The organism is Lysobacter sp. Root667 (assembly GCF_001427715.1).
In the GTDB taxonomy this organism is placed as follows: domain Bacteria; phylum Pseudomonadota; class Gammaproteobacteria; order Xanthomonadales; family Xanthomonadaceae; genus Lysobacter.
On record NZ_LMHF01000014.1, the window covers coordinates 275305 to 437250 of the forward strand.

The following is a 161946-nucleotide window of genomic DNA, read 5'->3' on the forward strand; positions in this document are numbered from 1 at the left end:
ACTGGTAGGCGCCCTTGACCTTCATGCCCGGGAACAGCTCGTCGACGAAGGTCGACAGCACCGAGGACAGGAATACGAAGTCGTGGCTGCCGCCGGAGACGTTCTCGGGCATCTGGATGATGCGCGGCAGCGAGCGCGGCGCGCGCACGATGGCGAGGTTGCCGGCACGGCCGAACGCGTCCTTGCCTTCCACCACCACCACGATGTTGAGCGACTTGTTGAGGATCTTCGGGAACGGATGCGCCGGGTCCAGGCCGAGCGGCGACAGCACCGGCATGATCTCGTCGCGGAAATAGGCGCGCAGCCACTGGGTCTGGGCCTCGTTCCAGGAGTCGCGGCCGAGCACGCGCACGCCGGCGTCGCGCAGGGCCGGGCGCACGACCTCGTTCCAGCATTCGTACTGCGCCTTGACCAGTTCCGCGGCGCGGTCGTGGATGCGCGAGAGGACGGTCGCCGGCGCGAGGCCGTCGGCGCCCGGGGTCAGGCCCAGGTCTTGGGCATGGCGCAGGGTGCCGGCGCGGATCTCGAAGAATTCGTCGAGGTTGGTGCAGGAGATGCACAGATACTTGAGGCGCTCCAGCAGCGGCACCTGCGGATCCTGCGCCTGGGCCAGCACGCGGAAGTTGAAGTCCAGCTGCGACAGTTCGCGGTTGAAATACAGGCCGGGGTCGCGCAGCGGGTCGTTGCTGGCGTCGGACAGCGCGTTGGTGAGGGCGGCGTTCATGGCGGACTCGAGGTTCACAGGCTGGGCGCGCTGGAGGGGTTCAGGGCAAAGCTTCGGACAGGTTATCTAGATAGGCGTCGCGGCTGCGTACGCGGTCGCTGCCGAAATGGCAGGCGAAGGTGCTGCCGCGGCCGACCTCGCTGACGATTTCCAGCCGCGCCTGGTGCAGGTTGAGCACGTGCTTGACGATGGATAGGCCCAGGCCGGTGCCGCCGCTCTCGCGCGAACGGCTGGTGGACACGCGGTAGAAGCGCTCGGTGATGCGCGGCAGGTGCGCGGCCGGAATGCCGTAGCCGCTGTCGATCACTTCCAGCACTACCCCGCGCCCCATGCCCTGATGTTCGGGGCGGAAGCGGATCCGGATCGAGCCGCCGGCGGGGGTATAGCGGATCGCGTTGCTGACCAGGTTCGAAAACGCGCTATGCAGCTCCTTGTTGGAGCCCCACAGGTCGACCCCGGCCAGGTCTTCCATCGCAATCTCGTGCCGGCCCTGGCTCAGCGCCATGGCTTCGCGCTTGAGCGTGGACAGCATCGAGGACATGACCACGGTCTCCTCGGCCGGCAGGCTGTCCTGCGACTCCAGCCGCGACAGCATCAGCAGGTCTTCGACCAATTGGGTCATGCGCTGCGACTGGCGCTGCATCTCGGCCAGCATCGGCGCCCAGTCCGGGTGTTCGCTGGGGTCGAGCATGTCCAGATAGCCGTGGACCACGGTCAGCGGGGTGCGCAGTTCGTGCGAGACGTTGGCGACGAAGTCGCGGCGCATCTGCTCCAGCTGCAACAGGCGGCTGACGTCGCGGGCGACCAGCAGCCACAGATTTTCGGAGTAGGGAATCAGGCGCAGGCTCAGGGTCGCGGCCGGGTTCCACGGCGAGGACGCTTCCAGCGGCTCGGCGTTACGTCCGGCGGCCAGCCAGTGAGCGAGCTGCAGCGGCTGCAGCTTCTGCGACAGCGAACCGCCGATATCGCGCGGGTAGCGCAGGCCGAGCAGGCCGTTGGCGGCTTCGTTGAACCACTGGATGCGCTGGCTGTTGCGCTCCACCACCACGATCGCGTCGGGCAGCGCCGCGGCGGCGGCGCGGTAGGCGCGCAACATTTCGATCAGGCGGCGCTTGCGGCCGCGCATCTCGGCCTGGCTGCGGTGCAGCAGCCGGTCCAGTTCGTTCCAGATGCCTTCGCCCAGCGGCGGGGTCAGGCGCTGGCGCGCGGTCAGCCGGATCAGCACGCGCCGCAGCCGCCAGTAGTGCCAGGCGACCACGCCCAGCGCCGCCAGGGTCACGGTCGGCCACGGCTGGCCGATCAGCAGCCCGGCCACGGCCGCGGCCGCCAGGATCAGCAGCAGCTGTCCCAGGGTGCGGAACCAGGCGGATCGGGCGCGGGGTGGCATACCCGCCAAGCTTACGCGGCGAGTGAGGCAGAAAAACGATAACCGGCGCCGCGCACGGTCTGGACCATGCCGTCGAGACGGTGCGGTTCCAGGGTTTTGCGCAGGCGGCGGATGTGCACGTCGACCGTGCGCTCCTCGACGTAGACGCTGCCGCCCCAGACGTGATCGAGCAGCTGGGTGCGCGAGTACACGCGCTCGGGGTGGGTCATGAAGAAGTGCAGCAGGCGGTACTCGGTCGGACCGATCTGCACCGCCTGGTCGCCGCCGTCGCCCTGGGCGAACACGCGGTGGGCGGCGCCGTCGATGCGCAGCGGGCCGATGCCGACGCTGCCGTCCTCGTCGTCCTCGCGCGAGCGCCGCAGCACGGCACGGATCCGCGCCAGCAGTTCGCGCGCCGAAAAGGGTTTCACCACGTAATCGTCGACGCCGGCCTCGAGGCCGCCGACGCGGTCGTTCTCTTCGCCGCGCGCGGTCAGCATGATGATCGGGATTTCGCGGGTCAGCGATTCCTTGCGCCAGCGCCGGGCCAGTTCCAGGCCGCTGGTGCCGGGCAGCATCCAGTCGAGCAGGATCAGGTCGGGGACGCGGTCGGCGATCGCCGCCTGGGCCTCGCGCGCATCGCCGGCATGGATCGGGTCGTACTCGCCCTTGCGCAGGGCGAAAGACACCATGTCGCGGATGGCGGGTTCGTCTTCGACTATCAAGATGCGCTTCTGCACGCGGTCACCGGGGGGAGTGGAAACGGGGCTCTTCCTTGAAACCGCGTCAGTACACTACCGTTTTATGACGTCCGCGTGACACTGTCGCAAAGGCCGGTGCGCGGGATGCGGGATTTGGGATTGGCTGGGCAAAAGCGGCCGCCAAGGGCGCCCGTCGCGAGCGGACCGGCGACCCTCGAGCAGACTGTCACACGTTACAAATCCGGTCAGGAGCGGCCAGGACCGGTCAAGGACCGGCGAGAGCCGTTCAGCGACGCCGCAGGTCCTCGTCCTTCACGCCCTGGCGCCGCAACTCCAGCACGGTCGGGGTGATGGCGGCGATCCGGGCTTCGATCCGGGCGCGCGAGTAGTAATCCAGCTCCGGACGCTTCTTCAGCGTGTTCAGCTGGACCAGGGCCTGTTCCGGGCGACCGCCCAGATAGGCGGCCTCGGCATAGGCCTCGCCGGCGCGGATCGGGTCGCCCGCAATCTCACAGGCGCGTGCGAACACTTGCTGGAACACCGCGTCCTCGCTGGCCGCGCCCAGCAGCGGACGCAGCACCGCCTGGGCGCGCTTGCCGGCCTCGACCGTATTGCGCTCCGACAGGGAGCGGGCATAGGTCAGCGCCACGGCGCGGTTGTTCGGCATCTGCCGCAGCAGGGAGTCGAAGCGGGCGTCGGCCGAGACGGCCTTGCCGCTCAGCGATTCGGCCTCGCTCAGGGCCAGGCTCAGCCACAGGTGGTCGGGGTGTTCCTGCAGCAATTCGGCGAACACCGGCGCAGCGGCGGCGGCCTGGTTGGCGCGCATCCGCGCCACCGCCAGGCCATAGCGCTGGGCGTCGTCGAGCTTGCCCTTGCCCAGGCGCTCATATTCGGCGATGGCGTCGCGCGGCGATTCGGCGCTGAGCACGCGCATGCGTTCGCGGGCGAACTCGAAGAAGCCGGTTTCGCCGCCGGACAGCTCGTAGCCCTGCAGCTTCAGCGTGCCGGGCAGCAACGGGTTGTCCAGGCCGCGCGCGTCGCCGGGCAGGCTGTAGCCGTTCTTGGGGATGCGTTCGTTGCGGGTGGCGTTCGGCGTCGCCGTGGTCGCGACCACGGTGCTGCGGGCGATCTGCTCGGCGCGCGCCTTGGCCTCGCTGATGCGGGTGGTGGTGACCGGGTGGGTCAGCAGGTAATCGGGGGTGGGGCCGTAGTAGCCGGCCGCGTTGCTGCGCGACTTGGCCTGCATCTTGGCGAAGAAGTCCGCCATCGCGGCCGGATCGTACTGGCTGCGGGCCAGGGTCTGGATGCCCAGGCGGTCGGCTTCGGACTCGTTGGAGCGGGTGTAGTCGATCTGGCGCTGCTGCATCAGGCCCATCGCCGAGACCATCGCGGCCTGGGCGGCGTCGTCGGCGGAATTGCCGCCGGCGGCCTGGGCCGCGACGATCGCGCCCAGCATCGCCAGCAGGATCGGCAACTGGTCGCGCTGGGCGCGCTCGACCCCGCGCAGCACGTGCTGCTGGGTGACGTGGGCGATTTCGTGCGAGAGCACCGCCGCCACTTCGTCCTCGCGCTCGGCCGCCAGCACCAGGCCGACGTTGACGCCGATGTAGCCGCCCAGGGTCGCGAAGGCGTTGATCTGGCGCTGGCGCATCACGAAGAAGGTGAAGGGCTGGCGCGGGCGGTCGCTGCTGGCGGCCAGGCGCGTGCCCAGGGTATCGAGCCAGCTGTTGATCAGCGGGTCTTCCAGCAGGTAGTCGTAGTGGCGCAGCTGCGCCAGCATCATCGCGCCGTATTCGCGCTCCTGGGCCGGGGTCAGCAGTTCGCCCGCGGACGAGCCGATGTCGGGCAGGCTCGATTCCTGGGCCGGCGCGCAGACGCTGGCGACGGCGAGGGTGATGGCGGCGGAGAGCAGGGCGATGCGGCGCAAGCAGGCGTTCCTCGGTCGCGGGTGGCGCGGACGGCAGGTGCACGTTCGCACGGCAGGATGCGGTCCGCCATGCCCGGCGGGGTGAATCGTCCATTAATCGGAGCCCGGCCGGGCCGCGGAAGGCACCGGTGGACGACAGCGTTCCGCAAGCGCGGTTTAATGGCGCACCGTGCGGGCCCATATTCGACCGCAAGCACCCCGCCGAGTTTCATCAGGAGAATCGTCTTGAGCGTCACCGACACCGCGCCGACCGGATCGGCCGAGAAGATCGTGATCTACACCACCGCGATCTGCCCCTATTGCGTCGCCGCGAAGAACTTCCTCAAGAGCAAGGGCGAGTCCTGGACCGAGGTCCGGATCGACCTGGACCCGGCGCAGCGCGAGAAGATGATGAGCCTGACCCGCCGCACCAGCGTGCCGCAGATCTTCATCCGCGGCACCCACGTCGGCGGCTACGACGACATGATCGCGCTGCATCGCGCCGGCGGTCTCGAACCCCTGCTGGCGGGTTGAGCGGGCGGCACGGCCGCCTGCGCCCGCGAACGCCCGGCCGGGAATGAACCAGCCGGACGATCCGCACGCCGAAACGCTGACGCCATCGACGGCAAGCGCGCCCCTCATCCAGCGTCCCCTCATTCAAGGAGTTTCCGTGAGCAACGACAGTACCGAAAGCGACCGCGTCGCCGAGTTCACCGCGTTCCGCAAGCGCATGAACGAACGCATCCTGGCCGAACCCAACCAGGTCGTGCGGCGCTTCTTCGCCCTCGACACCCAGACCTACCAGTCCGGCGCGCTGGACCTGAAGACCAAGGAGCTGCTGGGCCTGGTCGCCTCGATGGTGCTGCGCTGCGACGACTGCATCAGCTACCACGTCGCCCAGTGCAAGGAAGCCGGGGTCAACCGCGACGAGATGTTCGAGGCCTTCTCGGTCGGCCTGGTGGTCGGCGGTTCCATCGTGATCCCGCACCTGCGCCGCGCGGTCGATTTCCTCGACCGGCTGGAGCAGGGCGACGCCCAGGCGCCGGCCGGTCACGACCACGGCTGATTCCCGGTCGATTCCTGTAGGAGCGGCGTGAGCCGCGATCGCGATATCTCAACGACGGCGCCAGTTGGATGCCGCGATCGCGGCTCCCGCCGCTCCCGTCGCAGGCCGTCCTGCTGCGCACCCGCCTGAACGACGTCCCCGACCTGGCCGAGTCGGGCCGTTGGCTGCCCCCGACCATCGTCCAATACGCCGCCGAATGCAGGGCGGAGCCGCTTCCGGCATAATTACGGGGCTCACACCTCGTGCGCCGCGCCGCTTGCGCCGCGCCCTATCGTTGGAAGACTTCCCTCATGACGCAAACCATTACGGTCATCCGTGGCGACGGCATCGGCCCGGAGATCATGGACGCCACCCTGCACGTGCTCGACGCGATGAACCTCGGTCTGAGCTACGAATTCGCCGATGCCGGCCTGGTCGCACTGGAAAAGCACGGCGAACTGCTGCCGGCCGCGACCATGGACTCGATCCGCAAGAACCGTATCGCCCTGAAGAGCCCGCTGACCACGCCGGTCGGCGAAGGCTTCAGCTCGATCAACGTCGAGCTGCGCAAGCGCTTCGACCTGTACGCCAATGTGCGTCCGGCCAAGTCGTTCCCGAACACCAAGTCGCGCTTCCCTACCGGCGTCGATCTGATCACCGTGCGCGAGAACACCGAAGGCGCCTATATCGGCGAAGGCCAGTCCTTGTCGGAAGACGGCGAGACCGCACTGCTGACCCAGAAGATCACCCGCCGCGGCTCCGAGCGCATCGTGCGCTACGCCTTCGACCTGGCCCGCAAGACCGGCCGCAAGAAGGTCACGGTGGTGCACAAGGCCAACATTCTGAAGTCGACCTCGGGCCTGTTCCTGAAGACCGCGCGCGAAGTGGCGCAGCAGTATCCGGACATCCAGTGCAACGAGATGATCGTGGACAACACCTGCATGCAGCTGGTGATGCGTCCGGAGCAGTTCGACATCATCGTCACCACCAACCTGTTCGGCGACATCATCTCCGACCTCTGCGCCGGTCTGGTCGGCGGCCTGGGCCTGGCCCCGGGCGCCAATATCGGCACCGACGCGGCGATCTTCGAGGCCGTGCACGGCTCGGCCCCGGATATCGCCGGCAAGGGCATCGCCAACCCCTGCGCATTGCTGCTGGGCGCGGCGCAGATGCTCGACCACCTCGGCCAGCCGGAGAAGGCGACCAAGCTGCGCGAGGCCATCGTCGCCACGCTCGAAGCCAAGGATTCGCTGACCCCGGACCTGGGCGGCGAGGGCAATACGCTGTCGTTCGCCAAGGCGATCGCGAGCCGCGCCACGGCCTGATCTCGGCCGACGCGGTACCGCAACGGGGCGCCTTCGGGCGCCTCGTTGCGTTTGGGAGGTAAGCGACGCATCCGCGCCTAAACCCCTCTCCCGCAAGCGGGAGAGGGGTTGGGGTGAGGGCCGCACATGCCAGGGCTGCATGAACCCCAACCCCAGCCCCTAGCCCCAGCCCTCGACACCGCCCATGTTGCACTGCAAAATAGACGGGTAAATTGTTCCATTCGGATGAAGCGATGAATGCCCCGGTCCGCCCCAGCGCGCTCGCGCTGACGCCCCTGCTGCTGTTCCTGGCCCTGTTCTTCGGTGCCGGGATCTACTTCACCACCCACGGCGAAGCGATGGGCTTCTATCAGCTGCGCGCGCCGGTCGCGATCCTGCCGGCGCTGGCGCTGGCCGCGTTCATCGCCTGGCGCCGCAAGCTCAAGCCGCTGGACACGCTGCTGGAAGGCATGGGCGACAGCAACGTGGTGCTGATGTGCCTGATTTTCCTGCTCGCCGGCGGCTTCGTCGAAGTATCCAAGGCGATCGGCGCGGTCGACGCGATCGTCTCGCTCGGTATCGGTCACGTGCATCCGGCGCTGCTGCTGCCGAGCCTGTTCGTGGTCGCCGGCTTCATCTCGCTGTCGCTGGGCACCTCGATGGGCACCATCGCCGCGGTCGCGCCGATCGCGCTGGGCGTGTCCGACGCCTCCGGCCTGGACCGGGCGCTGGTGCTGGGCGCGGTGATCGGCGGCGCTACCTTCGGCGACAACCTGTCGGTGATCTCCGATACCGCCATCGTTGCCACCCGCACCCAGGGCTGCACCATGCGCGAGAAGTTCCGCGAGAACTTCAAGCTGGCGCTGCCGGCCGCGCTGCTGACCGTGGTCGTGCTCGGCTTCGTCGGCGAGACCGCGCCGGTCGCGCCGCTGGAGCCGGTCTCGGCCTGGCTGATCGTGCCGTACCTGATCGTGCTGGGCCTGGCCCTGGCCGGCGTCGACGTGATCGTGGTGCTGAGCGTGGGCCTGGTGGTGGCCGGCGCGTTCGGCGCCTTCCTCGCCGAGGATTTCGGTCTGGCCGCCTATGCCGGGCATATCTGGGACGGCTTCGAGAGCATGATCGAAATCACCCTGCTGTCGCTGCTGGTCGGCGGCCTGGGCGCGCTGATGAAGGCGACCGGCGGCCTGGCCTGGCTGGCGCAGGCGATCGGCCGCTTCGCGCGCGGGCACAAGAGCCGGCGCGCCGGCGAGCTCAGCATCGCTGCGCTGTCGGCGACCACCGACGTGTTCACCGCCAACAACACCGTCGCGATCCTGATCAGCGGCGGCCTGGCCCGCGACATCGCCCAGCAGCACGGCGTGCCGCCGGCGCGCGCGGCCAGCGTGCTCGACATCTTCGCCTGCGTGACCCAGGGCGTGCTGCCCTACGGCGCGCAGATCCTGCTGGCGGCCTCGCTGGGCGCGGTCTCGCCGCTGGCGCTGGCCGGCAGCGTCCATTACAGCTGGCTGCTGGGCGCGATCACCCTCGCCGCGATGCTGTGGTCCTCGCGCAAGCGCGCGCCGCAGCTGCTCGCGCAAGCGGCCGAAGGGCAGGCCTGAGCGGCCGCCCGTCAAAAGAAGGCAGGCAAAAAAAGGGGCGCGATTGCGCCCCTTCTTCGTTGCGACCCGGCGTCGGGCTCAGTTGCGCGATTGCAGCTTCGACAGCAGGCGCAGGAACTCGACGTACAGCCACACCAGGGTCACCATCAGGCCGAACGCGGCGTACCACTCCATGTACTTGGGTGCGCGCTGCTCGACGCCGGTTTCGATGAAGTCGAAGTCCAGCACCAGGTTCAGCGCCGCGACCACGACCACGAACAGGCTGAAGCCGATGCCGATCAGGCCGGACTCGTGGATGTAGGGGATGTTCTTGCCGAACAGGCTCATGCCGAAGCTGACCAGGTACAGCAGGAAGATGCCGCCGGTGGCCGCGGCCACGCCCAGCTTGAAGTTCTCGGTCGCCTTGATCAGGCCCGAACGGTAGGCCAGCAGCAGCGCGAACAGGGTGCCGAAGGTCAGCATCACCGCCTGCATCACGATGCCCGGGAAGCGCGCCTCGAACATCGACGAGATCGCGCCCAGGAACAGGCCCTCGACCAGCGCGTACGCCGGCGCGGTCACCGGCGCCCAGGTCTTCTTGAACACCGTCACCAGGGCCAGGACGAGGCCGCCCAGGCCGCCGATCAGCATGAACGGCATCAGGCCGGTGGCGCCCTCGGGGGTGATGCTGATCTGGCTCCAGGCGTAGGCCGCGGTGATCACGGTCAGCAGCAACAGCAGGCCGGTCTTGTTGACCGTGCCGTTCAAGCTCATCGCCTGGCTGTCGCCCTGGACCACCGAACCGGTGCCGAGGTCGAGAAAGGTCGATTCCTTCAATGCCGGATTGCCGCTGCGCATATCTATGCCCCTGATGTGCCGAATGAACGGATGTTCACGATGCCGGGAGCATACACGCCGCCGGATCGTCGCTGCCTCGTTGACAGCGGCGGTGCCGCCGCCCAAACTACTCGACCTTTCGCGGCGTTGGCGCGCAACGGAAGCCCCGGCTCGGGGTATAGCTCAGCCTGGTAGAGCGCCAGCTTTGGGAGCTGGATGTCGTGGGTTCGAATCCCTCTGCCCCGACCATCCGCTACTCAGGCTGGGGCGTCAGTTAAGATGGTTGGACTGGCGCCCGTAGCTCAACTGGATAGAGCACCGGCCTTCTAAGCCGGTGGTTGTGGGTTCGATTCCCGCCGGGCGCGCCAAGTTCGCAACAGATTTGCGTTGTATGTCTACGTTTTACGGTGGCTGTAGCTCAGCTGGTTAGAGTACTGGATTGTGATTCCAGATGTCGGGGGTTCGAGTCCCCTCAGCCACCCCATTGTTGTAAGGACCGAAAAGCTTCTGATACAATTTCGCTCCTGATGCACCGGGCCGTTAGCTCAGTTGGTAGAGCAGTTGACTCTTAATCAATAGGTCCAAGGTTCGAATCCTTGACGGCCCACCAAATCGAAGAGGCACCTGGACGCGAGTCCAGGTGCTTTTTTCTTTTCTGGGCTCGGCGCCGAGAATTCCGGATCGGTGGATCGTTCGCAGGCGCCGCGCATCCTGTTATCGCCCCCGCAGCGCATCCGCTCCGTCTCGCGCGTGGCCTTGCTACAGTGTCTGCGTCGCAGGGACGCCGCTGGCGTGGGGACGGGCATGAAGGGGCTCACGGGATTCGTTCTGGTCGCCACGCTCTGCGCGTGCGCGCTGGTGCGTGCCGGTGAAGCACCGCTGCTGCCGCCGCCTTTGCCCTGGCACGTGAACGCCTACATCGGCTTCGAACGCGCCGCGGAGTTCGATCAGGCGGGTATACCCGAGCGCTGGTACTACCAGAACGCGCTCCAGATCGACAGTGCGCTCGTGAAGTTGCATAAGCAGACGGTGGTCTGCAAAGCCGGCCGTCTTTACGCTTCCGAGGGCGACGGTGGTGCGATGTTTTACGAGGGCGAGATGCTGGGCTCGCTCGAAGAGGGTCGGGCTGTCCTGCGTTACGCCGGATGCGACCAATGCATTCCTCCGACGACAGCGCCGGAACCGCTCGATTTGCCAGTTCGTCGGGTGTCGCCGAGCGTGATCCTGCTAGGGGCGGCCTCGTACAGCCGCGAGGCCGAGCCTTATCCGAAGCGCTGCCCGTCCGGCCTCTAGGTATGCAGCGCGGGCCGGTGCGATCGTCCGGGTCGCAAGGTTTTCAAGGTAGGCCCTAGCGACGCAGCTGCTGCACGCGCGGCCGTTGCCGCGGCCGAACGCGTAAGGACGAAATGCACCGCGGCAGACGTGAATTAGTACTCTGGCCCCTGTTCCCTCGCTACTGGAGCAGCGGGTGCTCACGTCCGCTACCGACTCAGAGCCAGCTCTGGTGCCGAATTTCTGCCATTGTTCTTTGCTGGGAGGGAAGCCATGGACGTTTCGACCGAGACACTGCGCAAGTCTTTCCGTGAGATGCCAGATAACCAACTCGTCAAGCGCTGGCGGGACCAGTCCTTCACCGAAGACGCCCTGCCGATCGCCAAGGCCGAGATTGAAGCTCGAGGCTTGGACGTCTCCACCGCTGCAATAGATCGTGTTCGAGAGGAAGAGCGCGAGCAGGATCAAGCCATCCGGCGCCGTCAGGTGGGATATGCGAAGGAGATTGGCCTTTCCTTTCTGGTGCGGTCCGGCTTGGTTGGCGCTGGCATCCTTATCTTGCTCGGTATTGTCCTGAGCCTATTCCGCTAACAACGTGCGTCGGTTGCTTGTGTAGCGCTCCCATTGAGGTTCCAGCGCCTTTGGGGACGGATGACCACATACGCGCATTGCCAGAGCAGCAGGCGCCTATGCGAGCGAAGCGCTAGGATGCTTCAACAAATTCTGGAGAAATGACGATGGGCCAGTCAGTCGATGAGTTCTTTGCGCAGGTGAACGGGACGCAAACGGCGCTTGTTCAAATTTGCACATTGCTGCTAGCCACTAGTCCGCACAGAGTTCAGCTGCTTGAGCTTTTGAAAGCACGCTTAGGCGAGCTAATTTCCGACGCCGGCGATACAGCGCCCGAAGCGGCGTACAAGCAGGGAGTACGCGATGTGATGGAGTATTTCGCTAAAGGTGTCGAGGTGGCCAGCCTTGCACAAGAAGTGTCCAACGCAAAAGCAACCGGCGGCGTTCAATAGGCGAAAATTCAATTTGTGCGCACTGGGAAACTTGGCCCTAAGATCGACCCGTATCAAAGGGGATAGCCCACTATACGGTGCGCTGTGGAAAAGTCGTATAACGGAACCCCGGGATCCGGCTAACTGGAAGTTTGGCCTCAAGGAGACATCGCATGCGATCTGAAGAAGCGGCTGCGGTAATCGACGCGCTGAGAGAATCGTTCCAGAGCAATCCCAGCCAATTTCACTTTGCCGTCAACGTGACAACGATCGGAACTCAATCCATCGTAAATGGCGGTGGAACTGGCATCAACGTTAGTGTTAGCGGCGGCGGACCTGGTTCAAGCACTACTGGCTTTTCGAGCACAGCCAGCTCGGGCAAGACAAATGTCCAGATCGCCCAGCAGGTCGCAAATGAGGAGATCCAACGCCAAGCTCAGCAAATCATCAAGTCACTGTCGGATCTTGCAACTGAGCTGCGTTGCACAACGCCGCAACAAAGCAACATCTCCAAGTGCATCTCTGCTCTGTCGTCAACATTCGTACCTGCACTTGTCTTAGCGGCTGTTAAAACAGTACTCGCGCTCTCCGGAGTTGTGGTTTAACAATTTGTTCAAGCCGAAGCCACTGCGCGGCGCGGCTTGGTTGAGGCGTTCGCGCGATGTCCGCTTCTGGCCGGAAGCCGACGTGGACCGGGATTAGGGAGGGTTATCGGGGGTAGGAGAGGGCAGCTTCCGACCCGAAGCGGACACCGGTGGGGGAATGAGCGGTGTCAAATCGATCTCGCGGCTGCGCGAAAACCTCTGGAGCTGTGTCCGAGCCTACAGGCCTTGCCGACGACGGAACGTGCTAAACCGCGATTGGGAACATCATCGCCTGGCCCGCGTCGTATACAGGGCTTCCTATGCGCCTCTCTTTCGCCTCCGCCCGCCGCCCTTTCCCTGTCCAACACTCTTGAACGTAGCTCGGTAACGCTCGTACATCTCTTCCATGGACGGAGAGGGCGTCGCGTCCCGCTGACTGGCGAATATTGCGTAGTAGGCCGAGTACAGCTTCCTATCCCTCGCCTTGTTCCACGTCCAGCCCAGCCCCACTGCCTGCGCTCCTTTTAGCCTGGAAGTTGCCGCACGGTTTAGAACAAACCGAAACGCCTCGTTGTTGAGAGACTTAACCAGGACGAAGAGTAAGTCGACGATGGACTCCATGTTCGACCGGGTCAGCAGGATGGGCTTCTCCAGGTACTTCTTGTGGCTCTCAAGCCCAAGCTCGACCGCATTTTTGGTGCCGAGCTTCCCGAAGCGATGGACGCAGCAGTGCCGCAGTTCACATACGGCGTTATAGCGCGTGAGGAGGTCCTCGAACGGCTTGTTCCCGTTCAAATTCCAGCTCAGAAATTTTTGAAGATTTGCCAGTATCTGCTTTTGTCCAGAGAACACGACTTCCTCGAGGAGCGCCTCGGGGAGGAGGTCCTGCCGCTGATGACGCGCGGCTGCGTATGTCAGTGTGAAGGTCTCGCAGTGTAGCTGCGAGTAGGGATCTACCATAACGATGCGCCTTATAAGCGCTCGAAAAAATCCTTCAACGGCTGAAACATAGCCCAGAATTAGCAGCATCCCCAGTTCCCGCTCCAGGAAGGCGTCGTCCCCTTTTCCTACCCACATCTTGTTGAGGCTTACCGCGTTATCGATGAACTGATCAATCGGCGATACATCGGAATCATCGTGGTCAGCATGAAACCACTGCCTGGTATCAAGCTCGCCCGCGAGCTGACGCACCATCAGAATCGCCGAGAAGTCGGCCGTAGGAGCAGGTTTCGGAGGCATGGCTAGGACAAATACTCGTCAACGAAACCGTTGAGAACATCCACAATTTTCGCAGTTCTGCGGCGCCCGAATCCTCGGACGGTGAGCAGGTCGGCGGCCGGATCTTGCTTTGCCAAAAAGTCTCGAAGCGTCTTCAAGTTTGGCAAGTGTTCATCGATCTGAGCGCGTTGCCAAACTGTCAGCCCTGGCACCTGCGCGATGGCCGTCTCCAGGCACTGCGAAAACGTAGATGCATCAACGAGCTGCTGTCCACAGTTGTGACAGAATCGCTGACTGTCAGCCAGTCGTGGCGTATGGCATGAAGCGCATTTTGGAAGCGACAGGCTCAAGCTGCCCAAATCCACCTCCGGAACAATGCGCTGAAGGCTCTTTCGCACCGGATGCTTTGCCGACTTGAACCCGATCGCTTCAACAGTTTGGCGCATGCTGCCGCCGCTTCCGCCTCCACCGATTGCTCTGATAGAAAGCAAGTTCGCGGCATGCGGTATATACCGGCGATAAATCCGCGAAGGAGTGCCATGCTTTACGGTCAAGTTGTCGTAAGTGAGCCCTGCCTCGACCAACAAATTGAACATGCGCTCGACTACCGGCGTCAGTTCACCTTCTACGACTCCGACCGTAAGCTGCCGATAGCCTTTGCCCCCGACGCCTTCGTTGAATAACTTGATCTCACGAACGATTCCATCGAGCACTTTCTCTCCGGCCTCAACCAGAGACGCGAGCTTTGGAACCTTCTTTCCTAGCGAGCGGAACTCCGCCAACCTTGCGTCAAGGTGCTCCTGAATCGTCCGCGTTACGCCTTGCTGGGCCGTGCGGTGATCACCGCGATGAAACTCGTCCAGCATGGTTAAGTAAGCTCGCGGAATACCGAATGCAGCGAATCGCAACATGACCCGGACGTCGGCGGGAGTGGACTGAAAATCTTTCACGCGAGTGTCGGCAATGCCGTCCATCACGTCGTCATACCCGGGATCCTCAATGCAAACCCATACCGGGATTGCCACCGAGTCCTGGCCTTGGTGAAACTTTGGGCTTACCTCCGTCGTGCCAGGATAGACCGAAGCCTTCGGCGCCAAATCGATGGACTTCAACGACCGTACGATATCCAGGAACTCAATCAGATATTCGGGGGTAAGCGTCAGCGCCGCATCATCCATTAGCAGAACACTGAACTTGCGCCCAGCCTGCACTCGAGCGGACGCAATTAGTGCTTGCACGCGCTCAATGGAAAGCGCGTCAGCAACAACCTTCATGTCGTCATCGAGCGGTAGGTTGCGCTCCGTCCTGGACACGAAACTTTGAAGCCCGTGCAGCGTTAACGGCGCTGGAAGCTCGACCGAAAATTCGGGCTGCCAAGACTGCGCGCTATCAATGAGAGACAAGATGATCCTGGCAAGCACCCACGAGTGAAACTGCTCGAGCGCGCTCGCGTGGCTCGAAAGCAGGGGCTCAAGTCGGAAGTAGCGATTGAAACTTACGTACACAGCGAACGGCATAGAACTGTCGTCACGACACTTCAGCCAAGCGAAACGCATCATGTGCGTCTTTCCGCAACCTCGCGGGCCCACGATGGTCCGCAATCCGCGATTTGTCAGCTCTTGGGTGACCTTATTAAACAGATCACCCTGCTGCGAAGTTTCGCTCAGTAGGTCCTCAATTGGAATGTAATCCGCCCGCTGCTGGAGAGCAGACTCGAGCTCAACACCGTCAGTTCTATTTGCCATGCCTAGGACTCACAAACGTAGCGTCATTAACGCATTGGCGGTGATGAATCTGGCGCCGACTCCGTGCGCAATTGCATCAATGGCTGATCGGCCACGAGGACTAGTCAGAACTTTGAACAGCTTGTCCTCCTCGCCTGGATTCGGCCGCAGGACAAGGAAACAGTCCGACACAACAATGACCCCTCGACCAACCCGACAGATTTTGTCTGACAAGTTTCTGCCGACCCTGGCGACAAGCACGTCACCCGCTCGCGCTGTTGTACCGGCTACCACTCTCCGATGCTCCTTGTTGAGCACGAATCTGCGGGGCACCTCAGTCATGCCATCCGCAAGGTCGGTCGTGTGAAAGACTGGATATGCGACAGTCTGTCGAGTCCGCGATGAGAGCACGCCACGCGAGATCGAACTAACGAGCTGCGATAGCTGGACGCTTCGCAAAGCGCGTGACGGCTTCGCCAATGAATGGAATCCATAATCCAGGCGAAGGATTGCCCGCTCTGGCGATATCGCCATTGTGTCTGATAGTTCACCGGTCGCGGAAAGCTGTCGAACAGGAATGGTCGATTCCTGCGTCGCGCCCTTCGTAAGAATGACTATATGAGCCTTGGCCTCAGTTCGGCGAAAAATATTACGCGGCAACTCGATGACCTGGTCAATTGCATGGCTTTCGATGAGTGACTGACGAAAACGCATGAAGCGCTCTCCGGAAATCAGTCCATCCGGAATGATCATTCCAAGCCGTCCGCCCTTCTTAAGCAAACGCAGGTTTTGAGCAATAAAAAGGATATCTGCCGGGACGTCATCCGCATGCGGCAGAACGTGACTAAGGCCAACCTCCTCCATGATTTCGCCGAAATGGCAGCGCCAGCGAGGCTTGATATAGGGTGGATTGCACAAGCCCACACAGGCTCTTCCCCAATGAAGGCCGAGCCGATGGTTTAGACCAACGTCCAAGGCATCGCCTGTGAAATGACGGAATGCGTCTCCCCTCGTTGCCGGCAGGCGACTGCTCTCGGCTCTTTCGTCGATATCGACGGTGACGAAGCGCGCCTTGCTCCAGAGCTTCGCAGCCGCATCGACGAGTGTGCCGTTGCCGGCACCGAGGTCAATAACGGTCTTTGGGGCGGTTACATCCATCGATGCGACCAACAACGCCGCGACCTTCCCATGGGTGTAGTACCGCCCAAGGCTGTCCGACTGCCTGCTCCCAAGCACCATTTTCAAAACGCACCCCTCTAGCCGTTCTCGCAAAATTTACAACAATTCCGACGGCGATAGCCTGCAGCGCCGCCGCCCGACGCTTCTGCATACGCTCCGCAGGTAGGCGGGAACTTCAGTTCGCGGTCTTTTATGAGCTTCCGCCAGTCTCCCGGTCGACAAGCTGGAGCCGTAGCGGCGGGGTCTGCTCGGACCCGACCGCTCACGGCAAGCACGCCAGCCCCTTCCGGAGACACACGGATACTGGCGGGAGCGACCGCTCTTGGCCGATAGCGGACACCGGGAAAATGACTGGTAGGATGCTGATCTGGAGGCGTTGCGGGTGAGCGCCACCGGGAAATTGGAGCGGCCTAAGCCATTGATTCAATAGCAAAGTTGCCCAAACTCTTAATCAATAGGTCCAAGGTTCGAATCCTTGACGGCCCACCAATTCAAAGGCACCCGCGACGCAAGTCCGGGTGCCTTTTTCTTTGTCCGGAGCTTTGCGTCAGGCCGGGAGATTCGGGCGCTACGCCGATGCCGTGCGAGCGGCCGGCCGTTCTAGAATCCTGGGACGACGGACAAGGAGCAGGTCATGCGTAAGCGGCAAGGAATCGCGGTCGTGGCGTTCGCGGCGTTGGCGATGATGTTCAGCGGCGGCGTCGGCGCCATCGACAGTCGCGGAGCGGTGCGTGCGGCCAATGTCTGGACCAAGTTCCATCCGGGCGACGATATCCGTACCGATATCCGGGCGAGCCGCGTCCAGATCGCGGATCTGGATCGCGACGGCGTGGACGAAGTGGTCTATCTGCTCACCGCGACCTGCATCGGCGCGAGCTTCGACTGCACCAACGACGTCGTGGTGATGACGCCGTTGCGCAAGGGCGATCCGCGCTTGCGTACCGGCCGTCTCGATAACGATTACATGACCGACCTGTGGCGACGCGCCGAGCAAAGCGGCTATGGCGACGATACGTCCTTGCATGTGCCTGGCGACGTGCGCGCGCTGGCGATCGTGGGCGACCGCGTCCAGGTCACCTTCGACGTCGTGCGCGATTCGCCGATCTGCAAGCGCTCCCTCGATCGCGGCTCGGCAGGTCCTTGCCCAGAGCCGGGTCGTTACCGCTGGACGTTGTCCTGGCGGGAGGGCGCGCTGTCGAAGACGCGCGAGATTCTATTGGGTCGGGACGACTGAAGCGGCGACCGCCGCCGCGCGATAGGCGCGCTGCTTCTTCCAGCCAGAACGGTCCCAACGCGCAGGATGCGTGGTTTGTTCAAGCCACGCGAGCGGCATGGGCGCCAGCATGCCGGCTCCCCGGTCGCCTGGAGCGAAGATGAAACGCTGGATGCTGCGCCTGTACGCGCCCTTGTTCCTGTTCGGCTTCGTCGGCACGGCGGTGTGGTGGGTCGCCCACCGCGACGGCGATGCGCTGTGGTTGCTGCCGTTGCTGGGCCTGGCGGCGCTATTGTCCTTCGTCGCCGAGCACCTTTGGCCGTACGACCGGAGCTTCAACCGGGACCACGGCGATCGCGGCCGCGATGCCTTGCACGTGCTGGTCAACGAAGGCTTGAACCTGCTGTCGATCGGCCTGATCCCGCTGCTCGCGGGGTGGATGCCGTGGCGGTGCTGGCCGACCCAGTGGCCGTTCGCCGCGCAACTGCTGTTGGCCATCGTCGGCGCCGATCTGGGCCTGACCCTCATGCACTACGCCAGCCATCGCATCGGCTGGCTGTGGCGCTTGCATGCCGTGCACCACAGCGTGAGCCGGATGTACGGCTTCAACGGTCTGATGAAGCATCCGCTGCACCAAGCCACCGAAGCCGTGGGCGGAGTGCTGCCATTGCTGGTGCTGGGCATGCCGTATCCGCTGGCGGCGGTGCTGGCCTTCGCCATCGCCATCCAACTGCTGTTGCAGCATTCCAATGTCGACATGCGGCCTGGCTGGCTGGGCCGGGTGATGGCATGGGCGCCGCTGCACCGCTTCCATCACCTGCGCTACGGCAGCGCCGGCGACGTCAACTTCGGGCTGTTCTTCACCGTCTGGGATCGGCTGCTGGGAACCGCCTTCGATGCGCCGGCTTATCGCCTGAGCGGGCGCGACCTGGGCATCGGCAGCCAACCGGATTACCCGCGCGACTATGTCGGCCAGTTGCTGGCGCCGTTTCGCGAGCTGCCGCATGCAGAGGTGCCGGCGTTGCCGCCGCAGCTCGCGCAGGCGCGCTCGCGTTAGGCCTGCACCTGCAGGCCGCGCAGCTGCGCGGCGCTGATGCCGAACATGCGCCGCAAGCTGCGCGACAGATGCGCCAGGTCGGCGAAACCGGCGGCGTGCGCGCTGGCGGTCAGGCTGTCGCCGGCGAGGTGGTGAACTAAGGCCTGGTGCAAACGCCGCCACAGCACCCAGCCACGCAGGCTGACCGCCAGGTCGGACTGGAAGCGCCGATGCAGCTGGCTGGGGGAGAGGTGCGCGGCCTGGGCGATATCGGCGGCAGCCACGCTATCGGGCAGGCGTGCGCCGATTTCGGCGATGGCCGCCTGCAGGCGCCGGTCCAAGGCTTGCGCCCGGCAAAGGCCGGGCAACCGCGATCGTAGCGCCGGCAGCCGGGCCGGCAGCTGCGGCAATTGCTGGGCTATCGCCTCGACATCGGCGTGGCCAGGTTCGAGGAACACCGTGCAGCCTTCAGCCGGCGCGGCGAGCACGGCATGCGGCTGGAACGACGGCAGCCACAAGCGCTGGCCCTGGCGTCGTTCGCCGTCGATCTCCACTTGCCACGGCGCGCCCTCGCTGAGCAGCAGCTGGTGCGCGTAATGGGCATGACGGAGGCTGCCGCCGGCCCGGCCTTGCAACACCGCCACGTGCTCGCCGAGCAGCAGGGTACCGGTCCAGGCGCTGTGGGATGGCAATGCAGGCATGCGGGATTGGGCGGAGCGAGCGGCGCTCGCGAACGACCGATTGTGGCCGATATCGGGCATTACGAAAACGCCGGCGCGCCGCTGGCGTCTCGCAGGCGCTCGTTCGCCGACCCTACTCGCGGCGCTTGCGCGGCTTGCGGGTGCGCGGCTTGCCGCTGTCGCGTTGCGGCGGCTCTTGCGCAGCGAGGACGCCGCCTTCGTTCATCTGTTCCAGCCACGACAAGGCGTCGACGTAGGCCAGGAACTGCTGCAGATAGCCGGGCGAAAGTTCACGCATCAGGCTGAGCGAGCGGTGGACGAGGCGGCTGGAATTGAGCGGGCCGGCATTGCTGGGTGCGTCCTCCAGCGAGCGTCGGACCTGACTGTCGCTGCGCACGCTGGCCCAGATCTTGCGGAAGTCGTCGAGCATTCCCAGTTCCGGAAGCACGGCGCGAGCGGCGTTGTCGTCGGCGACCTTGCCGCCGTTGCGCGACGCGGCGCGACCGGCGAGTTCGTCGGCCAGTTCGCCGAGCATTCCGCGTGCGGGCATGCCGATGGGGCTGGCATCGGCAGCATGAGCGGCGGTACGCGCGAGATCGCCGGCATAGGCCGCGATCAGATCGGACAGGCGGCGCTCCAGCTCGCGCCGGGCATCGCCGTCGCGGTCGATCGCGCGCCGCCGCAGCGCCACCAGGTAGTGGAAGGCGAGGGGATCCATGCGGTCGGCGCCTTGTTCGCGCCAGGCATCGAGGATCGCGTGGTCGGGGACCGGGTTATCGCGCATCGGAAGACGCGGTGGCGTGCCGCAATCGTGGCACCGGCGCCATCTCCACGCGCCGGTTGCTGGCGCGTCCGGCTTCGTCGGTGTTGGCAGCGACCGGCTGCTCGGCGCCGAACGCGGCGGCGAATACCGAGGACGAGGGCACGCCTTCGGCGATCAGGGCGCGGGTCACGGTCAGGGCGCGCTGGGCGGAGAGTTCCCAGTTGTCGGCGAACTCGCGGTTGCCGTCGCTGACCTGGCGGTCGTCGGTATAGCCGCTCACCATCAGCGCTTCGTCGCGTGCGCGCAGATATTCCGCAAGCGGGCCAGCCAGGCTCTTGAGCACTTCGCGGCCTTCGGGCTGCAAGCGATCGGAATTCAAGGCGAACAGCACGCTGCCGCGGATACCGATGCGCCCGTCGACCAGGGTGATCCGGCCCGCCGCCAAGGGCACGGCCAGCGCACGCTCCAGGGTCAGGCGGCGCTGGGTCTCGATCTTGCGCTGCGCGATCTCCTGGTTGAGCTTGATCTCCAACTGCAGTTGCACGGCGATCACGCCGACCAGGATCAGCACGAACGCGCCGAGCAGGATCGACATCAGGTCGCCGAACGCGGCCCAGACCGAAACCGAGGCGTCCGCGCCGCCATCGACCTCGCTGCTGATGTCCGTGCTCATGCCGCTGCGGCGTCGTTCGACGCACGCGAAGCGGGCAACTGTTGCAGGTCCTCGACGATCTGCTTCTGCGCGAGCAGGCTCAGGTCGATGACCTCGCGCGCCTGGGCGACGTAGTACGCCAGTTGCTCGTCGCTGCGTACCAGCGATTTCTGCAGCGCGTCTTCGATCCCCTGCAGGCGGTCGGCGAGCTTGTCGTTCGAGTCGCCGAACACGCGCACGGCGGCGCCGAAGGCTTCGCCCAGGCTCGCCACTTCGACCGCGCCCACGCTGACCTGGTGGGCGACCGCGCCGAGCTTGCCGGTTTCGGATTCGATATGGCCCATGAAGCGGGTGCCGACCCGGTCGAGCAGCTCCGCCGAAGTCGCGACCAGCGCATCGATGGCGCCGCGCTGTTCGGTGGAGGCGTGATTCACGGCGGACAGGAGGGTGTCCAGCGTGGACAGCAGCTGGGTGCGCTCTTCCAGCACCGCGGTATCGCGGGCCATGCTCTCGGACAGGTTCTGGCGCAGCTCGGCGATGACTTCGGCGGCGGCCTTGGGCGCTTCAGAGGCGGTGTCCACGAGTCGCGAAATCTCGGCGATCGTTTCGCTGGCATGCGCCTGCGTGCGCGCGCCGATCTCGTCCGCGGTGCGGGCCAGGCTGTCGCAGATGCTTTGCTGGCGGCTCGCCGTGTCGATGCCGGCCTGCGCCCAGTCCTCGCGCAGGGCGCTGCTCATCGACGCCAGGGATTCGGTCCAGGCGGTCAGGCGCTGTTGATCCTGAGCGGCCAGCGCCGTCCGCAACTCGCCATGAGACTGATCGACACTGCGCAGCAACGAAGCCGAGTGCTGCGCGAAGGTAGCGGCCGCCGCGGTCAGCGCCTCCTGATTTTGGCTGGACAGGGCCGCGTTGACGTCCTGCTGCTGCGCCAGCGCCTGGGTCCAGGCCTGCGTCACGGCGCTTGCGGTGGTGTCGAGGCGGGCGCCGACGTTGTCCAGCAGGTCGGTCGAGCGCTGCTCGAAGCTGGCGCCGAATTGATCCAGCGCGTCGCGCAGTTCGCGGGTGAGGGTTTCGTTGCTTCGCTGCTGTTCGGCCAGCGACTGGTTCCAGATGCCCGCGACGTTGGCGGCGGCGGTTTCGAAACCGGCCGACAAGCCCTGCAATTGCCGCTCCACGGCCTGGTGGACCGTGCCGTGCAGCGCGGTGGTCTCGCGCGCCATGGCCGCCATCGTCGTCTCCATGACCGGTTGCAAGGCTTCGCTGGCGACGCGGACGCTGTCGGAGACGCTCTTCTGCAACGACTGCTCCACAGAGGACGCCAGTTGCGCGAACACGGCCTGGGTCCTGTCGTGGAAGGCCGCCTGGCTGGCGATCTGGCGCTCGTTGGTGGCCAGGCTTTGCTGTTCGATCGTCGCCATCATCGTCTGCAGGCGGTCGATCAGCGCGGGCATCAGCTCGGTCTGCAGTTGCAGCAGCCTGAAGCTTTCCTCGCGTCGATGGGTCTGCGAATGGCTGCGCAGGCTGGTCGCGATCTTCGCGTCCAGCCACTGCACCACCCGCAGCCGCTCGCGCCTGCACAGCGCGGCCAGCAGGCCCAGCATCGCCGAGGTCGCGACACCCGCGATCGAGGTGCCGAAGGCGAATCCGAGCCCCTTCACCGGTGCGGCCAGGGAGTCGCGGATCGCCTGCAGGTCGGTCGCGGTTTCCAGCGCCAGTCCGGTGCCCCTGAGCATCGCCATCATGCCCAGCAGCGTGCCCAGCATGCCCAGCAGCACCAGCAGGCCGACCAGGTAGGGCGTCAGCGCCGGCCCCGGCAGCGCCACGCGCTGGCCTTCGATGCGCTGGCGCGTCGCATTGCGCAGGGAAGGATCGAGCTGGGCGAGCCAGTCCTCCAGGCTGGACGGTGCTGCGGACAGCTCGCCGAGGCCGCGCTCCAGCGTGGCCGTGGCCTGTCGGTAGCGCAGCAGCTCCAGTCCTCCGGCCAGATAGCCGGCGCCGATCAGCAGGGTGACGGCCAGGCCCAGCGGGTTCGAGACCAGATAGCCGGCGCCGATCCAGCACACCGCGACCAGGCCGAGCAGGAAGACAACAAGATCAAGCAGTCTGAACATCAGGCACCAATGAGTGGCTGCGAAGCGCCGCGAGCAGGGCTTCCAGCGGTAAAAAACGCACATCCAGTTCGGCGAGCAACACGCCCTGCATGTCCTTGCGAAATACGTTCAGCCAGGCATCGGCCGCCGCGCCGGGCGTGCCGTCCGCGGCCGCCTGCGCGGCCGGGCGCAAGCGTTCGAAATGCGCGCCGAGCAAGGCCGGGACCGCCGCCAGCAAGGCCTGCTCGCGCGGACTCAGCACCGCTTCCATCAGCGCGTCCAGCTCGGCGAGGCGGGCGGTGTCCGCCGACAGGCCGACGAGCAGGTCGCGCAGCCGTCCGCGCAGCCGGCCGGTCGCCGTCAGCATCGCCCGCTGCGTGGCGAGGTAATGCTGCTGGAAAATCGCGTAGTCGGCTTGCGCGGGTTCGGCGTCGGCCTGGGTGGGGGCGGGCAGTTCCAGGCAGGCGGCGATCGCGCTGCCCAGCGAGGCGCGCGTAGCGGCGTACGCGGACTCTTCCGTGCCGTCGAAGACCGGTCCGCCCGGTTCTACCGCCGGCGGCTTGCCGTCCAGGACCCGGGACAAGGCCACGGCCCGGGTCCAGTCGATCCAATCGCTCAGCCGGTCCGACAGCGACGGCTGGGGCGGTGGAACGTCGATATCGGTAAGACGGGCGAGCAGGCGGATGAACGTCGGGCCACGGACCAGCGTCCGTTGTGAAGCTTCCAAAATACGAATGGCCAAAAAACGACCAGTTTACAGGCAGCGGGGATGCCGGGCGCTGCCGACTTCCGGCGCGCGGGTGGCCCGGGATTCAGGCCGGGTCTGCTCCGGCCCCGCGATCGGGGCGCGAGGGCGGATGCGGCGCCTGCCATGCCGATGCCGTCTCAGGGCCGGCTCGCGCGGCCGCAGCGGGCGTCCATACGCCGATCCGGACATTGCGGCAGCGGCTACCATTCGGCGGTTTCCCGATGCCATGCCGACCGATCCCATGACCGCACTGAAAGGCCTGCTCGACGCGCTGGAAGCGGACTCGGCGCTGCTGGAGCCGCTGCGGCTGCGTGAGCGCTCGCAGGCGCTGGATCGCCTGGAGCGGGCGCTGGATTTCGCCGCCTACGACCTGGCTGCCGTGGGCGAGCAGGCCCGCGCGCGGGGGCTGCTCGCCCGGCTGGAGGCCCTAGATCAGGCTTTCTATGACGAGCTGCGCGAGGACATCCGCCAAGGCGGTACGCGACTGTTGCAGTGGGCCAGGCAAACCGGCGAGGCGGCCACGGGCGAGCATTACGACCACCTCGACGAACTCGTCAGCGGCGTACTGCGCCTGCCAGCGCCCGGCGACGACGTGGGCGCGCTCGGCGAGGAGATGGTGTTCTACCAGCCGACGCCGGCACGGCACGCCTTCGACCTGCTGCGGCGATTGTCGCTGGGCGCCGACGACCTGCTGATCGACCTCGGCGCCGGCCTGGGCCATGTGCCGCTGCTGGTCGCCGCCTGCACTGGCGCCCACGCCCACGGCATCGAGATCGAGCCGGCCTACGTCGCCAGTGCGCGCGCCTGCGCCGCCGAACTCGGCCTGGATCGCGCCAGCTTCGCCTGCGCGGATGCGCGCGAGGCCAATCTGGACGCCGGTAACGTCTATTACCTGTACACGCCGTTCACCGGCGCGATCCTGCGGCAAGTGTTGGATGCGCTGGCGCAGCAGGCGAAAGGGCGCACGATCCGTGTCTGCACGCTGGGCCCGTGTACCTCGATGGTCGCCGCCGAGCCATGGCTCGACGGCGACGCACTGCCGCGCGGCGACCGTATCGCGGTGTTCGTCAGCCGCTGAACGTGTCGCCCGCGCTTAGAACGCGGTATGCATCGTTCCGCCCGGCGAGGACGATCGCTCCACCGGTTCGGCGCATTTCCCGAATCGGTTAAGCCTGCGCTGGGACGCGGGCCGTACTTTGGAGCGTATCCACGGACGAGGAGGTCGCTCATGCGTAACTTGGGATGGGGGCTCGCCTTGGGCCTGGTGCTGGCAGCGCCCGCCTGGGCCAGCGATTCGGTCGCCTTCGGCAACCGCGTCATCGTGCTCGGCGACGGCGTGGGGCAGGTCTATCAGGTTGCCGGCGCGCCGAGCCGGATCAAAAAGATCGAGAACAAGCACGGCGCCGAAGTCGGTGAGCGCTTCGAATATTTCCGCGACGGCAAGACCACGCTGATCACGATCAAGGACGGCAAGGTCGCGGCGATCGACGAAGTGCACGGAACGGCGGCCGGCCATACCGCTACCGTGCAAGCCGCGGACTAGCGGTCGCGGCGGCGGCCGGTCCACAGGCGCGTGTTCGCCCGCGCAGCCGGTTGCGGCCGCGCGCAGGCGCTCGCGCCATCGCCCTTTGCGCGCGCCCGCGTTGCGCGCCTAGAATGCCCGGCCCGCGTTGCGGGGCGGCGCGAACGCGAAAGTGGCGGAATTGGTAGACGCACTGGATTTAGGTTCCAGCGGGTAACCCCCGTGCGGGTTCGAGTCCCGCCTTTCGCACCAGCCCCGGCGCCGGCTACGAGGAGCGCCCAACGCGCATGCAGGACCTGTTCGCCCCGTCCGAGACCTTCGAAACCCTGGCGATGGACGGCGCCGATGTGTCGCGGCTGGCGCATCTGGACCTGGGCCGGCCCGACGCCGAGATCCTGGCCGAGCTGATCGAACAGGTGCCCTGGCGCGCCGAGCGGATCGTGGTGTTCGGGCGCGAGGTCGCGCAGCCGCGCCTGAGCGCGTGGTACGGCGATGCCAATGCCGCCTACACCTACTCCGGCCTGCACCTGCAGCCGCACCCGTGGACGCCGCTGCTGGCCGACCTGAAGAGACGGGTGGAGCGGGCCAGCGGCGCGGTTTTCAACAGCGTCCTGCTCAATTACTACCGCGACCACCGCGACGGCATGGGTTTCCACAGCGACGACGAGCCCGAACTCGGGCCGCGCCCGACCATCGCCTCGCTCAGCCTGGGCGAGCGGCGGGTGTTCGTGATGAAGCGCAGGGTCGCGCGCGGGGCTGCCCCCAGCGTCACCCCGCCCGTGCGGATTCCGCTGGATTCAGGCTGCCTGCTGCTGATGCGCGGCGACACCCAGCGCCACTGGCTGCACGGCATCGCCAAGCTGTCCCGGCCCTGCGGCCCGAGGCTGAACCTGACCTTCCGCCGGATCCTGCGCTGAGCCCGGAGCGGGGCGGTCGCGCCTGAGCCCGGAATTCGGGACGCCGGCCCGACCGGCTGGCAGCGCGGCCCGTAATCGGCGAAACTAGTAAGTTCCGCTGGAGGGCGCTGGCCCGGCCGGCGGTCGGACAGGTCTTCAACATCGTGCCGCGACGGGCCGTCGCGGTAGCAGGAGTGGATATGCAAGTTTCGGTCGAATCGCTGGGTAATCTGGAACGCCGTCTGACCTTCAGTCTCCCGGCGGATCGCCTCGAGAGCCAGGTCGGCGGTCGCCTGCGCGAAATCGCGCGCGGCGCCAAGATCAAGGGTTTCCGTCCCGGCAAGGTGCCGGCCAAGGTGATCGAGCAGCGTTTCGGCGAGCAGGTCCGCGCCGAAGTGCTCGACGGCCTGCTGCGCGAAGGCTTCAGCAATGCCGTGCGCCAGGAGTCGCTGCAGATCGCGGGCAACCCGATGATCGAGCCGGCGGCCGCCGAGGGCGGTGAGCTGGCCTATGTCGCCACCTTCGAAGTGGTGCCGGACTTCGGCGACATCGACGTCGCCAAGCTCAATGTCGTGCGCCACACCGCGGACGTCGCGGACGCCGACATCGAGGCGATGATCGAGAATCTGCGCCTGCAGCGCCGCACCTGGAACCCGGTCGAGCGCGCGGCCGCCGCCGGCGACGCGGTCGAGATCGAGACCTGGTCGCAGATCGGCGACGAGCGCATTCCCGCCGAAGGCGTCGAGCGCGGCGCGACCGTGATCGGCTCGGGCGCGATGTTCGGCGCCATCGAGGACGCGCTGGTCGGCCTCAAGGCCGGCGACGAGAAGATCGCCGCGATCGACTTCCCGACCGATTGGCGCGTGCCGCAGTTCGCCGGCCGCACCGTCGAAGTGCATCTCAAGGCCACCCAGGTGTCCGAGCCGGTGCTGCCGGACGTCGATGCCGCCTTCATCAAGAGCTTCGGCATCAAGAGCGGCGACGTCGAGCAGTTCCGCTCCGACATCCGCAGCAACCTGGAGCGCGAGCTCAAGGGCGCGCTGATGACCCGTCTGCGCCGCGAAGTCGGCGAGCAGTTGATCGCCGCCTACCAGAGCGTCGAAATGCCGCCGAAGCTGGTGGAAGGCGAGGCCCGCGACATGGCCCGCCAGACCGTCGAGCAGGCGCGCCGCCAGGGCCGCCACATCGAAGCCCCGGCCGACGCCTACCTGACCTTCATGGACAGCGCCCGCAAGCGCGTGCTGGTCGGCCTGCTGGTCGGCGAGATCGCGCGCCGCAACCAGCTGATGCTGGACCCGCGCCGCCTCAACGAGACCCTGAAGCTGATCGCCTCGACCTACGAGGAGCCGCAGCAGGTGATCGAGCTGTACCGCAACGACCCGCAGCTGATGAACAGCCTGCAGGGGCGGGTGATGGAAGAGCAGGTGATCGACTGGATCGCCGAGCGCGCCCAGCACACCGAGCAGCCGTTGTCGTTCAGCGAAGCGATCCGCCAGTAACCGTCGGGGCGACGATCCCGCAGGAAGCGAGCGCGCCAGGCAGGCGTCCCGGACCGCGGGACGCCCTTGCGTAGAGGCCCGACAGGCCCCAAGTTGGGCTTAACCGGGAACCTTCGGTACCGCCGAAGGCTCTGCAAAGCATTCAACGTCAGCCATAGGTGCCGTCGAGATGGACAACCGAATCCAAGCCCTGAACCTCGTTCCGATGGTGGTCGAACAGACCAGCCGCGGCGAGCGTGCGTACGACATCTATTCGCGCCTGCTCAAGGAGCGGGTGATCTTCCTGGTCGGCGGGGTCGACGACCATGTCGCCAACGTCATCGTCGCCCAGATGCTGTTCCTCGAGGCCGAGAACCCCGAGAAGGACATCAGCTTCTACATCAACTCGCCGGGCGGCGTGGTCACCGCGGGCATGGCGATCTACGACACCATGCAGTACATCAAGCCCGACGTGAGCACGATCTGCATCGGCCAGGCCGCCAGCATGGGCGCGCTGCTGCTCGCCGCCGGCGCCAAGGGCAAGCGCTACGCCCTGCCGAACTCGCGGGTCATGATCCACCAGCCGTCCGGCGGCTCGCAGGGTCAGGCCACCGACATCGAAATCCAGGCGCGCGAGATCCTGGCCCTGCGCCAGCGCCTCAACGAAGTCCTGGCCAAGCACACCGGCCAGCCGATCGAGACGATCGCGCGCGACACCGAGCGCGACAACTTCAAGAGCGCCGAAGCGGCACGCGAGTACGGTCTGGTCGACCAGGTGCTCGAGCGCCGGCCGGAAGACTCGATCCAGGCGGCCTGATCCCCAGGCTCCGACACCGGCGCGCAAGCCGTTGATCCGGAACCTGTTTTCGGCGACGAACAGACTCGGCGGCCGGCCCGAAGACGGGCCGGAGCGCTGTGTTATCCTCGGGCCGACAGCGCACTACGTACATCCGGATATGGCCCTTAGCGGCACATTCCGTGCACACCGCACCACTTGGGCAAAAGCATGAGCGACGATCGACAGGGACGCAGCACCGGCGATAGCAGCAAGATTCTCTATTGCTCGTTCTGCGGCAAGAGCCAGCACGAGGTCCGCAAGCTGATCGCGGGGCCGAGCGTGTTCATCTGCGACGAATGCGTCGAGCTCTGCAACGACATCATCCGCGAGGAACTCGAGGAGAAGGCGCAGTCGGCGCGTAGCCACCTGCCCAAGCCGCGCGAGATCCTGGAAGTGCTGGATCAGTACGTGATCGGCCAGCTGCGCGCCAAGCGTACGCTCGCGGTCGCCGTGTACAACCATTACAAGCGCATCGAGAGCCGTCAGAAGAACGACGACGTCGAGCTCGCCAAGTCCAATATCCTGCTGGTCGGTCCGACCGGTTCGGGCAAGACCCTGTTGGCCGAGACCCTGGCGCGCCTGCTCAACGTGCCGTTCACGATCGCCGATGCGACCACGCTGACCGAAGCCGGTTACGTGGGCGAGGACGTCGAGAACATCATCCAGAAGCTGCTGCAGAAGTGCGACTACGACGTCGAGAAGGCGCAGCAGGGCATCGTCTACATCGACGAGATCGACAAGATCTCGCGCAAGAGCGACAACCCCTCGATCACCCGCGACGTGTCGGGCGAGGGCGTGCAGCAGGCGCTGCTGAAGCTGATCGAAGGCACGGTCGCCAGCGTGCCGCCGCAGGGCGGCCGCAAGCACCCGCAGCAGGAGTTCCTGCAGGTCGATACCCGCAACATCCTGTTCGTGGTCGGCGGCGCGTTCGCCGGTCTGGACAAGATCATCCAGCAGCGCAGCACCGAGGCCGGCGGCATCGGCTTCGGCGCCAAGGTCAAGAGCAGCGAGCGCAAGGTCGAAGTCGGCAAGATCCTGGCCGAGGTCGAGCCCGAGGATCTGATCAAGTTCGGCCTGATCCCCGAGTTCGTCGGCCGCCTGCCGGTGGTCGCGACCCTGGAAGAACTCGACGAGCAGGCCCTGATCACGATCCTGACCGAGCCCAAGAACGCCATCACCAAGCAGTTCAAGAAGCTGTTCGAGATGGAGAACGTCGAGCTCGAGTTCCGTCCGGACGCCCTGGCCGCGATCGCGCGCAAGGCGCTCAAGCGCAAGACCGGCGCGCGCGGACTGCGCACCATCGTCGAGTCGGTGCTGCTGGACACGATGTACGAACTGCCTTCGCTGGAGAACGTCAGCAAGGTGGTGGTGGACGAGTCGGTGATCGATCACAAGACCGAGCCCTACCTGATCTACCAGACCCCGCCGGCCGCCGCGCCCAAGGTCGCCGCCGCGGACTGAACGCGGCCCCTGGCGACGTTCCCTGTGGACGTCGCATATCAGTCTGTAACCGGCTGATTCCGAAGCGTTTTTACTGCACGGCCCGCGCTGCGAAGCGCGGGCCGCTTGCATCCTATGGCGCAGGCCCCCATAACCGTCCCAAGGGGCCTTCAAGCCCACAATCGCAATCCGGGGCGCCGCCGTCGGCGCCCGGCTTTCCCGTACCGGTTTACCCGTATTCCTCCCCCCGGAGCTGTCATGACCGAACCCACCGAACGCGACGTGCTGGATCTGCCGGTGCTGCCGCTGCGCGACGTCGTCGTGTTCCCGCACATGGTCATCCCGCTGTTCGTCGGCCGCGATAAATCGATTCGCGCCCTCGATCTGGCGATGGAGTCCGACAAGCGCATCCTGCTGGTCGCGCAGAAGTCCGCCGAGACCGACGATCCCGGCGCCGAAGACCTGTACGCGATCGGCACCCTGGCGCATGTGCTGCAACTGCTGAAGCTGCCCGACGGCACCATCAAGGTGCTGGTCGAGGGCGTGTCGCGCGTCGACGTCGATGCCGTGGCCGAGCGCGATGGCGCCCTGGCCGGCCAGGCCCACGTGGTCGAGCCGGTGGTCGATCGCGAAGAACGCGAGGTCGAGGCGATCGCGCGCTCGCTGATGACCCTGTTCGAGCAGTACGTGAAGACCAACCGCAAGCTGCCGCCGGAGCTGATGCAGACCCTGTCGGGCATCGACGAGCCCGGCCGCCTGGCCGACACCATCGCCGCCCACCTGGGCGTGCGCATCGGCGACAAGCAGAAGCTGCTGGAGACGCATGCCATCGGCGCGCGCCTGGAGCAGCTGGTCGGCCTGGTCGACGGCGAAATCGACGTGCAGCAGCTGGAGAAGCGCATCCGCGGCCGGGTCAAGTCGCAGATGGAGAAGAGCCAGCGCGAGTACTACCTCAACGAGCAGATGAAGGCGATCCAGAAGGAGCTCGGCGAGATCGACGATGCGCCCAACGACATCGACGAGCTCACCCGCAAGATCGCCGAGGCCGGCATGCCCAAGCCGGTCGAGACCAAGGCCCGCAACGAGCTCAACAAGCTCAAGCAGATGTCGCCGATGTCGGCCGAAGCCGCGGTGGTGCGCAACTACCTGGACTGGCTGCTGGGCGTGCCGTGGAAGAAGCGCAGCAAGGTGCGCAAGGACCTCAAGGCCGCGCAGGATGTGCTCGACGCCGACCATTTCGGCCTGGAGAAGGTCAAGGAACGCATCCTCGAGTACCTCGCGGTGCAGACCCGGGTAAAGAACATGAAGGGCGCGATCCTGTGCCTGGTCGGCCCGCCGGGCGTGGGCAAGACCTCGCTCGGCCAGAGCATCGCCAAGGCCACCAACCGCAAGTTCGTGCGCATGTCGCTGGGCGGCGTGCGCGACGAGGCCGAGATCCGCGGCCATCGCCGCACCTACGTCGGTTCGATGCCGGGCCGGATCGTGCAGAACCTCAACAAGATCGGCACCAAGAACCCGCTGTTCGTGCTCGACGAAATCGACAAGATGTCGATGGACTTCCGCGGCGATCCGTCCTCCGCGCTGCTGGAGGTGCTGGATCCCGAGCAGAACAACTCGTTCAACGACCACTACCTCGAGGTCGATCTGGACCTGAGCGAAGTGATGTTCGTCGCCACCTCCAACTCGCTGAACATCCCCGGTCCGCTGCTGGACCGCATGGAAGTGATCCGGATCCCGGGTTACACCGAGGAGGAGAAGCTCAACATCGCGATGCGCTACCTGCTGCCCAAGCAGATCAAGGCCAACGGCCTGAAGGCCGATGAAATCAAGATCGCCGAATCGGCGGTGCGCGACATCGTGCGCTACTACACGCGCGAGTCCGGCGTGCGCAACCTCGAGCGCGAGATTTCCAAGATCTGCCGCAAGGTGGTCAAGGAAATCGCCTTGGCCGGTCCCAAGGCCAAGAAGAGCAAGGACGGCGCGCTCAGCGTCAGCTCGAAGAATCTCGACAAGTACCTGGGCGTGCGTCGCTTCGATTTCGGCCGCGCCGAAGAGCAGAACGAAGTCGGCCTGGTCACCGGCCTGGCCTGGACCGAAGTCGGCGGCGACCTGTTGCAGGTCGAAGCCACGCTGGTGCCGGGCAAGGGCCAGCTGCTGCTGACCGGCCAGCTCGGCGACGTGATGAAGGAGTCGGCGTCGGCCGCGCTGTCGGTGGTGCGTTCGCGCGCCGAGCGCCTCGGCATCGACGTCGATTTCCTGCAGAAGCACGATGTGCATCTGCACGTGCCGGAAGGCGCCACGCCCAAGGACGGCCCCAGCGCCGGCATCGGCATGGCCACTGCGCTGGTGTCGATGCTGACCAAGAATCCGGTCAAGGCCGATGTCGCCATGACCGGCGAGATCACCCTGCGCGGCCGCGTGCTGCCGATCGGCGGACTCAAGGAGAAACTGCTGGCTGCGCTGCGCGGCGGTATCCGCACCGTGATCATTCCGGACGAGAACAAGAAGGACCTCGCCGACCTGCCCAAGAGCGTGACCCAGGGCTTGAAGATCCTGCCGGCACGCTGGATCGACGAGGTGCTGGACATCGCGCTCGAGCGTCCGGTGACGCCCACGCCGGTGTCCGGTCCGGACGAAGTTCCGGTACGCGATGGCGGCCAAGCATCGACCCAGCCGGACGTCAAGCATTGACGGATTCCGTTGGTCGGAAAGCGAACGAATGGGCTGGAAGGCCCGTCGTTATTAGCTTTCAGGCTTGCACCCCCAAAATGCCGCTGGTATAACGACCGCAACCGCGCGAAAGCTGCCACGAGACGCAGTAGCGCGCGGCAAACTCGATCGGCGTGGTAACGCTCGCGCAGCGGCCACGCCGATTCTCAGAACACGCGGTAACACCGCACAGGGAGTCAAAGAATGAACAAGGGTGAATTCATCAGCGCCGTCGCCGATGCTGCCGAGCTGTCCAAGACCGATGCAGCCAACGCTGTCGACGCCGTGATCGGCGTGATCACCAAGGCGCTGAAGAAGGGCGATACCGTTACGCTCGTGGGCTTCGGTACGTTCCAGGTCCGCAAGCGCGCCGCGCGCCAGGGCCGCAACCCGAAGACCGGCGACACCATCAAGATCAAGGCCTCGAAGAACCCCGCGTTCAAGGCTGGCAAGGCGCTGAAGGATGCTGTAAACTAAGCGACTCGCTCGGGTGCTTAGCTCAGCGGTAGAGCGTCTCCTTTACACGGAGAGGGTCGGGGGTTCGAAACCCTCAGCACCCACCAGATTCACAGGCCCTACTGCTTAGCCGCCCTCCGGAAACGGTAGCGCCGCAAGGCTAACGAGCCAAGTTTCAAAGTGCGGAGTGGTAGTTCAGTCGGTTAGAATGCTGGCCTGTCACGCCGGAGGTCGCGGGTTCGAGTCCCGTCCACTCCGCCAGTTTCGCCAAAAGCGCCGGAAACGGCGCTTTTGTTTTAAGTGAGGGCCTTCGATTTTGTTGCGCGGCAACAGATGCGCAACCATAAGTCGGACGCGCCAGTTTTAGCGATAAGGTTTCTAGCGGTAAAGTTTCCAGCGGTAAAATTTCAAAAACGCGGAGTGGTAGTTCAGTCGGTTAGAATGCTGGCCTGTCACGCCGGAGGTCGCGGGTTCGAGTCCCGTCCACTCCGCCAGTTTTGCCGAAGGCGCCGGAAACGGCGCCTTCTTTTTTTCCGGCGCCCGCCCCCCCGATTCTGCAGACGCCGTCCCGATTCAGGGCCCGGCGGGGACCGCCCGCCGGCCCCGCCGCGGCCGGCCCGCGCGCCCGGCCCCAAGCGCGCTAAACTGTCCGGCTTACGACCCACGCGACCCGGATATGCTGCAGAAACTTCGCGACAAGACTTCCGGCTGGATCGCCACCGCGATCCTCGGCCTGCTGATCATTCCCTTCGCCTTCGTCGGCATCGAGCAGTACATGGGCCAGCGCACCGATACCTCGGTCGCGCATATCGATGTGCCGCCCTCGTACTGGCCGTCGGCGCCGGCGTGGTGGCCGGTGTCGATGCTGTGGCAGCACGAGAAGATCGAGTCCACCGACTTCCGCACCGCTTTCGAGCAGGAGCGCCAGCGCCGCCGTGCGGCCGAAGGCGAGGCCTTCGACGCGCGCGATTTCGAGACCAAGGAAAACAAGCTCGCGATCCTCGACATGCTGATCGATCGGCGCGTGCAGGAACTGGCGGCCAAGGGCGAAGGCCTGGCGGTCAGCGACGCGTTGGTGAAGAAGACCATCGCCGAAGTGCCGGCGTTCCAGGTCGACGGCAAGTTCAACCTCGACCGTTACCGCCTGGCCCTGGCCTCGCAGGTGCCGGCGCAGACGCCGAAACAGTTCCAGGAAACCGTGCGCCAGTCGCTGCAGCAGTCGCTGCTGGCCGGCGGCCTGGTCGAAAGCGAGTTCGTGACCAGCTCCGAGATGGATCGCCTGATCCGGCTGATGGGCGAGACCCGCGACGTCGGCCTGGTGATGCTGCCGCAGCCGGCGCCCGACACCGGCGCGGTCAGCGCGGCCGAACTGCAGTCCTGGTTCCAGGCGCACACCGCGGACTACCGCGCGCCGGAGAGCGTGACCCTGGAATACGTGGAAGTGAACGCGGCCAGTGTGCCGGCGCTGCCGGCGGCCGACGAGGCCACGCTGCGCAAGCGCTACGAACAGGAAAAGAGCCGTTTCGTCGCCCAGGAACAGCGCCTGGCTTCGCACATTCTGGTGCGCGTGGCCGAGGGCGCGGATGCCGCAGCGCAGAAGGCCGCCGAAACCAAGGCCGCGCAGCTGGCCGCACAGGCCAAGGCGCCGGGTGCGGACTTCGCCGCGCTGGCGCGCGCTAACACCGACGACACCGGCTCCAAGGCCGGCGGCGGCGATCTGGGCTGGGTGAGCAAGGGCATGATGGTGGCGCCGTTCGAGCAGGCGCTGTTCGCCGCTCCGCAGGGCGCGATCGTCGGCCCGGTCAAGACCGACTTCGGCTGGCACGTGATCCAGGTGCGCGAGGTCAAGGCCGGCCAGCAGCAAACCTTCGAGCAGGCGCGCGAAGCGCTGGCGCGCGAGCAGGCCGATGCCGACCGCGAGCGCGTGGTCAGCGATTTCACCGGCCGCCTGGTCGACCTGGTCTACAAGAACCCGTCGTCGCTGGGTCCGGCCGCGCGCGAGATGAACCTGCCGGTGCAGAAGCTCGGCCCGATCACCCGCCAAGGCGCGCGCAACGGTGCCCAGGGCCTGGCCGCAAATCCGGCGCTGCTGCGTGCGGCGTTCTCCGACACCCTGATCCAGGACGGCACGGTCAGCGATCCGATCGAACTCGCCCCGGGCCAGAGCGTGCTGATCCGCGTCACCGCGCACACCCCGGAGCGCTCGCTGCCGCTGGCGCAGGTGCGCGACCAGGTGATCGCCGCGGTCCGCGCCGACCGCGCGACCAAGGCCGCCGCCAAGGAAGCCGACGCACTGCTGGCGCGCCTGCGCGCCGGCGAAACCCTGGAAGCGGTGGCGACGTCCAAGCAGTTGCCGGCGCCGCACACGATTCCGAACCTGCCGCGCGGCGCGCCGATTCCCGACCCTAGCGTTAGCGAGGCCGTGTTCGCGGTCGCGCCGCCTGCGGCCGGCAAGGTCACCCCGGGCCGGGCGATGCTGCCCGATGGCCGCGCGGTGCTGTTCGCGGTCAGCAAGGTCACCCCGGGCGATCTGGCCCAGGTCCCGCCGCCGCAGCGCCAGCAGATGCAGACGCAGCTGGCGCAGATCAGCGGCGCCGACGACATCAAGGCCCTGGTGGCGGCACAGCGCAAGCGCATGAAGGTGACGGTGGTCGATCAGAATCTCTGATCGGTACTCGCGTTATCGCAGACGAAAAGCCCGGCAACCGCCGGGCTTTTTGTTTGCTGCGCTGGGTTTGAGGTTTCCTTCTCCCGCTTGCAGGAGAAGGTGCCCGAAGGGCGGATGAGGGTGGCGATTGAGGTTGGAGTTGCGTGCTTGCGGCGGCCCTCACCCCAACCCCTCTCAGCCTTGCACACCCTTCGGGCGCCGCAAGCGGGAGAGGGGGCTCAAGGCATGGATCTTAATTTTCTTCCCTCGGAAGAAGCGGGAGCGCCCAAAGAAAAAGCCCGGCATCGCGCCGGGCTTTTTCCTCATGCATCCGCGCCGAAGCGCGGCGCGATATCACTCGCCGTCGCCAATCCCAGTCATACCCAGGATGTTGTACCCCGAGTCGACATAGGTGACTTCGCCGGTCACGCCCGCGGCCAGGTCCGAGCACAGGAACGCGGCGACGTTGCCGACCTGTTCGATCGTGACGGTGCGGCGCATCGGCGCGTTCTCCTCGACGTGGCCGAGGATCTTGCGGAAACCGGCGATGCCGGCCGCGGCCAGGGTCTTGATCGGGCCAGCCGAGATCGCGTTGACGCGGGTGCCTTCCGGGCCGAGGTTATAGGCCAGGTAGCGCACGGTCGCTTCCAGGCTGGCCTTGGCCACGCCCATGACGTTGTAGCCGGCCAGGGCGCGTTCGGCGCCGAGGTAGCTCAGGGTCAGGATCGAGCCGTTGCGGCCCTGCATCTGCGGACGCGCGGCCTTGGCCATCGCGGCCAGCGAGTAGGCCGAGATGTCGTGGGCGATGGCGAAGTTCTCGCGGGTCAGGCCGTCGAGGAACTGGCCGGCGATGGCTTCGCGCGGCGCGTAGGCGATGGCGTGGACGAGGATGTCGAAGCCGTCCCAATGCTTGCCCAGCTCCTCGAAGCAGGCGGCGATCTGCTCGTCGCTGGTGACGTCGAGCGGAATCACGATGTCGTTGGCCTGACCTTCCTGGCGGTACTCGGCGGCGGCTTTCTCGACGCGCGACTTGAGCTTTTCGGTCTGGTAGGTGAACGCCAGTTGCGCGCCTTCGCGGTGCATGGCCTCGGCGATGCCGCTGGCGATCGAGCGCTCGCTGGCGATGCCGGTGATCAATGCGCGCTTGCCTTGCAGGAAACCCATGTGCACTCCCTAAAACTTGGTGGACGCGGCCGTCGCCGGACGCTTACGGAACCGCCCGACCGATGCGCGGTCGAGCAAAGGCTCTAGTGTACCCGCGCCATGGCGACGGACGGTCCGGTACGGTTCACGGCGCTGCGCCGCCCGTCCCGGTGTCGATCAGCAGCGCCTGGCCGGGCTTGAGCACCGCTTCGGCGCCCAGGCCGTTGCGTTGCAGCAGATCGGAGACGCGGATGCCGTAGCGCTTGGCGATGGTCCAGGCGTTGTCGCCGCGAGCGACGGTGTGGCGGCGCGGTTCAGCGGGGGATGCGGCGATGGCGTTGCCGGCGGCGGGCGGGTTCGCGGCAGGCAGGCTGGTAGCGGGCGTGTTCGCGGCAGACAAATCCGCGGCGGGCGCCGAAGCGGCGCTGGTCGTGCGCGCATCGCCTTCGCCGATCGCGCCGACCGCGGTCGCGGGCACCGCCAGCAGCGGCGCGCGCTTGCCGCCGGCCTGGCCGATGCGGCCGCCGGCGAACACCGGGTTGAAGCGCTGCAGCTGGGCCGGGTCCTGGCCGCTGCGGCGCGCCCAGGCGGCGATGTCGGCGACGTCGTCGGGCACGGTCACCGCCTGCAGTCGCGGCACCGGGCGATCGAGCGCGCGCAGCCATTCCTCGCGGTCGTCGGCCTGCTCCATCAGGCACGACAGCGCATGCAGCTTGCGCACGTAGGCCTGGGTGATGTCGGACAGGCCAGTCAGTTGCTCGGGCTTGGCGTCGCGCGCGGTCTGGCCGCTGCGCTTGAGCGCGCCGAGGATGCGGTATTCGCCGGCGTTGTAGGCCATCACCGCCAGCCGCCAGTCGCCGGCGAACATGCCGTGCAGGGTCTTGAGATAACGCACCGCGGCCTGGGTCGAATCGACCGGCGACAAGCGGCCGTCGTAGCCGTCGCGGATCGGTACGCGGTGGTTGCGCGCGGTGATCGCGATCATCTGCCACAGCCCGGCCGGGCCGGCGGCGCTGCGCGCGCCGGGCTTGTAGCCGCTCTCGACGAAGGGGATCAGCGCGTATTCGGTCGGCAGATGGGCCTCGCGCAAGGCATCGACCACGTAGCCGAACAGCGGCAGGGTGTCGTCGTTGCTGGCGGCCAGACGCTTGGGCGCGGTGGCGAAGTGCTGGCGCCAGCGCGTGCTGACGCCGGCTTCGCAGGTCGGGTCGGCCAGGCCTTCGCGGAAGCGCTGGTAGATCTCGCGGCCGTTGCGGGTCGGGCCGACGATCGCGGCCTGTGCGGGCGCGGCCTGTACGGACGCGGCTTCTGCGGGTGCGGCTTGTCCGGACGCGGCTTTCGCGGGCGTGGCCGCGGCGCTGGCGGTCTGGGTCGGCGCGGGCGCGTCCTGGGCGAGGGCCGGTGCGGTCAGCGCGACCGACAAGGCCAGCGCAGCGCCCAGGCGACGCACGCACGGGGCCCGGCTCATGCCTGGAACCCGTCTTTCCAGCGCCGCAGTTCGGCGAAGGCCTCGACGTCGTCCTCGGGTTCGCGACCCAGGCGCCGGGTCAGCGCCGCGCGCACTTCGGGCTGGGCCACGCGCAGGAAGGGATTGGCCGCGACTTCGTCGGCCAGGATGCTGGGCAGGGTCGGACGTCCGGCGTTGCGCATGGCCTGGGCTTCCTCGATGCGGCGCAGCAGCGCCGGGTTGGACGGTTCCACCGCACGCGCGAAGGCGGCGTTGGACAAGGTGTATTCGTGACCGCAGCAGACCCGGGTGTCGCCGGGCAGGGCGGCCAGGCGCGATAGCGAGCCGTGCATCTGCGCGGGCGTACCCTCGAACAGGCGGCCGCAGCCCAGGCTGAACAAGGTGTCGCCGCTGAACAGCAGGCCGTGCCCGCCCACGTCTTCCAGGTGATAGGCGATGTGGCTGAGGGTGTGGCCCGGCACCGCCAGCACGCGCGCGCTCCAGCCGCCCACGTGCAGGCGCACGCCGTCGCCGACGCGCGCGGTGGCGGCGCCGATGCGGTCGTCGTCGGGGGCGAACACCGGGATCCCCGGCCAGTGGGCGAGGATCGTCTCGACGCCGCCGATATGGTCGTGGTGGTGGTGGGTCAGCAGGATCCCGGTCGGGCGCAGGCCGTGTCCGGCGGCGCCCAGCACCGGTGCGGCGTCGCCCGGGTCGACGATCAGCGCGGATTCGTCGTCGGCCGACAGGGCCCAGATGTAGTTGTCGTTGAGGGCGGGCAGGGCCAGCAATCTCATTCGTTAGAGCTCCTGGGCGGCCGGCGCGCCGTACTCCCGTCGCATGCCGGGCATGCTGAACGGGGACCGCGCCGCCGGGCCTGCGAAGGGACCGCGCTTTCAACGGGATGTTCCGACAGAATGGCGACCATGCCCGCCCTGTCCACCGGCCGTCAACCCGATTCCGCCCTCGCCTGGTTCGGCGGGGTCGCCGGCCAGGGCCTGCTCGACGTCGAGTCCGCCGCGATGGCGCGGGTGGTGGCCGGCTGCCAGGCCATGCCCTGGGCCTGGATCGGCGTCGATGCGACCTCGCCGCCGGGCGGCCCGGACGCGCGCGGCGTGCGCCTGCGCCGGCAGGGGCTGCGCTTCAACGGCGCGTTCCGCAGCGCGCTGCCGCTGCCGCTGGCCAGCGAGGCGCTGGGCGCGGTGCTGCTGCAGCACGTGCTCGACGACGGCATCGACCCGCTGCCGCTGCTGGAGGAGTGCGCACGCATGCTCGCGCCGGGCGGCACCCTGTGGCTGGCGGCGCTCAACCCCTGGAGCCCGTACCGCGCGCGCTGGGCGCGCTCGGGCCTGCACGCCCACGACACCGGCAACTGGCAGTCGATGCTGCGCGGCGCCGGCTTCGCCAGCGAATCGGTCAGCCTGCAATGGCTGGGCCCGGTGTGGCGGCCGGCGCACGGCGCGGTCGGCATCGGCGCGGTCGATCGCCTGCGCGCGGGCATCGCCCTGACCGTGTCCAAGCGCGTGCCCGCGCTGATCCCGCCGGCGCGCCTGCGCAACCTGCGCTGGCAGGCCGGCGGCGCATTGGCCGCGCCGGGTGCGCGCCGTTCGGCGTCGCAGCGGCGATAATGCGCGGCCCTCTTACAGGACCGCAGGCTTTGCACGATCACGCATTGGCGACCGACACCAAAACCGTCGACATCCACACCGACGGCGCCTGCCTCGGCAACCCCGGGCCCGGCGGCTGGGCCGCGCTGTTGCGCTACAAGGGCCGCGAGCGCGAACTGTCCGGCGGCGAGCCGGACACCACCAACAACCGCATGGAGCTGATGGGCGCGATCATGGCGCTGGAAGCGCTGAGCGAGCCCTGCGTGGCGACCCTGCACACCGACTCGCAGTACGTGCGCAAGGGCATCACCGAGTGGATGGGCAACTGGGTGCGGCGCGGCTGGAAGACCGCCGGCGGCGATCCGGTCAAGAACCGCGACCTGTGGGAGCGCCTGCACCAGGCCAACCTGCGCCACAAGGTCGAATGGAAGTGGGTCAAGGGCCATTCCGGCGATCCCGACAACGAGCGCGTCGACGTGCTGGCGCGCACCCAGGCCCAGCGCTACCGCGGCGCCCGCTGAGTTCGGCGACAATCGACCCATGCGCCAAGTCATCCTCGATACCGAAACCACCGGCCTGAGCTGGGAACGCGGCAACCGCGTGGTCGAAATCGGCTGCGTCGAATTCGTCGAACGCCGCCCGACCGGCCGCACCTTCCACACCTACCTCAACCCGCAGCGCGAGTTCGAGCCCGGCGCGCAGGAAGTGACCGGCCTGACCTTGGAGTTCCTCGCCGACAAGCCCAAGTTCGAGGCCATCGTCGACGAGTTCCTGGCCTTCATCGACGGCGCCGAGCTGGTGATCCACAACGCCGCCTTCGACGTCGGCTTCCTCGACAACGAACTAGCCCTGGCCGGGCCCCAGTACGGCAAGCTCACCGACCGCGCCACCGTCGAGGACTCGCTGCTGCTCGCGCGCCAGCGTTTCCCGGGCCAGCGCAATTCGCTGGACGCGCTGTGCCGGCGCCTGGGCGTGGACAACGCCCATCGTCAGCTGCACGGCGCCCTGCTCGACGCCCAGTTGCTGGCCGAGGTCTACATCGGTCTGACCTCGGGCCAGAGCGACCTGGGCTTCGGCCAGGCCGAGGAGGGCGGGCCGCAGGCCGTGGCCGCGTTCGAGATCGACGCCAGCGCGCCGCGGCCGCGGGTCCAGGTCAGCGCCGAGGAATGGGCCGCGCACGAGGCGCGCCTGGAAAAGCTGCGCAAGAAGGCCGGCAAGTGCGTGTGGGACCAGATGGAAGCGCCGGCGGTCGCGTAGGGAGCGGGGTGCGGCGACAACCGCGCCGTCGCCATGCGCCGAATGCCGCGACGATGCGGTTCGCCTTCGGCTCACCACATCCTACGCATCGGGCCAAGTCGGTACGGCCGTAGGGTGCGGTGATAACCGCACCATCGTCATCGGCCAGGTCGCTCAGTGACTGCGAACCAGGATCACCGTGACGTTGTCCGAGCCGCCGCCGTCCAGCGCCGCCGCGACCAGGCTGTCGACGCATTCCTGCGCGCTGCAATCGTTGTGCGCGAGGACCTTGGCGATGCTGCGGTCGTCGACTTCCTCGGTCAGGCCGTCGCTGCACAGCAGCAACTGCATGCCGGGACGGAGTTCGCCGGTCATGGTCTCGACGTTCAGGTTGCGCGGGTCGGTCACGCCCAAAGCCTGGGTCACCACGTTGCGGTGCGGATGGCTGCGCGCCTGCTCGTGGGTGATGGCGCCGTTGGCGATCAGTTCCTGGACGTAGCTGTGGTCCTGCGAGAGCTGGGCCAGTTGGCCGTCGCGCCACAGATAGACCCGGCTGTCGCCGACCCAGGCCACTTCGAAGCGATTGCCGTTGACCCGCGCGGCGACCACGGTCGTGCCCATGGGCAGGGCATCGTTGCGCCGGCGCGAGGTGCGGATGATCTCCTCGTCGGCGATGCGGATGGCCTGGGCTAGCGGCGTGCCGTCGCGGACCTCGCGCACGATCGCCTCGCGCGCCAGCGCGCTGGCGACCTCGCCGTACTCGTGGCCGCCCATACCGTCGGCGACCAGCCACAGTCCCAGTTCGCTGTCACCGTAATAGGTGTCTTCGTTGAGCTCGCGGCGCAGGCCGACATGCGTCAGGTGTCCGAATTCGATCATGAGTCGATCATGCCGGTCGCGTAGTCGGGGGCTCTTCGGTAGGTAAACGGAATCATCGGGGCGTAGCGGCCGTGCAGCAAGCCAGGCCGCATCCCCTGCCGACCATGACCCGTGTTGCAGTAACGAAACATGACCGGGGCCGCGCATCATCGCGTAAAAACCATGCCTTGCGACACGGTTTGGCGCTAATCCGAGCAAGTTCCGCCATGTTCCGGCGCCCTCGACCGAGGCCGCGAGCAACAAAAAAGCGGGCCCGAACGGGCCCGCTTTGCGCAATCTGGCGGAGAGGGAGGGATTCGAACCCTCGGTACGCTATAAACGTACGCCTGATTTCGAGTCAGGTACATTCAACCACTCTGCCACCTCTCCGGGTGCAGCGAACCGAGAATGATACGGATCGCGAAGCCTTCCGACAAGGCATGCGCGTGCCCGCTACACTGTGGCCCCCTGAACGAAACGCTGCCATGTCCGAAATCCTGGTTCCGGTGTCCTTCGGCGAGCTGCTCGACAAGATCGCCATCCTGCAGATCAAGTCCGAGCGCATGAGCGATCCGGCCAAGCTGGCCAACGTCCGCAACGAATTGTCGGCGCTGGAGCAGACCTGGATGGCCCATCCCGCCGCCGGCCACGACATCGTCCGCCTTCGCGCCGAGCTCAAGGCCGTCAACGAACGCCTGTGGGTGATCGAGGACGACATCCGCATCAAGGAGAAGGCCCAGGCCTTCGACGACGAGTTCGTGCGCCTGGCGCGCAGCGTCTATTTCGAGAACGACGAACGCGCCCGGATCAAGAAGGACATCAACCTCGCCCTGGGCTCCAGCTACGTCGAGGAAAAGTCCTACCAGGACTACCGCAGCGGCGCCGCGGCGCCCTGAGCCGGTACGGCGCATGCCGGCCTCCCGGAACGGCGGCACCTCCGGGCCACGCGCCGCCGGTGCCTGGCTGTACGACGATCTGCTGGCCTGGCTATGCCCGGGCGGCCTGCTGCTGACCGCCTTGGCGCTGCGTTACCCGGACCCCCTGCGGATGCTGCGCGCGCAAGCGCCGGAACTGACCCTGCCCACCTGGTTTGCCGGGGCCTACGTGCTGGGCCTGGCCTTGAGCCCGCTCGGGCGCCTGGTCTACGCCTTCGCCCAGGCCATCGTCTGGCCGCGGCTGCGTCAGGCCTGGGCACCGGCGATCGCGTTCCTGGCCCAGCGCCTGCAGCGTGACGAAGGTCTGAACCTGCCCGACGCCGCGCATATGTCGACCGCGGTGTTCCACGACGTCGACCGGCGCATGCGTGAATATCTGGAGGCGGTCGATCCGTCCTCGCGGCCGGCGTTGAACCGCATGAAGGTGCTGTGCAGCCTGGCCTGCAATGCCGCCGCCGCGACCCTGGTGTTCGTCGCGGTCGACGCCGCGCTCGGCGGCTACCGTTACTGGAGCAACGCCCAGGTCGGCATCGCCGCGCTCGCGATCGCCTTGGCCCTGATCGCGGCCGTGTACCGCGAACGCCGGCGTCAGCGCACCCAGTTGTCGATCTGGCGACGGCTGCAGGTCGGCGCCCACGGCTGATCGCCGCCGTTCGGTTGCGCCCACACAGCCACTTCGGATTGGACCGCAGCGCCAGCCGGCCCGGCATTCCGCCGCTTGCTTCGCTCCCGCCGCCGCATCGGCGCCACCCAGAGTGCCCCGGCGAGCGCGAGTCTCGTCAGCCTGTCCGCCTCCGGTAGCGGCCGCCGCCGTCCCCGCCGCGCGAGCCTGTGACGGCGGGCTGGCGCCGCCATGCCGGCCAGCCAGATTGGCCTGCGCGCGGAACCGCTGCGCATTTTTCGCTGGGGGCTGTCGCTAGGGTGGCCGCGCTCCGCACCGGCCCGCGCCCCACGCGCGCGCCGGGCGGCGCGCCAGCGGGCGGCTCCGGTGGCGTTTCGCTGCAGGACGCAGCCCGATCGATCAATGGATGGACGAATCAAGGAGCAACAACGTGAAAAAGGAACACGTGATAGGGACGATATGGATGGCGGTGCTGCTGGCCGTTTCGCCGCTGGCGATGGCCGACGGGTCCGAGGAGGAAACCCCCAAGGAGGAGCAGGACTTCAAGCGCAACGAACCGCCGGTGCCCGAGGCGGTGAAGGCGCATCTGGCCTACATCGAGGACCTGGACCGGCGCTATCCGGACACCTCCAAGGTCGATCCCGACCGCTTCATGGCCGAAGAGGGCGAGAAGGCCGCGCTGATCTACTGCCGCGCGCTGGGCTTCGACGGCCCCTGCGAACCGGACAAGAGCGGCCAGTCGATACTCGGCCGCGCCGGCTTCGTCGCCCTCGACGAGGAGCGCGCCGCCGCCATGGTCGGCCGCTACGGCTGGTTCGACTGGCTGTTCAACCTGCTGTACAGCGTCGGGGTGATCCCAGACAAGGCCTCGTGCCCGTCGCCGCACGTGCTGGTGCAGATGCACATGGACGATGAGGACCGCCGCAACGCCAACTCGCGCTGGGGCTGGATCGGAGCGACCGTCTCCACCAGCAACACCACCTGGCGTTTCTGCCGCCTGAGCTGGAACGCCTCGTTCGCGTTCCACCCGCTGGTGAACGGAGGCAACCAGTACGACTACGCGGTGCAGAACCTGGGCATGTTCTGCCCGCCGGGTTCGCGTCGCGTGCTGCGCCGCCACGACAACGAGGATTGGGCGAACGCCAACTGGTCCAGCGGCGGCGTGTTCCCCAGCTTCAACCTGGGCGGCAACTGGTGGACTTACACCTGCCAGTTCGACGGCGGCACGCCGGCGCCGCTGATGTCCTCGTTCCCGACGCTGGGCTTCGCCTACGGTGTGTTCTCGCCGACCAACCTGCCGTGGCCGTATGCGCTGGCCAACGGCTACGTCTACCAGGACGACGAGGATTTCCTCAATCTCAACTTCTGGATCGGCTCGCCCGACGCGGTGATGGGCGGCGGCGGCAACACCTGGCGCGGTCTGTCGCGCGTCAAGTAATCGTTACGTATCCAGCAAGCCCTGCTTCAAGCCCCTCTCCCGCTCGCGGGAGAGGGGTTGGGGCGAGGGCCGATGCCAGCGTCGGGCCGCGCTTCGCGCCTGCTCCGACACAGCGCGACTCATCGCGTCGCCGCCATTCCGGCGACCGCCCCCGTCGATTCCGCATGCCCCTCGGCGAGGCCATGCGGCGCATGCGCCGAGTCGGTCGCCTGCAGTATGTTGACGCCCCTGGGGTAATGCCGGCGCTGCCAGAGAGCCGGCATCATCGTGTACGGATCGCACAGGGGAGATCGCTACGGCCATGATCAGCGTTTACGAGTTGCGAGTGGGGAACCGATTCAAGGCGACACCGTGCGGGGCGTTTCCCGAAGGCGGCGAGATCGCGCTCGAACTGTCCCACATCGAGCGATTCGCCAGAGACGGCCAGGACATCACCCACTACCTGTCCGGCATCGAGCTGACGAAAGAACGGCTCACCCAAATGGGCTTCGTCTTTTCGTTCGGCTACCAAGGCTCGATCCAGTTCGCCTTCGCCATCCTGAACCATTTCATCCTGGTGCGCGGCAACGACCATCCACCGTGGTACGTCGCCACGGACCACGCCTATACCGGCGCGCGCGGCGGCGGCCAGGGCATGGTCTATGTCCATCAGGTGCAAGACGCCTACTGCTCGCTCCTGGGCCAGCCGCTGCCGCTGGCGCCCTAGAGGCCGCTGCCGCGGTTTCGCTTGGGCTGCGCCGAGCGGACCGGAGCGTACTGGCCAAGGCTGCGCGGTACGCCGCTGTCAGGCCTAGGAATGATCGGCGACGTAGCGCTCGAACGCCGCGATCCCGTCCTCGACCGAGATCAGGTCCATGACCCCGTCGTGTTCGATCTTGCTGCCCCACTTGAGTTCGCTGGCCGGCTTGCCCAGGTACTTGCGGGCGGCGTCGTCGTAGCGGTCGGCGCAGTAGCGGCGGTCGCTGTAGGGGCCGCTGCGGGCCGGGTTGCTGGCCGCGTGCAGGCCCAGCACCCGGGTGCCCATGGCGTTGGCGATGTGCATCGGCCCGGAGTCGGGCGTCATCAGCAGTTGGCCGCGCGCGAGCAGGGCCGGCAGTTGCTTGAGCGTGTCCTTGCCGACCAGGTCCAGCGCCGGCGCGGACATCGCGGCCAGGATTTCGTCGGCGGTGCGGCGTTCCAGCTCGCTGCGGCCACCGCACAGCACCACCCTCCAGCCGCGCGCGGCGGCGTGGTCGGCGACCGCGGCGTAGCGTTCGCTGCGCCAATTGCGCAGGGCATGGCTGGAACAGGGCGAGATCAGCAGGGTCGGCCTGCCGTCGTCCGGCCATTGCGCGCGCGCCCACTCGTAGGCCTCCGCCGGCACCGGCAGGTCCCAGCGCACCTGGGTCTGGCGCAGGCCCAGCGGCTCGCAGAAGCTGCCGATCGCGTCCAGCACGTGGATGCCGGGGCGGTCGGGGATGCGCTCGTTGACGAACAGGCCGTGCAGATCCTTGGCGCGCGAACGGTCGTAGCCGATCCGGCGCCGCGCCGGCACGAAGGCCGAAAGCAGGTTCGCCCGCGCAGCCACCTGCATCTGCAGCAGGGCGTCGTAGCGGCGCTGTTCGCCCAGCCGGGCGCGCAGTTCGCGACCCAGCGCACGCATCCCGGCCCAGCCGGTCTTCTTGTCGTACTCGACGAAGCTCACGCCTTCCAGGCCTTCCAGCAGGCGCCGTTCGCCCTTGCCGATCACCCAGGTCAGCGCCACCTGCGGCCAGGCTTCGCGCAGGGTGCGCACCAGGGGGACCACATGGGTCACGTCGCCCAGGGCGGAAAGCCGCAGCAGGCAGATCGAGCGGGGTGCGTTGTTCACGTGACTTGTTAGACTCCGGCGGATGACGGGCTACGACGCCGCCGAAGGATTGACGCCGTTCCGCGACGACAGCGGCTACGGCGCGATTCTGTTCGACCGCACCCGGGTGCGGCAAGCGAGCCCCGAATGGTTCTCGCCTGCCTTCTGGGGCGAACGCGCGCGTCCGGTCGACAGCGGCGGCCGCGGCGGTGCCTGGTTCGTCGATGCGCCGTTCGGGCCGACCGTGCTGCGGCGCTATCTGCGCGGCGGCCTGGTCGCGCGCTTCAACCGCGACCGCTACTGGTGGCGCGGCGCCAACGAGACCCGCAGCTTCGCCGAATTCCGCCTGACCCGCGCGGTCGCCGAGAAGGGCCTGCCGGTGCCGCGTCCGATCGCCGCCTATTACCGCCGCGACGGCTTCTACTACTACGCCGCGATCTTGCTGGAGCGCCTCAACGACGTGCGCTCGCTGGCCGACCGCGCCGCGGTCGCCGGCGACGGCGCGCCCTGGGAAGAAGCCGGGCGCCTGATCGCGCGCTGCCACCGGGTCGGTCTGGATCACGCCGACCTCAACGCCCACAACCTGCTGTTCGACCCGACCGGGCGCGGCTGGGTGATCGATCTGGATCGCGGCCACCTGCACATCCCCGCCACCGGCTGGCGCGAGCGCAACCTCGCCCGGCTCAAGCGCTCGCTGCTGAAACTGCGCGGCGCGCGCTCGGTCGAGGACATCGAACGCGACTACGGCCGCCTGCGCACCGCCTACGACCGCGCCTGGGACAAGGGATACTGATGACCTGGCATCTGCGCCTGCACGGCGTCGGCAACGCCTCGGCGGTCGAGCTGGGTTCGGCGATGGCGACCATCGAGCGCGACGGCACGCCCTGGCTGACCATCGACTGCGGCGGCGAGGGCCTGACCGCCTACCTCGATCATTACGGCGAGGCGCCGCGCGCGCTGTTCCTCACCCACACCCATCTCGATCACGTCGCCGGTTTCGAGCGCCTGTTCGTCTCGACCTATTTCGACCCCGAACGCCGCGGCCGGGTGAAGCTGTACGTGCCCGCGCCGGTGGTGCCGCTGCTGCACCAGCGGGTGGGCGACTACCCCAATGCCCTGGCCGAGGGCGGGGTCAACTTCTGGGACGCGTTCCAGGTGATCCCGGTCGGCGCCGCGTTCTGGCACCGGGGCGTGCGCCTGGAGGCGTTCGCCACCCGCCATCATTGGCCCGATACCGCCTTCGGTCTGCGCCTGCGCGGCAGCGTGGTCTGGACCGGCGACACCCGGCCGATCCCGGAAGCCCTGGCCAAATACGCCGACGCCGGCGAACTGATCGCCCACGACTGCGCCCTGCACGGCAACCCCTCGCACAGCGGCATCGAGGACCTGGAGCGCGAATACCCGCGCGAACTGCTCGCCCGCTGCCTGCTCTACCACTACGCCAGCGCCGGCGAGGGCGACACCCTGGCCGCACGGGGGTATCGTGTGGGCAGACCGGGCGAATGCGTCGCCCTGGCCGAGTCCAGCGCAGAACAGGTGCCGCCGCCGTGAGCGCGTTGCCGGATCCGAAACAGACGCCGTTGCCGCAAGACGCCTACGGGCGTCCGCTGCGCGACCTGCGTCTGTCGGTGATCGAGGCCTGCAATTTCCGTTGCCCGTACTGCATGCCGGCCGAGCGCGTGCCCGACGATTACGGCCTGGACGCGGCCTCGCGCCTGAGCTTCGACGAGATCGAGACCCTGGTGCGCGGCTTCGTGCGCGTGGGCGTGCGCAAGCTGCGCCTGACCGGCGGCGAGCCGCTGCTGCGCAAGCGCCTGCCCGAGCTGATCGCGCGATTGGCAGCGATCGAAGGGCTCGACGACCTCGCCCTGACCACCAACGGTTCGCTGCTCGCGCGCCAGGCGCGCGCGCTGCGCGAGGCCGGGCTGCGCCGGCTCACGGTGAGCCTGGATGCGCTCGACCCCGAATTGTTCAAGCGCCTGTCCGGCGGTCGCGGCGACGTCGCTGAGGTGCTGGCCGGCATCGATGCCGCGCGCGATGCCGGCTTCGAGTCGATCAAGCTCAATTGCGTGGTCCAGCGCGGCGTCAACGACGACCAGGTGCTGCCGCTGGCCGAGCGTTTCCGCGGCAGCGGCCACGTGCTGCGCTACATCGAATACATGGACGTGGGCACCTGCAACGGCTGGGACGCCGCGCGCGTGGTGCCCTCGGCCGAGCTGCGTGACCGCCTGCACCGGCGCTGGCCGCTGCGCGCCCTGGACGCGCACTACCGCGGCGAAGTCGCCGCGCGTTACGCCTACGCCGACGGCGCCGGCGAAATCGGCTTCGTGTCCTCGATCAGCGCGCCGTTCTGCGGCGACTGCCACCGTTCGCGGGTGTCCGCCGACGGCCGCCTCTACACCTGCCTGTTCGCCGCCGACGGCGTCGACCTGAGGCCGACCCTGGCGCAGGGCGAGTTCGACCTGGCCGACCGCGTCGCCGCGCTGTGGTCGCGCCGCGCCGACCGCTACAGCGAACTGCGCGCCGCCGACGCGCCGCGTCCAAGCCGGCACGTGGAGATGTTCCTCGTCGGCGGTTGAGCGTCGCGGCGTATCATGCCGCCAGGTGGCTGCACTCTGCGCCGATGTACGTCCTTCCCCGCTGCGCGACGTTTGCGTCCTGCCGGAGCCCGATTCTTTGAAAGCCTCCAAAGCCAAGCCGGTCAAGGCGCGCCCCGCGCTGACCCACCTCGACCCCGACGGCCGGCCGAGCATGGTCGACGTTTCGGCCAAGGCCGCGACCGCGCGCGAGGCGCGCGCCGAGTGCCGGGTGCGGTTTCCGGCGGCGGTCGCCACGCAGTTGCGCGCCAGCGGTTTGCGCAGCGCCAAGGGCGGCATCGTCGATACCGCGATCGTGGCCGGCACCATGGCGGTCAAGCGCACCGCCGAACTGATTCCGTTCTGCCATCCGCTGCCGATCGACGGCTGCCGGATCGCGATCGACTGGTTCGACGAGAACTCGCTGCGGATCGACTGCTCGGTGCGCACCACTCACCGCACCGGCGTCGAGATGGAAGCGCTGACCGGCGCGACCGTCGCGGCGCTGACCGTCTACGACATGTGCAAGGCGCTGTCGCACCGGATCGTGCTGGGGCCGGCGAAGCTGGTCGCCAAATCGGGCGGCAAGCGCGATTTCGGGAGCGCGGCATGAACCGCCTCACCGTGCTGTACTTCGCCAGCCTGCGCGACGCCGCCGGCCGCGCCGACGAGGCCGTGGACACCGATGCCGCCGATCTGCTTGCGCTGTACGACGGCCTGCGCGAGCGTTACGGCTTCGCCCTGCCGGCCGAGCGCCTGCGGGTCGCGGTCGACGGCGCGTTCGCGCGCTGGGACGACGCGCCGCTCGCCGGCAGCGAGGTCGCCTTCATCCCGCCGGTGTCGGGAGGCTGAGATGATGCGCTTCCGTTTGTCCGAAACCGCCTTCGATCCGGCCGCCACGCGCGAATGGATGATGCGCGACGAAGCCGGCGCCTACGCCAGTTTCGAAGGCTGGGTCCGCGATCACCACGCCGGACGAGCGGTGGCCGGCCTGCGCTACGAAAGCTATGCGCTGCTGGCCGAGCGCGAAGGCGAGAAGATCGTCGCCGAGGCGCTGCAGAATTTCGCCATCGTCGAGGCGCGTTGCGTGCACCGGGTCGGCGAACTCGGGGTCGGCGAACTCGCGGTCTGGGTCGGGGTCAGCGCGGCGCACCGCGATGCGGCGTTCGCCGCCTGCCGCTACATCATCGACGAGACCAAGTCGCGGGTGCCGATTTGGAAGCACGAGCGCTATGTCGAAGGCGATGCGGGCTGGCTGCATCCGGAACCGCCGGGGGCGCAGGGGTAGGGGGTCGCCGCGGTCTTCGGTTGCGGTCGCGCCGTAGCTGCGGCGACGCGGTCGCGGCTTGCGCCGCTCCTACCCCAAAGCCTGGGATTGGGTTCATTGCGAAGAGGGTGTGCGAAGCGACTGCGATGGCTGGCGGCTTCCCTGGCCCTGACTGCGACCTTGCTCGCGGGGCAGGACCGGCCCGGACGGGCGGGGCGGCGCCATAAAGGCGGCGGCCCCGCCGGCTGACCTCGGCGCCCGCGTCAGTCGATACCGTTGCTGCCTTCCGGCCCTGGCGGGATTTTCGACCTAGCGTCGCGAGGGGCCGACGGGGCCGCCATAGGACGTGCGCATCTTGCGCATGACGTGCTGCGGACTGCGGCAGCACGATGTGGATCTGGACACTGCGGAATCTGGCGGAGAGAGCGGGATTCGAACCCGCGAAGCGCGGTTTAGACGCTTACACACTTTCCAGGCGTGCTCCTTCAACCACTCGGACACCTCTCCGGGCCTGGGCCGACAGCGACGTCCGGTCGGGCTCAGGGCCGAGAATTCTAGCTGTCGCGGCGGTTTGCCACAAGTCGAGGCGATACGGTGGCGGCCGTCGCGGACGGGCGTGGCACAATGACCCGATCCGTTCCTGCGCTGCGCCGGCCGCTGCGGCAGGGGCCGCGCCGGCAGCGCGCAGCGGCTTCGAAGCGGTCGGTCCGACGCAGCCGGTCCAACGCAGCAAGTCCAACGCAGCCAAGTCCAGCACACGCAACCAAAGGGTCCGATGTCCTACCTCGTCCTCGCCCGCAAATGGCGCCCCAAGCGTTTCGCCGAGCTGGTCGGGCAGGAGCACGTGGTGCGTGCCCTGACCAATGCGCTCGACACCGGTCGCGTCCACCACGCCTTCCTGTTCACCGGCACCCGCGGCGTCGGCAAGACCACGATCGCGCGCATCTTCGCCAAATCCCTGAACTGCGAGCGCGGCACCTCGGCCGACCCCTGCGGCGAGTGCAATTCCTGCCGCGACATCGACGCCGGCCGCTTCATCGATCTGCTCGAGATCGACGCCGCCAGCAACACCGGCGTCGACGATGTGCGCGAGGTGATCGACAACGCCCAGTACATGCCCAGCCGTGGCCGGGTCAAGGTCTACCTGATCGACGAAGTGCACATGCTGTCGAAGTCGGCCTTCAACGCCTTGCTGAAGACGCTGGAAGAGCCGCCGGGGCATGTGAAGTTCCTGCTCGCGACCACCGATCCGCAGAAGCTGCCGGTGACGGTGCTGTCGCGCTGCCTGCAGTTCAATCTCAAGCGTCTGGACGAAGCTCAGATCGGCGGCCAGATCGGCCGCATCCTCGAGGCCGAGGGCATCGCCGCCGAGCCCGGAGCGATCCGCCAGCTCAGCAAGGCCGCCGACGGCAGTCTGCGCGACGGCTTGTCGCTGCTGGACCAGGCCATCGCCTATACCGGCAGCCAGCTCACCGACGCTGCGGTCGCGACCATGCTCGGCACCGTCGACCGCACCCGCGTCGGCGCGCTGCTGCAGGCGCTGGCCGACGGCAACGGCGCCGGCCTGCTTGCCGAGGTCGCGGCGCTGGCCGAGTTCTCGCCCGACTGGGGCGGCGTGCTCGACACCCTGGGCGAGGCCCTGCATCGCGTGCAGGTGCGCCAGTTGGTGCCGGAGGCGCCGATGGACACCGACGGCGTCGATGTCGATGCGCTCGCCGCGCAGCTGCGGCCCGAGGTGGTGCAGCTGTGGTACCAGATGGCGCTCAACGGCCGCCGCGACATCCCGCTGGCGCCCAGCCCGCGCGCCGGGTTCGAGATGAGCGTGCTGCGCATGCTGGCGTTCCGTCCGGCCGGCGGCGACGAGAATCGCGGCGCCGCGCCTGCGGGCTCCGGCGCGGGCGAGACGGCGCGCGGTTCCGCGGCGGCCGCGGCCGTCGCGGCGCTGGCCGCACCGTCGGCGCCGACGCGCGCCGCGCCGGTCGCTGCCGCGCCGGCGCTGGAGCCCGTGCGCGCGACTGCGCCACGAGTCGAGGCGCGAGTCGAGGCGCCTTGGGCTGAAGCGCCGCGTGCAGAAACCCCGCGTGCGGTCGAAACCCCGCGATCCGACGCCTCGGGCGTTGAGGCGCCGAGGGTTGAGCCGGCTCGCGTTGAACCGGCACGCATTGAAGCAGCACGCGACGAGGTTCCCTGGGCCGAACCGGCAGCGCCGCCGCGGCGCCCAGCATCCGCGCCGGAATCCGAGCGTCCCGCGCAGGACGTGCGCGAATCCGCTCCCGACTATTTCGCGCCGCCGGCAGCGGCCACGCCGCGCTCGGGCGCCGCCGGCATCGCCGATGCCGACGCCTGGCACGACCTGGTCGCCGGCAGCGGTCTGCGCGGTCCGGCGCGCCTGCTGGCCGAACACGCCGGCTTCGTCGGTTACGCCGACGGCGTGCTGCGGCTGTCGCTGCCCGCCACCGACGAGCACCTGCAGGCGCCGGCCCTGATCAAGATGGTCGCCGACGCGCTCGCGCCGCGGCTCGGCGGCGCGCCGCAGATCCGCTTCGAGTCCGCCCAGGCCGGCGAATCGCTGCGCGAGCGCAACGAGCGCGCGCGCGACCAGCGCCAGGCCTCGGCCGAGGACGCGTTCATGAACGATCCCGACGTGCAGCGCCTGATCTCGCAGCATGGCGCGCGGGTCGTGCCGGATTCGATCCGTCCCTTCGACGAGGCTTGAGGTCGGCGTCCGCCGGCCTTATTCCAGCTGTATCGCTTCCCCTTGCAGCGCGCCGCGTCCACCCGCGCCGCGCTATCCCCACCACCACGAAACAGGCAGGACACCATGCGCGGCAATATCGCCCAACTCATGCAGCAAGCGCAGAAGATGCAGGAAAACGTGCAGCGCGCTCAGGAAGAACTGGCCAAGATCGAAGTCACCGGCAACGCCGGCGGCGGCATGGTCAGCGTGACCATCACCGGCCGCATGGAGTGCCGCAAGGTGCGCATCGATCCCAGCGTGCTGACCGATCCGGAAATGGCCGAGGACCTGATCGCCGCCGCGTTCAACGACGCGGTCAACAAGGTCAACACCGAGTCGCAGGCCAAGATGTCCGCCGCCACCGCCGGCATGCCGATCCCGCCGGGCATGAAGATGCCGTTCTGAGCCATTCGGACACGTCGACATGAACCTGCATTTCGGAATCACCGCCGCGGTCGTCGCGGCCGGCCTGCTCGGCCTGGACCTGTACACGACCTGGGCGATCTGGCGCGAGCCGGACCTGACCGGCGCGCAGAAGGGCCTGCAGTCGGCCTTCGTCTGGCTGCTGCCGCTGCTGGGCGCGATCGTCTGCCTCAACGTGGTGCGCGCGATGAACCGCGAGCCGACCGCGCGCAGCACCTCGTTCACGCCGTCGGAGTGACGCAGTCGTCATGAGCAGCGCCTTGCTGGAGCAATTGATCGAGGCCTTCCGGGTGCTGCCCGGGGTGGGCCAGAAATCGGCCCAGCGCATGGCCTACCACGTGCTCGAACGCGAGCGCGCCGGCGGCCGGCGGCTGTCGGGCGCGCTCGCTGAGGCGATCGAGAAGGTCGGCCATTGCAGCCGCTGCCGCGACTTCAGCGAGACCGAGGTCTGCGCGACCTGCGCCAGCGCCGCGCGCGACGCGCACCTGCTGTGCGCGGTGGAATCGCCGGCCGACCGCCTTGCGATCGAGCAGGCCACCGGCTACCGCGGCCTGTACTTCGTGCTGCAGGGCCGGCTCAGCCCGCTCGACGGCATCGGCCCGCGCGAGCTCGGCCTGGACAGCCTGGGCGCGCGCCTGGCCGAGGGCGAGATCCAGGAACTGATCATCGCCACCAACCCGACCGTCGAGGGCGAGGCCACCGCGCATTACCTGGCCCAGCTCGCGCGCCAGCACGGCGTGCGCCCGAGCCGGCTCGCCCACGGCGTGCCGCTGGGCGGCGAGCTCGAGTACGTCGACCGCGGCACCTTGTCGCACGCCTTCGGCAGCCGCAGCGAGATGGGCCCCTGAGCCCCGATCACCCCCAGGAACCCGCCATGACCGACTCCACCATCTTCGGCAAGATCATCCGCCGCGAAATCCCGGCCGACGTCGTCTTCGAGGACGAGCACATGATCGCGTTCCGCGACATCGCGCCGCAGGCGCCGGTGCACGTGCTGTTCGTGCCCAAGACCCACGTGCCCACGCTCAACGACCTGCAGCCCGAGCAGGCCGACGTGGTCGGTCGCCTGGCCCACGCCGCGGCCGCCTACGCCAAGCGCGAAGGCTTCGCCGAAGACGGCTACCGCATCGTCATGAATTGCAACGGCCACGGCGGCCAGACCGTGTTCCAGATCCACCTGCACCTGCTCGCCGGCGCCCAGCTCGGGCGTTTCGGTACGCCGCGCTGAGGCGAGGATCCGGGCTGCATGTGGGAGCGGCGTAAGCCGCGACGCGAATGGGCGGCATGACGATCGCGGCTTACGCCGCTCCCACAGGAGGCGGCATCGCCGTCAGGGCCGCAACGCAGCCGGTGAACACCGATCCGAGACGCAAACGAAAAACGCCCGGGATTTCCCGGGCGTTTTCGTTATCGGCAAGGTGCAGCCGTTTTCACCACCAGCCCCACCACGGCCACGGCGCCGGACGCGTCATCACCACGTCGACCTGTTCGCGCACCGGCCACAGGTAGACCACGTCGGCGTCGACCATCGGGAAGCGGTAGTCGTACTGGCCGATGCGGCGGTTCTCGTAGCCGCTGATGCGGCCGGTGAAGGTCACTTCGCGGTTCTTCTCGAACAGGGCTGGATCGTAGAAGCCGGCGCGGCAGGCCAGGAAGCGGCCGCCGATGTCGTCGTTGGCCCAATACGGTCGGCCGCTGCCGCCCAGGCGGGTGGAGATCATCACGAAGCAGGTGCGGTTGGCCTGCGGTTCGACTTCGACCACGCGGCCGCCCCAGCGCACGGTGGCGCCGGTGCTGTCGTTGGCGACGGCGTCGGCCGGGGTGATCGGATTGAACGCGCCCTGCAGCGGTTGCGGCTGGGTCGCGCAGGCGGTCAGCAGGCCGATGCTCGCGGCCAGCAGTACCAGGCGGGGGTTAAGACGGACGTTCATCGGCCTTCTCCATTGGGGCCCGGGCGATGCGCGCGCAGCGCCCTGATCAGATCGCGCTTTTCACGGGCGTCGCGCCGCCCGGGTTCCGCTACAGCGTACCGCCAATCGGCGAAACGGTGGCTGAGCGACGCCAGCGCCGGACCCAACTCGGGGCGGCTGCGTGCGACCCGGTCGGACCAGTCCTGGGCCGGCTCGTGCGGTTCGCGCGCCAGGCCCAGGCGGCGGTAGCGACGGCCGAGCGCGTGCCAGGCGCGCAGGACCGGGTCGCGCTCGCGCTCGCCACGGCTGCTGAGCCAGACCATCCACAGCAGGGTCAGGCCGGCGGCTGCGCCGAACAAGGCTACCAAGCGCGTCGTGTCGAGCCTGTCGATGCCCAGCGGGCGCAGCAGGCTCTGCTGGCGGTTGGCGTCGAAGCCGAGCACGAAGTCGTTCCAGCCGCGCCGGGCCCAGTCGCCGAGGTTGAAGATCGGGGTCGCCACGGTCAGGCCGCCGAGCAGGCCGGCGCCCGGCGCGCGGTCGGCGAGGGTGTCGTAGACGCGTTCGGGGGCGACCGCGGCGGTCGGGTCCACGCGCACCCAGCCGCGCTGCGGCAACCAGACTTCGGCCCAGGCGTGGGCGTCGGAACGGCGCACCAGCCAATAGTCGCCGATCGGATTGCGGTAGCCGCCGGCGTAGCCGGTGACCACGCGCGCCGGAATCCCCGCGCCGCGCATCAGCACCACGAACGAGGAGCTGAAGTGTTCGCAGTAGCCGGCCTTGTAGTCGAACAGGAACTCGTCGACCGAATGCCGTCCGGGCAGGGGCGTGTCGAGGGTGTAGACGAACTCGCGATGGACCCAGTCCAGCGCGCGTTGCACCAGCGCGGCGTCGTTGCCGCCGGCCTCGCGGCGCCAGCGCTGCGCCAGGGCCAGGGTGCGCGGGTTGTAGCCCTTGGGCAGGTCCAGCGCGGCGGCGCGGAATACGCCCTGCAGTTGCGGCTGGTAGCGCAGCGGCGGCGCCGAGCGGATCCGCCAGCGGCTCAGCGCGTTCAACGGCCGCGCGGTGAACAAGCCGTGGTCGATCGATAGCCGCGTGTCCGGCGGCGCCGCCAGCGGCAGGTCCAGCGCGACCAGTTGGCGGCCGTCGGTGGGTTCGAGTTCGAGTTCGTAGTCCCAGCGCGTCCCGCCTGCGAGCGTCTGCGCCGGCGGCAGGCCGCGGTACCAGCGCGGCTGGGTCCATTCGCGGCCGTCGAAGTCCCACAGCACCGGGCCGCGCCAATACATCTGCGAGGGCTGCGGTACCGCGCCGTGGAAACGCACGCGCAGGGCCGGGGTCTCGTCGTTCATCAGCTCGGCCCAGCCGCCGGGCGTCATGCTGCCGGACAGGCCCGGCCGGCTCAGCGAGCGGTCGGGCACGCCCCACAGCGGCGCCCCCAGGCGCGGGAACAGCCAGAACGCCGCCAGCGCCAGCGGCAGGCCGATCGCGACCAGGCGCGCGATCCCGGCCAGGCGTTGCCAGTGACCGAGCCGGCGCACGCGCTCGCCGGATTCGAATTCGGCCAGGCGCTGCAGGGTCGCCAGGGCCAGCAGCGCCGCGATCAGGCCCAGGATCAGCGACAGCGGGCCCTGGTCGAGCAGGAAGGTGCCGAACGGCGCGAACAGGGCGAAGCCGATCAGGCTGCGCGCATCGCGCAGGGTCGACGTCTCGGCCGGCTTGATCGCGAGCATGGCCGCGAGCAGCGCGCAGCCGGTGTCGCGGCCGAGGCCGAAGTTCATCTGCATCATCACCGCGGCGATCAGCACCAGCGCCAGCAAGGCGCGCACCACGAAGTCGAGCGGGCGGCGCCACGACAGCGCCGCGATCGCGATCCCGCACAGGACGATCAGCCCGCCCAGCAGCGGCGTCAGCTGCAACAGCAGGGGCAGCATGCAGGCGGCTGCGGTCGACAGGGTCCAGCGGCGGCTGGCCGCATCCAACGGCATGGAGGACGGCTTAGCCATGCGGCATCAGCGCCAGCGCGCGCAAGCAGGCATGACGATGCTGGGAACCGCTGCTCGGGCCCAGTTCGGGTTGGCCGGGCAGCATCAGGCGGTAGCGGCGGCCGTCGCGTTCGGCTTCGTCGATCCAGCGCGCCAGGCGCGCGATCCGCGCTTCGTAAGCCAGCGGCAGCACCGCGCGCCAATCCAGGACCACGTCCGCGCCCAGCGGTTGCTCGTACTCGCGCACCAGCAGCGAATCGCGGCGCGCCGAGGGTTTCCAGGCGATCGCGCGGCGCGCGTCGCCGGTGCGGTAGCTGCGCAGATGATGGACGTCGTCGCCGCTGGGATGCAGGCGGGCCTGGATCTGATCGCCGCTGCCGGTGGGCAGCGGCGGGCCGTGCGGCTCGGGCGCGGGGTATACCAACAGCGGAGCGTCGGGCCATACGTAGGCCCAGGCGCGCGCCAGGCCCAGCGGGCGGGTGGTCGATACGCGCAAGCGCGGCAGGTCGAACCAGCCGCGGCGGTGGGTCGCGAATTCGAGTTCGGCTTCGCCGCCGCCGGCTTCGAGGTCCAGCGGAGCGAGGGTGTCGGAGTCGCCGTCGTCGTCGACGCGCAGGCCGCGCCGCGCGCGTTCGGGCGGCGCCTTGGCGTGCACGCGTACGCGCAGCGGCTGGCCGGCGGCGATCGGTTCGGCGTCGATCGCGACCACGCTCAGGCCGGTCAGCTGCATCTGCGCTGCTATCAAACTGGCCAGGCCGGCGCCGGACAGCAACAGCGCCAGCAGCAGGGCCGGGTTGTTGTTGTAGTTCAGCGCGCCCAGCAGCATCGCCATCAGCAGGATCGCGAAGAACAATCCGAAGCCGGTCGGCAGCACGTAGACGCGGCCGCGGTGGAGCAACGCGGGCAAGGCTTCGGGTTCGCGCGGACGCGCGAACTTGCGCAGGCGCGCGCGCAGTCGCGGAGTCTGCGCCATGCGCTCAGTCCACCGGCACCGCGTGCAGGATCGCCTTGGCCAGCGCGCCGTCGTGGCCGGCATCGGCGTCGGCGACCAGGCGGTGCGCGGCGACCGAAGCGAACAGCGCCTGCACGTCTTCCGGCAATACATGCGCGCGACCGAGCAGCAAGGCGTAGGCGCGCGCGGCGCGCAGCAGGGCCAGGCCGGCGCGCGGCGACAGACCCACGCGCACCCCCGGATGGCGGCGGCTGCGCGCGAGCAGTGCCTGCACGTAGCCGATCAGCGCATCGCTGGCATGCACTGCGTTCACCGCGCGGCGCGCGGCCAGCACGTCGTCGCTGCCCAGCAGCGGCATGGTCTGGGCGATCAGGTCGCGGCGATCGGCGCCGGCGAGCAGGTCGCGTTCGGCGGCTTCGCCGGGATAGCCCAGCGCCAGCCGCAGCAGGAAGCGATCGAGTTGCGAGTCCGGCAGCGGATAGGTGCCGGCCAGATCGACCGGGTTCTGGGTGGCGATGACGAAGAACGGATCCGGCAGCGGATGGGTGGTGCCGTCGACGGTGACCTGGTGTTCGGCCATGGCTTCCAGCAGCGCGCTCTGGGTGCGCGGCGGCGCGCGGTTGATTTCGTCGGCCAGCAGCACCTGGGTGAACACCGGGCCGGGATGGAACTGGAAGCTGCGCGCCTGCGGATCGAACACCGACACCCCGAGCACGTCCGCCGGCAGCAGGTCGGAGGTGAACTGCACGCGCTGGAAGTCCAGGCCCAGCGTCGCCGCCAGCGCATGCGCGAGCGTGGTCTTGCCCAGGCCGGGCAGGTCTTCGATCAGCAGATGGCCGTCGGACAGCAGCGCGACGAACGCGAGCCGGACTTCGTGCGGCTTGCCCAGCACCAGGCCGTTGACCTGCGCCTGCGCGCGATCGAGGGCGCTGCGCAGGCCATCGGTTAGCATGGATGCCGTCGTGGGGGATGCCGCCATCGTGCTCGTCTCCTGAAGATCACGTCGAAAATCCGGATGGGCGCGAACTGCAGGTGGTTCGGGCGCCGCCCGGTGCCGGACCGGCGCTGCGCTCCTGCGCGGCGTCCGTCCGAGTCGAGTCCATCAGAGTGTAGCGAGGTCGCGAGTCGATGCGGGATGCAAACCAGGCCGACGCACATCAGGCCGACGCGATGCGCCGCGCTTTTTGGGGTCTGTGGACCGTCGTGCTCGTGCTCAAGCTGCTGGTCGCCGCGCGCCTGCCGCTGTTCGTCGACGAAGCTTTCTATTGGTGGGAGGGCCGGCATCCGGCCGCTGCCTACTCGGACCTGCCCGGGCTCACCGCATGGCTCACCCGCATCGGCACGGCGCTCGGCGGCGAGCACGCGCTGGCCTTGCGCGCGCCATTCCTGCTGATCGCCGCGCTACTGCCGCTGCTGGTGCAGCGCATCGCCGCGCGCGAGTACGGCGCGCAGGCCGGTTGGCAGGCGGCGTGCTTCGCCTTGCTACTGCCCTTGGGCGGCACGCTCGGGCTGTTGGCGCTGCCGGACGCGGCGATGGCCTTGGCGACGCTGCTGTGCATGGACGCGGGTGCGCGCCTGTTGCGTCGCGTCGATTCGGCGGCCGCGCTGGAACTGGCCGCCGGCCTGAGCATCGGCGCGCTCAGCCACTATCGTTTCATCGCCGTGATCGGCGTCGGCTTTCTGGCTTTGCTGATGTTGGCCGATGGCCGCCGCGCCCTGCGCGACGCGCGCACGTTGACCGCGATCGCGATCGGCGCTTCGGCATGGGCGCCGCTGATGTTCTGGAACGTCGCCAACGCCGAGGCCGGCCTGCGCTTCCAGCTGGTCGACCGCCACCCCTGGGCCTTCCATGCCGACGGGCTGTGGTTCATCGCGATCCAGGCGCTGCTGGTCACGCCGCCGCTGTTCCTGGCCCTGGCCGTCGCGGCCTGGCGCGGGCGCGGCGCGCAGGCGCATGCCACGCGTTATTTCGCCTTGCTCGGCGGCTTGCTGGTGCTGGGCTTCTTCGCCTTGGGTTTCTTCGCCGACACCGAGCGGGTCAGCTTCCACTGGCCCTTGCCCGGCTATTTCGCCCTGCTGCCGCTGCTGCCGGCAGTGCTCGCGGGCTGGCCGCGCTGGGCCCGGCGCGGCACCTGGATCGCCGCTGCACTGGGCCTGCTGTCGATGCTGGGCTACTACGTCGCGGTGTCGGTGCCGGAGTTGCGTGCGCGCAGCGCTGCGGAGAAGTGGTACCCGGGCAACTTCGCCGGTTGGGACGAGCTCGCCGCGCGCGTGCAGGCGGCGCGCACGCGCATGCCGGCGGGCACGCGCTTGGTCGCGGACAATTTCAAGGTCGCCGCGGAACTCGGTTTCGCTCTGCGCGATCCGCGCATCGCGGTGCTGGACCATCCGCTCAATCGCAAGCACGGGCGCGCGCCGCAATTGCGCCTGTGGGGCCTGAGCAGCGCCGGCCGCGCCGATTGGGGCGACGCGCCGGTGTTGCTGGTGGTCGGCGCCAGCGAGGTCGAATACAAGAACCTGCTCGACCGCTACCACGCCTTGTGCGCGATGGTCGGTCCGCTGCCGGCGCCGGACGTGCTCAACGTCGATCACGGCCGCCAGCGTTTCCTGTTGTTCGCGCTGGACCGCCCGCGCAGCGGCCCTTGCACGACACCGGCGATGGCCTGGATCGATGCGCCGGTTTCGCGCGCCCAAGTCGGGCGCACGTTCGCGCTGCGTGGCTGGGCGTTCAAGGACGGGGTCGGCCTGGACGGCGTCGAGATCACCTTGGACGGCCGCCCGCTGGCGCAGGCGCGCTACGGTCTGGAGCGCCTGGACGTGCAGGCCTATTGGGCGCGCTCGCGCGATCCGCAGCAGCCCATGGTGGGCTTCACCGCGCAGGCGGCCCTGGATGCGAGCGTGCGGCCGGGCCGGCATTGGCTGGGCCTGCGTTTGCGCGGCCGCGACGGCAGCGTCGAGACCTGGTCGGAGCAACCGATCGAGATCGTCGCAGCGGCGCCCTGAGCGCGCGACGCCGACGCGGAGCGACCGCGTCGGCGCGCGGGTGCGGCCCTTATTCCTGCGGCGCGACGTCGAGATAACCGCCGGCTGCGGCCACCGCGGCCCACAACTCCGGCTTGGTCTTGAACGACTGATCGAACATGCGCTCGGCGGTCGCGCGATCGCCCTGCATCAGATAGTAGGCGCCGATCTCGGCCAGCTTGGTCTGATCGTCGTCGGTGTCCTTCAAATAGCGATCGAACATGGCCTTGGCCTTGTCCCACTCGCCGGCTTCACGGTAGACGCGGGCGATGCGGTAGAAATCGGTGTCTTCGGCCTTGCCGGCGAGCACCTCGTCGAAGATTGCCTGGCCATCGGCCTTGAGCCCGCCGAGGTAATAGACCCGGCCGACCGCGATGCGCTCCCAGCTGCCCTTGCCGGCCAGCGTCCTGGCGGTCTGCAGCAGGGCCTTGGCGGCTTCCTGCTTGGGCTGGCCGTGGTAGGCCGGCTTGGCGACCTTCTGCGCGGCATAGCCGACCGCGATGCCCGAGACGAACAGAACCCCCGCGACCGCTGCGGTACGAATCTTCATGCTGGTTTTCCCCCTGGATAGTCCGACGAGCATAGCCAAGCGCCGCGGCCGCGTCAGGCCTGCGATGCGGTGATGCGGCGAAACGTGAGTGGGGCCAGGGCAGGGCTAGGGCAGGGCGTAGCCGGCCGCGCGCAGCAGGCGCGCGGTCGCGATCAGCGGCAGACCGATCAGGGCGCTGGGGTCGTGGCTGTCGATCGCCTCGAACAGGGCGATGCCCAGGCCTTCGGACTTGAAACTGCCAGCGCAGTCGTAGGGCTGCTCGGCGTCGACGTAGCGTTCGATCTCGGCCAGGCTCAGGTCGCGGAAGCGCACCACGGTCAGGTCCAGGGCCTGCTGCGGCGCGCGATCGGCACGGGCCAGGCAGAGCGCGGTCTGGAATCGCACCTCGCGGCCCGACATCGCGCTCAGCTGCGCGATCGCGTTGGCGCGGTCGCCGGGCTTGCCGATCGGCCGGCCGTCGAACTCGGCGACCTGGTCCGAGCCCAGCACCCAGGCCCCGGGCATACGCCCGGCCACGTCTTCGGCCTTGGCCCGGGCCAGGCGCACGGCCAGGTCGGGCGGCGGCTCGCCCAGGCGCGGGGTCTCGTCGGCCTGTGGGCGGGCGCAGTCGAAGGGCAGGCGCAGGCGCTGCAGCAGCTCGCGCCGGTAGGCCGAGGTCGAGGCCAGGACCAGCGGGGAGGGAGCGCTCATGGTGGCGCCGTTCAGGCCAGCGGCGCGCGGGCGCGCTCGATCTGCGACAGCTGCTGCTCGATCCGGCCGCGCGCGGTGTCGATCGACAGGCGCACCTCGGCCAATTGCTCGACGCTGGCCGAATCGCCGTGGTCGCGCAGCCACAGGCGCTGGCGCAGCATTTCGCGCATGGCGTCGCCGACCGGGTCCAGGGCCAGGTCGCCGGCGACCGCCTCGATCTCGGCCCGGGCCATGCGCAGGCGGGCCTCCAGGGCGTCGGCGGCATCCAGCAGTTCGCGCACCGCGCGCTGGCGGCGGCCGGAGCCCGCGCGGCGCAAGCTGAACGCGACCACGGCGGCCGCGAGCGCGACCAGAAGCAAGGTCAGGGTGGTGGACACGGCGGGTCGGCTGAACGCTGGGAAGATCCGGAGTCTGACCCGACGGCCCCGCCGGCGGCAAATCCCCGCCCCGTCTGGCTTTCCGGTTTGACATCAGGGGGTTGGGTCTCTAACATTCCGCGGCTTATGTCAGCGGACGTGCCAGCCGGGCGGGTGCCCGAAGTACTCGATGCCTGGCGCCTGGTAGCCGCAAGGCGCGGCGTCGAGGGGCGCGTGCCGTTGTCGTCGTTCAAGCGGCTGCAGGACAGTCTGCTCGATACCGAGGGTGACGTGACGTTCTCGTTGGATTTCGCCAACGACGAGCTGCAGGTGCCCTACGTCGAGCTGAAGATCGATACGGCGTTGCCGCTGCTGTGCCAGCGCAGCCTGGAGCGGTTCCTGCTGCCGGTGCAGATCGTGCAGCGCCTGGGCTTGATCCGCGAGGAAGCGGACGAGGCCGGGTTGCCGCCGGGTTACGAACCGCTGCTGATGCCGGAAGACGGCCAGCTGCGGACCATCGAGCTGGTCGAGGACGAACTCATCCTCGCCGTTCCGGTGGTGCCGATGGCTCCTGGCACGGAAGCGATGGAGCAGGACTGGCCGGCCCCCGAGGCCGAACAGGAACGCGCCAATCCGTTCGCGGCGTTGTCGACGTTGAAGAACAAATCGAACTGATCCATCGCGACGCGCTTCGCAACACGCGTCCGGGCACCACCGGCAAATCCCGCTTTTGATCCGAATTTTGATCCGAATATCCGTCTCTTTCGGTTCCTAACAGTTTCAGTTTCCACAGTTTCTCTTGGAGCAAGACCATGGCTGTCCAGAAGTCCCGCGTTTCCCCGTCCCGCCGCGGCCAGCGCCGCGCCCACGACGCGCTGACCAGCAAGCAGCTGGCCACCGACCCGACCACCGGCGAAACCCATCTCCGCCACCACGTCACCGCCGACGGCTACTACCGCGGCAAGAAGGTGATCAACACCCAGACCACGGTCGCCGACGAAGAGTAATCTTCGGTCGCCCGTCGCGCCGCGCGCACGCTCAGGCGGCGCGCGGGGCCGTCGCCGATCCGGCCGCTGCTAGAACCACACAGCACGAGGACCTGCGGCCGCCACGGCGGGGTTCCGCCGCCAGCGCGTCTGGCGGAATGGCCCGAGAGGGGCCTGACTAGGGTTCCGCAGCGGAGTGGTGATGACTGAGCAGCGCAAGCAAGACAGGGTCTATTCGCGTATCGCGGGCACCGGCAGCTATCTGCCGGAGAAGATCCTGACCAACGACGACCTCGCCAAGATGGTCGACACCAGCGACGAGTGGATCGCGGCCCGTACCGGCATACGCGAGCGCCACATCGTCGCCGAAGGCGAAACCACCTGCGATCTGGCGTATCACGCCTCGATGCGCGCGCTCGAAGCCGCCGGCGTCGATCCGCAGGACCTGGACCTGATCGTGCTCGGCACGACCACGCCGGATCTGATTTTTCCGTCCACCGCCTGCCTGCTGCAGCACCGCCTGGGTGCCAACGGCTGCGCCGCGTTCGACGTCAACGCCGCCTGTTCGGGCTTCGTCTACGCCTTAACCGTGGCCGACAAGTTCATCCAGTCCGGCGCGGCCAAGACCGTGCTGGTGGTCGGCGCGGAAACCCTGACCCGCATGATCGACTGGAGCGACCGCGGCACCTGCGTGCTGTTCGGCGACGGCGCCGGCGCGGTGGTGCTCAAGGCCGACAGCGAAACCGGCATCCTCAGCACCCATCTGCACGCCGACGGCGGCAAGAAGGAGCTGCTGTGGAACCCGGTCGGCGTCTCGGCCGGCTTCAAGCTCGACGAGCCCAACGCCGGCGTCAAGGTGCTGATGACCGGCAACGAAGTCTTCAAGCACGCGGTCAAGGCGCTGGATTCGGTGGTCGAAGAGACCCTGGACGCCAACGGCCTGGACCGTCACGACATCGACTGGCTGATCCCGCATCAAGCCAATCTGCGCATCATCGAAGCCACGGCCAAGCGCCTGGACATGCCGATGGAGCGGGTGATCGTCACCGTCGACAAGCACGGCAACACTTCTTCGGGCTCGGTGCCGCTGGCGCTGGACGAAGCGGTGCGCTCCGGCCGCGTGCAGCGCGGCCAGCTGGTGCTGCTGGAGGCCTTCGGCGGCGGCTTCACCTGGGGTTCGGCGCTGCTGCGCTACTGACCCGCGCCGGCCATCGCCGAACGCAACGAACGCGCCCGCACCGTCGGGCGCGTTCGCTTTTGCGCGTCCGGATTCGCGTCATCGGAACTGTCGCAATGCGTCACGATACGCGCGGGTACAGACGATGACGCGGTTTCGCTCGTATCATGCCGGTCCTTACTCGGACTGGACCGGCGTTCGCGCCACGACTCGATGAGCCACGACTCCCTCGCCTTCGTGTTTCCCGGACAGGGCTCGCAATCGCTGGGCATGCTCGCCGAGCTGTCCGAGCTGCATCCGCTGATCCGCGAGACCTTCGCCGAGGCCAGCGACGGCGCGGCCACCGATCTGTGGGCGCTGAGCCAGGCCGGCCCGGAAGAAATGCTCAACCGCACCGAATACACCCAGCCGGCGCTGCTGGCCGCGGGCGTGGCGGTGTGGCGCCTGTGGCAGGCGCAGGGCGGTGCGCAGCCGGTGCTGCTGGCCGGTCACAGCCTGGGCGAGTACACCGCGCTGGTCGCGGCCGGCGCCCTGTCGCTGAAGGACGCCGCGCACCTGGTGCGTCTGCGCGGCCAGTTCATGCAGGACGCGGCGCCCGCGGGCACCGGTGCCATGGCCGCGGTGCTCGGCGCCGAGGACGCGCTGGTGCAGGAGGTCTGCGCCGCCGTGTCCGGCAAGGACGTGGTGGTACCGGCCAATTACAACTCGCCCGGCCAGATCGTGATCGGCGGCCACGCCGCCGCGGTCGATGCCGCGCTGGTCCAGCTCGCCGAACGCGGCGTGCGCAAGGCGGTCACGCTGGCCGTCAGCGTGCCCTCGCATACGCCGCTGATGCGCGACGCCGCCAACCGCCTCGGCGAAGCGATGGCCGGCCTGAGCTGGCACGCGCCGAAGCTGCCGGTGGTGCAGAACGTCGACGCCCAGGCGCATGCCGGCCTCGACGCGATCCGCGACGCGCTGGTGCGCCAGCTGTACCTGCCGGTGCAGTGGACCGGCTGCGTGCAGGCGCTGGCCGCGCGCGGCGTGACCCGCATCGCCGAATGCGGCCCGGGCAAGGTCCTGGCCGGCCTGGTCAAGCGCATCGACAAGTCGCTGGACGCGCGCCCGCTGGGCACGGTCGGCGATTTCGAGGCCGCCCTGGCGGACTGGCCGCAGGCCTGACCCTTATCCTCGTTGGGCCGGCTGCGCGATACGCCCGTTTCGGGCGATGATCGCGCCGACGCCGCACCGAACCGTACGCACCGAACCGTAGAAACGGAGCACACATGAGCACTGGACCCCTCGCGGGCGAAATCGCCCTGGTCACCGGCGCCAGCCGCGGCATCGGCGCCGCCATTGCCGACGAACTGGCCGCGCAGGGCGCGACCGTGATCGGCACCGCGACCAGCGATGCCGGCGCCGCCGCGATCGGCGAGCGCCTGGCCGCGCAGGGCGGCCACGGCCGCAAGCTCGACGTCGCCGACGCCGCCTCGATCGAAGCGGTGCTCGACGCGATCGCCAAGGACATCGGCGCCATCTCGATCCTGGTCAACAACGCCGGCATCACCCGCGACAACCTGCTGATGCGGATGAAGGACGAGGACTGGCAGGCGATCCTGGACACCAACCTGACCAGCGTGTTCCGCACCAGCAAGGCGGTGATGCGCTCGATGATGAAGGCGCGCAAGGGCCGCATCGTCAATATCGCCTCGGTGATCGGCGTGACCGGCAACGCCGGCCAGGCCAACTACGCCGCGGCCAAGGCCGGCATCATCGCCTTCAGCAAGTCGATGGCGCGCGAGATCGGCAGCCGCGGCATCACCGTCAATGTGGTCGCGCCCGGCTTCATCGACACCGACATGACCCGCTCGCTGCCCGAGGACGCGAAAAACGCGATGCTCGGCCAGATCGCGTTGGGCCGTTTCGGCGAACCGGCCGACATCGCCCGCGCGGTGGCGTTCCTGGCCGGCCCCTCGGCGGCCTACATCACCGGCGAGACCCTGCACGTCAACGGCGGCATGTACATGCCATGAGCCGTCGTTGCGACGCGTAAACGATTGAACCAAAAGGGGTTTCGCGCATGCTCGCGAACGCCCTCGATTCCATTAGACTATTCCATCGAAAACCCCTCACGGGAGGAGCACAAACTCATGAGCAGCATCGAAGAACGCGTCAAGAAGATCGTGGTCGAACAGCTTGGCGTTAAGGAAGAAGAAGTCACCAACAACGCTTCGTTCGTCGACGACCTCGGCGCGGATTCGCTCGACACCGTCGAGCTGGTGATGGCCCTCGAAGAAGAGTTCGAGTGCGAGATCCCGGACGAAGAGGCCGAGAAGATCACCTCGGTGCAGCAGGCGATCGATTACGTCAAGGCTCACGTCAAGTCGTAATCGGACGAAGGCGGCGCGGCGGCCGGTACCAGCGGACCGTCGGCGTTGCCGGCAAAACCATACCGGGGCCGCATTGCGGCCCCGCGTTTTTAGGGCCGGTGGATACGCCGGCGTAGCGTCGAAAACCGCGTCAACAGTCGCATCAACAGTACGGAGTGCTCCATGTCCAACCGTCGCGTAGTGATTACCGGCCTCGGCATCGTTTCCCCGCTCGGCAACGACCTGGCCAGCAACTGGGACGGGATCGTCAACGGCCGCTCCGGCATCGGTCCGATCACCTGGTTCGACGCGTCGAACTTCACCACCCGCATCGCCGGCGAAGTCCGCGACTTCGACATCGGCAAGTGGGTCGGCCCGAAAGACGCCAAGAAGATGGACGAGTTCATCCACTACGGCGTCGCCGCCTCGATGATGGCGATGGAAGACGCGGGCCTGGTCGTGGACGAGTCCAACGCCGAGCGCATCGGCGCGCTGATCGGCTCGGGCATCGGCGGCCTGCTCGGCATCGAAGAGCAGACCATCAAGTATTACGAGGGCGGCCCGCGCAAGATCTCGCCGTTCTACGTGCCCAGCACCATCATCAACATGCTGCCCGGCCAGGTCTCGCTGCTGACCGGCATCAAGGGCCCCAATTTCTCCGCCGTCTCGGCCTGCGCCACCTCCAACCATTCCATCGGCATGGCGATGCGCATGATCCAGTACGGCGACGCCGACGTGATGATCGCCGGCGGTGCCGAGCGCGGCGCCTCGCAGACCTCGGTCGGCGGTTTCTGCTCGATGAAGGCGATGTCGACGCGCAACGACGATCCCACCCGCGCCTCGCGGCCCTGGGACAAGGACCGCGACGGCTTCGTGCTCGGCGACGGCGCCGGCATCCTGGTGCTCGAGGAATACGAACGCGCCAAGGCGCGCGGTGCGCGCATCTATTGCGAACTGGCCGGCTTCGGCGCGACCTCGGACGCCTTCCACATGACCGCGCCCAGCGAGAACGGCGAAGGCCCGGCGCGCTGCATGACCGCGGCGTTGAAGGACGCCAGGATCAACCCCGAGGACGTGGCCTACCTCAACGCCCACGGCACCTCGACGCCGCTGGGCGACGTCGCCGAAACCCTGGCGATCAAGCGCGCGCTCGGCGACCACGCCTACAAGACCATGGTCAGCTCGACCAAGTCGATGACCGGCCACCTGCTGGGCGCGGCCGGCGGCGCCGAGGCGATCTACTCGGTGCTGGCGCTGCACCACGGCATCATCCCGCCGACCATCAACCTGGATCAGCCGGGCGAAGGCTGCGACCTGGACTACGTGCCCAACGTGGCGCGCGAGAAGAAGATCGACGTCGCCGTCTCCAACGGCTTCGGCTTCGGCGGCACCAACGGCACCCTGGTGTTCAAGCGGATCTGACCCGCACCGCGCAGGGCAGGGCGGACCGGTCGCGATGCGGCCGGTCCGATCGTCGTACGCGGGCCGAATCCGCCTGCGGGAGCGACCTAAGCCGCCATCGGTTTCCGGCCGGCAAGGCATCGCGGCCCACGCCGATTCCTTCCGCGCGCGATTCGACCCCCAGCTCGCACCGCGTTCGCCGGTCCGCGTCCGGCGGGTATAAGGTTTCACCATCATGCTGCTGACCCGCGCGTTGCCCGTCCCCTTCGATCTGCTGTCGCTGCAGCGGCTGGCGCCCGAGCGCTATCCGATGCTGCTGGAGTCCAGCGCCGACGGCACCGCGCAGGGACGTTGGGATCTGCTGCTGGCCGGCAATGGCGAATCGCTGCGCCTGGACGCCGACGGCCGCGTGCGCGATCACCACGGCGAAGAACGCGGCCGCGACTTCCTCGGCGAACTGGACGCGCAATGGCGCGACCAGCGCGTCGCCCGCGACGAGCCGCGCTGGCCGTTCCGCGGCGGCTGGGCGCTGTTGTTCGGCTACGAACTCGCGGCCCAGATCGAACCGGTGCTGCGCCTGCCGCCGGCGCCCGGCGGCCTGCCGGTCGCTCTGGCCCTGCGCTGCCCCGCCGCGGTGCTGCGCGACCGCGCCAGCGGCGACTGCATCGCCCTGGCCGAGACCGGCCACGCGGACCTGCTCGATGCGATCGTCGAGGATGTCGCACGCGCCGCCGCGCTGGCGCCGCTGCCGCAGTGGCAGCCGCCGCGGACGGTCGAGGAAGACGAGCCGCAGCGCTACACCGACGGGGTCGCGCGCGTGCTCGATTACCTGGTCGCCGGCGACGTGTTCCAGGTCAACCTTTCGCGCGGCTGGCGCGCGCGTTTCGATGCGCCGCTGGCACCGGCGGCCTTGTTCCAGCGCCTGCGCCAGCACAACCCGGCGCCGTTCGCCGGCCTGTTCGCCGGCCGCGGCTGGGCCGTGGTCAGCGCCTCGCCCGAACGCCTGGTGTCGGTGCGCGGCGACGTGGTCGAAACCCGGCCGATCGCCGGCACCCGCCCGCGCGTGGCCGGCGACGACGATCTCGCGCGCATCCGCGAGCTGGTCGGGCATCCCAAGGAACGCGCCGAGCACGTGATGCTGATCGATCTGGAGCGCAACGACCTCGGCCGGGTCTGCACGCCGGGCAGCGTCGAGGTCGACGAACTGATGACGGTGGAGAGCTACGCCCACGTCCATCACATCGTCAGCAACGTGCGCGGCCGCTTGCGCGCCGATGCCAGCCCGGGCGAGATCATCCGCGCGGTGTTCCCCGGCGGCACCATCACCGGCTGCCCCAAGGTGCGCTGCATGCAGATCATCGCCGAGCTCGAAGGCGGCGGCCGCGGTGTCTACACCGGCGCGATGGGCTGGCTCAATCGCGACGGCGACCTCGATCTCAACATCCTGATCCGCAGCGCCGAACTCGAAAGTACGGAGTTGGAAGGCGCCGAACTGCGCTTCCGCACCGGCGCCGGCATCGTCGCCGACTCCGATCCGCAGCGTGAGCTCGACGAAACCCGGGCCAAGGCGCGCGGCATGCTGCGCGCGCTGGGCGTGGCCGGATGAGCGTGCGCGTCTACGTCGGCGAGCAGGCGGTCGACGCCCTGCCGGCGCTGGACCGCGGCTACGCCTACGGCGACGGCCTGTTCGAAACCCTGCGCGCGCACCGCGGCGCCTTGCCCTGGTGGGATGCGCATTGGCAGCGCCTGAGCCGGGGCGCCGCCCGCCTGCATCTGGCCCTGCCGCGCGCCGAACAGGTGCGCGCGGAAGCCGAACGCCTGCTCGACGGCGGCGACGCGGTGCTCAAATTGATCGTGAGCCGCGGTGCCGGCGGCCGCGGCTATGCGCCGCCCGCGGATGCGACGCCGACCTGGCTGCTGTCCACGCACCCGCTGCCGGCGCCGCCGCCCGTCGCCGGTCTGCGCCTGCGTTGGTGCGATACCCGCCTGGCGGCGCCGTCGGCGCTGGCCGGGCTCAAGCACTGCAACCGCCTGGAACAGGTGCTGGCGCGTGCCGAGTGGGACGAGGCCGGCATCGACGAGGGACTGATGCGCGACGGCGACGGCCATGTGGTCTGCGCGACCGCGGCCAACCTGTTCGTGCTGCGCGATGGGCGCTGGTGGACGCCGAAGGTGGACCGCTGCGGCGTCGCCGGGGTCTGCCGGGAGCGATTGCTGAATCTGCTGGCCGAGGAGGCCGTGGAAACCGCGACCCTGTCGCAAGACGCGCTGGAAAGCGCGGACGCGGTTTTCCTGTGCAATGCCGTGCGCGGTATCCTGCCGGTCGCCCGGCTCGGCGCGCGCGTCTGGCCCTCGCATCCTGCGGTGGCCGCGCTGCAGCGTCGCCTGGCCCGGACCCATCCCGCATTCGAATCTGCAGCCCTGCCGGGCTCGGAGGTGTCGTGAGTCGCAAAACCAAACGCCGTGTCGGCGGTTTCTTCCTGCTGCTGGTGCTCGCGGCCGCGGTCGCCGGCGGCTGGCTGTGGCAGCGCTACACGCAGTTCGCCGACGCTCCGCTGTCCGGGCTGCAGGCCGGGCAGAGCCTGATCGTCGAGCGCGGCGATTCGCTGCCGGTGGTGCTGCGCAAGTTGCGCGAAGCCGGCGTGCGCGGCGGCGATGCCCTGGAATGGCGCGCGCTGGCCAAGCAGTTGGGCGCCGCCGGCCGCCTGCAGGTCGGCGAGTACGCGCTGGAACCCGGCACCTCGCCGCGCGAGTTGCTGTCGGCGATGCGCGACGGGCGCGTGGTCAGCCACCGCTTCACCCTGATCGAAGGCTGGAACCTGCGCGACCTGCGCGCCGCGCTGGCGCGCACCGAAGGCTTGAAGCAGGAAGCCGCCAAGCTCGATGACGCCGCGCTGATGAAGGCGCTGGGCCGGCCGGGCCAGCATCCGGAAGGCCGCTTCCTGCCCGAGACCTACCTCTACACCGGCGGCGACAGCGACCTGGACGTGCTCAAGCGCGCCTGCGACGCGATGGACAAGGCGCTGAACGCGGCCTGGGAAGGCCGCGACAAGAACAGCGTGCTCAAGAGCCGCGAGGAAATGCTGATCCTGGCCTCGATCGTCGAGAAGGAAACCGGCATCGCCTCCGAGCGTCCGCAGATCGCCGGCCTGTTCGAGCGCCGCCTCAAGCTGGGCATGAAGCTGGAAACCGACCCGACCGTGATCTACGGCCTGGGCGCGGGCTACGACGGCAACATTCGCAAGCGCGATCTGCAGACCGACACGCCCTACAACACCTACACCCGCACCGGCTTGCCGCCGACGCCGATCGCGATGCCCGGCGCGGGCGCGCTCAAGGCCGTGGCCAATCCGGCGCCCGGCGACGCGCTGTTCTTCGTCGCGTCCGGCGACGGCAGCGGCAGCAGCCTGTTCGCGGCCACCTACGCCCAGCACCAGGCCAACGTGCGCACCTACCTGCAGCGCTACCGCGCGCAGCAAAGCCGCGGCCAGCCCGAGGAGGGCAAGGCGGTGCTGGAGGAGGCGCAGGAAACCGCGACACCGCAAGCGCCGGCCGAGAGCACGAGCCGATGAGCCTGCAGGTCCAGCCGCGCCTGATCACCCTGGAGGGCGGCGAGGGCGCCGGCAAGTCCACGGTGCTGGCGGCGCTGCGCGATGCCTTGCAGGCCAGCGGCGCCGAAGTGGTGTGCACGCGCGAACCCGGCGGCACGCCCCTGGCCGAACAGATCCGCGGCTTGCTGCTCGACACCCACCACGAACCGGCGACGCCCGAAGCCGAGCTGCTGCTGGTGTTCGCCGGCCGCGCCCAGCACGTCAGCGAAACCCTGCTGCCGGCGTTGCGCCGCGGCGCCTGGGTGATCAGCGACCGTTTCACCGACGCCAGCTACGCCTACCAGGGCGAGGGCCGCGGTCTGGACCCGCTGTTCATCGCCGAACTGGAACGGCGCGTGGTCGGAATCGAGCCCGCGCTGACCCTGTTGCTGGACGTGCCGGTCGCGATCGGTCTGCAGCGCGTGCGCGGACGCGGCGCCGCCGACCGCATCGAAGCCGAGCGCGAGGATTTCTTCGAACGCGTGCGCAGCGGCTATCGCGCGCGCGCGCAGTCGCAGCCGCATCGCTTCCATGTCATCGATGCGAGCCAGCCCGCGGACGTCGTCGCCGCGCAGGCGGTGGCGCGCCTGCGGCAGCTGATCGAGGCGCAGTCGTGAGCGCGCCGGCGTTCGCGCCCTGGCAGCGCCGCGTCTACGAGCAGGCCACCGCCGCGCTCGACGCCGGCCGTCTCGGCCACGGCCTGCTGTTCTGCGGCCCGCCGCAGTTGGGCAAGCGCGCGGTCGCCGAGCGCCTCGCGCAGCGTCTGCTGTGCCGCGATCGCGGCGCCGACGGCGAGCCTTGCGGGCACTGCCGCGGCTGCCTGCTGTACGCGGCGGGCACGCATCCGGATTTCCAGACCGTGTCCTTCATCCCGAACAAGGAAGGCACGCGGCTGCGCACCGAGATCGTGATCGAGCAGATCCGCAACCTGTCCGAGCGCCTGGCGCTGACGCCGCAGTACGGCGGCGCCCAGGTGGCGATCCTGGACCCGGCCGATGCGATCAACCACGCGGCCGGCAATGCGCTGCTGAAGACGCTGGAAGAACCGGTGCCGGGCCGCTACCTGTGGCTGATCAGCGCGCATCCGCTGCGCCTGAGCGCGACCGTCCGCAGCCGTTGCCAGCGCCTGGAATTCCGCCTGCCGCCGCAGGACGAGGCGCTGGCCTGGCTCAAGGCGGCCGGCCATGCCGAAACCGCGGCGCGCGAGGCGCTGGAAGCCGCGCGCGGCCATCCCGGGCTCGCCCACGAATGGCTGCAGGGCGACGGTCTGAAGCTGCGCCGCGACGTCGCCGGCGATCTGGCCAAGCTCGCGCGCGGCGACGCTTCGCCGTCGGAAATCGCCCAACGCTGGGTCGGCGACGAACACGCTGCGCTGCGTCTGCGCCACGCCGCCGATCTCGCCCTGGCCGAGGCTTCCGGCTTGACCGACCCGGTGCGAACGCGCAGTCTGGCGACTTGGTTCGATCGCGCCAATCGCACCCGCGATCTGTTGCGGACGACGGTGCGCGCGGACCTTGCAGTGGTCGAATTGTTGATGGCTTGGCGCGCTGGCGATGGCGCGCGAGCCGCCGGAGGACATCGGGGATGAGCGGAGCGGCAGGCGCGGGTGCAGCCAGGCAGGGCATTCTGTCCTTGGCGATCAAGGACAAGGCGGCGCTGTACGGCGCCTACATGCCGTTCCTGAAATACGGCGGCATCTTCGTGGCCACGCCCAAGCGGTATTTCCTCGGCGACGAGGTGTTCCTGCTGTTGACCCTGCCCGAATCCACCGAGCGCCTGCCGGTCGCCGGCAAGGTGGTCTGGGTTACCCCGACCGGCGCCCAGGGCAATCGCCCGGCCGGCATCGGCGTGCAATTCGCCGAAACCGCCGAGGGCGATGCGGTGAAGGGCAAGATCGAGGCGCTGCTGGCCGGCTCGCTGACCGCGGATCGCGCCACGCATACGATGTAAGCCGCCGCATCGCGGCCCGCTTTGGGTGCTTCCCCAAGTCCGGTCCGAACCCGCGACGGCGCAATCGTTACCGCAACCTACGGCGCCGCTGCCTTCTGTGGGAGCGGCGTAAGCCGCGATGCTTCTGAGCCGGGAAGCACCCGACGCGCGTCGATCGCAGGCTGCGCTAAGCCGAAGGCGAACCGCACCATCGCGAACGCTCGAAGCGCCGCGACGGTGCGGTTATCGCCGCGTCCCACGGCGTCTCAGGGACGCAGCGCCGGCGAATCCCAACCCGGTCGCGGCGCGAAACGGTCGCCGTAGCGCGCGTGCAGGGTCTTGAGGCGCTCCAGCAGCGCATCGGCGCCGGTTTCGCGCACGTACTGGATCGGGCCGCCGCGGAACGGGGCGAAGCCGGTGCCGAAAATCACGCCGGCATCGAGCAGGTCGGCGTCGCTGACCACGCCGTCGTGCAGGCAGGCCACCGCTTCGTTGACCAGCGGCAGGATCAGGCGATCTTCCAGGTCCGACGGGGTCTGGTAGTCCTTGGGCAGTTCCGGCTTCCGGGCGCGGCCGTTTTCCCACTTGTACAGGCCCTGGCCGTCCTTCTTGCCGCGCTTGTTCGGCTCCACGCCGCTCAGCGCCGCCGGCACGCTCAGGCCCAGGAACGGCGCCAGCTCCGCGCCCACGCCTGCGGCCACGTCCAGGCCGACGGTGTCGATCAGTTCGATCGGGCCCATCGGCATGCCGAACTTCACCGCGACCTTGTCGATCGCCGGGCCCGGAATGCCCTCGGCGAACGCGGTCGCCGCTTCGAGCATGTACGGGAACAGCACCCGGTTGACCAGGAACCCCGGCGTGCCCGCGACCGGCACGGGGAGCTTGTCGATGGCCTTGCAGAACGCGGCCAGGCGCTGCTCGGTCTCCGCCGCCATGGCGTCGTGGCGGATGATCTCGACCAGCGGCATCAGCGCCACCGGATTGAAATAGTGCAGGCCGCCGAACTGGGCCGGACGGCGGATGTGATCGCGCAGCTCGACCAGCGGAATCGACGAGGTGTTGGTGGTCAGCAGCGCGTCGGGCTTCATCTTCGGCTCGACCTGGTCGTAGAGCTCGCGCTTGGCTTCGGGCTTCTCGATGATCGCCTCGATCACCAGGTCGGCCTGGGCCGCGCCGTCGCCGGCGAGGTCGCCCTTCAAGCGCGCGGCCACCGCCGGACGCTTGCTCTCGTCCTTGACGCGCTTGGCGAACAGTTCCTGGGCGCGGGTCAGGGCGCCGTCGATGAAGCGCTGCTCGCGGTCGCTGAGGGTGACTTCGAAGCCCTTGTAAGCCGACCAGGCCGCGATGTCGCCGCCCATCACGCCGGCGCCGACCACGTGCACGCGCTGGATCCCATGATCCTTGCCGCCCTGGCCCTTGAGCCGCTCCTGCAGGAAGAACACCCGGATCAGGTTGCGCGCGGTCGGGGTCGAGGCCAGCTTGACCACCGACTTGCGCTCGGCCGCCAGGCGCGCCTGCACGCCGCCGCCGCTGCGCGCCCAGGTGTTGATCAGCGCGTAGGGGGCCGGGTAGTGCTCTTTGCGTGCCTTGCGCGCGACCTGCTTGGTCAGCATGCCGGGCAGGATCTTGCGCGCCAGCCAACTGTTGGTGAGCCAGCCCATGAAGCGTTGCTTGAACGGGCGCTGGGTGCCCTTGAGCGCCAGCGCGACCGCGGCGTCGATCAGCAGCGGCGCTTCGACCACCTTGTCGACCAGGCCGATCGCGCGCGCGTTCGAGGCCGACAGCGCACGCCCGGTCAGCATCATGTCGAACGCGGCCGGCGCACCGATCAGCGACGGCAGGCGCACGCTGCCGCCCCAGCCCGGGTAGATGCCCAGCTTCACTTCCGGCAGGCCGATGCGGGTGGAGGGGTCGCCGCTGGCGACGCGGTAGCGGCAGGCCAGCGCGATCTCGGTGCCGCCGCCCATGCAGAAGCCGTGGATCGCGGCGACCGTGGGGCAGGGCAGTTCGGCCAGGCGCTGGAACACCTGCTGGCCGCGCCGGATCGCGTCACCGACCGTGCCCTTCTCGTCGAAGGTCTGGAATTCCTTGATGTCGGCGCCGGCGATGAAGCCCGAGGCCTTGGCCGAACGCAGCACCACGCCCTTGGGCGGGTCCAGTGCGAGCCGCTCCAGCAAGGCGTCGAGCTCGATCAGGACGTCCTGTCCGAAGGTATTGACCGACGAGCCGGCGCGGTCGAACGACAGCAGCAGGACGCCGTCCTCCCGCAGCTCGGTCTGCCAATGTTGGAAGCGAAGTCCGTCGAGGCCAGCCATCATGACTGCACCATCCGTTCAGGTATGGATATCCCGCTATCATCACGAGGATGTTTCGTCGCCGTCAAATCGGCGCGACCCAGGTCCCGGTTTTGACGGCGTCGCCCGCGTCGCGGCGTGACCCTTGGGAGTTGCGCCGGCGCAGGCCCGGCCCCATTTATGATCGTGATTGAACTTTCTCCCGACAGGGTTGTCCCATTGTTCGGCCACGGCCGAGCTGACAGGAGTGCCGGCGCGGCATGGCCGAGAATGAGTTGGACCAAGAGCTGGTCAGGCGTGTCCAGCGTGGCGATAGCACGGCGTTCGATGCCCTGGTGCGCAAGTACCAGCACCGGATCACCGCGCTGATCGGGCGCTACATACCCGACTGGAGCGAATGCCAGGACGTCGCCCAGGAGACCTTCCTTCGCGCTTACCGCGCGTTGCCGAATTTCCGGGGCGATGCGCAGTTCTATACGTGGTTGCACCGGATCGCCGTGAACACCGCCAAGAATTACCTCGTCGCCCAGAACCGCCGACCGCCGACCGACGACATCGACGCCGGCGACGCCGAACAGTTCGAGACCGGCATCCGTCTGCGCGACAGCGACACCCCGGAACACGAGTTGCTGCGCCAGGAAATCGAACGCACGGTGATGCGCGCGGTCGAATCCCTGCCGGAGGAACTGCGGGCCGCGATCACCCTGCGCGAGGTGGACGGCCTGAGCTACGAGGAAATCGCGCAGAAGATGGGCTGCCCGATCGGCACCGTGCGTTCGCGGATCTTCCGCGCCCGCGAGGCCATCGACGTCGAGTTGCGGCCCCTGCTGGACAACCAAGACACCCGCGAGCGCGCCCACTGATATGACGTCGATTCCTTCCATTGACGAGTACGACCCCAACGGCCGCGAGGCCCTGAGCGCGCTGTTCGACGGCGAGCTCGATGCCGACGCCGCCCGTTTCGCCCTCAAGCGCCTCAGCCACGACGCCCAATGGCGCCGCGCCTGCGGCAGCTGGCAGCTGTGCGGCGACGCCCTGCGCGGCCAGGCCGCCGGCATCGCCGCGCCGGATTTCGCCGACCGTGTCGCCGCGGCGATCGCCGCCGAGACTGCTACGGTCCAGGCCGCGGCACCGGTGAGCGCGCCCGGCAACCGCCGCGGCTGGATCGGCGGCGCCCTGGCCGCTTCGGTCGCAGTGGCGGCGCTGTTCGTTGCGCGTCCGTTCTCCAACGACGCCGCACCCGATGCCGCCGCGCCGCAGACCCAGGTCGCCAGCGCGGACCAGGTACCGGCCGCGCCGCAGGCTCCGGGTCGACAAGCGCCCGATCAGCAGGCCGCCGGCCTCGCCGCCGCCGTCGCGGTGGCCGAAGTGCCGCGCCGCATCGCCGACCGCCGCAATTCGCGCGGCCAGAGCCAGCGCGCCGCCCTGCGCGCGCCGCGCCGCCAGACCCAGGCCGTCGCCGCGGCAGCGGCAGCGGCAGCGGCAGCGGCAGCGGCAGCGGCAGCGGCGACCGAGGTCGCCAGCGCCAATGCCGGCAGCGCCACGGCCAACCCGTTCCGTCCCCAGCACAGCGAAACCGCAAGCCGGCCGTGGCCGCGCGCGGTGCTGCCGAACTACCCGGCGACCGGCGGCTTCACCGCCAGCTACGGCAGCAGCAGCGCCAGCGCGCGCTCGTTCTACCCGTTCGAGCCCGCCACGACCGAAGCCGCGGCCACGCCACCGGCGCCGACGACTCCGTCGCCCGATGCCGAAGGCCGGATGCCGCAGCCCTAAGCGGCGCGTGCGACGCCGGACGACGCAGTACGTGACGATCCGGCGTCCCGCCCCCTGTTTCTCCGATCACGCGCGGCCCGGCGGCCGCGCGGCCAACCCACTGCAACCCCCGAGGCCGAATCCATGACTCGTCCGCTTCGCTCTATCGCCCTGGCCAGCGCCCTGGCCGCCGTGCTGCCGGTCGCCTGCACCGCGCAGACGCCGTCCACCCCGATCGCGCCGCCGCCGGTTGCGACTCCGGCCGCGCCGCTGGTCAGCGGCCTGCCCGATTTCACCGCCCTGGTGCAGCGAGTCGGCCCGGCCGTGGTCAACGTGCGCGCCGAGATCGCGCCGCGTCGCGCCAGCCGCACCCAGATGCCCAACGAAGACGAGATCCCGGAAATCTTCCGGCGCTTCTTCGGCCCCGACATGCCCGGCGGTCCGCAGGCTCCGCGCGGTCCGCGCGGCGGCGGCAATTCGTTGGGCACCGGCTTCCTGATCTCGCAGGACGGCTACGTGCTGACCAACCACCACGTCGTCGACGGCGCCGACACGGTCAAGATCACCTTGTCCGACCGGCGCGAGTTCACCGCCAAGGTGATCGGCAGCGACGAACAGTCCGACGTCGCCCTGCTCAAGATCGACGCCAAGAGCCTGCCGTTCCTGCGCCTGGCCAACGCCAGCCTGACCAAGCCCGGGCAGTGGGTGATCGCGATCGGTTCGCCGTTCGGCCTCGACCATTCGGTCACCGCCGGCATCGTCAGCGCGGTCGGGCGCAGCAATCCCTACGCCGATCAGCAGTACGTGCCCTTCATCCAGACCGACGTCGCCATCAACCAGGGCAATTCCGGCGGCCCGCTGCTCAACACCAGCGGCGAGGTGGTCGGCATCAATTCGCAGATCTTCTCGAATTCCGGCGGCTACATGGGCGTGAGCTTCGCGATCCCGATCGACGTGGCGATGAATTCGGCCGAACAGCTGCGCGCGACCGGCAAGGTGCAGCGCGGCCTGCTCGGGGTCGGTGTGCAGACCATCACCGCAGAGAGCGCCAAGGGCCTGGGCCTGACCGATACCCGCGGCGCCCTGGTCAACAGCGTCCAGGCCGGCGGCGCCGCCGAAAAGGCCGGGCTCCAGCTCGGCGACGTGATCCTGGCGGTCAACGACCGGCCGGTGAACATGTCCAGCGACCTGCCGCCGCTGATCGGCGCGCTGGCGCCGGGGGCCAAGGTCAAGCTGGAGATCAACCGCGGCGGCAAGACCCTGACCGAAACGGTGGTGCTGGGCGCGCTCGACGCCCAGGTCGCCGGCGCCCCGGGTCCGGCCGCCAACGACGACGAAGACGCCCCCGCGGGCGCCCCCGGCAGCAACCCGCTGGGCTTGGTGGGCCAGGACCTGACCCCGGCCGTGCGCCAGCGCCTGGGCCTGAAGGCCGGCGAGGGCGTGCTGGTGCAGGCGCCGGGCGACGTGGCCGGCGAGGCCGGTCTGCGTCCGCGCGACGTGGTGCTCTCGGTCGGCCGCAACTCGGTCGGCAGCGCCTCGGCCTTGAACCGCGAACTGGCCAAGGTGCGCCCCGGCGACACCGTGATGCTGCTGGTGCGGCGCGGCGCCGCGACCCAGTTCATCGCGGTCACGGCCGAGGCCAAGGCCGGTTGAGGCCGACCCACGCGCCCGCCCTCGTGGCGGGCGCGGGACGTGGGCGCTGCGGGGTATGCGATAATCTCCCGTTAACTCTCTGGAACCGGTGAGCCTCGCGCCGTCCCGCATGCAGCAGATCAGAAACTTCTCCATCATCGCTCACGTCGACCACGGCAAATCGACCCTGGCCGACCGCATCATCCAGCTCTGCGGAGGCCTGGAGGCGCGCGAGATGGAAGCGCAGGTGCTCGATTCGAATCCGATCGAGCGCGAGCGCGGCATCACCATCAAGGCGCAGTCCGTGTCCCTGCCGTACAAGGCGAAGGACGGCCTGGTTTACCAGCTCAATTTCATCGACACCCCCGGCCACGTCGACTTCAGCTACGAAGTCAGCCGCTCGCTGGCCGCCTGCGAAGGCGCGCTGCTGGTGGTCGACGCCGCCCAGGGCGTGGAAGCGCAGTCGGTCGCCAACTGCTACACCGCGGTCGAGCAGGGCCTGGAAGTGGTGCCGGTGCTCAACAAGATCGACCTGCCCACCGCCGACATCGCGCGCGCCAAGGCCGAGATCGAAGCGGTGATCGGCATCGACGCCGAGGACGCGGTCGCGATCAGCGCCAAGACCGGCCTCAACGTGCAGGACGTGCTGGAAGCGATCGTGCATCGCATTCCGCCGCCGAAGCCGCGCGACACCGACAAGCTGCAGGCGCTGATCATCGACTCCTGGTTCGACAACTACCTGGGCGTGGTCTCGCTGGTGCGGGTCATGCAGGGCGAGATCGTGCCGGGCAGCAAGATCCTGGTGATGTCGACCGGCCGCACCCACCTGGTCGACAAGGTCGGCGTGTTCACCCCCAAGCGCAAGGAGCTGCCCAAGCTGGGCGCCGGCGAAGTGGGCTGGATCAACGCCAGCATCAAGGACGTCCACGGCGCTCCGGTCGGCGACACCCTGACCCTGGCCTCGGACCCGGCGTCCAAGCCGCTGCCGGGCTTCCAGGAAATGCAGCCGCGCGTGTTCGCCGGCCTGTTCCCGGTCGATGCCGAGGACTACCCGGACCTGCGCGAAGCGCTGGAAAAACTGCGCCTCAACGACGCCGCGCTGCGCTTCGAGCCGGAAAGCTCCGAGGCCATGGGCTTCGGCTTCCGCTGCGGCTTCCTGGGCATGCTGCACATGGAGATCGTGCAGGAGCGCCTGGAGCGCGAGTACGATCTCAACCTGATCAGCACCGCGCCGACGGTGATCTACGAAGTGCTCAAGACCGACGGCACCACGATGCCGCTGGACAACCCGGCCAAGCTGCCCCAGGTCAACCTGATCGACGAGATCCGCGAGCCGATCATCCGCGCCAACATCCTCACGCCGCCGGACTACGTCGGCAACGTGATCACCTTGTGCGAGGAAAAGCGCGGCAGCCAGATCGGCATCACCTACATGGGCAACCAGGTCCAGATCAGCTACGAGCTGCCGATGGCCGAGGTGGTGCTGGACTTCTTCGACCGCCTGAAGTCGGTCTCGCGCGGCTACGCCTCGCTGGACTACCAATTCCTGCGCTTCCAGGCCGGTCCGTTCGTGCGCGTGGACACGCTGATCAACGGCGACAAAGTCGACGCGCTCAGCATCATCACCCACCGCGCCCATGCCGATCGCCGCGGCCGCGAAATCTCCGAGAAGATGCGCGAGCTGATCCCGCGGCAGATGTTCGACGTCGCCATCCAGGCCGCGGTCGGTTCGCAGATCATCGCCCGCAGCACGGTCAAGGCGATGCGCAAGAACGTGCTGGCCAAGTGCTACGGCGGCGACATCAGCCGCAAGAAGAAGCTCCTCGAGAAGCAGAAAGAGGGCAAGAAGCGGATGAAGCAGGTCGGACGCGTGGAGATCCCGCAGGAAGCGTTCCTGGCGGTGCTGCAGGTGGACAACAAGTGAGGCGGGATCGGGGATCGGCTGGTGCGGCGGGCGGCCTGAGGCCGCTGCGCGTCGCGCGCGACGTATTCCCGATTCCGAACGCCGGATCACGGCTTTCTAGGAGCTCGCATGCGCTGGTTTGAAATTATTCTGGTCTCGCTGACGTTGTTCTCGGGCGCCGTCTGGCTGCTCGACAAGCTGTTCCTGGCCAAGCGCCGCGCCGCCCGCGAAGGGCTGCTCGACGACGGCAAAGAGCCGGTGGTGGTCGATTACTCCAAGGCTTTCTTCCCGGTGCTGCTGGTGGTGCTGGTGCTGCGCAGCTTCATCGCCGAGCCGTTCCGCATACCGTCCAATTCGATGATGCCGACCCTGCTGACCGGCGACTTCATCCTGGTCAACAAGTTCACCTACGGCCTGCGCCTGCCGATCTCGAACAAGAAGATCTTCGCGGTGGGCGAGCCCCAGCGCGGCGACGTGGTGGTGTTCAAGCCGCCGCACCACCCGGACCAGGACTGGATCAAGCGCGTGGTCGGCCTGCCGGGCGACCGGGTCAGCTACCACGATAATCAGGTCACGGTGAACGGCCAGGTGCTCAAGTACACCCCGGTCGGCACCTACGAGGGCCACGGTAACGGCACCGAAATGACGGGTGCGCAGGAACTCACCGAAAATCTGCTGGGTCGCGAGCATCGCGTCCTGGAACGGACCAATTTGCCGTTGCTCGATCAAGGAGAGGGCGATTGGGTGGTTCCGCCCGGTCACTATTTTGTGATGGGCGACAATCGTGATAATAGCGAGGACGGTCGATACTGGGGCTATCTTCCGGAGCAGAACCTCAGGGGCAAGGCGTTCCTGATCTGGATGAACGTCGATGGGGGCGTGGATTTCTCGCGTATCGGCAACAGCATTCCGTGACGGCGTTGGCCGTGGCGGCACGGTGACACTCAACAAAATCGCGTCTAACGACGGGGGATGATCGGATGAAGCGTAATCAGAGCGGTATGACCCTGATCGGGTTTATCGTCGTGCTGGCGGTGGTCGGTGTGTTCGTTTACATGGGCATGAAGCTGATCCCGATGTATACCGAGTACTACGGCGTGAAGCGCGCTCTGACCGGACTGTCGGCCGAGCCCGGCATCGCCGACCAGGACCCGGCCAAGATCAAGAAGCTGTTCTTCCGTCGCCTGTACGTGAGCTACGCCGACAACGTCAAGGACGAGCACGTGAAGATCCAGCGCAAGGATGCGGGCTACGAAATCCTCGTGAACTACGAAGTGCGCCGTCCGCTGATCGCCAATCTCGACGTGGTCGGCCGATTCGAGGCCAAGCAGGACATCCGCCGTGGTAGCGGTGGTGCCGACTGACCGCATCGAACACCGGTTCGCGAATCCGGGCCTGCTCGATCAGGCCCTGACTCATCGCAGCGCCGGTGCGCCGCATAACGAGCGGCTGGAGTTCCTGGGCGACTCGCTGGTCAACCTGATCGTCGCCGAAGCCCTGTACGCGCGTTGGCCGCAGGCCGACGAGGGTGCGCTGACCCGCGCCCGCGCCGAACTGGTCCGCGAATCCGCCCTGGCGCCGATCGCCCGCACCCTGGAACTGGGGGCGCGCCTGACCCTGGGGCCGGGCGAGATGAAATCCGGCGGTCACCGCCGCGATTCGATCCTGGCCGACGCGCTGGAAGCGGTGGTCGCGGCGATCTACCTCGACGCCGGCTTCGAAGCCTGCCGCGCCCGCGTGCTGCCCTGGTTCGAGGCCGCGATGACCGCGCTGCCGCCGCCGCATAAGGTCGGCAAGGACGCCAAGACCCGGCTGCAGGAATGGCTGCAGGGCCGGCAGAAGCCCTTGCCGGTGTACGCGCTGCTGTCCGAGTCCGGCGAGGACCACGCCAAGAGCTTCCGGGTCAGCTGCGCCGTGGCCCAGCCGCCGCTGCAGACCGAGGGCGAGGCCGGCTCGCGCCGCGCCGCCGAGCAGCTCGCGGCCGAGGACATGCTGCGTCAGCTCAAGGCCGATCCCTGAGGCGCTGAAGACGGCATCGGTGCCCGCACGTCGATGTCCGCGCAGGGGTAGGCAGCTTCCATCGCAGACCCCGCATCGATCGCCGGCCGCTCAGGCCGAAGCCTCTCGGAGCCCTGTCCGGGCACCTCCGCCGATATCGGGTTTGCCCTTCGGCCCGCGCACGCGGACAATCCGCGCATGAACGCATCCCCCTATCGCGCCGGTCACGTTGCCGTGATCGGCCGCCCCAACGTGGGCAAATCCACCCTGGTCAACGCCCTGGTCGGCGCCAAGATCAGCATCGTCTCGCCGCGTCCGCAGACCACCCGGCACCAGCTGCTCGGCATCGCCACCTTCCCCGAAGGCCAGCTGCTGCTGGTCGACACCCCCGGCATCCACCGCGAGCAGAAGCGCGCGATGAACCGGATGATGAACCGTGCCGCGCGTGGTGCGATCGAAGGCGTCGACGTGGCGCTGCTGGTGGTGCGCGCCGGGCAATGGGACGACGAGGACTCGCTGGCTTTCGACGCGCTGCGCAAGGCCGGCATGCCGGTGGTGCTGGTGGTCAACCAGGTCGACCGGCTCAAGGACAAGACTGCGCTGCTGCCGTACCTGGCCAAGGTCAGCGACGGCCGCGAGTTCGCCGGCGTGCATCCGATTTCCGCGCTCAAGCGCAATGGTCTGGAAGCGCTGGTCAAGACCGTGCTGGGCTACCTGCCCGAGCAGGAAGCGCTGTACGGCGAGGACGAAATCACCGACAAGAGCCAGCGCTTCCTCGCCGGCGAGATGGTGCGCGAACAGCTGATGCGCCAGCTCGGCGAAGAACTGCCGTACGCGACCACGGTCGAGGTCGAGAAATTCGAAGTCGACGGCAGCATGCTGCGGATCGGCGCGGTGATCTGGGTCGAGCGCGACGGCCAGAAGGCGATCGTGATCGGCAAGGGCGGCGAACGCCTGCGCGAGATCGGTTCCAAGTCGCGGATCCAGATGGAACGTCTGTTCGGTGCCAAGGTATTCCTGGAGACCTGGGTGCGCGTACGCGAAGGTTGGTCGGACGACGAAGCCGCGCTGCGCTCGCTGGGTTACCACGACTGAGCGCCGTAATCGTGGCGTACGGTCGTTTCCGCGCGGCGCTGCTGCTGATCGTGCTGCCATGCGCGGCGCCGGTCTGGGCCAACATGGGCAAGCCGTGGCAGGAAGGGCCGCTGGTCGCCGAGCCGCAGGGCTTCGAGACGGTACGTATCGTCCATGAAGATCTGCGTATCGATCTGGGCGATCTATCGGCCGACTCGGTGTCGGCGCGGGTCCAGGTCGACTACCGGCTCGACAACACCGGCAAGGCGGTGCGGCTGCAGCCGGTGTTCGCGACCGGCGCCAGCGGCACCCAGCGATTCGAGGCCCGGCTCGATGGGCGGGTGATCGCAGTGCGGCCGCTGAAGCAGGCTGCGCTGCCCAAGAGCTGGCAGCCTCCCGCGACCACGCCTGCGCTGTCGGGCGAGCAGCCGCTATTCTACGAGGTCTCCGAACCTGCGAGCCTGGCGCTGGATTTCGTATTGCCGCCAGGCCGACACGACTTCAGGGTGAGCTACGACGCCGAGGCGATGCTGAGCAAGAGCCACGGTCCGACCTTGCTGTACCAGTTCGCCTACGTGCTCGCGCCGGCGCGCAGCTGGGCCGGCTTCGGCGGGCTGGACGTGCAGCTCACCGTGCCCGAGGGCTGGCGGGTCGCGACCGCGCCGGCGCTGGCGATAGACCCGCAGGACAACGATCCCTATCGCGATGAATACCGCGGTCGCTACGCGGCATTGCCCGCCGACGCCATCGCGATCACCACCCAGGCCGCGCCGGGTGCCGGCTACCACATGCTGAGATGGGCGACCTTGCTGTGCCTGGGCCTGACGGTGCTCGGCGGCTGGCTGTGGTGCGGGCTGGCCGGCGATGCGATCGCGCGCCGTGCGCGTCGGACCGCTGCCGCGGGACGCTGGCGTCGCGTATGGCCGTACGCGCTGGTGGCCGGCCTGGCCTGGGGCCTGGCGGTGACGCATGCGGGGCTGGCGGCGGTGTACGCGCCGGACGGTCTGCTGCCGGACGGGCAGGGCTACCGCTTCGGCTATGGTCAATCCTTGGCGGCCATCGCCGTGGTGGCGCTGGCTGCCTTGCTGAGCCTGACCGGCTTCGTCGCGGTGGGCATGCTCGCGCGCCGAAGGCTGCGTCAGGCCGACGCCGATGTCGCCTGAGCGCGTGCGCGGTTCGATCCCGGCGGCGTCGCGAACCTGCGGCCGGCAGGCGTCAGGCTTCGCGCGTCTGCGCTAACGTGTGGCATGCGTTATCTCGCCGAGCCCGCCTTCGTCCTGCACACGCGCCCCTGGCGCGAGACCAGCCTGCTGGTCGAGGTGCTGAGCCGCAACCACGGCCGCATCGGCCTGGTCGCGCGCGGCGTGCAGGGGCCGAAGAAGCAGTTGCTGCGCGCGGCGCTGCAGCCGCTGCAGTGGATCCGGTTCGACGCGGTGCAGATGGGCGAAATGGCGCGGCTGACCGCGGCCGAAGCGCTCGACGCCGCGCCGCGGCTGTCCGGCGACGGCATGCTCGCCGGCTTCTATCTCAACGAACTGACCCTGCGTCTGGCGCCGCGCAACGATCCGCTGCCCGATCTGTTCGCGGCCTACGAGCAGGCGCGCGCCCGGCTGGGCAGCGACGCCTCGCCGGGTTGGACCCTGCGCCGCTTCGAGCGCGACCTGCTCGAAGCGCTCGGATTCGGTTTCGACTGGCATCACGACGGCGACGGCGCCGCGATCGATCCGGCCGCGCGTTACCGCCTCGACCCCGAGCACGGCCCACGCCGCTTGCTCAGCGACCGCGGCCATGCCGACCGCAGCGGCGCGGCCACCGGTCAGGCCTTGCTGGCACTGGCGGACGATCGTCTGCCGAGCGCGGACGACCTGGCCGGATTGCGCCGCGCGATGCGCGGCGTGCTCGCGCATCACCTGGGGCCGCGCGGCTTGAAGTCCTGGGAGCTGCTCGCCGAGTTGGCGCGGGTTGCGCCACGCGCGAAGCCGGGGGCGAGCGCGACTGCGACCGACGAGACTACGACTGGTGAGGTCATGCCTGGCGAGGCCATGCCCGACGACGTAGTGCTTGATGAAGTCATGCCTGATGAAGTCATGCCCGATGATCGAGAACCGGACACCGATTCGCGCGACGGATGATCGTCGGCCACCCGCGAATTTCGCGGCGGCGATCAGGCGGCTATCGGTGGTATCGCACTAGCGCCGCGAGCGCGAGAACGCGATCGCGGCTCACGCCGCTCCCACAGAAAGCTTGAGGTGCGACCTCAGGGACTGGTCGCCAACGTGTCCTGCACCGCCTCGTCGAACCGCGCCAGATGCGCGCGCGAATCCGGCTCGTTCTGCAGCGCCTGCACCGCGTCGGCCAGCCGCGCCGCGCCGACGAAGCCGCAGCTCGCGCGCAGTTTGTGCAGCTCCGCGCGCACCGTGTCCTGGTCTTCGCGATGGGCCGCGCCCAGGACCGCCTCGTGCGTGGTCGGCAACTCTTGCACGAACAAGCCGCGCAGCGTGTCCACGTGGGCGACGTTACCGTTGAGCGCGCTGGCCGCGGCCTCGTCGTCCCACACCGGCCGTTTCGCGCCGGGCGCCGCGGTCGCGACCGCGCGCTGGTCGTGCGAGTCCAGTCCCAAGGTGCGCGCGATCGCCGCGCGCACCATCGCGGCCGGCAAGGGCTTGACCAGCACCTCGCTGAAACCCGCGGCGATCAATCCTTCCAGCACCGACCCGTCCGCCGCCGCAGTGTGCGCCAGCGCGGGCGTGCGCGGATGCTTGGCGCGCAAGCGCGCGAGCAGTTCGATGCCGCTGCCGTCGGGCAGATTGGCGTCGAACAGCCACAGGTCGTAATCCTGCGCATTGCCCAACGCGACCGCGGCGGCGACGCTGTCGGCGCCGTCGATATCGGCGGGCAGGTTCTGCGCCGCGGCGGTGAGGAAGGCGCGGCTGGTCGGGTCGTCTTCGACCAGAAGCAAACGCGGCATAGGCGACGAATTCATCGTGGGTTCCATCGGGTCGGGGGCTCCGCTGGTTATGCTGCTGGTATGTCGTCTCCGATAGTACGCCTGCTGCTGTGGATGTCGCTCCCGGGCCTGTGCCTGGCCGGCGGCGATGCGGCGGCGCGCAGTCTGAACGCCAAAATCGGCCGTATCGAGACCGCCGTCGCAAGTTTGCGCGAGGTGCGCGTGCGCCTGGACTGGCCGGCGCAGGCGCAGCAGGGCGAGCTGCAACTGCAGGCCGCGAGCGTGGTCGCGCCGGACCTGGGTTACCGCTTCAGCGACGTGAGCTGGCGTTGCCCCCTGCAGCGCGACGGCCGCGGCGGCTGGCGTTGCGTGGGCGAACTGCGTTCCGGTCGCGGCGCGCCGCTGCGGCTGGCACTGGACCTGGGCGTGGCCACGACCGATGCGCGCCTGTCGCGCGGTGCCGCGGTGGTGGCGCTGCACCGCAATGCGGCGGCGCCCGACGCGACCCGGATCGACCTGACCCGGGTGCCGTTGGCCTGGACCCAGGCCCTGGCCGCGCAGGCCTGGCCGGAAGCGCGCTTCAAGGGCGGCGAACTCGACGCCCAGCTCACGATCACCGCGGCCGAGCGCCAGCCGCTGCGCGTCGCCGGCCCGATCGCGCTGCGCGGCGGCGCCCTGGACACCCCCGACGGCGCGATCGCGGCCGAACGCCTGGGCGCCGAGCTGCGCCTGGACGCGCGTTTCGGCGATACCACCCGGATCGACCTGGACGGCCGCCTGCGCGGCGGCGAGCTGTTGTTCGGCAATGCCTATCTGGCGCTGCAGCAACGCAGCGTGGCGCTGGAACTCAGCGCGCAGCGCCAGGGCACGCAAGGCTGGCAGCTGCCGCGCCTGCTGTGGCGCGACGACGGCATCCTCAGCGCCGAAGGCCGCGCCGCGCTGACCCCGGACGCGGGCCTGGACGCGCTCGATCTGGACCTGCGCAGCGACGACCTCAAGCCGCTGCGCGACGGCTACCTCACCGGCTTCCTGGGGCTGGCCGGCCTCGGCCAACTGCAACTGAGCGGCGCGATGCAGGCGCGCCTGCGCATGGCCGGCGGCGAGCTGCGGGCCGCCGACGCCAGCCTGCAGAACGCCACGATCGACGATCCGCAAGGCCGGTTCCGTTTCGACGGCCTGACCGGCAACCTGCGCTATTCGGCCGATGCGCCGGTGGCGAGCGCGCTGGCCTGGCGCGGCGGCGCGCTGTACGGGCTCGACTTCGGCGCTGCGCAACTGCCGTTCACCAGCGGCGCCGGCGAACTGCGGCTGCAGCGCGGGGTGAGTTTCCCGATGCTGGGCGGGCAGGTGAGCTTCGACGGCCTGCGCCTGCGTCCGCCGGCGGGCGGGCGCGGGCTCGATATCCGTTTCGGCCTCGGTTTGGACCGGCTCGACATCGGCCGCATCGCCAAGACCCTGGACGGGCCGGCCTTTACCGGCGAGCTCAGCGGCCGCATCCCGCAGGCGCACTACGCCGACGATCGCCTCGACTTCGACGGCGGCCTGACCATGCAGCTGTTCGGCGGCAGCGTCAGCGTGTCCTCGCTGGCGATGGAGCGCCCGTTCGGGGTCGCGCCCACGCTGTCGTCCGACATCGTGCTCGACGACCTGGACCTGGAAGCGCTGACCGGCGTGTTCGGCTTCGGCAGCATCACCGGCAAGCTCGACGGCCGCATCGACGCTCTGCGCCTGGTCGATTGGCAGCCGGTCGCGTTCGACGCCGTCCTGCGCACGCAGCGTCATCGCGGCGTGCCCCAGCGCATCAGCCAGCGCGCGGTCCAGGACCTGTCCAGCGTCGGCGATGCGTCCTTCGTCGGCAGCCTGCAGGGCATGCTGATCGGCTTCTTCGACGACTTCGGCTACGCGCGGCTGGGCATTTCCTGCCGCCTCGCCGAAGAGGTCTGCCATATGGACGGATTGGGGCCGGCCAGTAAGGATTCAGGCAACAAGGCCTTTATTATCGTCCAGGGAGCGGGGTTGCCGCGTCTGGACGTGGTCGGCATCAACCGCCGGGTCGACTGGCCGACCTTGCTGGAGCGGCTCGAGGCCGTGGGCAAGGGCGACGTCAAGCCCGTCGTTCAATAAACCCGTCGTAGAACATTCTTCAAAAGGAAACGAACATGCGCCGTTGGATGGGTTTGCCGGTCGCCGCCGTGATGCTTACGGCCTGCGTCACGATCAATGTGTACTTCCCGGCCGCCGAGGCCAAGGAAGCGGCCAAGGAGTTCGTCGAGAAGGTGATCGGCGACGACGCCCAATCGAGCGCGCCGGCGCCGTCACCGACCCCGAAGCCGGGCGGACAGAGCGCCTCGCTGGCGCCACGCATCGACTGGCTGTCGCTGGTCGGCATCGGCAGCGCCTACGCGCAGTCGAGCCCGGACATCACCATCAAGACCCCGGCGATCCAGGCCATCCAGGCGCGCATGAAAGGCCGCTTCGACGGTCAGCTGCGCGCGCACTTCGATTCCGGCGCGCTCGGTTTCGGCAACGACGGCAGCATCGACGTGCGCGACGCGGCCAAGATTCCGCTCGCCGAGCGGGTCGGCGTGAATCAGGCGGTCGCCGACCAGAACCGCGATTCGGCCGCGGTTTACCGCGAGGTTGCGGTCGCCAACGGCCATCCGGAGTGGGAGCCGCAGATCCGCAAGGTGTTCGCGCGCCAGTGGATCGACAGCGCCCGCGGCGGCTGGTGGTACCAGGACGCCGGCGGCGGCTGGAAGCAGAAGTAAGCCCCGCCACCGCAACGAACGGCCCGCCCGGTGCGGGCCGTTCGCGTTTGGGGGCAGGGGCGACGGCATGGACAGGGCGCTTCCGCGTCGGAACCGGGAGTCCGGCAGCGCCGGCCCGCATCTGCGACAATGCGCGGCCTTTGATTCCTGCCAGCAGCTGTGGCCCGCATCGATCAAACCCCCTTCGAAGTCGCGATCACCGACTTCACCCACGATGGCCGTGGCGTCGGTCGACGCCCGGACGGTAAAGCGATCTTCGTTGCCGGCGCCTTGCCCGGCGAACGCGTGATGGCCAAACAGACCGCGCGCTCGCGCAGCTTCGACGAAGCGGTGACGCTGGAGGTGCTGGAGGCGTCCGCCGACCGCGTCGCCCCGCGTTGCCAGCACTTCGGCACCTGCGGCGGCTGCGCTTTGCAGCATTTGGCCGAGGATCGCCAGATCGTGGCCAAGCAGCGCGTGCTGCTCGACAACCTCGAGCGGATCGGCCATGTCGCGCCCGAGCGCGTGCTGCCGGCGCTGACCGATTCGGCCTGGGGCTACCGCCGCAAGGGCCGCTTCTCGGTGCGACGGGTCGAGAAGAAGGACAAGACCCTGGTCGGCTTCCGCGAAACCGATCCGCGCTTCGTCGCCGACATCGCGCGCTGCGAGACGGTGATTCCGCAGATCGGCGACCAGATCACCGCCTTGGCGGCGTTGGTCGACGGGCTGCAGGCTCGGCGCGAGATTCCGCAGATCGAATTCATCGCCGGCGACGCCATGCCCGACGACGGCCACGGCAATGCGCACAGCGGTGTGGCGCTGACGTTCCGCCATCTGGCGCCGTTGTCGGAATCCGACCGCGCGGCCATCGTCGCCTTCGCCCAGCAGCACCGGTTCGCGGTATTCCTGCAGCCCGGCGGCGTCGACAGCGTGCACCCGCTGTGGCCGGCCGATCCGCGGCTTGCGTTCACGCTGCCGCAGTGGAACCTGGAACTGACGTTCCGGCCGCTGGACTTCATCCAGGTCAACGCCGGCCTCAACGGCCGCATGATCCAGCACGCCCTGGATCTGCTGGCGCCGCAGCCCGAGGACCGCGTGCTCGATCTGTTCGCGGGCCTGGGCAACTTCACCCTGCCGCTGGCGCGCAGCGTGCGCGAAGTGGTGGGCGTGGAAGGCGAGGCCGGCCTGGTCAGGCGTGCGCGCGAAAACGCCGAGCGCAACGGGCTGGGCAACGCCAAGTTCTACGCCGCCGACCTGGGCAAGGACCTGAGCAGCGAGGCCTGGATGCGCGAAGGCTTCGATCGCCTGTTGCTGGATCCGCCGCGCTCGGGCGCCGATTTCGTCCTCACCCAGCTGCCCCTGAAGCAGTTCAAGCGCATCGTCTATGTCAGCTGCCATCCGGCTTCGCTGGCGCGCGATGCGGGGTATCTGGTGCGCGAGAAGGGTTGGAAGCTGCGCGCGGCGGGGGTGATGGATATGTTCCCGCACACCGCGCACGTGGAATCGATCGCCTTGTTCGAGCCCTGATCCGGGCCCGTCATATCGCAAAGAGAACCCGGCCGCAGCCGGGTTCTTTCGTTGCGCCGGTGCGGATTCAGAACCCGCTGACGTCCAGGCGTCCTCCGGTTACCGTCTTGCCGCTCAGCGAGGGCGTGGGCACGGCGGCGTTCATGATCGCCGCCTTGATCTGCTGCGCGCTGGAGCCGGGATGGCGCGAGGCGTACAGGGCGGCCGCGCCGGTGACGTGCGGGGTCGCCATCGAGGTGCCGTTGTAGCTGGCATAGCCCGACACGAGATTGCCCTTGGAACTGACCGGCACCGTCGAGGCGATGCCGTAGCCCGGCGCGCCGATATCGACGGTGGTGACGCCGTAGTTATAGACCAGGGCACCGGTGCTGCGCAGCGCCGCCACCGACAGGATGTTGCTGTTCGGATAGCTGGCCGGGTAGCAGGCCCCGGAGGTGTTGCCCTCGCAGTTCACGCTGTCGTTGCCGGCGGCGACCACAAACAGGATGTCGGCCTGGCCGGCGCGGTCGATGGCGTCGCTGAGCGCTTGTGAGTACGCGCCGCCGCCCCAGGAATTGTTGGTGGCGACGATGTTCAGGCCGTGCCGGGTCTTGAGATCGTTGAAGTAGTCGATCGCGCGCACGGCATCGGCGGTGCTGCCGCCGCGGCGGCCGAGGAACTTGGCGCTGATCAGCTTGACGCCGCTCCAGCACACGCCGGCCACGCCTTTGCCGTTGCCGCCGACGCCGGCGATGGTGCCGGAGACGTGGGTGCCGTGGTCGTCGCTGACGCCGCCGGAGTTGATGTTGTTGGTGTCGCCGTTGAAATCCCAGCCGCGCACGTCGTCGACGTAGCCGTTGCCGTCGTTGTCGATGCCGTCGGCGGCATCGTAGGGATTGGTCCAGATATTGGCGGCCAGGTCCTCGTGCTGCCAATAGATGCCTTCGTCGATCACGCCGACGATCACGTTGTCGCACGAGGTCGAGCCGGTATTCCAGGCCTCCGAGGCCTGCGAGCCGTACTGGTTGTTGGGGCTGCCGACGTCGCCGTACATGCCCCACAGCGTTCCGTTGGTGTAGTAGGTGTCGTTCGAGAACGCGTCGTGGTGCAGGGTCCAGTTGGGTTCGGCGTACTCGACGTTCGGGTCGTTACTGAGCGCGCTGACGGCGGTGGCGAGATCGACGTTGGCCGGCAGCTTGAGCAGGGCCAGTTCGCCGTGTCCGCGTTCGCCGCGACGCACCACCTGCAACTTCTGCGCGCCGAGGCCGCGCTGCACCGCGTCGCTCGCGCCGATGCCGGCGCCGTCGCGGTATTTCACCAGCAGTTCGCCGCTCGCATGGGCGCGGCCTTCTTTCAGAGCTTTCAGCGCCAGATCCGGCCGACCGCCGGCTTGCGCGGCGAACGACGTTCCCAGTGCCATGGCTACAGCGCCTGCGATCAAACCGACGCGGATATGATTGTTCATAAGGCTATGGACCCCATTGAGGCCGCCCAGGCAGAGGACGGCTGCGGCTGAATGTAGCGGGAAAAAAGCCGGGCGTTTGCTGCGTTGCGGCAGCCGGTGCCGATCGTGAATACGGAAGGCACGCCAAAGGCACATAAGCGGCACCTAACTGCCAGTCAGGTTCCGCTGTTCATGGAAATCCCGCCGGGTTCTAGGGGAAATCCCTCATATGGGCGCGGCTCGCAGGCGCGGCGCGATGCGCGGTTCGCCGCTGGACTGCGCGGCTCGCTCGCGTCCGTCTTTGGCGCGAGCGGCATGCGCGACGGTACTTCGTGAGGTCGCGATCGGGCTCGCGCGACGCTGCCTATCGATTCGCGATTCCATTCGGTTCCCGCCCACAGGCGAGGGCCGCGCTGGATTCCGCGCGGCGCGCGCGCGAACATCCGCGCAAGCGATAGAATCGCGGCCTCGGATTTTCGCCCTCGCGTATCCGATGTATCGCACAGGTGGACGATGGGTATCGAGATCGAGCGCAAGTTTTTGGTGACGGGCGACGGCTGGCGCGACGCCGCGCGCGAAACGGTGGCGATGGCGCAGGGTTATCTCAACGACCTGGCCGTGCTCGACAGCGGGGCGATGAAGGCCTCGGTGCGCGTGCGCATCGCCGGCGATGCGGCCTACCTCAACCTCAAGTCGCGGGAGCTGGGGCATACCCGGCAGGAGTTCGACTATCCGATCCCAGTCGAGGACGCACGGGCGCTGATGGCGCTGTGCACCGGTGGCGCCATCGACAAGCGCCGTCACTACGTCGAGCACCAGGGCCACCTGTGGGAGGTCGACGAATTCCTGGGCGACAACGCCGGGCTGGTGGTGGCCGAGCTCGAACTCACGCACGCCGACGAGGCCTACGCGCGTCCGGACTGGCTGGGCCGCGAGGTCACCGATGCCGCGCGCTACTACAACCTGGCCCTGGCCACGCGGCCCTATGCGCGCTGGAACGCGGACGAGCGCTCGGGCGAGGCGCCCTGAGCGGACGCGGCGCCGGTTTTCGTTGCGATTTCGTGAAACGGGCCTGAAAACCCATCCGCGCCCGCCGTATCGGGTCCGGGCTACGCCTGTAGCGGCTTCTGCGAGACAATGGCCCCTGCGCAGTCAGCGCAGCCATACCCGCTAGGAGTCCCCGCATGCTCGTGATCGGCGTCGCCGGTACCGAACTCACCGCGCAAGAGCGCGACTGGTTGCAGCACGATGCCTGCGCCGGCGTGATCCTGTTCACCCGCAACTTCGCCTCCAAGGCGCAGGTCGCGGAGCTGTCTGCCGCGATCCGCGCAGCCGCGCCGCGTCCGCAACTGATCTGCGTCGACCAGGAAGGCGGGCGCGTGCAGCGTTTCCGCGATGGCTACAGCGCATTGCCGGCGCTGGACGGTTTCGGCCGTCTGTACGCGACCGACAGCGCCGCGGCGCTGAAGCTGGCCGAAGAGCACGCCTGGCTGATGGCGCAGGAAGTGCGGGCCAGCGGCGTCGACCTCAGCTTCGCTCCGGTGGTCGACCTGGGGCGCGGCAACCTCGCCATCGGCGACCGCGCCTTCGACGCCGACCCGCAGGTGGTCGCCGAATTCACCCGCGCCTACGTGCGCGGCATGCATGCGGCCGGCATGGCCGCGACCCTCAAGCATTTCCCGGGCCACGGTTCGGTGCTCGAGGACACCCACTTCGACAACGCCGTCGACCGCCGCACCCTGGACGAAATGCGCGCGACCGATCTGATCCCGTTCGTCGCCGGCATCGACGCCAAGGCCGACGCGGTGATGATGGCGCACGTGGTCTACCCGGAGATCGCGCCCGAGCCGGCCGGTTACTCGCAGCGCTGGATCGAAGAGATCCTGCGCAAGGAGATGGGCTTCCGCGGTGTGGTCTTCAGCGACGACATCGGCATGGCGGCGGCGTTCTCGGCCGGCGGCGTCAAGGCGCGCATCGATGCGCACCTGGACGCGGGCTGCGACGTGGTCCTGGTCTGCCACCCGGACCTGGTGGATGAATCGCTGGCCGCGGTCGCCGATCGCAAGCTCAACACCATGGCCCTGACCGGCCTGATCGGCCGCGGCGCGATGGGTTGGGACGGCCTGCTCGCCGATGCTCGCTACGGCGCCAGCCGCGGTCGCGTCGAGGGTCTGGCCTGATGAGCGCCAAGACCGGCAACGGCGCCGACCTGGCCGCGGCGCTGGAGAACGCCGATCTGCTGTTCGACCGCGGCACGCTCGAACAAGCGATCGCGCGCATGGCCGACGACATCCGCAAGGATTACGCCGGCGAGCGTCCGGTCTACCTGACCGTGATGCACGGCGGCCTGCCGTTCGCGGCGCAGCTGGCGATGGAACTGGGCGAGCGCGGCCTGGACCTGGAGTTCGACTACCTGCACGCGACCCGCTACCGCGGTGCGACCTCGGGCGGCGAGCTGACCTGGAAGCATCGTCCGGGCACGCCGCTCAACGGCCGCCGCGTGCTGCTGGCCGACGACATCCTCGATGAAGGCCATACCTTGCATGCGATCCGCGAATGGTGCCGCGAGCAGGGCGCCAGCGAAGTGCGCATCGCCGCGCTCGCGGTCAAGGCGCACGACCGCTGCGTGCCCGGCATCTGCGCGGACTACGTCGGCGTGGAAGTCCCGGACCGCTACGTGTTCGGCTACGGCATGGACTACCACGAACAGGGCCGCAACCTGCCCGCGATCTACGCGCTGAAGGACTGAGATGGGCGACGCACGCATCGAACTGGCCGTCATCGGCGGCACCGGTCTGTACCAGCTGGCCGCGCTGCAGGACGTGGAAACGCATCAGCCGCTGACGCGCTACGGCGCGCCGTCCGGTCCGATCCGCGTCGGTACGCTCGGCGGTCGCCGGGTCGCGTTCCTGGCCCGCCACGGCGAAGGCCATTCGCTGCCGCCGCACCTGATCAACTACCGCGCCAACCTCGCCGCATTGCAGGCGCTGGGTGCGCAACGCGTGCTCGCGCTGAACACCGTCGGCGGCATCACCGAGCGTTACGGCCCGCGCGTGCTGGCCTGCCCGGACCAACTGATCGACTACACCTGGGGCCGCATTTCGACTCTGTGCGAAGTCGATAGCGAAGGCCGCGGCGGCGGCGATGTGTTGCACGTCGATTTCGGCGAACCCTACACGCGCAGCCTGCGTCAGGCGGTGATCGAGGCCGCGCGCGAGGCCGGCGTGGCGATGGTCGACAGCGGTTGCTACGGCGCGACTCAGGGCCCGCGGCTGGAAACGCGCGCCGAGATCGCACGCATGCGCCGCGACGGCTGCGACCTGGTCGGCATGACCGGCATGCCCGAAGCGGGGCTCGCGCGCGAGCTCGGTCTGGACTACGCCTGCCTGGCGATCGTCGCCAACTGGGCGGCCGGCGCAGGGCCGGATCCGGACGAGGTGATCACGCTGCAGGACGTGCTCGATCACGTCGCCGCGGCCACCGGCGAATTGCCCAAGCTGCTGGCCACGCTGCTGGCAAAGTGATCGGCATCGCAAATTTTCTGACGCTCTGCGTCAGTCCGCCGGTGCGAGAGCCGAATGTTGCTTGCCTCGTCGCCGATCATCGGTCAGACGCTTGTCATCCTCCTGTTCAGTTTGCATATACTCGCGATGCGTCTCGGTCGCCCCGACGCGATGGCGCACGACAAACGCATCCAGCATGAGGTCAATAAGGATATGCAGTACGGCACCGTGAAATGGTTCAACGACGCCAAGGGCTTCGGCTTCATCTCGCCCGAAGATGGCACCGCTGATGTATTCGTCCACTTCTCCGCTATTGCTGCGAAGGGATTTCGCAGCCTGCAGGAAGGCCAGCGCGTCAGTTATCAACTGACCCAGGGTCCGAAGGGCGCGCAAGCGTCCGAAGTGACTCCTGCAGCGTGATCGACTTGCTAGCCCGGTCCTCGCAGACTCGACACTCGCTGACGCGATCCGACTCGGACTGTTTCCAAGGCCCCGCTCAGGCGGGGCCTTTTTCTTGGTATCGCGTTTTTGAGAGTCGCGATACCAAGAGCCGCGAATTCCGGAACCGCGCATGAGCGCCGCGCTGCGCATCGGCATCGTCGGCTACGGCAGCGGCGGCCAGGCGGCCGCGCTGCTGCTCAGCCGCGACGGCCACCAGGTCGAAGTGTTCGAGCGCGCGCCGGTGCTCGGTCCGGTCGGCGCGGGCTTCCTGCTCCAGCCCACCGGCCTGAGCGTGCTTTGGGAGCTGGGCCTGCTCGACGCGGCGCTCACGCACGGCACTCGGGTGCGGCGACTGCACGGCGAGACCGTGGCCGGTCGCGCGGTCATGGACATGCGCTACTGCGAACTGCACCGGCGCTATTTCGGGCTGGGCCTGCAACGCGGCGCCCTGTTCGCGCTGCTCGACGAGGCCTGGCAGGAAGGCCGGCGCGTGCATTGCGGCCGCAGCATCGTCGCGGTCGATCACGAGCACGGCCTGCTGCGCGACGCCGATGGCGACGAGCACGGCCCCTACGACCTGGTGATCGTCGCCAACGGTGCGGCCTCGCTGTTGCGCGGCAGCGTCGCGCCGCCGGCGCTGGACCGCCCCTATCCCTGGGGCGCGCAGTGGTGCCTGGTCGAGCGCGGCGATTGGGCCTGGCAGGATGAATTGCGTCAGCGCTACGTCGGCGCGCGCCGCATGGTCGGCATGCTGCCGGTCGGGACGCGCCCGGGCGACGCCACGCCGCGCCTGAGTTTTTTCTGGAGCCTGCCGGTGGCGGCTTTGGACAGCGCCGCGAACCAGGACGAGGGCGCCTGGCGCAGCGCCGTCGCGGCGGTGTGGCCGCAGGCGGCCGAACGCCTGCGCGATACCGCGGTGCCGGAAGGCTTGGCGCAGGCACGCTACCGCGACACCGTGGCCCGGCGCTGGCATCGCGGCCGCGCGGTGTTGCTGGGCGATGCCGCGCATGCGATGAGCCCGCAGCTGGGGCAGGGCGTGAACATGGCGCTGCTGGATGCGCTGGTCCTGCGCGACAGCTTGCGCACCGCGCCGAGCTTGAACGATGCGCTGGCGGGCTACCAGCGCGCACGTCGCGCGCATGTCGGCATCTATCATTTGTGGAGCCGTTGGCTCACGCCCTTGTTCCAGTCCGAGTACGACCGCATCGCGGCGCTGCGCGACCGCATATTCCATCCGCTGTCGCGCGTGCCCGGCGGGCGCGGGCAGACGCTGCAGGTCCTGACCGGCCTGCGTCGCGGCTGGTTCGGCAGCATCAGGCAGGCGCCGGAGTTCCTCGAGGCCCTGGAGCGGCGCGCCGAGGCCTGAGCGCGGCCCGGCTCGCTGCGGTCTAGAATCGGATCATCGTCCGACCGGATCCGCCGATGTCCGACCTGCCGCCGTTCGCCACCCATCGCGTCGAGAACCAGCCGCCGTCGTTCGCCCCGCGCGATCTGTGGCGCGACGACCACGCGCTGCGCGAAGCGGTGACGCGCGAGGGCGGCGGCGAGCATGCGCAGCGGCTCGCGGCCTATGGCGAGCTGGCGGGCGACGCGCTGTATGCGCTCAGCTTCGACGCCCATCGCGACCGGCCGCGCCTGCGCAGCCACGATCGCACCGGCCAGCGCATCGATCTGGTCGAGTTCCATCCCAACTACCACGCGCTGATGCAGGCGGCGATCGAGCATGGCGTCGCTGGCTATTCCTGGCATCACGGCGGCGCCGGCGCGCATGTCGCGCGCGCCGCGCTCAGCTATCTGCACCATCAGGTCGAACCCGGCACCAGTTGCCCGCTGACCATGACCCACGCCGCCGTGCCGGTGCTGCGGCATGCGCCGGCGCTGGCGGAGTGGGCGGCCAAGGCGGCCGCGCCGCATTACGACGGCCGCGACCGGCCGATGCGCGACAAGGCCGGCGTGACCCTGGGCATGGGCATGACCGAGAAGCAGGGCGGCTCGGACGTGCGCGCGAACCAGACCGTCGCCACGCCGCTGTCCGGCGACGAATACCGCCTGGTCGGGCACAAATGGTTCTTCTCGGCGCCGATGTCGGACGCGTTCCTGGTCCTGGCGCAGGCGCCCGGCGGCTTGAGTTGCTTCCTGCTGCCGCGCTGGCGCGGCGACGGCAGCCGCAACGCGCTGCGGCTGATACGGCTCAAGGACAAGCTCGGCGATTGGTCCAACGCTTCGTCCGAGGTCGAGTTCGAAGGCGCCTGGGCGCAGCGCATCGGCGAGGAAGGCCGCGGCGTGGCGACCATCATCGAGATGGTGATGCTGACCCGCCTGGATTGCATGCTGGGCTCGGCCGCGGAAATGCGCATGGCCCTGGCCCAGGCGCTGCATCACACCCGCCACCGCCATGCTTTCGGCAAGGCGCTGGTCGAGCACGCGCTGATGCGCAACGTGCTCGCCGACCTGGCGATGGAGTCCGAAGCGGCGTTGCAGTTCTCGCTGCGGCTCGCGCGCGCGGTCGATGCCGCGCCGTCGGACCCGCGGCAGGCCGCGTTCGCGCGCATCGCCACTGCGGTAGGCAAGTACTGGGTCTGCAAACGCGCGCCGGCCTTCGTTAACGAGGCCCAGGAATGCCTGGGCGGCGCCGGCTACGTCGAGGAATCTCTGCTGCCGCGCCTATACCGGCAAGCGCCGTTGAACTCGATCTGGGAAGGCAGCGGCAATATCCAATGCTTGGACGTGCTGCGCGCCCTGGCGCGCGAACCCGAGGCCGGACGCGCGGTATTGGACGAGCTTCGCCGCAGCCGCGGCGCCGATGCCGCGCTGGATGCCCGCATCGCCGAACTCGAACCCGTGCTGGACGGCAGCGTGCGCATCGAGGAAGGCCAGGCGCGGCACTGGGGCGAACGCCTGGCCCTGGCGCTGCAGGCCGCCGTGCTGCTGCAAGCGGACAGCCCTTGCGCCGAGGCCTTCTGCCGCAGTCGCCTGGGCGGCGCGCATGGGCTCGCGTTCGGCACCTTGCCCAACGACATCGGTTTCGCGGAGATCCTGCAGCGGGCGCTGCCGGAGTGAACGCCTTGCGGGCCTTCGCCTTGCTGGCGGCGCTGGCCATGTTGGCGGCTTGCGCGCGCGATGGCGGCAACGCGAATCCAGCGCCGCCGCGCACCGGTGCGAACGCGCCGGCCCTGCTGCCGCCCGCGCAACGCGCCGACCGCATCGAGATCGACAAGTCCGAACGCCGCATGCGCCTGCTGCGCAAAGGCGAGGTGATCGGCAGCTATCGCATCGTGTTGAGCGACGCGCCGGGCGGCCACAAGTATCAACAAGGCGACGAGCGCACGCCCGAGGGCGAGTACCGCATCAGCGAGCGCAATCCCAACAGCGCCTTCCACTTGTCGCTGCGGGTGTCATATCCGAACGAACACGACCGTCGCCAGGCGCGCGAACGCGGCGTCGATCCCGGCGGCGACATCATGATCCACGGCGGCACTTCGCCCTGGTGGCGCGAGGACTGGACCGACGGCTGCGTCGCGGTCAGCGATGCCGAGATCGAGGAGATCTGGGGCCGCGTGCCGAGCGGGATCCCGATCCGCATCGATCCCTGACTTCGGCAGCCCGATGTCGGCAGCATGAAGTCGACAGTTTGAAGTCGACGGTTCGATTCAGCAGATAGAGCGCTGCGCGACGCCGACGCGTTCGCGTCGCCGCGATTCAGGCGCCCAGGATTTCTGCGCGGCGCTTGCGGCTGAGCTTGGACAGCGCTTCCTGGTACGACCACTCGACCAGCTCGCGCAGGTAGTCGGCCGGCACGCTGCGCACGTCGACGATGGTGACCCAGCGGAAGCGGCCCATCCAGCGCGCTGGCTTGATTCCGGGCACGCCGGTCAGCTCCAGGAAGCGCTCCGGACTGGCCTTGATGCTGAAGCGCCAGCGTTCCGGTTCGCTGGTCTTGAAGTAGGCGTAGGTCTTGTCGCCGACCGCGTAGGTGAGGATGTTGGACGGGTGGCCGTGCAGGGTGGACACGGCGCCGGGGAACTTCGCGCAGAATTTCTTCAGCTGGGTCGTGTCCATGCCGGCGCGGTCCTCGCCGTCAGTCCAGGAACTGCAGCTTGGCCAGTTCCGCGTACAGGCCGTCCTGAGCCAGCAACTGTTCGTGGCTGCCTTCGGCGACGATGCGCCCGCGGTCCATCACCACGATGCGGTCGGCCTTGAGCACGGTCGCCAGACGGTGCGCGATCACCAGGGTGCTGCGGCCTTCCATCAGGGTTTCCAGCGCTTGCTGCACGGCGCGTTCGCTCTGCGCGTCGAGCGCGCTGGTGGCTTCGTCCAGCAGCAGGATCGGCGCGTCCTTGAGCAGGGCGCGGGCGATCGCGATGCGTTGCTGCTGGCCGCCGGACAAACGCGCGCCGCGCTCGCCCAGTTCGGTGTCGAGGCGTTGCGGCAGGGCATCGATGAAATCGGCGGCATGGGCGGCGCGCACCGCCGCTTCGACCGCGGCGTCGTCGGCCTCGAGGCGGCCGTAGCGGATATTGTCGCGCGCGCTGGCGGCGAAGATGGTCGGCTGCTGCGGCACCAGGGCGATGGTTTCGCGCAATGCGGCCGGGTCGAGCCGGCGCGCGTCGATGCCGTCGACCCGGATCGCGCCGGACTGCGGATCGTGGAAGCGCAGCAGCAGCGAGAACACGGTGCTCTTGCCGGCGCCCGAGGGGCCGACCAGGGCCACGGTCTCGCCGGGACGCACGCGCAGGCTGAAGTTGTCCAGCGCCGGCAGGTCCGGGCGCATCGGGTAGTGGAACGTGACGTCGTCGAAGGCGAGTTCGCCGCGCACCGGCTGCGGCAGCGCGTCCGGATGCGCCGGCGCCTCGATCGCGCTTTCCTCGTTGAGCAGTTCGCTGATCCGGCCCATGCCGCCGGCCGCGCGCTGCAGGTCGTTCCAGACTTCGGCCAGGGCGCCGACCGAGCCGCCGGCGATCAGGGCGTAGAGGATGAACTGGCCCAGGGTGCCGGCGGTCATGTGGCCGCGCGCGACTTCGTGCGCGCCCGACCACAGCACCAGGGTGATGGCGCCGAAGATCAGGGTGATGGCGACCGCGGTGACCAGGGACTGGATGCCGATGCGCTTGCGCGCGGTCGCCACTGCGACCTTGAGCGCGGCGTCGAAGCGGCCGCGTTCGTAGGGCTCGCGTGCGTGCGCCTGCACCGTGCGCACCGCGCCCAGGGTTTCGCTGGCCAGGGTGTTGGCGTCGGCGACGCGGTCCTGGCTGGCGCGCGAGATCTTCTGCAGCCGGCGGCTGCCGATCACGATGGGCAGCACGGCCAGCGGAATGCCCAGCATCGCATAGGCGGCCAGGCGCGGCTCGGTGATGAACAGCATGGAGATGCTGCCGATCACGGTGATCGAGCTGCGCAGCGCGACCGACATGCTGGAGCCGACCACGCTGCGCAGCAGTTCGGCGTCGGCGGTCAGGCGCGAGACCAGTTCGCCGCTGCGGCTGCGGTCGTGGAAGCCGGCGTCCAGGCCGATCAGGTGGGTGTACAGCTGCTGGCGCAGGTCGGCGACCACGCGTTCGCCCAGCAGCGAGACGAAGAAGAAGCGCGCCGCGGTCGCCAGCGCCAGCGCCACGGCGACCCCGAACAGCAGGATGAAGGCCTGGTCGATCGCGCCGCCGCCCTGGCTGAAGGCCTGGTCGATCATGGTCTTGAACGCCGGCGGCAGGCTCAAGGTGGCGGCGCTGGACGCGGCCAAGGCGATCAGCCAGGCGACGAACAGCCCCAGGTGCTTGCGCACGAAGGGCCACAGGGTGCGCAGGCTGCCGATGGGCGCCTTGGCAGCGGCGATCTTGGCCGACGGGGTGTCGGCGGTGTCGTTCTCGACAGTAGCGGTCATGGAGTATCGGCGTCTTCGGCGCGCAGGCGTACACGATCACGGGTGGCGTCGCGCAGCTGCGCTTTCAAGGCGTCGAGGCGGTTTTCCGGCAAACGGATGCGCATTCGCACGCCTTCGGCAGCGAAATCCTCGTCCAGCTTCTCGGCGCCGTGGGCCGCCAGGGCCGCATGCACGGCGCCGGTGTCCTCGAAAGGGTAGTCCAGGCGCGCGCCGCGCAACACGATCAGCTCGCGGCGTTCGGCGCGGCGCAGGCATTCGGCCGCGCAGCCGCCGTAGGCGCGCACCAGGCCGCCGGCGCCGAGCTTGATCCCGCCGTACCAGCGCACCACCACGGCCACGACCCGGTCGTAGCCCTGGCCTTCGATCGCGGCCAGGATCGGCCGGCCGGCGGTGCCGGCCGGTTCGCCGTCGTCGTTGAAACGGTACTGGGCGCCGATCCGGTAGGCCCAGCAGTTGTGGGTCGCGGCCGGGTCGGCGACACGGGCCAGGAAGGCCAGCGCGGCCTCGGGCGTGTCCACCGGCGCGGCCAGGGCCAGGAAGCGGCTGTGCTTGACCTCGATCTCGTACGAGGCCTCGGCGGCGAGCGTGGCCGCGCTCAAGGCGCCGGGCTCATCGTTGCAGCGCGCGCAGATCGTCGGGGATGCGCACGCGCGGATGCGATTTGCGGAACAGGACCAGACTGGCGCGGGCCTCGTCCAGGCGGCCGGCGTCGCGGCGGGCGCGGATCCGCTGCAGCCAGTCGGCGCGGTCCAGGCGCGTGTCCTCGGCCACCGGCGGCAGCGCGATCGCGTTGCGCTGCATGGTCACTATCGACTGCGTCGCTACCGGTTGCGCGGATTCGACATCGGTGCGCTTGACGCGTGAGCCGGTGACTTCGATGCGGTCCAGGGTCGTGGACTGCTTGGCTTCGGCTTCGCGCCGATCCTCGGCCGCCTCGGCCGCGCGTCGGGCCTTGGAGCTGGCGAGGCTGAAATCGTCGGAGTCGGCGCCCGCAGCGGGAGCCGGAGCCGGCGGAGCTGCGGCGGGCATCGGCGGCGCATACCTCGGTGCGGCGCGCGAGGTGTCGGCGATGCCGGCCATGCTGGCTGCGGCATCGGCCGGCGCGGACGCCGCAGCGGCGGCTGCGTTCTTGTCGGTGCGCTGGCGACGCACGCCGGGCGCGGCCGGCGAGGGCGCGTCGCTCTCCAGGTAACCGTAGGCGTCGGCTTGCGCCGGTTCTTCGGCAATTTTGGCGGCGGAAGCGGAGGCAGCGGGCGGCGGTGGCGGCGCAGCGGGCGCCGGCGCCGCATCCCGTAGGCTCAGCTCGCGCTTGTTCATGCGGGCTTGAGGCAGCGCCGGCGGCGGAGGAGGCGGCGGCGCGATGGTCTGGCGCGGCCGCTCGATCATCTCGGCGCTGGTGTAGGCCGAGTCCGCGGCTTCGTGGCTGGGCGCCTGCACCGAGGGTTCCATCGGCCGCAGCTGCCAGACCACGCCCACCGCCAGGGCCATGGTCGCGGCCACGCCGACGCCGGTGATCAGGCCGCCGGGGATCGCGCTCAGGCTCCAGCGTCGCCGCGACCGCTGCTGCGGGCGCGAGCCCGCGGCCGCGGCATGCGCGGCGGCCAGGATCTTCGCGTCGAGCGCGGGCGAAGGACCGTCGTGCGGCCCCAGCCGCGCCAGGCGGTCGGCCAGGGCGCGTTCTTCGGTCGTCAACGGATCGGGGGTCTGGTGCTTCATTCGTTCAGCCTCGATCGCAGCTTGTCCATCGCATAGCGCAGCCGCGATTTCACGGTTTCTCGTCCGGCGCCGGTGATGTCGCCGATTTCCTCCAGGCTCAGCTCCTGCTCCAGCCTCAGCAGCACGACCTCGCGTTGCTCCTCGGGCAGTTCTTCGATCGCGCGCTGCAAGCGGCGGCGCTGTTCGAATTCGGACAGTTCGCGCTCGGGCGTGGTCGGATCGGGCACGCGCGCGGCGCGTTCGTCGCCGTCCTCGGGCGTGGCGGGGCGGTGCTTGAGGCCGCGCCAGTAGTCGTTGAGGCGATTGTGGGCGATCCGGAACAGCCAGGTGCTGAATGCGGCGTCGGGTTTCCAGCCGTGACGCGCGGCGATCACGCGCTGCCAGACGTCCTGGAAGAACTCGTCGGCCAGCGCCGAATCGCGGACCTGGCGCAGCAGGAAGCGGTACAGCGGGCCGCGGTGGCGCGCATACAGGGTCTCGAACGCCGCCGTATCGCCGCCCGTCCAGGCCAGCATCAATACGTCGTCGCTCGCGTCCGCAGCCGAATTCATCCGCGGCAGGGTACGGGTTGGCGCCGCGAACGGGAAGCGCTGGCGCTCCGATCGGGCGGCCCAGGTGGGGGCGGTCGCCAGTTGCATATCCGGACGAACGGCCGGAGGGCCGCGACGGGGTTGGCGGATCGGGCGCGGCGGACAGGCTATCCTGCGCTCAGCGTCGAAGGACGCAAGGCAAGGGGCCTGGAGCGGTGCAGACAACCGGAAGGCCAGCAGCGGGCGCGAGCGCGGACATACCTGGACCGGGCGACGCGCTCGCGGACGCGCTGTGCGAGGGACTTCCCGCGGGCTCGCAGGTGGCTGTGCGCTGGCTGGACGCGCGCGGCTTCGCCGGCGCATCGGTCGCTGCCGGGGCGGCCGAGCTGGCCGCCGCCGCCGAGCGCCTGCTGAACGGTGAGGCGCCTGCCCCCGGCCTGAACGATCGCCTCGAAGCCGCCTGGACCCTGGACGACGGCACCCGCGCCGCGCTGTGCGCGCAGCTCGGCGCGCCGCTGGCCGACGCCGCGCGCGCGCCCTGGCTGGCGCTGGCCCAGCGTCTGGTCTGCGCGCAACTGCTGGCCGCGCGCGCGCAGGCGCGGGCCGAATCCCTGGAGAAATCCGAACGCCTGCAGCAGGCGCTGTACGAGATCGCCGATCTGGCCGGTTCGGATCTGGAAATGATCGACATGCTGCGCCGCATCCACGGCGTGGTCGGCGGCCTGATGTACGCGGAGAATTTCTACATCGTGCTTTACGACGACGTCCGCGACAGCCTGCGCTTCCTGTACTTCGCCGACCGCATCGACACCTACATCGCCGAGCCCGAGCGCGAGATCCGCGCCGCCGAGATGCCCAACAGCCTGACCCTGGCGTTGCTGCGCCATGGCGAGCCGCTGCTGGGCTCCTCGGCCTCGATCCGCGAACAGCTGGACGTGCGCCAGGACCTGACCCACGGCCCCGACAGCGAGGACTGGCTGGGCGTGCCGATGCGCCGCGACGACCGCGTCTGCGGCGCGATCGTGGTGCAAAGCTACGACCGCCCCAACCTGTACGGCGACGAGGAGCGCGCCTTGCTGGCGTTCGTCGCCCAGCACATCCTGACCGCGCTCGACCGCTTCCGCGCCCGCGAGGAGCTCGAACGCCGGGTCGCCGAACGCACCCAGGCGCTGCAGCTGAGCAACCGCGATCTGCAGGCCGAGATCATCGAGCGCCAGCGCGCCGAACGCCTGCAGCGCGCCTTGTTCCGGATCGCCGAACTGTCGATCACCTCCGAGACCCTGGAGCGCTTCTACGCCCAGGTCCACGACGTGGTCAGCGAACTGCTGTATGCGCGCAACTTCTACATCGCCCTGATCACCGACGACGGCGAACACCTGGGGTTCCCGTACTCGATCGACGAACGCGATCCGACCCGCGAAGGCCGGCGGCTGTCCGCGGGCCTGACCGAATACGTGATCAAGCGCGGTCAGGCCCTGCTCGCCGACCGCAACCGCATCGCCAGTCTGGAAGCGGCCGGCCTGGTGCGCAGCCTGGGCTCGCAGGCGCATTGCTGGCTGGGCGTGCCACTGTTCCGCGACGACCACGTGGTCGGCGTGATCGCGGTGCAGAGCTACTCGCCGGCGATCGCTTTCACCGTGCGCGACCAGGAGCTGCTGACCTTCGTCGCCCACCACATCAGCAACGGTTTGGCGCGCAAGCAGACCCAGGACCGCCTGGTCGCCGCGCATTCCGAACTCGAGCAGCGCGTGGCCTCGCGCACCCGCGAGCTGGCCCAGGCCAACTCCGAGCTGCTGTCGCAGATCGGCGAACGCCTGCGCGCCGAGCAGCAGCTGACCCACCAGGCCTTGCACGACACCCTGACCGGACTGCCCAATCGCGGCCAACTGCTGGAACGGCTGGAGACCGCCATCGCACGCGCCCAGCACGACCCGCAGCGCCACTTCGCGGTGCTGTTCCTGGACCTGGACCGTTTCAAGCTGGTCAACGACAGCGTCGGCCATTCCGCCGGCGACGAGCTGCTGATCGAAGCCGGGCGCCGCATCGTCGCGGCGGTGCGCGCCGACGACACCGTGGCGCGCCTGGGCGGCGACGAGTTCGCGATCCTGGTCGACAATATCGACGGCCTGCGCGTAGCCGAGGAGCTCTCGCACCGCATCCTGCGCGCTCTGGGCGAACCCTGCTGGATCGCCGGGCGCGAGGTGTTCCCCTCGGCCAGCCTGGGCATCGCGATGTGGCACTCGCGCTACCGCACCGGCGCCGAGCTGCTGCGCGATGCCGACGCCGCCATGTACCGGGCCAAGTCGGCCGGCCGCGACCGTTGTGCGGTGTTCGACGAGGCCATGCGCGAGCAGGCGGTGCGCATCCTCGATCTGGAAGCCGATCTGCGCCGGGCCATCAACGGCGACGGCTTCATCGCCTACTACCAGCCCATCGTGCGCCTGAGCGATCACAGCATCATCGGCCACGAGGCCCTGCTGCGTTGGCGTCACGAGCGCCGCGGCCTGCTCCTGCCGCACGACTTCATCGGCCTGGGCGAGGACAGCGGCCTGATCGAGGAGGTCGACTGGCTGCTCTACGCCCAGGTAATGAAACAACTGGCCCAGGGCGGCGAAGGCTATGTGTCGGTCAACGTCTCGCCGCGGCATTTCCGCGCCGCGGATTTCGCCGACCGCCTGCTGCGCATGATCGACGAGGCCGGCGCCGACCCGCATCGGTTGCGGATCGAGATCACCGAGGGCGCGCTGCTCGACGACGTGCCGCGCGCCCTGCGCATGCTGCGCACCCTGCGCGGTCACGGCGTGCTGGCGCAACTGGACGACTTCGGTACCGGCTTCTCGGCGCTGTCCTATCTGCACCGGTTCCCGATCGAATGTCTGAAAATCGACCAGAGCTTCGTGGCCGGCCTGGTCGGCGAGACGCGGCCGGAGAGCGTGGCGGTGGTGCGCGCGATCCAGGCCCTGGCCGGCACCCTGGGCATCCACACCATCGGCGAAGGCGTGGAAAACGAAGCCCAGCTCGCGGCTTTGCGCGAACTGGGCTGCGCCTACGGCCAGGGTTACCTGTTCGGACACCCGGCCGAGCACGCGCAAGCGCCCGTGCTGCGCGCGCTCAGTCGCTGACGCTGACCGCGCTGGCCGGGGTTTCGCCGCCGATCTGACGGCGCGCGCGTTCGATCAGCTGCACGAATTCGCGGCGCTGGCCCCAGCGGTCGTCGAGCTTGCTGGCGCGCGCGCTCGCCTCGATCCGCGCCCAGCCCCAACCGTCGTAACGGGTGCCGCCGCGCAGGGCGTCGGCGAACGCGGCCACGGTCGCGGCGAAGCGCATCGATTCGCCAGGCTGCGAGCGCAGCTGCGAACGCAGGATCGGGGTCTGGATCAGGCGGCTGTCGTCCTGGCCCGGACGCTTGTAGCGCAGCTTGAGGTTGGCGATCTCGCCGCCGTCGCCGGCCTGTGCGGTCGCCGCGTTGCGGTAACGCAGCGCCGGCAGGCGCGCGGCGGTGGAGCCGACCGGGGTGAGTTCGTAGAGCGCGGTGACCTCGTGACCGGCGCCGATGTCGCCGGCGTCGACCTTGTCGTTGTCGAAGTCCTCGTGCCGGAGCACGCGGTTCTCGTAGCCGATCAGGCGATATTCCGAAACCAGGGCCGGATTGAACTCGATCTGGATCTTCACATCGCGGGCGATGGTCAGCATGGTCGAGCCCATCTCCTCGACGAGCACCTTGCGCGCTTCCTGGATGGTATCGATGTAGGCGTGGTTGCCGTCGCCGACGTCGGCCAGCTTCTCCGACAGCGCGTCGTTGTAGTTGCCCTGGCCGAAGCCCAGCGTGGTCAGGGCGATGCCGCTCTTGCGCTGGTCGGCGACCAGGGTTTCCAGCGCGTTCTGGCTGACGGTGCCGACGTTGAAATCGCCGTCGGTGGCCAGGATCACCCGGTTCACGCCGCCTTTGACGTAGGCCTGCTTGGCCATCGCATAGGCCAGGCGGATGCCGTCGCCGCCGTTGGTGCTGCCGCCGGCCTGCAGGCGGTCCAGCGCGTCGAGGATCTCGCTCTGGCGGTCGCCCGGCGTGGGCGGCAGCACCAGGCCGGCGGAACCGGCATAGACCACGATCGAGATGCGGTCCTGCGGCCGCAGCTGCTTGGCCAGCAGCGAGAACGCGCTTTTCAGCAGCGGCAGCTTGTCGGGCTGGTCCATCGATCCGGAGGTGTCGATCAGGAACACCAGGTTGGCCGGCGGCAGCGTCGCCTTGGGCACGTCGTAGCCCTTGATGCCGATCATCAGCAGCTGGCGTTGCGAGTTCCACGGCGCCGGCGCCAGTTCGGTGGTGACGCGGAACGGCGTTTCACGCGAAGTCGGGGCGGGGTGGCCGTAGTCGAAGTAGTTGATGAACTCCTCGGCGCGGACCGCATCGGCCGGCGGGCGCACACCTTGGTTGAGCATGCGGCGCACGTTGGCGTAACTGCCGGTGTCGACGTCGATCGAGAACGTGGACAGCGGCTCGTCGGCGGTGCGGCGGACCGGGTTGTCTTCGTGCGCGGCGTATTTCTCGGTGTTGCTGGCTTGCTGCTGGGGCTGCAGTACGCCCATGCCGGCCACGGCTTGCGGTGCCATCACCGGCGACGCAGTTTCCATCTGCACGCGCTTCATGCGGCTGCCGGCGACGTCGACGCGCTCGGGCAGCGGCGGGGCGAGTTGCAGAGCGTATTCGGCGTGGCGCGGTTCGGACGGCGGCGCGGGCGGCGCGGCCGGGGCGACGACCAGGTTCGCAGCGGGAAGCTCGACGCTGCGGGTCGCGTTCTTGTCGGCGGCGGCTTGCGCCGAATCGGCGGCGGAGACCGCGCCACGCGCCGCGGCCAGCTCGGCCGCCGACGGCGTGTTCTGGACCGCGTAGCGATCGACGCGCTGATCGGTCTCGGCCGCGCTGGGCGCGTCGTCGCGGGTGCTGGAGTGGCAGGCGCTGAGCGCGAGCGCGCTCAGGACGGCGACGAACAGGAGGGAGCTGGGGTAGGGCAGCGGCTTGGCGTTCATGCGGGCGGTTCCCAGGGAGGTCCTGGGTGCAAACGCATGGCCCGCGCGAGTGGGGTTAGGCCGTCGTGCCGGCTTTCCGTGGGAGCGGCACGAGCCGCGATCGGCCGCCCACCCGGGCTCGAGACCGCGCAGCGGCTTGGAGTTTCGATCGCGGCTCACGCCGCTCCCACAGAAAGTAGGAACGGGCGTTTAAGGGGTAGCCTCCCGCTTGGGCGGGCAGCCGATCGCGGCCTACGCCGCTCCCGCGGAAGGCGAGAACGGGCGGCTCACGCCACCGGGTCGCGGATCACCAGCAGGCGCTGCTCGGTCATGTCCTCGATCGCATAGCGCACGCCCTCGCGGCCGAGGCCGGAGTGCTTCACGCCGCCGTAGGGCATGTTGTCGACGCGGAAGCTGGGCACGTCGCCGACGATCACGCCGCCGACTTCGAGCCGGTCCCAGGCGCGCATCGCGTGATCCAGGCGGCCGGTGAACACGCCGGCCTGTAGACCGAAGTCGCTGTCGTTGACCTGGGCCAGGGCCTGGTCGAAATCGTCGAACGGGGCCATGAACGCGACCGGGCCGAACACCTCCTGGCGGTACAGATCGCTGTCGCGCGGCACCTTCTCCAGCAGCGTCGCCGGCAGCATGTTGCCGCGGCGTTCGCCGCCGGCGATGAGTTTGGCGCCGCCCTTGCGCGCGGCCGCGACCCAGGACTCGATGCGCTTGGCCGCGGCCTCGTCGATCACCGGACCGATGAAAGTGCGTTCGTCGCGCGGGTCGCCCATGCGCAGCTTCGACACTGCGTCCTTGAGCTTCTTGCGCAGCTTGTCGTAGATCGCCGCATGCGCGTAGATGCGCTGCACGCTGATGCAGCTCTGGCCGCTCTGGTAGTAGGCGCCGAACACCAGGCGCTCGACCAGGTGGTCCAGCGATACGCCCGGGTCCTCGTCGACGATGCAGGCGGCGTTGCCGCCCAGTTCCAGGGTCACCTTCTTGCGGCCCGCGCGCGCCTTGAGCTCCCAGCCGATCAGGCCGCCGGTGAAGCTCAGCAGGGCGATGCGCTCGTCCTCGGTCAGCGCCGCGGCGTCTTCGTTGGAGCAGCAGATCACCGAGAACGCGCCCTTGGGCAGGTCGGTCTCGGCCAGGACTTCGCCGATGATCAACGCGCCGACCGGCGTCTTCACCGCCGGCTTGAGCACGAACGGGCAGCCGGCCGCGATCGCCGGGGCGACCTTGTGCGCGACCAGGTTGAGCGGAAAGTTGAACGGGGTGATGAAGCTGCACGCGCCCACCGGCACGCGCTTGACCATGCCGCGGTAGCCGCGCGTGCGCGGCGAGATCTGCAGCTCGATGATCTCGCCGTCCATGCGCGTGGCTTCGCCGGCGGCGATGCGGAAGGTGTCGATCAGGCGGGTGACTTCGCCGCGCGCGTCCCTGATCGGCTTGCCGGCCTCGATGCACAGCGCCAGCGACAGTTCCTCGTGGCGTTCGCTGAAGCGCTTGACGCAGTGTTCGAGTACGTCGCGGCGCGCGTCCGGAGGAAACGCGGCCATGGCTTCGCGCGCCTTGTGCGCGGCCACGATCGCCTTGCGCACCACGGCGGCGTCGGCGAAGGCGACCCGGGTCGCGACCTTGCCGCTGTACTTGTCGAGCACCTCCAGGTCGGTATTGGCCGCGACCGGGCGGTTGGCGAGGTAGTAGGGGTAGCTGCTCTTGAGTCCGGAAGAGGCTGGTTTGGATTGCGGCCTGGATTGCGGCTTGGACGCGGACTTCGATGAGGACTTGGCCATGACGGATTCCGATTGCGAACGGGATGATCGAAGGGGCTGGGGCTCAGCGCACTGCGGCGCTCAGGCGCGGGATGTCTTCGTTGAGGATGCGGTCGTCGTCGGCGTAGTCGATCGGCACCTCGATCAAGTCGACGCTGGGCGTGTCCAACGCGCGCTGCAGCAGCGGCAGGAACTCGTCGGTGCTGGCCGGCCGGTGTCCGCGCGCGCCGTAGCTTTGCGCGTATTTGACGAAGTCCGGGTTGCCCAGGTCCATGCCGAAGCTCGGGTAGCGTTCGTGCGCCTGCTTCCACTTGATCATGCCGTAGGCGTCGTCGCGCAGCACCAGCACGGTCAGGTCCAGGCCCAGGCGCACCGCGGTTTCGATCTCCTGCGAGTTCATCATGAAGCCGCCGTCGCCGCAGACCGCGAGCACGCGCCGGTCGGGATGGACGATGCGCGCGGCCATCGCCGAGGGCAGGCCCGCGCCCATGGTCGCCAGGGCGTTGTCCAGCAGCAGGGTGTTGGGCCGGCGGCAGCGGTAACCGCGCGCGAACCAGAGTTTGTACAGGCCGTTGTCGAGACAGACGATGTCGCGCTCGCCCATCGCGATGCGCACGTCGGCGACCAGGCGCTGCGGCACCAGCGGATAGCGAGGGTCGGCGTTGCGCTCGTCGATCTGCGCGTCCAGGGCGTTGCGCACCCGGTCGAAGAAGGCGAAGTCCCAATGCGGCTGCGGTTCGATCGCTTCGGACAGCTGCCAGACCGCATTGGCGATGTCGCCGATGACTTCTATCTGTGGGAAATACACCGCATCGACTTCGGCGCCGGCGTAGTTGACGTGAATCACCGTGCGCCGGCCTTCGCGCATGAAGAACGGCGGCTTCTCGATCACATCGTGGCCGATGTTGACGATGCAGTCGGCGGCGTCGATGGCACGGTGGACGAAATCGTGGTCGGACAGCGCCGCGTTGCCCAGCCACAGCGGATCGGTCTCGTCGACCACGCCCTTGCCCATCTGGGTGGTGAAGAAGGGGATGCGCAGCTTGGCGATCAGGGCGCGCAACTGGCGCGCGGTGGCTTTGCGGTTGGCGCCGGCGCCAACCATCAGGATCGGGTGGCGCGCGCGCATGATCGCGGCGGCGGCATGGGCGATGGCCTTGTCCTCGGCCAGCGGGCGGCGCGAGTACGAGGCCGGGATCAGGCGCGCCTCGGTCGGGTCGGCGGCGATGTCCTGCGGCAGTTCCAGGTGGGTGGCGCCGGGACGCTCCTCTTCGGCGCGCCGGAAGGCTTCGCGCACGCGCGCCGGGATCGCGTCGGCGGAGACGATCTGGCGCGTGTACTTGGTCAGCGGACGCAGGGTGTCGACCACATCGACGATCTGGAAGTGGCCCTGTTTGCTGGTCTTGATCGGCTTCTGCCCGGTGATCATCAGCATCGGCATGGCGCCGAGCTGGGCGTAGGCCGCGGCGGTGACCAGGTTTGTCGCCCCGGGACCGAGGGTGGACAGGCAGACGCCGGCCTTGCCGGTGAGGCGGCCGTAAGTCGCGGCCATGAAGCCGGCAGCCTGTTCGTGGCGGGTCAGAACCAGCTTGATCGAGGAGGTGCGCAGCGATTCGAGCAGGTCCAGGTTCTCCTCGCCGGGGATGCCGAACACGTATTCGACGCCTTCGGCTTCGAGCGCGGCGACGAACAGATCGGACGCCTTGGTCATGCGGGACTCCGTGTAGGGCTGCGCCCGAGTCCTGCGATCCTCGCCCAGATCGTGTTAGCGGTGGGCGATGGCGGGGCGCCCGTGGCGGAACGCTGCGTCGCGTCGGGGGAGGGCGGCGGCAGGCGCGGCTGCGGCGGCGTTCGTGGTGGCGCTATCGCGGCTTACGCCGCTCCCACAGGACAGCAATCGCGCCTGTGGCGCCCGCGACGCTGGTCGGTCGGAGCGCTCTTACTGTGGGAGCGGCGTAAGCCGCGATGAAATCCACCCGCAACGCGGCCCGAACCGCGCCTGGCCTCAGGCGGCTCCGTCGCCGCCAGGTTCCCCGCCTTCCACCTTCAGGCGCAGGCGTCCGTCCTGGACCCGCGCGCTCAGGCGATCGCCCGGCGCGGCGTCGAGCACGCTGCGCACCACGTGCCCGTCCTCGCGTTGCAGGATCGCGTAGCCGCGGGCGACGGTGGCCAGCGGGCTGACCGCTTCCAGCGAACGCGCCAGGCCGCGCAGGCGCAGCGCCTGATGGGCGAGTTGGCGCACTACCGCCGCGCGCGGACGCGGCGCGAGCACCGCCAGGCGTTCGCGCAGGGCGGCGAGCCGGCGTTGCGGATGGGTCGCGCGCAGCACCGCGTCGGTGTGGCGCAGGCGCGCGCGTTCGCGTTCCAGCCGGCGCTGCCAGGCCGCGCTGAGCCGACGCAGGGCCTCGGCCTGGCGTCGGCGCAGTGCGTCCAGGCGCGCCTGCGGGCGCAGTGCGTTGAGCCGCAGCGCGGCGCGGTCGGCGCGCTGCATGGCCTGGCGCAGGCGTTGCAGTTGCTGGCTGCGCAGGCGCGCGTCGAGCTGGCGCAGTCGGCGCAGCAGTTCTTCGCGATCCGGAACGATCAGTTCGGCCGCGACCGACGGCGTCGGTGCGCGCACGTCGGCGGCGAAATCGGCGAGGCTGAAGTCGGTCTCGTGGCCGATCGCCGACACCACCGGCACTTCGCAGGCCGCGATCGCGCGCGCCAGGCGTTCGTCGTTGAAGGCCCACAGGTCCTCCAGCGAGCCGCCTCCGCGCGCCAGCACCAGCACGTCGTAGCGGTCCGAGGCGGCGGCGCGCTGCAGCATGGCGGTGATCTGGGCCGCCGCGCCTTCGCCCTGCACCGGCACCGGCAGCACCTCGGCCTGGATCAGCGGGAAGCGCCGCGCGAGCACGCTGAGCACGTCGCGCACCGCCGCGCCGCTGGGCGAGGTGATCACGCCCACGCGCGCCGGGAGTCGCGGCAGCGGGCGCTTGCGCTCGGCGTCGAACAGGCCCTCGGCCTGCAGCCGCGCCTTGAGTTCCTCGAACGCGCGCCGCAGCGCGCCTTCGCCGGCCTCTTCCATGTGGTCCAGCACCAGCTGGTAATCGCCGCGCGCTTCGTACAGGGTCAGGCGGCCGCGCGCGAGCACGCGCTGGCCCTCGCGCGGGACGAACTTCAGCCAGCTGCTCTTGGGCTTGAACATCGCGCAGCGCACCTGCGCACGCGTGTCCTTGAGCGTCATGTACAGGTGCCCGGACGACGGGCGCGAGAGATTGCCCAGCTCGCCCTCGACCCAGATCAGCGGGAACGTGTCCTCGAGCAGGTTGCGCGCCAGGGCATTGAGCTGGCTGGGCGTGAGGACGTGGTCGGGCGCGGGGGCGTTCATGTTCGGGCAGGGATTACGGCCGGATACCGTACTGCGTTTGGGGCCGGGATTGGGGATTCGGGATTTGGGATTCGTTAAAGCGGGAATACGCGTCGCGCAGGCGGATCCGCCCGCGCGGCCTTACAATATCGGCATGAATTCCGACGCTCCCTTGCCCTGCGCCCCTTCCGGTTTCGGCCCCCTGCCGCGTCGCCTGACCCGTAGCGTGCGGGTCGGCGCGATCGAGGTCGGCGGCGGTGCGCCAGTGGTGGTGCAGTCGATGACCAATACCGACACCGCCGACATCGCCTCGACCGTCAAACAGGTCTCCGAGCTCTGGCGCGCCGGTTCCGAGCTGGTGCGGGTCACGGTCAACACCGCCGAGGCCGCCGCGGCGGTACCGCGGATCGTCGACAAGCTGGCGATGATGGGCATCGACGTGCCGATCATCGGCGACTTCCACTACAACGGCCATCAGCTGCTTAGCGCCGAGCCGGCCTGCGCCGAAGCCCTGGGCAAGTACCGCATCAATCCCGGCAACGTCGGCTTCGGCAAGAAGAAGGACAGCCAGTTCGCGACCCTGATCGAGTTCGCGATCAAGTACGGCAAGCCGGTCCGCATCGGCGCCAATTGGGGCTCGCTGGACCAGGCGCTGGCGGCGACCCTGATGGACGAGAACCACGCCCGCGCCGAACCCTGGGACGCCGGCCGGGTGCTGCGCGAGGCGCTGATCCGTTCGGCCCTGGATTCGGCGCAGCGCGCGGTCGAGATCGGCCTGCCGGCCGACCGCATCGTGCTCAGCGCCAAGGTCAGCGGCGTGCAGGAACTGATCGCGGTCTATCGCGAACTGGCCAACCGCGGCGATTACGCGCTGCACCTGGGTCTGACCGAAGCCGGCATCGGCAGCAAGGGCATCGTCGCCTCCAGCGCCGCCCTCGGCGTGCTGCTGCAGGAAGGCATCGGCGACACCATCCGCATTTCGCTGACGCCCGAACCCGGCCAGTCGCGCAACAACGAGGTCATCGTCGCCCAGGAACTGCTGCAGACCATGGGCCTGCGCGCGTTCACGCCGATGGTCACCGCCTGTCCGGGCTGCGGCCGCACCACCAGCAGCTTCTTCCAGGAACTCGCGCAGAAGGTCCAGGAACACGTGCGGGCGAAGATGCCGGAGTGGAAGATCAGCCACCCCGGCGCCGAGAACCTGACCCTGGCGGTGATGGGCTGCGTGGTCAACGGGCCCGGCGAATCGCGCCACGCCAACATCGGCATCTCGTTGCCCGGTACCGGCGAAGCGCCGTCGGCGCCGGTGTTCGAGGATGGCGAGAAGACCGTAACCCTGCGCGGCGAGCGCATCGCCGACGAGTTCGTCGACCTGATCGACCGCTACGTCGAACGCAACTATGCTGCCCGCGCGCCGGGCGCTTGAATCCCCGCACGGCGACGGCGCGCAGGCGCTGAAGCTCGAAGCGCGCTTCGGCGCGGCATTCCTGCGCCGTTACGGCCTGCGCCTGCTGCTGGTGTTCGTCGGCCTGCTGCTGCCGCTATGGGCCTTCGCCGAACTCGCCGACGAAATCCACGAACAGGAAGCGATCCCGTTCGACGTGCCGATCCTGCAGTTCGCCCATTCGCTGGCGCGCGAGGGCTTCGACAGTTTTTTCGTGCCGATCAGCCAGCTCGGCTATCTCTACGGCGTGGTCCCGTTCGATATCGGCTTCACTCTGGTGCTGGTCTATCTGCGCCGTTTCCGCGAAGCGACCTACGCCGCGGTCGCGCTGGGCGGCTCGGCGCTGCTCAACCTCGCCGCCAAGCAGGGCTTCGCGCGCGACCGGCCCTCGCTTTGGGAATCGATCGCGCCCGAGCACAACTACAGCTTCCCCAGCGGCCATGCGATGGGCTCGGCGACCCTGGCCTGCGTGCTGACCCTGCTGGCCTGGCGCACCTGCTGGCGCTGGCCGGTGGCGGTGGCGATGGCCGCGTTCGTGACCCTGGTCGGCCTGTCCCGGGTCTACCTGGGCGTGCATTACCCCTCCGACATCCTGGCCGGCTGGTCCGTGGCCACGGCCTGGGCGGTGGCGGTGTATCTGATCGCGTTCCGCGGCGGAGTGGGGCCGTGGCTGGAAGTAGGTCGGCGCCCCTAGTCGCGACGCTATTCACGACTAGCCAAAACCAGCCCCGTTGTTGCGGGCATTCCCGGGCGTCGGCCGGGTCAGCCAGCACCAGCGGACACCGTAAGGCTGGCCGATTCTTGCATCGCGGCACATGCCGTCTCGCCAATTCTGTGCTTAGCCTGTGCCCGGCGAGGTAGGGCGATTCGCATCTGCGCCCGTTATCGATGAGGCCGGCGTCTGGGGAGGCGCCGGCCGATGTCTCTTGCGGCTTGCGGCCGGTCGGGCCTCGCTCAGTACCACTCTCCCATCTGGGCCATCGGTTCGGCGCTTGCCGTCGGTGGGCGTATGCATTGCGGAATTCGCATTAAGGGACGTTGCACATGTCGATAAGAATCAACCGATGGACGATCGGGCTGGCGCTGGGTGCGCTGGCGGCGATCGCCGGCGCTACCGTCATGCTCGGCGGCGTATCCGGCACCGGCAGCGGCCCGATCGGCGGCGCGCCGCCGGCCACCGCCGGTGGCAACAACGGTGAGCCGGAACAGCAACTGCGCAAGTACATCGTGGTCTACCGCGAGGCGCCGCTGGCGACCTACCGCGGCGAGGTCCAGGGTCTGCCGGCGCCGGAGCGCATGCCCGGCGAGGCCGGGGTGCCGCAGATGGCGCGTGCCGCCGCGACCGCGGCCGGCGAAGGCCGCGTCGACGTGCGCAGCTCGCGTGCGCAAGCCTATGTGCGCCACCTCGAGGGCGCGCAGCGCCAGCACGAGGCCGGCATCGCCGCCGCAATCGGACGCCCGCTGCGCGTCGAACGGCGCATGCGCCACGCGCTCAACGCCGTGGTCGCCGACATGAGCGAAGGCGAGGCACAGCAGGTGCAGCGTCTGTCCGAGGTGCAGTTCGTCGAGGAGTACCGCGAGTACGAGCAGGACACCGACGTCGGCCCGACCTTGATCGGCGCGCCCGCGCTGTGGAACTCGCCGACCAGTCCGGTCAAGGGCGAGGGCGTGGTGGTCGGCATCATCGATTCGGGCATCAATTTCGGCAGCCCCTCGTTCGCGGCCACCGATGAGCAGGGCTACACCCACGTCAATCCGCTCGGCGCCGGCACCTACCTGGGCACCTGCGCCGCCGGCGGCGTCGACGCCGGGCGTTGCAACGACAAGCTGATCGGCGGCTACGACTTCGTCTGCGCCGCGCCGGGCAATACCTGCGGCCAGGCCAACATCCGCGAAGAGCCGGGCTTCGGGGATACCAACAGCCACGGCAGCCACACGGCCGCGACCACCGCGGGCAACTTCCGCACCGTCGCGTTCAAGGGCCGCAACAGCCTGATCTCGGGCGTCGCGCCGCACGCCAACATCATCGCCTACGACGTGTGCTACACGAACACGGCGACCGGTCGCGGCCTGTGCCCGAACACCTCCTCGGCGGCTGCGGTCGACCAGGCGGTCGCCGACGGCATCGTCGACGTGCTGAACTTCTCGGTGGGCGGCGGCGAAAACCCGTGGAGCGACGCGGTCTCGCTGGCGTTCCTCAATGCGGTCAATGCCGGCATCTACGTCGCGACCTCGGCCGGCAACAGCGGCCCGGGTCCGAACACGATGGGCCACCTCGAGCCGTGGACCGGCTCCACCGCGGCCGCCCAGCACGGCCGCCAGGACTTCAATCCGGTCCTGCAGGTCACCGGCCCGGGCGCCGTGCCCGCCGCGCTGAGCGCGATCGTGCTCAATGAAGGCACCGGCGGCGTCGCGCTCACCGCGCCGATCGCGCCGAGCACCACGCTGCGCGTCAGTCCCGCTATCGACGGCGTCGACGACGGTTGCGCGGCGTATCCGGCCGGTACCTTCACCGGTGCGATCGCGGTGATCCGCCGCGGCACCTGTTCGTTCACCATCAAGTCCGGTAATGCCGCCGCGGCCGGCGCGATCGCCGTGGTCATCGCCAACAACGCGGCCGGCGGCCTGATCCCGACCATGACCGGCGCCACCATCCCCGGCTTCGCGATGCTGCAGACCGACGCCAACGCGGTGCGCGATTTCCTGGCCGGCAATCCCGGCACCGCCGGCATCAGCGTGCTGGCGATCCCGAACACGCCCGACGTGCTCGCCGATTTCAGCTCGCGCGGCCCGGCCGGAACCTTCGATCTGCTCAAGCCCGACGTCACCGCGCCGGGCGTCAACATCCTGGCGGTGGTCTCCGGCACCGCGATCAGCGGTTCGGAAAACGCTGTCGGCCTGATGAGCGGTACCTCGATGGCCTCGCCGCACCATGCCGGCGCGGCCGGTCTGCTGCGTCAGGCACGCCCGACCTGGACCGTGCCGGAAGTGAAGTCGGCGCTGGTGATGACCGCCGAGCAGCAGGTGTTCAAGGAAGATTCGATCACCCCGGCGACGCCGTTCGACCGCGGCGGCGGCCGTCTTCGCGTCGATCTCGCCATGCGCGCCGGCCTGGTGCTCAACGAGACCCGCGCCAACTACCTGGCCGCCGATCCGGCTACCGGCGGCGATGTGGCCAATCTCAACCAGCCCAGCCTGGCCAAGGCGCGCTGCGTGGAGCGCTGCGTGTTCACGCGTACCTTCCGCAACACGCTGGCGGTGCGCCAGGGTTGGACGGTAAAACTGACCGGCCTCAGCGGCACGATCACGCCGGCGCTGTTCACGCTCAATCCCGGCGAGAGCAAGGCGGTCAAGGTCACGGTCAACAGCTACCAGCTGCCGGCCGACGGTTCCTGGAACTTCGGTACCCTGACCCTGACCCCGACCTCGATCGGCACGCTCGACCAGCCGACCCTGCGCCTGCCCGTGGCGGTGTCGGTGCCGCCGCCGGTGATCGCGCTCAATCCGCTGCAGATCGCGGCGACCCTGCCCGTGGGCGGCAGCGGTTTCGCCAACTTCCGTATCGACAACCTCGGCGGTTCGCGTCTGGATTACACGATCGACAACACCGGACAGGGCACGCGCACCTTGCTGGATGCGCCGCGCGGCGCGGTCAGCAGCGGCTTCCGCTCTACCTCGTACACGGATCCGGCGACCGCCGGTTCGGCGGCGCAGTTCAGCGCCGACGATTTCACCGTGACCGAGGCCACGCGCATCGTCTCGCTGTACACCGAGGGCTTCGTTTCCAGCAATCAGCCGCTGGCGACCACCGCGACCAGCCTGACCTGGACCCTGTTCCGCGACAGCGGCAACAACCCGGAAGGCAATCCGCAGGCCTCGCCGGGAGTGGCGGTGTGGAGCTACACCTCCGCGCCGACCGCCGCCGGCGTCGCCATCACCGGCGCCAATATCGGCCTCAACCTGACCGCGGCCGGCCAGAACGTCGATCTGCTGCCGGGCCGTTACTGGCTGGTGGTGAACGCGCGTTCGAGCTTCGCCAACCGTTGGGTCTGGTTCGGCTCCAACAGCGGCGACAACGTGTTCCGCACCATCACGGTCACCACCGCCGGCGCCGGCGCCTGGACCGCGGGCAGCGGCTTCGCGGGCCTGGCCTGGAACGTGGGCGTGTCCAATGCCTGCGGCGCGCCGTGGATCGGCGCACCGGTGAGCGCGATGGGGCGCGTGAACCCGGGCGCGGTCGGCATCAACGCCCAGGTGCAGCTCAACGCGGCCGGCCTGAGCGCCGGTACGCACGTGGGCTACATCTGCGTGGCCAGCAACGACCCGGTCAAGCCCAAGGTCGCCGCGCGCGTGGTGCTGACGGTCACGCCGTAACGTTCGAACGCTAGTTTCGCCGGGCCCGCAACGGGCCCGGCGGCTTTTTCAGATACCGGCACGGGCCGCGTTGCACGGCTCATCCAAACGATTCCTAAGGGGGAACGCAATGAAGCACACGCACCACACGCTCCTGGCGACCGCATTGCTGCTGGCCCTGGCTGCGCCTGTTTCCGCGCTGGCCGGCGAGCCCTGCCTGCTCGACGACGGCATCGGCGGCAGCACCACCGGCGGCGCTACCGCGGCCGGCGGCGGCGCCACCGCTTGCGGCAGCGGCGCCACCGCCAGCGGCGACGGCAGCACCGCGGTCGGCTCGGCCAGCACCGCTAGCGGTACCGGCAGCACCGCGCTCGGCGCCGACAGCGTCGCCGGCGGCGATCAGAGCACCGCGGTCGGGCAGGGCGCCCAGGCCGGTGGGTTCGGCGCCACCGCCACCGGCAGCGGCAGCAACGCCAGCGGCGAATTCAGCACCGCTACCGGCACCGCCAGCGAAGCCAGCGGCCAGTTCAGCAGCGCCAGCGGCGCCGGCGCACGCGCCACCGCCGACAGCGCCACCGCCAGCGGCAGCTTCAGCGAGGCCAGTGGCCTGGGCAGCACCGCGCATGGCTACAACGCCATCGCCAGCGGCGAGCTGAGCAGCGCCAGCGGCAGCGGTTCGCTGGCCTCAGGCGAAGCCAGCACCGCCAACGGTGCGGGCGCCACGGCCAGCGGCAAGGGCAGCACCGTCAGCGGCGCGCACAGCGTCGCCAGCGCCGACGGCGCCACCGCCAACGGCGGCTGGGTCGACAAGGACGGCGACGGCGTGGTCGATCCGGACGAAGTGACGACCGCCAGCGGCCTGGAGTCCAGCGCCTACGGCGGCGGCGCCCAGGCCACGGCCGATCAGTCCAGCGCCTTCGGCGGCCGCAGCCTCGCCAGCGGCATCGGCAGCACCGCGTTCGGTCACGGTGCCCAGGCCACGGCGCAGAACGCGACCGCGATCGGTCAGGGCAGCAGCGCCAGCGGCGCCAACAGCGTTGCGCTGGGTTCGGGTTCGGTCGCCGACCGCGGCAACACCGTCTCGGTGGGCAGCGGCGGCAACGAGCGCCAGATCACCAACGTCGCAGCCGGCACCCAGGCCACCGACGCGGTCAACCTGGGGCAGTTGCAGTCCACCGCCGCCGCCACCCTGGCCAGCGCCAACAACTACACCGACACCGTTGCCGCGAGCACCCTGTCCAGCGCCAACAGCTACACCGACTCGCGCGTGACCAGCAACAACGCGGTGGTGCTGAACCAGGCCAATGCGCACGCCGACGCCGGCGACGCGGCCACGCTCAACGCCGCCAACACCCATGCCGACGCCGGCGATGCGGCCACCCTGCGCACCGCCAACACCTACACCGACACCCGCTTCGCCCAGGCGATCGCCGCGCCGATCGCGGCCATCGACGATCTGCGTTCGGACATGGAGTGGGGCTTCGACCGCACCGACCGCCGCATCGACCGCGCCGGCGCGATGACCGCGGCGATGGTGCAGATGGCGACCTCGGCCGCCGGCATCCATACCAAGAACCGGGTCGCGGTCGGCGCGGGTTTCCAGAACGGCGAGCAGGCGCTGTCGGTCGGTTATCAGCGCGCGATCAGCGATCGCGCCACGGTGACCTTCGGCGGAGCGTTCAGCAGTTCGGAAAGCTCGGCGGGCGTCGGCCTGGGTTTCGGTTGGTAAGACTTCTCTGGGAAACTGCGGTACGTGAACGGCGCCCTCGGGCGCCGTTTTTTTTGCGACGGTCGTGCGGCTTCCATAGCGGAACCCCGCCGTAGGATGCGGTGATAACCGCATCGTCGTGTAGTCGCGGTTTCGAGTTGCGGTCTCGATAACCGACGTGCTGCACCCCTCTCTTTGAAGGGCGCGCGCCGAGTCGCCGCCTTCGGTTAGTTGCGTCGGGCGATGCGGTGCGCCTTCGGCTTACCGCATCCTACGGACGTTGAAGCGTGTTGAAGATGCTGCGAGTCAGCGGTACGCGCGTTCGCGCTCGGCCTGCAGGCGCTGGCGCAGGTACTCGTCGCGGGTGAGCCCGCCCGGAATCTGTCGCAGCGCCATCACTTCGGCGACCACCACGGCCTCGCGCTGCTTGTAGGACTGGAAGCGCGGATCGTTGCGTTGCTGCGCCAGATACTGCGCGTTGCGGCGCTCGGCCAGTTCGCGGTACTGCGTGGCCAGCGCCTCGACCTGACGCATTTGTTCGGCCTGGTCCGGCACGGTGGCCTGGATCAGGGCCACCCGCAGCAGCATGGTTTCGCCCGCCGACAGTTCGCCGGCGCGCTCGTAACCGTCGATGCCGCGTTCGACCCTTTGCGCCTGGCGCGTTCGTTCGGCCGCGCTCAGCGCCGCGGCGTCGCGGAAGAAGCGTTTGGCATCGTCCCGGAACCCTTGCCGGTCGCGATAGGCGCGCGCCTGCGGGGTGCGGATCAGCGCGGCCTGGGTCGCCTCCGCCGCGCTGGCTTGCGCGCCGCCGGCCGGAACGCTCGCGCGCGATTCGCGCGAGCGTCCGACCAGCGCCGCCGCGGCCAGGGCCACGATGGCCAAAGCGACCAGCAACAGCTTGGTGCGCGTCACGGAGCGCGTACCTCAGCCCAGCAGCTGGTCGACCAGCCAGTACAACAGGTTGAACGGTTTGGCGCGGTCGGCCTGATCGTTGGCCTCAGACGCGTCCAGCACCTTGCCGTTGCCGTCCATCACGCTGTCGATGAACTGCTTGAGCTGCAGGTTCTGCGCCTGCACGTCGCCGTTTTTGAAGTCGACGATGGTGGTGCAGTGGCTTTCGTTGAGCGCGCGGTACTGCGGGAAGTAGCCGCCGAAGTTGTCCAGAGTGTTCAGACGCGCGGACAGGCGCTGGGTATCGGCGCCCCACTTGGCGTGGATCAACGCTTCCTTCGCGGCCTGGGTCGGCGCCGCCTGGATATCGGGGTGGAAGCGCTCGTAGGAGTACGAGGAGTAATTGAGGTCCTGCCAGAAATGGGTCGCGCCGAGCCGGTCGCCGACGTGCTTGTTGGCGAGCGCCGGATACAGCGAACCCAGTTCGTCGAGATCCAGCTGCGGCAGGCCGCTGGCCAGATACGCGAGCGGGCCGTTCGGCGCGTCCAGGCCCCAGGCGCCGCGAATGTGCGCCATCAGCGGTTGCGACGGGTACTGCGACGGATCGCCGTTGCGCGGGGTCGGGAAGATCGGGCCGGAATCGTCGATCAGGAAGCTGCGGGTGGGCGCGAGATCGCGGCGCAGCGGATCGTAGTTGATCAGGCTGCCGGCGCCGCCGGCGCTGCAACCGGTGCTGAGCATCTGCCCGGGCCGCGGCAGGTTGTCCTTGAGCCAGGCCACCACCGCGCGCGAATTGCGCAGGCCGTTGTGATGCCAGACCAGCGGCGGGGCCTGGTTGCCGGGATCGGCGTAGACCGCGACTTTGTCGCCGCCGTAGATGTCGCCGGTGCAGTAGGGCACGTAGACCATGTTCCAGTTCTGGGTCTTGACCCCGTCGAACGGGCTGACCCGGGTCACGAACGGGCTCACCAGGCTGGCGCCGGGATTGAGCAGGCGCATGTAGTCGTCGGGAATGCCGTGCGGATTGCGCGCGCCGCGGATGCCGCTCTGGCCCGAGCAACTGGCGTAGTCCCAACAGGCGCCGCCGCCTTCCATGTAGATGATGGTGTTGGTGGTGTCGGGCACGCGATTGACGAAGATCTTGTACGGCGAGCCGTCGCCGCAGACCGCGCCGGTTTCGGCCGGCAGTTGCACGGTCTGCCACTGGTAGTAGGCGCCCGGGCTGAAGCCGTCGGCCTTGGCCGCATCGCGGCTCAGCAGCGGGTACTGGCCCTGGCGCTGCGCCGGCTGCACCGGGTTGTTGGCGCGCGGCGGCGAGACCAGGTTGCGCAGAGTCTGGAAGAAACCGTAGTCGCCTTCCTCGGCCAACAGCGGCGGGCTGGCCAGCGCGAACGCGCCTCCCAGCAGAACGACGGCGGCGTATCGGGTATAGGCCATGGCCTTGCTCTCCTTTGCATGCGATGAGTGCGGGCGATGCCCGCGCAACGCGGCACGATTCCGGTCCCCTCGGTCCGGCGCAGCCGCGGCAGCCCCCTGTCCATACTGCTGCGTCTGGATATCGCCGCCGGCGCGGCAGCGTCAACGCGTATCGCGCGCATGCCGCCGATTGGCCGCAAACGCAGCCCTGCGTGTCCGTTTATGCCCGGAATCCGGTCACGGAACCGGGTTTGGCGCCGCACCGGTTCGTGCGCCGCAGCATGGCGCTGCGGCGGATCGGCCTTATTCGCCCGGCGCGGCCGCTTCGCTGACCGCGTTCGAGGCCGCGCGTCGCGCCAGCACCGCCTCGCGATGGGCGATGTAGGCGTTGGAGGCCAGGATGATGGCGGCGCCGGCCACCGTCCAGCGGTCGATCGATTCGCCGAACCACAGCCAGCCGGCGACGGCGACCAGCGGCAGCTGCATGAAGCTGATCGGGGTCAGGGCCGAGACTTCGCCGAGCTTGAGCGCATGCGTCCACAGCACCTGGCCGCCGGTGCCGAGGATGCCGGCGGCGATCGCCCACACCCAGACGATGCCCTGCGGCCATTGCCAGACGAACAGCGCCGGCAGCAGCGACATCGGCACCCAGAACAGATAGGTGTAGAGCACGATGGTGTTGGCCGAGTCGACCCGCGACAGCTGCTTGATCTGGATCGCGACCACGCCGCTAAGCACCGCCGCCAGCAGCGCGATCAGGGTGCCGGCGCTGAAGTCCGACGAGCCCGGACGCACGATCACCAGCACGCCGACGAAGCCCAGCGCGACCGCGGCCCAGCGCCGCGCGCGCACTTGTTCGCCCAGGAACATCACCGCGGCGATGGTCACGAACAAGGGCGTCGAGTACGACAGCGAGATCGCCTGCGCCAGCGGCAGGTGGCCGATCGCCCAGAACCCTGCCAGCATCGAGCAGATGCCGATCGCGCAGCGGATGAAGTAGCGCGGCAGTTGCTGGGTGCGCAGCGCGGCGCGGTTGGCGCCGATCAGCAGCGGCAGCACCGCGAGCAGGCCGAAGAAGTTGCGGAAGAACGCGATCTCGAAGGTGTGCAGCGAAGCCGAGGCGAGCCGGATCACGATCGCCATGCAGCCGAAGCACAAGGTGCTGGCGAGCATGTATGCCGCCGCGCGCATCGGTTGCGAGAGCGGCGCGCTCACCAGCGTGCGCCGATCAGGCGCGGCTCGGGTTCGATGGCGACGCCGAAACGGTCCTGCACGGAATCGGCGATGCGACGGGCCAGATCGAGCAACTGCGCGCCGCTGGCCCGGCCGTGGTTGACCAGCACCAGCGCATGCGAGGCGGCGACGCCGGCATCGCCGTCGCGATGGCCTTTCCAGCCGCAGGCATCGATCAGCCAGCCGGCCGAGAGCTTGCGGCTGTCGTCGTCGGCACCGCGGAACACCGGCAGCGCGGGGTGTTCGGCCAGCAGCGCTTCGGCCTGCGCGCGCGGGACGATCGGATTCTTGAAGAAGCTGCCGGCGTTGCCGAGCACGGCGGGGTCGGGCAGCTTGCGGCGGCGGATCGCGATCACCGCCTCGGCGACGGTGCGCGGGGTCGGCGCGTCCACGCCCATCGCCGCGAGTTCCTCGCCCAGGCCGGCGTAATCCAGGCGCAGCGCAGGCGTGCGCGGCAGGGCGAACTCGACCGCGGTCACCAGATAGCGGTCGGGCGCGTGCTTGAACAGGCTGTCGCGGTAGGCGAAGCGGCAGGCGTCGCTGTCGAAGCGGTGCAGGGTCGCGGTCGCCGGCTCGTAGGCTTCGACCGCGTGCACGAAGTCGCGCACTTCCACGCCGTAGGCGCCGATGTTCTGGATCGGGGCGGCGCCGACCGTGCCCGGGATCAGGGCCAGGTTTTCCAGGCCGGCGTAACCGGCCTCCAGGGTGCGCATGACGAAGCCGTGCCAGGGCACGCCGGCGTCGGCGCGCAGGATCGCGCCGTCGCGGTCGGGCGCTTCGCCCAGCACTTGCACGCGCTCGCCGGTCAGGGCCAGCACCGCGCCCTCGGGGTCGCCGGCGAACAGCAGGTTGCTGCCGCCGCCCAGGATCAGGGCGATGCCGTCGCGCAGTTCGGGCAGGCGCAGGGCTTCGTCCAGGCGCGCGGCGTCGGCGACTTCGGCCAGCACGGGCGCGGTCGCGGCCACGCCGAAGGTGTTGCGTCGGGTCAACGCAGCCTCGCGCAGGAGGCGGACGGCGTCGCTCATACCGGCGGCACGTTACCGCGGCTCGGCGCTTCCTTGCGGCGACGCATCGCCTCCACGCATTCGTTCACCAGCGCCGGGCCGCGATAGATCAGCCCGGTGTAGCACTGCACCAGGGCCGCGCCCGCGGCCATCTTGGTGACCGCATCGGCGCCGGACAGGATGCCGCCGACGCCGATCATCGGGATCGATTCGGGTAGGCGGGTGCGCAGCATGCGCAGCACCGTGGTCGACTGGCCCATCAGCGGACGCCCGGACAGGCCGCCCACTTCGCCGGCGTGGGCAGCGCCTTCGATGGCGATCCGCGAGATGGTGGTGTTGGTCGCGATCACGCCGTCGACCTGCAGTTCCCTGAGCACGCGCGCCGCGGCTTCGATGTCGTGGTCGGACAGGTCGGGCGCGATCTTGACCAGCATCGGCACGCGCTTGCCGTGCCGCGCGCCGTACTTCTCCTGCGCCTCGCGCAGGGTGCCGATCAGGCGGCGCAGGGATTGTTCTTCCTGCAGCTCGCGCAGGCCGGCGGTGTTGGGCGAGGAGATATTGACCGTGATGTAGTCGGCCAGGGGATAGACCCGTTCCAGGCACAGCAGGTAATCGTCTTCGGCCGACTCGTTCGGGGTGTCCTTGTTCTTGCCGATGTTGATCCCGAGCAGACCGTTGCGACGGTGCGCGCGTTCGACGTTGCGGACCAGGGCATCGACGCCCTCGTTGTTGAACCCCAGGCGGTTGATCACCGCTTCGTGCTCGGGCAGGCGGAACATGCGCGGCTTGGGATTGCCGGACTGCGGCCGTGGCGTGACCGTGCCGACCTCGACGAAACCGAAGCCCAACGCCAGCAGGGCGTCGATGTGGGCGCCGTTCTTGTCCAGACCGGCGGCCAGGCCGACCGGGTTCGGGAAGGTCAGGCCGAAGACCTTGGTCGGGAACGGTTTGGGCCGGGAGCCCAGCAGCGGATTGAGGCCGGTGCGATAAGCCGTTTCCAGCGCCGTGAGGCCAAGACCATGCGCTCGTTCGGCATCCAGTCCGAAGAGAAAGGGGCGGGCGAGGCTGTACACGGGATCGCAGGCGTCCGCTGTAGAACGAACGAGCATTATCGCCTATGCGGCGCTCGCGAGGCGAGCGCGAATGCGCTGCGAGAGGGCCGGAGCGCCAGCCCGGGCGGGGTCGCCCCTGCCGCAGTACAGTGAAAACGCCATGAAACCCGGAGCGGACGGGGCGGCGGCGTCGGCCCGCCCGGCCCAGGCGAGACGTCCGGCGCTAGCTTCCGACCCGGCCGCTGCGCAAGGCCTGGGCCCAGTCGCCACGGCCATTGCGCAGGGCGAGCGCGGCGGCGGCCTCGTGGTCGTAGTCGACCGCGCGCAGTTCGGCGCTCCAGCGCCCGCCGGCATCGTCGAGGATCGCGTAACGGGCGCGCGGATCGCCGACCTCCATGTCGTGCGGGCTCGGATGCTCGGAGTGATAGGCCTGCAGGCCGACGCTGCCGGGGTTCACCAGCAGCCGGCCGTCGTCCAGGCGGGTCGCGCGCGGGATGTGGGTGTGGCCGCACAGGATCACGGCGTGGCGGATATCGCCGGCCTTGTCCGCGGCTTCGTCCGCGGTGGCCGCGCGCGGCACGCCGGCGTCGAGCTGTTCCAGGAAGTATTCGAGATCGTCGCGCGGGCTGCCGTGGCAGAGATACACCGCATCGTTCAAGGCCAGCGTCGCCGGCAGCGCGGCGATCCAGTCAAGTTGGTCCGGGCGCAGCAGGTCGCGGGCGTGGGCGTCGGACGCGCCCATGCCCGCGCGCGGTTCCAGCAGTTGGCGTTCGTGGTTGCCGCGGATCGTCGGCAGGCCCAGGCCGATCAGCAGGTCGGCGGTTTCCACCGGCTGCAGCGGGCCGGACAGGATGTCGCCGAGGTTGACGGTGACATCGCAGGCGCGCGCGTCGATATCGGCCAGCACCGCGCGTAGCGCGCCGAGATTGCCGTGGATGTCCGAGACGACCGCGATGCGCATGCCGTGCTCCCGCAGCGGGTCCGCCTGGGCGGACCCGCCTTCGTTACAGTACCGACCTCAGAGGTCGAACTTGATGCCCTGCGCCAGCGGCAAGGCGTCGGAGTAGTTGATGGTGTTGGTCTGGCGGCGCATGTAGGCGCGCCACGCATCCGAACCCGACTCGCGACCGCCGCCGGTTTCCTTCTCGCCGCCGAACGCGCCGCCGATCTCGGCGCCGGAGGTGCCGATGTTGACGTTGGCGATGCCGCAATCCGAGCCCGCGGCCGACAGGAAGGCCTCGGCGGCCTTGAGGTTGGCGGTGAAGATCGACGAGGACAGGCCCTGCGGCACGTCGTTCTGCAGCGCGATGGCCTCATCGAGGGTCTTGAACTTCATCACGTACAGGATCGGCGCGAAGGTTTCGGTCTGCACGACCTCGGCGTCGTTGCTCAGGCCGGTGACGATGGTCGGCAGGACGAAGTTGCCCTTGCCCTCGATCGCCGCGCCGCCGGTCTCGACCTTGCCGCCGCTGGCCTTGGCCAGCTCGACCGCGTCCAGGTACGCCTGCACCGCGTCGCGGCTGTTGAGCGGGCCCATCAGATTGGCCGGGTCGGTCGGGTCGCCGATCTTCTTCTCGACCTGCTTGAACGCAGCGACCAGCTTGGCCAGCACGTCGTCGTGGATGGACTCGTGCACGAACAGGCGGCGGGTGGTGGTGCAACGCTGGCCGGCGGTGCCGACCGCGCCGAACGCGATCGCCGGGATCGCCAGCTTCAGGTCGGCGCTGGCGTCGACGATGATCGCGTTGTTGCCGCCCAGTTCCAGCAGCGAACGGCCCATGCGGCGGGCGACGCGCTCGCCGACGTGGCGGCCGACCTTGGTCGAGCCGGTGAAGCTGATCAGGCCGATGCGCTTGTCGTCGACGAAGTTCGAGGCCAGCTCGGTGCCGGCGTCGTTGAACAGGAAGAAGATGTCCGGGAAGCCGCCGGCGCGCAGCGCTTCGTTGCAGATCTTCATCGAGGCCACCGCCGACAGCGGGGTCTTGGGCGAGGGCTTCCAGATCGTGATGTCGCCGCAGATCGCCGCGATGAACGCATTCCAGGCCCAGACCGCGACCGGGAAGTTGAAGGCCGAGATCACGCCGACCAGGCCCAGCGGATGCCACTGCTCGTACATGCGGTGGCCCGGGCGCTCGGAATGCATGGTCAGGCCGTACAGCTGGCGCGACAGGCCGACGGCGAAGTCGCCAATGTCGATCATTTCCTGCACTTCGCCGTCGCCTTCCGGCTTGGACTTGCCCATTTCCAGCGCGACCAGCGAACCCAGCGCGCCCTTGTGCTGGCGCAGCGCGTCGGCGCACAGGCGGATGGCTTCGCCGCGGCGCGGAGCCGGCGTGGTGCGCCACACCGCGAATGCGGCCTGGGCGCGCTCGACGATGGTGTCGTAGTCGCTCTGCGAGGACGCCTGCACCCGCGCCAGCACTTCGCCGTCGGTCGGGTTGATCGATTCCAGCACGCCGGCGTCGCGGGTCGCGGCCCATTCGCCATGGCCGAGGTAGGTGCCGGACTCGAGATCTTTCAGGCCGAGGGCGGTCAGAACAGCGTGCGTCATCGCAAAAACTCCAGAATCGGAAACATAGAAAAATCCGCACATCGATATGCGGGATTGCGTGTGCAGCCTGGCGACCCCGACACGATTCGAACGTGTGACCTTCCCCTTAGGAGGGGGATGCTCTATCCAGCTGAGCTACGGGGCCATGCTAGGAAAATCAATCGCTTGCGTGGCCCGGGTGCGGCCGTTGCAGATCGCGCCGCAGCAGCCGGCAAGGCGGGCGAGGCCGGCGAACCGATCCGGCGATTGTACTCGGCCCACCGCGGACGCCGCCATGCGGGTTCGCGGCGACCGCCGCTTGCGAGTCCTCGCATCGGCCTCGAACCGCCTGGCCCGCTTGCAGCGACCGCTTCGATCGGCGTGGCGCTGCACGACGGCATGCCTTCGCTTGGGCCGCGCTCACGCCGTGTTTTCGACATGGATTGCGGCGCTTGAATGACGCGAATCGATACTCGCTCGAATGATGGAGGCTTCGGGCCGGCATCGCGGCTGCGTCGTTGCTCGCTCGCCCGGACCGATGCCCAGGCCTGCGAGTCGGCGACGGTGCCGGCCATGCCTGTCCCCGCTGGCCGCTGGGCCATCCGACGGCGGCAAGCGCCCGCGCGCCGGCTTTGCGGCCGCGTCGGCGCTCGCCGTGACTGCCGTTCGTGACCTCAAAAGCACCGTTGGGCGGGGACAGCGACGCCGGGGCGATTGCGTGCGCCGGGGGCATGAGAGGGGGCGTGGAGGCGCCACCGCCATGCCGGAGGCGGCACCGCGACGGTTCGCGGCGACGGGCCGACCCCGATGGTTTGCCGGCGTTGGAGCCGGTCTGGCGCCTGCTCGCCCGCCGTCGCGCCCCCGGCCCGTGCCACCGCCGCGCCGGTCTCACGGGCCGCGACCTAGGCCGGCCGGACCCCGCCGCTACCCGATCCCGGGGATTGCCCCCGGCGGGACGCCATGTAATCTTTGCGCCGGGGAAATGTGCGCACTGTCACGGTATTTAGTGTGCCGAGCAGCACGTTTAAGGCATCACGGACTCGATCGACTCGATCCGACCAGGGGGCTCCATGAATCGCTTTGGGAATGCGGCGGCGCGCGCGTGTGCGTCGTTATGGAAGGCTGCGAATACCGTCAGGCGCGATGCGCGCAAACCGATGGTTCTGCTCGGACTGCTGGCCTTGCTGCCGGGTCTGGCGCTGACCGGTACCGCCCACGCGCAAAGCTGCGCGGTCGGGGAGACGCCGGCGGCGTTCGGCTACACCGGCGGCGAGCAGACCGTCACGGTCCCGGCCGGCGTGCATTCGCTGACGGTCTATCTGAGCGGCGCGCAAGGCGGCGCCGGCCGCAGCGGCGCCGGCACCATCGGCGGCAGCCCCAATTCGCCGGGCGGCGGCGGCGGCCTGGGCGGACGCGTGCGCGGCACCCTGACGGTCACGCCGGGCGCGGCTCTGTCGATCTGGGTCGGCGGACAGGGCTCGCAGGCGGTCAATCCCGGCGGTCTCGGCCAGGGCGTCGACGGCATCGGCGGCGGCGCCACCGATCTGCGCGTGGGCGGCAACGGCATCGGCAACCGGGTCGGCGTCGCCGGCGGCGGCGGTGGCGGCGGCAACGCCGGCTGGAGCAACGCGGACGTGATCGCCGGCGGTAACGGCGGCGTGGGCGGCGGCGGTGTCGGCGGCACGGGCGCGAGCGTGCCAGGCGGTCCCGGCCCCTACGGCGGCGGCGGCGGTTCGGTCGGCACCGGCGGTGCGGGCGGCGGCGGCTGCGGCGGCTACCCGGCGACGGCGGGCAACGCGGCCAACGGCAACGGCGGCAATTCTTTCAATTTCTCCGGTTCCTTCATCGGCGCCGGCTACGGCGGCGGCGGCGGTGGCGGCGCCACGGTCGGCGCGGGCGGCGGTGGTGCCGGCGTCGGCACCGTCACCTGTCAGACGAACTGGAACGGCGGCGGCGGCGGTGGCGGTGGCGGCAGCTCGGCGGCCACCGGCCTCAGCGCAGTCGTCTTCAACAACGGCGTGCAGACCGGCAACGGCGCGGCCTTGATTTGCTTCGCGCCGATGGAATTCTCGGTCGGCGGCCCGGCCAGCGGCCAGACCGGCGCAGTGACCCTGCAGCTCAACGCGACCAACCCGGTCAGCAGTCAGCAGGTCGTGGTGGCGCAGGCCGCCAGTAGCTATGTCTTTCCCACGCGTCTGCCGGTCGGGGCGAACTGGAGCGTGAGCGTGCTGGCGCCGCCCGCCGGGCAGTTGTGCTCGGTCACGCCGAACAGCGGCAACGCGATCGGCGCGGACCTGAACAACGTGGCGCTGAGCTGCGTGACGGTGACGACGACCATCGCGCCGACCACGCTGCCCAATCCGGTCTACAACACCGCTTACTCGCAAACCCTGACCGCCAGCAGCGCCAACGGCGGCACCGCCCCGTACACCTTCGCGCTGAGCGCGGGCGCCTTGCCGCCGGGCCTGAGCCTGAGCGCGGCGGGCGTGCTGTCAGGCACGCCGACCGCGGCCGGTACCTTCAACTTCACGGTGCAGGCCACATCCAGCAACGGTTTCAGCGGTACCCGCGCCTACAGCGTGACGGTGGCCAAGATCGCCCAGGCGATCGCTGCCTTCGCCGCCAACCCGGCCGCGCCGACCTATGCGCCGGGCGGCACGTTCACGGTTTCGGCCAGCGGCGGCGGTTCCGGCAATCCGGTCGTGTTCGCCAGCACCACGCCGGCGGTATGCACGGTGGCCGGCAGCACGGTGACGATGCAGGGCGCGGGCAGCTGCGCGCTCACCGCCAACCAGGCCGGCAACGCCAACTACGACCCCGCGCCGCAAGCGCTGTTGAACGTGAGCATCTCCGCCGCGGCGCAGACGATCAGCAACTTCGCCGCCAATCCGGCCGCACCGGTGTACGCGCCGGGCGGTACGTTCACGGTCTCGGCCACCGCCGGTCCTTCCACCAGCCCGGTGGTGTTCGCCAGCACCACGCCGGCGGTATGCACGGTGGCCGGCAACACGGTGACGATGCAGGGCGCGGGCAGTTGCGCGCTCACCGCCGACCAGGCCGGCGACACCAACTACAGCGCGGCACCGCAGGCGCAGTTGAACGTGGGCATCGGCACGGCCAGCCAGGTCATCACCGGCTTCGCCGCCAATCCGGCCGCGCCGGTGTATGCGCCGGGCGGCAGCTTTGCGCTGTCCGCCAACGGCGGTCCCTCGACCAGCCCGGTGGTGTTCGCCAGCACCACGCCGTCGGTGTGCTCGGTCAGCGGCAACACCGCGACCATGCTCAGCGGCGGCAGTTGCGCGCTCACCGCCGATCAGGCCGGCGACGCCAACTACAGCGCGGCGCCGCAGGTGAGCTTGAACGTGACGATCGCCGCGGCTGCGCAGACCATCACCGGTTTCGCCGCCAACCCGGTCGCCCCGGTGTACGCACCGAACGGCACGTTCTCGGTGTCCGCCAACGGCGGCGCGTCGGGCAATCCGGTCGTGTTCGCCAGCACCTCGCCGGCGGTGTGCACCGTCGCCGGCAGTGCGGTGACCATGCTGGCGGCGGGCAGCTGCGCGCTCACCGCCAATCAGGCGGGCAACGCCAGTTACAACGCCGCTGCGCAGGCAACGCTGAACGTCACGATCGGCGCGGCCACGCCCAGCCTGAGCTGGATCGGCAACGTGGTGAAGACGGTGGGCGAACCCGCGTTCGATCTGCCCAATCCGACCAGCAGCAACCCCAGCGGCGCTTTCACGTTCACCAGCAGCAACACCGCGGTGGCGACCGTGAGCGGACGCCAGGTGACCATCGTCGGTCCCGGCACCGCGACCCTGATCGCGACTCAGGCGGCGACGGCGAACTACGTGCAGGCTTCGGTCAGCACGGGTCTGGCGGTCACCGCGCGACCGGATCCGACCCGCGACCCGGGCGTGGTCGGTCTGCTGCAGGCCCAGGTCGACGCCAGCGTGCGCTTCGCGCTGGCGCAGCAGTCCAACATCCGCGACCGCCTGCGTCAGCTGCGCCACGGCAGCAGCAACCGCTCCAGCAACGGCCTGAGCCTGAACGTGAGCGGTGGCCGCAACAGCAGCCTGACCCTGCCGGCCGCGCAGTTCGTCTCCGACGATGCGGTGCGCCTGCCGCCGGGCTGGGGCGTGTGGACCGCCGGCACCATCACCGCCGGCGATCGCGAGGGCCGCAGCGGCAGCGAAGGCTACAACTTCCGCAGCGACGGCATCACGGTCGGCGCCGACTGGCGCGTCAACGAGAACTTCCTGTTCGGTCTCGCCGGCGGCTTCGCCTGGAACGACACCGACCTGACCCGTTCGAGTTCGCGCCTGGACGCCGACCAGCGCTCGCTGTCGCTGTACGGCCTATGGCGCCACGGCGAGCATCTGTTCGTCGACGGCACCTTGGGTTGGGGACGCCTGGGCTTCGACATCAAGCGCTGGAGCGATCCGGCCGCCGCGGCCGCCACCGCCGAGCGCGACGGCACCCAGTCCTTCGGGGCCCTGACCGTCGGCTACGAACGCGCCAGCGAACGCATGACCCTGACCAGCTACGGCCGCTTCGATGCCAGCCGCACCCGCCTCGACGCGTACCGCGAGTTCGGCCTGGGCATCTACGACCTGTCCTACGGCTCGCAGACCGTGAAGAACAACGGCCTGGCCGTGGGCCTGGAAGGCAGTTATCTGGTCCAGGGTTCCAACGGCGTGTTCCGGCCGTACTGGATGCTCGAGTACCGCGACGCGATCAGCAACAGCAGCGATGTAGATCTGAACTACGTGGTGGCGCCGCTCGCCAACGACTACACCCTCGGCCTGCGCAGCTACGGCAACAACGCGCTGATGTACGGCGGCGGCGTGGACCTGGACATCTCCGCGGGCTGGAAGCTGTCGCTGCTGCTGCGTCGCGAGCACGCTTCGGGCCAGGATGCCAGCACCAGCTTCGGCCTGCTGCTGTCGTTCAACCCGCGTGCGCAGCCGATGTCGGCACCGGTGTCGGGCCTGAGCGACGAAACCCAGGCCACCGCCAAGACCGGCGAGTGAGCCGGGCCACGGCCGGCGCCGCAGGGCGCCGGCCGATGGCGGATCGGAATCGAACGGGCCCGCCGGCATGCGCCGCGCGGGCCTTGGTTTTTATGGCGTACTGGTTTGCCGCGCGCTAGACGGCGACCACCGGCTCGGACTCGGGCCCGGCCTCGGCTTCGCGCTGCTGCAGCATCCACATCTGCGCGTACACGCCGCCGCGGCGCAGCAGTTCGCCGTGCTCGCCGCGCTCGACGATGCGGCCGGCATCCATGACCAGGATCTGATCGGCGTCCATCACCGTCGACAGTCGGTGCGCGATCACCAGAGTGGTGCGGCCGACGCTGATCCGGTCGAGTTCGGCCTGGATCGCGCGCTCGGACTTGGAATCCAGGGCCGAGGTCGCCTCATCGAAGATCAGGATCGACGGATTCTTCAGCAAGGCCCGCGCGATCGCCACGCGCTGCTTCTCGCCGCCGGACAGTTTCAGGCCGCGCTCGCCGACCGGGGTGTCGTAGCCGTCGGGCAGGGCGGCGATGAAGTCGTGGATGTGCGCGGCGCGCGCGGCGGCTTCCACGTCTGCGCGCCCGGCTTCGGGCCGGCCGTAGCGGATGTTGTAGTAGATCGTGTCGTTGAACAGCACCGTGTCCTGCGGCACGATCGCGATCGCGCCGCGCAGCGAGGACTGGGTCAGTTCGCGCAGGTCGTGGCCGTCGATGGTGATGCGGCCGCTGTCGACGTCGTAGAAGCGGTACAGCAGCCGCGCCAGGGTCGACTTGCCGGACCCCGAATGCCCGACCACCGCGACCGTTCCGCCGGAGGCGATCTCGAAATCGATGCCGCGCAGGATTTCGCGACGCGGGTCGTAGCCGAAGCGCACCTCCTCGAATCGCACCCGCGGCCGGCTCGGCGCCAACGCGACCGCGCCGGGCGCGTCCTGGACGTCGTGACGCTCGTCGAGCAGGCCGAACAGCCGCTCCATGTTGGTCAGCGACTGCTTCACCTCGCGGTACATCATGCCCAGCATGTTCAGGGGCGCCGACAGCTGCAGCAGGTAGGCGTTGACCAGCACCAGGTCGCCGACCGTGAGTTCGCCGGCGACCACGCCGCGCGCGGCCAGCCACATCATCGCGGTCACGCCCACGGCGACGATCGCGCTCTGGCCCAGGTTGAGGATGGCCAGGGTCTTGGTCGACTTGACCCGCGCGTTCTCCAGCGAGCGCAGGTTGTCGTCGTAGCGCGCGGCTTCGTGAGCCTCGTTGTGGAAGTACTTGACCGTCTCGTAGTTGAGCAGCGAATCCACCGCGCGTTCGTTGGCGCGGGTGTCGGCCTCGACCGCGGCGCGGTAGTAGCGCGTGCGCCACTCGGTGACCGCGAAGGTCCAGGTGCCGTAGGCGACCAGGGTGATCAGGGTGATGCCGGCGAAGCGCCAGTCGTAGGCCCAGACCAGGACCGCGGTGACCAGGGTCACTTCCAGGACCACCGGCACGATCGAGTACAGGGTCCAGTCCAGCAGGTCGGTGATCGCGGTGCCGCCGCGCTCGACGTCGCGCGCCACGCCGCCGGTGCGACGGCTCAGGTGGAACTTCAGGCTCAGCCCGTGCAGGTGCCGGAACACCCGCAGAGTGACCTCGCGCGAGGTCCGCGCCATCACCCGCGCGAACACGATCTGGCGCAGCTCGCCGAACAGGGTGGTGCCGACGCGCGCGGCACCGTAGGCGACCAGCAGCGCGACCGGCAGCACCAGCAGGCTGGGAGCGACGTTGAGGCCGTCGACGATGCGCTTGAGCACCATCGGCACGGCCAGGTTCAACAGCTTGGCGGCCAGCACCATGCCCAGTGCGAGCAGGATGCGGCCGAGGTAGGGACGCAGGTAGGGCAGCAGCTCGGTGATGACGGAGAAGTCGTCGCGCGAGCCGGCGGCGCGCGCCACCGGCGCGACCTCGGTCTCCACGGGAGAGGGGGTGTTCATGCGGGAACCGGAGGGGGAATGGCGAGGAGGATAGGACCTCAATGGCGCTTGAGGTCAAGTTGCGCGTTCAGCATCGGCCGCCGACGCGGCGGTTTCGGCTGCCGACGGGTTCAGCGCAACCGCTGGCTTGCGCGCAGGCGCGATTCGCGCGCCTCGCCTGCGGGCGCGGCGCGAGGCGAGGGCGGCAGCGGCGCGGATTTCAGGGTTGGCGCGGTGCCGGCCGCCATGCCGGCGGGCGGATCCGCCGGCGGTATCAGCGGCTGCGAGCCGTTCATCGGCAGCGGGCCGAACACCTCGGGATTGAGCAGGCCGAAGGCATCGCGGCAGTTCAGCAGCGGGTAGCTGCGGCCGCGAAGCGCCGCGTCGTGCGCTCAGCGCCCGCCCGACGCCGCCCGCAACGGCGCCATCGGCCCGAGTTCGTCCGCCATCGCGCGCAGAGTTTCGATCGCCGAGCGCCGGCTCTCGTCGGCCACGCGCACGCGCCGGCGCCGGCCGTCGCTGCTCACCGCCAGCCAGCCCTGCTGCTCCAACTGGGCGACGTACTGCGAGGCCAGCGACACGCTGCAGCCGAGCAGACTGGACAGATCGCCGATGCTGAGCCCGGGCGTGCTGGCGGCGTAGAACAGGATCTGGCCGCGCTTGGGATTGCCGAAGGCCTCGGTCAGGGCCGAGGCCAGCGCCGCGGTGCGTTCGGTCGCGGCCGCGGCATGCGCGGTGATGCTGCGGCCGCGGCCGGATCCCGAGGCCGCGCCGATCTCGGGCAGGGCGTGCGCAGGCCAGGTGACGGGGAGGTTCATCATGGCAGCAGCCGGCCGGCGAACGCGCCCAGCGAGCGCGCGACCGAGCGCCACGAGCGCGCTTGTCCGATCACGCTGGCTTGCGGCAGCAGCGCGGCGAGCACGCGTTGCGCGTCGCGGCCTTCGCGCACCGCGCGCGCGAGCAGGTTGCGCTCGTAGTGCGCGAGCGCGGCCGCGATCGAGTCGCGATGACGCGGCGCGGTCAGCGCCTGCGCCAGTTCCAGCGCGTCGAGCAGCTCGCCGGCCTTGCAGTCGCGCAGCAAGGTCGGCGCCATCCGCGCCGAGGCGCCGAGCAAGGTCATCGCGCCGCGCTCGGCCCAGTAGCGGTCGGGTGCGCTGGTCAGCAGCGGGCGCGCGTTGAAGGTCGGTTCGGCGGCGTCGATCAGGCGCAGGAATTTGGGATCCCAGTGCGCGAGCTGCTGCTTGAGCAGAGCGCGCGCCTGCACCGGATCGTTCCAGTCCACGCCGCGTAGCGACCAGTCGCGCGGCACCCGCAGGGCGATGCGCAGATCCATGCCGCGCAGGCTGTTGCGCTGCAGGATCAGCGCCGCGTCCGGGTCGCGCACCGCCAGGCGGTCGCGGTCCAGCCACAACGCGATCCGCGGCACGCGCAGTTCCGGCAGCGGCAGTTGCGCTTCGACCAGGGTCACGCCCGAATAGCGCAGCCCGCTGCCGGTCGCGTACGGACGCAGCAGCGAGCAGGCGCCGTCCGCGCCGATCACCAGGTCGGCATTGGCGCGCGCGCCGTTGGCGAAGTTCAGGCGCTGGCTGCCGTCGTGGGCGCCGGTCAGCGAGGTGAAGCGGCGGCCCCAGAGCACGCTGCCGGGCAGCAGGCTGTTCAGCAGCAGATCGCGCAGCAGGCCGTACTCGATCCGCCATTGCAGGGCGGCGCGCGTGGGCAGGGCGCTGTCGCGTTCGCGCCGGCCCTGGGCATCGAGCAGGCGGGTGTAGCTGCGCTCGCGTTCGCAGCAGCGATCGAACAAGGGCCCCAGTTCGGCGCTGCGCAGCGCCTTGATCGCGGGTTCCTGGTCGATCGCCAGGGTGCGCCGGTACCAGGCCGGATCGCTGGCGCTGCGGGCCTCGTGGATCTCGACCTCGACCCCCTGGCGCTGCAGCAGCCGCGCCAGGCACAGGCCGCCGAGGCTGGCGCCGACGATCGCGACCTTGCGCCCCAGCAGCGGGAATCGGGCGTTACCTGCGCTGCGCGGCGCCGCCCTCACGGCTGCGCTGGACGCGGGCAGGGCGGCATCGGCCGGAGCGGCGCGTCGCAGGGCAGGGGATAACGGCAGCGTCGAAGGCATGCGCGGGATTCGGACCGTGGGGGCGGCGACCATCGAATCCTAGGCAGCGCAAGCCCCCAGCCGATTTCGGCTATCCATCGTTTTGTTTCACTGTGTTACAGAGCATGGGCCGCCACCCGCCTTCGGCTAACCTGCGCCCCATGGGATCCGCCTACGCCATCGCTGCGCCCACCGTCCTGGTCGTCGACGACGACGACACCATCCGTTCCATGCTGGCGCGGTTCCTGGGCGACCACGGCATGCGCGTGCTCGAGGCCGGCGACGGCGTCGGCATGGCGCAGCGCATGGCCGCCGAACCGGTCAGCGTGGTCCTGCTGGACGTGATGATGCCCGGCGACGACGGTTTCACCCTGTGCCGCAAACTGCGCAGCACCAGCCAGGTGCCGGTGATCCTGCTGACCGCGATGAACGGCGATACCGACCGCGTGGTCGGCTTGGAACTGGGCGCCGACGACTACATCGCCAAACCCTTCAACCCGCGCGAACTGTTGGCGCGTATCCGCGCCCTGTTGCGGCGCGCCGACGCCGACTGGCGCGGCACCGCGCGCGCGGGTTCCGAATACGCGTTCATGGGTTGGAAGCTCAACGCCCGCCATCGCAGCCTGGTGTCGCCGCAGGGCGCGCTGACCGATCTCACCAGCGGCGAGTTCGACCTGCTGCTGGCATTCCTGGAGCATCCGCAGCGCGTGCTCTCGCGCGATCAGCTGATCGACCTGGTCAAGGGCCGCGTGCTGACGCCGTTCGACCGCAGCATCGACGTCCAGGTCAGCCGCCTGCGGCGCAAGATCGAGGCCAGTCCGCAGCGCCCGAACCTGATCAAGACCGTGCGCAACGAGGGCTATATCTTCGCCGCCGACGTCAGCGTCGCCGGCGAGGCGCGCCCGCGATGAAGCCGCGCCTGTCGCTGGCGCGGATGCGCCTGGCGCCGCGGATCGCGATCGTGGTGCTGTCGACCATGGCGATGACGCTGCTGATCGACATCGCCATCGGCATGGCCCTGCGTTCGACCGGGCCGACCCTGGTCGACGAACAATCGCTGGTGCAGCAGGCCCTGGACGTGCGCAGCATGGTCGCCGGCCTGCCGCGCGCGCGCCGCGCCGCCGTGGCCGAACAGGCCACGCATGCGCGCAAGGTCGAGTTCGCCCTGCTGCCGCCCAGCGACGATCGCCACGGTCCGCCGCTGTCGGGTCTGATCGAAAGCATGCGCCGGCGCCTGGTCGAAAACCCCGACACCAGCGGCGGCGCCTATGCGGTATCGATGAACAACCTGCCCGACGAGCACGGCCGCGGCGTGCGCCAGGTGACCGTCGTGGTGCCGCGACTGGGCGCGGCGCGCGGCGAGATCCTGTCGGTCGCGGCACGGCCGTTCGTCGGCGTGTCGTCGATCTCGGCGCTGCCCTTGGCCGACAGGTTCGCGCGCCTGGCGCCGGTGGCGGATCCGGAGAACGCCGGGACCTTTACGAACGATGCGGGCATGCCCGAGCCGCCGCCGGTCGCCCTGCCGCCGGGCCTGATCGCGGCGGCACCGCCGCCTGCGGGTGCGATCGCGGTGGCACCGACGGAAGGTGCTGCGCCGAGCGCTTCCTGGGCCGCGCCGCCGCCCGAGGGCGCGCCGCAGATGATGCTGGTGCACGACGAGGCGGGGCTCCCGCCGATGCCCGACGTGGCGGTCCGTGCTCCATCCGAAGCGCGGACGGCGCTCTCGCCGCTGGGCCGGATCGGCATGATGCTGGGCTCGGGCGTCGGTCCGGCCTTCCTGGAAGGACTGCGCGCGGATGCGGCGCTGCCGCGCATGTCGGTCGCGATCGAGCTGCCCGACGGCGACTGGCTGCTGGCCAGTCCCGGGCGACCGAGTCCGCGCTGGCTGCAGCATCTGTTCAAGCTCAGCGGCATGGCCTTGCTGATCGTCGCGGTCGCCGGCCTGTCGGTGTGGACCGCGCGCAGCTTCCTGCAACCCTTGACCAAGCTGTCGCAGGCCGCCGAGCGCCTGGGCCGCGAGCGCGAGCCGACGCCGATCGAGGGCATGACCATCCCCGAATACGCCGCGATCGCGCACAAGTTCAACGAGATGCAGGTGCGGCTCAAGCGTTTCGTCGACGACCGTACCCAGCAGCTGGCCGCGATCTCGCACGACCTGCGCACGCCGCTCACGCGCATGCGCCTGTTCGCCGAGTACGTCGACGACGCCCATCGCGAACGCCTGCTGGGCGAGATCGCGCAGATGGAAACCATGATCTCCGGCTGCCTGGCCTTCGCCGGCGAGGACGCCAGCCTGGAGCCGCACCAGACCGTCGATCTGGCCTCGCTGCTGATCAGCCTCTGCGACGACGTCGCCGACGCTGGCGGCGACGCGCTCTACGATGGTCCCGATCACGCCTATCTGCCGTGCCAGCCGATCGCGATGCGGCGCGCCTTCGCCAACCTGATCGACAACGGCTGGCGTTACGGCGACCGCGTGCGGGTGTCGCTGCAGGAAACCGAATCGGCCTTGCGGGTGACCGTGACCGACGCCGGTCCCGGCATCGCGCCGGAGCAATACGAGCATGCGTTCGCGCCGTTCCGGCGCCTGGACGAAGCACGTGCCCGTCATGCCGGCGGTTCCGGCCTGGGCCTGTCGATCGCGCGCAGTGTGATCCGTGGCCACGGCGGCGACATCGCGCTCGCGCCGGGTGTGCAGGGCGGCTTGCAGGTGCGGGTCGAGTTGCCCAAACCGACCTGAACGCCGCACCGCGGCGGATCGCGCCGCGCATTGTGCCGATCCTGCCTGAGCCACGTTCGAGATGTTGCAGAAACGTGTGCGCATTCCATACGCAACATAAACGCAAACGCGACCGTTCGAATCAGTTCGAAGCGTGAGCGCGCGCGCATCGCAACACTCGACCGCGTCGCAAGACGACAGCAGGACGGTACGCGGGTGCAGGCGCAACGCCGCCGACGCGCACACGAACGACGGGCCGGATCGCCCTCCACTCCACCGCAGGCGACCGTCGCCCGCGCCGTCGGCGCACGCGCCGCGATGGCTTGCGCCCGAAGCCGCGCCGACGCGGCCAGGACCGACAGGGGCAGCGATGATGCAAAGCGACTATCACCACTACGGCAGCCAGGAAGGTTGGGAAAGCGTCGAAAGCGGGCAGCTGATCGACAGCGACCACGCTCCTTCCAACGACGGCTTCCAGCTCTATCTGGTACGCGACTTCGGTAGCGTGCGTGTGTCCGGCAGTTCGCCGTCCTACTGGCTGCAGTTGCGCGGCCGCTCGCGGATCGAGAGCTGCGAAGGCCGCTTCGCGCTCAATCGCGACCAGTGGATCGCGTTCGACCGCGACAGCGCACCGCGCATCGACGCCGAACGCCGCGGACTGATGATCGGATTCAGCTGCAAGCCTGCGCTGATGCGCGAGATCGAGCGCCATGCCCGCATCGACCTGATGCCCGGCGACGGCCGCGTCGACGCCGCGCAACGGCGCGCACTGGTGCGGCTGTGGCGGGGCTGTGCGACCGCCGCCCCGGCCCGCGGCCTGCCCAATCAGCGCTTGGCCGCGTTCCGCATGCTGCTGGCCTACGTGCACGAAACCCAGCACGAACTCGACGAACTGCTGGAGCGTTGCCCCGGACGCCGGCGCGCGCGCCAGCGTCAGGTGCTAGGTCGCCTGCAGCGCGCCAAGCTTTATCTGCGCGGCAATGCCCACCGCGTGGTGCTGATGGACGAACTCGCCCAGCTCACCAGCTTCTCGACCTGGTGGATCTCCAAGACCTTCCACGCCGTCTACGGCATCACCGTGCAGGCTGCCTGCGTGAACCAGCGCGTGCAGCAGGCCTGCGAACTGCTGCGCGAAAGCCGCCTGTCGATCGGCGAGGTCAGCCACGCCTGCGGCTTCGATTCGCCGTGCAGCTTCGCCCGCACCTTCCGTGCGCGCATGGGCTGCACCGCCAGCGAGTACCGCGCGCTGCAAGCCAGCGGCCAGAAATCCGCAAGTCCCGCGCCCGGTTTGCGCACCCGGATGCGGCTCGCCGCGCCGTAGTTTGGCCTGCGTTTAACGCGTCGATAACAAGGCGCGGACGCTACCACCACTACGAGGGGACATCGCTAGATGAAGCAGTACGCCACCACCTCCGCAGGCCGCCGCGCGCGGCTGCCGCTGGAAATCGCCATCGCGCTCGCGATCGCCGCACCCGTCGCGCAGGCGCAGGACCAGCCCGCCGCCGACGCCAAGGCGCCGACCGAGATCGACCGCATCCAGGTCACCGGTTCGCCGACATCGAAACTTCGCAGCCGATCTTCACCCTGACCCGCGCCGAGATCGACAAGCAGGGCGTGACCTCGGTCGCCGACGTGCTGCAGCGCATCTCCACCAACGGCGCCGCGCTCAACACCACCTTCAACAACGGCGGCGACGGCTCGGCCGGCATCAGCCTGCGCAACCTCGGTAGCGGTCGCACCCTGGTCCTGGTCAACGGCCGTCGCTGGACCACTCAGCTCGACGGCACGGTCGACCTCAATACCATCCCGGCCTCGATCATCGAGCGCGTGGAAGTGCTGAAGGACGGAGCCTCGACCATCTACGGCTCCGACGCCATCGCCGGCGTGGTCAACATCATCACCCGCCGCAACTTCGAAGGCGCCGAGGCCGGCGCCTACATCGGCCAGTTCGGGCAGGGCGACGGCATGCGCCAGGCCTACGACTTCAGCCTGGGCGTGAGCAACGGCACGGCCTGATTGCGCAGGGTCCGGAACCAGGTCGCCGGATCGTCGTCGAAAGCCTTCTCCAGCGCGTGGCCGGGTTCTTCGGCGGGCAGAGCAACACCGGCTTCCCGGGTTCGTTCGTCGATCCGCGCGACAACAAGCGCTACGTGCTCGGCAACAACAACAGCTTCGTTCCGTTCAGCTCCAATGTACACGGCTACAACACTGCGCCGGACAACTACCTGCTGACCCCGCAGGAGCGCAAGTCGCTGTTCGCGCAGGGCACCTTCGACATCACCGACAGCCTGACCTTCCGGGTCGAGACGCTGTACAACCAGCGCCTCTCCGAGCAGTTGCTCGCGGCCATGCCGGTCACCGGCCTGACCCTGAACAAGGACAGCATCTACAACCCGACCAAAGGCACCGCGGGCGCGCGCGACCTGATCAGCGTCAGTCGCCGCTTCCAGGAATCCGGCGGCCGCTCATTCAACCAGGACGTCAAGAACTTCCATTTCTACGGCGGCCTGGAGGGCTATTTCAACTTCGGTGAGCGTACCTTCGACTGGGACGTAGGCTACCGCTACGACCGCAGCGACGAGAACACGATCACCTACGGCCTGTTCAACCTGACCAACCTGCGCAACGCCTACGGCCCGTCCTTCGTCGACGGCGGCGGCGTGGCCCGTTGCGGCACGCCCACTGCGGTGGTCGCCGGCTGCGTCCCGATCAATCCGCTGGGCGGCCTGGGTTCGATCAGCAAGGAGGCGCTGGACTACGTCTCGTTCACCGCCCACGACTCGCGCAAGGTCGAATCCAAGAGCTATACCGCCAACATCAGCGGCGATCTGTTCGACCTGCCGGCCGGCCCGCTGGGTTTCGCCGCGGGCTATGAGCACCGCATCGAAAGCGGACAGTTCGACCCGGACGCGTTCATCGCCGCCGGCCTGAGCACCGGCAACGGCAGCAAGCCGACCGCGGGCAGCTATTCGCTCGACGATCTCTACGCCGAGTTCGCCGTGCCCGTGCTGGCCGACCTCCCATTCGCGAAGTTGCTGGATTTCTCCATCGCCACCCGTTATTCGGACTACAGCAACTTCGGCGACACGCTCAACAGCAAGTTCGGCTTCCGCTGGAAGCCGTTCGAAGACCTGCTGATCCGCGGCAACTGGTCGGAAGGCTTCCGCGCGCCCAGCATCACCAACCTCTATGGCGGCGACGCCGACACCTTCTCCAGCTACGCCGATCCGTGCTCCAGCCACTCGGGCAAGCGCAGCGACCCGACCGTCGCCGCGCGCTGCACCGCCGACGGCGTGCCCGCCGGCTACACCCAGTCCGGCAGCGGCTCGTCGCGGCAGACGGTGGAGGCGTTCACCAACAAGTCCAACCCGGACCTGCAGCCGGAAACCTCGGTCAGCAAGACCCTGGGCTTCGTCTACAGCCCGAGCTGGCTGCAGGGCTTCGACATCGCGGTCGACTGGTACCGGATCACCATCGAGAACGCGATCACCCGGCCGACCGCGCAGTTCGTGCTCGACAAGTGCTACTCCGGCACCGCCGGCGAACGCGCCGTGTACTGCGCCTTGTTCAAGCGCGACAACGCCTACCCGGGCAACCCCGGCACCATCACCGACATGGACCTGCCGCTGCTGAACCTGGCCGAGTACGAGGTCGAAGGCTACGACGTCACCGTCAATTACCGCCTGCCGGAAACCGCCTACGGCAAGTTCTCGATCACCTGGGACACCAGCTACACCGCCAACTGGGAAACCAAGACCACCAAGGACTCCAAGCCCGAGCAGCGCCAGGGCCTGTACCTGCCGCAGGACCCGTACTGGCGGATCAAGTCCAACCTGTATCTGGACTGGAGCAAGGGCGATTTCGGCGCGACCTGGGGCGTGCGCTACAAGTCCGGCATCGACGAGACCTGCCCGGCCTCGTTCAAGGCCTACTGCTCCAGCCCGGACACGCTGGAGAACCACCTGGGCGCGGTCACGTACCACGACATCCAGTTCCGCTACAACACGCCGTGGAACGCGACCGTCTCGATCGGCGCCAACAACGTGTTCGAGAAAGAGCCGCCGCTGGCCCTGACCGCGCCGTACAACCAGTTCGACCAGCAGTACGACGTGCCCGGTCGCTTCTACTACCTGCAGTACCGACAGCGTTTCTGAGTCGCGGGCCTGGCCTGCCGTCGCCGCCGCGGCCGTTCCGGTCGCGGCGGATCGACAAGACCCCGGTACCGAAGGTGCCGGGGTTATTCCGTCGGCGCCTCCCGCTCATCGACGCCGCGACCGCTGAGGATTGAGCGGCCATGGCCGCCGTGTCGTCAGAGCGCGAACACCACCGTCTTGTCGCCGTTGAGCAGGATGCGGTCGTCCAGGCAGTAGCGCAGCGCCTGGGCGAGCACGCGCCGCTCGACGTCGCGGCCGATGCGGATCAGGTCGGTCGGGGTGTGGTGGTGGCTGACCCGTTGCGTGTCCTGTTCGATGATCGGCCCTTCATCCAAATGCTCGGTGACGAAGTGCGCGGTGGCGCCGATCAGCTTCACGCCGCGCGCGTGCGCCTGATGGTACGGACGCGCACCCTTGAAGCCGGGCAGGAAGGAATGGTGGATGTTGATGCAGCGCCCGGCCAGCTTGGCCACCAGCGCGGGCGACAGCACCTGCATGTAGCGCGCCAGCACCACCAGCTCGGTGCCCGTGCTTTCGATCAGCGACGATAGCGCGGCTTCCTGCTGCGCCTTGTCGTCCCGCACGACCGGCAGGTAGTGGAACGGCAAGCCGTCCAGATCGAGGTGGCGGTAGCTCTCGCGCGGATGGTTGGCGACCACGGCGGCGATGTCCATCGGCAGCTCGCCGATGCGCCAGCGATACAGCAGGTCGCTCAGGCAATGGTCGAAGCGCGATACCAACAGCATCACCCGGCGCCGCTCGGCCAGGTCCCGCAGCTTCCAGTCCATGCCGAAATGATCGGCGACCATGCCCAGGTCCTGCTGCAGGCGGCCGTCGTCGATCGCGCGGCTGTGGTCGAACACCGTGCGCATGAAGAAGCGGCCGGTCTCCGGGTCGCCGAACTGCTGCGACTCGATGATGTTGGCGCCATGCATGAACAGACGGCCGGAGATCGCGCTGACGATGCCGATGCGATCCGGGCAGGACAGGGTGAGGACGTATCGGCTCGCGCTCATCGCAGGGTCCGTGGCGGCGCGGCCGCCGGTGTGGGGTAGCGGGCTGGCCTGCGATCTCGATCCGTTCGACATCGAAGACCAGGGTGGCGTTCGGCTCGATCTGGCGCGGCACGCCGAGTTCGCCGTAACCTTACGCGGCGGGGGTCCTGCACCGGTACTTGCTGCCGGTGGTCATCCGCATCATGCCCTCGTGCAGCCCGGGCATCACCTGGTTGAGCGGAAATTCGGACGGAAGGTCGAAGCTGCCTGGCGTTGGACATAAGGCTGCGTTCCAGCGGGCTGCGCACCAGCGCTGTGCGGCGGCCGGAGCAAAAACTTCACTTGGCCCATGCCTCTAGCCCTTCGAGAAAGGACTCCAGCTCCTCGCCCCATGTTCGTCCGATGCGGGCGAAATACAGGCTGATGTCCGGCGCTTCGCGCACTGCGCAGTCGTAGGTGCGCTGGATCGGGAGAGTCTCCAACCCGAAGGGTAGATCCGTGCCATCGAATTCCAAGTGAAACTTGTAGGCGCCGTTCGGCCTGGAAACTTCCCATACGCGGATAGGTTGCCGTCATCGCCGGACAATTCATCGATGATACGCCAATGACGCCTTTCCAAGTGGCTGCGAAGATCGTGTAGATGCGCTTGGCTCATGATTTATCGCCGCACAATTCCAGAATCAAGCTGCGCCGCGATAGCGGCATCGGCTGGAATGAACTGTCAGGCGACCAGCCCCCTGCGTTCAAGTATTCCACGCAGATGCTCAGCTTGTTCATGGTCGATGCCGGATATGCGTACGACGAAGTCATGGAACCATGGATTCGAGTGCGAAGCATCGAAATCGAACTCGATGTTGAGATCCTTCCCAAAACATGTCCCTGCCAGCTGCGCGATATCATCGCCGGCATCATCGAAGTTCCCTTTTCCGTAGCAGTCTTCGAGCAACCGAACGGGGATTCTCAGCTCCCGGGTGGCTTCCTTGTCTCGCATGATCATGCAGCGCCTGGTGTTTTGCTTCCCGGCTAGCCGGCGATCTCGAGCAGCTCGACATCGAAGACCAGGGTCGCGTTCGGCTCGATCTGGCCCGGTACGCCGTGCTCGCCATAACCTTGCGCGGCCGGGATCCAGAATCGGTACTTGCTGCCGGTGGGCATCAGCATCATGCCTTCGCGCAGGCCGGGCATGACCTGATTGAGCGGAAATTCGGAGGGATGGTCGATCGCATAGGTGTTCTCGAACTCCTTGCCGTCGAGCGCCGCGCCGACGTAGTTGACCCGCACCGTGGCGTCGGCCGCCGGCTTGGCGCCGTGGGCATCGCGGACCACCTGGTACTGCAGGCCCGATGCGGTCGTGACGATGCCTTGCTTGGCGCCGTTCCCGGCCAGGAAGTCGCGGCCGCGTTCCAGGTTCTTCTTGGCCAGTGCCGACTGCTCGGCCTTGCGCTTGTCCTGCAGCTGGCGCACGAAGTCCTTGCGGATCTGCTCGACCTGGGTTTCGTCCAGCAGCGGCTTCTTGCCGGCGTGCGCGGCGCGCAGGGCGGCCACGACGGTGTCGATGTCGACTTCGTCGCGGACCGGCGCCACCTGCTTGGCCAGATCCAGGCCGACCATGTAGCTGGTTCTGGCGCGGGCGTCGTCCAGACGTACGGGCGCCGCGTCGCTGGAGGCGGCTTCGTTACCGCTCTTGGGCTGGCATGCGACCAAGGCCGCCGGCAGCAGGACGATCAGGCAGGCGTGTGCGACACGGTTCATGGATTCGTTCTCTTCTGAGTGAAAGTTGCCACGGGCAGGCGACGCAGCGCCGAGCTCAATCGTCGACGGCGAATGTGACCATCATGCCCATGTCCTCGTGCTCCAGATTGTGGCAATGGAGCATGTAGCGCTGGATGCCGGAGTAGGGCTGGGCGAAATCGATCGCGATGCGGACGATCTCGCCCGGCCACACCACGACGGTGTCGCTCAGGCCCAGATCCTGCGGTCCCAGGCCCTGGCTGGTGACCTTGCGGCTGCGCACGTCGGGCGGGCTGATGCTGCGCGAGACCACGCGGAACTGGAAACCGTGCACGTGGATGGGGTGCGGCATGCTGGTCATGTTGTTGCGGATTTCCCAGACCTCGCGGCTGCCGCGCTTGACGGTGAACACCGGATCGTGGCCGACCTGATGGTAGTTCCAGTCGTTGATGAACCAGGTGCCCTGGTCGTCCATGCGCAGGCGGATCGGCCGCACCGGCCAGCCGTTGGTGTCGGGTGGTGGCGGCAATGCGCTCAGCGTCGCCGGCACCCTGATGGGCGCTGGCTTGGCCTGGCGTCGTTGCGTATCGCTGCAGGCGGCGACGCAGAACTGCATCAGGTCCAGCGCATCGCCCATCGGCGCCGCGCCCGGATGCTCGCCCATCGGATCGGGCGCGAACGCACCGGACTCGTCCTCGTTCTCCATCGCGACGTATTCCAGGCTGCGCAGCAGCACGCGGGCGCCAGCGGGCAAGGCGCCGAAATCGACCAGCACGTCGATGCGCTGTGCGGGCGCGAGAAACACATCGTCCAGCGTCCAAGCCTGCGCCAGCAATCCGCCGTCGGTGCCGATGAGCTGGAACGGCAGTGTGCGGCCTTCGTGCTCGAACCCGATCCGCAGCATGCGCGCGTTGGCCGCATTGACCATGCGCAGGCGGTACAGCGCCGGCAGCACTTCCAGGAAGGGTTCGGGCGTCCAGTTCACCAAGACGCGGTTGCCGATCCAGTCGTCCGCGCCCTGGCGATAGACGATGCCGTTGTCGGCGTCGACCTGCTTGTCGGCGATGAACAGCGGCAGGTCGCGTTCGCCCCAGCGCAGGCCTAGGCGTTCGCCGAGCGCGCGATCTTCCTGGTCCTCGATCCGCAGCAGGCCCGCCAACCCGCGCTGCAGCTGTTGGCCGGTACGTTCGTGCGGATGCGCGTGATACCAGTACAGCCCGGCACGATTGTCGATCCTGAACCGGTAGCGCGCCCGGCCGCCGGCAGCGACCGGATGCAGGCCGCTGCCGTCGTTGGCCTCGTCCACGCTCAGGCCGTGCCAATGGATGGTCGTGTCTTCCTGCAAGGCGTTGTCGAGCGAGACCTCGACCGTGTCGCCCTTGGCCGCGCGGAGCAGCGGATTGGCGACGGCATGGCCGTCGGCGTTGCCGGCGTAGTGCCAGACCAGGGTCGGCTTGCCGCCGAAGATCGGGAATGCCGCGGCGCGTGCGCTCAGCGCCAACGGCGCCGACAGCGCGACTTCGGCGAACAGGCCGTCGCGGCCCGGCAGGCGCAGCGGCGCCTGGAACGGCCGCGCGTTCGGCAGCCCGGGACCCGCATGCGAGTCCGGCGTCGCCGGCGCGGCGGCGTGATCGTGCGCGCGCTTGCGCCTGAGCAACCAGGGAGCGGCGGCCGCCAGCGAGGCTGCGGCGGCGAGTCCGACGAACAGGCGGCGACGCGTCGTGTCAGTCATGCAGGCTTTCTCACGCGCGCGTCCTGCACGCGGACCAGACAGCGCCGGTCGGTCGGCCCGGGCGCCGACACGCCCGCGCTGTCGCTTCGCGTCGCGGGCTTGGCCATGCCTCAGCCCAGCGCCTTCTTGACCAGCGCGCGGACCTTCTTTTCCTCGGCGGCGTCCAGCGACTGCAGCGCGAACGCGGTCGGCCACATCGCGCCGTCGTCCAGCTGGGCCACGTCGTTGAAACCGAAGGTCGCGTAGCGGCTGTTGAACTTGGACGCGGCCTGGAAGAAGCACAGGATCTTGCCGTCGTCGTTGGCGTAGGCGGGCATGCCGTACCAGGTCTTGGGGACCAGCGCGGGCGCGACCTCGGTGACGATCGCATGCAGCTTCTTGGCCAGCGCGCGGTCCGCCGGCGGCATCTCGGCGATCTTGGCGATCAGATCCTTTTCGCTCTCGGCCCGATTGGCCTGGGCCTTGAGTTCTTTCGCGCGCTCCTTCATCGCGGCGCGTTCTTCGGCCGAGAAAGCCTTGGATGCGGTCTGGCTTGCGGCAGCTTTCTTCTTCGCGGTCATGGGAATCTCCTTGTGCGATCGATGGCCGGAGGGGCAGGTCGCGTCGCCGGGCGGTGCCGGATCGGGCCGAGGCAGGGTAGCGGCGCAGGGGCGGCGAGGCCAGCGCCGCCCGCTGGCGAGACATCGAAAGCGAATGCTCCAGCACACTTCGTCGATGCGGACGTGATTGCCGGCGGGATCGCGGAACGCGCAGTCGCACCGTAAGGCTGCACCGTCGGCTCATGGACGACCTCGGCGCCGCTGGCCTGCAGGCGGTCGAAAATCGCGTCCGGTCCGGACAAGCCCCATGAAACTGCGGTTGTTGGAGCTTTGCGAGGGCCGGCGGGGGAGGGAGGCAGCGAAATGCGCACACAATATGTGACTGCTCCGAAGAGGCTTTGTGCTCAATGAGATTCCACAGGCCATTCATATACATGTCGGACGTGACAGTGAAACGAGCAGCCATGCCCTGGCCGACGCGCCGGGCACTGATGAATACGGCGCCTCCTGCAATAGGGTAATCAGCCGATAGCTGGCGGGGTCGGTCTTGAAGGCCTCATTCGTCGGCTCAGGAACGGCCTTGCTTGCGCCAGCGTCGTGAACGCCACGGCCAAGGCCATCGCATGCCGTAGGAACTCGCCGCCGGGTGCCGCGGCAAGGCCGGCTGATCTCAGGTCCCGCCGTAGCCCGGCGCTGGCGGGCGTTCGTTTCCGCGGCCGTGGCCGGTCGCGCGCCATTGCCGCAGCGCCGTGCGCAGCGGCAGCCACAGGCGGCGGTAGAACCACGAGACCACGCGTCGTGACGGCGGCACGCGCCGCGCCAGGCCTTCCTCGATGGTGTACACGCACGGCGGGCAGATGCCGCACGGCCGCCCGCGCAGGGGCGTGTGGCAGAACCATGTCAGCTCCATCAGCTCGCCCCAGCCCGCGGCGTTCGCCGCGCGGTCGATGCCGACCTTGTCGATATGGAACAACGGAAAGCTGAAGGAACCGAACAAGGTGTGTTCCGCCGACCCCGTGTGCGCGCGATCCACGCGCATGCTGCGATAGCCGGCCGGGTGCGCGAACTCCTGCGCGTATCCACGCAGCAACGCCTGCACCTTGTCGTCCACGTGCACGCACAGCTCCAGATCGGGCAGGGCCTGCTGCCGGCAGAACGCGGGCAACCATGCGTACTGGCTGCCGATGTAGCTGCGACGGCGGATCTCGCGCAATGCGGCGGCGATGTCGGGATCGACCGGAATCCCCTCCACCGCGAATCGGCGCAGCGGTTGCAGCAAGGCGCGAGTGTGCGGGTGCGATTCGCGCAGGGCGGCGGTGATGCGTTCCACCGTCTGGATTTCGCGCTGCGTCGAGGCGCGCGTGGGGTCTTCCAGGTAATACGGCACCACCTCGACGCGATGCTGCAGCAATAACTGCAGCAGCCGGAATGTCGAGTCCCAGCCGCCGGTCCACAGCAGGTTGACGGGCGAAGGCGTGCGGATGTCGTGCGCAGAGGTCATCGTGGGTCGCGTGCTTGCACGATAGCGGTGCAGTGGCGAGGCTCGCACGTCACGTGTAACGAAAGATGAACCGCAATTGTGGTTCGTGGATCGGATGTACGTGCGATGTGAAACATTTGTTGTAAAGCGTGCGCAGGATGTAGGAATTTCGCTTACATCGCGTTAAATCGCGACGTGCGTGTCAAAGCGACGTGAACCGAGCCGTCGTTTCCTGCGGGTATGCTCGGTCGCGACTCAGCGTCTATCCATTCACGCCGGATCGCGGCGATGCTGCGACCACCTCAACGGGCAGGGTGCATGTCATTGGAGAACAGCTTCCACACGCGCGCGGTTCCCTCGTTTCCGAGTATCGCGATGCATGCGGGCACATGGGACCGGGAGACCTTCTGGGCCTTCGCCGATCGGGCCAAGCAAGCGACCGAAGCATTGGCCGAGCAGAAGATGAGAGCGCTCACCCACCTGCCGGTCGACGCCCTGCGGCGGTTCTGCACGCAGTACCGCTTTTTCACCATCGACTACATCAGCGATCTCGCACTGCTGCTGGCCAAACTGCCGTTCGGCGGGCTGCGCAGCTTGCTCAGCCAGATCCTGTCGGAGGAGCTGGGCGAGGGCGACGCCGCCCGTGCGCATCCTGAAATTTACGACCGTTTCCTGGCCAGCATCGGCGTGCCGCGCGAGCAGATCGACACCGGCCTGCCGGCGAACCGCGCGATCCTCGGCGGCCTCACCGACGAGTTGCGCAAGCGCGGCCCTGCCTTCGGCGTGGGCCTGCGCGGCATGGGCGGCGAGTGCCTGTGCCAGACCTACCTTTCGGTGATGTTCGAACACCTGCGCCTGCATCCGTACATGCGCGAGAACGCCGATCGCATCGACTGGGAGTTCTGGACCATCCACACCGGCGAGGAAGACATCGTCCACGGCGAGCTCACGCGTGCGGCGATCGATGCCTACATTCGCGAAGACTCCTCGGTATTGCCCGAGCTGGCGCAAGGCTACGAACGCAGCATCACTGCCTGGAACCAGTTCTGGGAGAGCATCTTCGACGCGTGCGTGCCGCAGCGGAGGGTGGCTTCATGAGCGCGATCACGCAGTTCCATCTTGCCTTCCCGGTGCGGGACCTGGACGAAGCGCGGCATTTCTATGGCGAGCTGATCGGCTGCCCGCAAGGGCGCAGCGATGTGTCGTATCAGGACTTCGATTTCTTCGGCCATCACCTGGTGGCGCATATCGCGCCGGACGGGAAACCGCTGCAGGTCGGGCGCTTCGACGGCGAGGCGGTGCCGATTCCGCACTTCGGCATGAACCTGGATCGTCGGGCATGGGAGACACTGGCCCGCCGCCTCACCGATGCCGGCATCAAGTTCGAGGAAGAACCGCACCTGCGCCTGAAAGGAAAGCCAGGCCAGCATGTGACGATGTTCTTCTTCGATCCCTCGGGCAACGCGCTGGAATTCAAGTCCTTCGACGACCCCGAGCAGACCTTCATCCCGTAAAGGACGCCCCATGCGCGAGGCAAGCGTACACGATGCCGGCGCGACCAGCGCACAGCGTCAGGAAGCGCCATCGTCTTCATCGGCCATGCGCGACGACCGCGCGCACGTGCTGCATTCGTGGTCGGCCGCGGGCGCGAACGATCCGGTCGTCGTGACGGGCGCATCCGGCGCGCACTTCCAGGACGAGAGCGGCCGCCGTTATCTGGATTTCTCCAGCCAACTGGTCAACGTCAACGTGGGGCATCAGCATCCCCGGCTGATCGCCGCCATCCAGGCGCAGGCCGCGACGCTGTGCACCATCGCGCCCTACCACGCGAACGCGGCGACCAGCGAAGCGGCTCGATTGATCGCGGAAGTCGCACCTGGCGATCTCAACCGCGTGTTCTTCACCAACGGCGGCGCCGAAGCGGTGGAGAACGCGATCCGCATGGCGCGCCTGCACACCGGGCGGCACAAGGTGCTCACCGCCTACCGCAGCTATCACGGCGCCACCTCCGGGGCGATCGCCGCCAGCGGCGACCCGCGCCGCTGGCCGTCCGAGCCTGGCGCGCCGGGCATCGTGCGTTTCTGGGGTCCGTACGCGTACCGCTCGGCCTTCCATTCGGCCGACGAGGCCGAGGAATGCGAGCGCGCACTCAAGCACCTGGCCGACACGATCGCCCTGGAAGGCCCGCGCGGCATCGCCGCGATCCTGCTGGAAAGCGTGGTTGGCGGAAACGGAGTGCTGGTGCCGCCCGACGGCTACCTGCTCGGCGTGCGCGAGCTGTGCGATGCGCACGGCATCGTGATGATCGCCGACGAAGTGATGGTCGGCTTCGGCCGTTGCGGCGCGTGGTTCGCGATCGATCGCTGGAACGTCGCGCCCGACCTGATCACCTTCGCCAAGGGCGTCAACTCCGGCTACGTACCGCTGGGCGGCGTGATCATGAGCGAGGCGATCGCCGGGAGCTTCACCCAGCGCCCGTATGCCGGCGGCCTGACCTACTCCGGCCATCCGCTCGCCTGCGCAGCGGCGGTGGCGTGCATCGGCATCTACCGCGACGAAGGCTTGATCGAACGTTCCCGCACACTCGGCGAAACCGTGCTGGGCCCGGCATTGCGAGCGATGCGGCAAGGGCATCCGTGCGTGGGCGACGTGCGCGGGCTGGGCATGTTCTGGGCGCTGGAACTGGTGCGCGATCGCGGCACGCGCGAACCCCTGGTCCCGTTCAATGCCAGCGGTGAGGCGAACGCCCCGATGGCCGCGCTGGCGAAGGAATGCAAACGCCTCGGCCTGTGGCCCCTGCCGATGGGCAACCGCCTGCACGTCGCGCCACCGCTGAACATCGCCGAGGACGAACTGCGCGAGGGGCTGTCGATCATCGACGAAGCGCTGCACGTCGCGGACCGGTATTGCGCCGGATAAGCCGATCCCAGCGGATCGCAGAAACGCGAAAGCCCCGGCGAGCCGGGGCTTTGCGTCTGGAACGAATGGTGGAGCGGAAGGGGATCGAACCCTCGACCTTCGCATTGCGAACGCGACGCTCTCCCAGCTGAGCTACCGCCCCACGTAAGGTTAAAAGTGTAGCGGCCCGGGCGCGGGTGCGCTAGTCCTGGGCCGCCAGCAGCGGGGTCAGGCCGGGCTCCAGCGCGGTGCGGCGCCAGCCGGACAGGGCGTCGGGCCAGTCGCCGTGGTCGAGCAGGGCTTCCAGCCAGCGGCGCGAAGCGAGCACGCCGTCGGGCAGGCCGAGTTCGGCGCTGCGCGCGGCGACTGCGTCCTGCAGTTTGCGCAGGCGCTGTTTGTCGCGGTTCTCGCCGACCGATGCGTCCGGCGCCTGGTCCTCGTCGGCCAGGACGGTGCTCAGTGCGGTCCAGACCGCGTCGCCGAGCTTGCGCGGCGCTTTCGGGTGGGCGTCGAGCTGCGCTTGCAGCAGGTCGCGGTCGGCGGGATTGGAGCGGGCGATTGCGACCGCGAGTTCGTTGTCCAGGATCCAGCTGCGCGGGCGGTCGTGGTCGCGCGCGTAGGCGTCGCGCCAGCGCAGCAGGCGCAGCAGGCGGCGCTGGGCGTTGCGGTCGAGGAACTGGGCGCTGCGCATGCCCAGGTGCGGCCAGGGCTCCAGGCCTTCGTGTTCGGCGTTGTGGATGGTGCGCTGGGCGTCTTCGACCAGCCATTCGCGGCGGCCGAGCAGGCCGAGCTGGCCGTCGAGCGCATCGTGCATCGCGAACAGGTGGCGGACGTCGTCGGCGGCGTATTCCAGCTGAGCCGGCGACAGCGGGCGGCGCAGCCAGTCCGAGCGGGTCTCGCCCTTGGCCAGGGTCACCCCGGTGAGCTGTTCGACCAGTTTCTGGTAGCCCAGTCCGCCGCCGATGCCGGCCAGCGCGGCGGCCAGCTGGGTGTCGAACAGGGGCTTGGGCACGACCTGGCAGGCGTGCTTGAACGCGACCAGGTCTTCGCTGGCGCTGTGCATGATCTTGAGGATCGCGGTGTCGGCCAGGATCGGCGCCAGCGCCTGGGTCATGCCCGGTTTGAGCGGATCGACCAGCAGGATCTCGTCGCCGACTGCGATCTGCACCAGCGCCAGCTGCGGCCAGTAGGTGCGCTCGCGGATGAATTCGGTGTCCAGGCCGATGCGGGCCGGCCGGGTGGCGAAATGTTCCTGCAGGGCGGCAGGCTGTGAGATCCAAATGGGCATGGTGATCTGAACGTGTGCGGGACGGTGCGGCGGCGCCGGCGCGACGAAGTTGCCGCGGCGGGCGACAATAGCCTACTTTCGCCCGATCCGGGCCCGCACCGGCCGGTGCGGCCCCGGCCCGGCCCGGTCGAATCGCTGGATAGAGCTGGCTGGACAAAGCTGCGGAGGACGTTTGCGCGCACTGGCATTGGCAGGTTTGACGTCGGTCTTGCTGTTCGCGGGTTGTACGCGCGAGCCGGCGGCGCCGGCCACGCCGGGCGCGGGCGCCGGGCGCACGCCGATCGTGACCATCAGCGCTGACCAGGCGGTGTCGCCGGTGCCGGCGTGGCGGCCGCCGCCGGTCGAGGTCAGTCAGGCCAACGCCAAAGCGCTGATGAGCCGCGCCGATGCCGCGCTGGCCGCCGGCGCGCTGTACGCCGACGCCGATTCGGCGATCCCGATCTACTACGCGCTGGTGCAGTACGCGCCCAACGACGCCCGGTTCGCGGCGGGGTTCGAGCGCGCCCTGGCGATGCTGATCGTGCAGGGCGACCAGGCCCTGTCCGAGATCGACGACGACCCCTTGCGCCTGCGCGGCGCGCACGAGGCGGCCGCGGTCGCGCGCGCGGTCGCGCCGGAGAACAAGAAGGTCGACGCCTACCTGCAGCGCGTCGATCGCGCCGATCAGGCCCAGGAAGCCAACCGCCTGGGCGAAGGCGAACTCAACGCCGGCCGTATCGGCGAAGGCGACGTAAACGGAAGCGGCAAGGGCGGGGCGCTGGCCTATTTCCGCGAAGCGCTGTCGCTGCGCCCCGGCGACGTACGCGCCAGCCAGGGCATCGCCGCGGCCGAAAGCGCGCTGATCCGCCGCGCCGAGATCGCCGCCGACCGCGACGACTACGCCGGTGCCGAGCGCTGGCTGGCGCTGGCCGCGCAGGTGCGGCCGAAGATGAACACCGCCGCCGACGCGCAGGGCCGCATCGCCACCCAGCGCGCCGCGCGCGTGGGCCGCCTGCGCGACCTCGGCCTGGCCGCGCTCACTCGCGAACGCGGTATCGAACAGGCGCGCGAGCTGCTGGGCAACCTGCTGCGGATCGCGCCGGCCGGCGATCCGGCGGCGGTCGAACTGCGCGAGCGCATCGACCTGGCCACCCATTACGGCCTGTTCCGCCCGGGCCAGACCTTCACCGAGGCGATGCAGAGCGGCGGTCGCGGCCCGGCGCTGGTGGTGATCCCGCATGGCGCGTTCCGGATGGGCGCCGAGGCCGAAGAGGCCGGCTCCAGCGACGCCGAGCGGCCGACCCGCAACATCCGCTTCGACCGCGGCCTGGCGGTCTCGCGCACCGAGATCACGGTCGGCGAATTCCGCCGCTTCATGAACGCGACCAAGCACCGCGCGCGTGCCAGCCGGCGCGGTTATTCCACCGCCTACGACGAGCGCAGCGGCAACCTGGTCCGGCGCGGCAACGTCGACTGGCAATCCGACTACGCCGGCCGCCCGGCCGCCGACGATATGCCGGTGGTGCACGTCAGCGCCAAGGACGCGATGGCCTACGCGGCCTGGCTGTCCAAGCAGACCGGCCACCATTACCGGCTGCCGAGCGAGGCCGAGTTCGAATACATGCTGCGCGCCGGCAGCGTCCAGGCCTATCCCTGGGGCGAGGGCGCGCCGCTGACCCGGGTCGACAACCTGACCGGCGCCCTGGACGCCTCGCCGACCGGCCGGCGCTGGAACAACGCCTTCGCCGGCTATGGCGACAACGCCTGGGGGTCGACGCCGGTGGGACGCTACCGCGCCAACGCGTTCGGGCTGCACGACGTCGCCGGCAACGTCAGCGAGTGGGTCGGCGACTGCTGGCACGACAGCTACCGGCGCGCGCCGCGCAACGGCGAGGCCTGGGTCAATCCGGGCTGCCGCACGCGCGTGCTGCGCGGGGGCTCCTGGGCGAGTTCGCCGGCGCAGACGCGCTCGGCCTGGCGCCAGGGCAGCGACGCCGACACCACCAGCGCGCGGATCGGCTTTCGCGTGGTGCGCGATATCTGACACGATGGGCGCCAGCGGGACGGGAACCACCGGACCGGCGGCGCCACCAGGCAGGACGGAGGAACTGAGATGAGGATCGACCCCTTCGGTAACGCGCAGCAGCAGGGCGGACAGCGGCGCGGCTTCGGCGGCATCCGCTGGTGGATCCTGATCCTGTTCGCGGGCTACGCGGCCTGGTCCTGGTTCGGCAGCGCCCAGACCGATCCCTACACCGGCGAGAAAGCGCACTACGGCGCCAGCGCCGACGAGGAAGTGCAGCTGGGCGCGCAGGCCTTCCAGCAGGTGCTGGGCGACGCCAGCCAGCAGGGCGCGCTGGTGCCGGCCAACGACAAGGTCAGCCTGCAGGTGCGCGAAATCGCTCAGCGCCTGATCAACCGCGTGCCGCAGGTCACCGCCGATATGGCCGCGCAGCACCAGCAGCAGGCGCCGACCGACTACCAGGGCTTCAAGTGGGACGTGGCGGTCATCAATTCCCAGGAAGCCAACGCCTTCTGCCTGCCCGGCGGCAAGATGGCGGTGTACACCGGCCTGCTGCCGATCGCCGAGAACGAGAGCGCGCTGGCGGTGGTGATGGGCCACGAGATCGCGCACGCGCTGCTGCGCCACGGTTCGCAGCGCATGGCCCAGCAGAAGCTGGTGCAGATGGGGCAGATGGCCGCGGGCGTGGCGCTGGGCGGGATGGACCCGCAACAGCAGCAGGCGGTGATGGGCGCGCTCGGCGCCGGCGCGCAATACGGCTTCGTGCTGCCGTACGGGCGCAATCACGAGACCCAGGCCGACCAGGTCGGTCTGATGCTGGCGGCGGCCGCGTGCTACGACCCGCGTCAGGCGATCCCGCTGTGGCAGCGCATGGAGCAGTTGGGCGGCGGGCAGCGTCCGCCGGAGTTCGCTTCGACGCATCCGGATCCGGCCAACCGGATCCAGGTGCTGCAGTCCTTGATGCCGCAGGCGGAGCAGTACTACCAGAAGTATTGCCAGGGGCAGCCGCCGCTGAAATAGGCGGCGTTGGGTCGGGGAGGCGCGCGCCGTCGCGATTTCCGCTCTGGCCTTGGGGTAGGAGCGGCGTAAGCCGCGACCGCGAACTTCGGCTGCTAGCGGGGTTTCGCTACGGCTCTGCTTTCTGTGGGAGCGGCGTAAGCCGCGATTGCGAATTCCGCTTGCTGCGTTGGTTTCGTTCTTAAGCAACAGCTTCCGCCCGCTGCGCGYGYGGGYCACTTTCTCTTGCCACYCGCCTTGGGGTAGGAGCGGCGTAAGCCGCGACCGCGACCTTCGGCTGCCGCGCTGGCTTCGATTCGGATCGGCTTCGCTTTCTGCTTTCTGTGGGAGCGGCGTGAGCCGCGATCGCGAAYTCCGGCTGCTGCGTTGGTTTCGTTCTTAAGCAAAAGCTTCCGCCTGCTGCGCATGCGTGCCACTTTCTCTTGCCACCCGCCTTGGGGTAGGAGCGGCGTGAGCCGCGACTGCGACCATCGGCTACCGCGCTGGCTTCGATTCGGATTGGCTTCGCTTTCTGCTTTCTGTGGGAGCGGCGTGAGCCGCGATCGCGAATTCCGGCTGCTTTGCTGGTTTCGTTCTTAAGCAACAGCTTCCGCCCGCTGC

142 protein-coding genes, 13 tRNA genes, 1 other RNA gene and 1 pseudogene (1 of these 157 only partly in view) are annotated in these 161946 nt (G+C 68.9%); 97 read left to right on the plus strand and 60 right to left on the minus strand.

Annotation, left to right across the window (positions count from 1 at the left end):
- The 4 genes from ppk1 to ASD78_RS16720 form a co-directional block, all read right to left on the minus strand.
- Window positions 1-724, minus strand: partial view of a polyphosphate kinase 1 gene (gene ppk1, locus ASD78_RS16705; RefSeq protein WP_056103484.1) — the beginning only. Its footprint begins 1370 nt before the window's first position; the window shows 724 of its 2094 coding nt (coding positions 1-724); the start codon lies at window positions 722-724; the stop codon falls past the left edge of the window.
- Window positions 725-764: 40 nt separating this feature from the next.
- Complete coding sequence (gene phoR / locus ASD78_RS16710) at window positions 765-2111, minus strand: phosphate regulon sensor histidine kinase PhoR (protein WP_056103487.1); 1347 nt, start codon at window positions 2109-2111, stop codon at window positions 765-767.
- Between the two features lie 11 nt (window positions 2112-2122).
- Window positions 2123-2830, minus strand: a complete 708-nt coding sequence (phoB, locus tag ASD78_RS16715; RefSeq protein ID WP_055909545.1) for a phosphate regulon transcriptional regulator PhoB — start codon at window positions 2828-2830, stop codon at window positions 2123-2125.
- A gap of 247 nt (window positions 2831-3077) precedes the next feature.
- A complete protein-coding gene (locus tag ASD78_RS16720; RefSeq protein WP_056103490.1) occupies window positions 3078-4718 on the minus strand; it encodes a M48 family metalloprotease in 1641 nt (546 codons plus the stop codon).
- Window positions 4719-4943: 225 nt separating this feature from the next.
- Between ASD78_RS16720 and grxC the strand changes: the two genes are divergently transcribed.
- The 4 genes from grxC (at window position 4944) to ASD78_RS16740 (ending at window position 8644) form a co-directional block, all read left to right on the plus strand.
- The gene (grxC, locus tag ASD78_RS16725) at window positions 4944-5231 is read left to right on the plus strand and encodes a glutaredoxin 3 (protein WP_055909551.1); all 288 of its coding nucleotides are present in this window, start codon (window positions 4944-4946) and stop codon (window positions 5229-5231) included.
- A 196-nt stretch (window positions 5232-5427) separates the two neighbouring features.
- On the plus strand, window positions 5428-5763 hold the full coding sequence (locus ASD78_RS16730) for a carboxymuconolactone decarboxylase family protein (RefSeq protein ID WP_235566533.1): 336 nt from the start codon (window positions 5428-5430) through the stop codon (window positions 5761-5763).
- Window positions 5764-6053: 290 nt separating this feature from the next.
- Entirely contained in the window at window positions 6054-7067 is a 1014-nt protein-coding gene (locus tag ASD78_RS16735; protein ID WP_056103493.1) for an isocitrate dehydrogenase, read from the plus strand.
- Between the two features lie 233 nt (window positions 7068-7300).
- A complete protein-coding gene (locus tag ASD78_RS16740) occupies window positions 7301-8644 on the plus strand; it encodes a Na+/H+ antiporter NhaC family protein (protein WP_056103495.1) in 1344 nt (447 codons plus the stop codon).
- A gap of 78 nt (window positions 8645-8722) precedes the next feature.
- Here the strand turns inward: ASD78_RS16740 and ASD78_RS16745 are convergent, their stop codons facing one another.
- On the minus strand, window positions 8723-9481 hold the full coding sequence (locus tag ASD78_RS16745) for a Bax inhibitor-1/YccA family protein (protein ID WP_056103498.1): 759 nt from the start codon (window positions 9479-9481) through the stop codon (window positions 8723-8725).
- A 151-nt stretch (window positions 9482-9632) separates the two neighbouring features.
- Here ASD78_RS16745 and ASD78_RS16750 point away from each other — a divergent pair.
- The 8 genes from ASD78_RS16750 to ASD78_RS20910 all read left to right on the plus strand — a co-directional run bounded on the left by ASD78_RS16750 (window position 9633) and on the right by ASD78_RS20910 (window position 12338).
- Window positions 9633-9709, plus strand: a tRNA-Pro gene (locus ASD78_RS16750).
- Window positions 9710-9751: 42 nt separating this feature from the next.
- A tRNA-Arg gene (locus tag ASD78_RS16755) sits at window positions 9752-9828 on the plus strand.
- A 39-nt stretch (window positions 9829-9867) separates the two neighbouring features.
- Window positions 9868-9944, plus strand: a tRNA-His gene (locus ASD78_RS16760).
- 50 nt (window positions 9945-9994) lie between these two features.
- Window positions 9995-10070, plus strand: a tRNA-Lys gene (locus ASD78_RS16765).
- Between the two features lie 74 nt (window positions 10071-10144).
- Window positions 10145-10753: a hypothetical protein gene (locus ASD78_RS16770; protein ID WP_056103501.1), complete on the plus strand. Its 609-nt coding sequence runs from the start codon at window positions 10145-10147 to the stop codon at window positions 10751-10753.
- Between the two features lie 252 nt (window positions 10754-11005).
- Entirely contained in the window at window positions 11006-11323 is a 318-nt protein-coding gene (locus tag ASD78_RS16775; RefSeq protein WP_056103503.1) for a hypothetical protein, read from the plus strand.
- 146 nt (window positions 11324-11469) lie between these two features.
- A complete protein-coding gene (locus tag ASD78_RS16780) occupies window positions 11470-11754 on the plus strand; it encodes a hypothetical protein (RefSeq protein WP_156087836.1) in 285 nt (94 codons plus the stop codon).
- 152 nt (window positions 11755-11906) lie between these two features.
- Window positions 11907-12338, plus strand: coding sequence for a hypothetical protein (locus tag ASD78_RS20910; protein ID WP_156087837.1), 432 nt, complete (start codon window positions 11907-11909; stop codon window positions 12336-12338).
- A gap of 297 nt (window positions 12339-12635) precedes the next feature.
- On the opposite strand, the gene ASD78_RS16785 is transcribed toward ASD78_RS20910, so the two are convergent.
- The 3 genes from ASD78_RS16785 to ASD78_RS20225 all read right to left on the minus strand — a co-directional run bounded on the left by ASD78_RS16785 (window position 12636) and on the right by ASD78_RS20225 (window position 16498).
- Window positions 12636-13556 (minus strand): hypothetical protein, encoded by a 921-nt coding sequence (locus ASD78_RS16785; protein ID WP_056103509.1) that lies wholly within the window; start codon window positions 13554-13556, stop codon window positions 12636-12638.
- A gap of 2 nt (window positions 13557-13558) precedes the next feature.
- Window positions 13559-15094, minus strand: a complete 1536-nt coding sequence (locus tag ASD78_RS16790; RefSeq protein ID WP_056103512.1) for a hypothetical protein — start codon at window positions 15092-15094, stop codon at window positions 13559-13561.
- Window positions 15095-15289: 195 nt separating this feature from the next.
- The gene (locus ASD78_RS20225) at window positions 15290-16498 is read right to left on the minus strand and encodes an N-6 DNA methylase (RefSeq protein ID WP_082575677.1); all 1209 of its coding nucleotides are present in this window, start codon (window positions 16496-16498) and stop codon (window positions 15290-15292) included.
- Window positions 16499-16818: 320 nt separating this feature from the next.
- Between ASD78_RS20225 and ASD78_RS20915 the strand changes: the two genes are divergently transcribed.
- From ASD78_RS20915 to ASD78_RS16800, 3 genes are all read left to right on the plus strand, one after another.
- Window positions 16819-16927, plus strand: a tRNA-OTHER gene (locus ASD78_RS20915).
- A gap of 145 nt (window positions 16928-17072) precedes the next feature.
- Window positions 17073-17672 (plus strand): hypothetical protein, encoded by a 600-nt coding sequence (locus tag ASD78_RS16795; protein WP_056103515.1) that lies wholly within the window; start codon window positions 17073-17075, stop codon window positions 17670-17672.
- A 139-nt stretch (window positions 17673-17811) separates the two neighbouring features.
- Window positions 17812-18708 (plus strand): sterol desaturase family protein, encoded by an 897-nt coding sequence (locus ASD78_RS16800; protein ID WP_055909566.1) that lies wholly within the window; start codon window positions 17812-17814, stop codon window positions 18706-18708.
- Here the strand turns inward: ASD78_RS16800 and ASD78_RS16805 are convergent.
- From ASD78_RS16805 to ASD78_RS16825, 5 genes are all read right to left on the minus strand, one after another.
- Window positions 18705-19388: a helix-turn-helix domain-containing protein gene (locus ASD78_RS16805; protein WP_056103518.1), complete on the minus strand. Its 684-nt coding sequence runs from the start codon at window positions 19386-19388 to the stop codon at window positions 18705-18707. The genes ASD78_RS16800 and ASD78_RS16805 overlap by 4 nt on opposite strands.
- Before the next feature lie 112 nt (window positions 19389-19500).
- Window positions 19501-20151: a DUF2894 domain-containing protein gene (locus ASD78_RS16810; protein WP_056103521.1), complete on the minus strand. Its 651-nt coding sequence runs from the start codon at window positions 20149-20151 to the stop codon at window positions 19501-19503.
- Entirely contained in the window at window positions 20141-20803 is a 663-nt protein-coding gene (locus tag ASD78_RS16815; RefSeq protein ID WP_056103523.1) for an OmpA family protein, read from the minus strand. Before ASD78_RS16815 ends, ASD78_RS16810 begins: the two co-directional genes overlap by 11 nt.
- On the minus strand, window positions 20800-22893 hold the full coding sequence (locus tag ASD78_RS16820; protein ID WP_056103526.1) for a DUF802 domain-containing protein: 2094 nt from the start codon (window positions 22891-22893) through the stop codon (window positions 20800-20802). The genes ASD78_RS16815 and ASD78_RS16820 overlap by 4 nt, the downstream gene beginning before the upstream one ends.
- Window positions 22877-23614, minus strand: a complete 738-nt coding sequence (locus ASD78_RS16825) for a DUF3348 family protein (protein WP_156087839.1) — start codon at window positions 23612-23614, stop codon at window positions 22877-22879. The genes ASD78_RS16820 and ASD78_RS16825 overlap by 17 nt, the downstream gene beginning before the upstream one ends.
- Window positions 23615-23861: 247 nt before the next feature.
- Here ASD78_RS16825 and ASD78_RS16830 point away from each other — a divergent pair, with 247 nt between their 5' ends.
- The 13 genes from ASD78_RS16830 (at window position 23862) to ASD78_RS16890 (ending at window position 35627) form a co-directional block, all read left to right on the plus strand.
- Window positions 23862-24698 (plus strand): class I SAM-dependent methyltransferase, encoded by an 837-nt coding sequence (locus ASD78_RS16830; RefSeq protein WP_156087840.1) that lies wholly within the window; start codon window positions 23862-23864, stop codon window positions 24696-24698.
- Between the two features lie 177 nt (window positions 24699-24875).
- Complete coding sequence (locus ASD78_RS16835; RefSeq protein WP_056103532.1) at window positions 24876-25163, plus strand: hypothetical protein; 288 nt, start codon at window positions 24876-24878, stop codon at window positions 25161-25163.
- A gap of 145 nt (window positions 25164-25308) precedes the next feature.
- A tRNA-Leu gene (locus tag ASD78_RS16840) sits at window positions 25309-25394 on the plus strand.
- A gap of 35 nt (window positions 25395-25429) precedes the next feature.
- Window positions 25430-26059: an alpha-ketoglutarate-dependent dioxygenase AlkB gene (locus ASD78_RS16845; protein ID WP_056103535.1), complete on the plus strand. Its 630-nt coding sequence runs from the start codon at window positions 25430-25432 to the stop codon at window positions 26057-26059.
- A 179-nt stretch (window positions 26060-26238) separates the two neighbouring features.
- Window positions 26239-27537 (plus strand): trigger factor, encoded by a 1299-nt coding sequence (tig, locus tag ASD78_RS16850; protein ID WP_056103538.1) that lies wholly within the window; start codon window positions 26239-26241, stop codon window positions 27535-27537.
- 169 nt (window positions 27538-27706) lie between these two features.
- Complete coding sequence (clpP, locus tag ASD78_RS16855; RefSeq protein WP_055909587.1) at window positions 27707-28333, plus strand: ATP-dependent Clp endopeptidase proteolytic subunit ClpP; 627 nt, start codon at window positions 27707-27709, stop codon at window positions 28331-28333.
- 189 nt (window positions 28334-28522) lie between these two features.
- A complete protein-coding gene (clpX, locus tag ASD78_RS16860; protein ID WP_055909590.1) occupies window positions 28523-29815 on the plus strand; it encodes an ATP-dependent Clp protease ATP-binding subunit ClpX in 1293 nt (430 codons plus the stop codon).
- Between the two features lie 237 nt (window positions 29816-30052).
- Window positions 30053-32485: an endopeptidase La gene (gene lon, locus ASD78_RS16865; protein ID WP_056103541.1), complete on the plus strand. Its 2433-nt coding sequence runs from the start codon at window positions 30053-30055 to the stop codon at window positions 32483-32485.
- Between the two features lie 222 nt (window positions 32486-32707).
- A complete protein-coding gene (locus ASD78_RS16870) occupies window positions 32708-32980 on the plus strand; it encodes an HU family DNA-binding protein (RefSeq protein ID WP_055909597.1) in 273 nt (90 codons plus the stop codon).
- Between the two features lie 11 nt (window positions 32981-32991).
- A tRNA-Val gene (locus ASD78_RS16875) sits at window positions 32992-33066 on the plus strand.
- A 77-nt stretch (window positions 33067-33143) separates the two neighbouring features.
- Window positions 33144-33220 (plus strand) — tRNA-Asp (locus ASD78_RS16880).
- A gap of 156 nt (window positions 33221-33376) precedes the next feature.
- Window positions 33377-33453 (plus strand) — tRNA-Asp (locus ASD78_RS16885).
- 182 nt (window positions 33454-33635) lie between these two features.
- The gene (locus ASD78_RS16890; protein ID WP_056103544.1) at window positions 33636-35627 is read left to right on the plus strand and encodes a peptidyl-prolyl cis-trans isomerase; all 1992 of its coding nucleotides are present in this window, start codon (window positions 33636-33638) and stop codon (window positions 35625-35627) included.
- 333 nt (window positions 35628-35960) lie between these two features.
- Here the strand turns inward: ASD78_RS16890 and ASD78_RS16895 are convergent, their stop codons facing one another.
- The 3 genes from ASD78_RS16895 to gloB form a co-directional block, all read right to left on the minus strand.
- Complete coding sequence (locus ASD78_RS16895) at window positions 35961-36770, minus strand: enoyl-ACP reductase (protein ID WP_055909603.1); 810 nt, start codon at window positions 36768-36770, stop codon at window positions 35961-35963.
- A gap of 124 nt (window positions 36771-36894) precedes the next feature.
- Window positions 36895-38217, minus strand: a complete 1323-nt coding sequence (locus ASD78_RS16900) for a lytic transglycosylase domain-containing protein (protein ID WP_056103547.1) — start codon at window positions 38215-38217, stop codon at window positions 36895-36897.
- Entirely contained in the window at window positions 38214-38993 is a 780-nt protein-coding gene (gene gloB, locus ASD78_RS16905) for a hydroxyacylglutathione hydrolase (RefSeq protein ID WP_055909610.1), read from the minus strand. The genes ASD78_RS16900 and gloB overlap by 4 nt, the downstream gene beginning before the upstream one ends.
- Window positions 38994-39122: 129 nt before the next feature.
- Between gloB and ASD78_RS16910 the strand changes: the two genes are divergently transcribed.
- The 3 genes from ASD78_RS16910 to dnaQ are packed head-to-tail and all read left to right on the plus strand — an operon-like array spanning window position 39123 to window position 41060.
- Complete coding sequence (locus tag ASD78_RS16910; RefSeq protein ID WP_156087841.1) at window positions 39123-39824, plus strand: methyltransferase domain-containing protein; 702 nt, start codon at window positions 39123-39125, stop codon at window positions 39822-39824.
- 44 nt (window positions 39825-39868) lie between these two features.
- Window positions 39869-40324, plus strand: coding sequence for a ribonuclease HI (gene rnhA, locus ASD78_RS16915; RefSeq protein ID WP_235565913.1), 456 nt, complete (start codon window positions 39869-39871; stop codon window positions 40322-40324).
- 19 nt (window positions 40325-40343) lie between these two features.
- Entirely contained in the window at window positions 40344-41060 is a 717-nt protein-coding gene (gene dnaQ, locus ASD78_RS16920) for a DNA polymerase III subunit epsilon (protein WP_055909618.1), read from the plus strand.
- 153 nt (window positions 41061-41213) lie between these two features.
- On the opposite strand, the gene ASD78_RS16925 is transcribed toward dnaQ, so the two are convergent.
- Together ASD78_RS16925 and ASD78_RS16930 are read right to left on the minus strand one after the other, a co-directional pair.
- The gene (locus tag ASD78_RS16925; RefSeq protein WP_055909620.1) at window positions 41214-41918 is read right to left on the minus strand and encodes a PP2C family serine/threonine-protein phosphatase; all 705 of its coding nucleotides are present in this window, start codon (window positions 41916-41918) and stop codon (window positions 41214-41216) included.
- Between the two features lie 278 nt (window positions 41919-42196).
- Window positions 42197-42287, minus strand: a tRNA-Ser gene (locus tag ASD78_RS16930).
- Between the two features lie 95 nt (window positions 42288-42382).
- Between ASD78_RS16930 and ASD78_RS16935 the strand changes: the two genes are divergently transcribed.
- The 4 genes from ASD78_RS16935 (at window position 42383) to ASD78_RS16950 (ending at window position 45598) form a co-directional block, all read left to right on the plus strand.
- Window positions 42383-42793 carry a DUF6165 family protein gene (locus ASD78_RS16935; protein WP_055909623.1) on the plus strand — a complete coding sequence of 137 codons (411 nt, stop codon included), beginning with the start codon at window positions 42383-42385 and terminating at the stop codon, window positions 42791-42793.
- A 13-nt stretch (window positions 42794-42806) separates the two neighbouring features.
- Window positions 42807-43475: a hypothetical protein gene (locus ASD78_RS20920; RefSeq protein WP_056103554.1), complete on the plus strand. Its 669-nt coding sequence runs from the start codon at window positions 42807-42809 to the stop codon at window positions 43473-43475.
- 409 nt (window positions 43476-43884) lie between these two features.
- Window positions 43885-44892, plus strand: a complete 1008-nt coding sequence (locus ASD78_RS16945; RefSeq protein WP_156087842.1) for a hypothetical protein — start codon at window positions 43885-43887, stop codon at window positions 44890-44892.
- 301 nt (window positions 44893-45193) lie between these two features.
- On the plus strand, window positions 45194-45598 hold the full coding sequence (locus tag ASD78_RS16950) for a hypothetical protein (protein WP_056103562.1): 405 nt from the start codon (window positions 45194-45196) through the stop codon (window positions 45596-45598).
- Window positions 45599-45682: 84 nt separating this feature from the next.
- On the opposite strand, the gene ASD78_RS16955 is transcribed toward ASD78_RS16950, so the two are convergent.
- Complete coding sequence (locus tag ASD78_RS16955) at window positions 45683-46741, minus strand: glycosyltransferase family 9 protein (RefSeq protein WP_056103565.1); 1059 nt, start codon at window positions 46739-46741, stop codon at window positions 45683-45685.
- 22 nt (window positions 46742-46763) lie between these two features.
- Between ASD78_RS16955 and ASD78_RS16960 the strand changes: the two genes are divergently transcribed.
- The 6 genes from ASD78_RS16960 to ASD78_RS16985 all read left to right on the plus strand — a co-directional run bounded on the left by ASD78_RS16960 (window position 46764) and on the right by ASD78_RS16985 (window position 50584).
- Window positions 46764-47513 carry a 3-deoxy-D-manno-octulosonic acid kinase gene (locus tag ASD78_RS16960; RefSeq protein ID WP_055909639.1) on the plus strand — a complete coding sequence of 250 codons (750 nt, stop codon included), beginning with the start codon at window positions 46764-46766 and terminating at the stop codon, window positions 47511-47513.
- Complete coding sequence (locus ASD78_RS16965; protein ID WP_056103569.1) at window positions 47513-48271, plus strand: MBL fold metallo-hydrolase; 759 nt, start codon at window positions 47513-47515, stop codon at window positions 48269-48271. Before ASD78_RS16960 ends, ASD78_RS16965 begins: the two co-directional genes overlap by 1 nt.
- Entirely contained in the window at window positions 48268-49299 is a 1032-nt protein-coding gene (gene moaA / locus ASD78_RS16970; protein ID WP_235566524.1) for a GTP 3',8-cyclase MoaA, read from the plus strand. The genes ASD78_RS16965 and moaA overlap by 4 nt, the downstream gene beginning before the upstream one ends.
- Window positions 49300-49396: 97 nt before the next feature.
- Complete coding sequence (gene moaC / locus ASD78_RS16975) at window positions 49397-49909, plus strand: cyclic pyranopterin monophosphate synthase MoaC (RefSeq protein ID WP_056103575.1); 513 nt, start codon at window positions 49397-49399, stop codon at window positions 49907-49909.
- A complete protein-coding gene (locus ASD78_RS16980; RefSeq protein WP_056103576.1) occupies window positions 49906-50148 on the plus strand; it encodes a MoaD/ThiS family protein in 243 nt (80 codons plus the stop codon). Before moaC ends, ASD78_RS16980 begins: the two co-directional genes overlap by 4 nt.
- 1 nt (window position 50149) lies before the next feature.
- Window positions 50150-50584 (plus strand): molybdenum cofactor biosynthesis protein MoaE, encoded by a 435-nt coding sequence (locus ASD78_RS16985; protein ID WP_055909653.1) that lies wholly within the window; start codon window positions 50150-50152, stop codon window positions 50582-50584.
- Between the two features lie 214 nt (window positions 50585-50798).
- On the opposite strand, the gene ffs is transcribed toward ASD78_RS16985, so the two are convergent.
- Together ffs and ASD78_RS16990 are read right to left on the minus strand one after the other, a co-directional pair.
- Window positions 50799-50895, minus strand: an RNA gene (gene ffs, locus ASD78_RS20240) — signal recognition particle sRNA small type.
- Between the two features lie 82 nt (window positions 50896-50977).
- A tRNA-Ser gene (locus ASD78_RS16990) sits at window positions 50978-51070 on the minus strand.
- 268 nt (window positions 51071-51338) lie between these two features.
- On the opposite strand from ASD78_RS16990, the gene dnaX reads away from it, so the two are divergent.
- The 5 genes from dnaX to ASD78_RS17015 all read left to right on the plus strand — a co-directional run bounded on the left by dnaX (window position 51339) and on the right by ASD78_RS17015 (window position 54951).
- Window positions 51339-53279, plus strand: a complete 1941-nt coding sequence (dnaX, locus tag ASD78_RS16995) for a DNA polymerase III subunit gamma/tau (protein WP_056103579.1) — start codon at window positions 51339-51341, stop codon at window positions 53277-53279.
- Window positions 53280-53384: 105 nt separating this feature from the next.
- A complete protein-coding gene (locus ASD78_RS17000) occupies window positions 53385-53705 on the plus strand; it encodes a YbaB/EbfC family nucleoid-associated protein (protein ID WP_055909658.1) in 321 nt (106 codons plus the stop codon).
- A gap of 19 nt (window positions 53706-53724) precedes the next feature.
- A complete protein-coding gene (locus ASD78_RS17005; protein ID WP_055909660.1) occupies window positions 53725-53961 on the plus strand; it encodes a hypothetical protein in 237 nt (78 codons plus the stop codon).
- A 10-nt stretch (window positions 53962-53971) separates the two neighbouring features.
- A complete protein-coding gene (gene recR, locus ASD78_RS17010) occupies window positions 53972-54571 on the plus strand; it encodes a recombination mediator RecR (RefSeq protein WP_056103581.1) in 600 nt (199 codons plus the stop codon).
- A 26-nt stretch (window positions 54572-54597) separates the two neighbouring features.
- Entirely contained in the window at window positions 54598-54951 is a 354-nt protein-coding gene (locus ASD78_RS17015) for a histidine triad nucleotide-binding protein (RefSeq protein ID WP_055909666.1), read from the plus strand.
- Window positions 54952-55153: 202 nt separating this feature from the next.
- On the opposite strand, the gene ASD78_RS17020 is transcribed toward ASD78_RS17015, so the two are convergent.
- From ASD78_RS17020 to ASD78_RS17035, 4 genes are read right to left on the minus strand one after another with little or no spacing between them, the layout of a single operon-like run.
- Window positions 55154-55654 (minus strand): Slp family lipoprotein, encoded by a 501-nt coding sequence (locus ASD78_RS17020; protein ID WP_055909671.1) that lies wholly within the window; start codon window positions 55652-55654, stop codon window positions 55154-55156.
- Window positions 55651-57633 (minus strand): DUF3488 and transglutaminase-like domain-containing protein, encoded by a 1983-nt coding sequence (locus tag ASD78_RS17025; RefSeq protein WP_056103583.1) that lies wholly within the window; start codon window positions 57631-57633, stop codon window positions 55651-55653. The genes ASD78_RS17020 and ASD78_RS17025 overlap by 4 nt, the downstream gene beginning before the upstream one ends.
- Window positions 57626-58585, minus strand: coding sequence for a DUF58 domain-containing protein (locus ASD78_RS17030; protein WP_056103586.1), 960 nt, complete (start codon window positions 58583-58585; stop codon window positions 57626-57628). The genes ASD78_RS17025 and ASD78_RS17030 overlap by 8 nt, the downstream gene beginning before the upstream one ends.
- 4 nt (window positions 58586-58589) lie before the next feature.
- Entirely contained in the window at window positions 58590-59543 is a 954-nt protein-coding gene (locus ASD78_RS17035) for an AAA family ATPase (protein WP_055909680.1), read from the minus strand.
- Between the two features lie 191 nt (window positions 59544-59734).
- Here ASD78_RS17035 and ASD78_RS17040 point away from each other — a divergent pair, with 191 nt between their 5' ends.
- Window positions 59735-61567 (plus strand): glycosyltransferase family 39 protein, encoded by a 1833-nt coding sequence (locus ASD78_RS17040; protein ID WP_056103874.1) that lies wholly within the window; start codon window positions 59735-59737, stop codon window positions 61565-61567.
- Between the two features lie 49 nt (window positions 61568-61616).
- Here the strand turns inward: ASD78_RS17040 and ASD78_RS17045 are convergent, their stop codons facing one another.
- From ASD78_RS17045 to ASD78_RS17055, 3 genes are all read right to left on the minus strand, one after another.
- On the minus strand, window positions 61617-62135 hold the full coding sequence (locus ASD78_RS17045) for a tetratricopeptide repeat protein (protein WP_055909683.1): 519 nt from the start codon (window positions 62133-62135) through the stop codon (window positions 61617-61619).
- A gap of 105 nt (window positions 62136-62240) precedes the next feature.
- The gene (locus ASD78_RS17050; protein WP_056103589.1) at window positions 62241-62825 is read right to left on the minus strand and encodes a Maf family nucleotide pyrophosphatase; all 585 of its coding nucleotides are present in this window, start codon (window positions 62823-62825) and stop codon (window positions 62241-62243) included.
- 11 nt (window positions 62826-62836) lie between these two features.
- Window positions 62837-63202: a hypothetical protein gene (locus ASD78_RS17055; protein WP_055909690.1), complete on the minus strand. Its 366-nt coding sequence runs from the start codon at window positions 63200-63202 to the stop codon at window positions 62837-62839.
- Between the two features lie 126 nt (window positions 63203-63328).
- Between ASD78_RS17055 and ASD78_RS17060 the strand changes: the two genes are divergently transcribed.
- From ASD78_RS17060 to ASD78_RS17120, 13 genes are all read left to right on the plus strand, one after another.
- The gene (locus tag ASD78_RS17060; RefSeq protein ID WP_056103592.1) at window positions 63329-63856 is read left to right on the plus strand and encodes a YceD family protein; all 528 of its coding nucleotides are present in this window, start codon (window positions 63329-63331) and stop codon (window positions 63854-63856) included.
- A 137-nt stretch (window positions 63857-63993) separates the two neighbouring features.
- Complete coding sequence (gene rpmF / locus ASD78_RS17065; RefSeq protein WP_055909694.1) at window positions 63994-64188, plus strand: 50S ribosomal protein L32; 195 nt, start codon at window positions 63994-63996, stop codon at window positions 64186-64188.
- Between the two features lie 181 nt (window positions 64189-64369).
- Window positions 64370-65365 (plus strand): beta-ketoacyl-ACP synthase III, encoded by a 996-nt coding sequence (locus ASD78_RS17070; RefSeq protein WP_056103595.1) that lies wholly within the window; start codon window positions 64370-64372, stop codon window positions 65363-65365.
- A 192-nt stretch (window positions 65366-65557) separates the two neighbouring features.
- Window positions 65558-66505 carry an ACP S-malonyltransferase gene (gene fabD / locus ASD78_RS17075; protein ID WP_056103597.1) on the plus strand — a complete coding sequence of 316 codons (948 nt, stop codon included), beginning with the start codon at window positions 65558-65560 and terminating at the stop codon, window positions 66503-66505.
- 104 nt (window positions 66506-66609) lie between these two features.
- Window positions 66610-67356 (plus strand): 3-oxoacyl-ACP reductase FabG, encoded by a 747-nt coding sequence (fabG, locus tag ASD78_RS17080; RefSeq protein ID WP_056103599.1) that lies wholly within the window; start codon window positions 66610-66612, stop codon window positions 67354-67356.
- 117 nt (window positions 67357-67473) lie between these two features.
- Window positions 67474-67713, plus strand: a complete 240-nt coding sequence (acpP, locus tag ASD78_RS17085; RefSeq protein WP_031373652.1) for an acyl carrier protein — start codon at window positions 67474-67476, stop codon at window positions 67711-67713.
- Window positions 67714-67875: 162 nt separating this feature from the next.
- The gene (gene fabF, locus ASD78_RS17090) at window positions 67876-69114 is read left to right on the plus strand and encodes a beta-ketoacyl-ACP synthase II (protein WP_056103602.1); all 1239 of its coding nucleotides are present in this window, start codon (window positions 67876-67878) and stop codon (window positions 69112-69114) included.
- Window positions 69115-69328: 214 nt separating this feature from the next.
- Complete coding sequence (locus ASD78_RS17095; protein ID WP_056103605.1) at window positions 69329-70699, plus strand: aminodeoxychorismate synthase component I; 1371 nt, start codon at window positions 69329-69331, stop codon at window positions 70697-70699.
- Window positions 70696-71538, plus strand: a complete 843-nt coding sequence (pabC, locus tag ASD78_RS17100; RefSeq protein ID WP_056103608.1) for an aminodeoxychorismate lyase — start codon at window positions 70696-70698, stop codon at window positions 71536-71538. Before ASD78_RS17095 ends, pabC begins: the two co-directional genes overlap by 4 nt.
- A complete protein-coding gene (mltG, locus tag ASD78_RS17105; RefSeq protein ID WP_056103610.1) occupies window positions 71535-72665 on the plus strand; it encodes an endolytic transglycosylase MltG in 1131 nt (376 codons plus the stop codon). Before pabC ends, mltG begins: the two co-directional genes overlap by 4 nt.
- Window positions 72662-73300, plus strand: coding sequence for a dTMP kinase (tmk, locus tag ASD78_RS17110; RefSeq protein WP_055909717.1), 639 nt, complete (start codon window positions 72662-72664; stop codon window positions 73298-73300). The genes mltG and tmk overlap by 4 nt, the downstream gene beginning before the upstream one ends.
- A complete protein-coding gene (locus ASD78_RS17115; protein ID WP_056103612.1) occupies window positions 73297-74271 on the plus strand; it encodes a DNA polymerase III subunit delta' in 975 nt (324 codons plus the stop codon). Before tmk ends, ASD78_RS17115 begins: the two co-directional genes overlap by 4 nt.
- Complete coding sequence (locus tag ASD78_RS17120; protein ID WP_055909722.1) at window positions 74268-74633, plus strand: PilZ domain-containing protein; 366 nt, start codon at window positions 74268-74270, stop codon at window positions 74631-74633. Before ASD78_RS17115 ends, ASD78_RS17120 begins: the two co-directional genes overlap by 4 nt.
- Window positions 74634-74878: 245 nt before the next feature.
- Here the strand turns inward: ASD78_RS17120 and ASD78_RS17125 are convergent, their stop codons facing one another.
- Complete coding sequence (locus ASD78_RS17125) at window positions 74879-76930, minus strand: 3-hydroxyacyl-CoA dehydrogenase NAD-binding domain-containing protein (RefSeq protein WP_056103616.1); 2052 nt, start codon at window positions 76928-76930, stop codon at window positions 74879-74881.
- 236 nt (window positions 76931-77166) lie between these two features.
- Between ASD78_RS17125 and rpoE the strand changes: the two genes are divergently transcribed.
- The 10 genes from rpoE (at window position 77167) to recO (ending at window position 87397) form a co-directional block, all read left to right on the plus strand.
- Window positions 77167-77769, plus strand: a complete 603-nt coding sequence (gene rpoE / locus ASD78_RS17130; protein WP_055909728.1) for an RNA polymerase sigma factor RpoE — start codon at window positions 77167-77169, stop codon at window positions 77767-77769.
- Window position 77770: 1 nt separating this feature from the next.
- Window positions 77771-78679 (plus strand): sigma-E factor negative regulatory protein, encoded by a 909-nt coding sequence (locus tag ASD78_RS17135; RefSeq protein ID WP_056103618.1) that lies wholly within the window; start codon window positions 77771-77773, stop codon window positions 78677-78679.
- A 123-nt stretch (window positions 78680-78802) separates the two neighbouring features.
- Complete coding sequence (locus ASD78_RS17140) at window positions 78803-80311, plus strand: DegQ family serine endoprotease (protein WP_055909735.1); 1509 nt, start codon at window positions 78803-78805, stop codon at window positions 80309-80311.
- Window positions 80312-80420: 109 nt separating this feature from the next.
- On the plus strand, window positions 80421-82214 hold the full coding sequence (gene lepA / locus ASD78_RS17145) for a translation elongation factor 4 (protein ID WP_055909738.1): 1794 nt from the start codon (window positions 80421-80423) through the stop codon (window positions 82212-82214).
- Between the two features lie 108 nt (window positions 82215-82322).
- The gene (gene lepB, locus ASD78_RS17150; RefSeq protein ID WP_055909742.1) at window positions 82323-83108 is read left to right on the plus strand and encodes a signal peptidase I; all 786 of its coding nucleotides are present in this window, start codon (window positions 82323-82325) and stop codon (window positions 83106-83108) included.
- A gap of 65 nt (window positions 83109-83173) precedes the next feature.
- Window positions 83174-83557: a DUF4845 domain-containing protein gene (locus ASD78_RS17155; protein WP_056103621.1), complete on the plus strand. Its 384-nt coding sequence runs from the start codon at window positions 83174-83176 to the stop codon at window positions 83555-83557.
- Window positions 83544-84212, plus strand: coding sequence for a ribonuclease III (rnc, locus tag ASD78_RS17160; RefSeq protein WP_235566535.1), 669 nt, complete (start codon window positions 83544-83546; stop codon window positions 84210-84212). The genes ASD78_RS17155 and rnc overlap by 14 nt, the downstream gene beginning before the upstream one ends.
- Before the next feature lie 177 nt (window positions 84213-84389).
- Window positions 84390-85286 (plus strand): GTPase Era, encoded by an 897-nt coding sequence (gene era, locus ASD78_RS17165; protein WP_056103628.1) that lies wholly within the window; start codon window positions 84390-84392, stop codon window positions 85284-85286.
- An 11-nt stretch (window positions 85287-85297) separates the two neighbouring features.
- Entirely contained in the window at window positions 85298-86428 is a 1131-nt protein-coding gene (locus ASD78_RS17170) for a hypothetical protein (protein WP_056103631.1), read from the plus strand.
- Between the two features lie 84 nt (window positions 86429-86512).
- A complete protein-coding gene (gene recO / locus ASD78_RS17175) occupies window positions 86513-87397 on the plus strand; it encodes a DNA repair protein RecO (RefSeq protein ID WP_082575680.1) in 885 nt (294 codons plus the stop codon).
- 125 nt (window positions 87398-87522) lie between these two features.
- Here recO and ASD78_RS17180 read toward each other — a convergent pair whose 3' ends face one another.
- Complete coding sequence (locus ASD78_RS17180) at window positions 87523-88248, minus strand: response regulator (protein ID WP_056103634.1); 726 nt, start codon at window positions 88246-88248, stop codon at window positions 87523-87525.
- 45 nt (window positions 88249-88293) lie between these two features.
- On the opposite strand from ASD78_RS17180, the gene ASD78_RS17185 reads away from it, so the two are divergent.
- The 3 genes from ASD78_RS17185 to rlmD all read left to right on the plus strand — a co-directional run bounded on the left by ASD78_RS17185 (window position 88294) and on the right by rlmD (window position 92486).
- On the plus strand, window positions 88294-90336 hold the full coding sequence (locus tag ASD78_RS17185) for a hypothetical protein (protein ID WP_056103637.1): 2043 nt from the start codon (window positions 88294-88296) through the stop codon (window positions 90334-90336).
- A 35-nt stretch (window positions 90337-90371) separates the two neighbouring features.
- Window positions 90372-90980 carry a YdbL family protein gene (locus ASD78_RS17190; RefSeq protein WP_055909766.1) on the plus strand — a complete coding sequence of 203 codons (609 nt, stop codon included), beginning with the start codon at window positions 90372-90374 and terminating at the stop codon, window positions 90978-90980.
- Between the two features lie 147 nt (window positions 90981-91127).
- Complete coding sequence (rlmD, locus tag ASD78_RS17195; protein WP_056103639.1) at window positions 91128-92486, plus strand: 23S rRNA (uracil(1939)-C(5))-methyltransferase RlmD; 1359 nt, start codon at window positions 91128-91130, stop codon at window positions 92484-92486.
- A 67-nt stretch (window positions 92487-92553) separates the two neighbouring features.
- On the opposite strand, the gene ASD78_RS17200 is transcribed toward rlmD, so the two are convergent.
- Window positions 92554-93885, minus strand: coding sequence for a S8 family peptidase (locus ASD78_RS17200; RefSeq protein ID WP_235565916.1), 1332 nt, complete (start codon window positions 93883-93885; stop codon window positions 92554-92556).
- 537 nt (window positions 93886-94422) lie between these two features.
- On the opposite strand from ASD78_RS17200, the gene ASD78_RS17205 reads away from it, so the two are divergent.
- The 8 genes from ASD78_RS17205 (at window position 94423) to ASD78_RS17240 (ending at window position 101446) form a co-directional block, all read left to right on the plus strand.
- On the plus strand, window positions 94423-94938 hold the full coding sequence (locus ASD78_RS17205; RefSeq protein ID WP_055909775.1) for a CYTH domain-containing protein: 516 nt from the start codon (window positions 94423-94425) through the stop codon (window positions 94936-94938).
- Between the two features lie 155 nt (window positions 94939-95093).
- Window positions 95094-96089 (plus strand): beta-N-acetylhexosaminidase, encoded by a 996-nt coding sequence (nagZ, locus tag ASD78_RS17210; RefSeq protein ID WP_056103642.1) that lies wholly within the window; start codon window positions 95094-95096, stop codon window positions 96087-96089.
- Window positions 96089-96658: a hypoxanthine-guanine phosphoribosyltransferase gene (locus ASD78_RS17215; protein ID WP_056103644.1), complete on the plus strand. Its 570-nt coding sequence runs from the start codon at window positions 96089-96091 to the stop codon at window positions 96656-96658. The genes nagZ and ASD78_RS17215 overlap by 1 nt, the downstream gene beginning before the upstream one ends.
- Before the next feature lies 1 nt (window position 96659).
- The gene (locus tag ASD78_RS17220; RefSeq protein ID WP_056103646.1) at window positions 96660-97433 is read left to right on the plus strand and encodes an S-methyl-5'-thioinosine phosphorylase; all 774 of its coding nucleotides are present in this window, start codon (window positions 96660-96662) and stop codon (window positions 97431-97433) included.
- A gap of 192 nt (window positions 97434-97625) precedes the next feature.
- Window positions 97626-97832, plus strand: a complete 207-nt coding sequence (locus ASD78_RS17225; protein ID WP_055910042.1) for a cold-shock protein — start codon at window positions 97626-97628, stop codon at window positions 97830-97832.
- Between the two features lie 151 nt (window positions 97833-97983).
- Window positions 97984-99219 (plus strand): NAD(P)/FAD-dependent oxidoreductase, encoded by a 1236-nt coding sequence (locus tag ASD78_RS17230; RefSeq protein ID WP_056103649.1) that lies wholly within the window; start codon window positions 97984-97986, stop codon window positions 99217-99219.
- A 56-nt stretch (window positions 99220-99275) separates the two neighbouring features.
- Window positions 99276-100913: an acyl-CoA dehydrogenase family protein gene (locus tag ASD78_RS17235; RefSeq protein ID WP_156087843.1), complete on the plus strand. Its 1638-nt coding sequence runs from the start codon at window positions 99276-99278 to the stop codon at window positions 100911-100913.
- Window positions 100910-101446: a L,D-transpeptidase family protein gene (locus ASD78_RS17240; protein WP_056103652.1), complete on the plus strand. Its 537-nt coding sequence runs from the start codon at window positions 100910-100912 to the stop codon at window positions 101444-101446. Before ASD78_RS17235 ends, ASD78_RS17240 begins: the two co-directional genes overlap by 4 nt.
- Window positions 101447-101552: 106 nt before the next feature.
- On the opposite strand, the gene ASD78_RS17245 is transcribed toward ASD78_RS17240, so the two are convergent.
- Genes ASD78_RS17245 through ASD78_RS17265 form a run of 5 tightly spaced genes read right to left on the minus strand, consistent with a single transcriptional unit; the run spans window position 101553 to window position 105995 of the window.
- Complete coding sequence (locus ASD78_RS17245) at window positions 101553-101912, minus strand: MmcQ/YjbR family DNA-binding protein (protein ID WP_055909791.1); 360 nt, start codon at window positions 101910-101912, stop codon at window positions 101553-101555.
- Window positions 101913-101931: 19 nt separating this feature from the next.
- A complete protein-coding gene (locus ASD78_RS17250) occupies window positions 101932-103728 on the minus strand; it encodes an ABC transporter transmembrane domain-containing protein (RefSeq protein WP_082575682.1) in 1797 nt (598 codons plus the stop codon).
- Entirely contained in the window at window positions 103725-104327 is a 603-nt protein-coding gene (locus tag ASD78_RS17255) for a YigZ family protein (protein ID WP_055909794.1), read from the minus strand. The genes ASD78_RS17250 and ASD78_RS17255 overlap by 4 nt, the downstream gene beginning before the upstream one ends.
- 10 nt (window positions 104328-104337) lie before the next feature.
- On the minus strand, window positions 104338-105444 hold the full coding sequence (locus ASD78_RS17260) for a hypothetical protein (RefSeq protein ID WP_056103655.1): 1107 nt from the start codon (window positions 105442-105444) through the stop codon (window positions 104338-104340).
- Window positions 105441-105995: an RNA polymerase sigma factor gene (locus ASD78_RS17265; protein ID WP_055909801.1), complete on the minus strand. Its 555-nt coding sequence runs from the start codon at window positions 105993-105995 to the stop codon at window positions 105441-105443. Before ASD78_RS17265 ends, ASD78_RS17260 begins: the two co-directional genes overlap by 4 nt.
- Window positions 105996-106294: 299 nt before the next feature.
- On the opposite strand from ASD78_RS17265, the gene ASD78_RS17270 reads away from it, so the two are divergent.
- A complete protein-coding gene (locus ASD78_RS17270) occupies window positions 106295-109096 on the plus strand; it encodes an EAL domain-containing protein (RefSeq protein ID WP_343123539.1) in 2802 nt (933 codons plus the stop codon).
- Here the strand turns inward: ASD78_RS17270 and ASD78_RS17275 are convergent.
- The 4 genes from ASD78_RS17275 to xseA all read right to left on the minus strand — a co-directional run bounded on the left by ASD78_RS17275 (window position 109086) and on the right by xseA (window position 116120).
- Window positions 109086-111002: a VWA domain-containing protein gene (locus tag ASD78_RS17275; protein WP_056103659.1), complete on the minus strand. Its 1917-nt coding sequence runs from the start codon at window positions 111000-111002 to the stop codon at window positions 109086-109088. The genes ASD78_RS17270 and ASD78_RS17275 overlap by 11 nt on opposite strands.
- 266 nt (window positions 111003-111268) lie before the next feature.
- The gene (locus ASD78_RS17280; RefSeq protein ID WP_082575683.1) at window positions 111269-112774 is read right to left on the minus strand and encodes an aldehyde dehydrogenase family protein; all 1506 of its coding nucleotides are present in this window, start codon (window positions 112772-112774) and stop codon (window positions 111269-111271) included.
- 43 nt (window positions 112775-112817) lie between these two features.
- A complete protein-coding gene (locus ASD78_RS17285; protein WP_056103662.1) occupies window positions 112818-114464 on the minus strand; it encodes an acetolactate synthase large subunit in 1647 nt (548 codons plus the stop codon).
- 294 nt (window positions 114465-114758) lie between these two features.
- Window positions 114759-116120, minus strand: a complete 1362-nt coding sequence (gene xseA / locus ASD78_RS17290) for an exodeoxyribonuclease VII large subunit (protein ID WP_056103665.1) — start codon at window positions 116118-116120, stop codon at window positions 114759-114761.
- A gap of 133 nt (window positions 116121-116253) precedes the next feature.
- On the opposite strand from xseA, the gene ispG reads away from it, so the two are divergent.
- The 4 genes from ispG to ASD78_RS21725 all read left to right on the plus strand — a co-directional run bounded on the left by ispG (window position 116254) and on the right by ASD78_RS21725 (window position 123625).
- A complete protein-coding gene (gene ispG, locus ASD78_RS17295; RefSeq protein WP_056103668.1) occupies window positions 116254-117525 on the plus strand; it encodes a flavodoxin-dependent (E)-4-hydroxy-3-methylbut-2-enyl-diphosphate synthase in 1272 nt (423 codons plus the stop codon).
- Window positions 117500-118237: a phosphatase PAP2 family protein gene (locus tag ASD78_RS17300; RefSeq protein WP_082575684.1), complete on the plus strand. Its 738-nt coding sequence runs from the start codon at window positions 117500-117502 to the stop codon at window positions 118235-118237. The genes ispG and ASD78_RS17300 overlap by 26 nt, the downstream gene beginning before the upstream one ends.
- A gap of 350 nt (window positions 118238-118587) precedes the next feature.
- Window positions 118588-121917, plus strand: a complete 3330-nt coding sequence (locus ASD78_RS21720; RefSeq protein WP_056103671.1) for a S8 family serine peptidase — start codon at window positions 118588-118590, stop codon at window positions 121915-121917.
- A gap of 109 nt (window positions 121918-122026) precedes the next feature.
- Window positions 122027-123625 carry a YadA-like family protein gene (locus ASD78_RS21725; RefSeq protein ID WP_056103674.1) on the plus strand — a complete coding sequence of 533 codons (1599 nt, stop codon included), beginning with the start codon at window positions 122027-122029 and terminating at the stop codon, window positions 123623-123625.
- Between the two features lie 285 nt (window positions 123626-123910).
- On the opposite strand, the gene ASD78_RS17315 is transcribed toward ASD78_RS21725, so the two are convergent.
- The 8 genes from ASD78_RS17315 to ASD78_RS17350 all read right to left on the minus strand — a co-directional run bounded on the left by ASD78_RS17315 (window position 123911) and on the right by ASD78_RS17350 (window position 131896).
- Window positions 123911-124516, minus strand: coding sequence for a hypothetical protein (locus tag ASD78_RS17315; RefSeq protein ID WP_056103678.1), 606 nt, complete (start codon window positions 124514-124516; stop codon window positions 123911-123913).
- Between the two features lie 12 nt (window positions 124517-124528).
- Window positions 124529-125932, minus strand: coding sequence for a pectin acetylesterase-family hydrolase (locus tag ASD78_RS17320; protein ID WP_055909834.1), 1404 nt, complete (start codon window positions 125930-125932; stop codon window positions 124529-124531).
- 282 nt (window positions 125933-126214) lie between these two features.
- Complete coding sequence (locus ASD78_RS17325) at window positions 126215-127102, minus strand: DMT family transporter (protein WP_056103889.1); 888 nt, start codon at window positions 127100-127102, stop codon at window positions 126215-126217.
- A 20-nt stretch (window positions 127103-127122) separates the two neighbouring features.
- Entirely contained in the window at window positions 127123-128169 is a 1047-nt protein-coding gene (gene murB, locus ASD78_RS17330) for a UDP-N-acetylmuramate dehydrogenase (protein ID WP_056103681.1), read from the minus strand.
- A complete protein-coding gene (locus ASD78_RS17335; protein WP_056103684.1) occupies window positions 128166-129221 on the minus strand; it encodes a quinone-dependent dihydroorotate dehydrogenase in 1056 nt (351 codons plus the stop codon). The genes murB and ASD78_RS17335 overlap by 4 nt, the downstream gene beginning before the upstream one ends.
- A 202-nt stretch (window positions 129222-129423) precedes the next feature.
- Window positions 129424-130161, minus strand: a complete 738-nt coding sequence (locus tag ASD78_RS17340) for a metallophosphoesterase family protein (RefSeq protein ID WP_056103687.1) — start codon at window positions 130159-130161, stop codon at window positions 129424-129426.
- Between the two features lie 57 nt (window positions 130162-130218).
- Complete coding sequence (locus tag ASD78_RS17345) at window positions 130219-131751, minus strand: aldehyde dehydrogenase family protein (RefSeq protein ID WP_056103690.1); 1533 nt, start codon at window positions 131749-131751, stop codon at window positions 130219-130221.
- A 68-nt stretch (window positions 131752-131819) separates the two neighbouring features.
- Window positions 131820-131896 (minus strand) — tRNA-Arg (locus tag ASD78_RS17350).
- Window positions 131897-132887: 991 nt separating this feature from the next.
- Here ASD78_RS17350 and ASD78_RS17355 point away from each other — a divergent pair.
- On the plus strand, window positions 132888-136763 hold the full coding sequence (locus ASD78_RS17355) for an autotransporter domain-containing protein (protein WP_056103693.1): 3876 nt from the start codon (window positions 132888-132890) through the stop codon (window positions 136761-136763).
- 115 nt (window positions 136764-136878) lie between these two features.
- Here ASD78_RS17355 and ASD78_RS17360 read toward each other — a convergent pair whose 3' ends face one another.
- The 4 genes from ASD78_RS17360 to ASD78_RS17375 form a co-directional block, all read right to left on the minus strand.
- Window positions 136879-138714 (minus strand): ABC transporter ATP-binding protein/permease, encoded by a 1836-nt coding sequence (locus tag ASD78_RS17360; RefSeq protein WP_056103697.1) that lies wholly within the window; start codon window positions 138712-138714, stop codon window positions 136879-136881.
- Between the two features lie 110 nt (window positions 138715-138824).
- On the minus strand, window positions 138825-138989 hold the full coding sequence (locus ASD78_RS17365) for a hypothetical protein (RefSeq protein WP_156087845.1): 165 nt from the start codon (window positions 138987-138989) through the stop codon (window positions 138825-138827).
- 96 nt (window positions 138990-139085) lie between these two features.
- On the minus strand, window positions 139086-139514 hold the full coding sequence (locus tag ASD78_RS17370; protein WP_156087846.1) for a winged helix-turn-helix domain-containing protein: 429 nt from the start codon (window positions 139512-139514) through the stop codon (window positions 139086-139088).
- Window positions 139511-140812 (minus strand): FAD-dependent monooxygenase, encoded by a 1302-nt coding sequence (locus ASD78_RS17375; RefSeq protein WP_056103707.1) that lies wholly within the window; start codon window positions 140810-140812, stop codon window positions 139511-139513. Before ASD78_RS17375 ends, ASD78_RS17370 begins: the two co-directional genes overlap by 4 nt.
- Window positions 140813-140952: 140 nt before the next feature.
- Between ASD78_RS17375 and ASD78_RS17380 the strand changes: the two genes are divergently transcribed.
- From ASD78_RS17380 to ASD78_RS17395, 4 genes and pseudogenes are all read left to right on the plus strand, one after another.
- Window positions 140953-141702 carry a response regulator gene (locus tag ASD78_RS17380; RefSeq protein ID WP_055909863.1) on the plus strand — a complete coding sequence of 250 codons (750 nt, stop codon included), beginning with the start codon at window positions 140953-140955 and terminating at the stop codon, window positions 141700-141702.
- Window positions 141699-143531 (plus strand): ATP-binding protein, encoded by a 1833-nt coding sequence (locus tag ASD78_RS17385; RefSeq protein ID WP_056103710.1) that lies wholly within the window; start codon window positions 141699-141701, stop codon window positions 143529-143531. Before ASD78_RS17380 ends, ASD78_RS17385 begins: the two co-directional genes overlap by 4 nt.
- A gap of 349 nt (window positions 143532-143880) precedes the next feature.
- Window positions 143881-144831 (plus strand): helix-turn-helix transcriptional regulator, encoded by a 951-nt coding sequence (locus tag ASD78_RS17390; protein ID WP_056103713.1) that lies wholly within the window; start codon window positions 143881-143883, stop codon window positions 144829-144831.
- 141 nt (window positions 144832-144972) lie between these two features.
- A pseudogene (locus ASD78_RS17395) lies at window positions 144973-147664 on the plus strand (TonB-dependent receptor).
- A 155-nt stretch (window positions 147665-147819) separates the two neighbouring features.
- Here ASD78_RS17395 and purU read toward each other — a convergent pair.
- Together purU and ASD78_RS20925 are read right to left on the minus strand one after the other, a co-directional pair.
- A complete protein-coding gene (gene purU, locus ASD78_RS17400) occupies window positions 147820-148680 on the minus strand; it encodes a formyltetrahydrofolate deformylase (RefSeq protein ID WP_056103714.1) in 861 nt (286 codons plus the stop codon).
- Between the two features lie 317 nt (window positions 148681-148997).
- A complete protein-coding gene (locus tag ASD78_RS20925; protein ID WP_156087848.1) occupies window positions 148998-149141 on the minus strand; it encodes a hypothetical protein in 144 nt (47 codons plus the stop codon).
- A gap of 158 nt (window positions 149142-149299) precedes the next feature.
- Here ASD78_RS20925 and ASD78_RS20930 point away from each other — a divergent pair, with 158 nt between their 5' ends.
- Complete coding sequence (locus tag ASD78_RS20930) at window positions 149300-149686, plus strand: hypothetical protein (protein WP_156087849.1); 387 nt, start codon at window positions 149300-149302, stop codon at window positions 149684-149686.
- Here ASD78_RS20930 and ASD78_RS17410 read toward each other — a convergent pair.
- The 4 genes from ASD78_RS17410 to ASD78_RS17425 all read right to left on the minus strand — a co-directional run bounded on the left by ASD78_RS17410 (window position 149683) and on the right by ASD78_RS17425 (window position 154162).
- Window positions 149683-150411 (minus strand): FKBP-type peptidyl-prolyl cis-trans isomerase, encoded by a 729-nt coding sequence (locus ASD78_RS17410; RefSeq protein ID WP_056103720.1) that lies wholly within the window; start codon window positions 150409-150411, stop codon window positions 149683-149685. The genes ASD78_RS20930 and ASD78_RS17410 overlap by 4 nt on opposite strands.
- Window positions 150412-150466: 55 nt before the next feature.
- Complete coding sequence (locus ASD78_RS17415) at window positions 150467-152122, minus strand: multicopper oxidase domain-containing protein (protein ID WP_056103723.1); 1656 nt, start codon at window positions 152120-152122, stop codon at window positions 150467-150469.
- A gap of 110 nt (window positions 152123-152232) precedes the next feature.
- Window positions 152233-152682, minus strand: a complete 450-nt coding sequence (locus ASD78_RS17420; RefSeq protein ID WP_055909895.1) for a DUF1801 domain-containing protein — start codon at window positions 152680-152682, stop codon at window positions 152233-152235.
- Window positions 152683-153331: 649 nt separating this feature from the next.
- The gene (locus ASD78_RS17425) at window positions 153332-154162 is read right to left on the minus strand and encodes a hypothetical protein (RefSeq protein WP_056103726.1); all 831 of its coding nucleotides are present in this window, start codon (window positions 154160-154162) and stop codon (window positions 153332-153334) included.
- A 219-nt stretch (window positions 154163-154381) separates the two neighbouring features.
- Here ASD78_RS17425 and ASD78_RS17430 point away from each other — a divergent pair, with 219 nt between their 5' ends.
- From ASD78_RS17430 to ASD78_RS17440, 3 genes are read left to right on the plus strand one after another with little or no spacing between them, the layout of a single operon-like run.
- Window positions 154382-155239, plus strand: a complete 858-nt coding sequence (locus ASD78_RS17430; protein ID WP_082575685.1) for an iron-containing redox enzyme family protein — start codon at window positions 154382-154384, stop codon at window positions 155237-155239.
- A complete protein-coding gene (locus ASD78_RS17435; protein WP_056103731.1) occupies window positions 155236-155655 on the plus strand; it encodes a VOC family protein in 420 nt (139 codons plus the stop codon). The genes ASD78_RS17430 and ASD78_RS17435 overlap by 4 nt, the downstream gene beginning before the upstream one ends.
- 10 nt (window positions 155656-155665) lie before the next feature.
- Entirely contained in the window at window positions 155666-157060 is a 1395-nt protein-coding gene (locus ASD78_RS17440; protein ID WP_082575686.1) for an aspartate aminotransferase family protein, read from the plus strand.
- A 66-nt stretch (window positions 157061-157126) separates the two neighbouring features.
- Here the strand turns inward: ASD78_RS17440 and ASD78_RS17445 are convergent.
- Both ASD78_RS17445 and rnd read right to left on the minus strand, forming a co-directional pair.
- A tRNA-Ala gene (locus ASD78_RS17445) sits at window positions 157127-157202 on the minus strand.
- A gap of 39 nt (window positions 157203-157241) precedes the next feature.
- A complete protein-coding gene (gene rnd / locus ASD78_RS17450; RefSeq protein ID WP_056103738.1) occupies window positions 157242-158327 on the minus strand; it encodes a ribonuclease D in 1086 nt (361 codons plus the stop codon).
- 283 nt (window positions 158328-158610) lie between these two features.
- On the opposite strand from rnd, the gene ASD78_RS17455 reads away from it, so the two are divergent.
- Together ASD78_RS17455 and ASD78_RS17460 are read left to right on the plus strand one after the other, a co-directional pair.
- The gene (locus ASD78_RS17455; protein ID WP_235566525.1) at window positions 158611-160350 is read left to right on the plus strand and encodes a formylglycine-generating enzyme family protein; all 1740 of its coding nucleotides are present in this window, start codon (window positions 158611-158613) and stop codon (window positions 160348-160350) included.
- A gap of 69 nt (window positions 160351-160419) precedes the next feature.
- On the plus strand, window positions 160420-161349 hold the full coding sequence (locus ASD78_RS17460; RefSeq protein WP_055909907.1) for a M48 family metallopeptidase: 930 nt from the start codon (window positions 160420-160422) through the stop codon (window positions 161347-161349).
- The last annotated feature ends 597 nt before the right edge of the window (window positions 161350-161946 follow it).

Excerpts from the sequence above, each read along its gene's own strand:
- phoR (WP_056103487.1), bottom strand. The coding sequence starts at position 2,111 with ATGCCACCCCGCGCCCGATCCGCCTGGTTCCGCACCCTGGGACAGCTG.
- ASD78_RS16730 (WP_235566533.1), top strand. The coding sequence starts at position 5,428 with ATGAACGAACGCATCCTGGCCGAACCCAACCAGGTCGTGCGGCGCTTC.
- ASD78_RS16735 (WP_056103493.1), top strand. The coding sequence starts at position 6,054 with ATGACGCAAACCATTACGGTCATCCGTGGCGACGGCATCGGCCCGGAG.
- ASD78_RS16740 (WP_056103495.1), top strand. The coding sequence starts at position 7,301 with ATGAATGCCCCGGTCCGCCCCAGCGCGCTCGCGCTGACGCCCCTGCTG.
- ASD78_RS16745 (WP_056103498.1), bottom strand. The coding sequence starts at position 9,481 with ATGCGCAGCGGCAATCCGGCATTGAAGGAATCGACCTTTCTCGACCTC.
- ASD78_RS16775 (WP_056103503.1), top strand. The coding sequence starts at position 11,006 with ATGGACGTTTCGACCGAGACACTGCGCAAGTCTTTCCGTGAGATGCCA.
- ASD78_RS16780 (WP_156087836.1), top strand. The coding sequence starts at position 11,470 with ATGGGCCAGTCAGTCGATGAGTTCTTTGCGCAGGTGAACGGGACGCAA.
- ASD78_RS20910 (WP_156087837.1), top strand. The coding sequence starts at position 11,907 with ATGCGATCTGAAGAAGCGGCTGCGGTAATCGACGCGCTGAGAGAATCG.
- ASD78_RS16785 (WP_056103509.1), bottom strand. The coding sequence starts at position 13,556 with ATGCCTCCGAAACCTGCTCCTACGGCCGACTTCTCGGCGATTCTGATG.
- ASD78_RS16790 (WP_056103512.1), bottom strand. The coding sequence starts at position 15,094 with ATGATGCGTTTCGCTTGGCTGAAGTGTCGTGACGACAGTTCTATGCCG.
- ASD78_RS20225 (WP_082575677.1), bottom strand. The coding sequence starts at position 16,498 with ATGGTGCTTGGGAGCAGGCAGTCGGACAGCCTTGGGCGGTACTACACC.
- ASD78_RS16795 (WP_056103515.1), top strand. The coding sequence starts at position 17,073 with ATGCGTAAGCGGCAAGGAATCGCGGTCGTGGCGTTCGCGGCGTTGGCG.
- ASD78_RS16800 (WP_055909566.1), top strand. The coding sequence starts at position 17,812 with ATGAAACGCTGGATGCTGCGCCTGTACGCGCCCTTGTTCCTGTTCGGC.
- ASD78_RS16805 (WP_056103518.1), bottom strand. The coding sequence starts at position 19,388 with ATGCCTGCATTGCCATCCCACAGCGCCTGGACCGGTACCCTGCTGCTC.
- ASD78_RS16810 (WP_056103521.1), bottom strand. The coding sequence starts at position 20,151 with ATGCGCGATAACCCGGTCCCCGACCACGCGATCCTCGATGCCTGGCGC.
- ASD78_RS16815 (WP_056103523.1), bottom strand. The coding sequence starts at position 20,803 with ATGAGCACGGACATCAGCAGCGAGGTCGATGGCGGCGCGGACGCCTCG.
- ASD78_RS16820 (WP_056103526.1), bottom strand. The coding sequence starts at position 22,893 with ATGTTCAGACTGCTTGATCTTGTTGTCTTCCTGCTCGGCCTGGTCGCG.
- ASD78_RS16830 (WP_156087840.1), top strand. The coding sequence starts at position 23,862 with ATGACCGCACTGAAAGGCCTGCTCGACGCGCTGGAAGCGGACTCGGCG.
- ASD78_RS16845 (WP_056103535.1), top strand. The coding sequence starts at position 25,430 with ATGCAGGACCTGTTCGCCCCGTCCGAGACCTTCGAAACCCTGGCGATG.
- tig (WP_056103538.1), top strand. The coding sequence starts at position 26,239 with ATGCAAGTTTCGGTCGAATCGCTGGGTAATCTGGAACGCCGTCTGACC.
- clpP (WP_055909587.1), top strand. The coding sequence starts at position 27,707 with ATGGACAACCGAATCCAAGCCCTGAACCTCGTTCCGATGGTGGTCGAA.
- clpX (WP_055909590.1), top strand. The coding sequence starts at position 28,523 with ATGAGCGACGATCGACAGGGACGCAGCACCGGCGATAGCAGCAAGATT.
- lon (WP_056103541.1), top strand. The coding sequence starts at position 30,053 with ATGACCGAACCCACCGAACGCGACGTGCTGGATCTGCCGGTGCTGCCG.
- ASD78_RS16870 (WP_055909597.1), top strand. The coding sequence starts at position 32,708 with ATGAACAAGGGTGAATTCATCAGCGCCGTCGCCGATGCTGCCGAGCTG.
- ASD78_RS16890 (WP_056103544.1), top strand. The coding sequence starts at position 33,636 with ATGCTGCAGAAACTTCGCGACAAGACTTCCGGCTGGATCGCCACCGCG.
- ASD78_RS16895 (WP_055909603.1), bottom strand. The coding sequence starts at position 36,770 with ATGGGTTTCCTGCAAGGCAAGCGCGCATTGATCACCGGCATCGCCAGC.
- ASD78_RS16900 (WP_056103547.1), bottom strand. The coding sequence starts at position 38,217 with ATGAGCCGGGCCCCGTGCGTGCGTCGCCTGGGCGCTGCGCTGGCCTTG.
- gloB (WP_055909610.1), bottom strand. The coding sequence starts at position 38,993 with ATGAGATTGCTGGCCCTGCCCGCCCTCAACGACAACTACATCTGGGCC.
- ASD78_RS16910 (WP_156087841.1), top strand. The coding sequence starts at position 39,123 with ATGCCCGCCCTGTCCACCGGCCGTCAACCCGATTCCGCCCTCGCCTGG.
- dnaQ (WP_055909618.1), top strand. The coding sequence starts at position 40,344 with ATGCGCCAAGTCATCCTCGATACCGAAACCACCGGCCTGAGCTGGGAA.
- ASD78_RS16925 (WP_055909620.1), bottom strand. The coding sequence starts at position 41,918 with ATGATCGAATTCGGACACCTGACGCATGTCGGCCTGCGCCGCGAGCTC.
- ASD78_RS16935 (WP_055909623.1), top strand. The coding sequence starts at position 42,383 with ATGTCCGAAATCCTGGTTCCGGTGTCCTTCGGCGAGCTGCTCGACAAG.
- ASD78_RS20920 (WP_056103554.1), top strand. The coding sequence starts at position 42,807 with ATGCCGGCCTCCCGGAACGGCGGCACCTCCGGGCCACGCGCCGCCGGT.
- ASD78_RS16950 (WP_056103562.1), top strand. The coding sequence starts at position 45,194 with ATGATCAGCGTTTACGAGTTGCGAGTGGGGAACCGATTCAAGGCGACA.
- ASD78_RS16960 (WP_055909639.1), top strand. The coding sequence starts at position 46,764 with ATGACGGGCTACGACGCCGCCGAAGGATTGACGCCGTTCCGCGACGAC.
- ASD78_RS16965 (WP_056103569.1), top strand. The coding sequence starts at position 47,513 with ATGACCTGGCATCTGCGCCTGCACGGCGTCGGCAACGCCTCGGCGGTC.
- ASD78_RS16980 (WP_056103576.1), top strand. The coding sequence starts at position 49,906 with ATGAACCGCCTCACCGTGCTGTACTTCGCCAGCCTGCGCGACGCCGCC.
- ASD78_RS16985 (WP_055909653.1), top strand. The coding sequence starts at position 50,150 with ATGATGCGCTTCCGTTTGTCCGAAACCGCCTTCGATCCGGCCGCCACG.
- dnaX (WP_056103579.1), top strand. The coding sequence starts at position 51,339 with ATGTCCTACCTCGTCCTCGCCCGCAAATGGCGCCCCAAGCGTTTCGCC.
- ASD78_RS17000 (WP_055909658.1), top strand. The coding sequence starts at position 53,385 with ATGCGCGGCAATATCGCCCAACTCATGCAGCAAGCGCAGAAGATGCAG.
- ASD78_RS17005 (WP_055909660.1), top strand. The coding sequence starts at position 53,725 with ATGAACCTGCATTTCGGAATCACCGCCGCGGTCGTCGCGGCCGGCCTG.
- recR (WP_056103581.1), top strand. The coding sequence starts at position 53,972 with ATGAGCAGCGCCTTGCTGGAGCAATTGATCGAGGCCTTCCGGGTGCTG.
- ASD78_RS17015 (WP_055909666.1), top strand. The coding sequence starts at position 54,598 with ATGACCGACTCCACCATCTTCGGCAAGATCATCCGCCGCGAAATCCCG.
- ASD78_RS17020 (WP_055909671.1), bottom strand. The coding sequence starts at position 55,654 with ATGAACGTCCGTCTTAACCCCCGCCTGGTACTGCTGGCCGCGAGCATC.
- ASD78_RS17025 (WP_056103583.1), bottom strand. The coding sequence starts at position 57,633 with ATGGCTAAGCCGTCCTCCATGCCGTTGGATGCGGCCAGCCGCCGCTGG.
- ASD78_RS17030 (WP_056103586.1), bottom strand. The coding sequence starts at position 58,585 with ATGGCGCAGACTCCGCGACTGCGCGCGCGCCTGCGCAAGTTCGCGCGT.
- ASD78_RS17035 (WP_055909680.1), bottom strand. The coding sequence starts at position 59,543 with ATGGCGGCATCCCCCACGACGGCATCCATGCTAACCGATGGCCTGCGC.
- ASD78_RS17040 (WP_056103874.1), top strand. The coding sequence starts at position 59,735 with ATGCGCCGCGCTTTTTGGGGTCTGTGGACCGTCGTGCTCGTGCTCAAG.
- ASD78_RS17045 (WP_055909683.1), bottom strand. The coding sequence starts at position 62,135 with ATGAAGATTCGTACCGCAGCGGTCGCGGGGGTTCTGTTCGTCTCGGGC.
- ASD78_RS17050 (WP_056103589.1), bottom strand. The coding sequence starts at position 62,825 with ATGAGCGCTCCCTCCCCGCTGGTCCTGGCCTCGACCTCGGCCTACCGG.
- ASD78_RS17060 (WP_056103592.1), top strand. The coding sequence starts at position 63,329 with ATGTCAGCGGACGTGCCAGCCGGGCGGGTGCCCGAAGTACTCGATGCC.
- rpmF (WP_055909694.1), top strand. The coding sequence starts at position 63,994 with ATGGCTGTCCAGAAGTCCCGCGTTTCCCCGTCCCGCCGCGGCCAGCGC.
- ASD78_RS17070 (WP_056103595.1), top strand. The coding sequence starts at position 64,370 with ATGACTGAGCAGCGCAAGCAAGACAGGGTCTATTCGCGTATCGCGGGC.
- fabD (WP_056103597.1), top strand. The coding sequence starts at position 65,558 with ATGAGCCACGACTCCCTCGCCTTCGTGTTTCCCGGACAGGGCTCGCAA.
- fabG (WP_056103599.1), top strand. The coding sequence starts at position 66,610 with ATGAGCACTGGACCCCTCGCGGGCGAAATCGCCCTGGTCACCGGCGCC.
- acpP (WP_031373652.1), top strand. The coding sequence starts at position 67,474 with ATGAGCAGCATCGAAGAACGCGTCAAGAAGATCGTGGTCGAACAGCTT.
- fabF (WP_056103602.1), top strand. The coding sequence starts at position 67,876 with ATGTCCAACCGTCGCGTAGTGATTACCGGCCTCGGCATCGTTTCCCCG.
- ASD78_RS17095 (WP_056103605.1), top strand. The coding sequence starts at position 69,329 with ATGCTGCTGACCCGCGCGTTGCCCGTCCCCTTCGATCTGCTGTCGCTG.
- pabC (WP_056103608.1), top strand. The coding sequence starts at position 70,696 with ATGAGCGTGCGCGTCTACGTCGGCGAGCAGGCGGTCGACGCCCTGCCG.
- tmk (WP_055909717.1), top strand. The coding sequence starts at position 72,662 with ATGAGCCTGCAGGTCCAGCCGCGCCTGATCACCCTGGAGGGCGGCGAG.
- ASD78_RS17120 (WP_055909722.1), top strand. The coding sequence starts at position 74,268 with ATGAGCGGAGCGGCAGGCGCGGGTGCAGCCAGGCAGGGCATTCTGTCC.
- ASD78_RS17125 (WP_056103616.1), bottom strand. The coding sequence starts at position 76,930 with ATGATGGCTGGCCTCGACGGACTTCGCTTCCAACATTGGCAGACCGAG.
- rpoE (WP_055909728.1), top strand. The coding sequence starts at position 77,167 with ATGGCCGAGAATGAGTTGGACCAAGAGCTGGTCAGGCGTGTCCAGCGT.
- ASD78_RS17135 (WP_056103618.1), top strand. The coding sequence starts at position 77,771 with ATGACGTCGATTCCTTCCATTGACGAGTACGACCCCAACGGCCGCGAG.
- ASD78_RS17140 (WP_055909735.1), top strand. The coding sequence starts at position 78,803 with ATGACTCGTCCGCTTCGCTCTATCGCCCTGGCCAGCGCCCTGGCCGCC.
- lepA (WP_055909738.1), top strand. The coding sequence starts at position 80,421 with ATGCAGCAGATCAGAAACTTCTCCATCATCGCTCACGTCGACCACGGC.
- lepB (WP_055909742.1), top strand. The coding sequence starts at position 82,323 with ATGCGCTGGTTTGAAATTATTCTGGTCTCGCTGACGTTGTTCTCGGGC.
- ASD78_RS17155 (WP_056103621.1), top strand. The coding sequence starts at position 83,174 with ATGAAGCGTAATCAGAGCGGTATGACCCTGATCGGGTTTATCGTCGTG.
- era (WP_056103628.1), top strand. The coding sequence starts at position 84,390 with ATGAACGCATCCCCCTATCGCGCCGGTCACGTTGCCGTGATCGGCCGC.
- recO (WP_082575680.1), top strand. The coding sequence starts at position 86,513 with ATGCGTTATCTCGCCGAGCCCGCCTTCGTCCTGCACACGCGCCCCTGG.
- ASD78_RS17180 (WP_056103634.1), bottom strand. The coding sequence starts at position 88,248 with ATGAATTCGTCGCCTATGCCGCGTTTGCTTCTGGTCGAAGACGACCCG.
- ASD78_RS17185 (WP_056103637.1), top strand. The coding sequence starts at position 88,294 with ATGTCGTCTCCGATAGTACGCCTGCTGCTGTGGATGTCGCTCCCGGGC.
- ASD78_RS17190 (WP_055909766.1), top strand. The coding sequence starts at position 90,372 with ATGCGCCGTTGGATGGGTTTGCCGGTCGCCGCCGTGATGCTTACGGCC.
- ASD78_RS17200 (WP_235565916.1), bottom strand. The coding sequence starts at position 93,885 with ATGGCACTGGGAACGTCGTTCGCCGCGCAAGCCGGCGGTCGGCCGGAT.
- ASD78_RS17205 (WP_055909775.1), top strand. The coding sequence starts at position 94,423 with ATGGGTATCGAGATCGAGCGCAAGTTTTTGGTGACGGGCGACGGCTGG.
- nagZ (WP_056103642.1), top strand. The coding sequence starts at position 95,094 with ATGCTCGTGATCGGCGTCGCCGGTACCGAACTCACCGCGCAAGAGCGC.
- ASD78_RS17215 (WP_056103644.1), top strand. The coding sequence starts at position 96,089 with ATGAGCGCCAAGACCGGCAACGGCGCCGACCTGGCCGCGGCGCTGGAG.
- ASD78_RS17220 (WP_056103646.1), top strand. The coding sequence starts at position 96,660 with ATGGGCGACGCACGCATCGAACTGGCCGTCATCGGCGGCACCGGTCTG.
- ASD78_RS17225 (WP_055910042.1), top strand. The coding sequence starts at position 97,626 with ATGCAGTACGGCACCGTGAAATGGTTCAACGACGCCAAGGGCTTCGGC.
- ASD78_RS17230 (WP_056103649.1), top strand. The coding sequence starts at position 97,984 with ATGAGCGCCGCGCTGCGCATCGGCATCGTCGGCTACGGCAGCGGCGGC.
- ASD78_RS17235 (WP_156087843.1), top strand. The coding sequence starts at position 99,276 with ATGTCCGACCTGCCGCCGTTCGCCACCCATCGCGTCGAGAACCAGCCG.
- ASD78_RS17245 (WP_055909791.1), bottom strand. The coding sequence starts at position 101,912 with ATGGACACGACCCAGCTGAAGAAATTCTGCGCGAAGTTCCCCGGCGCC.
- ASD78_RS17250 (WP_082575682.1), bottom strand. The coding sequence starts at position 103,728 with ATGACCGCTACTGTCGAGAACGACACCGCCGACACCCCGTCGGCCAAG.
- ASD78_RS17260 (WP_056103655.1), bottom strand. The coding sequence starts at position 105,444 with ATGAAGCACCAGACCCCCGATCCGTTGACGACCGAAGAACGCGCCCTG.
- ASD78_RS17265 (WP_055909801.1), bottom strand. The coding sequence starts at position 105,995 with ATGAATTCGGCTGCGGACGCGAGCGACGACGTATTGATGCTGGCCTGG.
- ASD78_RS17275 (WP_056103659.1), bottom strand. The coding sequence starts at position 111,002 with ATGAACGCCAAGCCGCTGCCCTACCCCAGCTCCCTCCTGTTCGTCGCC.
- ASD78_RS17280 (WP_082575683.1), bottom strand. The coding sequence starts at position 112,774 with ATGGCCAAGTCCTCATCGAAGTCCGCGTCCAAGCCGCAATCCAGGCCG.
- ASD78_RS17285 (WP_056103662.1), bottom strand. The coding sequence starts at position 114,464 with ATGACCAAGGCGTCCGATCTGTTCGTCGCCGCGCTCGAAGCCGAAGGC.
- xseA (WP_056103665.1), bottom strand. The coding sequence starts at position 116,120 with ATGAACGCCCCCGCGCCCGACCACGTCCTCACGCCCAGCCAGCTCAAT.
- ispG (WP_056103668.1), top strand. The coding sequence starts at position 116,254 with ATGAATTCCGACGCTCCCTTGCCCTGCGCCCCTTCCGGTTTCGGCCCC.
- ASD78_RS17300 (WP_082575684.1), top strand. The coding sequence starts at position 117,500 with ATGCTGCCCGCGCGCCGGGCGCTTGAATCCCCGCACGGCGACGGCGCG.
- ASD78_RS21720 (WP_056103671.1), top strand. The coding sequence starts at position 118,588 with ATGTCGATAAGAATCAACCGATGGACGATCGGGCTGGCGCTGGGTGCG.
- ASD78_RS21725 (WP_056103674.1), top strand. The coding sequence starts at position 122,027 with ATGAAGCACACGCACCACACGCTCCTGGCGACCGCATTGCTGCTGGCC.
- ASD78_RS17320 (WP_055909834.1), bottom strand. The coding sequence starts at position 125,932 with ATGGCCTATACCCGATACGCCGCCGTCGTTCTGCTGGGAGGCGCGTTC.
- ASD78_RS17325 (WP_056103889.1), bottom strand. The coding sequence starts at position 127,102 with ATGCGCGCGGCGGCATACATGCTCGCCAGCACCTTGTGCTTCGGCTGC.
- murB (WP_056103681.1), bottom strand. The coding sequence starts at position 128,169 with ATGAGCGACGCCGTCCGCCTCCTGCGCGAGGCTGCGTTGACCCGACGC.
- ASD78_RS17340 (WP_056103687.1), bottom strand. The coding sequence starts at position 130,161 with ATGCGCATCGCGGTCGTCTCGGACATCCACGGCAATCTCGGCGCGCTA.
- ASD78_RS17345 (WP_056103690.1), bottom strand. The coding sequence starts at position 131,751 with ATGACGCACGCTGTTCTGACCGCCCTCGGCCTGAAAGATCTCGAGTCC.
- ASD78_RS17355 (WP_056103693.1), top strand. The coding sequence starts at position 132,888 with ATGGTTCTGCTCGGACTGCTGGCCTTGCTGCCGGGTCTGGCGCTGACC.
- ASD78_RS17360 (WP_056103697.1), bottom strand. The coding sequence starts at position 138,714 with ATGAACACCCCCTCTCCCGTGGAGACCGAGGTCGCGCCGGTGGCGCGC.
- ASD78_RS17365 (WP_156087845.1), bottom strand. The coding sequence starts at position 138,989 with ATGAACGGCTCGCAGCCGCTGATACCGCCGGCGGATCCGCCCGCCGGC.
- ASD78_RS17370 (WP_156087846.1), bottom strand. The coding sequence starts at position 139,514 with ATGATGAACCTCCCCGTCACCTGGCCTGCGCACGCCCTGCCCGAGATC.
- ASD78_RS17375 (WP_056103707.1), bottom strand. The coding sequence starts at position 140,812 with ATGCCTTCGACGCTGCCGTTATCCCCTGCCCTGCGACGCGCCGCTCCG.
- ASD78_RS17380 (WP_055909863.1), top strand. The coding sequence starts at position 140,953 with ATGGGATCCGCCTACGCCATCGCTGCGCCCACCGTCCTGGTCGTCGAC.
- ASD78_RS17385 (WP_056103710.1), top strand. The coding sequence starts at position 141,699 with ATGAAGCCGCGCCTGTCGCTGGCGCGGATGCGCCTGGCGCCGCGGATC.
- ASD78_RS17390 (WP_056103713.1), top strand. The coding sequence starts at position 143,881 with ATGATGCAAAGCGACTATCACCACTACGGCAGCCAGGAAGGTTGGGAA.
- purU (WP_056103714.1), bottom strand. The coding sequence starts at position 148,680 with ATGAGCGCGAGCCGATACGTCCTCACCCTGTCCTGCCCGGATCGCATC.
- ASD78_RS20930 (WP_156087849.1), top strand. The coding sequence starts at position 149,300 with ATGCGCTTGGCTCATGATTTATCGCCGCACAATTCCAGAATCAAGCTG.
- ASD78_RS17410 (WP_056103720.1), bottom strand. The coding sequence starts at position 150,411 with ATGAACCGTGTCGCACACGCCTGCCTGATCGTCCTGCTGCCGGCGGCC.
- ASD78_RS17415 (WP_056103723.1), bottom strand. The coding sequence starts at position 152,122 with ATGACTGACACGACGCGTCGCCGCCTGTTCGTCGGACTCGCCGCCGCA.
- ASD78_RS17420 (WP_055909895.1), bottom strand. The coding sequence starts at position 152,682 with ATGACCGCGAAGAAGAAAGCTGCCGCAAGCCAGACCGCATCCAAGGCT.
- ASD78_RS17425 (WP_056103726.1), bottom strand. The coding sequence starts at position 154,162 with ATGACCTCTGCGCACGACATCCGCACGCCTTCGCCCGTCAACCTGCTG.
- ASD78_RS17430 (WP_082575685.1), top strand. The coding sequence starts at position 154,382 with ATGCTCGGTCGCGACTCAGCGTCTATCCATTCACGCCGGATCGCGGCG.
- ASD78_RS17435 (WP_056103731.1), top strand. The coding sequence starts at position 155,236 with ATGAGCGCGATCACGCAGTTCCATCTTGCCTTCCCGGTGCGGGACCTG.
- ASD78_RS17440 (WP_082575686.1), top strand. The coding sequence starts at position 155,666 with ATGCGCGAGGCAAGCGTACACGATGCCGGCGCGACCAGCGCACAGCGT.
- rnd (WP_056103738.1), bottom strand. The coding sequence starts at position 158,327 with ATGCCCATTTGGATCTCACAGCCTGCCGCCCTGCAGGAACATTTCGCC.
- ASD78_RS17460 (WP_055909907.1), top strand. The coding sequence starts at position 160,420 with ATGAGGATCGACCCCTTCGGTAACGCGCAGCAGCAGGGCGGACAGCGG.